Annotated in this window: 207 protein-coding genes, 1 tRNA gene and 1 pseudogene (2 of these 209 only partly in view); 126 read left to right on the top strand and 83 right to left on the bottom strand. The window is 64.7% G+C overall.

Annotation, left to right across the window (positions count from 1 at the left end):
• The 7 genes from pncB to EJ070_RS07135 form a co-directional block, all read left to right on the top strand.
• Positions 1-185, top strand: partial view of a nicotinate phosphoribosyltransferase gene (gene pncB, locus EJ070_RS07170; protein WP_126090712.1) — the 3' end only. 1120 nt of this gene lie to the left of the window's left edge; 185 of the gene's 1305 nt are visible here — the last part of the coding sequence; the start codon falls outside the window, past its left edge; the stop codon is at positions 183-185.
• A gap of 198 nt (positions 186-383) precedes the next feature.
• Positions 384-1823, top strand: a complete 1440-nt coding sequence (locus EJ070_RS07165; protein ID WP_126095666.1) for a hypothetical protein — start codon at positions 384-386, stop codon at positions 1821-1823.
• Between the two features lie 139 nt (positions 1824-1962).
• On the top strand, positions 1963-3267 hold the full coding sequence (locus EJ070_RS07160) for an ABC transporter substrate-binding protein (RefSeq protein ID WP_126090711.1): 1305 nt from the start codon (positions 1963-1965) through the stop codon (positions 3265-3267).
• A gap of 218 nt (positions 3268-3485) precedes the next feature.
• A complete protein-coding gene (locus EJ070_RS07150) occupies positions 3486-4367 on the top strand; it encodes a branched-chain amino acid ABC transporter permease (protein ID WP_126090710.1) in 882 nt (293 codons plus the stop codon).
• Positions 4364-5326, top strand: coding sequence for a branched-chain amino acid ABC transporter permease (locus tag EJ070_RS07145; protein ID WP_126090709.1), 963 nt, complete (start codon positions 4364-4366; stop codon positions 5324-5326). The genes EJ070_RS07150 and EJ070_RS07145 overlap by 4 nt, the downstream gene beginning before the upstream one ends.
• Entirely contained in the window at positions 5323-6051 is a 729-nt protein-coding gene (locus EJ070_RS07140; RefSeq protein ID WP_126090708.1) for an ABC transporter ATP-binding protein, read from the top strand. The genes EJ070_RS07145 and EJ070_RS07140 overlap by 4 nt, the downstream gene beginning before the upstream one ends.
• Positions 6044-6772 (top strand): ABC transporter ATP-binding protein, encoded by a 729-nt coding sequence (locus tag EJ070_RS07135; protein ID WP_126090707.1) that lies wholly within the window; start codon positions 6044-6046, stop codon positions 6770-6772. Before EJ070_RS07140 ends, EJ070_RS07135 begins: the two co-directional genes overlap by 8 nt.
• A 21-nt stretch (positions 6773-6793) precedes the next feature.
• On the opposite strand, the gene EJ070_RS07130 is transcribed toward EJ070_RS07135, so the two are convergent.
• The 3 genes from EJ070_RS07130 to pncA all read right to left on the bottom strand — a co-directional run bounded on the left by EJ070_RS07130 (position 6794) and on the right by pncA (position 10316).
• Positions 6794-7753, bottom strand: coding sequence for an ornithine cyclodeaminase family protein (locus tag EJ070_RS07130; protein WP_126090706.1), 960 nt, complete (start codon positions 7751-7753; stop codon positions 6794-6796).
• Positions 7754-7911: 158 nt separating this feature from the next.
• Complete coding sequence (locus EJ070_RS07125) at positions 7912-9336, bottom strand: sodium:proton antiporter (protein WP_126090705.1); 1425 nt, start codon at positions 9334-9336, stop codon at positions 7912-7914.
• A gap of 365 nt (positions 9337-9701) precedes the next feature.
• Positions 9702-10316, bottom strand: a complete 615-nt coding sequence (pncA, locus tag EJ070_RS07120; RefSeq protein WP_126090704.1) for a bifunctional nicotinamidase/pyrazinamidase — start codon at positions 10314-10316, stop codon at positions 9702-9704.
• Between the two features lie 259 nt (positions 10317-10575).
• On the opposite strand from pncA, the gene EJ070_RS07115 reads away from it, so the two are divergent.
• Genes EJ070_RS07115 through EJ070_RS07090 form a run of 6 tightly spaced genes read left to right on the top strand, consistent with a single transcriptional unit; the run spans position 10576 to position 17637 of the window.
• Complete coding sequence (locus tag EJ070_RS07115; RefSeq protein ID WP_126090703.1) at positions 10576-11433, top strand: xanthine dehydrogenase family protein subunit M; 858 nt, start codon at positions 10576-10578, stop codon at positions 11431-11433.
• Positions 11430-14183, top strand: a complete 2754-nt coding sequence (locus EJ070_RS07110) for a molybdopterin-dependent oxidoreductase (protein WP_126090702.1) — start codon at positions 11430-11432, stop codon at positions 14181-14183. Before EJ070_RS07115 ends, EJ070_RS07110 begins: the two co-directional genes overlap by 4 nt.
• Positions 14180-15721: a 6-hydroxynicotinate reductase gene (locus EJ070_RS07105; RefSeq protein ID WP_126090701.1), complete on the top strand. Its 1542-nt coding sequence runs from the start codon at positions 14180-14182 to the stop codon at positions 15719-15721. The genes EJ070_RS07110 and EJ070_RS07105 overlap by 4 nt, the downstream gene beginning before the upstream one ends.
• On the top strand, positions 15721-16602 hold the full coding sequence (locus EJ070_RS07100; protein ID WP_126090700.1) for a UPF0280 family protein: 882 nt from the start codon (positions 15721-15723) through the stop codon (positions 16600-16602). Before EJ070_RS07105 ends, EJ070_RS07100 begins: the two co-directional genes overlap by 1 nt.
• Positions 16595-17179: an amino acid synthesis family protein gene (locus EJ070_RS07095; RefSeq protein ID WP_126090699.1), complete on the top strand. Its 585-nt coding sequence runs from the start codon at positions 16595-16597 to the stop codon at positions 17177-17179. The genes EJ070_RS07100 and EJ070_RS07095 overlap by 8 nt, the downstream gene beginning before the upstream one ends.
• Positions 17176-17637 (top strand): MarR family transcriptional regulator, encoded by a 462-nt coding sequence (locus tag EJ070_RS07090; RefSeq protein ID WP_126095665.1) that lies wholly within the window; start codon positions 17176-17178, stop codon positions 17635-17637. The genes EJ070_RS07095 and EJ070_RS07090 overlap by 4 nt, the downstream gene beginning before the upstream one ends.
• On the opposite strand, the gene EJ070_RS07085 is transcribed toward EJ070_RS07090, so the two are convergent.
• Positions 17638-19347, bottom strand: a complete 1710-nt coding sequence (locus EJ070_RS07085) for a hydantoinase B/oxoprolinase family protein (RefSeq protein WP_126090698.1) — start codon at positions 19345-19347, stop codon at positions 17638-17640.
• Position 19348: 1 nt separating this feature from the next.
• Positions 19349-21421, bottom strand: a complete 2073-nt coding sequence (locus EJ070_RS07080; protein ID WP_126090697.1) for a hydantoinase/oxoprolinase family protein — start codon at positions 21419-21421, stop codon at positions 19349-19351.
• 220 nt (positions 21422-21641) lie between these two features.
• On the opposite strand from EJ070_RS07080, the gene EJ070_RS07075 reads away from it, so the two are divergent.
• From EJ070_RS07075 to EJ070_RS07025, 11 genes are all read left to right on the top strand, one after another.
• Positions 21642-22469 carry a ferredoxin--NADP reductase gene (locus EJ070_RS07075; protein ID WP_126090696.1) on the top strand — a complete coding sequence of 276 codons (828 nt, stop codon included), beginning with the start codon at positions 21642-21644 and terminating at the stop codon, positions 22467-22469.
• A gap of 151 nt (positions 22470-22620) precedes the next feature.
• Positions 22621-23670 (top strand): deoxyribose-phosphate aldolase, encoded by a 1050-nt coding sequence (gene deoC, locus EJ070_RS07070; RefSeq protein WP_126090695.1) that lies wholly within the window; start codon positions 22621-22623, stop codon positions 23668-23670.
• A gap of 165 nt (positions 23671-23835) precedes the next feature.
• Positions 23836-26211, top strand: a complete 2376-nt coding sequence (locus tag EJ070_RS07065) for an aldehyde dehydrogenase family protein (protein WP_126090694.1) — start codon at positions 23836-23838, stop codon at positions 26209-26211.
• Positions 26212-26457: 246 nt separating this feature from the next.
• Positions 26458-27189, top strand: a complete 732-nt coding sequence (locus tag EJ070_RS07060; protein WP_126090693.1) for an SDR family oxidoreductase — start codon at positions 26458-26460, stop codon at positions 27187-27189.
• A 228-nt stretch (positions 27190-27417) separates the two neighbouring features.
• Positions 27418-28263, top strand: a complete 846-nt coding sequence (locus tag EJ070_RS07055) for a fumarylacetoacetate hydrolase family protein (RefSeq protein ID WP_126090692.1) — start codon at positions 27418-27420, stop codon at positions 28261-28263.
• 165 nt (positions 28264-28428) lie between these two features.
• Entirely contained in the window at positions 28429-30411 is a 1983-nt protein-coding gene (locus EJ070_RS07050) for a CocE/NonD family hydrolase (RefSeq protein ID WP_126090691.1), read from the top strand.
• Between the two features lie 148 nt (positions 30412-30559).
• Entirely contained in the window at positions 30560-32149 is a 1590-nt protein-coding gene (locus EJ070_RS07045) for an ABC transporter substrate-binding protein (RefSeq protein ID WP_126090690.1), read from the top strand.
• Between the two features lie 96 nt (positions 32150-32245).
• Complete coding sequence (locus EJ070_RS07040; protein WP_126090689.1) at positions 32246-33205, top strand: ABC transporter permease; 960 nt, start codon at positions 32246-32248, stop codon at positions 33203-33205.
• A gap of 40 nt (positions 33206-33245) precedes the next feature.
• On the top strand, positions 33246-34067 hold the full coding sequence (locus EJ070_RS07035) for an ABC transporter permease (protein WP_126090688.1): 822 nt from the start codon (positions 33246-33248) through the stop codon (positions 34065-34067).
• Complete coding sequence (locus EJ070_RS07030) at positions 34067-35722, top strand: ABC transporter ATP-binding protein (RefSeq protein ID WP_126090687.1); 1656 nt, start codon at positions 34067-34069, stop codon at positions 35720-35722. The genes EJ070_RS07035 and EJ070_RS07030 overlap by 1 nt, the downstream gene beginning before the upstream one ends.
• A 92-nt stretch (positions 35723-35814) precedes the next feature.
• The gene (locus EJ070_RS07025) at positions 35815-36654 is read left to right on the top strand and encodes an alkaline phosphatase family protein (protein ID WP_126090686.1); all 840 of its coding nucleotides are present in this window, start codon (positions 35815-35817) and stop codon (positions 36652-36654) included.
• Positions 36655-36709: 55 nt separating this feature from the next.
• Here EJ070_RS07025 and EJ070_RS07020 read toward each other — a convergent pair whose 3' ends face one another.
• Positions 36710-37342: a transposase gene (locus EJ070_RS07020; RefSeq protein ID WP_245464932.1), complete on the bottom strand. Its 633-nt coding sequence runs from the start codon at positions 37340-37342 to the stop codon at positions 36710-36712.
• Entirely contained in the window at positions 37318-38010 is a 693-nt protein-coding gene (locus EJ070_RS36995) for a hypothetical protein (protein WP_245464830.1), read from the bottom strand. The genes EJ070_RS07020 and EJ070_RS36995 overlap by 25 nt, the downstream gene beginning before the upstream one ends.
• Positions 38011-38456: 446 nt before the next feature.
• Between EJ070_RS36995 and EJ070_RS07015 the strand changes: the two genes are divergently transcribed.
• The 3 genes from EJ070_RS07015 to EJ070_RS07005 are packed head-to-tail and all read left to right on the top strand — an operon-like array spanning position 38457 to position 41123.
• A complete protein-coding gene (locus tag EJ070_RS07015; protein ID WP_126090684.1) occupies positions 38457-39023 on the top strand; it encodes a sigma-70 family RNA polymerase sigma factor in 567 nt (188 codons plus the stop codon).
• Complete coding sequence (locus tag EJ070_RS07010; RefSeq protein WP_126090683.1) at positions 39020-39688, top strand: anti-sigma factor; 669 nt, start codon at positions 39020-39022, stop codon at positions 39686-39688. Before EJ070_RS07015 ends, EJ070_RS07010 begins: the two co-directional genes overlap by 4 nt.
• Complete coding sequence (locus EJ070_RS07005) at positions 39678-41123, top strand: S8 family serine peptidase (protein WP_126090682.1); 1446 nt, start codon at positions 39678-39680, stop codon at positions 41121-41123. The genes EJ070_RS07010 and EJ070_RS07005 overlap by 11 nt, the downstream gene beginning before the upstream one ends.
• A 313-nt stretch (positions 41124-41436) precedes the next feature.
• Here the strand turns inward: EJ070_RS07005 and EJ070_RS06995 are convergent, their stop codons facing one another.
• A complete protein-coding gene (locus EJ070_RS06995) occupies positions 41437-42459 on the bottom strand; it encodes a substrate-binding domain-containing protein (RefSeq protein WP_126090681.1) in 1023 nt (340 codons plus the stop codon).
• Between the two features lie 360 nt (positions 42460-42819).
• Between EJ070_RS06995 and EJ070_RS06990 the strand changes: the two genes are divergently transcribed.
• The 5 genes from EJ070_RS06990 (at position 42820) to ugpC (EJ070_RS06970) (ending at position 49340) form a co-directional block, all read left to right on the top strand.
• Complete coding sequence (locus EJ070_RS06990) at positions 42820-44175, top strand: ABC transporter substrate-binding protein (RefSeq protein ID WP_126090680.1); 1356 nt, start codon at positions 42820-42822, stop codon at positions 44173-44175.
• Positions 44176-44354: 179 nt separating this feature from the next.
• The gene (locus EJ070_RS06985; protein ID WP_126090679.1) at positions 44355-45368 is read left to right on the top strand and encodes a sugar ABC transporter permease; all 1014 of its coding nucleotides are present in this window, start codon (positions 44355-44357) and stop codon (positions 45366-45368) included.
• Between the two features lies 1 nt (position 45369).
• A complete protein-coding gene (locus EJ070_RS06980; RefSeq protein ID WP_126090678.1) occupies positions 45370-46524 on the top strand; it encodes a carbohydrate ABC transporter permease in 1155 nt (384 codons plus the stop codon).
• Between the two features lie 4 nt (positions 46525-46528).
• Positions 46529-48193 carry an alpha-glucosidase gene (locus EJ070_RS06975; RefSeq protein ID WP_126090677.1) on the top strand — a complete coding sequence of 555 codons (1665 nt, stop codon included), beginning with the start codon at positions 46529-46531 and terminating at the stop codon, positions 48191-48193.
• A 34-nt stretch (positions 48194-48227) separates the two neighbouring features.
• Positions 48228-49340, top strand: coding sequence for a sn-glycerol-3-phosphate ABC transporter ATP-binding protein UgpC (gene ugpC / locus EJ070_RS06970; RefSeq protein ID WP_126090676.1), 1113 nt, complete (start codon positions 48228-48230; stop codon positions 49338-49340).
• A 181-nt stretch (positions 49341-49521) separates the two neighbouring features.
• On the opposite strand, the gene EJ070_RS06965 is transcribed toward ugpC (EJ070_RS06970), so the two are convergent.
• From EJ070_RS06965 to EJ070_RS06930, 8 genes are all read right to left on the bottom strand, one after another.
• Positions 49522-49752, bottom strand: a complete 231-nt coding sequence (locus EJ070_RS06965; protein ID WP_126090675.1) for a DUF680 domain-containing protein — start codon at positions 49750-49752, stop codon at positions 49522-49524.
• A 158-nt stretch (positions 49753-49910) separates the two neighbouring features.
• A complete protein-coding gene (locus EJ070_RS06960) occupies positions 49911-50117 on the bottom strand; it encodes a DUF680 domain-containing protein (protein WP_126090674.1) in 207 nt (68 codons plus the stop codon).
• A 488-nt stretch (positions 50118-50605) separates the two neighbouring features.
• Positions 50606-51358: an FAD-binding oxidoreductase gene (locus EJ070_RS06955; protein ID WP_126090673.1), complete on the bottom strand. Its 753-nt coding sequence runs from the start codon at positions 51356-51358 to the stop codon at positions 50606-50608.
• Between the two features lie 38 nt (positions 51359-51396).
• The gene (locus tag EJ070_RS06950) at positions 51397-52008 is read right to left on the bottom strand and encodes a sulfite oxidase-like oxidoreductase (protein ID WP_126090672.1); all 612 of its coding nucleotides are present in this window, start codon (positions 52006-52008) and stop codon (positions 51397-51399) included.
• 126 nt (positions 52009-52134) lie between these two features.
• Positions 52135-53685 (bottom strand): DegQ family serine endoprotease, encoded by a 1551-nt coding sequence (locus tag EJ070_RS06945; protein ID WP_126090671.1) that lies wholly within the window; start codon positions 53683-53685, stop codon positions 52135-52137.
• Between the two features lie 188 nt (positions 53686-53873).
• A complete protein-coding gene (locus tag EJ070_RS06940) occupies positions 53874-54620 on the bottom strand; it encodes an MBL fold metallo-hydrolase (protein ID WP_189350414.1) in 747 nt (248 codons plus the stop codon).
• Positions 54620-55786: a diphosphate--fructose-6-phosphate 1-phosphotransferase gene (locus EJ070_RS06935; protein ID WP_126090670.1), complete on the bottom strand. Its 1167-nt coding sequence runs from the start codon at positions 55784-55786 to the stop codon at positions 54620-54622. Before EJ070_RS06935 ends, EJ070_RS06940 begins: the two co-directional genes overlap by 1 nt.
• Positions 55787-55938: 152 nt before the next feature.
• The gene (locus tag EJ070_RS06930; RefSeq protein WP_126090669.1) at positions 55939-56703 is read right to left on the bottom strand and encodes a L,D-transpeptidase; all 765 of its coding nucleotides are present in this window, start codon (positions 56701-56703) and stop codon (positions 55939-55941) included.
• Between the two features lie 229 nt (positions 56704-56932).
• On the opposite strand from EJ070_RS06930, the gene EJ070_RS06925 reads away from it, so the two are divergent.
• The 3 genes from EJ070_RS06925 (at position 56933) to xylB (ending at position 60535) form a co-directional block, all read left to right on the top strand.
• A complete protein-coding gene (locus EJ070_RS06925; protein ID WP_126090668.1) occupies positions 56933-57556 on the top strand; it encodes a LysE family translocator in 624 nt (207 codons plus the stop codon).
• Positions 57557-57672: 116 nt separating this feature from the next.
• Positions 57673-58998: a tetratricopeptide repeat protein gene (locus EJ070_RS06920; protein WP_126090667.1), complete on the top strand. Its 1326-nt coding sequence runs from the start codon at positions 57673-57675 to the stop codon at positions 58996-58998.
• Between the two features lie 82 nt (positions 58999-59080).
• Positions 59081-60535 (top strand): xylulokinase, encoded by a 1455-nt coding sequence (xylB, locus tag EJ070_RS06915; protein WP_126090666.1) that lies wholly within the window; start codon positions 59081-59083, stop codon positions 60533-60535.
• 197 nt (positions 60536-60732) lie between these two features.
• Here xylB and EJ070_RS06905 read toward each other — a convergent pair whose 3' ends face one another.
• On the bottom strand, positions 60733-61095 hold the full coding sequence (locus EJ070_RS06905; protein ID WP_126090665.1) for a nuclear transport factor 2 family protein: 363 nt from the start codon (positions 61093-61095) through the stop codon (positions 60733-60735).
• 111 nt (positions 61096-61206) lie between these two features.
• Here EJ070_RS06905 and xylA point away from each other — a divergent pair, with 111 nt between their 5' ends.
• From xylA to EJ070_RS06890, 3 genes are all read left to right on the top strand, one after another.
• The gene (xylA, locus tag EJ070_RS06900; protein ID WP_126090664.1) at positions 61207-62532 is read left to right on the top strand and encodes a xylose isomerase; all 1326 of its coding nucleotides are present in this window, start codon (positions 61207-61209) and stop codon (positions 62530-62532) included.
• Between the two features lie 191 nt (positions 62533-62723).
• On the top strand, positions 62724-62927 hold the full coding sequence (locus EJ070_RS06895) for a hypothetical protein (RefSeq protein WP_126090663.1): 204 nt from the start codon (positions 62724-62726) through the stop codon (positions 62925-62927).
• 89 nt (positions 62928-63016) lie between these two features.
• A complete protein-coding gene (locus tag EJ070_RS06890) occupies positions 63017-63802 on the top strand; it encodes a TIGR01458 family HAD-type hydrolase (RefSeq protein ID WP_348639593.1) in 786 nt (261 codons plus the stop codon).
• A 59-nt stretch (positions 63803-63861) separates the two neighbouring features.
• Here the strand turns inward: EJ070_RS06890 and EJ070_RS06885 are convergent, their stop codons facing one another.
• Positions 63862-64842, bottom strand: a complete 981-nt coding sequence (locus EJ070_RS06885) for a GlxA family transcriptional regulator (RefSeq protein WP_126090661.1) — start codon at positions 64840-64842, stop codon at positions 63862-63864.
• Positions 64843-64920: 78 nt separating this feature from the next.
• On the opposite strand from EJ070_RS06885, the gene EJ070_RS06880 reads away from it, so the two are divergent.
• The 12 genes from EJ070_RS06880 (at position 64921) to EJ070_RS06825 (ending at position 82439) form a co-directional block, all read left to right on the top strand.
• Positions 64921-65838: a 3-keto-5-aminohexanoate cleavage protein gene (locus EJ070_RS06880; protein ID WP_126090660.1), complete on the top strand. Its 918-nt coding sequence runs from the start codon at positions 64921-64923 to the stop codon at positions 65836-65838.
• 14 nt (positions 65839-65852) lie between these two features.
• A complete protein-coding gene (locus EJ070_RS06875) occupies positions 65853-66476 on the top strand; it encodes an HD domain-containing protein (RefSeq protein ID WP_126090659.1) in 624 nt (207 codons plus the stop codon).
• 2 nt (positions 66477-66478) lie between these two features.
• Positions 66479-67606, top strand: a complete 1128-nt coding sequence (locus EJ070_RS06870) for a carnitine 3-dehydrogenase (RefSeq protein WP_126090658.1) — start codon at positions 66479-66481, stop codon at positions 67604-67606.
• A 4-nt stretch (positions 67607-67610) separates the two neighbouring features.
• Positions 67611-68774, top strand: a complete 1164-nt coding sequence (locus tag EJ070_RS06865) for an acyl-CoA dehydrogenase (RefSeq protein ID WP_066996076.1) — start codon at positions 67611-67613, stop codon at positions 68772-68774.
• A gap of 64 nt (positions 68775-68838) precedes the next feature.
• Positions 68839-70917: an acetate--CoA ligase family protein gene (locus EJ070_RS06860; RefSeq protein WP_126090657.1), complete on the top strand. Its 2079-nt coding sequence runs from the start codon at positions 68839-68841 to the stop codon at positions 70915-70917.
• Complete coding sequence (locus EJ070_RS06855) at positions 70910-71692, top strand: carnitinyl-CoA dehydratase (RefSeq protein WP_126090656.1); 783 nt, start codon at positions 70910-70912, stop codon at positions 71690-71692. Before EJ070_RS06860 ends, EJ070_RS06855 begins: the two co-directional genes overlap by 8 nt.
• A gap of 124 nt (positions 71693-71816) precedes the next feature.
• Positions 71817-72758: an alpha/beta hydrolase gene (locus EJ070_RS06850; protein WP_126090655.1), complete on the top strand. Its 942-nt coding sequence runs from the start codon at positions 71817-71819 to the stop codon at positions 72756-72758.
• Positions 72759-73129: 371 nt separating this feature from the next.
• Entirely contained in the window at positions 73130-75115 is a 1986-nt protein-coding gene (locus tag EJ070_RS06845) for a hypothetical protein (protein ID WP_126090654.1), read from the top strand.
• On the top strand, positions 75112-78813 hold the full coding sequence (locus EJ070_RS06840) for a DUF11 domain-containing protein (RefSeq protein WP_126090653.1): 3702 nt from the start codon (positions 75112-75114) through the stop codon (positions 78811-78813). The genes EJ070_RS06845 and EJ070_RS06840 overlap by 4 nt, the downstream gene beginning before the upstream one ends.
• A gap of 196 nt (positions 78814-79009) precedes the next feature.
• Entirely contained in the window at positions 79010-79687 is a 678-nt protein-coding gene (gene rpe / locus EJ070_RS06835; RefSeq protein ID WP_126090652.1) for a ribulose-phosphate 3-epimerase, read from the top strand.
• 237 nt (positions 79688-79924) lie between these two features.
• Positions 79925-80668: a GntR family transcriptional regulator gene (locus EJ070_RS06830; protein ID WP_245464829.1), complete on the top strand. Its 744-nt coding sequence runs from the start codon at positions 79925-79927 to the stop codon at positions 80666-80668.
• Between the two features lie 244 nt (positions 80669-80912).
• Positions 80913-82439 carry a malonyl-CoA synthase gene (locus EJ070_RS06825; protein WP_126090650.1) on the top strand — a complete coding sequence of 509 codons (1527 nt, stop codon included), beginning with the start codon at positions 80913-80915 and terminating at the stop codon, positions 82437-82439.
• Between the two features lie 266 nt (positions 82440-82705).
• On the opposite strand, the gene nagA is transcribed toward EJ070_RS06825, so the two are convergent.
• From nagA to EJ070_RS06800, 4 genes are read right to left on the bottom strand one after another with little or no spacing between them, the layout of a single operon-like run.
• The gene (gene nagA / locus EJ070_RS06815) at positions 82706-83866 is read right to left on the bottom strand and encodes an N-acetylglucosamine-6-phosphate deacetylase (RefSeq protein ID WP_126090649.1); all 1161 of its coding nucleotides are present in this window, start codon (positions 83864-83866) and stop codon (positions 82706-82708) included.
• Positions 83863-84894 (bottom strand): SIS domain-containing protein, encoded by a 1032-nt coding sequence (locus EJ070_RS06810; RefSeq protein ID WP_126090648.1) that lies wholly within the window; start codon positions 84892-84894, stop codon positions 83863-83865. The genes nagA and EJ070_RS06810 overlap by 4 nt, the downstream gene beginning before the upstream one ends.
• Positions 84891-85670, bottom strand: a complete 780-nt coding sequence (locus EJ070_RS06805; protein ID WP_126090647.1) for a GntR family transcriptional regulator — start codon at positions 85668-85670, stop codon at positions 84891-84893. The genes EJ070_RS06810 and EJ070_RS06805 overlap by 4 nt, the downstream gene beginning before the upstream one ends.
• Before the next feature lie 43 nt (positions 85671-85713).
• Complete coding sequence (locus EJ070_RS06800; protein WP_126090646.1) at positions 85714-86595, bottom strand: N-acetylglucosamine kinase; 882 nt, start codon at positions 86593-86595, stop codon at positions 85714-85716.
• A 201-nt stretch (positions 86596-86796) separates the two neighbouring features.
• On the opposite strand from EJ070_RS06800, the gene EJ070_RS06795 reads away from it, so the two are divergent.
• The 6 genes from EJ070_RS06795 to EJ070_RS06765 all read left to right on the top strand — a co-directional run bounded on the left by EJ070_RS06795 (position 86797) and on the right by EJ070_RS06765 (position 93552).
• Positions 86797-87705 carry an N-acetylmuramic acid 6-phosphate etherase gene (locus EJ070_RS06795; protein ID WP_126090645.1) on the top strand — a complete coding sequence of 303 codons (909 nt, stop codon included), beginning with the start codon at positions 86797-86799 and terminating at the stop codon, positions 87703-87705.
• Between the two features lie 52 nt (positions 87706-87757).
• Positions 87758-89017, top strand: a complete 1260-nt coding sequence (locus EJ070_RS06790; RefSeq protein WP_126090644.1) for an ABC transporter substrate-binding protein — start codon at positions 87758-87760, stop codon at positions 89015-89017.
• Between the two features lie 224 nt (positions 89018-89241).
• On the top strand, positions 89242-90171 hold the full coding sequence (locus tag EJ070_RS06785; protein ID WP_126090643.1) for a sugar ABC transporter permease: 930 nt from the start codon (positions 89242-89244) through the stop codon (positions 90169-90171).
• 227 nt (positions 90172-90398) lie between these two features.
• On the top strand, positions 90399-91238 hold the full coding sequence (locus tag EJ070_RS06775) for a carbohydrate ABC transporter permease (RefSeq protein ID WP_126090642.1): 840 nt from the start codon (positions 90399-90401) through the stop codon (positions 91236-91238).
• A gap of 238 nt (positions 91239-91476) precedes the next feature.
• A complete protein-coding gene (locus EJ070_RS06770) occupies positions 91477-92538 on the top strand; it encodes a Gfo/Idh/MocA family oxidoreductase (protein ID WP_126090641.1) in 1062 nt (353 codons plus the stop codon).
• Positions 92539-92553: 15 nt separating this feature from the next.
• On the top strand, positions 92554-93552 hold the full coding sequence (locus EJ070_RS06765; RefSeq protein ID WP_126090640.1) for an ABC transporter ATP-binding protein: 999 nt from the start codon (positions 92554-92556) through the stop codon (positions 93550-93552).
• Positions 93553-93662: 110 nt separating this feature from the next.
• On the opposite strand, the gene EJ070_RS06760 is transcribed toward EJ070_RS06765, so the two are convergent.
• The 4 genes from EJ070_RS06760 to puuE are packed head-to-tail and all read right to left on the bottom strand — an operon-like array spanning position 93663 to position 97053.
• Entirely contained in the window at positions 93663-94256 is a 594-nt protein-coding gene (locus EJ070_RS06760) for a nucleoside deaminase (RefSeq protein ID WP_126090639.1), read from the bottom strand.
• Between the two features lie 10 nt (positions 94257-94266).
• Complete coding sequence (locus tag EJ070_RS06755; protein WP_126090638.1) at positions 94267-94758, bottom strand: ureidoglycolate lyase; 492 nt, start codon at positions 94756-94758, stop codon at positions 94267-94269.
• Positions 94755-95618: a bifunctional allantoicase/(S)-ureidoglycine aminohydrolase gene (locus tag EJ070_RS06750; RefSeq protein ID WP_126090637.1), complete on the bottom strand. Its 864-nt coding sequence runs from the start codon at positions 95616-95618 to the stop codon at positions 94755-94757. Before EJ070_RS06750 ends, EJ070_RS06755 begins: the two co-directional genes overlap by 4 nt.
• A gap of 10 nt (positions 95619-95628) precedes the next feature.
• Positions 95629-97053 carry an allantoinase PuuE gene (puuE, locus tag EJ070_RS06745; protein WP_126090636.1) on the bottom strand — a complete coding sequence of 475 codons (1425 nt, stop codon included), beginning with the start codon at positions 97051-97053 and terminating at the stop codon, positions 95629-95631.
• Between the two features lie 173 nt (positions 97054-97226).
• Here puuE and uraH point away from each other — a divergent pair, with 173 nt between their 5' ends.
• The 5 genes from uraH (at position 97227) to EJ070_RS06720 (ending at position 103497) form a co-directional block, all read left to right on the top strand.
• Positions 97227-97601, top strand: a complete 375-nt coding sequence (gene uraH, locus EJ070_RS06740) for a hydroxyisourate hydrolase (RefSeq protein WP_126090635.1) — start codon at positions 97227-97229, stop codon at positions 97599-97601.
• A gap of 3 nt (positions 97602-97604) precedes the next feature.
• Entirely contained in the window at positions 97605-99080 is a 1476-nt protein-coding gene (xdhA, locus tag EJ070_RS06735) for a xanthine dehydrogenase small subunit (protein ID WP_126090634.1), read from the top strand.
• Positions 99080-101431, top strand: a complete 2352-nt coding sequence (gene xdhB / locus EJ070_RS06730; protein ID WP_126090633.1) for a xanthine dehydrogenase molybdopterin binding subunit — start codon at positions 99080-99082, stop codon at positions 101429-101431. Before xdhA ends, xdhB begins: the two co-directional genes overlap by 1 nt.
• A 62-nt stretch (positions 101432-101493) precedes the next feature.
• The gene (gene xdhC / locus EJ070_RS06725) at positions 101494-102495 is read left to right on the top strand and encodes a xanthine dehydrogenase accessory protein XdhC (protein WP_126090632.1); all 1002 of its coding nucleotides are present in this window, start codon (positions 101494-101496) and stop codon (positions 102493-102495) included.
• Positions 102496-102648: 153 nt separating this feature from the next.
• Positions 102649-103497, top strand: coding sequence for a PhzF family phenazine biosynthesis protein (locus EJ070_RS06720; protein WP_126090631.1), 849 nt, complete (start codon positions 102649-102651; stop codon positions 103495-103497).
• Here EJ070_RS06720 and EJ070_RS06715 read toward each other — a convergent pair.
• From EJ070_RS06715 to EJ070_RS06705, 3 genes are all read right to left on the bottom strand, one after another.
• Positions 103494-104744: an LLM class flavin-dependent oxidoreductase gene (locus EJ070_RS06715; protein WP_126090630.1), complete on the bottom strand. Its 1251-nt coding sequence runs from the start codon at positions 104742-104744 to the stop codon at positions 103494-103496. The two genes, EJ070_RS06720 and EJ070_RS06715, sit on opposite strands and share 4 nt — an antisense overlap.
• Entirely contained in the window at positions 104741-105718 is a 978-nt protein-coding gene (locus EJ070_RS06710) for an LLM class flavin-dependent oxidoreductase (RefSeq protein WP_245464828.1), read from the bottom strand. The genes EJ070_RS06715 and EJ070_RS06710 overlap by 4 nt, the downstream gene beginning before the upstream one ends.
• Before the next feature lie 113 nt (positions 105719-105831).
• Positions 105832-106752: a LysR family transcriptional regulator gene (locus EJ070_RS06705; protein ID WP_126090629.1), complete on the bottom strand. Its 921-nt coding sequence runs from the start codon at positions 106750-106752 to the stop codon at positions 105832-105834.
• Positions 106753-106903: 151 nt separating this feature from the next.
• Here EJ070_RS06705 and EJ070_RS06700 point away from each other — a divergent pair, with 151 nt between their 5' ends.
• From EJ070_RS06700 to EJ070_RS06685, 4 genes are all read left to right on the top strand, one after another.
• Positions 106904-108130, top strand: a complete 1227-nt coding sequence (locus EJ070_RS06700; RefSeq protein ID WP_126090628.1) for a urate hydroxylase PuuD — start codon at positions 106904-106906, stop codon at positions 108128-108130.
• A gap of 2 nt (positions 108131-108132) precedes the next feature.
• Complete coding sequence (gene guaD / locus EJ070_RS06695; protein WP_126090627.1) at positions 108133-109446, top strand: guanine deaminase; 1314 nt, start codon at positions 108133-108135, stop codon at positions 109444-109446.
• A gap of 79 nt (positions 109447-109525) precedes the next feature.
• Positions 109526-110029: a heme-degrading domain-containing protein gene (locus EJ070_RS06690; protein WP_126090626.1), complete on the top strand. Its 504-nt coding sequence runs from the start codon at positions 109526-109528 to the stop codon at positions 110027-110029.
• A complete protein-coding gene (locus EJ070_RS06685) occupies positions 110026-111285 on the top strand; it encodes a glycerate kinase (protein ID WP_126090625.1) in 1260 nt (419 codons plus the stop codon). Before EJ070_RS06690 ends, EJ070_RS06685 begins: the two co-directional genes overlap by 4 nt.
• A 95-nt stretch (positions 111286-111380) precedes the next feature.
• Here EJ070_RS06685 and EJ070_RS06680 read toward each other — a convergent pair whose 3' ends face one another.
• The 5 genes from EJ070_RS06680 to EJ070_RS06660 form a co-directional block, all read right to left on the bottom strand.
• A complete protein-coding gene (locus EJ070_RS06680; protein WP_126090624.1) occupies positions 111381-112049 on the bottom strand; it encodes a UdgX family uracil-DNA binding protein in 669 nt (222 codons plus the stop codon).
• A gap of 63 nt (positions 112050-112112) precedes the next feature.
• Positions 112113-113519, bottom strand: coding sequence for a glutamine synthetase family protein (locus EJ070_RS06675; RefSeq protein ID WP_126090623.1), 1407 nt, complete (start codon positions 113517-113519; stop codon positions 112113-112115).
• 26 nt (positions 113520-113545) lie between these two features.
• Complete coding sequence (locus EJ070_RS06670) at positions 113546-114922, bottom strand: aspartate aminotransferase family protein (protein WP_126090622.1); 1377 nt, start codon at positions 114920-114922, stop codon at positions 113546-113548.
• Between the two features lie 88 nt (positions 114923-115010).
• Entirely contained in the window at positions 115011-115985 is a 975-nt protein-coding gene (locus EJ070_RS06665; protein ID WP_126090621.1) for a WD40 repeat domain-containing protein, read from the bottom strand.
• Between the two features lie 233 nt (positions 115986-116218).
• The gene (locus EJ070_RS06660; protein WP_126090620.1) at positions 116219-117253 is read right to left on the bottom strand and encodes a GTP-binding protein; all 1035 of its coding nucleotides are present in this window, start codon (positions 117251-117253) and stop codon (positions 116219-116221) included.
• Between the two features lie 381 nt (positions 117254-117634).
• Here EJ070_RS06660 and EJ070_RS06655 point away from each other — a divergent pair, with 381 nt between their 5' ends.
• On the top strand, positions 117635-118105 hold the full coding sequence (locus tag EJ070_RS06655; protein ID WP_126090619.1) for a MarR family transcriptional regulator: 471 nt from the start codon (positions 117635-117637) through the stop codon (positions 118103-118105).
• A gap of 147 nt (positions 118106-118252) precedes the next feature.
• Here EJ070_RS06655 and EJ070_RS06650 read toward each other — a convergent pair whose 3' ends face one another.
• Positions 118253-119149 carry an AraC family transcriptional regulator gene (locus tag EJ070_RS06650; RefSeq protein ID WP_126090618.1) on the bottom strand — a complete coding sequence of 299 codons (897 nt, stop codon included), beginning with the start codon at positions 119147-119149 and terminating at the stop codon, positions 118253-118255.
• 47 nt (positions 119150-119196) lie between these two features.
• Here EJ070_RS06650 and EJ070_RS06645 point away from each other — a divergent pair, with 47 nt between their 5' ends.
• From EJ070_RS06645 to EJ070_RS06625, 5 genes are all read left to right on the top strand, one after another.
• Entirely contained in the window at positions 119197-119604 is a 408-nt protein-coding gene (locus EJ070_RS06645) for a DUF2000 family protein (RefSeq protein ID WP_126090617.1), read from the top strand.
• A 295-nt stretch (positions 119605-119899) separates the two neighbouring features.
• Positions 119900-120784: a DMT family transporter gene (locus tag EJ070_RS06640; RefSeq protein WP_189350603.1), complete on the top strand. Its 885-nt coding sequence runs from the start codon at positions 119900-119902 to the stop codon at positions 120782-120784.
• A gap of 80 nt (positions 120785-120864) precedes the next feature.
• Positions 120865-121887 (top strand): LacI family DNA-binding transcriptional regulator, encoded by a 1023-nt coding sequence (locus tag EJ070_RS06635; RefSeq protein ID WP_052459475.1) that lies wholly within the window; start codon positions 120865-120867, stop codon positions 121885-121887.
• Entirely contained in the window at positions 121884-122867 is a 984-nt protein-coding gene (locus EJ070_RS06630) for a 2-hydroxyacid dehydrogenase (RefSeq protein ID WP_126090615.1), read from the top strand. The genes EJ070_RS06635 and EJ070_RS06630 overlap by 4 nt, the downstream gene beginning before the upstream one ends.
• Before the next feature lie 143 nt (positions 122868-123010).
• Complete coding sequence (locus EJ070_RS06625; protein WP_126090614.1) at positions 123011-123397, top strand: hypothetical protein; 387 nt, start codon at positions 123011-123013, stop codon at positions 123395-123397.
• Between the two features lie 24 nt (positions 123398-123421).
• On the opposite strand, the gene EJ070_RS06620 is transcribed toward EJ070_RS06625, so the two are convergent.
• A complete protein-coding gene (locus EJ070_RS06620) occupies positions 123422-124195 on the bottom strand; it encodes a gamma-glutamyl-gamma-aminobutyrate hydrolase family protein (RefSeq protein WP_126090613.1) in 774 nt (257 codons plus the stop codon).
• 244 nt (positions 124196-124439) lie between these two features.
• On the opposite strand from EJ070_RS06620, the gene EJ070_RS06615 reads away from it, so the two are divergent.
• Positions 124440-125549: a TRAP transporter substrate-binding protein gene (locus tag EJ070_RS06615; protein WP_126090612.1), complete on the top strand. Its 1110-nt coding sequence runs from the start codon at positions 124440-124442 to the stop codon at positions 125547-125549.
• A gap of 245 nt (positions 125550-125794) precedes the next feature.
• Here the strand turns inward: EJ070_RS06615 and EJ070_RS06610 are convergent, their stop codons facing one another.
• The 4 genes from EJ070_RS06610 to EJ070_RS06595 form a co-directional block, all read right to left on the bottom strand.
• Positions 125795-126823: a zinc-dependent alcohol dehydrogenase family protein gene (locus tag EJ070_RS06610; protein ID WP_126090611.1), complete on the bottom strand. Its 1029-nt coding sequence runs from the start codon at positions 126821-126823 to the stop codon at positions 125795-125797.
• Positions 126824-126835: 12 nt separating this feature from the next.
• A complete protein-coding gene (locus EJ070_RS06605; protein ID WP_189350412.1) occupies positions 126836-128635 on the bottom strand; it encodes a TRAP transporter large permease subunit in 1800 nt (599 codons plus the stop codon).
• On the bottom strand, positions 128632-129237 hold the full coding sequence (locus EJ070_RS06600; protein WP_126090610.1) for a TRAP transporter small permease subunit: 606 nt from the start codon (positions 129235-129237) through the stop codon (positions 128632-128634). Before EJ070_RS06600 ends, EJ070_RS06605 begins: the two co-directional genes overlap by 4 nt.
• Before the next feature lie 175 nt (positions 129238-129412).
• A complete protein-coding gene (locus EJ070_RS06595; RefSeq protein WP_126090609.1) occupies positions 129413-130318 on the bottom strand; it encodes a branched-chain amino acid ABC transporter permease in 906 nt (301 codons plus the stop codon).
• A 126-nt stretch (positions 130319-130444) separates the two neighbouring features.
• Here EJ070_RS06595 and EJ070_RS06590 point away from each other — a divergent pair, with 126 nt between their 5' ends.
• The 11 genes from EJ070_RS06590 (at position 130445) to EJ070_RS06545 (ending at position 142922) form a co-directional block, all read left to right on the top strand.
• Positions 130445-131053 (top strand): CGNR zinc finger domain-containing protein, encoded by a 609-nt coding sequence (locus tag EJ070_RS06590; RefSeq protein WP_126090608.1) that lies wholly within the window; start codon positions 130445-130447, stop codon positions 131051-131053.
• Complete coding sequence (locus EJ070_RS06585) at positions 131046-131573, top strand: hypothetical protein (RefSeq protein ID WP_126090607.1); 528 nt, start codon at positions 131046-131048, stop codon at positions 131571-131573. Before EJ070_RS06590 ends, EJ070_RS06585 begins: the two co-directional genes overlap by 8 nt.
• 42 nt (positions 131574-131615) lie before the next feature.
• The gene (locus EJ070_RS36190) at positions 131616-131870 is read left to right on the top strand and encodes a hypothetical protein (RefSeq protein ID WP_189350410.1); all 255 of its coding nucleotides are present in this window, start codon (positions 131616-131618) and stop codon (positions 131868-131870) included.
• A gap of 87 nt (positions 131871-131957) precedes the next feature.
• Positions 131958-135431 (top strand): indolepyruvate ferredoxin oxidoreductase family protein, encoded by a 3474-nt coding sequence (locus EJ070_RS06580; RefSeq protein WP_126090606.1) that lies wholly within the window; start codon positions 131958-131960, stop codon positions 135429-135431.
• Positions 135432-135581: 150 nt separating this feature from the next.
• Positions 135582-137897, top strand: a complete 2316-nt coding sequence (locus EJ070_RS06575) for an EAL domain-containing protein (RefSeq protein WP_126090605.1) — start codon at positions 135582-135584, stop codon at positions 137895-137897.
• A gap of 421 nt (positions 137898-138318) precedes the next feature.
• Positions 138319-139080, top strand: coding sequence for a hypothetical protein (locus tag EJ070_RS06570; protein ID WP_126090604.1), 762 nt, complete (start codon positions 138319-138321; stop codon positions 139078-139080).
• A gap of 142 nt (positions 139081-139222) precedes the next feature.
• Complete coding sequence (locus tag EJ070_RS06565) at positions 139223-139372, top strand: DUF3096 domain-containing protein (protein WP_124999626.1); 150 nt, start codon at positions 139223-139225, stop codon at positions 139370-139372.
• Positions 139373-139526: 154 nt separating this feature from the next.
• Complete coding sequence (locus EJ070_RS06560; protein WP_126090603.1) at positions 139527-139751, top strand: aa3-type cytochrome c oxidase subunit IV; 225 nt, start codon at positions 139527-139529, stop codon at positions 139749-139751.
• Between the two features lie 81 nt (positions 139752-139832).
• Complete coding sequence (locus EJ070_RS06555; protein ID WP_126090602.1) at positions 139833-141101, top strand: Re/Si-specific NAD(P)(+) transhydrogenase subunit alpha; 1269 nt, start codon at positions 139833-139835, stop codon at positions 141099-141101.
• Positions 141101-141523, top strand: coding sequence for a proton-translocating transhydrogenase family protein (locus EJ070_RS06550; protein WP_112128301.1), 423 nt, complete (start codon positions 141101-141103; stop codon positions 141521-141523). The genes EJ070_RS06555 and EJ070_RS06550 overlap by 1 nt, the downstream gene beginning before the upstream one ends.
• A 1-nt stretch (position 141524) precedes the next feature.
• Positions 141525-142922, top strand: a complete 1398-nt coding sequence (locus EJ070_RS06545; protein WP_126090601.1) for an NAD(P)(+) transhydrogenase (Re/Si-specific) subunit beta — start codon at positions 141525-141527, stop codon at positions 142920-142922.
• 72 nt (positions 142923-142994) lie between these two features.
• Here EJ070_RS06545 and gyrB read toward each other — a convergent pair whose 3' ends face one another.
• Together gyrB and EJ070_RS06535 are read right to left on the bottom strand one after the other, a co-directional pair.
• Positions 142995-145466, bottom strand: coding sequence for a DNA topoisomerase (ATP-hydrolyzing) subunit B (gene gyrB, locus EJ070_RS06540; RefSeq protein ID WP_126090600.1), 2472 nt, complete (start codon positions 145464-145466; stop codon positions 142995-142997).
• A 248-nt stretch (positions 145467-145714) separates the two neighbouring features.
• A complete protein-coding gene (locus EJ070_RS06535; protein ID WP_126090599.1) occupies positions 145715-146296 on the bottom strand; it encodes an NADPH-dependent FMN reductase in 582 nt (193 codons plus the stop codon).
• Between the two features lie 180 nt (positions 146297-146476).
• Between EJ070_RS06535 and EJ070_RS06530 the strand changes: the two genes are divergently transcribed.
• Positions 146477-147847 carry a cytochrome P450 gene (locus EJ070_RS06530; RefSeq protein ID WP_126090598.1) on the top strand — a complete coding sequence of 457 codons (1371 nt, stop codon included), beginning with the start codon at positions 146477-146479 and terminating at the stop codon, positions 147845-147847.
• Between the two features lie 12 nt (positions 147848-147859).
• Here the strand turns inward: EJ070_RS06530 and EJ070_RS06525 are convergent, their stop codons facing one another.
• The 6 genes from EJ070_RS06525 to EJ070_RS06500 all read right to left on the bottom strand — a co-directional run bounded on the left by EJ070_RS06525 (position 147860) and on the right by EJ070_RS06500 (position 153726).
• Positions 147860-148843, bottom strand: a complete 984-nt coding sequence (locus EJ070_RS06525) for a complex I NDUFA9 subunit family protein (RefSeq protein ID WP_126090597.1) — start codon at positions 148841-148843, stop codon at positions 147860-147862.
• 441 nt (positions 148844-149284) lie between these two features.
• Positions 149285-150286: an Ldh family oxidoreductase gene (locus EJ070_RS06520; RefSeq protein ID WP_126090596.1), complete on the bottom strand. Its 1002-nt coding sequence runs from the start codon at positions 150284-150286 to the stop codon at positions 149285-149287.
• 93 nt (positions 150287-150379) lie between these two features.
• Positions 150380-151189 (bottom strand): ABC transporter permease, encoded by an 810-nt coding sequence (locus EJ070_RS06515; RefSeq protein ID WP_126090595.1) that lies wholly within the window; start codon positions 151187-151189, stop codon positions 150380-150382.
• Positions 151189-151854, bottom strand: a complete 666-nt coding sequence (locus EJ070_RS06510) for an ABC transporter permease subunit (protein WP_189350600.1) — start codon at positions 151852-151854, stop codon at positions 151189-151191. Before EJ070_RS06510 ends, EJ070_RS06515 begins: the two co-directional genes overlap by 1 nt.
• A 205-nt stretch (positions 151855-152059) precedes the next feature.
• Positions 152060-152854: a transporter substrate-binding domain-containing protein gene (locus EJ070_RS06505; RefSeq protein WP_126090593.1), complete on the bottom strand. Its 795-nt coding sequence runs from the start codon at positions 152852-152854 to the stop codon at positions 152060-152062.
• A gap of 56 nt (positions 152855-152910) precedes the next feature.
• On the bottom strand, positions 152911-153726 hold the full coding sequence (locus tag EJ070_RS06500) for an ABC transporter ATP-binding protein (protein ID WP_126090592.1): 816 nt from the start codon (positions 153724-153726) through the stop codon (positions 152911-152913).
• Between the two features lie 212 nt (positions 153727-153938).
• Between EJ070_RS06500 and EJ070_RS06495 the strand changes: the two genes are divergently transcribed.
• The 4 genes from EJ070_RS06495 to EJ070_RS06480 all read left to right on the top strand — a co-directional run bounded on the left by EJ070_RS06495 (position 153939) and on the right by EJ070_RS06480 (position 158075).
• The gene (locus EJ070_RS06495) at positions 153939-154811 is read left to right on the top strand and encodes a dimethylarginine dimethylaminohydrolase family protein (RefSeq protein ID WP_126090591.1); all 873 of its coding nucleotides are present in this window, start codon (positions 153939-153941) and stop codon (positions 154809-154811) included.
• Positions 154781-155452 (top strand): TetR family transcriptional regulator C-terminal domain-containing protein, encoded by a 672-nt coding sequence (locus EJ070_RS06490; protein ID WP_126090590.1) that lies wholly within the window; start codon positions 154781-154783, stop codon positions 155450-155452. Before EJ070_RS06495 ends, EJ070_RS06490 begins: the two co-directional genes overlap by 31 nt.
• Before the next feature lie 153 nt (positions 155453-155605).
• On the top strand, positions 155606-157186 hold the full coding sequence (locus EJ070_RS06485; protein WP_126090589.1) for a 5-guanidino-2-oxopentanoate decarboxylase: 1581 nt from the start codon (positions 155606-155608) through the stop codon (positions 157184-157186).
• A gap of 181 nt (positions 157187-157367) precedes the next feature.
• Positions 157368-158075, top strand: coding sequence for an SDR family NAD(P)-dependent oxidoreductase (locus EJ070_RS06480; protein WP_126090588.1), 708 nt, complete (start codon positions 157368-157370; stop codon positions 158073-158075).
• A gap of 127 nt (positions 158076-158202) precedes the next feature.
• On the opposite strand, the gene rpsA is transcribed toward EJ070_RS06480, so the two are convergent.
• From rpsA to aroA, 3 genes are all read right to left on the bottom strand, one after another.
• Positions 158203-159900: a 30S ribosomal protein S1 gene (rpsA, locus tag EJ070_RS06475; protein WP_126090587.1), complete on the bottom strand. Its 1698-nt coding sequence runs from the start codon at positions 159898-159900 to the stop codon at positions 158203-158205.
• A gap of 204 nt (positions 159901-160104) precedes the next feature.
• Positions 160105-160755, bottom strand: a complete 651-nt coding sequence (cmk, locus tag EJ070_RS06470; protein WP_126095660.1) for a (d)CMP kinase — start codon at positions 160753-160755, stop codon at positions 160105-160107.
• 260 nt (positions 160756-161015) lie between these two features.
• Positions 161016-162374: a 3-phosphoshikimate 1-carboxyvinyltransferase gene (gene aroA / locus EJ070_RS06460; protein ID WP_126090586.1), complete on the bottom strand. Its 1359-nt coding sequence runs from the start codon at positions 162372-162374 to the stop codon at positions 161016-161018.
• 194 nt (positions 162375-162568) lie between these two features.
• On the opposite strand from aroA, the gene EJ070_RS06455 reads away from it, so the two are divergent.
• From EJ070_RS06455 to EJ070_RS06430, 7 genes are all read left to right on the top strand, one after another.
• Positions 162569-162967 carry a TIGR02300 family protein gene (locus EJ070_RS06455; protein ID WP_126090585.1) on the top strand — a complete coding sequence of 133 codons (399 nt, stop codon included), beginning with the start codon at positions 162569-162571 and terminating at the stop codon, positions 162965-162967.
• Positions 162968-163130: 163 nt separating this feature from the next.
• Positions 163131-163206: transfer RNA gene (locus EJ070_RS06450), tRNA-Ala, on the top strand.
• Positions 163207-163489: 283 nt separating this feature from the next.
• Positions 163490-164470 (top strand): hypothetical protein, encoded by a 981-nt coding sequence (locus EJ070_RS36990; RefSeq protein WP_126090584.1) that lies wholly within the window; start codon positions 163490-163492, stop codon positions 164468-164470.
• 104 nt (positions 164471-164574) lie between these two features.
• Complete coding sequence (locus tag EJ070_RS37610) at positions 164575-165999, top strand: autotransporter domain-containing protein (protein ID WP_348639597.1); 1425 nt, start codon at positions 164575-164577, stop codon at positions 165997-165999.
• Positions 165926-166495: an autotransporter domain-containing protein gene (locus EJ070_RS36670; protein WP_245464930.1), complete on the top strand. Its 570-nt coding sequence runs from the start codon at positions 165926-165928 to the stop codon at positions 166493-166495. Before EJ070_RS37610 ends, EJ070_RS36670 begins: the two co-directional genes overlap by 74 nt.
• Positions 166496-166774: 279 nt before the next feature.
• The gene (locus EJ070_RS06435) at positions 166775-167125 is read left to right on the top strand and encodes a hypothetical protein (RefSeq protein ID WP_245464827.1); all 351 of its coding nucleotides are present in this window, start codon (positions 166775-166777) and stop codon (positions 167123-167125) included.
• A 122-nt stretch (positions 167126-167247) separates the two neighbouring features.
• On the top strand, positions 167248-167982 hold the full coding sequence (locus EJ070_RS06430; protein WP_126090583.1) for a DUF2161 family putative PD-(D/E)XK-type phosphodiesterase: 735 nt from the start codon (positions 167248-167250) through the stop codon (positions 167980-167982).
• A gap of 169 nt (positions 167983-168151) precedes the next feature.
• Here EJ070_RS06430 and EJ070_RS06425 read toward each other — a convergent pair whose 3' ends face one another.
• Positions 168152-169099, bottom strand: a complete 948-nt coding sequence (locus EJ070_RS06425; RefSeq protein ID WP_126090582.1) for a GlxA family transcriptional regulator — start codon at positions 169097-169099, stop codon at positions 168152-168154.
• Positions 169100-169185: 86 nt separating this feature from the next.
• Between EJ070_RS06425 and EJ070_RS06420 the strand changes: the two genes are divergently transcribed.
• The 10 genes from EJ070_RS06420 (at position 169186) to EJ070_RS06375 (ending at position 179000) form a co-directional block, all read left to right on the top strand.
• On the top strand, positions 169186-169890 hold the full coding sequence (locus EJ070_RS06420; RefSeq protein ID WP_126090581.1) for a DJ-1/PfpI family protein: 705 nt from the start codon (positions 169186-169188) through the stop codon (positions 169888-169890).
• Between the two features lie 122 nt (positions 169891-170012).
• A complete protein-coding gene (locus EJ070_RS06415) occupies positions 170013-170744 on the top strand; it encodes a FadR/GntR family transcriptional regulator (protein WP_126090580.1) in 732 nt (243 codons plus the stop codon).
• Positions 170741-171943: a PLP-dependent transferase gene (locus EJ070_RS06410; protein WP_126090579.1), complete on the top strand. Its 1203-nt coding sequence runs from the start codon at positions 170741-170743 to the stop codon at positions 171941-171943. The genes EJ070_RS06415 and EJ070_RS06410 overlap by 4 nt, the downstream gene beginning before the upstream one ends.
• Before the next feature lie 24 nt (positions 171944-171967).
• Positions 171968-173245, top strand: a complete 1278-nt coding sequence (locus EJ070_RS06405; RefSeq protein ID WP_126090578.1) for a sugar ABC transporter substrate-binding protein — start codon at positions 171968-171970, stop codon at positions 173243-173245.
• Between the two features lie 147 nt (positions 173246-173392).
• Positions 173393-174316, top strand: a complete 924-nt coding sequence (locus EJ070_RS06400) for a sugar ABC transporter permease (protein WP_126090577.1) — start codon at positions 173393-173395, stop codon at positions 174314-174316.
• Positions 174316-175164 carry a carbohydrate ABC transporter permease gene (locus EJ070_RS06395; protein ID WP_126090576.1) on the top strand — a complete coding sequence of 283 codons (849 nt, stop codon included), beginning with the start codon at positions 174316-174318 and terminating at the stop codon, positions 175162-175164. The genes EJ070_RS06400 and EJ070_RS06395 overlap by 1 nt, the downstream gene beginning before the upstream one ends.
• 3 nt (positions 175165-175167) lie before the next feature.
• On the top strand, positions 175168-176235 hold the full coding sequence (gene ugpC / locus EJ070_RS06390) for a sn-glycerol-3-phosphate ABC transporter ATP-binding protein UgpC (RefSeq protein ID WP_126090575.1): 1068 nt from the start codon (positions 175168-175170) through the stop codon (positions 176233-176235).
• Positions 176236-176304: 69 nt separating this feature from the next.
• Complete coding sequence (locus tag EJ070_RS06385; RefSeq protein WP_126090574.1) at positions 176305-176790, top strand: hypothetical protein; 486 nt, start codon at positions 176305-176307, stop codon at positions 176788-176790.
• A 177-nt stretch (positions 176791-176967) separates the two neighbouring features.
• Positions 176968-178407: an aldehyde dehydrogenase family protein gene (locus EJ070_RS06380; protein ID WP_126090573.1), complete on the top strand. Its 1440-nt coding sequence runs from the start codon at positions 176968-176970 to the stop codon at positions 178405-178407.
• 14 nt (positions 178408-178421) lie between these two features.
• Complete coding sequence (locus EJ070_RS06375; protein ID WP_126090572.1) at positions 178422-179000, top strand: DUF1349 domain-containing protein; 579 nt, start codon at positions 178422-178424, stop codon at positions 178998-179000.
• Between the two features lie 29 nt (positions 179001-179029).
• Here EJ070_RS06375 and EJ070_RS06370 read toward each other — a convergent pair.
• A pseudogene (locus EJ070_RS06370) lies at positions 179030-179188 on the bottom strand (helix-turn-helix transcriptional regulator); the annotation flags it as partial.
• A gap of 280 nt (positions 179189-179468) precedes the next feature.
• On the opposite strand from EJ070_RS06370, the gene EJ070_RS06365 reads away from it, so the two are divergent.
• On the top strand, positions 179469-180752 hold the full coding sequence (locus EJ070_RS06365; protein WP_126090571.1) for an O-antigen ligase: 1284 nt from the start codon (positions 179469-179471) through the stop codon (positions 180750-180752).
• A 47-nt stretch (positions 180753-180799) separates the two neighbouring features.
• Here the strand turns inward: EJ070_RS06365 and EJ070_RS06360 are convergent, their stop codons facing one another.
• The 3 genes from EJ070_RS06360 to EJ070_RS06350 form a co-directional block, all read right to left on the bottom strand.
• Positions 180800-181891 carry an acyltransferase gene (locus EJ070_RS06360; protein WP_126090570.1) on the bottom strand — a complete coding sequence of 364 codons (1092 nt, stop codon included), beginning with the start codon at positions 181889-181891 and terminating at the stop codon, positions 180800-180802.
• Positions 181892-182013: 122 nt separating this feature from the next.
• Entirely contained in the window at positions 182014-183207 is a 1194-nt protein-coding gene (locus EJ070_RS06355; protein ID WP_348627513.1) for a polysaccharide biosynthesis/export family protein, read from the bottom strand.
• A gap of 173 nt (positions 183208-183380) precedes the next feature.
• On the bottom strand, positions 183381-184058 hold the full coding sequence (locus EJ070_RS06350; protein ID WP_126090568.1) for a sugar transferase: 678 nt from the start codon (positions 184056-184058) through the stop codon (positions 183381-183383).
• Between the two features lie 605 nt (positions 184059-184663).
• Between EJ070_RS06350 and EJ070_RS06345 the strand changes: the two genes are divergently transcribed.
• Entirely contained in the window at positions 184664-184930 is a 267-nt protein-coding gene (locus EJ070_RS06345) for an exopolysaccharide production repressor exox (protein WP_126090567.1), read from the top strand.
• Here EJ070_RS06345 and EJ070_RS06340 read toward each other — a convergent pair.
• From EJ070_RS06340 to EJ070_RS06310, 7 genes are all read right to left on the bottom strand, one after another.
• The gene (locus EJ070_RS06340) at positions 184901-186811 is read right to left on the bottom strand and encodes an ABC transporter ATP-binding protein (RefSeq protein ID WP_126090566.1); all 1911 of its coding nucleotides are present in this window, start codon (positions 186809-186811) and stop codon (positions 184901-184903) included. The genes EJ070_RS06345 and EJ070_RS06340 overlap by 30 nt on opposite strands.
• Positions 186812-186819: 8 nt before the next feature.
• Entirely contained in the window at positions 186820-187809 is a 990-nt protein-coding gene (locus EJ070_RS06335; protein ID WP_245464826.1) for a serine kinase, read from the bottom strand.
• Complete coding sequence (locus EJ070_RS06330; RefSeq protein ID WP_126090565.1) at positions 187806-189728, bottom strand: lasso peptide isopeptide bond-forming cyclase; 1923 nt, start codon at positions 189726-189728, stop codon at positions 187806-187808. The genes EJ070_RS06335 and EJ070_RS06330 overlap by 4 nt, the downstream gene beginning before the upstream one ends.
• A 3-nt stretch (positions 189729-189731) precedes the next feature.
• A complete protein-coding gene (locus tag EJ070_RS06325) occupies positions 189732-190106 on the bottom strand; it encodes a lasso peptide biosynthesis B2 protein (protein ID WP_245464825.1) in 375 nt (124 codons plus the stop codon).
• A gap of 25 nt (positions 190107-190131) precedes the next feature.
• Positions 190132-190431 (bottom strand): PqqD family protein, encoded by a 300-nt coding sequence (locus EJ070_RS06320; RefSeq protein WP_126090563.1) that lies wholly within the window; start codon positions 190429-190431, stop codon positions 190132-190134.
• Positions 190432-190589: 158 nt separating this feature from the next.
• Positions 190590-190742, bottom strand: coding sequence for a lasso RiPP family leader peptide-containing protein (locus EJ070_RS06315; RefSeq protein WP_126090562.1), 153 nt, complete (start codon positions 190740-190742; stop codon positions 190590-190592).
• 216 nt (positions 190743-190958) lie between these two features.
• Entirely contained in the window at positions 190959-191246 is a 288-nt protein-coding gene (locus tag EJ070_RS06310; RefSeq protein ID WP_126090561.1) for a hypothetical protein, read from the bottom strand.
• On the opposite strand from EJ070_RS06310, the gene EJ070_RS06305 reads away from it, so the two are divergent.
• The 8 genes from EJ070_RS06305 (at position 191245) to EJ070_RS06270 (ending at position 199696) form a co-directional block, all read left to right on the top strand.
• Positions 191245-192402, top strand: coding sequence for a nucleotidyltransferase family protein (locus EJ070_RS06305; RefSeq protein WP_126090560.1), 1158 nt, complete (start codon positions 191245-191247; stop codon positions 192400-192402). The genes EJ070_RS06310 and EJ070_RS06305 overlap by 2 nt on opposite strands.
• Before the next feature lie 68 nt (positions 192403-192470).
• Complete coding sequence (locus EJ070_RS06300) at positions 192471-193487, top strand: glycosyltransferase (protein ID WP_126090559.1); 1017 nt, start codon at positions 192471-192473, stop codon at positions 193485-193487.
• A 125-nt stretch (positions 193488-193612) separates the two neighbouring features.
• Positions 193613-194005 carry a hypothetical protein gene (locus tag EJ070_RS06295; protein ID WP_126095658.1) on the top strand — a complete coding sequence of 131 codons (393 nt, stop codon included), beginning with the start codon at positions 193613-193615 and terminating at the stop codon, positions 194003-194005.
• A 134-nt stretch (positions 194006-194139) separates the two neighbouring features.
• Complete coding sequence (locus EJ070_RS06290; protein ID WP_126090558.1) at positions 194140-195027, top strand: family 16 glycosylhydrolase; 888 nt, start codon at positions 194140-194142, stop codon at positions 195025-195027.
• A gap of 154 nt (positions 195028-195181) precedes the next feature.
• Entirely contained in the window at positions 195182-196513 is a 1332-nt protein-coding gene (locus EJ070_RS06285; RefSeq protein WP_126090557.1) for a UDP-glucose/GDP-mannose dehydrogenase family protein, read from the top strand.
• A gap of 128 nt (positions 196514-196641) precedes the next feature.
• Positions 196642-198087 (top strand): GMC family oxidoreductase, encoded by a 1446-nt coding sequence (locus EJ070_RS06280; protein ID WP_126090556.1) that lies wholly within the window; start codon positions 196642-196644, stop codon positions 198085-198087.
• A gap of 11 nt (positions 198088-198098) precedes the next feature.
• Positions 198099-198542, top strand: a complete 444-nt coding sequence (locus EJ070_RS06275; RefSeq protein WP_126090555.1) for a hypothetical protein — start codon at positions 198099-198101, stop codon at positions 198540-198542.
• 74 nt (positions 198543-198616) lie between these two features.
• Positions 198617-199696, top strand: a complete 1080-nt coding sequence (locus EJ070_RS06270) for a glycosyltransferase (protein WP_126090554.1) — start codon at positions 198617-198619, stop codon at positions 199694-199696.
• Between the two features lie 20 nt (positions 199697-199716).
• Here EJ070_RS06270 and EJ070_RS06265 read toward each other — a convergent pair whose 3' ends face one another.
• Both EJ070_RS06265 and EJ070_RS06260 read right to left on the bottom strand, forming a co-directional pair.
• Positions 199717-200739, bottom strand: coding sequence for a phosphoribosyltransferase (locus EJ070_RS06265; RefSeq protein ID WP_126090553.1), 1023 nt, complete (start codon positions 200737-200739; stop codon positions 199717-199719).
• Positions 200740-200822: 83 nt separating this feature from the next.
• Complete coding sequence (locus EJ070_RS06260; protein ID WP_126090552.1) at positions 200823-202319, bottom strand: lipopolysaccharide biosynthesis protein; 1497 nt, start codon at positions 202317-202319, stop codon at positions 200823-200825.
• A 198-nt stretch (positions 202320-202517) separates the two neighbouring features.
• Here EJ070_RS06260 and EJ070_RS06255 point away from each other — a divergent pair, with 198 nt between their 5' ends.
• The 6 genes from EJ070_RS06255 (at position 202518) to EJ070_RS06230 (ending at position 210103) form a co-directional block, all read left to right on the top strand.
• Complete coding sequence (locus tag EJ070_RS06255) at positions 202518-203690, top strand: glycosyl transferase family 1 (RefSeq protein WP_126090551.1); 1173 nt, start codon at positions 202518-202520, stop codon at positions 203688-203690.
• A 25-nt stretch (positions 203691-203715) separates the two neighbouring features.
• On the top strand, positions 203716-204705 hold the full coding sequence (locus EJ070_RS06250; RefSeq protein ID WP_126090550.1) for a glycosyltransferase family 2 protein: 990 nt from the start codon (positions 203716-203718) through the stop codon (positions 204703-204705).
• Entirely contained in the window at positions 204702-205640 is a 939-nt protein-coding gene (locus tag EJ070_RS06245; protein ID WP_126090549.1) for a glycosyltransferase family 2 protein, read from the top strand. The genes EJ070_RS06250 and EJ070_RS06245 overlap by 4 nt, the downstream gene beginning before the upstream one ends.
• Positions 205630-206580: a glycosyltransferase family 2 protein gene (locus tag EJ070_RS06240; RefSeq protein WP_245464824.1), complete on the top strand. Its 951-nt coding sequence runs from the start codon at positions 205630-205632 to the stop codon at positions 206578-206580. The genes EJ070_RS06245 and EJ070_RS06240 overlap by 11 nt, the downstream gene beginning before the upstream one ends.
• A 74-nt stretch (positions 206581-206654) precedes the next feature.
• The gene (gene galU, locus EJ070_RS06235) at positions 206655-207551 is read left to right on the top strand and encodes a UTP--glucose-1-phosphate uridylyltransferase GalU (protein ID WP_126090547.1); all 897 of its coding nucleotides are present in this window, start codon (positions 206655-206657) and stop codon (positions 207549-207551) included.
• Positions 207552-207718: 167 nt separating this feature from the next.
• Positions 207719-210103: a polysaccharide biosynthesis tyrosine autokinase gene (locus EJ070_RS06230; protein ID WP_126090546.1), complete on the top strand. Its 2385-nt coding sequence runs from the start codon at positions 207719-207721 to the stop codon at positions 210101-210103.
• Here EJ070_RS06230 and EJ070_RS06225 read toward each other — a convergent pair.
• A complete protein-coding gene (locus EJ070_RS06225; protein ID WP_126090545.1) occupies positions 210100-211032 on the bottom strand; it encodes a LysR family transcriptional regulator in 933 nt (310 codons plus the stop codon). The genes EJ070_RS06230 and EJ070_RS06225 overlap by 4 nt on opposite strands.
• A gap of 152 nt (positions 211033-211184) precedes the next feature.
• Between EJ070_RS06225 and EJ070_RS06220 the strand changes: the two genes are divergently transcribed.
• A complete protein-coding gene (locus EJ070_RS06220) occupies positions 211185-212174 on the top strand; it encodes an NmrA/HSCARG family protein (RefSeq protein WP_126090544.1) in 990 nt (329 codons plus the stop codon).
• Between the two features lie 100 nt (positions 212175-212274).
• On the opposite strand, the gene EJ070_RS06215 is transcribed toward EJ070_RS06220, so the two are convergent.
• Positions 212275-212982, bottom strand: coding sequence for a metallophosphoesterase family protein (locus tag EJ070_RS06215; protein ID WP_348627540.1), 708 nt, complete (start codon positions 212980-212982; stop codon positions 212275-212277).
• A 175-nt stretch (positions 212983-213157) separates the two neighbouring features.
• Positions 213158-214237 carry an acyltransferase gene (locus EJ070_RS06210; protein WP_126090542.1) on the bottom strand — a complete coding sequence of 360 codons (1080 nt, stop codon included), beginning with the start codon at positions 214235-214237 and terminating at the stop codon, positions 213158-213160.
• An 86-nt stretch (positions 214238-214323) separates the two neighbouring features.
• Between EJ070_RS06210 and EJ070_RS36185 the strand changes: the two genes are divergently transcribed.
• Positions 214324-214488: a hypothetical protein gene (locus tag EJ070_RS36185; protein ID WP_189350409.1), complete on the top strand. Its 165-nt coding sequence runs from the start codon at positions 214324-214326 to the stop codon at positions 214486-214488.
• Here EJ070_RS36185 and EJ070_RS06205 read toward each other — a convergent pair.
• Positions 214485-216392, bottom strand: a complete 1908-nt coding sequence (locus EJ070_RS06205) for a propionyl-CoA synthetase (protein ID WP_126090541.1) — start codon at positions 216390-216392, stop codon at positions 214485-214487. The two genes, EJ070_RS36185 and EJ070_RS06205, sit on opposite strands and share 4 nt — an antisense overlap.
• A 411-nt stretch (positions 216393-216803) precedes the next feature.
• Here EJ070_RS06205 and EJ070_RS06200 point away from each other — a divergent pair, with 411 nt between their 5' ends.
• The 3 genes from EJ070_RS06200 to EJ070_RS06190 are packed head-to-tail and all read left to right on the top strand — an operon-like array spanning position 216804 to position 218511.
• Positions 216804-217091: a PqqD family protein gene (locus EJ070_RS06200; RefSeq protein ID WP_189350407.1), complete on the top strand. Its 288-nt coding sequence runs from the start codon at positions 216804-216806 to the stop codon at positions 217089-217091.
• Positions 217091-217525, top strand: a complete 435-nt coding sequence (locus EJ070_RS06195; RefSeq protein ID WP_126090540.1) for a lasso peptide biosynthesis B2 protein — start codon at positions 217091-217093, stop codon at positions 217523-217525. Before EJ070_RS06200 ends, EJ070_RS06195 begins: the two co-directional genes overlap by 1 nt.
• 5 nt (positions 217526-217530) lie before the next feature.
• Positions 217531-218511, top strand: a complete 981-nt coding sequence (locus EJ070_RS06190; protein WP_126090539.1) for a serine kinase — start codon at positions 217531-217533, stop codon at positions 218509-218511.
• Positions 218512-218812: 301 nt separating this feature from the next.
• Here the strand turns inward: EJ070_RS06190 and EJ070_RS06180 are convergent, their stop codons facing one another.
• The 14 genes from EJ070_RS06180 to EJ070_RS06115 form a co-directional block, all read right to left on the bottom strand.
• Positions 218813-219838, bottom strand: a complete 1026-nt coding sequence (locus tag EJ070_RS06180; RefSeq protein ID WP_126090538.1) for a nucleotidyltransferase family protein — start codon at positions 219836-219838, stop codon at positions 218813-218815.
• Between the two features lie 67 nt (positions 219839-219905).
• Complete coding sequence (gene dhaK / locus EJ070_RS06175) at positions 219906-220892, bottom strand: dihydroxyacetone kinase subunit DhaK (RefSeq protein ID WP_126090537.1); 987 nt, start codon at positions 220890-220892, stop codon at positions 219906-219908.
• Between the two features lie 83 nt (positions 220893-220975).
• Positions 220976-221407 carry a hypothetical protein gene (locus tag EJ070_RS06170; protein ID WP_126090536.1) on the bottom strand — a complete coding sequence of 144 codons (432 nt, stop codon included), beginning with the start codon at positions 221405-221407 and terminating at the stop codon, positions 220976-220978.
• A 7-nt stretch (positions 221408-221414) separates the two neighbouring features.
• A complete protein-coding gene (ptsP, locus tag EJ070_RS06165) occupies positions 221415-222989 on the bottom strand; it encodes a phosphoenolpyruvate--protein phosphotransferase (protein WP_126090535.1) in 1575 nt (524 codons plus the stop codon).
• A gap of 41 nt (positions 222990-223030) precedes the next feature.
• Positions 223031-223333: an HPr family phosphocarrier protein gene (locus EJ070_RS06160; RefSeq protein WP_126090534.1), complete on the bottom strand. Its 303-nt coding sequence runs from the start codon at positions 223331-223333 to the stop codon at positions 223031-223033.
• A gap of 19 nt (positions 223334-223352) precedes the next feature.
• Entirely contained in the window at positions 223353-223742 is a 390-nt protein-coding gene (gene dhaM, locus EJ070_RS06155; protein WP_124999764.1) for a dihydroxyacetone kinase phosphoryl donor subunit DhaM, read from the bottom strand.
• Positions 223739-224341 carry a dihydroxyacetone kinase subunit DhaL gene (gene dhaL / locus EJ070_RS06150; RefSeq protein ID WP_126090533.1) on the bottom strand — a complete coding sequence of 201 codons (603 nt, stop codon included), beginning with the start codon at positions 224339-224341 and terminating at the stop codon, positions 223739-223741. Before dhaL ends, dhaM begins: the two co-directional genes overlap by 4 nt.
• Positions 224342-224351: 10 nt before the next feature.
• Positions 224352-225992: a dihydroxyacetone kinase subunit DhaK gene (locus EJ070_RS06145; protein WP_126090532.1), complete on the bottom strand. Its 1641-nt coding sequence runs from the start codon at positions 225990-225992 to the stop codon at positions 224352-224354.
• A 52-nt stretch (positions 225993-226044) separates the two neighbouring features.
• Positions 226045-227058, bottom strand: coding sequence for an ABC transporter ATP-binding protein (locus EJ070_RS06140; RefSeq protein WP_126090531.1), 1014 nt, complete (start codon positions 227056-227058; stop codon positions 226045-226047).
• On the bottom strand, positions 227051-228157 hold the full coding sequence (locus EJ070_RS06135) for an ABC transporter ATP-binding protein (RefSeq protein WP_126090530.1): 1107 nt from the start codon (positions 228155-228157) through the stop codon (positions 227051-227053). The genes EJ070_RS06140 and EJ070_RS06135 overlap by 8 nt, the downstream gene beginning before the upstream one ends.
• 2 nt (positions 228158-228159) lie before the next feature.
• Positions 228160-228363, bottom strand: coding sequence for a hypothetical protein (locus EJ070_RS06130; RefSeq protein ID WP_126090529.1), 204 nt, complete (start codon positions 228361-228363; stop codon positions 228160-228162).
• Between the two features lie 217 nt (positions 228364-228580).
• Positions 228581-229531, bottom strand: coding sequence for a carbohydrate ABC transporter permease (locus EJ070_RS06125; protein ID WP_126090528.1), 951 nt, complete (start codon positions 229529-229531; stop codon positions 228581-228583).
• On the bottom strand, positions 229528-230496 hold the full coding sequence (locus tag EJ070_RS06120; RefSeq protein WP_189350405.1) for a sugar ABC transporter permease: 969 nt from the start codon (positions 230494-230496) through the stop codon (positions 229528-229530). Before EJ070_RS06120 ends, EJ070_RS06125 begins: the two co-directional genes overlap by 4 nt.
• 85 nt (positions 230497-230581) lie before the next feature.
• Positions 230582-230686 carry the 3' portion of an ABC transporter substrate-binding protein gene (locus EJ070_RS06115; RefSeq protein ID WP_126090526.1) on the bottom strand. 1227 nt of this gene lie beyond the right edge of the window, so the window shows 105 of its 1332 coding nt (coding positions 1228-1332); its start codon lies off the right edge, out of view; the stop codon is at positions 230582-230584.

The raw sequence follows: 230686 nt of genomic DNA, 5'->3' as shown, positions 1-230686 counted from the left end.
CGCCGACCGAAACCAACAGCCTCGACGCCATCTCGCTGGTCTGCAAGGTCAGCGAAGCCAATGGCCGACCCGCGGTGAAGCTCTCCGACAATCCCGCCAAGGCGACGGGGGACGAGAAGGAGATCAAAAGGTATCTCAGGATTTTTGGCGAGAAGGATCGGGTGAGGCAGTTGGTCAAGGTGTGACGACGCTGCCGGTTCTTCGGCATCGCCTTGCGAGACGGCAAAGTTGGATAGGCTGAGTTCCTTCGCGCCCCCCTCTGTCCTGCCGGACATCTCCCCCTCAAGGGGGGAGATTATCCTGTCATCTCCACCTTCGCCAATCTTCAGCTTTGCAGGGGAAGCGCCGGCAGAGAAGCTGCCAATCTCCCCCTTGAGGGGGAGATGTCCGGCAGGACAGAGGGGGGCGCCATAGAGCGCCACCTTTGCAGATTGGCCCCTGTCTCCTTCGCCCTCGTTCTCCTCCCAACCCCAGCCTTCGCCCACGCCTCCGATCGCGGCCATGTCTTGCTCCTTCCAACCGGCTACTACATCGCCGGCGGTGCTTTTGCCGTGGCCGTCAGCTTCCTCGTTCTGGCGCTGCTGCCGCCGGCAGCCCTCGGCAGTTTCTGGCGACGGCGCCTCTCCCTGTTCACCTTCGGCGACGGCTCACGCACTATCATCAGCCTGCTTTCCTTTGCCGGCTTTGCGCTTCTCATCGCCGCCGGCATCTCCGGCAGCCGCGATCCCCTCTCCAATCCGCTCCCGCTGGCGATCTGGACGCTGCTGTGGGCCGGCTTCACGCTGTTGCAGGGCGTGTTCGGCGACCTCTGGTCGTGGCTCAACCCGTGGTTTGGGCCTTGGCGCATCGTGAGCCGTCTGGCAGGCAGGCGTAGTGACGAGACGCAGCGGTCGCTCCTGCCCAAATGGTTCGGCTTCTGGCCGGCCTTCGCGCTGTTCTTCGCCTTCGCCTGGTTCGAGCTTATCGACCCGGCGCCCGATGATCCGTCCCGCCTGGCTCTCGCCGCCGGCCTCTACTGGCTGGTCAGCTTTGTCGCCATGCTCGCCTTCGGCTACGAGGACTGGAGCCGGCGCGGCGAATTCCTCGGCATCTGCTTTTCCATGGTCGCCCGCTTCGCGCCCTTCCAGCGCGACGAGGGCAGGCTCAGCCTCTGCTGGCCGGGTGCCAGGCTGCTTGCCGCCGAACCGTTGCCGCCAAGCGGCACGGCATTCCTTCTGCTGGCGCTGTCTTCGGTATCCTTCGACGGCTTGTCGAAGACCTTCTTCTGGCTCGGCCTGTTCGGCGTCAATCCGCTGGAATTTCCGGGCCGCACCGCGCTGATCGGCATCGGCAGCTTCGGCCTCGTCCTCACCTTCGTCCTGCTCGCGGCGGTGTTCGCGCTCGCCGTCTTTCTCGGCCAGCGCCTTGCCGGTTACGAGCATTCGTTTGGCAAGGCCGCCGGCCTGCTCGTGTGGTCGATCGTGCCGATCGCGCTCGCCTATCATATCGCGCATTACCTGACGGTGCTGCTCGTCGACGGCCAGTACGCGCTGGTCGCCTTTTCCGATCCCTTCGGCCTTGGCTGGAACCTGTTCGGCACCGCAGACAGGTTGGTCGAGGTGGGCGTCGCGGCCGGCGCCGGGTCGGCCTGGTGGCTGTGGAATCTGCAGGCCGGCGTCATCATCGGCGGTCATGTGCTGGCCGTGCTCGTCGCGCATGGCCTCGCTGCGCGGCTGCATTCGCAAGCCTCTCGCGCGGCGCTCAGCCAGCTTCCGTTGACGCTTCTGATGATCGCCTACACGATCTTCGGCCTGTGGCTGCTTGCCACGCCGACCGCTGGGTGAGAGTGTCCCCGGGGAAGCTCGCTTGCCAGGTCACGGCTTTGGTGATTTAGTTTGTACACATGCAATTTTCGCGTCCTCCGAGCAAGGAGGAGCGAGCCGCCTTATCGCTGGTCAAGACTGAAAAAACAGGGGAACGGACATGGCTGACAAGAACGGATTTTTCGACCTCTCCAAGACCACTCTTACGCGCCGCACCGCGCTGAAGGGCATGGCCGCTGGTGCCGGCCTTGCGCTGGCCCCAGGCTTCGTTCGCTACAGCCAGGCGCAGAGCTCGGCGCCGATCAGGATCGGCTTTCAGTTGCACCGCACCGGCATCGGCGCCGCTTACGGTCGCTGGTACGACAAGACGAGCGCTGCCGCGGTCAAGGCGATCAACGGCGCCGGCGGCATCAACGGCCGCAAGGTCGAGCTGGTGATCGAGGATGACGGCACCGATCCCGCGCGCGGCGCCGAGGTTGTCGGCAAGTTTGCCAAGCAGCACAAGACCGACATCGTCTTCGGCACGCTGTTCTCGCACGTCGTGATCGGCTCGGCGCCCGCCGCCGGCGAGAACAAGATCCCCTATTTCGTGGTCAGCGAAGGCCATCATGTCGCCTCGACCAAGCTCAACCGCTACGTCTTCCAGCCCGGCATCACCGACGTGAAGAGCCAGATCAAGTCGATGGCGCCGTGGATTGCGGCGAACGCCGGCAAGAAGGTGACGCAGATCTTCCCCGACTTCGCCTTCGGCTACGACCATCGCGATTACCTGCCGCCGGCGCTGAAGGCGCAAGGGGCCGACGTCATCGCTCAGATCGCCATCCCGCCGACGGAGTCGTCCTTCACCAAGTACTTCCCCCAGATTCCGGCCGAGACCGAAGTCATCTACCACGTCATGGTCGGCCCGGCCGTGCTCACCTTCGTCAAGGAGCTCGGTGAGTTCTACGGCTCGCAAAGGCCGCAGCTCTTCGGCTTCATGGACTCGCTCGAGGCCGTCGACATCAACAGCCCCGGCCTCGAATTCCTCGACGGCAGCCATTTCTGGGAAGGCTCGCCGCGCTACGCGCAGCCTGACGATTCCGCCGCCCAGAAAGCCTATCGCGCCGCCGTCGGCATCGACGACAATGGCGCCGCCGTCGGCGACCCGAAGGACATTTCCACCGCCTCGCACATGTTCGGCTGCTGGGAAACGCTCTACGTCGTCAAGAAGGCGATGGAGGATGCCGGCTACAAGGGGCCGGAAGACCGCGCCAAGCTGGTCGAGGCCACCGAGGCGCTGAAAGAATTCGCCGAAGGGCCGGAGCATCCGCAAGGCCCCAAGACGTTCAACGGCAAGATCCACCAGTGCTTCGGCATCCAGAACATCTCCAAGGTCGAAGGCGGCAAGCTGAAGGTCGTCCACAAGACCAAGATCGAGGACGGCCTCTACGAGCCGGAAGGGGATTACACGGCGCAGGCGCTCTAGGCTTGCCCTACCAGCAAAGCGTGGGCGCCAAGCCACCCCCCTCTGTCCTGCCGGACATCTCCCCCTCAAGGGGGGAGATCGGCAGCTCGCGCGCCGGCACTCATTCTGCGACGTTCGCCATTTGCGAAGGCGGCCGTGACATCCAATCTCCCCCCTTGAGGGGGAGATGCCCGGCAGGGCAGAGGGGGGTGCACTTGGCGCCAACCTGTGTGTAATCCATGCACTTCGGACCCCACCTCCTCCTAGCCGCCCTCGAAGGCCTCGTCACGTCCGCCGTGCTGGCGCTGACGGCGCTCGGCCTGTCGCTGGTCTTCGGCGTCATGCGCATCGTCAATGTCGCCCACGGCGAGTTCTTCATGCTGGGCGCGGTGCTTGCCTGGGCGGTCTCGACGGCGATCTCGGGCCATCCGGCGGTCGGCTTCGTTGCCGCGCTGGTGATCGCGCCCTTGCTGGTCGGGCTGGTCGCGTTTCTTGCTGAATGGCTTGTGCTGCGCCGGCTGAACTACAATCCCGAAAGCACCATCGTCGCCACCATCGGCATGCTCTACATCATCCAGCAACTGGCGCTGACCTTCTACGGGCCGGAGGCGCGCCCGGTCGAGCCGCCTTTCAGCTACCGCATCCTCCTGCCATGGTTCGGCTATTCCGGCTACAAGCTGTCGGTGGTCGCGGCCTCCGCCATTCTCCTCGTGCTGACCTGGCTGGTGCTGACGCGCACCAAGATCGGCCTGATCATGCGCGCCACGCAGTACGATCGCGAGACCGCGCAGGCCTTCGGCATTCCGGTCGAGCGCGTCTATGCCGGCGTCTTCGCCATCGGCGCCATGCTGGCGGCGATCGCCGCGGTGCTGATCGTGCCGATCAGCCAGGCGCATTACCTGATGGGACAGGATCCGTTGCTCCTGTCCTTCATCGTCGTCATCATCGGTGGGCTGGGCTCGCTGCGTGGCACCGTGGTCGCCGCCATCCTGATCGGTCTTTCCGACGGCATCATCTCGATGTTCTTCTCGCCGACTTTGGCCAAGATCATCGCCACGCTGGTCGTCGCCATGGTGCTGGTGTTCCGGCCTCAAGGGTTGTTTGGGACCACTCAGCGATGAAGGATGTTTCGCTGGCAAAGACCTACGCCCCGCATATCGGGATCATCGCGCTTTTGTTCGTCCTGAACTTCGTCCTGCCTGACTACCACCAGGGGCTTTTCGCCCGCATCATGACGCTCGCCGTCTTCGCCATGGGCTACAATCTGCTCTTCGGCTATGTCGGCCTGCTCAGCCTCGGCCATGCCATGTTCTTCTCGGCCGGCCTCTACGGCGCCGGGCTGACGGTGTACCATCTGGGCTGGGGCGTGCCGGAAAGCTTCATTGCCGGTGTGGCCTGCGGCGCGCTGCTTGCCCTGGTCATCGGCCTGCTCGCGCTGCGCACCTCTGGTGTGGCGTTCATGATCGTCACCATGATGTTCGCGCAGGTCTTCTATCTGCTCATCCTCTATTTCGCCGCCTGGACCGGCGGCGACCAGGGCCTGGTCATCCAGCAAACGTCGCGCGCGTTGAATTTCGGCAGCACATCGTTCGACCTCACCAACCCGACCGTGCGCTACATGAGTGCGCTGGCGCTGTTCTCGGTCGTGCTGTTCATCACGCTTGCCGTCGTCCGCTCCCGCTTCGGCCGCGTGCTGGTCGCCATCCGCGAGAACGAGGAGCGCACCAGGATGCTGGGCTACGACACGGTCGCCAACAAGCTCGCCGCCGTGGTCCTCTCCGGCACGATCTGCGCTGCATCCGGCGCGGCCTATGCGCTGCTGTTCGGCTATATCGGCTCGAGTTTCGCTTCGGTGCAGTACTCGATCCTGCCCCTGCTGTGGGTGCTGCTCGGCGGCGCCGCGACGACGCTCGGGCCGCTGATCGGCACGCTTTTCATGTACTATGTCACCGACATCACCAGCGGCTTCACCTCGGCCTATCTGCTGATCGTCGGCGTCGCGCTCATCCTGCTGGTACTGTTTGCCCCGAAGGGCATTCTGGGCAGCATCCGCCAGCGCTGGCTGGGATGGCTGCCATGACGCCGCTGCTCACCACCAAGGGCCTGTCGCGTCATTTCGGCGGGTTGCGCGCCGTCGACGGCGTCGACTTCGCACTGATGCCGGGCGAGATCCGCGCCATCATCGGCCCCAACGGCGCCGGCAAGACCACCTTCGTCAGCCTGCTCAGCGGCCGCATCCGGCCGTCCTCCGGCACGATCGTCTTCGACGGCGCCGACATCACCGGCATGCCGGCTTACAAAAGGGTTCGCCTCGGCGTCGCCTACACGTTCCAGATCACCAGCGTCTTCGCCAATCTCACGGCTTTCGACAATGTCGCGTTGCCGGTGCAGCGCACGCTGACCGACGGCCGCTCGAAGGGGCAGGTGAGGAGCGGTGTCATGGCTGCGCTGGAGCGCATCGGCCTCGCCGACCGCGCCGGCACGCTGGCCGCGCACCTTTCCTATGGCCACCAGCGCCTGCTGGAAATCGCGATGGGGTTGGCGCTGAAGCCGCGCCTCTTGATCCTTGACGAGCCGACGCAAGGCCTGGCCGACAGCGAGATCGACAATTTTATCGTCCTCGTCCGCGAGATCGCCAAAAGCGCCACCGTGCTGCTCATCGAGCACAACATGCCGGTGGTCATGCAGCTTGCCGACCGCATCACCGTCTTCAATTCGGGAAAGATCCTCGCCGAAGGCACGCCGGAGCAGATCCGCGCCGACGTTGAAGTGCAGGATGCCTATCTCGGAGCGACCCATGGCTGATCTCCCCGGGACTGAGAGGGGGCTGCTGACCATTTCCGGCCTCGACTGTTTCTATGGCGAGGTCCAGGTGCTCTACGGCCTCGATCTCGTGCTGAACAAGGGCGAGGTGCTTTGCCTGTTCGGCCGCAACGGCGCCGGCAAGACGACGACGCTGAAAGCGATCATGGGGCTGGTGCCGGCGGCGGCCGGCTCGATCAGGCTGGACGGCAAGGAACTGACCGGGCTCGCCGCGCATGACGTGCCGAAGGCCGGCGTTGCCTATGTGCCGCAGGGCAGGCGATTGTTCGCCGATATGACGGTGGCGGAAAACATCGAGATCGGCCTGATGGCGCGAGCCAAGGGCAAGGCGACGCGTGAGAACGTCCTCGATCTCTTCCCGCTGCTCAGGGAACGCCTCAGGCAACGTTCCGGCACGCTCTCAGGCGGCGAGCAGCAGATGCTCGCCATGGCGCGCGCGCTTTGCCTGGAACCGCAGGTGCTTCTGCTCGACGAGCCGACCGAAGGGCTGATGCCGTCGATGATCGCCAAGATCCGCGAGACGGTGGCGAAGCTACGCGAGCTCGGCGTCTCGACGATCCTGGTCGAGCAGCGCGTCGATGCCGTGCTCTCGGTAGCCGACCGCGTCTCTTTCATCGAGAACGGCCGCAACCGCGAGACGGTCGATGTCGAGGAACTGCGCTCCGATCCTTCGGCGGTTCGGCGGTATGTCGGCGTAGGTTGAGCCAGGCCTTGGGCCTTCACGCTAGTCGTCCAGCGCGCCGATCGCTTTCGCGCGTACGAATGCCAGGCCGGCTATTGCAAGATCGCCGACCGCCATGCCACGGAACGTGAAAGCTGTTCGCTCACTCGCGCTTTGACGACCCGACACGTCGCCGCCGACCAAACCCGTCAAGTCGCCGGCAACGAGTTCGGGCTTGACCATCGGTCTGCTCATCGTCGCCTCCTGCACCAAGTCGTCTATCACGATGCGATCGAAGACAGCCATGGTTTCAGGCAGCCAGGGCAGGGCCAGATCGGTCATGGTCGCGAAGACTCCGGCCTTCAGCCAACGCGCATCCAGAAATGAAGCGGGCTCGGGCACCAAAGTGACCGTTGTCACCACGATATCAGCAGATTCGACCGCCTCTTTGGCGGTATCGCTCGCCACTGCGGTCAGACCACGTGTCTCAGCCATCCGACAGAGTGCGTCACGATTGCCTGTGCCCCGACCAAAGGCCCGAATCTCCTGCAGCGGAAAAAGATCGGCCAGGACCTCGAGATGAGCGCGCGCCTGAACGCCGCATCCGATGAACGCGACGCACGCTGAGTCGGCCCGAGCCAGACGCCTGGCTGCCACGGCGCTTAGACCGGCCGTACGCTTGGACGTCACCCAATTGCCGTCGACCACAGCAAGCGGCAGACCCGTCTCAGCATCGAGAAGGGTGACCAGCGAGTTCAGGGTTGCAAGTCCCCGCTCGGCGTTGCGGGGGTTGACCACCAGCGATTTGGTCGCCAGCACCCGGGGCTCGGTCGCGACGCCGAGGGTCGCCATGATGTAGCGGTCGTCGCCTGGCAGCACCACCGCCTTCGGCGCGCACCATACTTCGCCACGCCTCTGACCGATGATCTGTCGCTCGATTTCATCGACCACGTCGGACGTCGAAATCGTCAAGCCATCCAGGAATTCGGCTGACAGATAGGGCAGCTTCTCGATGGTCGTCATTGTCGCCCCAACCCAACTCCGCACCTGCTCGACAATAGCAGAAACTGCAGGCCCCGCATACGCAAGCGCCGTCGCCATCCGGCTACTCCATGCCAGCGGCTGCCGGCGGCGTCGGCTTCACCCGACAAGGGCATCGCCAACGCTGGTCGTGTCTCGGCTCAACGGAAGAACACAAACCCCGCGATCAAAAAAGTCGGGATCAGCACCAGGCCCGACCACGCCATGTAGCCGAAGAAGCCGGGCATCTTGAAGCCGCGATGCCTGGCGATGGCAAACACCATGAAGTTCGGCGCATTGCCGATATAGGTGTTGGCGCCCATGAACACCGCACCGGCCGAGACCGCGGCGAGCGTCGAGGCGGCCTCCGTCATCAGGTGCTTCGCATCGCCGCCCGCAAGCTCGAAGAACACGAGATAGGTCGGCGCATTGTCGAGGAAGGACGACAGCGCGCCGGTCAGCCAGAAATAGGCGAGGTCGTTGGGCTGGCCGTCCGCCGAGGTGACCAGCGAGACCAGCGGTGCCAGCGCGCCGTCGTGACCTGCCCTCAGGATGGCGATGACCGGCACGATGCAGATGAAGATGCCGGCAAACAATTTCGCCACTTCGGCGATGGGACCCCAGGTGAAGCCGTTCGCCTGGCGGTGGCTCTTGTACGAGACTTGAAGCGACAGAAAGGCCAGCGCAAGGATGATCGCGTCACGCACCAGGTTCTGCAGCTCCAGGCTGACGCCGAGGATGGAAAAGCTCACGCCCGGCTTCCAACTCGCCGAAAGCAGGATCGCGCCGATGACGCCGGCCAGCAGCGGCAAATTGGCCAGCCCGCGCAGGCGCACCTTCGTGTCCGGCGTCGGGTCCTTGATCTTTGGCATGCCGGCCTCGCGGCGATGCAGGACGATGTCGAGCGCGAGGAAGACGGCGAGCACCAGGCCGCCGACGAACAGCGTGTCGGGCAGGATATGCACCGTGGTCCAGAAGAAATCGACGCCGCGCAGGAAGCCGACGAACAGCGGCGGATCGCCAAGCGGCGTCAGCGAGCCGCCGATGTTGGATACCAGGAAGATGAAGAAGATCACCACATGCGCGTTGAACGGCCGGTTGTCGTTGGCGCGCAGGACCGGTCGGATCAGGATCATCGAGGCTCCCGTCGTGCCGATGACCGAGGCCAGGATCGCGCCGACAAGCAGCAGGCCGGCATTCACCAGCGGCGTGCCATGGATGTTGCCCGCAAGCAGGATGCCGCCCGAAATCGTATAGAGCGCGAACAAAAGAATGATGAAGGACATGTATTCGGTCAGCAGCGTATGCAGCACCGCCTCGCCTGCCATCGGAACGCCGAACGCGACCGCGAGGGGAACAACCACCAAAGCGGCCCAGGCGGCGGCAATCTTGCCGTAGTGATGCTCCCAGACATGATGAAAGAGCAGCGGCCCGGTCGCGATCGACAAAAGCAGTCCGGCGAAGGGCAGTGCCCACCAGAGCGACATCGCGGCGCCGGGCAGCTCATGAGCCTCGGCGGCGAGCGCCTGTGCTGGAAACAGCACCGCAACGGCGAGCGCGGTTACGTATGAGAAAAGCCCCCTCATCCGGCCGCTGCGCGCCCTCCCTTCTCCCCTTGTGGGGTCCGAAGGACGGGGCGAGACCCGTGGCTCGCCCCCGGGCGGTGGATCGGCGCGCAGCGCCGAGACGGATGAGGGGTGCTCCAGCGGAGTGAGACGCCGGCGTTCCCTGGAACACCCCTCATCCGTCGCCTTCGGCTCCCCCTTCTCCCACAAGGGGAGAAGGGGGAGCCCGCATCCCGGCGCCGCAGACTGGTGACCTCCTCTCCCCATTGGGGAGAGGTCGGATTGCCCCGGATTGCCCTTCGCAATCCGGCTGGCAAACCGGGTGAGGGGGTCCTCATCCGGAGGCGATAATCCTGTCTTGGGACACGAGACCTTTGCGTCCACAGTCAGTCCGACAAATGATCTTCGAGCGTCACGCCGGCTTCGCGCATGCGTGCAATCATCGTGTCGACCGACCCGTTGAGATCGATGCCGCGGCAGGCGTCGAGCCGCACAGTCGTCTTGAAGCCTTGCTTCACCGCATCGAGCGCCGAGAAGGCGACGCAGAAATCGGTGGCGAGCCCGACCAGGGTGACGGTCTCGATGCCGCGTTCCTTCAGATAGCCGGCAAGACCGGTGGGTGTCGTATGGTCATTCTCGAAGAAGGCCGAGTAAGAGTCGATCGCCGTGCGGAAACCCTTGCGGATCACCAGCTCCGCCTTGGTCCAGGCAAGTCCGGAATGGAAGTCCGAGCCGAGGCTGCCCTGGATGCAATGGTCCGGCCAGAGCGTCTGCGGTCCGTAAGGCATCTCGATCGTCTCGAAGGGCTGCTTGCCGGGATGGCTGGAGGCGAAGCTCGAATGGCCGGCCGGATGCCAGTCCTGCGTCAATACGACATGCTCCGTGTGGCGGATCAGATCGTTGACCAGCGGCACGATCTCGTCGCCGCCGGCCACCGCCAGCGCGCCGCCGGGGCAGAAGTCGTTCTGCAGGTCGATGACGATGAGCGCTTCTGCGGCCATGCGGCCTCCCTCTGTCTTGGCTTGGGCTCCAGTCGAAGTGCCACTGACGCGACCGGAGACGGAACCTTGACCAGATGACTGTCGGCGTCAACCTCTCAAGCCATAACAAAGCTGTGCCGAGCAGTCCGTGACGTGCCCCGGCCATCGCTCCGCTTTGACAATTGCGGCGAACTTGATATCATTTGCATACGAATGAATTTGCCCGAGCCTGATGCCCGGCAGGTTCCCTCGGAAAGGCCCCTTTCTAGGAAGGCAAGGCGTGATCCGTTACGCGAAACCCACCACGGTCGACGAGGCGCTCGCCTTGCTTGGCGAGGACCGCTGGCGCATCCTCGCCGGCGGCACGGATTTCTATCCGGCGCAGGGCGCAAAACCCTTCCGCGACAACATCCTCGACGTCAACGGGCTGGTCGAACTGCGGGGTATCGCCGAGGCGGAAGAACATTGGCGAATCGGCGCCCGCACCACCTGGACCGACATCGTCCGTCACTCGTTGCCGGCCGCGTTTGATGGGCTGAAGGCGGCCGCGCGCGAGGTCGGCTCGGTCCAGATCCAGAACGTCGCCACCGTTGCCGGCAATCTCTGCAACGCTTCGCCTGCCGCGGATGGCGTGCCGGCGCTGCTGGTGCTCGATGCCGATGTCGAGGTGCGGTCTGCCGAAGCAACCCGTCATCTGCCGCTGGGCGACTTCATCCTCGGCAATCGCCGCACGGCGTCGCGGCCGCACGAGATGGTCACCGCCATTCGTGTGCCTAAGCGTTCGGCCGTCGGCACCTCGGCCTTCGTCAAGCTCGGCGCGCGGCGCTATCTCGTCATCTCGATCGCCATGGCGGCGGCTCGCCTGGTGGTTGACGATGGTGTGGTCGCCGATGCCGCGATCGCCGTCGGTGCCTGCTCCGCCGTCGCCCGTCGTCTTGCCGGCGTCGAGGCGGCTTTGCGCGGCCAGCCGGTCACCGCCGCGCTCTCGGATGCGGTGCTGTCCGCGCCGATCGAGGAACTGTCGCCGATAGCCGATGTGCGCGGCAGCGCCGAATATCGGCAGGATGCGGCGCGTGAGATCGTCGCGCGCGCGGTGCGCGCCGCCGTCGGCCTCGGCGAAAGCAGGGTGGCGGCATGAGCATGGAGCGCGCCGATATCGCCTTCGAGGTCAATGGCGCTGTCGTCAGCGTTTCGGTGCCGCCGGTGCGGCGGCTGTCGCAGGTCTTGCGCGACGAGTTGCGGCTGACCGGCACCAAGGTCGGTTGCGATGCCGGCGACTGCGGCGCCTGCACCGTTCTGGTCGACGGCAATCCGGTCTGCGCCTGCCTCGTGCCGGCGGCCTCCGTCTCCGGCACTGCCGTGACCACGGTCGAGGGCCTCGCCAATGGCAGGCTGTCCGCCCTGCAGGCGTCCTTCCTCGAGCACGGTGCCGCGCAATGTGGCATCTGCACCCCGGGCCTGCTGGTGGCGGCCACCGCGCTGCTGGAGCGCAATCCCACCCCGAGCGAGGCCGAGACGCAGGATGCGCTGGGCGGCGTGCTCTGCCGCTGCACGGGGTATCGAAAGATCATCGCCGCAGTGATGCATGCCTCGCGCCACATGTATGGTGTCGACCATCGCCTGCCGGAGGTTGGCCGCGCCGTTGGCGCCTCGCCGATCCGCCTCGATGGCCTGCCGAAAGTTACCGGCGACGAAAAGTTCGGTGGCGACTCTTTTCCGGCCGATGCGCTGGCGGTGATCGTGGTCCGCTCGCCATATTATCATGCGAGCTTCAGCTTCGGCGATCTCAAGGTCTGGGCGGATTCCCATCAGGGCATCGCCAGCGTCTTCACCGCCGCCGACATTCCGGGCCACAATTGCTTCGGTGTCATCGGTCCCTTTGCCGACCAGCCGGCGCTCGCCGAAGGTTTCGCGCGGCTGCGCGGCGAGGCGGTGGCACTGGTGGCTGGCGAGCGCGAAGCGATCCTCGATCTCGACCTCAACGATTTTCCGATCGCCTGGACGGAACTGCCGCATGTGCTGCAGCCCTGCGAGGCAAAGGCGAACGGCGCCACGCTGATCCATCAGCACCGGCCGGCGAACGTTCTCACGTCAGGCTTTGTCGAGCGCGGCGATCCAGACGGCGCGCTTGCCGACGCGGCCGTCACCGTCTCCGGCGCCATCGACACCTCCTTCGTCGAGCACGCCTATATCGAGCCGGAAGCCGGCTATGCTTACATGGACGGCGACACGCTGGTCGTCGTCGCCTGCACCCAGGCGCCCTATATGGACCGCGACGACACGGCCAAGTTGCTTGGCCTTCCGGTCGAGAAAGTGCGCATCGTGCCGACCGCCACCGGCGGCGGCTTTGGCTCAAAACTCGATGTCTCGCTGCAGCCTCTCATCGGCCTTGTGGCGATGAAGACGGGACGGCCGGCGGCGCTTGTCTACACGCGCAATGAATCGATGATGTCGACCACCAAACGCCATCCGGCCGAGATGAGGGCGACCGTCGGCGCGGATGCCGAAGGCCGTGTCACCGGCATGGTTTTCGCCGGCGACTTCAACACCGGCGCCTATGCCAGCTGGGGGCCGACCGTCGCCAACCGCGTGCCGGTGCATGCCTCCGGCCCTTACGTCACGCCGAACTACCGCGCGACGGGCTACGCCATCCACACCAATGGCCCGGTCGCCGGCGCCTTCCGCGGCTTCGGTGTGCCGCAGGCCACCATCATGCAGGAAACGCTCTATGATGAACTCGCCGGCAAGCTCGGTCTGGACCGCCTCGATTTTCGGCTGAAGAACTGTCTTCGGAACGGCTCCGAAACGGTCACGGGACAGCGCCTGGAGTCCGGCGTCGGCATCGGCGAATGTTTGGAGCAGCTTCGCCCGCACTGGGCGCGTGCGCTCACGGAGGCGGAAGTCTTCAACGTCGCCAATCGGGCAAGCAAACGCGGCGTCGGCGTCGCGTCCTGCTGGTATGGCTGCGGCAACACCTCGCTGCCCAACCCCTCGACCATCAAGGTCGGCATCTCGGCCGCCGGCGAGGTGATCCTGCACCAGGGCGCGGTCGATATCGGCCAGGGATCGAACACGGTCATAACGCAGATCTGCGCCGACGCGCTCGGCCTGGCGTTGGAGAAGTTCCGGCTGAAGAGCGCCGACACCGCCATCACGCCCGATGCCGGCAAGACATCCGCCTCGCGCCAGACTTTTGTGACCGGCAAGGCGGCCGAGACGGCGGGTCGCGCCTTGCGCGAAAAAATCCTGCGCTTCGCCAATGTATCCGACCGGGCATCGATCGCGCTCGATGGCGCGAGCATCTCCATCCGAGAGGGCGACGCGACGCGGCGCATCGATCTCACGGCGCTGAAACCCAATGCCGACGACCTGGTGTTCGTCGCGGAAGAGACCTATGACCCGCCGACGCTGCCGCTTGACGCCAAGGGCCAGGGCAAGCCCTACGCCGTCTACGGCTACGGCGCGCAGATTGTCGAACTGGAGGTCGATCTCAAACTCGGCACGGTGAAGCTGATCAAGATCACCGCCGCGCACGATGTCGGCAAGGCGATCAACCCTGTGCTGGTCGAAGGCCAGATCGAGGGCGGCATCGCGCAAGGCATCGGCATGGCGCTGATGGAGGAATACATCCCCGGCCGCACCGAGAACTTGCATGACTATCTCATCCCGACCATCGGCGACGTGCCGCCGATCGAGCACATATTGGTCGAAGTTCCGGACCCGGAAGGACCCTTCGGCGCCAAGGGATTGGGCGAGCATGTGCTGATCCCGACGGCGCCGGCGATCCTCAACGCCATCCGCCATGCAACAGGTGTCCTGGTCACCAAGGTACCGGCGACGCCGAGCCGCATCCTGGCGGCGATCCGTGAGAAGGAGGCGCGCCGATGAGCGAGCTTGCCGAACGTTTCGAAACCCACGACCCCGGCGAGAAGCAGGTGGCGGAGAAGATCCGCTGCGATGCCTGCCCGGTGATGTGCTACATCGCCGACGGCCGCACCGGCGCCTGCGACCGCTACGGCAATGTCGGCGGCCGCATCGTGCGCATGGACCCGCTGACCATCCTCGACCATGCGGCCGAGACCGGCGGCGCGGTCGTGCCCTTTATCGCCGAGGGCGAAGCCTGGAACGGCGAGTTGGTCAACACCGGCCGCCGCTTCGTCACCGCTATCGGCGCCGGCACCACCTATCCGGACTATAAGCCGGCCCCCTTCATCGTCAGCCAGGAGGTCGAGGGCGTCGATCTCGTCACCGTCGTCACCGAAGGAATCTTCTCCTACTGCGGCGTCAAGGTGAAGATCGACACCGACCGCCATATCGGCGATGAGACGGCGACCGTGCGCTCCGAAGGCGAGGCGATCGGCCACGTCACCACTGGCGAATACGGCTCGCAGATGCTGTCGCTCGGCGGCGTCCATCACCTGACCGGCGGCTCGAAGGCCGAGGGACGCGCCACCTGCGATGCACTGCTCAACCTCTGCAACCGCAAGCCGGTGGAGCTCACCATCGATGGCGGCGCGACGGTCGTCGTCGAGGCCGGCAAACCGCCGGTCATCGACGGCAAGGTCGAGCACCGCATGCGCGTCGGATGCGGCTCGGCCACCATCGGCATGTTCGCCACGCAGTGGCGCGGCCTGGTCGACGAGGTGGTGGTGGTCGACGACCACATCACCGGCGTCGTCTCCGAGCATCAGGCCGGCAAGGTGCTGGGCTGGGAGGATACCGGCATAAAAATCATCGGCCGGCGTTCGACGCCCGGCCGTTACTTCAAGGTATCGGAGCCCGGCCTCGGCTGGGGCGGCACCACGATCTCGGATCCGCTGTCGATCCTGGGCGATTGGAACCCCAAGAAAGGTGCTCGCCCCGGGCTGTCGCTCATGATGGTTTCGACCACCGGCGAGCAGTTCGCCTATTACGAACTCGACGACCAGCTCAAGCCGGTAGAAAAGCCATTCCCGGATCGGCTGCAGAAATCCGTCGGCCTGATCGAGGACAATTGTGAGCCGGCACTGTGCACTGTTCTCTTCGTCGGCGGCGCCGGCGGCTCGCTGCGCGCCGGCGTTACCGAAAACCCGGTCAACCTCACCCGTTCGGTACAGGGCCTGAAAACCTATGTGACGGTCGGCGGCGCACCGGTCTATGTCTGGCCGGGTGGCGGTATCACGCTGATGGTCGACGTGACCCGCGTGCCGGAGGGCGCCTTCGGCTATGTGCCGACGCCGGCGCTGGTCGCCCCGATCGAATTCACCATGCGCCGCGACGACTATGTCCGGCTGGGCGGCTATGAAAGCGAGATCCGCAGCGTCGAGGATATCCTCGCCAGGGGCGGCGAGTACCTCAATCCGCGCCGCGGCACTGGCGCGCGCGCCGGCAATCCCTGGCCGCCGCTGGCGCAATTGCGTCGCACCAAAGCCAACGGGGCCGGATGATGAACGGCCCGCGGGCGCATTGGCTCGCCGACGGCAGGCGGCTTCATCTCAATCACGGGCCGATCGATCTGATCGTCGAGGCCTTTGGCGATGCAGTTGAACGCCGCGCCGCTTACGCTCAGGCCGTCGCGCGCTTCCAGACGATCCTGACCGAGCTGGTGGAAGAACTTCCCGAATTGCGCCGACCGGCCTCGTTGCGGGCGCGCGCTTTCGCCGGCCCGACGGCGCGGCGCATGGAGGCTGCGGTCACACCGCTGGCGGAAGAATTCATCACGCCGATGGCCGCCGTCGCCGGTTCGGTAGCCGACGAAATTCTGGCGGCAGTGCTTGTCGGACGAAAACTCGACCGCGCCTATGTCAACAATGGCGGCGACAGCTCTATCCATCTCGGCAAGGGCGAGACGATGACGCTGGCCATCGCCGGCACCGGGCATGGCCTCGCCGACCGCATCACCATCCGCGCCGAAGATGGCGTGCGCGGCGTTGCCACCAGCGGCTGGCGCGGCCGTTCGTTTTCGCTGGGCATAGCTGACGCGGTCACGATTCTCGCGCGGACCGGTGCCGAGGCTGACGCAGCAGCGACGCTGATCGCCAACGCCGTCGATCTGCCTGGACATCCGGCGATCCGTCGCGTGCCTGCGCGTGATCTGGCGCCCGACAGCGATCTCGGCGACCGGCTGGTGACGCAAGGCGTCGGCGCGCTTTCGCCTCGCGAAGTGGTCCGGGCGCTGGACAACGGCCTTGCGGTCGCCGAAGATTTTCGCCGGCGCGGCTTGATTGCCGCATCGGCGCTGTTTCTTGGCGGTCAGACCCGCGTCAGTGGTTCCGTGGCGCTGGCCGCGCCCAACAATCATAAGGTGAAGGAAACTGCCCATGCCTGACTTTCCGATCCGCAAGGTCGCGGTTCTGACCGAAGAGATTTTTCACGACGGCGGCCCTGTGGCGAAAGAACCACGCCTGCGTGCCGCTGCTCTTGCCGTGGTCAAGAACCCCTTCGCTGGCCGCTATGTCGAGGACCTGCAAGGCGCGATGGAAGACCTGAAGCCGCTTGGGCTCCTGCTCTCCGACAGGCTGATCGCGGCGCTCGGCGGCGATGTGAAGAAGATCGACGGCTATGGCAAGGGCGCCATTGTCGGCACGGCGGGCGAGCTGGAGCACGGCGCGCTGTGGCATGTGCCGGGCGGCTATGCCATGCGCGAACGGTTGGGCGACGCCAAGGCGATCGTCCCGTCGGCAAAGAAGGTCGGCGCCTTCGGCTCGCGGCTCGACGTGCCGCTCGGCCACATCAACGCCGCCTATGTGCGCAGCCATTTCGACGCCATGGAGGTCGGCGTCAGCGACGGGCCGCGTCCCGACGAGATCCTGTTCTGCCTCGCCATGTCGTGCGGCCCGCGTGTTCATGATCGCATGGGCGGCCTCGCAGCCGGGGACATCAAGGCATGGGACGGCTTGAGATGAGCGGCGAGGACAATCTGCTGCGGCTGGTAGAGGCCGAAGAGCCGGACGAAAACAATTACCATCTGCAGGATCAGGTCGGCTTCATCCTGCGCAAGGCGCATCAGCGCCATGTCGCGATCTTCGCCGCCCACATCGCCGATCTGACGCCGCCGCAATTCGCGGCTTTGGCCAAGCTCTACGATATCGGCGAGACCTCGCAGAACCAACTCGGCACGCTGATCGCCATGGATGCCGCTACGGTGAAAGGCGTCATCGACCGGCTGAAGGCGCGTGGTCTCGTCGAGCTTTCCAAGCACGAGGTCGACAAGCGGCGGCTGCTGGTCAATCTGACGCCGGAAGGCCGCGAGGCGATCGAGCGGCTGATCCCGCTCGCCCGCACCATCACCGAGGAAACGCTGGCGCCGCTGACGACAAAGGAAGCCGCGACCTTCCTGCGGCTGCTGGCGAAGCTGGCCTGATCATTCAGCCGGGGCGGACCCGAACATCTCCCTGGCCTGCTCCGGCGTATAATAGCCAAGCCGGACATCCTCGGCGATCAGCCTCGGGTCGCGCTCGCTGGGATCGCCATAGCCGCCGCCGCCGGGCGTGCCGACGCGCACGCGGTCGCCGGCCTTGAGCGCTATGTCCTGTTCCTTGGAAAGATGCGGTGGCACATGCGCTTCCCCGCCCCTGAACACGGTTACGCTGTTCGGCGCCCCGTCCCTGCCGCCGAGCGCGCCCTGCGGTCCGAAGCGGCCGTGATCCATGACGAAGGACGCGCGCGCCTCGCCGCGCAATATCTCCACCTCATAGGCCAGTCCGAAGCCGCCGCGATGCTTGCCGGCGCCGCCCGAGCCTTCGCGCAGCGCATAATGCCGGTAGAGCACCGGAAAGGCCTGCTCCATGATCTCGACCGGCGGCGACTTCGAAATGCCGATGGTCGAGCAACCATTGCTCAAGCCGTCATGGCCGGCATTGCCGCCATAGCCGCCGCCCGAGATCTGGTACATGACATAGTCGCGCCCACGCGCCGGATCGTTGCCGCCGAGCGCGAAATTGCCGCTGGAGCCGGCGGGTGCCGCGGTCACCTTCTCCGGCAACGCCTGTACCATCGCTGCGAACACTGCCTCGGCGATGCGCTGCGAGACCTCCGCCGCGCAGCCCGACACGGGGCGCGGATATTTGGCGTCGAGGAAGGTGCCTTCCGGGCGCTTGACGTTCAGCGGCTCGAAGGCGCCGGCGCTGATCGGCACTTCCGGGAAGATATGGCGCATGGCGAGATAGACGGACGACAAGGTCGTCGCCAGCACGCTGTTCATCGGCCCGGCGCAAGGTTTCGACGACCCGGCAAAATCGAAGGTGAGCGTGTCGCCCTTCTTCTCGACGGCCAGATTGATGGTCAGCGGCTCGTTCACCACCCCGTCGGAATCGACGAAGGCCTGCGAGCGGTAGACGCCGTCCGGTATAACGGCGATCGAGGCGCGCATCTGGTCGGCGGCGCGGCGGCGCAGCTCAGCAATAGCCTCGACGACAGTTTCGTCACCGTAACGATCGAGGATTTCGCTGAGCCTGTCCTGTCCGATCAAGAGCGCCGCCGCTTGCGCGCGGATGTCGCCGATGCGCTGGTCGGCGACGCGGATATTCGAGCAGATGATGGCGTAGATCTCCGGATCGAGCACGCCCTTCTTGAACAGTTTCACCGGCGGCAGACGCAAGCCCTCCTGCTCGACGGCGGTGGCCGAGGCCGAGAAGCCGCCCGGCACCGAGCCGCCGATATCAGGCCAATGGCCGGTGTTGGATAGCCAGCAGAAGATTTTTCCACTGCGATAGACCGGCATGACGAAACGCACATCCATCAGATGCGTGCCGCCGAGATAGGGGTCGTTGACGATGTAGATGTCGCCGGGTTCCGGTGCCAGGCAGCTTCCGTCGGCGATCATCTCGATCACCGTTTTGGTCGAATACTGCATGACGCCGACAAACACCGGCAGGCCCTGGCTGCCTTGAGCGATCAGCGAGCCGTCGACGGCCGAATAGATGCCGTCCGAGCGGTCATTGGCCTCGGCGATGACCGGCGAGAAGGCCGCGCGGGAAAACGTCAAATCCATCTCGTCGCAGACCTGTTGCAGGGCCGCCTGCAGCACCGAAAGCGTGATCGTGTCGAGCTTTGCCCCTTCGAACGCTGGCATATCAGGCCTCGCCGATGTCGATGATGATGTTGCCGTCCGCGTCCGAGCGCGCATGGTCGCCGGGTTCCAGCACTGTCGTGGCGTCCATCTGTTCCAGGATCGCCGGCCCCTCGATGACGGCATCGAGCGGCAGTTTTTCGCGACTGTAAACCGGGGTGTCGTGCCAGGTGCCGTGATACCAGACCGGCCGGATCTCGCGCCGCGCTTCGTCAAGCGTTGCCGCGCGGCCCGCCGGGTCGATCAGCCGCGACAGGTCGATTTGCGGCCGCTCGCCTGTCACCGAGGTGTTGAGGTTGACGAGGTTGGCGCGGATTTCGGGCAATTCCACCTTGAAACGGGCGAAATAGGCCTTTTCGAACAGCTGCTGCAGTGTCGCCCGCGTCACCGATGACGACGGCAGCGGCACGTTGATGATATGCGTCTGGCCGACGAACTGCATGTCGGCGGAATGGGTGACGCGGATCGCGTCGGGCTTTACGGCTTCCTTGGCGATCAGCGCCTCGCCTTCGTTACGGTGCCGTTCCAACACCTCGCGAAGCCCAGCTTCGTCGAGCCCACCGACCGGCTGGTTGATCGTGTTGACGAAGTCGTGCCGCATATCCGCGACGACGCAACCGAGCGCGTTGGTGATGCCGGGACGCGCCGGCACCAGCACACGGGGCAGGTCGAGCTCGCGGGCAAGCGCCGTCGCATGCAGAGGCCCGGCGCCGCCAAAGGCGAACAGCGCGAAATCGCGCGGGTCGTGGCCGCGCGACACCGACACCATGCGGATGGCGCCCGCCATCTTCATGTTGCCGAGCCGCAGCACGGCGCCGGCCGCCTCGACGCCGGAGAGGCCGGTGTGCTTGCCGATCCTGTCTTCGAATATGCGGGTGACGCGCTCGACCGTGACCGGATTGTCGACCGCCAGCAGCTTCTTCGGCGCCAGCCGCCCGAGCACCAGATTGGCGTCGGTGATGGTGGGTTCCGTGCCGCCGCGCCCGTAGCAGATCGGGCCGGGATTGGCGCCGGCGCTTTCGGGGCCGATCTGGATCAGTCCGGCCGCATCGACGCGCGCGATCGAGCCGCCCCCGGCGCCGACGGTGTGCACCGCCACCATCGGCACATGGATCGGCATCGCATATTCGATCTCGATCTCGTTCGACACGGCGGGCTCGGCGTTTCGGATCAGCGCTACGTCGGTCGAGGTGCCGCCCATGTCGTAGGTGACGAGGTTGCCGAAGCCGGCGCGCTTGCCGGTGTAGGCGGCGGCGATCACGCCGGACGCCGGTCCCGACATGACGGTCTTGGCCGATTCCTGCGTGACGAAGTGGGCCGAAATCATGCCGCCATTGCCGTTCATGATCAGGAAGTCGCGGGCATAACCCTGGGTAGCCAGCTCCTTGCGCAGCCGCTCGACATAGCGCTCGAGGATCGGCTGCACCGAGGCGTTGACCGCCGCCGTCACGCCGCGCTCGAACTCGCGCGCTTCCGAAAGCAGCGCATGGCCGGTGGTGATGTGGCCGTTCGGCCAGAGCCCTGCCGCGATCTCCGCCGCGCGCCGCTCATGCGAAGGGTTGGCGTAGGAATGCAGGAAATGGATGACGAGCGACTCGCAGCCGGCATCCAGCAATTGCTTGACGGCGGTACGCATTTCCGCCTCGTCGAGCGGCATGCGCACGGCGCCGGAGGCCTCGACCCGCTCCGAGACTTCGAGCCGCAGATCGCGCGGAATGACCGGCACGAAGGTGCCCGTCATGCCATAGGCTTGCGGCCTTGTGCGCCGGCCGAGCTCGATCACATCGCGAAAGCCGCGCGTGGTGATCATGCCGGTCCTTGCCAGCCGGCGCTCCAGCACGGCATTGGTGGTGGTCGTCGTGCCGTGCACGATGAGGTCGATGCCGTCGACCGGGAAGCCGGTCGCGGCAAGTGCGGCGACCACGCCGAAGGCCTGGTTTTCCACCGTGGTCGGCGTCTTGGCGATATGCACCTTGCCGCCCGCCTTGCCGTCGATCAGCAGCAGATCGGTGAAGGTTCCGCCGACATCGATGCCTGCGACAACATTTCCCGCCGACGCCGAAAATTTCTCATCCATTGCCGAAACCCGAAATGCTAAGACTACAGACATGTCCCAGTTTGGAAAGGTGTTTTACGCCCTGATCTTGACCTCAAGATCGTTTGTATACTAATAACTTTCCAACACAAGGGCCTGCTGTTGGCAGTGTGTGAGAATCGCGTTGGAACCCGACCGTTCGGACGCGAAGGGATAAAGTTTGGCGCCTGCGCCCCGCGTCCGCGCCGGAAAGTTGGGTTTGATGAACACGACATCCGCGGTCAACATCGCCGGCGTCAGGCCGCTTCAGTTCCCGATCCCGGCCAATGTTTATGCCGAGACGGTGGTTTCGGTGAAGCACTACACCGACCGCCTGTTCTCGTTCCGCATCACCCGGCCGCAATCGCTGCGCTTCCGCTCCGGCGAGTTCGTCATGATCGGCCTGCCCAACGCCGAGAAGCCGATCTTCCGCGCCTATTCCGTCGCCAGCCCCGCCTGGGACGACGAGCTCGAATTCTTCTCGATCAAGGTGCCGGACGGTCCGCTGACCTCCGAGCTGCAGAAGATTGAGGTCGGCGACACCGTCATCATGCGCCAGAAGGCGACCGGCACGCTGGTGCTCGACGCGCTGACGCCTGCAAAGCGGTTGTTCATGATCTCGACCGGAACCGGCATCGCGCCCTTCGCCAGCCTGCTGCGCGACCCCGACACCTATGAGAAGTTCGACCACGTCTTCCTCACCCACACCTGCCGCGACAAGGCCGAGCTTCTCTATGGCCAGGAACTGGTGACGGCACTTGAGACCGATCCGCTGATCGGCGAGCTGACCGGCGGCCGCGTCACGCTCTACAACTCGACGACGCGCGAGGAGTCGCCTCGCATGGGCCGCATCACCGCGCTGATCGGCTCGGGCAAATTCTATTCCGACCTCGGCATCGACAAGCTCAATCCCGAGACCGACCGCATCATGATCTGCGGCTCGATGCACATGCTGAAGGACGTCAAGGAGCTCGCCGAAAGCCTCGGCTTTCAGGAAGGTTCCTTGAGCCATCCGGCGAGCTTCGTCGTCGAGCGCGCCTTCGTCGGCTGAGGCGCGTCGCAGTCCGCCAACATGTTGTTTTGACCGTATGGTCAAAAATCTGCTGCTTCGGTGGCCTTTTTCCGTTATGACCCACTGAAGGACTCGTGAAGCATCGCTTCACGGGCTATCTTCGGCTGAGGTCGCTGAGAAAGGGCAGGAGATGAGCAGCACGATCCGCGAGGCGGGCGCAGGCGCGTCCAAGGTCATGCCGCTGCCGGCGCGCGCCGCCGCCAACACGCCGGTGCCGCTGGAGCACGGCATTGCGCGCAACCCCGGCATGAAGCTCGATCTCGGCTTTCTGGAATCGGTGCGCAGCGTCAACCGCTCGGCACTCGAGCGCCGCGTCGCCACGCTCACCAAGCGGCGTTCGATCAAGGCCGACAACCAGGCCGCCTGGCTGCTCCGCGCCATTGCCTGCATGGACCTCACCACGCTGAATTCCAACGACACCGACGAGCGCGTGCGCCGGCTCTGCGCCAAAGCGATCAACCCGCTGCGCAAGGATATCGTCGATGGCCTCGGCATCGCCGGCGAAACCATCCGCCCGGCGGCGGTCTGCGTCTATCATCCCTTCGTCGCCACCGCGGTCGAGGCGCTGCGCGGCACCGGCGTCCATGTCGCAGCCGTTTCGACCGCCTTCCCGCACGGGCTTGCGCCGCTGTCGACGCGCCTGCAGGAGATCGAGGCCTCGGTGCGCGACGGCGCCGACGAGATCGACGTCGTCATTCCGCGCGGCCTGGTCTACGGCGCCAAGTGGCGCGAGTTGTTCAACGAGATCGTCGCCATGCGCGCCGCCTGCGGCGAGGCTCATCTCAAGGTCATCCTCGGCACCGGCGACCTTTCCACGCTGCGTAATGTGATGCTGGCCTCGATGGTGGCGATGATGGCGGGCGCCGACTTCATCAAGACCTCGACCGGCAAGGAAAGCGTCAACGCCACGCTTCCCGTCGGGCTTGCCATGGTGCGCGCCATCCGCGCTTATTTCGAGGAAACAGGCTATCTCATCGGCTTCAAGCCGGCCGGCGGCATTTCGACGGCCAAGGTCTCTCTCGACTGGCTGGTGCTGATGAAGGAAGAGCTCGGCCGGCCCTGGCTCGAGCCGACCTTGTTCCGCTTCGGCGCCTCCAGCCTGCTCACCGACATCGAACGCCAGCTCGAGCATCACTTGACCGGCCACTATTCGGCCAACCATCGCCACGCAATGGCGTAACGCCCACCCTCCCCCTTGTGGGGAGGGTCGCCGCGCAGCGGCGGGGTGGGGTCGAAGAATCAGATCAGCCTGTCCAATGCACCGAACCATCAGCCATTTACCCCCACCCCGATCGGCTCTGCCGATCGACCCTCCCCACAAGGGAGAGGGCAAAGGAGGCGCCCCATGAACATCCTCGAACGCTATCACGCTATGGACTACGGCCCGGCGCCGGAAGCCCGCAATGAAGCCGATGCCTGGATAGCCTCGCGTGATTTCGCAAAAGCGCTGTTCATCGACGGCGCCTGGAAGGCGGCGGCGAGCGGCAAGACCTTCGACACCAGCGAGCCGTCCTCCGGCAAGCTGCTCGCCAAGGTCTCGGATGCGGGCGCCGCCGACATCGATGCGGCGGTCGCGGCGGCCGCGAAGGCGCTGCCGAAGTGGAGCGCCAGCTCTGGTTACGCCAGAGCCAAGGTGCTCTATGCCATCGGCCGCGCCATGCAGCGCCACCAGCGCCTGTTCGCGGTGCTGGAATCGATCGACAACGGCAAGCCGATCCGCGAGAGCCGCGACATCGACGTGCCGCTGGCGATCCGCCATTTCATCCATCATGCCGGCTGGGCGCAGACGCTCGAAAAGGATTTTTCCGACCACAATCCGGTCGGCGTCGTCGGCCAGGTCATTCCGTGGAATTTTCCGCTGCTGATGCTCGCCTGGAAGATCGCGCCGGCTTTGGCCGCCGGCTGCACCGTGGTGCTGAAGCCGGCCGAATTCACGCCGCTCACCGCTATCCTGTTTGCCGAGATCTGCGAGCGGGCAGGGGTGCCGAAGGGCGTCGTCAACATCGTCCAGGGCGGACCCGAGGCGGGTGCTGCCATCGTCAACCATCCCGGTATCCAGAAGATCGCCTTCACCGGCTCTTCGGAAGTCGGCAAGATCATCAGGAAGGCCACCGCCGGCTCGGGCAAGAAACTGTCGCTGGAGCTTGGCGGCAAGTCGGCCTTCATCGTCTTCGAGGATGCCGATCTCGACAGCGCCGTCGAAGGTCTGGTCGACGGCATCTGGTTCAACCAGGGGCAGGTCTGCTGTGCCGGCTCGCGCCTGCTGGTCCAGGAAGGCATCGCCGAGGCTTTCATCGCCAAGGTCAAGGTCAGGATGAGCCGGCTGCGGGTCGGCAGCCCGCTCGACAAGAACACCGATATCGGACCGCTCGTCGACCGCACGCAGCTCGATCGCGTCAAGGGCCTGATCGCCGAGGGCGCCAAGCAAGGCGCCGTCTGCTGGCAGCCGGACGCCGCGTTGCCATCCACAGGTCACTATCATCTGCCGACGCTCGCGACGTCTGTTTCGCCGGCTAATATTCTGGCGCAGGAAGAGGTCTTCGGGCCGGTGCTGGCGACGATGAGCTTCCGCAATACCGAGGAGGCGATCGAGCTTGCCAACAACACGCGCTACGGCCTTGCCGCCTCGGTGTGGAGCGAGAATGTCAACCTTGCCCTGCATGTCGCGCCGCAATTGAAGGCCGGCGTGGTCTGGGTCAACGGCACCAATATGTTCGACGCCGCCTGCGGCTTCGGCGGCTATCGCGAAAGCGGCTTCGGCCGCGAAGGTGGCCGCGAAGGCATGTTCGAATATCTTTCGGCAAAGCTGCCCGTGGGCCCGGCTATCAAGCCGGCTGCAGCCGGCTCGGCCCAGCCCGTCGAGCAGGCCGACGGCACGGCAATCGACCGCACGGCGAAGCTGTTCATCGGCGGCAAGCAGGTGCGGCCGGATGGGAATTATTCGCTGGCTGTCGCGACCGCCAAGGGCAAGCTTGCCGGCGAAGTCGGCCTCGGCAACCGCAAGGACATACGTGATGCGGTTTCTGCTGCCCGCGCGTGCAAGGCCTGGCCGGATGCAACGGCCTTTAACCGCAGCCAGGTGCTCTACTATTTGGCCGAGAACCTGTCCGGCCGCGCCGACGAGTTCGCTGCCCGTCTTGTCCAGCTCACCGGCGTTGCCGCCAAAGCGGCCCGTGAAGAGGTCGAGCAGTCGATCGAGCGGCTGTTCCTCTATGCCGGCCTTACCGACAAGTTCGAGGGCCGCGTCCACCAGCCGCCGGCCCGCGCGGTCACGCTGGCGCTGCATGAGCCGGTGGGTGTCGTCAGCATCGTCGCGCCGGACAACCAGCCGTTGCTCGGCCTCGTCTCGCTGGTGGCGCCGGCGCTCGCCATGGGCAACACGGTGGTGGCCGTTCCGTCCGAGCGCTACCCGCTTTTAGCCACCGATCTCTACCAGGTGATCGAATATTCCGACATCCCGGCCGGCGCCATCAACATCGTCACCGGCCGCAGCGCCGAACTTTGCGGCGTGCTGGCCAAGCATGATGACGTCGACGGGCTCTGGATATTCGCCGACGCCGACACCTGCGCCAAGGCGGAGGCCGATTCCATCGGCAACCTCAAACGCGTCTGGACCGGCAATGGCCGCACTCTCGATTGGGCGTCAAACGAAGCCGCCGGCGAGGCCTTCCTGCGCCGCGCCATCGAGGTCAAGAATGTCTGGGTGCCCTACGGCGACTGAGGCATCTCGCCTTTGCGCTCCAGCGCCGTTGCGGCGACGAGGTTCGGTGTGCGGCTCCGTTCTTGGCCGCCGCCGCGAAGCTGATTGCGTCCGGACTTGACGCTTGTGCGCGTGTTCTTTAACGAGAAAAAACATCTTTATCTGTGAAATCGCAGCGTAGGCCGCACGATGCCGGCTGTCTGGCACACGACGCCGCAGCCGGCCATCGATAAAGGCGGACGCACCAGGCAGGCGAGGAGAAAAGGCATGGCGGATCTGGCAGGCAAGGTGGCTGTGGTCACCGCGGCGGCGCAAGGCATCGGCCGGGCAAGCGCGCTGGCTTTCGCCAAGGCAGGCGCCACGGTTCACGCCACCGACATCAACGAGCCGCAGCTGGCTGAACTCGCCAAGACATCCGGCATCAAGACCCGCAAGCTCGACGTGCTGAACGACGCGGCCGTCGCTGCTGCCTTCGCCGAGATCGGCCCGGTCGACGTGCTGTTCAATTGCGCCGGCTTCGTCCATTCGGGCTCCATCCTCGAAATGAAGGATGAGGACCTCGACTTCGCCTTGAACCTCAATGTCCACTCGATGATCCGCACCATCCGCGCCGTGCTGCCCGGCATGCTGGAGCGCGGCGACGGCTCGATCATCAACATGGCGTCGCTGGCGAGCTCGCAGAAGGGCGTGCCGAACCGCTTCGTCTATGGCCTGACCAAGGCGGCGGTCGTCGGCCTCACCAAAGCGGTCGCCGCCGACTATGTCGCCAGAGGAATCCGCTGCAATGCCATCTGCCCGGGCACGGTCGAGAGCCCGTCGCTGCAGGACCGCATGCATGCGCAGGGCGACTATGAGGCGGCGCGTGCCGCCTTCATCGCCCGTCAGCCCATGGGAAGGCTGGGTACGCCCGAGGAGATCGCCGATCTCGCCGTCTATCTGGCGGGAGCGACCTACACGTCGGGTCAGGCCTATAATATCGACGGCGGCTGGTCGATCTGATCGCCGCCGGGAAAAGACCGTTGGCGGACAGAAAGATCGCGCCCAACCCCGCGTTAATTGGCAGAGGATCGGAAAGTCTGAAAATCCTGCCCGCCGGCGGCCCTGAGCGCCATGCGTGCTTGCCGGAGATCGGGCTGACGAATACGGTCCGCCGGCCTTCGCAGTGAAGCCGTCATCCGGGCGAAGAGTGTTGCAAAACGGCCTTTGGCCGCAAGGTGGAGAAGAAAGATGAAGTTGTTGCGCTATGGCGAGGCAGGCAGCGAACGGCCCGGTCTGCTCGATCAGGATGGGACAATCCGCGACCTTTCGGCCTACATCCCCGACATCGCCGGCACGGCGCTCAATCCGGCTTCGCTGGACGTGCTCTCCAAGCTCGATCCGAAATCGCTTCCGGCCGTTTCCGGCAAGCCGCGCATGGGCGCCTGCGTTGCCGGCACCGGAAAATTCATCTGCATCGGTCTCAACTATTCCGACCATGCCGCCGAGACCGGCGCCACCGTGCCGCCCGAGCCGATCATCTTCATGAAGGCAAGCTCGGCCATCGTCGGGCCGGACGACGACGTGCTGATCCCGCGCGGCTCGGTCAAGACCGATTGGGAGGTGGAGCTTGGCGTCGTCATCGGCAAGACGGCGAAGTATGTCAGCGAGGATGACGCGCTGGATTATGTTGCCGGCTATTGCGTTGCACACGATGTTTCCGAGCGCGCCTTCCAGGCCGAGCGCCAGGGCCAGTGGACCAAGGGCAAGTCCTGCGACACTTTCGGTCCTATCGGCCCCTGGCTGGTGACCAAGGACGAGATCGCCGATCCGCAGAACCTGAAGATGTGGCTGACCGTCAACGGCAAGACCATGCAGAACGGTTCGACCAGGACCATGGTCTTCGGCGTCAAATATCTGGTGTCCTATCTCAGCCAGTTCATGTCGCTGCATCCCGGCGACATCATTTCCACCGGCACGCCGCCCGGCGTCGGCCTCGGCATGAAGCCGCCGGTGTTCCTGAAAGCCGGCGACGTGGTCGAGCTCGGCATCGAAGGCATGGGCCAGCAGAAGCAGACCTTCAAGGCGGACGAGTAAGGCTCGTATCTGGTCCGGGATTGCGTGAAGACAAATAGCCGGAGCGATTCTGCCAAAACGCTGAACCGCTCCAGCCGCCCGCCTTCGTGACAGGTCGCAGATTTCGCTGCGCCAGGTCGCGAATAGCGATTGAAAGTCATCTCCGGGCAGGGCGTTATGCGGCCCATGAAAGCCGTCATTGTCCCTCGCAAGGTCGTCGAATTTCCCGACATGGCCATCGTCATGCCGGATGGCTGCCGGCTGTCGGCCCGCATATGGATGCCGGAGGATGCGGCGGAAAATCCGGTGCCGGCGATCCTCGAGCATCTGCCCTATCGCAAGCGTGACGGCACCATCTTCCGCGATCAGCTGACGCATCCCTATTTCGCCGGCCATGGCTACGCTTCGATCCGCGTCGACATGCGCGGCAATGGCGATTCCGAAGGGCTGATGGACGACGAATATTCCGAGCAGGAATTGCAGGACGCCTGTGACGTCATCGCCTGGGCGGCCGCGCAACCCTGGTGCAACGGCAGTGTCGGCATGATGGGCATCTCCTGGGGCGGCTTCAACTGCCTGCAGGTCGCGGCAAAGCAGCCGCCGGCGCTGAAGGCGGTGATCAGCCTGTGCTCGACCGTCGACCGCTATGCCGACGACATCCACTACAAGGGTGGCTGCCTGTTGCTCGAGAATTTCGGCTGGGCCTCGACGATGCTCTCCTATTCGTCGCGTCCGCCGGATCCGCTGATTGCCGGTGGCAACCGCTGGCGCGACCTGTGGCTCAGCCGGCTGGAGAACCAGCCTTTCCTTCTGCCGCTCTGGCTCAGCCACCAGCATCGCGACGCCTATTGGAAGCGCGGCTCGATCTGCGAGGATTTCTCGGCTGTTCATGCGGCCGTGCTGTCGATCGGCGGCTGGCATGACGGTTACCGCAACACGATCTCCAATCTCGTCACCAACATCGAGGCACCGGTTAAGGGCATCGTCGGGCCCTGGATCCACAAATACCCGCACTACGCCGCGCCCAGTCCGGCCATCGGCTTCCTGCAGGAGGCGCTGCGCTGGTGGGACCGCTGGCTGAAGGGCGCCGAGACAGGCGTCGAGAACGATCCGGACTACCGCGCCTATGTCATGGACAGCGTGCGGCCGGCCCGATGGCATCCGGAGCGGCCGGGCCGCTGGGTGGCGGAGCGGGAATGGCCGTCGCCCAACATCAAGGTCGAGGTGACCGAGCTCGTTCCTGGTGGCGCCAAGCCGGCGATCGTCGCCTCGCCGCAGAATTGCGGGCTCGCCGGCGGCGAGTATTTTCCATTCACCTTCGGTCCGGAATTGCCGGGCGACCAGCGTCCTGACGACGCGCTTTCGGTGTGCTTCGACCAGGCCGAGCTCGAGCAGGCGATCGACATCGTCGGCGCGCCGGAGCTCGAAGTGCGGGTTGCCTCCGATCGGCGCCAGGCCAACATCGCGGTGCGGCTCTGCGACGTGCATCCCGACGGCGCCTCGGAGCTGATCTCCTATGGCGTGCTCAATCTCACGCATCGCAACTCGCATGAGTTCCCGCAGGCGCTGACGCCGGGCGAGACCGTCTCGGCACGCGTCGTGCTCGACCAGTGCGCCTATCGCGTGCCGGTGGGCCACAAACTGCGCGTTGCCATTTCGACAGCCTACTGGCCGATGATCTGGCCTTCGCCGGAGCCGGTGACGCTCGAATTGTCGGCGGCGACGCTCAAGCTGCCGCTTCGCCCGCTGGCGAAAGGCGACGAGGTCTCGTTCGCCGAACCGGAGGGAGCCACCCCCTGGGCGACGGAGACGATCAGGCCCACCAACTCCGAACGGCACATCGACCGCAATGAAAAGACCGGGGTCGTCACACTTTCCATAACGGATGATTTCGGCGAGGTGCGCGACCTTGCGCACGGGCTCGTCAACGGCAGCATCGTCCGGGAGACATGGGCGATCCATCCCGACGATCCGCAGTCGGCGACGGGAAGCACCCATTGGACGCAGACCTTGTCGCGGAATGAATGGTCGGTGCGGACCGAGACCTTCGCCAACATGCGCTCGGACGCCCAAAACTTCATCCTCAGCGCCAGAATCGAGGCCTATGAGGACGAGAAGCTGGTTTTCGAACGCAACTTCGAGCAGGCGATTCCCCGCGCCCTCGTCTGACTGCTGAAAGATTGGTCCAATGCGACGCGCCATTTACGCCACGGCATGTCGCATTCGGTCTTGCTTACAGCTTTCCGTTGCGGTCATTATCCCTCACAAGAAAACAAGAAACGACCGCAAGGTCGAACCATCAGAGTGAGGAACCATAATGTCTAAAGAACTCGAATATCTCAGCCGCCGTGTCGCGTCCGGCAAGCTCAGCCGCCGCGATTTCCTTGGCCGTGCCGCCGCGCTCGGCGTCACCGCTACCTTTGCCAATTCGCTGCTTTCGAGCGCTGCCCGCGCCGCTGGTCCGGTCAAGGGCGGCACGCTGAAAGCAGGCATGGTTGGTGGTGCATCCACCGACAGCCTCGACCCGGCGCTGGACGCCAGCCAGGTTCCGTTTGCCTTCGGCAAAGTCTGGGGCGAGACCTTGGTCGAACTCGCGCCGGGCGGCGGTGTCGAATATCTCATCGCCGAGGAGATCGGCGCGTCGGACGACGCCAAGACCTGGACAATGAAGATCCGCAAGGGCGTCCAGTTCCACAACGGCAAGGAAGTGACGCCGGACGACGTGGTGGCGACGCTGAAGCGCCACAGCGACGAGAAGTCGAAGTCTGGCGCGCTCGGCGTGCTTAAGGGCATCGACACCATCAAGACCGATGGCGGCAATGTCGTGGTCACGCTGAAGGATCCGAACGCCGACATGCCCTATCTGATGGCCGACTACCATCTGATCATCCAGCCGAACGGCGGCATGGACAAGCCCGACGCCGGCATCGGCACCGGCCCATACAAGGTGGCCATCAACAAGCCGGGCGTGAAGTACGGCGGCGAGCGTTTCGCCAATTACTGGCAGCCCGACAAATATGGTCATGCCGACCAGGTCGAGATCATCATCATCAACGACGCAACGGCGCGGACCGCCGCGCTCCAAGGCGGCCAGGTCAACATGATCAACCGCGTCGAGCCGAAGATCGTCGATCTGGTCAAGCGGCTGCCGGGCGTCACCATTCGCGCCGCCTCGGGCCGCGGCTTCTATCCCTTCAACATGTTCTGCGACACCGCACCTTTCGACAACAATGACCTCAGGATGGCGCTGAAGCTCGCCATGGACCGCGAGGAAATGCTGCAGAAGATTCTGCGTGGCTATGGCTCGGTCGGCAACGACATGCCGGTCAACAAAGCCTATCCGCTGTTCTCCGAGGATATCGAGCAGCGCAAGTTCGATCCGGAAAAGGCGGCAGCGCTCTACAAGAAATCGGGCCACAGCGGCTCGATCCTTCTGCGCACCTCCGACGTCGCCTTCCCCGGCGCGGTGGACGCCGCCCAGCTCTATCAGCAGAGCTGCGCCAAGGCCGGCATCAAGATCGAGATCAAGCGCGAGCCCGGCGACGGTTACTGGACGGAAGTCTGGAACAAGCAGCCCTTCTCGCTCTCCTACTGGGGCGGCCGGCCGACGCAGGACCAGATGTACTCGACGGCGTATCTCTCAACCGCCGATTGGAACGACACGCGCTTCAAGCGCCCCGATTTCGACAAGATGGTGCTTGCGGCGCGCGGCGAGCTCGATGAGGCCAAACGCAAGAAGATCTACCGCGACATGGGCGAGATGATGCGCGACGAAGGCGGTCTCATCGTGCCGTTCTTCAACCAGTTCGTCGACGCGACCGGCAAGGGCGTCGAGGGCTGGGTCGACAACCCGGCGCAGGAACTGGCCAACGGCCACGCCCTGATCCAGTGCTGGCTGCAGGCGTGACGAAGGAAAAGGAAGGGCCGGTCGAAACCGGCCCTTCCTTGCTTTCACAGCTTGCCCGAAAGGCAGGCGTCCCTTCCTGAACGTTGCGGGTTGCCGATGTCGTCTCCAATCTTGAAGTTGGTCGCTCAGCGCATCTTGCTGGGCCTGGTTCTTTTGCTGGCCGTTTCGGTCCTGATCTTCGCCGGCACCCAGATTCTGCCTGGTGACGTCGCCCAGGCGATCCTAGGCCAGGCCGCGACGCCCGAGGCCCTGGCCAACCTGCGCGAACAGCTCGGCCTGAATGATCCAGCATGGCTGCGCTACCTGCATTGGCTCGGCGGGATCCTGCACGGCGATTTCGGCACGGCCCAGTCGAGCGGGCTGGACATCGCAAGTTCGATCGGGACCCGGCTGAAGAACACGCTGTTTCTTGCCGCATGCGCGGCGATCGTCGCGGTACCGCTTGCGGTCATTCTCGGACTGATCGCCGTGCGCTACCGCAACGGCTTCGTCGACAAACTGATCTCCGGCCTGGCGCTCGCCTCGACTTCATTCCCCGAATTCTTCATCGGCTATGTGCTGATCTTCGTTTTCGCCGTGCATTGGCAGATCTTCCCGAGCATCTCGACGGTGGATGAATCGACACCTTTCCTCGAGCGGCTGCAGGCCGTCGTTCTGCCGGCTACCGCGCTCACGCTTGTGGTGCTGGCGCACATGATGCGCATGACGCGCGCCGCGATCCTCAACGTCATGCAGTCGGCCTACATCGAGACCGCGGAGTTGAAGGGGCTGAAGCCCTTCGACATCATCCGCAAGCACGCCTTCCCCAACGCGATCGCGCCGATCGTCAACGTCGTCATGCTCAACCTCGCCTACCTTATCGTCGGTGTCGTGGTGGTGGAGGTGATCTTCGTCTATCCCGGCATGGGACAGTATCTGGTCGACCATGTCTCCAAGCGCGACGTGCCCGTGGTGCAGGCGGTCGGGCTGATCTTCGCCGCGGTCTACATCACGCTCAACATAGTGGCGGACATCGCCGCCATCGCGGCCAATCCGAGACTGAGGCATCCAAAGTGACTGGCCCGATACGGAACGATCAGAGGGGGAACTGAGGCGAATGGCGCTGCGACAAATCCCGTTCACCGCCTGGATCGGGCTTATCCTGACGGCCGCCTTTGCGTTTTGCGCCATATTCGCGCCGTGGATCGCACCGCACGGCAATGGCGAGATCGTCGGTGACGTCTGGGAGCCGATGTCGGCCGTGCATTGGCTGGGTACCGACAATCTCGGCCGCGACCTCATCTCGCGCATGATCTACGGCGCGCGCATCACCATTGAGATCGCGGTGGCGGCGACGGCGCTCTCCTTCTCGCTCGGCTCGATCCTCGGCTTCTCGGCAGCGGTGTTTGGCGGCTGGTTCGACACGCTGATGTCACGCTTCGTCGACCTCCTGATGTCGATCCCGACCCTGATCTTCGGCCTGGTCGTGCTCTCGGTGCTGCCGACGAACACGCTGACCTTGATCCTGGTCATGGGCATCCTCGATTCGACCCGCGTCTACCGCCTGTCGCGCGCGGTCGCCGTCGACATCAACGTCATGGACTATGTCGAGGCGGCGAAGCTGCGCGGCGAGGGCAGCGGCTGGATCATCTTCCGCGAGATCCTGCCCAACGCGCTCTCGCCGCTGGTCGCCGAACTCGGCGTGCGCTTCATCTTCGCCGTGCTTTTCCTGTCGGCGCTGTCCTTCCTCGGCCTCGGCGTGCAGCCGCCGGATTCCGACTGGGGCGGCATGGTCAAGGAAAACAAGGACGGCATCGTCTTCGGTATTCCGGCGGCGCTCATCCCGGCGGCCGCTATCGCGGTTCTGGCCATTTCGGTCAACCTCGTCGCCGACTGGGTGCTCAACCGCACGACAAGCCTCAAGGGAGGGCGCGGGTGATGGCTGACAGCAAAGCAAAATCCGGCCGGCTCCTCGACATCCGCAATCTGCGCATCGAAGCGACGGTCTATCCGCCGGGGGAAGCGCCGAAGACCATCACCCTCGTCCACGATGTCTCGTTGACCCTGGAAAAGGGCAAGGTGCTCGGCCTGATCGGCGAATCCGGCGCCGGCAAATCGACCATCGGCCTGTCGTCGATGGGTTACGGCCGCGGCGGCGTGCGCATCACCGGAGGCGAGGTGATCCTCAATGGCCGCGACATCCTCAAGGCCGGCCCGAAGGGCGTGCGGGCGCTGCGCGGGCGCGAAGTCTGCTACGTCGCGCAGTCGGCGGCGGCCGCTTTCAACCCGGCGCACAAGCTGATCGACCAGGTGGTGGAAGCCGCCCTTCTGCATGGCACCGCGACCCGGGGCGAGGCCGAGAAGCGCGCCGTGGCGCTGTTCAAGAAGCTTAGCCTGCCTAATCCGGAGACGATCGGCGAGCGCTACCCGCACCAGGTCTCCGGCGGCCAGCTGCAGCGCGTGATGACGGCGATGGCGCTGTGCTCGGAACCGGACCTGATCGTCTTCGACGAGCCGACTACGGCGCTCGACGTGACGACGCAGATCGACGTGCTGGCGGCGATCAAGGACGCCATCCGCGACACGCATGTGGCGGCTTTATACATCACCCACGACCTCGCCGTGGTGGCCCAGGTATCGGACGAGATCATGGTGCTGCGCCACGGCCGGCTGGTCGAATGGGGCGGCACGCGCCAGATCATCAAGGAGCCGCGCCAGGAATATACCAACGCGCTGGTGTCGGTGCATGAGATCGAGCACCAGGAGCAACAGCCCGGCACAGCGCCGATGCTTTCGGTGAAAAACGTGACGGCCGCCTATGGCGGCGGCCACGTCAAGGTGCTGAAGAACGTCTCGGTCGACATCTATCCGGGCCAGACGCTGGCGGTCGTCGGCGAGAGCGGCTCCGGCAAATCGACGCTGGCGCGCGCCATCACCGGCCTCTTGCCGCCAGAGCAGGGCAGCGTCGTCTTCGACGGCCGCACGCTCGGCAACAGGCTTTCGGACAGGCCGAAGGAGGACCTGCGCCAGCTTCAGATGATCTACCAGATGGCCGACGTGGCGATGAACCCGCGCCAGACGGTCGGCACCATCATCGGCAGGCCGCTGGAATTCTATTTCGGCATGAAGGGCCGCGAGCGCGACAAGCGCGTTGCCGAGCTGCTCGACGAGATCGAGATGGGTAAGGGCTTCATCGACCGCTATCCGGCCGAGCTTTCCGGCGGCCAGAAGCAGCGCGTCTGCATCGCCCGTTCGCTCGCCGCCAAGCCGAAGCTGATCATCTGCGACGAGGTGACGTCAGCGCTCGACCCGCTGGTCGCACATGGCATCCTCAAGCTGTTGCTCAACCTGCAGCAGGTCGAGAAGGTCGCCTACCTCTTCATTACCCACGACCTTGCCACGGTGAAGTCGATCGCGGATTCGATCGCCGTGATGTATCGCGGCGAGGTGGTCCGCTACGGCTCCAAGAGCAAGGTGCTGACGCCGCCCTTCGACGCCTACACCGACCTCCTACTCTCCTCCGTGCCGGAAATGGAGATCGGCTGGCTGGAGAAGGCGATCTCGGGACGGCGCATGGAAAGCGCCGGCAACTGAGCTGGCGTCCTCTTCTCTGCGTTTCTGGGGCTTGGCCGGACTGGCCAGGCCCTCGATGCTGATCTCTCCCGCAAGACCGCATGGAGCCGCCCGTGGCGCTCACATCCAAACTGTTGCTCATCATCCTCGACGGCGTGCCGTACCGGAACTGGCGACGGCTGATGGGCAATCTCGAAGGCTGGGCGCAGTCGGGCGAGGCGCAGGTGTGGAAGATGCGTTCGGTGTTGCCGTCGACCTCCGCCTGCTGCTACGCCTCGATCCACACCGGGGTCACGCCGCAGGTGCATGGCATCCTGTCGAACGAGAACCGGTTCCGGGTCGAGCAGCCGGATATCTTCTCGGAGGTCAGCAAGGCCGGCGGCAAGACCGGCGCGGTGACCCATTCCTACTGGTCGGAGTTCTTCCGCTCCCATCCGTTCGACCTCGTCGAGGACATGGAGTTCGACGAGCCCGGCGGGCCGATCACGCATGGCCGTTTCCACACCATGACCGGCTACAATCTCAGGAACCAGATGACGCCGAGCGACGTCGACCTGTTCGCGACGCTGACCATGCTCACCAGGCGCCACGGCATCGACTACGGCATCCTGCACACCTGCACGCTGGACTCCATGGGTCATCGCTTCGGCCATGACTGCCACGAGATGGACCACGCCTGCTACGCGATGGACGGCATGCTCGCCGCCTTCCTGCCCGGCTGGCGCCAGGCCGGCTACGAGGTGATCGTCACCGCCGACCACGGCCAGACGAACCGCGGCCATCACGGCGGCCACGACGACGAGATGCAGGATTTCGCGCTCTATTATTTCGGCCCGGGCAAAGGTCCCGAGGCCGATACGCTGCTCGACCAGCTGCAGCTCGCGCCGACGGTGCTGAGCCGGCTCGGTGTGGAAGTTCCGGCGACGATGAAGGCGAAGCCGTTTTTGGAGTGAATCGCCGTCCCCTTCTCCCCTTGTGGGCTAGCGTGCGCACACATTTGCTTCGGGCTCATTTTTGCGAGGCCAGAACGAAGCCGTGTGTGATGGCGTTGAAGCGTCTGAGGCCGTGGGTGAAGGTGATGGGCCCTGGCGGGCGTTCCTTTTCGTAGCCGTTCCAGCCTCCGAGCCTGGCGATACACCAGGCGGCCCAGGCGAGCGTGTGCGTGGGGTGCGGGTTCTTCTGCTTTTGGGTCTTGCCTTCGAGCTTGGCGATGAGCACTTCCAGGACGGTGATCTCGGTGGGATCGAAGAGGTGTGCGGCCTGGAAGCGCTGGCCCGGCGAACCACGCCCGTGTACGAGTTGCATGACCTTGGTGGCGACGACCAGAGCGGTGGCGGCCAGACGTTCGAGTGCATCGCCGTCGGCGATGAGACTTTCCTCCAGATCGATGGCCTGCGACTTCACGGTCCGAAACAGCTGTTCGACGCTCCAACGCGAGCGATACAGGTCGACGATGCGGCAGGCATCGGCGAGCGTTTCGACGCTGTGGGTGGTCAACAGCCGCCAGATCACCGCGTCCTTGGCCGAAGGTGGATCGATCTCACGCACTTCCACCATGTTGAGCGTGAGTTCGCGCGGATCGCGGCTGTCGGCGCCAAGGCGGGGCTGGCGCAAGCTCACCGCGGTGAAGCGAACGGCCAGTTCGACGGTGCGGGCCGGCCGGGTCGGGCCTGCAGTTCGAAGGCAATGCGGCCGGCTTCCGGCGTCTTGGCGATCGCGCCGAACAGGCGCTCGCCCCGCGTGCCCAAGGCCCGATCCCGTACAGCGCGGATGAGCACATGGGTGCGCTCGTCGGGCAGCCTTGCAAACACTTCGTAGATGTCGGCCTCGCGGTCGCCGATCACCGTCATCTGCGGCGCGTCGGTCAGCGCCTGGCATGCCGCCTTGGCGGTGCCGATCCACTTGTGGCTTTCCTTGGCTTCGATCGGCAGCGCCTGGTAGTCATCCGCCTTCTCTGCCTCGCGCCGCCAGATCGTGGCGCCTGCAAGGCCAAGGACCGAGCCGTCCACGGCATCCACGGCCAACGCCGGATGCACGAACAGCCCGATATCGGTGCCATTGCCGACACGACCGAGGCCGCGCTTGCGCGAAGCCTTGGCTTCATAGTTGATCTCGCTGCTGTCCTCGATGATCAGCACGTGGCGGCCGGCGGCCAGTTCGGCGGTTCGCGCCGCCGCCGTGCGGATGATCTCTTGCGTGCTCACGTGGCGATTGCGAAACAGGCGTGTGAACGCGACCTTCTCGGCGCGCGTGTCGGCCAGCCGGCGCATGCCCGTGCTGACACGCGCAAACATGCGCTCCAGAACCATGCTCCCCTTTTTTGCAGGCGCAGGTCGCCGAAGTAGCCAAGCAACGAAGCCATCGCCGAAACCTCCAGAATCAACAATGGCGGCTACAGAATCACATACAATTCAACCGCTTCAAGCCATTTTCCGACGGCGCCTCTTCACGCTTGACCACAGCACGAAGCAAATGTGTGCGCACGCTAGCCCCTTGTGGGAGAAGGTGGCCGAGCGAAGCTCGGCCGGATGAGGGGTGCTCCAGGGAACGCCGACGCCCCACTCCGCTGGAACACCCCTCATCCGTCTCGGCGCTGCGCGCCGATCCACCTTCCCCCACAAGGGGGGAAGGGGAAGTCTTGCCTACTGGCAACACTCCCTTTCTTCGGTTAGCCTCCAAAAATCCTTGGCGGAGGGTGAACCTTTTTGGCCCGATCAGCGACAAAGCCACGAGGAGCCAGGCGGCTCGACCGGCCATGAACGCGGCGACGGAAACCGATCGCGCGCTTGTAGACCGGGTCGCGAAGGGCGACCGGGCTGCCGTGCGGCTCCTGTTCATGCGTCACCACGCGCGGATCTACCGCTTCGTGGCGCGCCAGACGGGATCGGAAATGATGGCCGACGATATCACCAACGAGGTCTTTCTCGAGCTGTGGCGGCAGGCGCCGGGCTTCGAGGGCCGCTCTGAAGTCTCGACCTGGCTGCTCGGCATAGCCCGTTTCAAGGCGCTGTCCTCGCTGCGCAAGAAGAAGGAGGACTGGATCGACGACGACGACGCGGCGCAGATCCCCGACAGCGCCGACACGCCGGAAGTCGTCACCATGAAGGAGGACAAGGCAGCCGCTCTGCGGCGCTTCGTCGATGCCTTGCCGGAAGAACACCGCACGGTGATCGACCTTGCCTACTACCATGGCCAGTCGGTGACTGAGATCGGCGAGGTGCTCAACATCCCGGTCGCGACCGTCAAGACCAGGATGTTCTACGCCCGCAAGAAACTCGGCGAAGCGCTCAAGGCCGCCGGTTACGACAGGGGGTGGCCATGAGCGCCGCTGAAAAGATGTCGCGCCGCGACGAGATGGAGGCGCTGCTGCCCTTCTACCTGAACGGCTCGCTGGAAGGCGCTGAGCTCGAGGCCGTCGAGGAATGGCTGGCCTCCGATCCGGCGGCGATGGCAGCCCTTGGCGAGGCGGAGGCCGAGTTCTCCGGCACCGCCGCCGCCAACGAGGCGATCCGCCCGCCGGCCGATGCGCTCTCCCGCTTCGCCAGGGCGCTCGACGCCGAGGCCGGACCGGCGCGCGCGCCGGCCGGCCAATCGTGGCTCGCCAAGGCCTTCGGCCGGCTGACGGCGATGCCGGCCGGCGTCGCCTGGGCGGCGGCCGCGGCGTTGCTTGCGCTGGTCGTCGTGCAGTCCTTTGAGCGGCCCGGCGGCAAGGGCAGCGATTTCGAGATCGCCGGCGCTGAGGACGATCTCGCGAAGCTGCCTTTCGCCCTGGTCAAGTTCAAGCCGGACGCCAAGATGTCGGACATCGCCGCCTTCCTCAGCCAGAACGGGCTGAAGATCGCCGGCGGGCCGACCGCCGACGGCGTCTTCCACGTGACCATCCCGGCGGGCAATGCGGCCGACTACGGCAAGCTTATCGGCCTTATTGCCGCCCAGCCTTTCGCGGAGGCTGTGGTTCAGGGAAGGAAACCGGTCGATGGCGGCTAAGGCGGTCGTTCTTCATGCGGCACTCCTCGCGGCGGCATGTGTCGCCGCGCCTTCGTTCGCGCAGACCAACGACCCGAACCTTTCGCAGAAGCAGGTCGACTGCCTCAACCGCACGACGGCCGCGGGCGCCGGATGCGATCAGGATGGAGGCGGTGCCAAGAACGGCGGCGACAAGTCAGGCACGGGCTCCGCTGCCGTGTTCCTGCCGGCGCTGATCGTCGATCTGTTTCCGAACCCGCCGGCAAATGCGGCACCGGTAACCCCTTCGAACGGAGCGTCGCCGTCAGGCGGCCCGACAAGCACACCGCCACCCGCGCCCCCGCCGAGCGGACCAGTCACACCGCCCACGGGCCTCAATCTCGCCGCGCCGCCGCGCGCGGTCAGCGGCGAGTTCGTGCCGGACGAGGTGCTGGTGACGGTGACCGGCGATGCCGGCGCGGTGCAGCAGATCGCCACCGCCTTCGGCCTGCAGGTGCGCTCGCAGCGCCAGTCGCGGCTGCTCGGCTCGACGCTGGTGCGCTTCGGCATCCCTGATGGGCGCCCAGTCGGCGTGGTGCTGGCGCAGCTTGCCGCCGACGGCCGCACGCAGCGGCGCGAACCCAACCACATCTATTCGCTGCAGCAGGCGGCAGGTATCGTGAACTACGCCTTCGACCGCATCGCGCTCGATTCGAAACAGGCGAGCGGCGAGAATGTGCGCGTCGCCGTCATCGACACCGGCATCGACGACACCAACCCGGCGCTGAAGGGCGTTATCGCCGACCAGTATGATGCCATGCCCAACGTGCCGATCGAAAAGCGCGACCACGGCACCTCCGTCGACGGGCTTATCGCCGGCGTCGGCGCGCTGGAAGGCATGGCGCCGGGCGCCAGGATCTACCATGCGCGCGCCTTCGAAGGCGGCAAATCGACCATGGACGTCATCCTGGCGGCTCTCGACTGGGCGGCGGAACAGGACGTGCGCATCATCAATATGAGCTTCGTCGGCCCGAAGAACGACCTTCTCGGCACCGCCTGCCGCAACGCCCGCGCGCTCGGCATGGTGCTGGTGGCGGCCGCCGGCAACAATGGCCCCAAGGCGCCCTATGGCTATCCGGCCGCTTTCGACGGCGTCATCGCGGTGACCGCCACCGACGCCAAGGACGGGCTGATGCCGCAGGCCAATCGCGGTGCCTATGTCTTCATCTCGGCGCCCGGCGTCGAAATGGTGGCGCCGAGCGGCGCCGGCTCCGACGTGGTGACCGGCACCTCCTTCGCCGCCGCGATCGTCAGCGGCGCCATCGCCAACCTGATCCATGCCGCGCCCGACCGCTCAGCCGACGACATCGAGAAGGCGTTGGCGGCGACAGCCAAGGATCTTGGCCCGAAGGGGCGGGATAATGATTTCGGCTATGGGTTGCTGGATATCAAGGCGGCTGGGGCGGCGAAGGAGTAAGTTCCCAGCAGTTTTGTAACGTCGGCGGGACAGCAGCCCCTCTGTCCTGCCGGACATCTCCCCCGCAAGGGGGGAGATTGGGTGTCACCTCGATTTTCGCCAATCTCCAGCGTCGAAAATATGGCGCCAAGGCGGAACTGCCGATCTCCCCCTTGAGGGGGAGATGGCCGGCAGGCCAGAGGGGGTCGGTCGACCGGGCTCGGCCTGCTGACGCAGGTGGACGTTGGCGTTCTACGCGCAGCGACCCCCTCTGTCGCCTTCGGCGACATCTCCCCCTCGAGGGGGGAGACTAGCCGCTTCGCCGCCTTCGTTCCTATCCCGGCGCTCCAGCGACCGATCCCCTCACCACCAGATCGACAGGCCACACCTCGCCGCGCGCCCCTTCTTCCAGCCCCGATATCCGCGCCGCCAGGCGCTCGGCGACGCGTGCGCCGGCAAGGCGGATCGATGAGCGTGTCGTCGACAGCGGCACCGGAAAATTCTCCGGCCGCAGCCAGGGGAAAACGTCGTCATGGGCGACCAGCGAGAGATCCCCCGGGATGGTGAGGCCGAGATCGCGCACGGCGCGCACGACGCCGAGCGCCATGATCAGACTGGAGCAGACGATCGCGGTGGGAGCCTCGCTTTGCTCGAGCAGGCGGCGAGCGGCGCGATAGCCGTTCTCCTCGGTCATGGTCAGCGAGCAGATGTGGCGCTCGCCAAGCGTCAGGCCGCTGGCGGCAAGCGCCCGGCGAACGCCGCGCTCGCGGTGGATGGCGAAGGTCTCGCGGTCGTCGCCGTTGATCAGCGCCAGACGCCTGTGGCCGAGCTGGACAAGGATCCTGGCCGCCTCGTGGAAGGCGCCCTCATTGTCGATGTCGAGATAGGGATAGTCGAAATCAAAACCCTCGCTGCGGCCATGGACGATGAAAGGGATGCCCAGCGTGTTGACCAGCGCCAGCCGCCGGTCGGCGGGGCGCGGCGAAGAGATGTAGACCGCATCGACCTGCCGGTTGGCGACGATGCGCCGATAGGTGGTCTCCTGGTCGTCGGCATCGGCCGGCGACAGCACGAGATCGAGCTCGTGCGAGCGGGCATAGTCGCCGAGGCCGGAGAGGAACTCGACGAAATGCGGGTCGATGTCGACGGCACTGCCGGTCGGCAGCACGTAACCGATCATGCCCGACTTGCCGGTGGCCAGCCGCCGCGCGCTGGGGTTCGGCCGATAGCCATGGCGCTTGGCGGCATCCATCACGCGGCGCCGCGTCTCCTCGTTGACCTCCGGGTAGCCGTTCAGCGCCCGGCTCACCGTGGTTTGAGAGAGCGACAGCATGTGCGACAGTTGCTTGAGGTTCATCCGAGGTCTCCAGCCTCAAAGCGCTTTAAATTTAAATTGATCCGATGATTGTTGGCGATGTCGCCGCACATGACGACCTTAGTGGCGGCCCATCGCAGTTTGAAGCAAAAATTGCTGCTGCAGTGCCAAAAAAGCATGCTGCAGCGCACTTTCTGGCTGATAGAGTAGAACTTTAAATCGATTAGTACAGTAACCCTCTTGACTTCCGGTCAATTCGATGGCGAGATCAAAAAAGCCAAAGCGCTTTGGAAGACTCTCCGAAAGGTTGCGGTTGCCTTCTCGCTGAGTCACAGTTCCGCAGGCGTCGGCGGACGGGATGGAGGTTTCGTCCGAACTGTTTTCACCACTGGGAGGATTGCGATGAAGAAAATGCTTCTCTTGGGCGCCGCTTTCGCCGCGCTAGCCCTTAGCCTGCCGGCGCAAGCCGAACTGAAGTTCAAGCCGGGCGAGGACCCGCGCTTCCACTGGGCAAACTACGACGACCTCAAGAAAGTCGACCTCAAGGGCGAGACGCTGACCATCTTCGGGCCGTGGCGCGGCGAGGACGAGGGCCTGGTGCGCACCGTTCTCGAATACTTCCAGGAAGCCACCGGCGCCGAGATCAAATACTCCTCCTCGGAGAATTACGAACAGCAGATCGTCATCGACACCCAGGCCGGCAGCCCGCCCAACATCGCCGTGCTGCCGCAGCCCGGCCTGATCCAGGACCTGGCTTCCAAGGGCCTGCTCACTCCGCTCGGCGACGACACCGCCAAATGGGTGAAGGACAATTACGGCGCCGGCCAGTCATGGGTCGACCTCGGCACCTTCAAGGACAAGGACGGCAAGCCCGGCTTCTTCGCCTTCCCCTACAAGGCGGACGTGAAGTCGCTGGTCTGGTACTCGCCGGACAATTTCGAGGAAGCCGGCTACAAGGTGCCGAAGACGCAGGAAGAGCTCGCCGATCTCGAGAAGAAGATCATCGCCGACGGCGGCAAGCCCTGGTGCATCGGGCTCGGCTCCGGCGGCGCCACCGGCTGGCCGGCGACCGACTGGGTCGAGGACATCATGCTGCGCACGCAGACCCCCGCCGTCTACGACAAGTGGGTGAAGAACGAGATTCCGTTCAGCGACCCGGCGGTGGTCAACGCCATCGATATCTTCGGCAAGATCGCCACCGACGACAAGATGGTCGATGGCGGCGCCAAGGCGGTGGCCGCAACTGACTTCCGCGACAGCCCGAAGGGCCTCTTCTCGGTGCCGCCGAAATGCTACATGCACAAGCAGGCATCGTTCATCCCGACCTTCTTCCCCGAAGGCACCAAGATCGGTCAGGACGCCGATTTCTTCTACTATCCGCCCTATGCTTCCAAGCCCGATCTCGGCACGCCCGTGCTCGGCGCCGGCACGCTGGTCATGATCACCAAGGATAGCAAGGGCGCGCGTGCCTTCATCGACTTCCTCAAGATGCCGCTGGCGCATGAGATCTGGATGGCGCAGGGCGGCTTCGTGACGCCCTACAAGGCGGTCAACAAGGAAGCCTATGCCAGCGAGGCGCTGAAGAAGCAGGGCGATATCCTGGCCAACGCCTCGACCTTCCGCTTCGACGGCTCGGACCTGATGCCCGGCAAGATCGGCGCCGGTTCCTTCTGGACCGGCATGATCGACCTGGTCGGCGGCAAGTCCGCCCAGGACGTCGCAACCGACATCCAGAAGAGCTGGGATGCCATCAAGTAAGCCGCCGTTTGCGGCTCAAGTCAGACCTTCCTGATCCTCCTGCTGGATCCGGGCCACGGCCCGGATCCGACCGGCGGTAACGCCGGAAGCCTTCGCGTCTCGATTGTTCCGAAAACTCACAAGTCGGTGCATCCGATCGCCAGCACTGCCTGGCCGGTCATGCGCAGGGAGAGGGACCCATGGCGGCTCAGATTTTCTCGGCCATATTCGTCATCATCATCGGCGTCGGCGGCTGTGTCGCCTATTTCTGGGGCGCCAACAAACTGCTCGACGTCATCTTCCCCTCGCGCGGGGTTTCCGGCACAGCCGCGGTCGACAATCTGCGCCGGCAGGGGCTGGTGCGGCCGTGGCTGTTCGTCGGCCCGGCCATGATCATCCTCACCATCTATCTGATCTATCCGGTTGTCGAGACGCTCAGGCTCTCCTTCCTCGACAGGGGCGGCGCGAGCTTCGTCGGTCTTGCCAACTATGAGTGGGCGTTCGGCGACCACGATTTCCGCAATTCGATCCTCAACAATGTGCTCTGGCTGGCGGTGGTGCCCGCTGCCTGCACCTTCCTCGGGCTGATCATCGCCGTGCTCACCGACAAGATCTGGTGGGGAACGATCGCCAAGAGCCTGATCTTCCTGCCGCTGGCGATCTCCTTCGTCGGCGCCAGCGTGATCTGGAAGTTCATCTACGAGTATCGCGGCGAAGGCCAGGTCCAGATCGGCCTGCTCAACGCCATCATCCAGTTTTTCGGCGGCCAGCCGCAGGTGTGGATATCGCTGCCCTTCTGGAACAACTTCTTCCTGATGGTGATCCTGATCTGGATCCAGACCGGCTTTGCCATGGTGATCCTGTCTTCGGCGCTGCGCGGCATTCCGGAGGAAACGCTCGAAGCCGCGGTCATCGACGGCGCCAACCCGTTCCAGATCTTCTGGAAGATCATGGTGCCGCAGATCTGGGGCACGATCGCCGTGGTCTGGACCACCATCACCATCCTGGTGCTGAAGGTGTTCGACATCGTGCTGACGATGACCAACGGCCAATGGAACAGCCAGGTGCTCGCCAACCTGATGTTCGACTGGATGTTCCGCGGCGGCGGCGACTTCGGCCGCGGCGCAACCATCGCCATCATCATCATGATTGCCGTCATTCCGATCATGGTCTGGAACATCCGCCAGGCCAACAAAGAGACGGGAGGGCACTGAGATGACCGCCAAGACCGGAAAGTCCTTTGCCAGCCGCTTCGGCGTCCACATCGCCGTGTTCGTCTTCGTGGTGATCTGGACCATCCCCACGCTCGGCATTCTGGTCTCGTCGCTGCGCGACAAGGACCAGATCATTGCCTCGGGCTGGTGGAACTCCTTCGCCAGTTCCAGCCAGACCGAAGCCGGACGGTTGCCGGCGGCTTCGGCGCAGACGCAGAAGGACGGCAAATACGTCATCGAGGGCAACATCTTCGGCGACGGCGCCAAGCGCGAGATCAGCGCCTTCGGCGTCAAGTCGGCGGCGCCGACGCAATATCCGGCGGGCACCGCGGCCGATCTCGGCGACGGCGTCAGCCTGCAGGTCAATGCCGACGGCACCTTCGTCCTGTCCTCGCCGAAGGCATTCGAAGGCGAACGCGGCCAGCGCGTCTATTTCGCCTCGTCGGCGCCACCGAAGTTCACCACCGACAATTACAAGACGGTGCTGTTTTCGGAAGGCATAGGCCGCTCCTTCATGAACTCGCTGACCGTCACCATTCCCTCGACCGTCATCCCGATCCTGATTGCCGCCTTCGCGGCCTATGCGCTGGCCTGGATGCGCTTTCCCGGCCGCGCGCTCCTGATCGCCGTCATCATCGGCCTGCTGGTCGTGCCGCTGCAGATGTCGCTGATCCCGCTGTTGAAACTCTACAATGGCGTCGGCAGCTTCTTCGGCGTGCCGTCGAAGACCTATCTCGGCATCTGGCTGGCGCATACCGGCTTCGGCCTGCCCTTCGCCATCTACCTGTTGCGCAGCTATATCGCCGGCCTGCCGCGCGAGATCATGGAATCGGCGCGCATCGACGGCGCCAGCGACTTCGAGATCTTCGTCAAGATCGTGCTGCCGCTCTCCTTCCCGGTGCTTGCATCCTTCGCCATCTTCCAATTCCTGTGGGTATGGAACGATCTGCTGGTGGCGATGGTTTTCCTCGGCACAGAGGCCGATCAGATCGTGCTGACGGCCAAGCTCAATGCGCTGCTCGGCTCGCGCGGCGGTGACTGGGAGATCCTGACGACATCGGCCTTCGTGACCATCATCGTGCCGCTGATCGTGTTCTTCTCCCTGCAGCGCTATTTCGTCCGCGGGCTGCTTGCCGGCTCGGTGAAAGGAGGTTGAAACAATGCAATCGGCTTTGAAGGCGACGTCGAGACCAGACCCCGCCCTCGACCGCGACTGGTGGCGGGGCGCGGTGATCTACCAGATCTATCCGCGTTCCTACCAGGACTCGAATGGCGACGGCATCGGCGATCTGAAAGGCATCGTGCGGCGCCTGCCCTACATCGCCTCGCTGGGCGTCGACGCCATCTGGATCTCGCCCTTCTTCAAATCGCCGATGAAGGATTTCGGCTACGACGTGTCGGATTATTGCGATGTCGATCCGATGTTCGGCACGCTGGCCGATTTCGATGCGCTGGTCGCAGAAGCCCATCGCCTAGGCCTCAAGGTGATGATCGACGAGGTGCTGTCGCACACCGCCGACATCCACCCCTGGTTCAAGGAAAGCCGCTCCAGCAGGACCAATCCGAAGGCGGATTGGTATGTCTGGGCGGATGCCAGGCCAGACGGCACGCCGCCCAACAACTGGCTGTCGATCTTCGGCGGCTCGGCCTGGCAGTGGGACACCAGCCGCCAGCAATACTACATGCACAATTTCCTGGCCGAGCAGCCCGACCTCAACTTCCATAACCGGCAAGTCCAGGACGCGCTGCTCGACGTCACCCGCTTCTGGCTGGAGCGCGGCGTCGACGGCTTCCGCCTCGACACCATCAATTTCTACTTCCACAGCCAGGGGCTGGAGGACAATCCGCCGCTGCCGCCGGAAGAGCGCAACGACCAGACGGCGCCGGCGGTCAATCCCTACAACTACCAGGACCATATCTACGACAAGAGCCGTCCGGAAAATCTCGGCTTCCTCGAGCGCTTCCGCGCGCTGCTGGACGAATATCCGGCGCAGGCCGCCGTCGGCGAGGTCGGCGATTCGCAGCGCGGACTGGAAGTGGTGGCCGCCTACACCGCAGGCGCCAGACGCGTGCATATGTGCTATTCCTTCGACTTCCTGGCGCCGGAGAAAATCAGCGCCGCCAAGGTGCGCGCGGTGCTGGAAGCTTTCGGCCGGGTCGCCAGCGACGGCTGGTCCTGCTGGGCCTACTCCAACCACGACGTGATGCGCCCGGCCTCGCGCTGGGCCGCCGACGAGGCCGATCCGGTCGCCTATCTCAAGGTGATCTCGGCGCTCTTGATGTCGCTGCGCGGCTCGGTCTGCATCTACCAGGGCGAGGAGCTCGGCCTCGCCGAGGCGGAGCTCAAGTTCGAGGACCTGCAGGACCCCTATGGCATCCGTTTCTGGCCCGAATTCAAGGGCCGCGACGGCTGCCGCACGCCGATGGTGTGGGAAGCGGCGGCCAAGAATGGTGGCTTCTCGACCGCCAGGCCCTGGCTGCCGGTGCCGGGCAAGCATCTCTCGCAAGCGGTGAACGTGCAGCAGGGCGACCCGAACTCGCTGCTCGAGCACTACCGCCGCTTCCTCGCCTTCCGGCGCCAGCATCCGGCGCTGGCCAAGGGCGATATCGATTTCATCGAAAGCGATGGCGACACCGTCGCCTTCACGCGCCGCGAAGGCAATGAGCGCATCGCCTGCGTCTTCAATCTCGGCAGCAAGCCTGCCGAGGTCGATCTCGGTAAAGGCTCGCCGCTGCCCTTGCAGGGGCATGGCTTTTCGGGACAAGCTGGCACCAGGTCCATCCGCCTCGGCGGCTATGGCGCCTGGTTCGGGCGTATCGACTGAGTTTGCAACGGACAATCACTGGGAGGAGGAAACCATGGCCGATGTCACGCTGAACCAGGTGAAGAAATCATACGGTAACCTCAACATTCTCCACGGCATCGACCTCGACATCAAATCGGGCGAGTTCATCGTTTTTGTCGGGCCGTCCGGCTGCGGCAAGTCGACCTTGCTGAGGTCGATCGCCGGCCTCGAGGAGATCACGTCTGGCCTGCTCAAGATCGACGGCGAGGTGGTGAACGACGTGCCGCCGTCGAAGCGCGGCATCGCCATGGTGTTCCAGTCCTACGCGCTCTATCCGCATATGACGGTGTACGACAACATGGCCTTCTCGATGAAGATCGGCAAGGAAAGCAAGGCCGAGATCGACAAGCGCGTGCGCCAGGCCGCCGAAATCCTGCAGCTCACCAAATATCTCGACCGCCTGCCCAAGGCGATGTCGGGCGGACAGCGCCAGCGGGTCGCCATCGGCCGCGCCATCGTGCGCAACCCGAAGGTGTTCCTGTTCGACGAGCCGCTGTCGAACCTCGATGCCGCGCTTCGCGTAGCCACCCGCATCGAGATCGCCAAGCTGAAGGAGCAGATGCCGAACACGACGATGATCTATGTCACGCACGACCAGGTCGAGGCGATGACGCTGGCGGACCGCATCGTGGTGTTGAAGGAAGGCGTTGTCGAGCAGGTCGGCACGCCGATGGAACTCTACAAGCGGCCGGGCAATCTGTTCGTCGCCCAGTTCATCGGCTCGCCCGCCATGAACATATTGCCGGCGAAGATCGAGAAGGCCGGCAATCCGACCGTGGTCAGCCACGTCGGCGACCGCAAGGCGACGGTGCCGATCGCGACGCCCGCTTCGGCGAACGGCGCGGCGGTGAGCTTCGGCGTGCGGCCGGAGGATCTCGCGATCGCCACCGGCACGGACTATCTGTTCGAAGGCAAGGTGGACTATATCGAGCAGCTCGGCGAGGTACAGCTCGTCTATGTCGACATCGGCCGCGCCGACCTGCCGCTCGTGGCCAAGCTGCCGGGCAATGTCGAGGTCAAGCGCGGCGAGACCTTGCGGCTCAATGCCAGCGCCGGCGACCTGCATATCTTCGACGCGGACGGCCACTCCTTCACGCTTCATCGCGAAGAGGCGAAGGCGGCCTGAGGCCGGCATCCTTCCGCTCCGGCAAACAAAAGGACGGCGAGCCTGACTCGCCGCCCTTTTTTTCAACTGCCCGCGGCTGATAGAGCGTCTCACCGTTTCACGGAAACGATGAGACGCTCTATCTCTTTGTTTTCACGCAATTCCGGACGGAAAACCGTTACACACTTTTCCTGGAATTGCTCTAGCGGCCGAAGAGGTTGCGGTCGCTGCCCTGCGGGGCCGACTTCTGCTCGTCATTCGACGAGTTCAGCTGCTTGCGGACCGGCGAGTCGGAGCCGATCGACGAGGTGCGCGAGGTGTCGACTGCGGCCGCCGGCTGGTTTGCACCGTTGGAGCCGTAGTTGTCGCTGGCCGCGAAAGCGGCGCTGGAGAGGGCCAGAACGGCCGCGCTGGCAAGAATGATCTTCTTCATTTTCGATACTCCTGAATTCCAAATCTCATGCATGTCGTTTTCCCAAAACCGCTGTGCACTTTTGGGCGGCATGCATTGGGAGGCGGCGGGCGAAACCCGCCGCCGATCCGCTCTCGACCAGACCCCCTCAGATCCGGATCATGGCCGTGCTTCGGCTGTTAGTTGTTGCCGAAGAGGTTGCGGTCAGCGCCCTGGGTGACAGGCTGCTGAGCAGCCGGCTCCGACTTCTTGACCGAAGCCGTGTAGGACGTGTCGACCGCGGCAGCCGGCTGATTGGCGCCATTGGAACCGTAGTTGTCGCTCGCGGCGAAGGCGCTGCCGGAAATGGCCAGAACGGCGGCGGCAGTGAGAACAATCTTTTTCATTTTTGGTACTCCAGTATCTTTCTTCCGTCCGTCTAGCGGCGTGTCTTGGGAATGAAATCGCGTCGTTCGGACAGGCCCGATGTGGGAAAGCCGGCTGCCGGATTCCAATCACGAAGTTGTTCCGGCTGGACCATGAATCCGCACCTTGAAATTGCAAAAAGCGTTCCTACAATCAGATTTTTCTTAAACCAATTCAGATGCTTAAGTTATTTCTTCATTTGGCTCACCAAGTGTGTCCGACCACCAATGTTCACCCCTCTTGCACGCACCGTCAACAGAAACGAACCGTTCGGTTCGATTTTAGAATCTCCTAATAGTCACTTTTCGATACTGTTAACCACCGCGAGGCTGATCAGGACCCGCTTTGGAAGCATTGCCGACATCGGCAAGGAGAGAGAAATCGGCGTTGCAGGATGGCCGGATAAAGCAAGCGGAGTCCGATGCGACCTGGCGCGGCAAACCCGAGCGATCAGAGAGACGGCGAGCGTTCACACCCCGTAGCGCTCGGTGCGGATGATTCCTGCCGGAACGCCGGCATCGATCAGGGCCTCGGCGGCAGCCGACACGAACGCGTTCGAGCCGCAGACATAGGCGAGCCTCGGCGCCTTTGGCAGCCGCTCCATGGCTTGCGCCATCATCTTTGCGTCGACGCGCCGGGAATAGTCCGCCGGGCGGCGGGCCTGCTCGCGAGTCAGCGTCAGCACAAGATCGAAGCCGTCGCGGCGGTCGTCGAGGCGGATCAATTCGTCGCGGAAGACCACCTCGTCCCAGACCCTCGCCGAAAACACCAGCGCGATCGGCGCGGCCGATTTTTGCGAGCCGCGGTGGCGCACCATCGCCATCAGCGGCACCACGCCGGAGCCGCCGCCGACCAGGAGGACCGGCCCGCCGTCGCTCGCCTCCCAGATGAAATGGCCGCCGAGCGGTCCGCGCAATTCGATCTCGTCGCCGACCGCCGCCACATCGTGGAAGAAGGGCGAAACCTCGCCGTCGTCGAGCCGCTCGATCGCCAGCTCGATGCCGGCGCCTGCTTCCGGTGCCGAGGCGATGGAATAGGAACGGCGCGCCTGATAGCCGTCCGGCGCCGTCAGCCTGACGTCGACATGCTGCCCCGCCAGATGGGTAAACGGCCGCGACGGCTGGAACCAGAAGCTGGTGACGCGCGGCGTGCGCTTTTCGATGCGGCTGATCGTGGCCGTCTGCCACGGCGACTGCGGCTGCGGCTGCGGTTCGGCGCTCATGGATTGCCACTCATAGATCGCCACTCACGGATCGCCACTCACGAATCGCTTGAATAGCGCTGCTCACGCCACGGGTCGCCATACATGTGATAGCCGTGTAGCTCCCAGAAGCCGGGCTCGTCGCGCTCGGTGAATTGCAGGCCGTTTACCCATTTGGCCGATTTCCAGAAATAGAGATGCGGCACCAGAAGCCGCGCCGGGCCGCCATGGTCGGCGGTGATCGGCTTGCCGTCGTAAAGCAGCGCCACCATCGCCTTGCCGGTGACGAGGTCCTTGGCCGGCACATTGGTGGAATAGCCATCGAAGGAGAGCGCCAGCGTGAAGGCGGTGGGCGGCTCGATGCCGGCATCGGCGAGGATGTCGTCGATCAGCACGCCCTGCCAGGGCGTGTTGAACTTGGTCCATGCCGTCACGCAATGGATGTCGCGAGTCATCTTGCTCTGCGGCAGGGCGTTGAATTCCGCCCAGCTCCATTTCTTGATCGGCTTTGGCCCGTGCTTGAGCGTGAACGACCAGTCCTCCGTGCGCACGCGCGGCGTCGGCCCTGCAGAGAGCACCGGAAAACCTTGTTCCAGATATTGTCCCGGCGGGATGCGCGCGTCTGTGTCGGAAGGAGGACGCCGTCCGGAAAAGAAGCCGCGGGTGACCAATGAGATGCCTCCTGTGACCAGGCCGCTTGCCGGCGCATGGCAGTGTTCTCGAAGACGTCCCCGCGGGCAACCGAAATCTAGTCGCCGAAGCCTGCCGGCAATGCCGGCAGGCTCCATTGAAGTTTCTCAGCCGGCGGCGAAGGGCACGGCGACGAAGATCTGCGCGTCGCCGCGGTCGACCAGCAAAAGCACCGACTTCTTGCCCGACTTGCCGGCCTCGGCGATCGCCTGGTTTGCCTGCCTTGCGCTCTTGACCGGCGTGCGGTCGACCGCAACGATGACATCGCCCGGCTCGAGGCCGGCGGCCGAGGCCGCCTTGTCCGGATTGACACGCTCGACCACGGCGCCGCGCTGGTTGTCGGCGAGGTTGAGCTGCTCGCGAATGTCGGGCGTGAGATCGGTCAGGCCAAGGCCGAGCGACGGTACGCGCAGGCCCTGTTCGGCCGATGGCTTGCCGCCTTCTCCATTCGACGCGGTCTTCTGGTCTTCGGTGTTGCGGCCGACATCGGCCGATATCTGCATCACCTTGCCGTTGCGCCAGACGTCGAGCGTTTCCTTGGCGCCAGGCGAGACATCCGCGACCGCGCGCGAAAGATCCTTCGGATCCTTGATCTCCTGGCCGCCGAACCCGGTGATCACGTCGCCGGTCTCGATGCCGGCCTTGGCCGCGGGCGAGCCGTCGGTGACCGCGGCGACCAGCGCGCCGCCCGGATGGTCGAGGCCGATGGCGCTGGCGACATCCTGCGTCACCGGCTGGATCTGCACGCCGAGATAGCCGTATTCGATGTTGCCGCCTTTCATCAGCTTGGCGACGACCTTCTCCGCCTGGTTCGATGGGATGGCGAAGCCGACGCCGACGCTGCCGCCATTGGGCGAATAGATCGCCGTGTCGATGCCGACGACATTGCCGGCGACGTCGACCAGCGGACCGCCGGAGTTGCCGTGGTTGATCGGCGCGTCGATCTGGATGAAATCGTCGAACGGCCCGCTATGCAGGTCGCGGCCGCGCGCCGAAACGATGCCGGCGGTGACGGTGGTACCGATGCCGAACGGATTTCCGATCGCCAGCACCTGGTCGCCGGTCATCAGCCTGTCGGAATCGCCCCATTTCACGGTCGGCAGCGGCTTGCTCGCCTTGATCTTGAGCACCGCCAGATCGTTCTTGGCGTCGTGGCCGACGAGCTTGGCGGGAAGTTCGGTGCCGTCGTCGAGCGTCACCTTGATCGAGGTGGCGCCGTCGACGACGTGGTTGTTGGTGACGATGGTGCCGTCCGACCCGACGATGAAGCCGGAGCCCAAAGCCTCCTGCCGCTGTGACTGTTGTTGTTGCGGCGGGGTCTTCGGCATCGGTATGCCCTGGTCGCCGAAGAACTGCTGGAAATATTGGTCGAATGGCGAATTGCCGTCGAATGGCGAGCCGTCGCCCATCGTCCCGGGCTGTGCTTTCATCACGGTCGTCACGGTCACGACAGCCGGCTTGGCGGTGGCGACGACCGGCGCAAACGAGCCGTTCGGCGCGGTGATGCCCGCGACCGGCGTCTGCGTCGTCGCGACCACGTTGCTCAGACCGGCAGTGCCGGAGTTCTGCGCAAAGGAAACCACGACGGGAGAGATGATCAGCGCAGCGCCCAGCAGGGCCGCGACGCGATGTCTGCGAAGAATGCTTAATGGTGACATGGTCGTTCTGTCCGGGCGAGAGTTGATCCGGCGCCGCGGGTGGTTCTCGAAGCACGCGCCCGTCGGCGTGTCGACGGCCGGGACTGCCTGTCTCGCCGTGCATGGCAGCCGGCCGGATCGACAGCCACGCATCTAGGGCGTGGAATGGCCCGAATTAGGGTTTTGCCGCGACCTTACGAAGATTTAATTCAGAGAGCGCTCACGAACCGCTCTCTTCGGCGCAGATAGGCGGAGGCGATCTCACGCATCCGCGCGCCGTTGAAACTCGGGCCATGGCCGCCATGGCCGATGCGCATCGGCAGGTCGAGCAGACGCTGCATGGTGCGGCAATAGGCGGCACGGTCCGAATCCGGCAAATCGTCGATCAGCATGCCGTCATAGATGGCGTCGCCGGCGAAGAACAGGCCGTCAGCCTCGTCGAACAGCGCGATCGAATCCGGCGAATGTCCAGGCAGATGCAGCACGCGGAATTTTCGGTCGCCGAGATCGACGATATCGCCCTCGTCGAGCGCGCGGGTCAGCGGCGCCGGCGGAATCCGATAATTGGCCGCCTCCCAGCCGGGCGCCGGCAATTTGGACACCGCGCCATCGAGATTGTGGAACATGTAAGCGTAGGTGACGGCATCATCCATGCCGTCGAATCGCGCCGCGCTCACCTTCGGCCCCATCCGCAACGGAAATTCGTGCAGCGAGCCGACATGGTCGAGGTGGATGTGGGTGGCGACGACGATCAGCGGCTTGCCCGCCGGCGTGTCGATCTCGGGCGCCAGCGGGCAGATGCCCATGCCGGTATCGACCAAAAGGTCGGCGTCGCGGCCCTTGAGGTGCCAGATGTTGGCGCGCACGAAATCATGCACGAACGGCTCGGTCAGCATCGTCGTCCTGGCATCGACAATCGCCTTGCCGAACCAGTCGCCCACCACAAGGTCGCCCATCAGACGAAGGGCTTCCCGACCTTGTATTTTTCCGGCACCAGCCGCTTCAGATAGGCCATGCCAGCCTCCGAAAGCTGGTTGACGTCCGGCTTCATGAAATCGTCCGGCATGTGGCGCGTCTTGCCGGCGACGGCCTTGAGCGGCACCTTCTTCAGCACGGTCTTTGCGCCGTCATATTGCAGCGCCACCGAGCCGCCGCCTTCTTCAGCGACCGCAACCGCGAAGGCGCCGGCATCGAAGGCTTCTTGCGCGTCGACGGCGCTGATCGTGCCGACATAGCCGCGCGGCATGTAGCCCAGAGCGTCGACCCGCGCCCGCTTGCCCGGCAGGCCCTCGGCCAAGGCCCTTTCGAGCGCCGCCGGTAGATCGCTGCCCGACAATTTGACGTTGCCATGCTGGTCGCGCTCGAGCTTTTCCGGCGGCACCAGGCTTTCGACCAGCGCCTTGCCGTCGGCGGTGCTGACGCCTTCCGAGACGGCGACGATGCAGCGCTTGTGGCGGTCGAGCGTCCTGCGGACATCGTCGATGAAGCGTTCGGCCGAGAAGGCGCGCTCCGGCACGTAGACCAGATGCGGGCCGCTGTCGGGGTCGAGCTGCCAGGCGGCCGCGGCGGCGGTCAGGAAGCCGGCATGCCGGCCCATGACGATGCCGACATAGATGCCGGGCAGCGCGCGGAAATCGAGATCGACCGAGAGGAAGGCGCCGGCGACGAACTCGGCCGCCGAGATGAAGCCCGGCGTGTGGTCGTTCTCCTCGAGGTCGTTGTCGATGGTTTTCGGCGCGTGCACGAAGGCCATCGTGCCGCCCGCGGCATCGGTCAGGATCTGCTGCGTGCCCGACGTGTCGTTGCCGCCGATATAGATGAAGGCGTCGGCGCCGGCCTTCTTCAAACCGTTTAGAATAACCTCGCAATAAGCGGCGTCGGGCTTGTCGCGGGTCGAACCCAGCGCCGCGCTCGGCGTGCCGGCGATCAGCCGCAGCCGGTCCTCGGGGATGGCGGAGAGGTCGACATAGTTGCCGTCGCGGATGCCGCGCACGCCATGGATCGAGCCCAGCACCTTGGCGCCCGGATGACGCTTGCGGATCTCCAGCGTGGCGCCGACGACCGTCTGGTTGATGACGGCGGTCGGGCCGCCGCCCTGCGCGATGACGAAAGTTCCGGCCATGTTTTTTCTCTCCCGAGGCGAAGGTTTTCAGGGCACCTTCGCCTGTCTTGCGGCATCGCGCAACGGAAGAACTGATGCGTATCGCCCAAAAGTGTGCAGCCGTTTTGGGACAAAACAAGAAGATTGGCGGCCGCGTGGGCCGCCGGAAAAGATCACACGACGACGACCGGATTTTTCTTCGATACGCGGCTGTAGAGGTCGATGATGTCCTGGTTGATCAGCCGCACGCAGCCCGACGACATCGCCTGGCCGATGCTCCACCATTCCGGCGAGCCGTGGATGCGATAGCCGGTGTCCCTGCCGTTCTGGTAGATGTAGAGCGCGCGGGCGCCGAGCGGGTTGGTGAGGCCGCCGGGCTGGCCACCCTGCCACTTCACCAGTTCCGGCTTGCGCTGGATCATTTCCGGCGGCGGCGTCCAGACCGGCCATTCACGGCCATATTGGATGTTGGCGCGGCCCGACCAGCGGAAGCCGTCCTTGCCGATGCCGACACCGTAGCGGATGGCGTCGCCGCCGGGCTGGACCAGATAGAGCATGCGCTCCTGCAGATGCACGACGATGGTGCCGGGCGCCTCGCCGGTCTTGTCGACGACGATCTGGCGGCGGAACTCCGGCTTAACCTTCTGCCAGGGCACGGCCGGCACCTGGAAGCCGCCATCGGTGAGGGAAGCATACATCACGTCCGGGCCGGTGATATTCTTGTCGACGCTGATCGCCGGACGCATAGGATGCACCGAGCCGGTCGTGGTGTCGTCGATCTGCAATTGCGGCAGGTCGAGCGTGTCGGTGGTGCTGCAGCCGGCGATGCCGAGCAGCGCCAGGGCGCCTGCGCCGGAAAGCATGGCGCGGCGGGAAAGCAGAATTTCGGTTTCGTCGCCGTTCGAAGGCGGCGTCAGACTTTGCGGCAACTCGCGCATACACCAAACCCTACGCTGTCGGCGGGAAGCACGGTCCGGCCGGATGACGGGCATTTTCGTCAGTCATGGTTGAAAAAGCGTGAAGAGGCCGGAGCCAGGCTTAACCCTAACGGCCCGTTACCGGCTGCAGGAAAGACACCAGACAGGTACTGAAGATTTTTTCCACGGCCTCTTTACAATCGCGCCGACGCCAGGATTTATCCTGTTCTTTGCGCTCAAGGAGTAGGAAATGTCCTTCGAAAACTGGGCTGCCTTTGCCGCCGCCTCCACCATCCTTCTCGTCATTCCGGGCCCGACGATCCTCCTGGTCGTCTCCTATGCGCTGGGCCAGGGCTGGCGCACCGCGCTGCCGATGGCGGTCGGCGTCGCGCTCGGCGACTTCACTGCCATGACGTTGTCGATGCTGGGCATCGGCGCGCTGCTCGCGGCTTCGGCAACCGTGTTCACGGTGCTGAAGGTTATCGGCGCCGGCTATCTGATCTATCTCGGCATCAGACTGTTCCGCGCCGGCGGCGCCCTCAAGGCCGAACCGCGCACCGACGCGGTGTCGGCGGCAAGGATGATGGCGCATGCCTGGCTGGTCACCGCGCTCAACCCGAAGAGCATCACCTTCTTCGTCGCCTTCCTGCCGCAGTTCCTCGACCGGCATGCCGATTTCTGGACGCAGATGCTTATCTTCGAGACAACCTTCCTGGCGCTCGCCTTCAGCAATGCCTTCGGCTACGCGCTGGTGGCATCCAGGGCCCGCGCGATCGTGCGCAACCCGAAGGCGATCCGCATCTTCAACCGCACCGGCGGAACGTTGCTGGTCGGCGCCGGCATCGCAACCGTGGCGATGCGCTCGGGGAATTGAGGCCGTGCGCATAGCGCGGTAGCTACGAAGTCGTGTCGTCCACGGTTGGCGGGCTGGTTGGCGATGCTCTAGGATCACAGTCCGAACAGCAAAATCGCGATCAGCGAGGACATGGCATGGCGCTGAAGGACGCATTCGGCCTGACTTACTCGGGCGCCTCCGAAGCCGGGTTTTCGTCCTACGACAGAGCCGTCCATGAGCTGCAATGCTTCATCGGCGACCCGGTCGCTGCAATCGACCGCGCGATCGCCGACGACCCCGGCTTCGTCATGGCGCATGTGTTCAAAGGCTATCTGTTCGGCCTCGCCACCGAGCGGGAGGCAACGGCTGTCGCGCGAACCTGCCACGAAGCGGCGCTGCCGCTTGTCGCCACCACGCGTGAGCAGGCGCATGTCGCGGCCCTCGGCCATCTCGCCGCGGGCCGCTGGCATGAGGCCGCGCGCATCCTGGAAGACATTGCGATCGACAATCCGCTCGACGCGCTGGCGCTGCAGGTTGGGCACCAGATCGACTTCTTCACCGGCAATGCCCGCATGCTGCGCGACCGCATCGGCCGGGCACTGCCGACTTGGCAGAAGGGCATGCCGGGCCATCATGCCGTTCTCGGCATGCAGGCCTTCGGGCTGGAGGAAATGGGCGACTACGTGCGCGCCGAAAGCTTCGGCCGGCAGGCGGTCGAGATCGAACCGCGCGACGGCTGGGCGCAGCATGCGGTGGCGCATGTCATGGAGATGCAGAGCCGGCAAAAGGACGGCATCGCCTGGATGCGCGCCAATCCGGAGGCATGGACGAAGGACAGCTTTCTCAAGATCCACAACTGGTGGCATCTGGCGCTGTTTCACTACGACCTCGGCGAGATCGACGAGGTGCTGGGGCTCTATGACGGGCCGATCTATGGCGACCGCTCGACATTGGCGCTCAACATGGTCGATGCCTCGGCAATCCTGTGGCGTCTCAATCTCGGCGGCGTCGACGTCGGCGACCGCTGGGCGATACTCGCCGCCAACTGGATGCCGAAAGCCGCCGCCGGCAATTACGCCTTCAACGACGCGCATGCGATGATGGCCTTTGTCGGCGCTGGTCTCGGCGCGCCTGCTGAGACCTTGCTAGAAGCGCAGCGCGAGGCCATGCGCGGGCATGACGACAATGCCGCCTTCACCAGGGACGTCGGCCACCCGCTGACGCTCGCGGTCAAAGCGTTCGGCGAGGGCAGCTACACGGAGACGGTTCAGCTGATCCGGCCGATCCGCTCCATCGCGCACCGCTTCGGCGGCAGCCATGCCCAGCGGGACGTCATCGACCTGACGCTGATCGAGGCGGCATTGCGTTCCGGTGATGGACCACTGGCACGGGCGCTGACCGCGGAACGCGCGCTGGCACGGCCGGACAGCCCACTGTCGGCGCTGTTCTCGCGGCGAGCGGCCGATTTGTCAGAGAATTGACCCGCGGCGGATCTTGTCATAAGAACTGGCCTGGCCAGATTTTTTCGAGATCCGAAAAAAATAATGGCATTGGGAGGAAATCATGTATCTCGGCCTCGACCTGGGCACATCGGGCGTCAAGGCGCTGCTGATCGATGATCGCCAGAAGGTGATCGCCTCCGGCCATGGTTCGCTCGACGTCTCGCGGCCGCATCCCGGCTGGTCCGAGCAGGATCCTGCGCATTGGATAGAGGCCTGCGAGACGGCGATTGCCGAGCTCAAGGCTTCGCACCCGAAAGAGCTTGCGGCGGTCGAAGGCATCGGTCTTTCCGGCCAGATGCATGGCGCGACCCTGCTCGATGCCTCTGACAAGGTGCTGCGCCCCTGCATCCTGTGGAACGACACGCGCAGCCATGTCGAGGCGGCCGCGCTCGATGCCGATCCGCGCTTCCGCAGGCTCACCGGCAACATCGTGTTTCCGGGCTTCACGGCGCCGAAGCTTGTCTGGGTGAAGAACAATGAGCCGGCAATCTTCGCCAAGGTGGCCAAGGTGCTGTTGCCCAAGGACTATCTGCGCCTCTGGCTGACCGGCGAGCATATTTCGGAAATGTCGGATTCGGCCGGCACCTCCTGGCTCGACGTCGGCAGGCGCCGCTGGTCGCCCGAGCTGCTTGAAGCGACATCGCTCGACGAGAAGCATATGCCGTCGCTGGTCGAAGGCACGGCGAAAGCCGGCGCCTTGCGCGGCGAGCTCGCGTCGAAATGGGGCCTTGCGGCCGGCATTCCGGTCGCCGGCGGCGCCGGCGACAATGCGGCCTCGGCCTGCGGCATGGGCACGGTCGGCGCAGGTAACGCTTTCGTCTCGCTCGGCACCTCGGGCGTCCTGTTCGCCGCCAACGCCTCCTATTTGCCCAACCCGGAAAGCGCGGTGCACACCTTCTGCCATGCGCTACCTAGCACCTGGCACCAGATGGGCGTCATCCTGTCGGCCACCGATTCGCTCAACTGGCTGTCGGACGTCACCGGCAAAGGCGCCGGCGAATTGACCGCCGAGCTCGGCGACACACTCAAGACGCCGACGGGCGTAACCTTCCTGCCATACCTCTCCGGCGAGCGCACGCCGCACAATGATTCCGCCATCCGCGGATCGTTCACCGGCCTTGGGCATGAATCCAGCCGTGCGGTGCTGACGCAGGCCGTGCTCGAAGGCGTCGCCTTCGCCTTCCGCGACAGTCTCGAAGCGCTGAAGACGGCCGGCACGACGCTGACTCGGGTCACCGCGATCGGCGGCGGCTCGCGCTCGCGCTACTGGCTGAAGGCGATCGCCACCGCGCTTCAGCTGCCGGTCGACATCCCGGCCGACGGCGATTTCGGCGCCGCCTTCGGCGCGGCACGGCTCGGCCTGATCGCAGCGACCGGCGCCGATCCGCTTGCCGTCTGCACCGCGCCGGCGACCGATGCCACGATCGAGCCGGACGCCGGCCTTGGCGGGGCTTATGCTGATGCCTACCAGCGCTACCGCGCGCTCTATCCGGCGATCCGGGCCGTAACCGCGTGAGCACGCGCGAGGCACCCCCCTCTGCCCTGCCGGGCATCTCCCCCGCAAGGGGGGAGATTGGCAGCTCGGGCGCCTCGCTCACTATTGCAGCGTTGGAGATTGGCGAAATCCTAGATGACAGCCGATCTCCCCCCTTGCGGGGGAGATGTCCGGCAGGACAGAGGGGGGTGCCTCGCACCTTCCCTCCCCAGTTAGCCTCACTGCGCCGGCACCTTGTCGAGGAAGCCGGTGACGCTCTTAAGGCGGCCGTTCTCGATGACGCCGATGTCGGTGCCCTCAATGACGGACTCTGCGCCCTCCGGTCCCAGAATCCACGAGAAGCGGATGCGGTCGGCGAAACCGTCCGGCTGGCCTTTCAGCGAGAAACGGAAGCCGGCAAAGCGCTGCTGCACGCCGTCGATCAGCGCGGCGATGCCGTCGTGGCCGTCGCCCTGCATGACCGGGTCGCGATAGCTGACGTCCCTGGTGAAGGCAGCCTCGAGCAGGGCCTTGCGGCGCGCCGCATCGCTCTCGTTCCAGGCGGTGATGTAGTTGCGGGCGATCGAGTTGAGGTCGGTCATGGTCTTCATCCTTCGTTGGATCGTTTCGACATGACCCTTTTCGTCCCGCGAAGAAGCGAAACCAATTACGCCTGAGGTAATCGGGCGAAGCACTTGGAGAGGAAGGAAACCATGAGCAGCGGATTTTTCGGCGACATCAAGAAGATCAAATATGAGGGGCCGGATTCGACCAATCCGCTGGCCTACCGGTTCTACAATCCCGACGAGGTCGTCACCGGCAAGCGGCTGGAGGACCATCTGCGCTTTGCCGTCGCCTATTGGCATTCTTTTGCCTGGCAAGGTGGCGACCCCTTCGGCGGCCAGACTTTCGACCGGCCATGGTTCGCCAAGCCTGGCGGCATCGATACGATGGAACTGGCCAAGCTGAAGGCCGATGTCGCCTTCGAGATGTTCTCGCTGCTCGGCGCGCCCTATTTCTGCTTCCACGACGCCGACGTCCGCCCGGAGGGCAAGGATTTCTCCGAGAGCGCCGCGCGCCTCGACGAGATCGCCGACTATTTTGCCGAGAAGATGAAGCAGACGGGCGTCAAGCTGCTGTGGGGCACGGCGAACCTCTTCTCGCACCGCCGCTTCATGTCGGGTGCGGCCACCAATCCCGATCCGGACGTGTTCGCCTATGCGGCGGCGACGGTGAAAAAGTGCATCGACATCACCAAGCGGCTCAAGGGCGAGAACTACGTGCTGTGGGGCGGCCGCGAGGGCTATGAGACGCTGCTCAACACCGACCTCGCCCGCGAGCAGGAGCAGGCCGGCCGCTTCCTCAACCTTGTCGTCGACTACAAGCACAGAATAGGCTTCAAGGGCACGATCCTGATCGAGCCGAAGCCGCAGGAGCCGACCAAGCATCAGTACGACTACGATGTCGCCACCGTTTACGGCTTCCTGAAGCGCTTCGGACTGGAGAAGGAGGTCAAGCTCAACATCGAGCAGGGCCATGCGATCCTCGCCGGCCATTCCTTCGAGCACGAGCTGGCCTTGGCCAATGCGCTCGGTGTCTTCGGCTCGATCGACATGAACCGCAATGACTACCAGTCCGGCTGGGACACCGACCAGTTCCCCAACAACGTGCCGGAAATGGCCTTGGCCTATTACCAGATCCTTCAGGGCGGCGGCTTCAAGACCGGCGGCACCAATTTCGACGCCAAGCTGCGGCGCCAGTCGCTCGACCCGCAGGACCTGCTGATCGGCCATATCGGCGGCATGGATGCCTGCGCGCGCGGCCTCAAGGCGGCGGCCAAAATGATCGAGGACAAGGCTCTGTCCGCTCCTCTGGCCGAGCGCTATGCCGGCTGGAGCACGGCCGAAGGCAAGGCGATGCTTTCCGGCAAGCGCACGCTGGAAGAGATCGCCGAGCGTGTGGTCAAGAAGAAGATCGAGCCGCAGCCGCGCTCCGGCCGGCAAGAGCTGCTGGAGAACATCGTCAACCGCTACGTGTAAGGGCGCTCGCCCTCACACAGCCGGTCGTTCAAGCGGACTCTAAGATAAAACAGCTTTTCGCGGGGCTGAAACCGATGACAAGGTTTTGCCCCGCAGCGCCCTTCAATCGCCTCGCTCTTGCCTTCAAACAGCCGTCACGGATCTCCTATAGTGTGGCTATGCGGCGGGAAGGAAAGAAGGAGGCGAAACGTATGCAGCACGAACGCGAAATCGACGCCTTGCTCTCGCCTGGCGAGGCTGGATCGATCATTGATCGGCTGATGGCGCTGCCGCATTCGAAAGACGGCGGCCGCAATACAAACGAATGGGATCGCGCGGTCGCCGCGCGACTGGAAACCGCGCTGGCCAAGAGCATGCGCTCACGCATTGTCCGCGAAGGCCGCGACGCGGCCTGATTCTTAAGTGGCCCTGTTTTCCGTGGCCTGATTTTCACTGGTTTGACGAACGGAGACTGTTTCTCCATCCTGCACCGATGATACGCGCGGTGCTGCTCGATCTTGCGGGTGTCGTCTATGATGGCGACACGCCGATACCGGGCGCTGTGCCCGCGGTGGAGCGTTTGCGCAAGGCCGGTCTGCCGCTCCGTTTCGTCAGCAACACCACACGCTCGCCGCGCCGCGCAATCATTGCGCAGCTTGCCGCCATGGGCATCAAAGTCGCGGACGAAGAATTGCTGACGCCGGCGCGCACCGCGGTCGAATGGCTGCGCAGGCATGGCCGCCGGCCGCATCTGCTCGTCCATTCCAATCTCGAAGCCGAGTTTTCAGGGCTGGAAGACGGCAGCGGACGAGCTGTCGTCGTCGGGGATGCCGGCGAGGGCTTCGACTACGCGACTCTAAACCAAGCGTTCCGCGAACTGGCTGCCGGCGCCGATTTTCTGGCTTTGGCCACCAACCGCACCTTCAAGGATGCCGACGGCCAGCTCAGTCTCGACGCCGGCGCCTTCGTCGCGGCGCTCGAATTCGCCTGCGGGCGAAGCCCTGTCGTGCTCGGCAAGCCGTCGCCCGATTTCTTCCTCGCGGCGCTTGCCGGTTTGAATTGCCGCGCGGCCGATGCGGTCATGGTCGGCGACGATGCCGAGAGCGATGTCGCCGGCGCGCTCAGCGCCGGGCTCGGCGCGGCGCTGCTCGTGCGAACTGGCAAGTACCGCCCCGGCGACGAAACACGCTTCGACCCGGCGCCGACGGCGCTGGTCGACGACCTCGCCGCGGCGACGGATTGGGTACTCAAAGCGCGCCGCGCTGAGACGGATTCAGGCGACGCGCTTTGAGTCTTTGTTTGATGCATGTCGTCGTCCCAAAACCGCTGCGCACTTTTGGGCGACATGCATTAGCCGCGCCGCAGCCTGACAGGCGCCTCGCCAAAAGCCCTGGAAAACGCCCTGGAAAATGCCGCGGCCGACGAAAAGCCTGTACGCCCGGCGATGTCGGTCATGGCGATGCGCGTGTCGACCACGAGGCGGCGGGCGGCGCTGAGCCGCAGCCTGAGATAATAGGCGCCCGGCGTCTCGCCGATCGACCTGCGGAAAATGCTCTCCAGCGTCCGCGCCGTCACGCCGGCGCGCTTGGCCACCGCGTCGATGGTCAGCGGCTGGTCGACATGCGCTTCCATCAGCCGGATCGCCTGCGCCAGCCGTGGGTCGTAGCCGTCGAGCCGGCCGAGCGAGACCAGCGGTTGCGCGTCGGTCGCCGCGCGCGCCTGGTCGTAGATGAACACGCTCGCGACATCGAGCGCGGCGGCCATGCCTAGCCTGGTGCGGATCAGGTGCAGCATCAGGTCGAAGGTCGGCGAGGCGCCGCCCGAGGTGAAGACCGGTCCGTCGATGACATAGCGGTCCGGCCGCACGTCGACGCCCGGGAACGCGGCGGAGAAATCCTCCATGTCTTCCCAATGCGTGGTGGCGCTGCGGCCTTCGAGCAGGCCGGCGCGCGCCACCAGCCAGGTGCCGGCCTCGACGCCGCCGCAGGCGCGGGCCGAACGCGCTGCGCGACGCAGGCCGGCCAGCAACGCCGACGTGGTGTAATTCTGCGTGCCGAAGCCGGCGACGACGACCAGCATGTCGGTCGGCTCGTCCGCGTCGAAGCGGTCGCTGACCGCAACCGGCAGGCCGCATGTCGTGACAGGCGCCTCGCCGGTGACCGAGACCAGCTTGAAATCAAACAGCGTCTCGCCGGAAATGCGGTTGGCGGCGCGCAGCGGGTCGACCGCCGAGGCGACGCACATGATGGACGATCCGGAGAACACCAGGAACGTCACCTTGAGCGTTTCGTGCTCGGACCGAAAGATGGTCGGCTTTTCGCTTTTAATCATGAGAACTTCGTAAAACGCAAAACAGTTTCCTGCAAGTCGAGCAATGCTGTGGCCTGATCGAATTTGGGAGGAAAGACGATGCCGCTCGCGATGAACCGTGAGGTCTTCATTACCTGTGCCGTGACCGGCTCCGGCGGCACGCAGGACCGCAGCCCGAATGTGCCACGCTCGCCCAAGCAGATCGCCGATTCGGCGATCGAGGCCGCCAAGGCGGGCGCCGCGATCGTCCATTGCCATGTACGCGACCCCGAGACCGGCAAGCCCAGGCGCGACGTGCATCTCTATCGCGAGGTGACCGAGCGCATCCGCGAGGCTGATGTCGACGTGGTGCTGAACCTCACCGCCGGCATGGGCGGCGACATGGTGTTCGGCTCGCCGGAAGCGCCGTTGCCGCTCAATGAGAAGGGCACCGACATGGGCGGCGCCACCAACCGCATGGAGCATGTGCGCCAGTGCCTGCCGGAGATCTGCACGCTGGATTGCGGCACGATGAATTTCAACGAGGCCGACTATGTCATGACCAACACGCCGGGCATGCTGCGCGCCATGGGCGGCATGATGACGGCGCTGGGCGTCAAGCCCGAGATCGAGGCCTTCGACACCGGCCATCTCTGGTTCGCCAAGCAACTGGTCGAGGAAAAGGTGCTGAACCCGGACGCGCTGGTGCAGCTCTGCATGGGCGTGCCGTGGGGCGCGCCGGACGACCTCAACACCTTCATGGCGATGGTCAACAATGTGCCCTCGACCTGGAACTGGTCGGCCTTCTCGATCGGCCGCAACCAGATGGCTTATGTCGCGGCAGCCGTGCTTGCCGGCGGCAATGTCCGCGTCGGCCTGGAAGACAACCTCTGGCTGGACAAGGGCGTTTTGGCCACCAACGCGCAACTGGTCGAACGCGCCGCCAGCATCGTTACCAATCTCGGTGCGCGTGTGCTCGGGCCGGAGGAAGTGCGCAAGAAACTCAATCTCACCAAGCGGGCGCCGATAGCCGCGTGATTTGAGGTGTCGATATGGCTACCGTCAAATTCACCGCGATGAAGGACGGCGACAGGCAAGACTACGAATTCCTGACCGCCCATGAGATCGACTATGCCGCCAGGACCGGCGATCGGCTGCTAGACGCGCTGGTGCAGCTCGACCAGGGCCTCTCCGGCTACAAGATCACCCGGCTCGGCCATTCGCTGCAGGCCGCCACCCGCGCCTGGCGCGACGGCGCCGACATCGACTGGCTCGTCTCGGCGCTGCTGCACGACATCGGCGACATCTACGCGCCCTACAATCACGATGAATATGCCGCGACGATCCTGAAGCCTTTCGTGCGCGAGCAATGCACCTGGGTGGTGGAGAAGCACGGGGATTTCCAGCGCCTCTATTACGCGCATCATCTCGGCGGCGACCGGCATGCCCGCGACCGCTTCGCCGGCCACCTTTATTTCGACGACTGCGACCAGTTCTGCGAACGCTGGGACCAGTCGAGCTTCGACCCCGACTACGACACGCTGCCGATCAGTTTCTTCCGGCCCTTGGTGCTCGAAGTCTTCGCGCGCAAGGCCTACGACCCCGCGGTGATCCGCGCCGGCGACCGTGTGCCGCTTATCGATCCCGAAACAGCCAAGACAAGAACCGGAGCCTGACCATGAGCATCATCAACAAGGCGGCCGCCATCGGCGGCGGCGTCATCGGCGCCGGCTGGGTGGCGCGGCTGCTCTTGAACGGCATCGACGTATCGATCTTCGATCCGGATCCCGAAGCGTCGCGTAAAGTGGGCGAGGTGATGAAAGGCGCGCGCCGCGCCTACAAGCAGATGCTGCCCGGCGGCCTGCCCAAGGAAGGCAAGCTCACCTTTGCCAAGACCATCGCCGAAGCGGTGGCGGATGCCGACTTCATCCAGGAGAGCGTGCCGGAGCGGCTCGACCTCAAGCACAGGGTGCTGGCCGAGATCGACCTGCACGCGCCGGCCAACGCCATCGTCGGCTCGTCCACTTCCGGCATCAAGCCGACCGACATGCAGGTGGCGATGAAGAAGCATCCCGAGCGGCTGGTCGTCGGCCATCCGTTCAACCCGGTTTATCTTCTGCCGCTGGTCGAGATCGTCGGCGGCGCGCAGACTTTTCCCGAAGCGATCGAGGTCGCCAAGGAGCTCTACGCCTCGATCGGCATGAAGCCGGTGGTGGTGCGCAAGGAGATCGAAGCCTTCGTCGGCGACCGCCTGCTCGAAGCCGCCTGGCGCGAGGCGCTGTGGCTGGTCAAGGACGGCATCTGCACCGTCGAGGAACTCGACGACATCATGCGCTATTCCTTCGGCCTGCGCTGGGCGCAGATGGGCATGTTCCAGGTCTATCGCGTCGCCGGCGGCGAGGCCGGCATGCGCCATTTCATGGCGCAGTTCGGACCCTGCCTGAAATGGCCGTGGACCAAGCTGATGGACGTGCCCGAATTCAACGACGAACTGGTCGACCTGATCGCCACGCAGTCCGACGAGCAGGCGAATGGGCTGTCGATCCGCGAGCTGGAAAAGATCCGCGACGACAATCTGGTCGCGATCATGGAAGCCCTGTCGAAGCAGAACAAGGGCAAGGGCTGGGGCGCTGGCGCGTTGCACAAAGATTATACGAAACAGCTCGCCAAGCTGGCGGCGAAACCGGCCGCCAAAGCGGAGAAAGTGAAGGCCGCCAGGCCGGCGAAGAAGGCAGCCAAGCCGGCAAAAGCCGATAAGCCCGCAAAGGCCGGCAAGGCGAAGAAGAGCGGCAAAAAGAAGGGCTGAGGCGATGCATTTCGGTCTTTCGGAAGAACAAAAGCTCATCGTCGAGACGACGCGCGCCTTCGTCGAGAACGAGCTTTATCCGCATGAGCGCGAGGTGGAACGCACCGGCGAGCTGCGCCGCGAGCTGATCGACGAGCTGAAGGCCAAGGCGATCGCAGCCGGGCTTTATGCGGCCAACATGCCGGCCGATGTCGGCGGCGCCGGCCTCGATACGGTGAGCTGGCTGCTCTACGAGAAGGAGCTCGGCCGCGCCAATTACGCGCTGCACTGGACCTGTGTCGCGCGTCCGTCCAACATCCTGCTTGCCGGCACGCCGGAGCAGCGGGAAAAGTATCTCTTTCCCTGCATCCGCGGCGAGAAATGGGATTGCCTGGCGATGACCGAGCCCGGCGCCGGTTCCGATCTGCGCGGCATGAAGGCCACCGCCGTTCAGGACGGCTCGGACTGGGTGCTCAACGGCACCAAGCACTTCATCAGCCATGCCGACATCGCCGACTTTGCCATCGTCTTCATGGCTTCGGGCGAGGAGGATTCACCGCGCGGCAAGCGCAAGAAGATCACCGCCTTCTTCGTCGACAAGGGCACCAAGGGTTTTACGGTGCGCGACGGCTACCGCAATGTCTCGCACCGCGGCTACACCAACTCGATCCTCGAATTCGACGACTGCCGACTGCCGGCGAGCCAAGTGCTTGGCGAAGTGCACAAGGGCTTCGAGGTCGCCAACTCCTGGCTCGGTGCCACCCGCCTGCAGGTCGGCGCCACCTGCCTCGGCCGCGCCGAGCGCGCGCTTTCGCACGCTATCGAATATGCCGCGCAGCGCCAGCAGTTCGGCCAGCAGATCGGCAAGTTCCAGGGCGTGTCGTTCAAGCTCGCCGACATGGCGACGGAACTGAAGGCGGCCGATTTGATGGTGTTCGAAGCCGGCTGGAAGTACGATCAGGGCACCGTCACCGACCAGGACATGGCGATGGCCAAGCTGAAGGCCACCGAGATGCTGGCTTTCGTTGCCGACGAAGCCATCCAGATCCATGGCGGCATGGGGCTGATGGACGACCTGCCGCTGGAACGCATCTGGCGCGACGCGCGCGTCGAGCGCATCTGGGAAGGCACTTCGGAGATTCAGCGACATATTATTTCGCGGGCGTTGCTGCGCCCGTTCGGGGCTTAGAGCATGATCGCCCGAAACCGGGCCCCGGTTTCGGAAAAGATCGTGCTCAAACGAAAAGATGACCATGCATAAACTCGAACGCCTCCTGCGCCCGAAATCGATCGCCGTGTTCGGCGGGGCGCAGGCCGCCGCCGTCGTCGCGCAGTCGATCAAGATGGGCTTTGCCGGCAAAATCTGGCCGGTGCACCCGACGAAGGACGAGTTCGCCGGCTGCAAGGCCTACCGCTCCGTCGCCGATCTGCCCGGAGCGCCGGACGCCGCCTTCGTCGGCGTCAACCGGCATCTCACCATCGAAGTCGTCAAGGCGCTGGCCGAGCGCGGCGCCGGCGGCGCCGTCTGCTTTGCCGCCGGCTTCCTCGAGACCGAGGCCTATGACGAGGACGGCGAACGGCTGCAGGCCGAACTCGTTGGCGCCGCCGGCGAGATGCCAATCATCGGCCCGAATTGCTATGGCCTGATCAACTATGCCGACGGCGCGCTTTTGTGGCCAGACCAACATGGCGGCATCAGGCTGCCGGAAGGCGGCAAGGGTGTCGCCATCATCACCCAGTCGTCCAACATCGCCATCAACATGACGATGCAGAAACGCGGCCTGCCGATCGCCTTCCTGATGACGGCCGGCAACCAGGCGCAGACCGGCCTTTCGGAAATGGCGCTCGGCCTGATCGAGGACGAGCGCGTCACATCGCTCGGCCTGCATATCGAAGCCTTCGACTCCGTAGCCGGCTTCGAGATGCTGGCGGCGAGAGCGCGTGAGCTGAAGAAGCCGATCATCGCGATGAAGGTCGGTCGCTCGGAACAGGCACGGCAGGCGACGGTGTCGCACACGGCCTCACTCGCCGGTTCCGATGCTGCCTCCGGCGCCTTCCTGAAGCGGCTCGGCATCGCGCGCGTCGATTCCATTCCGGCCTTCATCGAGGCGCTGAAGCTCTTGCACATCACCGGGCCGTTGCCCGGCTACAAATTGTCGTCGATGAGCTGTTCGGGCGGCGAGGCTTCCGTGATGGCCGACAGCGCCGAAGGGCGCTGGGTGCATTTCCCGACACTGACCTCAGAGCACCGCGCCCATGTCAAATCGACGCTCGGGCCGCTGGTCGCGGTCGCCAATCCGCTCGACTACCACACCTTCATCTGGAACAACGAGCCGGCGATGACGGCCACCTTCACCGCCATGGTGTCGGGCGGCTTCGACCTCAACATGCTGGTGCTCGACTTCCCGCGTCCCGACCGCTGCTCGGACACCGATTGGTGGGCGACGCTGCGCGCCTTCGAGGCGGCGCTGAAGACCAACAGGGCACAGGGCGCGATCGTCTCCTCGCTGCCCGAGAACCTGCCGGAGGAATACACCGCAGGCCTGATGGCGCGCGGCATGGTGCCGCTGTTCGGCATTTCGGAAGCCATGGACGCCGCCCAGGCGGCGGCCTTCATCGGCTGGGCCTGGCGGGAGCCGCAGGCGCAGCCGGTCGACACGTCTGCCGCCGGTGCGACGGACGGAGATCATGTCACGCCCGACGAGGCCGAGGCCAAAGCGCGTCTGATCGAGGCCGGCCTGCCGGTGCCGAAGGGCGAGCGTGCCGCCAACGCGGTCGAGGCGGTGATCTCGTCGATGGCTCTCGGTTTTCCGGTGGCGCTCAAGGCGCTCGGCGTCACGCACAAGTCGGAAGTCGGCGCGGTGCGGCTGAACCTCAAGGATGCCGAATCCGTCAGCAATGCGGCGCATGACCTCCTGCCGCTCGGCACCGGGCTTTATGCCGAGCGCATGGTGCGCGACGGCGTTGCCGAGCTGATCGTCGGCTTCACCCGCGATCCGATGTTCGGTGCAGTGATGACGCTCGGCACTGGCGGCGTGCTGGTTGAGCTGCTGCGCGACAGCGTCACCCTGATGCTGCCGGCCACGCGCGACGACATCGAGGCGGCGCTGCGCGGCCTGAGGCTCTACCCTCTGCTCGAAGGCTATCGCGGCCGGCCCAAGGCCGACGTCGCGGCCGCCATCGATGCCATCGCCGGCATTGCCGACTTCGTGCAGAAGAACGAAGGCGAGATCGAAGAGCTCGACATCAACCCGCTGATCGTCTGCGCCGAAGGCAAGGGCGCCTGGATTGCGGACGCCCTGCTGGTGCTTGGAGAAAAGAAGAATGGCTGACGTCATCACCACCCGCCGCGAAGACACCATCCTGGAAGTCACGCTCGACCGGCCGAAGGCCAACGCCATCGACCTCAAGACGTCGCGGCTGATGGGCGAGACGTTCAAGGCGTTCCGCGACGATCCCGGCTTGCGCGTCGCCATCGTCAAGACGGCCGGCGACAAGTTCTTCAGCGCCGGCTGGGACCTGAAGGCGGCGGCCGCCGGCGATGCGGTCGACGGTGATTATGGCGTCGGCGGCTTCGCCGGGCTGCAGGAGTTGCGCGACTTGAACAAGCCGGTGATCGCCTGCGTCAACGGCATGGCGGTGGGCGGCGGCTTCGAGCTGGCGCTCTCCTGCGACTTGATCTACGCCTCGGACCATTCCTCCTTCGCGCTGCCCGAGATCCGCGCCGGCACGCTTGCCGACGCCGCCACCATCAAGCTGCCGAAGCGCATTCCCTACCATATCGCCATGGACCTGTTGTTCACCGGCCGCTGGATGGACGTGGCGGAAGCGCACCGCTGGGGCCTGGTCAACGAAGTGCTGCCCAAGGAGAAGCTCGAGGACCGCGTCTGGGAGATTGCACGGTTGCTTGCCAGCGGCCCGCCGCTGGTCTTCGCCGCGATCAAGGAGACGGCGCGGGTGGCCGAAGCGCTGACCTTCCAGGATGCGATGAACAAGGTGACCCGCCGGCAGCTGCCGACGGTCGATATTCTCTACGGCTCGGAGGATAATATGGAAGGGTTCCGGGCGTTTGCGGAGAAACGCAATCCGATGTGGAAGGGGAAATGACGCCGCTTACCCTCCCCTCGATGGGGGGGGTCGGACCGAAGGTCCGGGGCGGGGTGAAGCGCCGCCACCCCCACCCGCCGCTCCGCGGCGATCTCCCCCATCGAGGGGGAGGTAAGGAGTGCCGATGACCGACTACAAAACCCTGATCGACGCCGAGACCTGGGCCTTCATCGAGAAGACCAATTCCTATTACCCGCCGGACACGATCGACTACACGATGGGCGAGCAGCGCGCCATCTACGACCGGATGTGCCGCGAGTTCTTCGCCGGCTACCCGCAAGGCGTGACGGCGGAAACGACGGCAATAGCCACGCCGACCGACAGCATTCCGATCCGCATCTATAGCACTGCGGCGCCGGACAAGAGCGCCATGGTGCTCTATGTCCATGGCGGCGGCTTCATCCTCGGCGGGCTGGACAGTCATGACGATGTCTGCGCCGAGCTTTGCGCGCGCACCGGCTACGAGGTGGTGTCGGTCGACTACCGGCTGGCGCCGGAACATCTGCATCCGGCCGCCTTCGACGATGTCATGGACGCCTACGAGTGGGCGGCAGGGACTTACGATTGCCCGGTCCTGCTTTGCGGCGACAGCGCCGGCGGCAATCTCTGCGCCGCCGTCGCTCATGCCACGCGCGGCCACATCAAGAAGCCGATCGGCCAGGTGCTGATCTATCCCAGCCTCGGCGGCGACCGCTCTCGCGGCTCCTATGTGACGCATGCCGAGGCGCCGATGCTGACCGCGCGCGATACCAAGTTCTACCTGAGCATTCGCACCGGCGGCGTCGACCGCACCGGCGACATCACCCTGTATCCGCTCGCCGATGCCAATTTCGCCTACCTGCCGCCCACGGTGCTGATCACCGCCCAATGCGACCCGCTGTCCTCCGACGGCGAGGCCTATCGCGACCACGTCATCGCAGCCGGTGGGCATGCCTACTGGTTCGAGGAACCGGGGCTGGTGCACGGCTATCTGAGGGCCCGGCATACGGTCGGCCGGGCGCGAGCCAGCTTCACCCGCATCGTCGAGGCGGTGTCCACACTCGGCAAGGGCGACTGGATCTGGTGATCTTGTCGGGCTGTAAAGACAGCGCCTCCGTCCCGGCGCGCCTCTCGCATTGAACCTTTCCGCGTCAGCTCGCGACTGACGACCAGGCACCGCCATGGTGCGGGCCGGAAAGGAAAGCCCCAATGAGCAGAAACCCTGAGACTTGGTGGTCTCCGGGAGCAACAGGAGTCCAGCGCGGCCACCGTCTTCGGGACGAGGTCGATGCGCTGGGCTTTCGGCTGATTCCGTTGACCCTGCCAGGCAGCCGTCGTATCGTGACCAAGCGGAAAACAGACAATTATTTCAGGGACGAACGAGCCGGAACGCCGCGCCTTGCCCTGATATGCGCGGCGAAAACGGATGGTTCTTCCGACGACTTCGGGGGGAGTTCAATGTTTTGCGACCGCGGCTCGTTCGTGGCTTCTCGCGCCGGCGGTCTGCGCCGCGCGATAACGACAACCGGCGGAGTTCTTGCCCTGGCGCTGTCCGCCGGCCTTTGGCTCGGCGGCGCGGCAAAGGCCCAGGAAACACAAATCATCTATCCGGGCTCGATGGCGGTGACCGGCTTTCCCGGCACCGTCATTCCCGATTTCGACTCTCCCGAGGGGGGCTTGCCGCCTGGCGTCGACCCGGTCGACGAAACGTTCATCGACACATCGCAGGCCTCGTTGCGCATTTTCGACGTTTCGCGCCTCGGCGGCCCGGCCTCCGGCCAACTCGTCTACACGCCGCCGCCCTTCGAGGTGACGGCGGGTCAGATCGGCGAGGTGTTCGGCCTCACTTATGATGACGGCATGCGCGACGGCGTGCCGTCGGGCATCCCCAACCTCTATGCGGCGGCGACCTCGCTGCACGGCATCGAGATCGTCACGCCGGACGCCGACGATGACGGCCGCCCCGAGCGGCAGCGCCGCGGCACCGCGGGCGCGACCTTCATGGATGGCCAGTTCGGCACCGAAAACGGCGGCGGACCGGGCACGATCTGGAAGATCGACGGCATCACCGGAGCCGTATCGAAATTCGCCGACATCGACACCAACAGCGGGCCCGGCATCGGCAACCTCGCCTTCGATCCCACCCACCGCCAGTTCTTTGCCTCCGATCTCGATAACGGCGTGATCCACCGCATAGACCCCGACGGCAATCTGATCGACAGCTTCGATCATGGCGTTGCCGGGCGTCCGGCGCATGGGCTGGCCCCCGTCGCCGACGACGGCGCCGTGATGGACATCCAGGCCGCGGCCTTCGACAGCGAAGACCCTGGAACCTGGGGTTATACGCAGGACGAGCGCCGCGTCTGGGCGGTCGCCTATCATGGCGGCCGGCTCTACTATTCCGTCGGCGAGAAAGCCGAAATCTGGTCGGTCGGCATTGCGAGCGACGGAGGCTTCGCCGGCGATCCGCGCTGGGAGCTGACGGTCAAGGCCGACCAGGACCATGCCGTCACCGACATCGCCTTCGACAACGAGGGCTTCATGTATCTAGCCCAGCGCGGCCCGGTCGAGAACCGCTACGACTACAGCCGCTTCGCCGATTCCGGCAAAGGCGAGGTCGTCCGCTACTGGCGCGAGGATCCGGACGATCCGGCGACGGAATCGGTCTGGGTCGAGGCGCCGCAGGAATATGCGATCGGCTTCCCGCAAGACAATCGCCAGTCGGCCGGCGGCGTCGACCTGCAATACCGCTACGATGCCGAAGGCAATCTGGACACCACCGTTTGCACCGACACGGTCGTCAACACCGGCGACAAGTTGCGCGACAATCCGGAGCTTGCCGAGCGGCTTGCCGCCGGTGGGCCGCTCGCCGTGCATGGCGTGCAGCTCACTCCGAGCGCGCTGGTCAAGCCGGCTAATGTGCCGCCCTTCGGCTCATGGTTCGTCGACTTCGACGGCTATTTCGAAGACCCGGACGTCCAAGGCCATGTCGGCGACGTCAGGGTCTGGCGTCCGTGCGAAGGCCGCGCCGGCTATTATGAGGAAATCCCCGGCGGCTTCCTGCCTCCCTTCTATCCGCCGGACTTCCCACCGCCCGGCAATTTGCCTCCCTGCCTCGATGTCGAGGACGTGCAGTATTTCTGCACGCCCCGTGGCCTCCAGGCGGACCTCTATCTCCATGACCACGCCGGCTTAGGCGGCGATTCGATCAAGGCTCTGTCCAAGACGCCCGGCGTCGGGGTGACCTCACCCATGTCGCACGCGCCGGGCAAGCCTTACACGATCGACATCACCGGCCATAATCCGGGCGACACCGTCAATGTCGGTCTCTGCTTCTACCGCAAGTCCGACCGGGACAAGGGTGGCTACTACCCTTGCTGCAAGATGACGCTGCCGCTCAGGACGCCGGCCGTCGACTGCGAAGCGCCGAGGAGGGACAGATGAGCGATCTCGCCCTTTCCCGCTTCGCCTCGCGTAAAACCATCATGGAGACGATCATGAAACCCCTGTCATACGCCAGGCGCGGCGCGCGCTGGCTGATGGCGGCCGGTATCGCGGTCGCCATGATGCCGGCATCGCTGGCGCTCGCCCAGAATACCGCACCGTCCAGTCAGGCCGCCAATCAACCGCGCGGCATCAATTCCGAACTCGGCCGGATCATACCCTTCTTCACCAAGAAGGGCGGTCAGCGAAGCTGCGATACCGTCGAATATGTTCTGAGCTTTGGCATCCACGGCGACCCGCAGGACTTCGACCGGCCAAGCGTGGCGGCCCTGCTGAAAGCGACGAGGCTCGACTTCAAGGACCAGCTTCCGCACGGCTTGCAGATCGTCGGCGTGGATGTCGCCGGCGACGGCACCAGCGCCTCCGGCGGACCGCTGCCCGCTGGCGCGATCAGCTCATCGGCCGGTCCGAACGATACGGCCAGCGTTTCCAATTTCCGGATCAGCGCTGCCAACGTCGATGGCGAGGGTGCCGCGAACGAGCGCGTCATCACCTTCCGGATCACGGCCAAGATAGACCATGCGACATTTCCCGTGCCGGCGACGGTCGACAACCAGGGAGAGATCAAGGTCTCGCTGCGAGGCGGGCCGGCAACGACCATTCCCTCGCAGGATCCGGATAAACCCGAGGACGGCGATTTCCTCACCGGCGTCAAGACCTCGATCAAGATCGACCTGACCAAATGCAACCCGCCGCCTCCGCCTCCCACCAAGGAGTGCTTCAAGGTCGAACGCGGCACGGTCGACTGCGTGCCTGGCGGCGGCGCCTTCATCTACCACATGCCGGTCGGCCCGGAGATGGGCGGCAAGTGGGTGCAGGTGTCGACGACGACGCCCGGCATTACCATCGTTCCCGATATCCAGCAGGTGCCTGCCGGCGGCGGCGTGCTGGACTGGAAAATCATCGGCGCCTCGCCCGGCGAGGCCATCCATCTCGTCGTCACCGGCATCGACACCTATGCCGGGCCGAAGGAAGGCTGGGGACTTTGCTGCACGCAGACGATCGACATCGTCATTCCGCGTGACATCAGGTGCCCGCCCGAGCAGCCCGACCTCAAGGTCGAGAAGTGGGCCGAGGTGCCGCGTTGCACGATGGCAGGCGGCTGCGACTTCACCATCACCGTCACCAATGTCGGCGACGCGCCCTACAACGGCACGATCGTCCTCGATGAAGTAACGCTGCCTGCCGGCTCGGTTCTTTCCTCAGGACCGAACCCGCCCTGGATCTGCGTGCCCGGAGCGGCGCCGATGACCTGCACCCACCCGGTGACGACGCTCAACCCCGGCGCCTCCGTCAACCTCAAGCTCGGCTTCAAGCCGGCCGCAGGCTGGCAGGGCAGCGTGCTGCGCAACTGCGCCGCCTATGACTACCACGCCAGCGGCAAGCCGCTGTTCGGTAGCCAGCAGAACGACCGCGCCTGCGCCTCGATCCCGATCTGCCGCCGTGGCGATCGCGACCCGCGGTGCCAGCCTCCGGTCGAGAAGAAGGTCGACCTGATCCTGAAGAAGCGCGCCCGCATCCCGGTCTGCACGCCGGACGGCATCTGCACCTTCGTGATCGACATCATCAACAACGGCACCAGCACCTATAACGGGCCGCTGACGGTGGTCGATACCTATCCTGGCGGCGCGCCGACCTCCTCGACCTTCGGGCCGAGCCCGCCCTGGACCTGCGGCCCGAACGGCCCCGGCCAATTCCGCTGCGACAATGCCGGCATCTCGCTGCCTCCGGGCGCATCGACGCCGATCGTCGTCAAGGCTGTCATGCCGGCAAACTACCGGCCGGACAGGGTGGAGAACTGCGCCGAGGTGAAGGCCATTTCCGGCGAGGTCGAGCTTGCCAACAACAAGGCCTGCGCGACCGAACGCATCCGCCATCCGAATGGCGGCCAGCCCGGCTTGCGCATCACCAAGGTGTGCGATGGTTCGCTCGCCGGGGCCGCGGTGGTTTCCTGCCGCATCACCGTCAGCAACGCCGGCGCGGCTGCTCCCACCGGTCCGGTGCGGGTCAGCGATGCCGCCACGCTTATATCGGGCGGTGCGCCGGTTGCCATCCAGACCGTGACGCCTGACGGCGCGGATTGGAGCTGCGGGCCGGTGCCTGCCAACACGCTGTCGTGCCAGATTCCCGGCGCCGTGATGACGCCCGGAGAGAGCCGGCACTTCGACGTGACGGTGAGCGCCAATGGCGCGTTCGAGAACTGCGCGCGCGGCTCCTACGGGCCGGCGCCGGGAGACGACATCGTCTACCCGATCGGCCAGGCCTGCGCGAAAGGCGGCGGCGCCTCGACCATCCGTGTCGAGAAGACCGGCGATGCCGAGTGCCAGCCGGGCCAACCCTGCTCCTTCGACGTCAGCATCACGAACGATGGGCCGAGCGCCTTCTCCGGCCCGGTCCGCATCGGCGATGCGATTGGCATCGATGGTCTGGGCCGCCTGGAAGGCGTTCAGATCACGTCGATCGACCCGCCCTTCGGCTGTTCGCCGGAGCCGGCGACGCTGCCGGCGTCCTGCATCGCCAACCTGACTCTGGGCGCCGGCGAGAGCCACAAGCATCATGTCACGGTGATCCTCCCCGACGATAGCCGGCTCGCCAACCTGCAGGGCGTGGTCAGCGGGCAGAACTGCGTCGGCGTGCTGTCGCCGAACACGCCGGTGCAAGGCGGCGACGTGCTGTCGCGCGTCCCGGCCAATGTGCAGGGCGATCGCGGCAAGGCCTATGCCTGCCATCCCTTCACCATCAAACGTGAAGTGAAGAACCAGTGCTCGAACGGCATGGTGCTGAACGCGGCCGGCCGCTGCGCCTGCCCGGACGGCACGACCTTCCGCAATGGCCAGTGCAGTTCCGGCAGCGGCAAGCTGCAACCGCTGCCGGTGCCGCCGCGCTGCGTGCTGCTCAAGGGTCAGATCCGCACCGAGGACGGACGCTGCGTCTGCCCGCGCGGCACGGAACTGGAGAACGGCAAATGCGTGCAGGGCGAGCAGCCCGAACCGCAATGCACGTTGCGTCCCGGCCAGTACCGCGACCAGGACGGCAATTGCGTGTGCCGGCGTGGCGAGCTGGTGAACGGCGTCTGTCAGGTCATACCGCCGAAATGCACGATCCGCGGCGCGGTGCCGACAGCGAATGGCTGCGTCTGCCCTGACGGCACGCATCTCGACCGCGCCGCCAGGGCCTGCGTGCCCGACAAGCAGCCGCCCAGCCAGTGCCGCATCCGCGGCCAGGTGCGCAATGCCGACGGCGATTGCGTCTGCCCGAGGGGAACGGAGCTGAAGGGCAAGGCCTGCGCGCCGATCAAGAAGCCGCAAACCTGCTCCATCCGCGGCCAGGTCCTCAACAAGCGCGGCGCGTGCGTGTGTCCGCGCGGCACCGAGGTGATAGAAGGCAGATGCGGCACGTTCGAAGATGCCGAATGCGCCCCGGGTTCGCAGATGATCGACGGTATCTGCCAGCCGATCATAAGGCGGCGCTGCCCGGTCGGGACCACCGGACGGTATCCGGATTGCTTCCCGATCCGCAGACGGCCGGGACTGGAGATCAATCCGAACCTGCTGCTCAATCCGAACATCCTGCAGCAGCTGGTGCCAAGGAACCAACCAAGGTTGCAGCGGAACCCGGCGACCAACAACCTCCAATAATGGAGCCCGCCGCCACATCGCGAACCCGCCGGAGCAATCCGGCGGGTTCTTCCTTTCTGCTTCGGAGCCGCGTTTTGTGCGCCTGCTGGCGGTTGCGGAAAACATGCTTCCCCTAGCCTGGACGATGGTCTAGGCAGACCCGCATGAAAGGTGCGCTGCCCAGCGCGCCGATGACGATGCCGGGAGAGGCCGTATCATGAGCAAGAAGACCCTGATCGCGCCGTCGGTGCTGGCGTCGGATTTTTCGAAGCTCGGTGACGAGGTCGAGGCGGTCGCGGCCGCCGGGGCCGACTGGATCCATCTCGATGTGATGGACGGTCATTTCGTGCCCAACATCACTTTCGGCCCGCCGGTGGTTAAAGCGATCCGCAACCGCACCAAGGCCTTCTTCGACTGCCATCTGATGATCGCGCCGGCCGACCCCTATCTGGCGGCCTTCGCCGAGGCCGGCTGCGACGGCATGACCGTCCATGCCGAGGCCGGCCCGCATCTCGACCGCTCGCTGCAGACGATCAAAGGTCTCGGCAAGAAGGCCGGTGTCTCACTCAACCCGGCGACGCCGGAAACAGCGATCGAATACGTGCTCGACCGGCTGGACCTCATCCTGATCATGACCGTCAATCCGGGCTTCGGCGGCCAGGCATTCATCCCGGCAATCGTCGACAAGGTGCGAAGGGTGAAGGCGCTTATCGGCAACCGCCCGATCCGTATCGAGATTGACGGCGGCGTCTCGCCGGAAACAGCGCCGTTGGTGACGGCCGCCGGCGCCGACGTGCTGGTGGCGGGCGCGGCCATCTTCAAGGGCGGCAGCGTCGAGGCCTATCGGGCCAATATCGAGGCAATCCGCTCAGCAGCCGACAGGGCCGCCAACTAGAGACATAGACATCTCGTTTCTAACAAAAAGTCGCCGCGCGGCCGAACGGCTGTTCAATATACCAAGTTATATCAAGTCGCCCTTTAACATCAGCTTTTTCTGAGGGAATTTACTTTATTCGATCGAATATCGTCACCTTATTGCTTTTAGGCGGCAATGCCTGGCTGTATGATACGCGTACGAGATTGCTTTGCCGAGGGACCCTGGCAAAAACAGGGGCAAGCAACAGGAGTCAAATTGGCAAACGGAAACGCCGATACGGGCGAAGGCAAGGGTGCCAAGAGCACGCTTGCCAGCTCGGTCTACCATCAGCTCCGCGAAGACCTGCTGCGTGGAGCTTTGGAAACCGAGGGCAAGCTGCGCGTCGAATGGGTCGTTTCCCGCTATGGCGCCGGCGCCTCGCCCGTGCGTGAGGCGCTCAATCGCCTCGCCGCGGAGGGCCTGCTTGGCCGCCATGACCAGCGCGGCTTCTTCCTGATGCCGGTGAGTGCGGCGGAGCTCGAAGAGCTGACCCGAACGCGTTGCTGGCTGGAGGAACGCGCCTTGCGTGAATCCATTGCCCATCGCACGGCCGAGTGGGAAGAACAGCTGGTGCTCGCCCTGCACCGCTTGGCGCGCGCCGAGCGTCGCCAGTCCGACGACCCCGCGACCAACAATCCGGAATGGGAGACGCTGCACCGCGCCTTCCATCGCGCGCTGATCTCGGCGTGCCGGTCGCATTGGCTGATCGGTTTTTGCGACCAGCTTTCCGACCAGGCCTCCCGCTACCGGCTGATTTCGCAGCGCGGCCCAGGCTCCGAACGCGATGACCTCGCCGAGCACCGGACGATTGCCGAGCGAACGCTGGATGGCGATGCCGACGCCGCGGTCGAGGCCTTGCTCAGCCACTATCGGCTGACCGCCGAGATGTGCATGGCGCGCTTCAACCAGGGCTACGATCCAAGGGCCGGCTCAGGCAAGGCGCCGCGCGCCCGCAAATAGCTGCCCTAAAGCGCGTCGCGATCTTTAAGATTCGCTCCGTGCGCTTTAGGTTTTTGATTTTACGCATGCCTTTGCCCCGAAACCGGTTCCCACCTTCGGGAGACATGCTTAGCTCCTTATTTTTCGCAATTCCGGACGGAAAACCGCTGCGCACTTTCCTGGAATTGCTCTGGCAGGCAAATCTGATATCGCTCTGGCCAGGCCGATGCATTGAATGCGTCAGCCACAAGTCCAGAGGAAGACGATGACCAATCACCTGTTCGACGCCTTTCGCGCCAGCATGCCGGCGCCTGACCGTGTTTTGATGGAGACGGACGACGGGCGTTCTATCTCCTATGGCGAGATGCTGGCGCGGTCCGGGCAATATGCGCATGCGCTCGTCGAGGCGGGCGTCCAGCCCGGCGATCGCGTCGCCGTGCAGGTGGAGAAGACGCCGGAAGCTTTGCTGCTCTATCTCGCCTGTCTGCGCGCCGGCGCCGTCTTCCTGCCGCTCAACACCGCTTATACGCTGCCGGAGCTCGACTATTTCTTCCGTGACGCGGAACCGCGGCTGGTCGTCTGCGATCCGCAAAAGGCGTCCACCATCCAACCGCTTGCCGCGTCGGCGGATGCCGCGACGCTGACGCTTGGCGCCGACGGGCGGGGCACGCTTGCGGATCGCGCGGCGCTGCAGCCGGCGGATTTCGACGATGCCGCGCGCAGGCCCGACGATCTTGCCGCCATCCTCTACACCTCAGGCACGACCGGCCGCTCCAAGGGCGCCATGCTCAGCCACGAGAACCTCGCCTCCAACGCGCGCGTGCTGGTGGGGCACTGGCGCTTCGGCGCCGACGACGTGCTGATCCACGCGCTGCCGATCTTCCATACGCACGGCCTGTTCGTCGCCACCAACGTCATCCTGATAGCCGGCGCCAGGATGTTCTTTGAGCAGAAGTTCGATCCGGCCCGCATCCTGTCGCTGATGCCACGCGCCACGGCGCTGATGGGCGTGCCGACCTTCTATGTGCGATTGCTGCAGCAGGATGGGCTCACAAAAGATGCAGCCAGGCATATGCGGCTGTTCATCTCCGGCTCGGCGCCGCTGCTTGCCGAGACGCACAATGCCTGGCGCGAGCGCACCGGCCACGCCATCCTCGAACGCTACGGCATGACCGAGACCAACATGAACACGTCCAACCCTTATGACGGCGAGCGGCGCGCCGGCACGGTCGGCTTTCCGCTGCCCGGCGTGTCACTGCGCATCACCGATCCCGAGACGGCCGAACCGCTGACCCAGGGCGCGATCGGAATGATCGAGGTGAAGGGGCCGAATGTGTTTGCCGGCTATTGGCGGATGCCGGAGAAGACCAAGGCCGAGTTCCGCGATGACGGTTTCTTCGTCACCGGCGATCTCGGCCTGATCGACGCCGACGGCTATGTCCACATCGTCGGCCGCGGCAAGGACCTGATCATCTCGGGCGGCTACAACGTCTATCCGAAGGAGATCGAGAGCGAGATCGACGCGCTTGCCGGCATCAGCGAAAGCGCCGTGATCGGCGTCGCTCATCCGGATTTCGGAGAGGGCGTCACGGCGGTGGTGGTGCGCAAGCCGGGATCGGCGATCAGCGCCGCCGACATTGCCGACGCCATCGCCGGACGGCTGGCAAAGTACAAGCATCCGAAGCAGGTGATCTTCGTCGACGAACTGCCGCGCAACACGATGGGCAAGGTGCAGAAGAACGTTTTGCGCGAGGCGTACAAGGATATCTACACGGCGGGAAAAGCCAGCTGACGCTCGTCGGCATTTCGACGACGAAGGCGATGCAAGGGTGAGATCGGTCGTGATCCTTCGCACCCCCCTCTGGCCTGCCGGCCATCTCCCCCGCAAGGGGGGAGATCGGACGTCACCGCGGCTTTCGCCAATCACCAACGTTGCAGGATTGAGCGGGGCGCAGAAGCTACCAATCTCCCCCCTTGCGGGGGAGATGTCCGGCAGGACAGAGGGGGTGCTGTCACGCCAGCGTCTCAAAGCTTCTCGTCACCTTAACGCAGGAAGGCTCAGGTCCTCAAAACCTTCTTGCCCCCAATCCAGACGTTCTTGACATCCAGGCCCTCCGATAGGCCGACGATATCGGCGGCGGTGCCGTTGGCGAAGCGGCCGAGCCGGTGCGCCTGGCTGATTGCCTCGGCGGGATAGAGCGATGCCATGCGGAGCGCCTCGTCGAGATCGATCCCGACGACGCGGTGGACGAAGCGCACGGCGGAAATCATGTCGAGGTCGGCGCCGGCCAGCGTGCCGTCGGCAAGCCTCAGACTCCCGTCCTTGCGATAGATGGTGCGGCCGTTGAGCGTGAAGGAGGTCATGTCTGTGCCGATTGTCGCCATGGCGTCGGTGACCAGCAGGATCTTGCCCGGCCCCTTCTTGGCATTGAGCGCAAGCGTCATCGTGCCGGGATGGACATGGATGCCGTCGGCGATCATGCCTGCGTAGAGACCGCCGGTATCTATAGCGGCGCCGGCCAGCCCCGGCTCCCGATTGCCGATCTGGCTCATGGCGTTGAAGAGGTGGGTGACGACCGTCGCGCCGGCCTCGGCGAAGGCCGTCGCCGTGGCATAGTCGGTGTCGGAATGGCCCAGGCTGACGACAATGCCGGCCTCGGCCAGCGCCGTGACGCGGGCCGGCTCGACCGATTCCGGCGCGATCGTGGTGAGCAGCACCGGCAGGTCTCGGCGCGCGGCGATCAGTGCCGCCTGGTCGGCGTCCGTCATCGGCCGGATCAGGGCCGGATCATGCGCGCCCTTGCGCGCGATGGACAGATGCGGCCCTTCGAGATGCAGGCCAAGGAAACCCGGCACTTTTTTCCGCGCAGCCTCGGCGCCGGCGGCTGTGGCCGCGGCGGTGATCGCCGGCGTGTCGGTGATCAGCGTCGGCAGCAGCGCCGTGGTGCCGAACGGCGCGTGCGCCCGGCAGATGGTCTCGATCGAGGCGACGTCGGGATGGTCGTTGAGCATGACGCCGCCGCCGCCATTGACCTGGATGTCGACGAAGCCGGGAACCAGCAGGCCGCCGCCGGTCTCGAACAGGGAGACGCCGGACGGAATGGCACCAGTGGGCAGAATGGCCTCGACCATGCCGTCCTTGACGACGAGGGCCGCATCGTCATGCCAGTCGGCGCCATCGAAGATGCGGGCGCCAGTGAGGGCGAAACGGTCGCTCATACGGTTTCCGTTACCTTGCGCAGGTTGCGCGGCGCATCCGGGTCGAGGCCGCGATGGCGGGCGAAGGCCTCGACGAAGCCGTAGAAGGACACGATCAGCGGCAGCGGATCGGTCAGCGGATGGCCGGTCGCGACATGCGGCAGCAGCCTGGCGTTCTTTGCCTTGCCGGAGGTGACGAAAGCGGCCGCGCCCTTGGCCGCCACGCTGTCTGCTGCTTCGGCCACCGAGGGCTCGGAGGCGTCGCGGGCGGCGAGCGCCAGGACGGGGAAGCCTGGTCCCACAAGAGCCAGCGGCCCATGCATGACCTCGGCCGCGCTGTAGGCCTCGGCATGCATGGCGCAGGTCTCCTTGAACTTCAGCGCCGCCTCGCTGGCGATCGCGAAGGACGGGCCGCGTCCCAGGATGAACAGCGACTGCGGCGTCTCGAGCGCGGCGGCGAGCGCCATCCAGTCGCAGGCGATCGCCTTCTCGAAATGCTCCGGCAGGCGGGCGAGCGCTGAAAGCAGCGGCTCATCGCCTGTGCTGTGCGCCATCAGCGCCAGGGCGGCGACAGCCGAATTGACGAAGGTCTTGGTGGCCGCGACGCTGCGCTCCGGCCCGGCCAGAATGTCGATGGCATAGTCCGAGGCCCGCGCCAGCGGCGAGTCGGCGGTGTTGGTGATGGCGACGGTCAGCGCGCCCCCGGCCCTGGCCGTTTCGGCCATGGCGACGATGTCGGGGCTTTTGCCCGACTGCGAGATGGCGAGACAGGCCGAGCCGCGCAGCCTCAGCTTCGCGCCGTAGATCGAAGCGATCGACGGGCCGACCGAAGCGACGGCGAGGCCGGCGGTCAACTCCACGGCATATTTCGTGAAGGTGGCGGCGTGGTCGGACGAGCCGCGCGCCACGGTGACGACGAAGTTCGGATCGCGCTCGCGAAGGCCGCGGCCGGCCTCGGCAAGCGCCTTGGCCGAGCCATCGAGCAGGCGGGCGGTGGCCTGCGGGATTTCCTCGATCTCGCGCCGCATATGGGTGGTGGTTGCGCTCATGGCCGGCTCTCCTCTCCCGGCCCGGTCAGCCGGAGTTCCGCGACGAAGTCATAGGCGTCGCCCCTGTAGATCGAACGGGTGAATTCGATCACCTTGCCGCTCGCCAGATAGGAAATGCGTTCGATGTGCAGTCCGGCAACCCCCGGCGGCACTTCCAGCAGGCGCGCGTCATCGTCGCCGAGATTCGCGGCCGAGATGCGCTGAACCGCCCGCACCGGACGATTGCCGGTCAGTTCCAGCGTCGCGTAGAGCGAGGAGCCGATCGTCTCTGGGTCGGGAAGGACGCTGGCCGAGATTGCCGCGCGCTCGATCGCCAGCGGTGTGTCGTTGGCGATACGCAGGCGCGCCACGCGCGCCACCAGCTCGTTCGACGACAGGCCGAGAACCATCATCTCATCAGGCGAGGGCGCGTAGAGGCCACGGTCGAGCCAGGCCGAGCGCACGACCATGCCGCGGCGCGCCATGTCTTCGGTGAAGGAGGTGAGCCGGGATAGCGACTGCTCGACGCGCTCCATGCGCGGCGCGACGAAGGTGCCGGATCCGTGGCGCTGGACGAGGATGCCGCCCTTGACCAGATCCTGCACGGCCTTGCGCACGGTGACGCGCGAGATGTCGGCCTTGCTGGCGATGTCGCGCTCGGACGGCAGCGCGTCGCCCGGGCCGATCAGGCCGCGATTGACCGCTTCCTCGATGCTTTTCCTGAGCTGCAGGTAGAGCGGCGCGCCGCTCTGCGAGGATTCTTTCAGCATGGCGAAAATCTGGTCGGCGGCGCTCATCGCGGCGCCTCCGGCAGCATGGCGAAGATCTGGTTGGCGGCGCTCACAGGGCAGCCCCCGATTTGCCGGCAAAGATGCGCACCGCCATCTGCACCGCGCCGCCGAGCGCATCGTCGAGCGGGGCTTTCAGCAGCGCCTGGTAACGCGCCGACAGACGCGGCGCATAGAGCGGCGCCAGGCCGCCGAGCAGACAAAGCGGAGCATCGTCGGCGAGATCGAGCGCGCCGAGCGAAGCCTCGACGTCGGCGACCGCCTTGTCGAGGATCCAGTTGGCGACGAGGTCGCCCTTGGCGGCATGCTCGAAAACCTTGGGCGCGAAACCGCCGAAGTCGCCGGGCTTGGCGTTGGTGGTGAATTCGACAACATCCTCGGGGTTGTTGCGGAAGACCGCGAGCATCGCCTCCGTCAGCGGCGAGCCGGGCCGGATGCCGTCATAGGCGAGCAGCGTCTGCTCGAGCAGATCGCGGCCGATGCGGGCCCCGCTGCCCTGGTCGCCGACCTGAAACCCCCAGCCGCCGATGGCGCGCGACTTGCCGTTCTTGCGCGCCATATAGGCGGTGCCGGTACCGAGGATCGCCATGGCGCCGTCGCCGGAGCCGACCGCGCCTTCGAGCGCGATCTCGGCATCGGTCTCGACGCGGCTCTTGCTGAAGGGCAGGATCGCTTCCAACTGCTGCCTGTAGGTGCCGACATTGGCGCCGGCCAGACCAAGGATGGCGGGCGTCTCAGGGATCAGCTCCGGATCCTGGCCGGCGGCGAGAAAAGCCTGCCTTGCCGCGTCGACGATGTTGGCGCGGGCGCCGGTAAGATCGGTGCGGATGTTGGCCGCGCCGCTCTTGGCGCGACCGACCACAGCGCCGTCGACGGTCGCAAGGGCCGCCCTGCAGCTGGTGCCGCCGCCATCGATGCCAAGCACGAATTTCACACGATTTTCTCCTCGCCGCGGATAATACCAATAAAATACCAATAGCCAAGCGCTAATTTCGGTTCAAAAAAAGATTAAGGCGTATTTTATTGAAAAAGCGCGGAAATTTGCCGGCAAGGAGAATGCCGGGCACGAAAAACGTTAATGGATGTGGACAAGTGGTATTTTTTTGGTATGGTCCCCTTAGTTGGAGGAAAGCGGATGGCCGAGACGCGCACGGAAGCGCTTCATCAGAATGCCGAGGGGCTGGATGTCCAGACCCCGGATGCCATCCTTTCATTCCTGGCCAATGCCCAGATCGAGGCCGCCAAGGCCGTTCACGGCGCCATTCCGGCCATCGCCGAGGCCGCGGAATTGATCGCAAGGCAATTGAAGACCGGCGGCAGGCTTGCCTATGCGGCGGCCGGCAGCTCCGGCCTGATGGCGGTTGCGGATGCGCTGGAGCTTCCCGGCACTTTCGGCATCGCGCGTGACCGCATCGCCATCCTGATCGCGGGCGGCGACGAGGCGTTCCACACGCTTGCCGGCGGGCCTGAAGACGACATCGAGGAAGCCGCGGCGGCCGTGGCGAACGCCAATATCGGCAAGGGTGACTGCCTGATCGCCATCTCGGCCAGCGGCTCGACGCCTTACGCCGTGCAGGCCATCGGCGATGCGCGGCGCCGGGGCGCGGCGACGATCGCAATCGCCAACAACAAGGGCGCGCCGCTGTTCGGTGAGGCCGATGTCGCCATCCTGCTGGAAACGCCGCCGGAGTTGATCGCCGGCTCGACGCGCATGGGTGCCGGCACCGCGCAGAAGATCGCGCTCAACATGCTGTCGACGCTGACCGCCATTCATCTCGGCCATGTGCATGACGGCTACATGGTCAACCTCACCGCCGACAACATCAAGTTGCGCGACCGCGCGGTGCGCATGGTCGCCGCCATCACCGGGCGGAGCCGGGACGACGCGGCGCGCCTGCTCGAAGAGAGCGGCGGCGTCGTCAAGACTGCCATTCTGCTCGCCGCCGGCGCTGCCAACGCCGACGCGGCCGAGAAGATACTGGAAGGATCGGGCCAGAAGCTTCGGCCTGCGCTTTCCGCGATCGAGGGGAGCAAGCGGCGCTAGCCTCTGTTCTCATCAGAACCGAACCTGAAAAAGGTCAACAGGGAGACTGAAGATGACGACCAAACTACTGACGGCACTGCTGCTCGGCACGAGCATTCTCGGCACCACCGGGATCGCTCTGGCCGACGACGTAACGCTCAACATCGAGAGCTGGCGCGGCGACGACCTGACCATCTGGAAGGACAAGCTGATCCCGGCCTTCGAGGCCAAGAACCCGGGCATCAAGGTGGTGTTCGCGCCCTCGGCGCCGACCGAGTACGACGCGGCCCTCGGCGCCAAGCTCACCGCCGGCTCGGCGGGCGACCTGATCACCTGCCGCCCGTTCGACAAGTCGCTGGAGCTGTTCAAGAAGGGCAATCTCGCCGACCTGACCTCGCTGCCCGGCATGGACAACTTCTCGGCCGTCGCCAAGGCGGCCTGGCAGACCGACGACGGCAAGTCGAGCTTCTGCGTGCCGATGGCCTCGGTCATCCACGGCTTCATCTACAACAAGGACGCCTTCGACAAGCTCGGCCTCAAGGTGCCGACCACGAATGAAGAGTTCTACGCCGTGCTCGACAAGATCAAGGCCGACGGCACCTACATCCCGATGGCTATGGGCACCAAGGACCTCTGGGAAGCCGCGACCATGGGCTACCAGAACATCGGCCCGAACTACTGGAAGGGCGAGGAAGGCCGCGCGGCCCTGATCAAGGGCGAGCAGAAGCTGACCGATCCGCAGTGGGTCGAGCCTTACAAGGAACTGGCCAAGTGGAAGCCCTATCTGGGCGACGGCTTCGAGGCGCAGACCTATCCGGACAGCCAGAACCTGTTCACGCTCGGCCGCGCCGCCATCTATCCGGCCGGCTCGTGGGAGATCGGCCTGTTCAACACGCAGGCGCAGTTCAAGATGGGCGCCTTCCCGCCGCCGGTGCAGAAGGCCGGCGACACCTGCTACATCTCCGACCATACCGACATCGGCATGGGCCTGAACGCGGCATCGAAGCATCCGGAAGAAGCCAAGAAGTTCCTGTCCTGGGTCGCCTCGCCGGACTTCGCCACCATCTACGCCAACGCGCTGCCGGGCTTCTTCAGCCTGAACAGCACGCCGGTGAAGATGGAAGACCCGCTGGCGCAGGAATTCGTCTCCTGGCGCGGCAAGTGCAAGTCGACGATCCGCTCGACCTACCAGATCCTGTCGCGCGGCACGCCGAACCTCGAGAACGAGACCTGGGTTGAATCGGCCAACGTGATCAACGGCACCGACACGCCGGAAGCCGCGGCCAAGAAGCTGCAGGACGGCCTCGACAGCTGGTACAAGCCGGCGAAGTAACCTTTGCCATCGAGCCGGCCGGGCGCACGCCCGGCCGGCATTCGGACCGTTCTTAGATAGCGATTGTCGGCGCCGCCTCTCGGTCTTACCCTCACCTTGCGGGGAAGACGGAGCCGCGCAGTCGCTGGCCTTGTCCTCCCCTGATGGGGACAATCAGGCCGTGCATCGAGGCATCAGCTAGCATCATCCGACCTGGAACCGAGAGACGGCGGAGACCGAAACTCATGGCCGCACAAACACGACCGAAAAGACCGATCCGCTGGCATATCGGCGTCTTCCTGGCGCCGGCTGTGCTCGTCTACACGGCGGTCATGATCCTGCCGCTGTTCGGCACGCTGCAGCTCTCCTTGTTCCGCAACATCGAGCAGTCCCAGGTCTTCGTCGGGCTGGGCAATTTCCGCACGCTGTTCGGCGACCCCAACTGGTCGGTGAATTTCTGGAACGCGCTCAGGAACAACGTCTGGTTCTTCATCATCCACATGCTGGTGCAGAACCCGATCGGCATCCTTTTGGCGGCGCTTCTTTCCAGCCCGAGGCTCAGGTTTGCCGCCTTCTATCGCACGGCGATCTTCGTGCCGACGATCCTGTCCTTCGTCATCGTCGGCTTCGCCTGGAAGCTGATCCTGTCGCCGATCTGGGGCGTGGCGCCGCATCTGCTCGACTTCGTCTGGCTGAAGAGCCTGTTCACGCCGTGGCTCGGCAAGGAGCAATATGCGCTGACCGCGCTCAGCCTGGTCTCGGTCTGGCAGTTCGTCGGCATCCCGATGATGCTGATCTATGCAGCACTCTTGTCGATCCCCGACGAAGTGATCGAGGCGGCCGAATGCGACGGCGTCACCGGCATGGCGCAGTTCTGGAAGATCAAGCTGCCGCTGATCCTGCCATCGATCGGCATCATCTCGATCCTGACCTTCGTCGGCAATTTCAACGCCTTCGACCTGATCTACACCGCGCAAGGAGCGCTCGCCGGGCCGAACTATTCGACCGACATCCTCGGCACCTTCCTCTACCGCGCCTTCTTCGGCTTCCAGCTCCAGGTCGGCGACCCGAACATAGGCGCAGCGATCGCCACGATGATGTTCCTGATCATCCTTGCCGGCGTCTGCGTCTACCTGTTCCTCGTCCAGACGCGCCTGCGTCGGTATCAGTTCTGAGGGTCTGAGATGGTGCGCCTAGCTACCCCCCTCTGGCCTGCCGGCCATCTCCCCCTCAAGGGGGGAGATTGGACGTCATCGCCGCCTTCGCCAATTTTCGACGCAGCAGAACGGGCGGCGTCATCGACGCTGCCAATCTCGCCCCTTGAGGGGGAGATGTCCGGCAGGACAGAGGGGGGTGCCTTGGCACGATCCTCTGGACAAGCAGCTCGTCAGGAGACTTTCCAATGAGCCTAGCCACCCGTTCGCTTCCCCGCACCATCGGCGCCCATGCCGTCCTTTTGACCTACACGGTGATCGCGCTGTTCCCGGTGATCCTGGTCATCATGAATTCGTTCAAGTCGCGCGCGGGCATCTTCGGCGCGCCGCTGACGCCGCCGACGCCGAAGACCTTCGACCTGATCGGCTACACCACCGTGTTCGGCCAGGGCGACTTCTTCCACTATTTCCAGAACAGCCTCGTCGTCACCGTCGCCTCGCTGTTTTTCGTGCTGCTGTTCGGGGCGATGGCGGCGTTCGCGCTGTCGGAATACCGCTTCCGCGGCAACACCATGATGGGCCTCTATCTCGCGCTCGGCATCATGATCCCGATCCGCCTCGGCACCGTCGCCATCCTGCAGTTGATGGTGGCAAGCGGGCTGGTTAACACGCTGACGGCGCTGATCCTGGTCTACACGGCGCAAGGCCTGCCACTCGCCATCTTCATCCTGTCCGAATTCATGAAGCAGGTATCCGATGACCTGAAGAACGCCGGACGCATCGACGGGCTGTCGGAATACACGATCTTCTTCCGCCTGGTGCTGCCGCTGGTGCGCCCGTCGATGGCGACGGTCGCCGTCTTCACCATGATCCCGATCTGGAACGATCTGTGGTTCCCGTTGATCCTCGCGCCATCGGAGGAGACCAAGACGGTGACGCTCGGCGCGCAGCTCTTCCTCGGCCAGTTCGTCACCAACTGGAACGCGATCCTGGCCGCGCTGTCGCTGGCGATCCTGCCGGTGCTGATCCTCTACGTCATCTTCTCGCGGCAACTGATCCGCGGCATCACGTCGGGAGCGGTGAAGTGAGCCGTAACAGCCAATTCGCGATAGGGCTGCGCTTCACCCCACCCGGCGCTGCGCGCCGACCTCCCCATCGAGGGGAGGTAGAAGGTCGCCGCTTTATTCTCGGCCGCCTGGGTTATCAGGTCAGAACAGCCTCTTCGGCGGGGATGTTCACGCCAACGCCCTACCTCCCCTTGATGGGGAGGTCGGCGCGAAGCGCCGGGTGGGGTGACACCTTCTCAAGAGAAAGTGGAGCAGTCAGGTGAGCGATAAACCACCCCTTCGCGTCGTCGTTGCCGGCCTCGGCAATATGGGCCGCAGCCATGCGCTCGCCTATCACACCAATCCGGGCTTCGAGATCGCGGCGCTGGTCAATCGTTCCGACGTGCGTCTGCCGGACGGGCTTGCCGGTTACGGCATCAGGCGCTCCTTCGAGGACGCGCTGCGCGACGAGAAGCCGGATGTCGCCGCGATCGCCACCTATTCCGACAGCCATGCCGACTATGCGGTCAGGGCATTCGAGGCCGGCTGCCATGTCTTCGTCGAGAAGCCTTTGGCCACGACTGTGGCGGATGCACAGCGCGTCGTCGACGCCGCCAAGGCCAACGGCAAGAAGCTGGTGATCGGCTATATCCTGCGTCACCATCCGTCCTGGGTGCGGCTGATCGCCGAGGCGCGCAAGCTCGGCGGTCCCTACGTCTTCCGCATGAATCTCAATCAGCAATCCTCCGGTCACACCTGGGAGACGCATAAGCAGCTTATGCGGACGACGTCGCCGATCGTCGATTGCGGCGTTCACTATCTCGACGTGATGCTGCAGATCACCGATGCCAGGCCGGTCGAAGTGCGCGGCATGGGCGTGCGGCTCTCCGACGAGGTGGCGCCCTCGATGTATAATTACGGCCATCTCCAGGTGCTGTTCGAGGATGGCTCGGTCGGCTGGTATGAAGCCGGTTGGGGTCCGATGATTTCGGAGACCGCCTTCTTCGTGAAGGACGTGATGTCGCCCAAAGGTTGCGTGTCGATCGTGATGAAGGAGGGCGTGAAGTCCGACGACATCGACACCCACACCAAGACCTCGACCATCCGCCTGCACAGCGCCGCGACGGGACCGGACGGCAGGTTCGCCAAGGAGGATGAGCTGCTGTCGATGGAGGGCGAGCCGGGGCACCAGGAGCTTTGCGACCGCGAACAGGCTTTCCTGCTCAAGGCCATCCGCGAGGATATCGACCTGACTCGCCACATGGACGACGCGGTGAAGTCGCTCGCCGTGTGCCTGGCGGCAGATGAGAGCGTGCGCACCGGCGCGCCAATCAAACTCTAGAACAAGGACGAAGCCGTGGGCTCGCTGAACATCGAGAACGTGAAGAAGGCGTTTGGGCCGGTTGAGGTGCTGAAAGGCATCGACCTCGAGGTCAATGACGGCGAGTTCGTCGTCTTCGTCGGTCCGTCGGGCTGCGGGAAGTCGACGCTGCTGCGCGTGATCGCCGGGCTGGAGGATTCGACCTCCGGCCGGGTGCTGATCGACGGCGACGACGTCTCCGTCACGCCGCCTGCAAAACGCGGCATCGCCATGGTGTTCCAGACCTACGCGCTCTACCCGCATCTGACGGTGAAGAACAACATGGGCCTCGGCCTCAAGCAGGCCGGCACGCCGGCCGCGGAGATCGAACGCCGCATCAAGATCGCCTCCGCCATGCTGTCGCTCGAGCCCTATCTTGAGCGCCGGCCGGCGGAACTGTCGGGCGGCCAGCGCCAGCGCGTCGCCATCGGCCGCGCCGTGGTGCGCGAGCCAAAATTGTTCCTCTTCGACGAACCGCTGTCGAACCTCGACGCCGCGCTGCGTGTCAACACAAGGCTGGAGATCGCGCAACTGCATCGGCGGCTGAAGGCGACGATGATCTACGTCACCCACGACCAGGTCGAGGCTATGACGCTGGCCGACAAGATCGTCGTGCTCAACGCCGGGCGGATCGAGCAGATCGGCAGCCCGATGGAGCTCTACAATTCGCCGGCCAATGATTTCGTCGCCAGCTTCATCGGCTCGCCGAAGATGAACTTCATCGACGGCGCCAAACTGGGCGAGACGGCCAAGACCGTCGGCGTGCGGCCGGAACATCTGACCGTCGATGCCAAGTCCGGCGCCTGGAAAGGCACGGTGGTGCATGCCGAGCATCTCGGCGCCGACACCAACCTCTATCTCGACTGCGAGAAGGCGGGGCTGCTCACGGTGCGCATCTTCGGCGTCTACAATGCCGAGCCGGGCTCGACGCTCTACGCGACGCCGGATCCGGCCAAGACCTACCGGTTCGGAGCGGATGGGAAGGTCCTGAAGTAGAACCCGGTCCAGCTCCCCTTGTCCCGGGAGAGATTTCCTTGGCTACGTGTTTCTCGAGGGTTCGAGTTGCCGCCATTGTGGTGGCAACTCAAGGAGCCGTCCTGAACCACTCAGCTCAGGGGAATGTCGTTGTCGGCCTTGCTTGCCTGGTAGGCGTCTGACAGCTCGTCATAGCGCGCCGAGATATTCCCGATGCGCGCCTCAAGCCGCTTGCGCGAGGCTTCGGGCAAGGCCCGCACCAGCCGCCGGATCGAAAAGCTCTTCCAGTAGGCGTTCTCGGTGTTGTAGCCGCCGGGGTCGAGGGTGAAGACCTCCTTCAGGATCTTGAGGTCGTGCGGGATGGCAAAACTGTCGCGCGAGTCCTCGTGGCTGAAGAGGTAGTAGAAATTGTCGAAGCCGGTCCAGGTGATCGCCGACAGGCAGAGCGAGCAAGGCTCGTGCGTGGCCAGGAACAGCGCATCCTTGGTGTCGATGCGCTCGGCTTTCGGCATTTCGTAGAAGCGCTTCAGGCAATGCACCTCGCCGTGCCAGAGCGGGTTTTCGATCTCGTTGTTGGTCTCGGCGAGCACCAGCGAGCGGTCGCCTTTCCTGAGAATCGCGGCGCCGAACAGCTTGTTGCCATGGGCAACGCCTTCGGCCGTCTTCGGCACGATATCGTGCTCGATCACGTCGAGCAGGCGGTCGATCAGCGAAATGTCGGTCATGAGAAACTCTTCAGGGGAGGTGGATCTCGTAAGGGTGCGAAAAATAGCACTCCTCGAGGTTGGAGCCGTCGCCGCCGCGGTCGACGATGAGGAAATCCTGCTCCGCGCCGATCGGCGTCAGCACGCCGTGCCAGAGGTTGCGGCGGTAGTTGATGCCTTGGCCGGGCGCGGTGATGAAGGCATGCGGCTCGCCGGGGCCATCCTTGGTGTCATGGCAGACGACGACCAGGAACGGGCGCGGCGACAGCGGGATGAAAGCCTGGCTGCCGAGCGGATGGCGCTCGACCATGGTGAGCTTCAGCGGCATCTCGTAGGGCGTGCCGCGCACCATCGAGATCAGCACGCGCGCGTTCGGCCCGGTGGCCTCGGCAGTGGCGAGATCATGGTAGCGCATCGCCTTGCCGCCGTTGATCGGATAGCGGTTGTCGCCGCCCATGTCGATGACGTCGCCGAACGGCGCGAATTCTTCGCGCGTCAGCGGCCGGGCGACGATGCGGGTCACCGCGCGCGATCCCCAAGGCCGGCGCTGCCAAGCTTGGCATGCCGGTTGACGTCCTTGTAGAGCAGGTAGCGGAAGTTGCCGGGGCCGCCGGCATAGCAGGCCTGCGGGCAGAAGGCGCGCAACCACATGAAGTCGCCGGCCTCGACCTCGACCCAGTCCTGGTTGAGCCGGTAGACGGCCTTGCCTTCGAGCACATAGAGCCCGTGCTCCATGACATGCGTCTCGGCGAACGGAATGACGGCGCCGGGCTTGAGCGTGACGATGGTGACGTGCATGTCGTGGCGCATGTCGGCCGGATCGACGAAGCGCGTCGTCGCCCAGCGGCCCTCGGTGCCGGGCATCGGGCTCGGCGCGATCTGCTGCTCGTTGGTGAAGAAGGCTTCCGGCACATCGAGCCCGTCGACCGCTTCATAGGCCTTGCGGATCCAGTGAAAGCGCACCGCGTCGCCGCTCTCGTTGCGCACCGTCCAGCCGCTTGATGGCGGCAGGAAGGCGAAGCCGCCCGGGCGGAGCACATGTTTCGTGCCGGCAAGCGAGACGGCGAGCTCGCCCTCGACCAAGAACAGCACGCTCTCGGCACCGGCGTCGAGCTCAGGCCGGTCGCTGCCGCCGCCGGGCAGAACCTCGACGATGTATTGCGAAAACGTCTCGGCGAAGCCCGAGAGCGGCCTTGCGATGATCCATGCCCTCGTCTTGTCCCAGAACGGCAGCGGGCTGGTGACGATGTCCTGCATCACGCCCTTGGGAATGACCGCATAGGCTTCGGTGAAGACGGCGCGGCCGGTCAAAAGTTCGTTCTGGCCGGGATGGCCGCCATGCGGCGCGTAGTAGGTTCGCTCGGCCATTTCCATCATATCCATGTGTTGAAGCCTATTGGGGGAGCATGTCTCTCAGCCGAAGCAGCGCGATGCGCTCGACCTGTTTGCAGGCGGTTTCGAATTCGACGCCGCGGCTGTTGCCGATGCGCGCCTCGAACTCGGCCAGGATCTCGTCCTTGGTCTTGCCCTTGACCGCGATGATGAAGGGGAAGCCGAAGGTGGTGACGTAGGCGGCGTTGAGTTTCGAGAAAAGCTCGCGCTCCTTGTCGGTCAGCGCATCGAGCCCGGCGGAAGCCTGTTCCTTGGCCGATTCCGCCGTCAGGCGCTTGGCCGCCGCCAGCTTGCCGGCAAGGTCGGGATGGGCGTTGAGCACCGAAAGCCGCTCGGCCTCCGTCGCCGCGCGGAAGACGCGGCAGAGCGCGTTGTGCAGGCCGCCGGCGCTGTCATGTGCGGGCCCAAGCTCCAGCTCGTAGGCGCGCTCGGCGATCCAGGGCGAATGCTCGAACACGCCGCCGAAGGCATGCACGAAGGCCTCGAACTCCATCCGCGACGGCCGCAAAGCCGGCGCCTGGTAAGGATGCGTCTCGCGCCAGTGCTTGGCGATGTCGACGCGCCGCGTCAGCCACACCTTCTCGTGCGACTTCACATAGTCGACGAAGCGCTTTAGCGCCGCCACGCGGCCCGGACGGCCGACCAGCCGGCAATGCAGGCCGATGTTCATCATCCGAGGACGCCCCGCTTTGCCCTCGGCATAGAGCGTGTCGAAGCTGTCCTTCAGATAGGCGAAGAACTGGTCGCCCGAGTTGAACCCCTGCGGTGTGGCAAAGCGCATGTCGTTGGCGTCGAGCGTGTAAGGAATGATGAGCTGCGGCTTCTCCAACCCTTCGCGGTCGAACCAGTAGGGCAGTTCGTCGTCATAGGTGTCGGAGACGTAGTCGAAGCCGCCTTCCTCGGCGGCGAGCCGCACGGTGTTGACCGAGGTGCGGCCGGTGTACCAGCCGGTCGGCCGCGCGCCGGTCACCTCGTAATGCAGCCGGATCGTCTCTTCGAGGTCGCGGCGCTCGTCCTCCGCGCTATGGTCGCGGTAGTCGATCCATTTCAGCCCGTGCGAGGCGATCTCCCAGCCGGCCTCCTGCATTGCCACGACCTGATCGGGCGAGCGGGCCAGTGCCGTGGCGACGCCGTAGCAGGTCACCGGCACCTGGGCTTCGGTGAACAGCCGGTAGAGCCGCCAGAAGCCGGCGCGAGCGCCATATTCGTAGATCGATTCCATGTTCCAGTGGCGCTGGCCGACCCAGGGGGCGGCGCCGACGATCTCGGACAGGAAGGCTTCCGAAGCCTTGTCGCCGTGCAGCACGCAGTTTTCGCCGCCTTCCTCGTAGTTGACGACGAACTGCACCGCGACATAGGCGCCACCGGGCCATTTCGGATCCGGCGGATTGGCCCCGTAACCGCGCATGTCCCGTTCGTAACGCATGATCGCTCCTGCCCGATTGTTGGGATGAAGATATCGAAAGGAGTGCGCCAGCATTCCCCCGAAAATTTTTGAAAGTGCTTTTTGCCGCACTCCGCTCGACCGGGACTTATGCATCGCCTTTAATTGGCGCACAATTGACCTGAAAACGTTTGTACCGGGATGGGAGGCGGCCAGTGGCAGAAACGTCCAAAGCCGATGGCGGGCGTCTGACGACCCACGTTCTCGACACCGCGACCGGCAGGCCGGCAAAAGGCCTCTCGATCGAGCTCTTCCGCATCGAGCGGCAGGCCCGCACGCATCTGAAGACCGTCACCACCAACGATGACGGCCGCTGCGACGCGCCGCTGCTGGCCGGTGCCGATTTCCGCACCGGCGAATATGAGCTGGTCTTCGCCGCCGGAGACTATCTGCGCGGGCAAGGCGTCAGCCTGCCGCAGCCGGCCTTCCTCGACACCGTGCCGATCCGCTTCGGCATGGCGGAGGAACGGCACTATCATGTGCCGCTCTTGATTTCGCCCTACGGCTACTCGACCTATCGCGGGAGCTGAGACATGGTTGAGACCCGCAACGAGATACGCTTCATCCTGAACGGCACCGACATCGCGCTGACCGACGTCGCGCCCGATGCAACTCTGCTCGATTGGCTGCGGCTCGACCGTTCGCTGCGCGGCACCAAGGAAGGCTGCGCCGAGGGCGATTGCGGCGCCTGCACAGTGCTGGTCGGCAAGTTGTCCGCCGAAGGCCTGGTCTACGAAAGCGTCAATGCCTGCATCCGCTTCATGGGCTCGCTCGACGGCACCCATGTCGTCACCATCGAGCATCTGCGCGGCGACGGCGATAAGCTGCATCCGGTGCAGCAGGCGATGGTCGATTTCCACGGCTCGCAATGCGGTTTCTGCACGCCGGGATTCATCATGTCGCTCTACGCGCTCTGGATGAGGACGCCCAACCCCTCCGATGCGGCGATCGAAAAGGCGCTGCAGGGCAATCTCTGCCGCTGCACCGGCTACGAGGCGATCATGCGCGCGGCACGTGCCATTTCGAGCTACGGCAAGGCGGCGAAGGACCCGCTGGCGGTGGAACGCAAGTCGATCACCGCGCGGCTGGAAGCGCTGCGCGACGGCGCCAGGGTCGAAGTCGGCTCTGGCAAGCAGCGGCTGATCGTGCCGGCCAATGTCGACGATTTCGCCGCCGTGCTCGAAAAGGAACCGGGCGCCACCATCGTTGCCGGCTCGACCGATGTCGGCCTATGGGTCACCAAGCATATGCGCGACATCTCACCGGCGATCTTCATCGGCGATCTCGATGGCCTGCGCTCAATGTCTGAGGCTGATGGAATGATCACCATCGGCGCCGGCGTCACCTACACCGAAGCCTTCGAGATGCTGTCCAAGCGCATCCCGGCGTTGGGACCGCTGGTCGACCGCATCGGCGGCGAGCAGGTGCGCAACATGGGCACCATCGGCGGCAACATCGCTAACGGCTCGCCGATCGGCGACATGCCGCCGCCGCTGATCGCGCTTGGCGCGCAACTGACGCTGCGCAAGGGCAACGCCCGCCGCACGATCCCGCTCGAGACCTTCTTCATCGCCTACGGCAAGCAGGACCGTCAGCTTGGCGAATTCGTCGAGTCCGTGCACGTGCCTGTCCCGGCAAAGGGAACGAGATTTGCCGTGTACAAGGTCACCAAGCGCCGCGACGAGGATATCACCGCGACCCTTGGCGCCTTCTATCTGACCCTGGCCAAGGATGGCTCTGTGGCCGATATCCGCATCGCCTATGGCGGCATGGCGGCCACGCCGAAGCGTGCCACGGCGGTTGAGAAGGCGCTGATCGGCAAGACCTGGAGCGACGCGACGGTGGAAGCCGCGATGGCCGAATATGCCAGCGACTTCACGCCGCTGACCGACATGCGCGCGACCGCCGAGTATCGCGCGCTTGCGGCGAAGAACCTGTTGTTGCGCTTCTTTGTCGAGACCACCGGCACCAAGGCGCCGTTCCAGGTCTCACGCTACGAGGCTGCCTGATGACCAAGCACGTCCCCAATCTCAAGGCGCAGAAGATCTCGGGCGGTGTCGCCAGCGACCAGCGGCATGATTCCGCGCACAAGCATGTCTCCGGTACGGCGGTCTATATCGACGACATGCCGGAGCCGGCCGGCATCCTGCATGGCTGCCTGGGCCTTTCGACAGCGACGCATGCGACAATCACCAGCATGGACCTCTCGGCGGTACGCACCGCTCCCGGCGTCGTCGATGTGCTGACGGCAAAGGACATTCCCGGCGAGAACGACATTTCGCCGACCGGACGTCATGACGAGCCGGTGCTCGCCGACGGCAAGGTCGAGTTCTTCGGCCAGCCGATCTTCTGCGTCATCGCCGAGACGCGCGAAGAGGCACGGCGCGCCACCAGGCTGGCCAAGGTCGAATACAGGCAGCTGCCTTTCGTCACCGACATCGCCGAGCTCGACCCGAGGAAAGGCAAGCTCGTCACCCCGCCGCTGACGCTGAGGCGCGGCGACGCGGCCGCGGCGATCAAGGCGGCGCCCCGCCGGCTCAAGGGCAAGATGCGCCTCGGCGGCCAGGAGCATTTCTATCTCGAAGGCCATATCGCCATGGCCATCCCTGGCGAAGACCAGGACGTCACCATCTATTCCTCGACCCAGCATCCGAGCGAAGTCCAGCATATGGTAAGCCACGCGCTGGGCGTGCCAAGCAACGCCATCACGGTGGAAATCCGCCGCATGGGTGGCGGCTTCGGCGGCAAGGAAACGCAGGGCAACCAGTTCGCGGCGCTCGCAGCCATCGCCGCCAAACGCCATCATCGCGCGGTCAAGATCCGGCCCGACCGGGACGACGACATGACCGCGACCGGCAAGCGCCACGATTTCCTCATCGACTATGAAGTCGGCTTCGACGACGACGGCAACATCCTCGGCGTCGACTTCATGTTCGCGGCGCGCTGCGGCTTCTCTTCGGACCTGTCCGGCCCGGTCACCGACCGCGCGCTGTTCCACTGCGACAACACCTACTTCTGGCCGAACGTGCACGCCCAGTCGGCGCCGCTCTACACCAACACGGTCTCGAACACCGCCTTCCGCGGCTTCGGCGGCCCGCAAGGCATGGTCGGCGCCGAGCGCGTCATCGACGAGGTCGCCTTTGCCGTCGGCAAGGATCCGCTCGAGATCCGCAAGAAGAATTTCTACGGCACGAATGGCGACCGCAACATCACGCCCTACCACCAGACGGTCGAGGACAATGTCATCCAGCGCATCGTCGCCGAGCTGGAGGCAAGCTCGAACTATGCGCGGCGCCGGCGCGAGATCAGCGCATTCAACAACAACAGCCGCTTCATCAAGCGCGGGCTGGCGCTGACGCCGGTCAAGTTCGGCATCTCCTTCACCGCCACGCACTACAATCAGGCCGGCGCGCTGGTGCATGTCTATACCGACGGTTCGGTTCACCTGAACCACGGCGGCACCGAGATGGGGCAGGGTCTCTATCTCAAGGTGGCGCAGGTCGTGGCGGAGGAGTTCCAGATCGATCTCGATCAGGTGAAGATCACCGCGACCACCACCGGCAAGGTGCCGAACACTTCGGCCACCGCCGCATCCTCGGGTTCGGACCTCAACGGCATGGCGGCGCAGAACGCCGCCCGCCAGATCAAGGACCGGCTGACCAACTTCGCCTCGGAAAAGTACCAGGTGCCACGCGATCAGGTGCTGTTCCTGCCCAACCGGGTCCGCATCGGCAACCAGGAGATACCCTTCGGCGATCTGGTCAAACAGGCCTATATGGCGCGCATTCAGCTTTCGGCGGCGGGCTTCTACAAGACGCCGAAGATCCACTGGAACCGCGACAAGGGCGAGGGCCGTCCCTTCTACTACTTCGCTTACGGCGCCTCCTGCTCGGAGGTGTCGGTCGACACGCTGACCGGCGAGTACGTGGTCGAGCGCACCGACATCCTGCACGAGACCGGCCGCTCGCTGAACCGCGCCATCGACCTCGGCCAGATAGAGGGCGGCTTCATCCAGGGCATGGGCTGGCTCACCACCGAGGAACTCTGGTGGGACGACAAGGGCCGGCTGCGCACCCATGCGCCGTCGACCTACAAGATCCCGCTCGCCTCCGACCGGCCGAAGATCTTCAATATCAAGCTGGCCGACTGGTCCGAAGCGAACGAGCCGACCGTGCATCGCTCCAAGGCAGTCGGCGAGCCGCCTTTCCCACTCGGCATGTCGGTGCTGCACGCGCTTTCCGATGCCGTGGCAAGTGTCGCGGACCACAAAATCTGTCCGCGCCTCGACGCCCCGGCAACGCCGGAACGGGTGCTGATGGCGATCGAAAGGCTGAAGCAGGAAGCCGCAAAGCCGGCCTGAACGGGCCAAAACGTGCAATTCAGGCCGAAAAACTCTATATTTCGGCATTAGGAATGCAGACGATGAACTCGAAAGTTCAAAGCCTGAAGGCGTTTCTCGGCCAGGCTGGCCGGGTCGCGCTGGTCGAGGTCGCGGCGACGAAAGGTTCGACGCCGCGCGAGACCGGCGCCTTCATGCTCGTCTCGGCATCGGCGATCTTCGGCACCATCGGCGGCGGCCAGCTCGAATATATGGCAATCGACAAGGCACGGCAGCTTATCTCCCCCCTTGAGGGGGAGATGGCCGCGAAGCGGCCAGAGGGGGTCGGTAGAGGAAGCGCGCGACCCAAGAAAATGCCGAGCACTGCCGCGGCGACCCCACCCGGCGGCTTCGCCGCCACCCTCCCCTCAAGGGGGAGGGAAGCCCGCATCGAGGCCGACGAAGTCTGCACAACGCTCGACGTTCCGCTCGGGCCGGAGATCGGCCAGTGCTGCGGCGGGCGCGTCGAGGTGCTGATCCGCCCTGTCGATGCGGCGCTCGAACGGGAACTGATCGCCAAGGCAGAGGCCGAGGAGGCGCGTCTGCCGCATGTCTATGTCTTCGGCGGCGGCCATGTCGGCCAGGCGCTGGCGGCGACGCTCGCTCTTCTGCCCATCCACGCCCTCGTCGTCGAGACGCGGGCGGATGCGCTGGAAGGCATGCCGGAAACGGTCGAGACGAGATTGACGCCGATGCCTGAAAGCGCCGTTCGAGAGGCGCCGGCGGGATCGGCCTTCGTCATCCTCACCCACGACCATGCGCTCGATTTCCTGATCGTCGCCGAGGCGCTGAGGCGCGACGACGCTGCCTATGTCGGCATGATCGGATCCAAGACCAAGAAGGCGACTTTCAAGAACTGGTTCCTGAAGTCGGCCGAGGGCAGCGAGGCCGAGTTCAACCGCCTCGTGTCGCCGATCGGCGGCAACGCCGTGAAGGACAAGCGCCCACCGGTGATCGCCGCACTTGCCGCCGCCGAGATCATGACGGCGCTGGCGTCGCATTCCGCCAAAGCGTCGGCTCCGTCCCAAAAGGCGATGGCCGGCTAAGGTCAGCCGCGGTCCTCGTCGCGCCGGCGACAGGGCTGCGAAGGTATGACCACCGCTCACAGCTGCTCGTCGCTTTCTTCGTTTCCCAAACGGGTTTGAACCGTGTTTTCTGCGCGCCTGGCGAACACGAGTTGTGAACACAGGGCGAGCGACATGGACGTTTTGCGCATAGCGGCATTTTCGGACGGCAACACCGGCGGCAATCCGGCCGGCGTCGTGATTGGCGACGTCCTACCGGATGCCGCCGAAATGCAGCGCGTCGCGGCCGAGGTCGGCTTTTCGGAAACCGCCTTCGCTGCGCCCGAAGGCGAGAACTGGCGCGTCCGCTATTTTTCGCCCGAATCGGAGGTGCCGTTCTGCGGCCATGCCACGATCGCGCTCGGTGCCGGGCTGGTCCGGCGGTTCGGCGACCGGATTTTCGCGCTGGCCCTCAATCAAGCCGGGATCACCGTCGAAGGATTCCGCGACGGTTCCAACATTGTCGCCGCGCTGCAGTCTCCGCCGACGCGCAGCAAGCCGGCACCGCCGGGACTTGTCTCCGAAATGCTGGCGCTGTTCGGTTACGCGGCAAGCGATCTCGATCCAGCCATTCCTCCGGCGCTGATCCATGGCGGCTCCGACCATTTCGCGCTGGCGCTGAGGTCGCGCGAGGCGCTGGCCGCCATGACCTATGATTTCAAGCAGGGCCAGGCCCTGATGCGGCGCGAAAGGCTGATCACGATCCTGCTCGCCTTTGCCGAAACGCCGCGGCTCTTCCACACGCGCAATCCCTTCGCTTCGGGCGGAGTCTACGAGGATCCGGCGACGGGCGCCGCCACCGCGGCCTTTGCCGGCTATCTGCGCGATCTCGACTGGCCGCATGGCGGCTCGATCGACATCGTCCAGGGCGAGGACATGGGCATCCGCTCGCGCCTCCATGCCGACATTCCGCCGACACCCGGCAGCTCGATCAGGGTTTCGGGGACGGCCCGGCTGATGGACGCACAGGCTGAAGCCGCTTAGACCGGCCGCTTCAGGCCGAGATGCTCGCGCAATGTGCGGCCCTCATAGTCCTTCCGGAACAGGCCGCGGCGCTGCAGCTCGGGCACGACCATTGTCGCGAAGGCGTCCAGTTCGCCCGGGAACCAGGACGGCATGACGTTGAAGCCGTCGGCGGCGCCGCCTTCGAAACGTGCCTGCAATTCGTCGGCGATTTGATCGGCCGTGCCGACGACGCGCCAATGCCCGCGCGCGCCGGCAAAGTAGCGTGCGAGGTCCCGGATCGAGAGGCCGTCCCGCCGGGCCTGCTCGATGACCAAAGCCTGCCGGCTTTTCATGCCTTCACTCTCCGGCAGTTCGGGCAGCGGCCCGTCGATCGGGTAGCGCCAGAGGTCGGAAATGCTGAGATAGCTGGAAAGCAGCGCGACGCCGACATCGTCGGGGATCAGCTCCTGCAGCGCATCGTATTTTGCCTGGGCCTCGGCTTTTGTTGCCGCGACGGTCGGCGCCACGCCGGGCATGATCTTGACGTCGTCCGGCTGGCGGCCATAGGCGGCCAGCCGCCCCTTGAGATCGTCATAAAAGGCCTTGGCCTCCTCAAGAGTCTGCGCCGCACTGAACACGACGTCGGCGGTCCGAGCGGCGAGATCTTTGCCGTCGTCGGAGGCGCCGGCCTGAACCATTACCGGCGCGCCCTGCGGCGAGGGCGGTATGTCGAGCGGGTCGCGCACCGAAAAACTTTGGCCGTCATGGCCGGCCGCCTTGCGGTGCCACAGGCTGGTGATGACGGTGGCGAATTCGCGGGCGCGTTCGTAGCGGTCGGCATGCGGCCTCAAGCCTGTCGAACCAAAATTTGCCGCTTCGATAGGGCTGGCCGAGGTGACCAGATTCCAGCCGGCCCGGCCGCCGCTCAGATTGTCGAGCGAAGCAAAGGCCCGCGCCAGCCCGTAGGGCTCGTTGTAGCTGGTCGACGCCGTCGATACGAGGCCGATGCGCTCGGTCTGGGCTGCAAGCACCGAAAGCAGGCTGATCGGCTCGAAGCCGATCGAGCGCGAGGTCTGCCTGGCGATATTGATGTTGGCTTCACGCAGGCCGGCGGCGTCCTCGCAGAAGATCATGTCGAACTTCGCCGCTTCGGCCGTCCGCGTCAGCTTGATGTAATGCTCGATGTCGATGCCGGCCGTGACATGCGCGTCCGGATGGCGCCAGGCGGCGATATGGTGGCCGGTCGCCCACAGGAACAGGCCGAGCTTCATCTGGCGCGCGCTCATTGTCCTCCTCCCGCGCCAAGCCCGAGATGCTCGCGCAGCGTAGTGCCGTGGTGGATCGACCGAACCAGACCGCGACGTTGAAGCGCCGGCAGCAGGCGGTCGGTGAAGTCGTCGAACGCCGAAAGATCAGCAGGCAAAGCAATGTTGAGACCGTCGCAGCTTTCCGCGCTGAACCAGTCCTCCAGCCTGTTGGTCGCAAGCTCGGGTGTCGCGGCAACGGTCATAAGCACCTTGACGGCATCCGGTGTGCGTCCGGCGGGTGACACCCGGCGCTTCAGGTCGTCGCAAGCCGCCTTTGCGTCTGTCGGTGATTTGCCCTTGACCAGGATGACATCGGCGACGCGGGCGCCGAAATCGAGATCGGCCGCCGCCAGGCCGGACATGACCAGCACGGGCATATCCTGTGGCGAGCGGGCGACATTGAGCGGCCCGCGCACCGAGAAGAACTCGCCCTTGTGATCGAGGAGATGCATCTTTTCCGGATCGTGGAACCGGCCGGCGGCCTTGTCGAAAAGCAGGGCGTCCGCATCCCAGCCTCGCCACAGACCCTGCACGATGCCGATGAACTCTTCCGCGCGGCGGCGGAAATCGTCATCGGCTATGCCTTCCGGCCGGCTGAAATTGGCTGCCTCGCGCGGGTTTTGCCGCATCGTCGCATTCCAGCCGATGCGGCCATGGCTGATGATGTCGAGCGAAGCAAAACGGCGCGCCAGATTGTAGGGCTGGTGCGCCAATGTCGAGGCGCTGGCCACCAGCCCGATCCTTTCGGTCACCGTCGCCAGTGCCGCCAGAAGCGTCGTCGCCTCGAACGGGCTGCTCGATCGCTCGTCCATTGAATCGGAGATGACGACCATATCGATCCCGGCCGCCTCTACCTTCCGCACGAAGCCGGCGATCTCGGCAAATGTCAGGCCGGCCTGCCCGGCGGCGGAAGCAATGTTGAGCGAAACGGCGAGATACATTGTGCTGCCCATTCGGCTGCCAGCGACGTCGCTATCAACCTAGGCTCGCCCCCAGGCAAGGCAACCCGATCGGCTGGGCCAGCAGCCAGTCACTTGCCGACCAGTCCCTACTTGCCGGCCAGCCCTTACTTACCAGCAAGAATGTCCTTGATCAGCCGCTGGCAGCGGTCGGCCATGAAGTCGAGCAGCAGCCGCACCTTCGGGTCCTGCAGCTTCTTGTGCGGATAGACGGCGGCCAACTGCACCGGCGTCGGCGGGGTCTTGGCCAGGATCACCTTCAGCCGCTGGTCGCGGATGAACGGCTCGACCTCGAAGCGCGGCTTGTTGATGATGCCGCGCCCCGACAGCGCCCAGCCGGTCAGAACGTCGCCGTCGTCGGTGTCATATGGCCCGTGCACCTCGAATTTCTGCACGCCGTTCGGCGTCTGCAGCGTCCAGACATATTCGCGCGTGCCGGCGTAGCGCAGCATCAGGCAGTCGTGCTTCTTGCCGATCAGCTCCTGCGGCTCGACCGGCTCGCCGCGCGCTTCCAGATATTTCGGCGCCGCCACCAGCACGCGCTCGCAGTCCATGATGCCGCGCATCCTGAGACTCGAATCCTCGATGATGCCGAGCCGGAAGGCGACGTCGATGCCTTCCTTCATGATGTCGACATTGTGATCGGAGAGCCTGAGCCGCACCTCGATATCGGGATATTTGTCGTGGAAGTCCGGGATGCCGGAAGCGATCAGCCGCCGGCCGAGGCCGAGCGGCGCCGTCACCCTGATGGTGCCGCGTGGCTGGCCGGAGAGAGCGGCGACAGCGGCTTCTGCCTCGGTGATCGCCTCCAGGACCTGCTTGGCGCCGGTGTAGAACACCGTGCCATGCTCGGTCGGCATCAACTGCCTTGTCGTGCGATTGAACAGCCTGACCCCGAGATGCTTCTCCAGTTCCTTGATGCGGTTGGAGGCGACCGCCGGCGAGATGCGCATGTCGCGACCGGCCGCCGAAAGATTGCCGAGCTCGACGACGCGGACGAAGACGGCGATGTTGTCGAGATAGGCCATGCGGCTGTCGTGGCTCTCAAACGGCTCAGTGTGGTGAGCGTAGTATTTTCCATTTTTTTTTGAAAGTCATCGCGGGCCCCGCCTCTTTTCGTTTCGGCGCCAGCCCGTAAAGTCGTGCAACCGGCAGGGACGATTTCCCAGGGGCGACTCGATGATGGATTTTGCGATTTTCTGGGACTGGCTGAGCTTCGCGGTCCGCTGGCTGCATGTCATCACCGGCATCGCCTGGATCGGCTCCTCCTTCTATTTCGTCGCCCTCGATCTCGGGCTTCGCCAGCGTCCCGGCCTGCCCGCCGGCGCCTTCGGCGAGGAATGGCAGGTGCATGGCGGCGGCTTCTACCACATCCAGAAATACCTGGTGGCGCCGGCCGAGATGCCGGAGCACCTGACCTGGTTCAAATGGGAATCCTACGCCACCTGGCTGTCGGGCTTCGCCATGCTCTGCGTGGTCTATTATGCCGGGGCGGATCTCTTCCTGATCGACCCCAACGTGCTCAACGTCTCGGTGCCGGTCGGCATCCTGCTGTCGTTGGCGACAATCGGCGTCGGCTGGATCGTCTACGATCTTCTGTGCCGCTCGCCGCTCGGCAAAAGCGACACCGGGCTGATGCTGGTGCTTTACTGCGTGCTGGTTTTCATCGCCTGGGGCCTCACCCACCTCTTCACCGGCCGCGCCGCCTTCCTGCATCTCGGCGCCATCACCGCCACGATCATGTCGGCCAACGTCTTCATGGTCATCATCCCCAACCAGAAGATCGTCGTCGCCGACCTGATCGCCGACCGCAAGCCGGACCCGAAATACGGCAAGATCGCCAAGCAGCGCTCGCTGCACAACAACTACCTGACCTTGCCGGTCCTGTTCCTGATGCTGTCGAACCACTACCCGCTGGCCTTCGGCACCGAGTTCAACTGGGTCATCGCCTCGCTGGTCTTCATCATCGGCGTGCTGATCCGGCACTATTTCAACACGGTGCATGCAAGGAAGGGCAACCCGACCTGGACCTGGCTCGGCGCCGCCGTGCTGTTCATGATCATCGTCTGGCTCTCGACCGTGCCGAAGGTGCTGACCGGCGAGCCGAAGACCTCTGCCGCATCGGCTGCAGCCCAGGTCTACATGGCTTCGGCCCACTTCGCCGCCGTGCGCGACACCGTGCTCGGCCGCTGCTCGATGTGCCATACCGAGGAGCCGGTCTATGAAGGCATCTACCATGCGCCGAAGGGCGTGATGCTCGACACCGACGCGCGCATCGCCGAGCATGCCCGCGAGATCTATCTGCAGGCCGGCCGGGCGCATGCCATGCCGCCCGCCAACGTCACCCAGACAACCGACCAGGAACGGGCCCTTTTGGTCGCCTGGTTCGAAGGCGCCGGAAAGTAAGCATGACATCGAAACTCCTGCGCGGCCGCACGCTCTCTTTCCTGCGCTGGCCCGAAGCGATAGACGACCATGCCGCCTGGCGCTACGAGGAGGATGGCGCGCTGCTGCTCGACGAAGGCAAGATCGTTGCCGCCGGTCCCTATGCCGAGGTCAAGAAGCGCGCAGGCACCGGCGTCGAGACGATCGACCATCGCCCGCATCTCATCTTGCCTGGGTTCCTCGACGCCCATGTGCATTTTCCGCAGATGCAGGTCATCGCGTCCTACGGCGCCGAACTGCTCGACTGGCTGAACAAATACACTTTTCCCGAAGAGACGAAATTCCGGAACGCGCAGCATGGCCGCCGCATCGCGCGGCTGTTCCTTGATGAAATGCTGCGCCACGGCACGACGACGGTCGCCGCCTACTGCTCGGTGCACAAATCTTCCGCCGAAGCCTTCTTCGCCGAATCCCATGACCGCAACATGCTCAACATCGCCGGCAAGGTGATGATGGACCGCAACGCGCCGGACGGCGTCCTCGACACGCCGCAGACCGGCTATGACGACACCAAGGCGCTGATTGCCGAATGGCACGGCAAGGGCCGCCAGCTCTATGCCGTCACGCCGCGCTTTGCGATCACCTCCTCGCCCGAGCAGATGGAGATGGCCGGCGCGCTCTGCCGCGAGCATCCCGATCTCCACATGCAGACGCATCTGTCCGAAAACCACGCCGAGATCGCCTTCACCCAGGAGCTCTATCCCTGGTCGCGCGACTACACCGATATCTATGAGCATTACGGCCTGCTGGGCGGGAAGAGCCTGTTCGGCCACTGCATTCACCTCTCCGACCGTGAGGCGGATGCGCTTTCGCAGTCGGGTTCTGTGGCGGTGTTCTGCCCGACCTCCAATCTCTTCCTCGGTTCCGGCCTGTTCGACTACCAGCGCTACCGCCGCCGCGAAAAGCCGCTCCGGATCGCCGCGGCCACCGATGTCGGCGGCGGCACCAACTATTCGATGCTGCGCACCATGGACGAGGGCTACAAGGTGATCGCGCTGAACGGCGAGAAGCTGAACCCGTTCCAGTCCTTCTGGCAGTTGACGCGCGGCAATGCCGAGGCGCTGTCTGTCGCCGACAAAGTCGGCACGCTCGATGAAGGCACAGACGCCGACATCGTCGTGCTCGACGCCTACGCCACGCCGGCGATGCGGCTGAGGATGGAGACGGTGGAGACGCTGGCCGAGGAACTTTTCCTGCTGCAGACGCTGGGCGACGATCGCGCCGTGCGCGAGGTCTATGTGGCGGGCCGGCCGGCAAAGAGCGCCATCGCGGCATAACGCCATTCCACGCGCTCCGCGCTTGACCCGGCGTCAGCCATCGGCCAAAGCGTGCGTCGGACATTGACAGGGGAACGCCATGGCTGCCGCCGACGACATCGCTCTGATCAAGAAACAGGAAGCGGCGCTGGTCTTCCCGGCCTTCGACGAGGCCACAGCCTTCGAGATCGGCTCGGCGATACGGGAACGGGCGCTCAAGGAAAATCTGCCGATCATCGTCGACATCAGGACCTTCGACCGACCGCTCTTCTATGCCGCCATGCCGGGTTCGAATGCCTCCAATCCCGACTGGGCGCGGCGCAAGATCAATGTCGTGAAACGCTATCTGAGAAGCACCTACCGCATGGTGCTGGAGCAGCAGCGGCCCGACCGCACCTTCAAGATCGGCGAGGCGCTGGACATCGCCGACTATGTGCTCGCCGGCGGCGGCTTTCCCGTAACCGTCAAGGGCGCTGGCGTCGTCGGCGTCATTGCTGTCTCGGGTCTGCCTGAAAGGGATGACCACGGCGTCGTGGTCGATGCGCTCTGCGCCCATCTCGGCATCGACGCAAGCAAGTTCAGGTTGCCGCCGGAAGAAAAATGACCGATCCAAAGTCCTTCCTCACGTCGATCTTCAACGCCGCCGTCGCTGCCGCCGAACCGGAAAAGACGATCCGCAATCATTTGCCGGCAAGGCCGAAGGGCCGCACCATCGTCATCGGCGCGGGAAAAGGCTCGGCGCAGATGGCGGCGGCCTTCGAGAAGGTCTGGGAAGGGCCGATCGACGGGCTGGTCGTCACCCGCTACGGCTATGGCGCGAAATGCGAGCGCATCGAGATCATCGAGGCGGCGCATCCAGTGCCGGACGCCGCAGGCCTCGAAGCGTCGCGCCGGCTGCTGGAGAAGGTGCGGGGTCTGACATCGGACGATCTGGTGGTGGCGCTGATTTCCGGCGGCGGCTCGGCGCTGCTGCCGTCGCCCGCTCCCGGCCTGACTTTAGCCGACGAGATCGCCGTCAACGAAGCGCTGCTTGCCTCCGGCGCGCCGATCGCGGCCATGAATACCATCCGCAAGCATGTCTCGACCATCAAGGGCGGTCGCCTTGCCGCCGCCGCCCATCCGGCGAGGGTCGTGTCGCTGGTCGTTTCCGACATCCCCGGCGACAATCCGGCGCTGGTTGCGTCGGGACCGACCGTCCCCGACACCGGCAGCCGTGAGGATGCGCTGGCGGCGATCGCCGCCTACAACATGAAGTTTCCGGCCTCCGTCATGGCGCATATCCAATCGCCCGCCGCCGATGCGCCGCGACCCAACGACCCGCGCTTTGCCGGCAACGAGGTGCATCTCATTGCCTCGGCGGGCGTGTCGCTGGAAGCGGCGACAGCCGAAGCGAAGCGGCAAGGCATTGAGGCCGTGATCCTGTCGGATTCGATCGAAGGCGAGGCGCGCGAGGTCGGTGGTGTCCATGCCGCTATCGCGCGCGAGGTGGCGACGCGCAACCGCCCCTTCGCCAAGCCGGTGCTGATCCTCTCAGGCGGCGAGACGACGGTGACCTTGCGCGCCAAGGGCAAGGGCGGCCGCAACTCGGAATTCCTGCTCGCCTTTGCCATCGCCATCAACGGTGTGGATGGTATCCATGCTCTGGCGGCAGACACCGACGGGATCGACGGCTCGGAGAACAATGCCGGCGCCTTCGCCGACGGCTCGACCGTGTCGCGCATGCGCGGGGCGGGTGTCGACGCCAAGGCGATGCTAGCCGGCAACAATGCCTGGACGGCCTTCAATGCGGTGGGTGATCTGTTCGTGCCGGGACCTACGGGCACGAATGTGAATGATCTCAGGGCGATTCTGGTTAGGTAGCGCCGAGCCACGGACGAGCGTTTCGGCTAATCTTCAACGTCGCACTACCGTGCAGCAGCGTCGCCCCTCTGCGCGGGGTCGGGCACGCTGATCATTCAAGCAGCCATCAACTCTTTTACCTTCCGCATATCCTTCAAAAACCGCTCCCTCTCCGCCTCCTTGTCCTCCTGCTCGCGGATGCGCAGGATAAGCGAGGGGTGGATGGTGATGAAGACGCGTAAGCCGTCATCGCGCTCGATCACCTCGCCGCGCCTCTTCAACACCGGTACCGCTTTGCCAAGCAGGGACTGCGCCGCGGTCGAGCCAAGCGCCACGGCAAGACGGGGCTCGATCCGGCCGATCTCCTTGTCCAGCCACCAGCGGCAGGCCTGCACCTCGCCGACATTGGGCTTGGAGTGGATGCGCCGTTTGCCGCGCGGCTCGAATTTGAAATGCTTCACCGCGTTTGTGACATAGACCTTCCGGCGGTCGATGTCGGCATCTTCCAGCGTGGCGTCGAGCATCCGGCCCGCCGGGCCGACAAATGGTTTGCCGGCCCGATCCTCCTGGTCTCCCGGCTGTTCGCCGACGAAGATCACCTCGGCGTCTTCCGGCCCTTCGCCGAAAACCGTCTGTGTCGCGTTGCGCCACAGCGGGCAGCGGCGGCAACCCGTCGCCTCATCGCGCAACTCGGCGATCGGCGCTGCGTCGTCCGGCGGTTCGGCGTGTCCCGCTCGAGCGCGTCTGCCGGAAGTCGCCGGCTCATGTGGAGTCGTGCCTGCCATCGTCCATCCCTCGTCCGCTTCGATGTTGAATGGGCGAGATTGTCGATGGTTCCTGCCGGTGCCTCACACCTCGTGCAGATAGAGGTGGTAATCCAGCTCGCTGACGGTGCGGGCGACGCGCAGATATTCCGCCTGCTTGATCGCCACGAAGGTTCGGTGCAGGTCGGGGCCGAGCGCCGATTTCAGGAAATCGGAGCGCCTGGCCGCCTCGATCGCGGCGCGCCAGTCCACCGGCATGGTCGTGTCCGCGGGGGCGGACTCATAGCCGTTGCCGGTCGTCTCCGGTCCGGGGTCGAGCCCCTCGTCGAGGCCCTTGACGATGCCGGCCAGCACGGTCGCCGCCACCAGATAGGGATTGGCGTCGACGCCGGACGGCCTGTGCTCGATGCGGCGGTTCTTGGCGTCGCCCGCCGGCACGCGCAGCGCCACCGATCGGTTGTTGACGCCCCAGGTCGGCGCCACCGGCGCATAGGATTGCGAGACGAAGCGCCGCCATGAATTGGCATGCGGCGCGAAAACCAGCATCGATTCCGCCATGGTGTGGATCAGGCCGCCGAGCGCGTTGAGCAGGCTCGGTGACCATTTCTCGCCGACGGCTTCGGTGAAGACGTTCCGGCCCGCATCGTCCTGCAGCGAAACGTGAAAATGCATGCCCGAGCCGGCATAGGTCTCGATCGGCTTTGCCATGAAGCACGCGGTGACGCCGTGCCGGCGCGCTTGCGCCCGGACCAGCCGTTTCAGCATGACCAGGTCATCGGCCGCCCGCATCACATCCTTGCGGTAGTTGAGCGTCAGTTCGTATTGGCCGGGCGCATATTCCGAAATGACGGTCTCGGCCGGAATGCCTTGCGCCCTGGCGGCGGCGTAGATGTCGGAAAACAGCGGCTCCATGCCGTGCAGATGGTCGACCGAATAGACTTCCGTCTTGCCCGAGCGGCGGCCGTCGAGCACCGCGCGGGCGGCCTGCACCTTGCCGTCCACATCGCGTTCGTTGGCGAGGAGAAAAAATTCCAGCTCGAAGGCGCCGGCCGGATGCAGACCCTTGGCCGCCAATATGTCCACCTGCCGGGCCAGCGCCAGCCGTGGATCGGACGACATCGGCAGTCCGTCGAGATGATACATCGCCATCAGCACCTGGCCGCGCGGCGGCTGCGTGCCGTGGAGCGGCACCAGTGTGCCGGGTATCGGCCAGGCCCTGAGGTCGCCGTCGCCGCTGTCCCAGATCAGCCCGGTTTCGTGGACGTCCTCGCCGGTGATGTCTAGGCCGAGGATCGAGATCGGCATATGACGGCCATTCTCGAAAATGCCCATCAGCTCGTGGCGCCGCACGATCTTGCCGCGGCCGATGCCGTTGGCGTCGGTGAGCACGATGTCGAAGGCCTCGATGTCGGGATGGGTGTCGAGAAAAGCCTTCGCCTCGGCGGGCGTCGAGCCTGAAGGGGAGGTCGCAACTGTGCTCGGATTGTCCATGGCTGCCAATCTTCCAACTGCTTGTCTCACGCCGTAAGCCTGGCCGCAACCGCGCTGAAAGCGGTGATCAGCCGGCTCACCTGCGCCGCCGTCGTCGCCGGCGAAATCAGCATCATATTGTGGAACGGTGCGATCAGCACGCCGCGATTGACCAGCGCGACATGGATGGCTGCCTCGAGTTCCGGCGCATGCGCCTTCTCCGCCTCGCTGCCATCTTTCAGCGGACCGGGCGCGCAGATGAACTCGACCCGGGCTCCGACGCGCGCGACATGCCAGGGCAAATGATAACGGTCGATGACGGCGGTCAGCCCGGCGTCGAGGCGGCGCGCCAGCCGGTCCATATGGGCATAGGCCTCCTCCGTCATCACCTCTTCCAGCGTCGCGCGCATCGCCGCGAATTGCATCGGGTTGGCCGACAGCGTCGTACCCATGCCGGAGTAACCGGGCTCCTTCGTCCGGTTATAGGCGCCGTAGCGGGTGGCGACCTCTTCGCTCATGCCCCAGATGCTGGCCGGTACGCCGCCGGCCACCGGCTTGCCGAGCACGAACAGGTCCGGCTCCAGTCCATGTTTGCGTGTGTAACCGCCAGGGCCGGTGGAGATGGTGTGCGTCTCGTCGATCAGAAGCAGAGTGCCGGCCGCGCGGGTGAGGCGACGCAGTGCGTCGTGAAAGCCGGGTTCCGGCAGCACCATGTAGGAATTGGTCAGCACCGGCTCGGTGATGACGCAGGCGACGTCGCGCTCGTCAAGCGAGGCCTCCAGTGCGGCGATGTCGTTGAACTCGACGACCTTCGTTGCCCGTGTGAGATCGCGGAATTCGCCGGCCAGCCCGGGTCGGTTGACTGGCTTGCCGTCGATCAGCCGCACCATCGTCTCGTCGACCGAGCCGTGATAGCAGCCGTTGAAGACCAGGATTTTCTCCCGCCCCGTCACCGCGCGGGCGACACGAAGCGCGAAGCGGTTGGCGTCGGTGGCGGTGGTGGCGATCTGCCAATAGGGCAGACCGAAGCGCTGCTGCAGGAGCGGGCCGATCGCCAGCGCATCCTCGCTGGGCAGCATGTAGGTCAGGCCGCGCCCGGCCTGCCGGCGGATGGCGCGGGCGACCGCCGGCGGCGAATGCCCGAGCATCGAGCCGGTGTCGCCAAGGCAGAAATCGTCAAGCTTGTTGCCGTCGACATCGGTGATCGTGGCGCCTTTAGCGCCGTCGACCAGAATCGGGAACGGCGTCGGCCAGTCGGTCATCCAGTGCATAGGCACGCCGCCGAGGAAGCCGGCCATCCCGTTGCCAACCTTCGCCTCGGATTTCGGCCGTGCCTTGCGGAACGCGGCCGCTTCTGCCTCGCGCAGTTCAGCGATGCGGGCGGCAGCGATGCCGCCGATGGACGAATGGTCGATTGAATGCATGAAGGCCCCTCTTTCAGGCAATAGGCAGTAGGGACTAGGCAGTAGGGCGCTCTCTTTTTCCTACTGCCTATTCCCTACTGCCTATTCCCTAAGCAGTGATATCGATCACGCCGCAATCGCCGGCCGCACTTCCGAAGACGATGCGGCGCTCTTCCTTATCCCACATCATCGCGGTGATCGCGCCCTTGCCCGGGCGGCGCAGCAGCACCTCCTTGGCGTCGGCGAAGCGCGCCGCGATCACCATGCCGTCCTCATAGCCGATGGCCGTGACCTCCTGGCTGGGGTGGCAGGCGACGCAGGTCACCATCGTGTTGCCGCGCGTGCCGAGCTCCAGCGGCGCCTTGCCCATCGGCCCGTCCTTGCTGGCGAATGGCCACACGATCGCTGCCGGCGCGCCCGAACTTGCCAGCCACTTGCCCTTCACGCTCCAGGACAGGCTTTTCACCTTGCCCGGATAGCCGCTCATGCGCATGTGTTTGCCATCGGCCAGCTTCCAGCCGTGCAGCGCGTTCTCCTGCATGGTGGTGATCAGGAAGGCGCCGTCCGGCGAGAAGGTTATGCCGGTATGGGCGCCAGCCCATTCGAGTTCCACCGGCTTGCCGTCGGCGGCCGGGAAATGCAGCGTCGCGCCATTGTAGCGTGCGACGCCGAAGCGCATGCCCTTGGGCGAGAAGGCCAGGCCTTCCACCGAGCGTGGATGGGTAAACTCCTTGATCTTGCCGTCGGCAAAGCGCGCGAAGGCGATCTTGCCCGAGGCATAGGCGATCGCGCCCTGCGGGCCGGCGGCGACGCTGGTGATCCATTTTTTGCCGGCGCTGGCGAGTTCGCTCGCCTCTCCGCCGGCCTTCACTGCGAACACCTTGCCGTCCTCGCCGCCGGTGATCAGCCGGTCGTTGGCTGCGTCATGGAAGGCGGCGAGCAGCCCGTCATTGGCTTGCACGGTCTTGTGCCCATTGTCCAACCGGTGGATCGTGCCGTCGGCAAGCGCGAAATGCGGCACGTCGTTGAGGAAGACGGCGGCGACGCAATGGCCTTCGAGATCAAGCGGGGCGACTGTGGGCATGGGCACTGGTCCATTCGAGATCACGAGCCGGCGCGGCTAGGTGTGGCTCCCCCTTCTCCCCTTGTGGGAGAAGGTGGATTGGCGCGTAGCGCCAAGACGGATGAGGGGTGTTGGACGGAGCGCCGTCATCGCCAAGCTGGAACACCCCTCATCCGACCGAGCTTCGCTCGGCCACCTTCTCCCGCAAGAGGAGAAGGAGAGAAGGGCAGCGCTAGCGCCTGAAAGTCCGAAAATCAAGCCGCCTGGCAGGCTTCAAAACTCTTGCGGAGCCGCTCTTCATCGAGGTCGCGGCCGATGAACACCAGCCGGCTCTCATGCTTCTCGCCGTCCTTCCAGGCGCGCTGATGGTCGCCTTCGAGGATCATGTGCACGCCTTGCAGAACATAGCGCTCGTCGTCGCCCTTGAGCGCGATGATGCCCTTCAGCCGCAGAATGTTCGGACCTTCCATCTGGGTCACCTTCTCGATCCAGGGGAAGAACTTTTTCGGGTCCATCTCGCCGCCGCGCAGCGACACCGACTTCACCGTCACGTCGTGGATATCCGAAGCATGGTCGTGGTGATGATGGTCATGCCCGTCATGATCGTGGTGGTCGTGGTCGTGGTCATGATCATGCGCCTCGAGGAAATGTGGATCGTTCTCCAGCGCGCGGGACAGGTCGAAGGCGCCACGGTCGAGCACCTCGCGAAGCGCCACGCCGGCGCGCTCTGTGCGATGGATCCTGGCCGCCGGGTTGATGGCGCGGATCGTCGCTTCGACCTTTTCGAGCTCTTCCGGGGTGACGAGATCGGTCTTGTTCAGCACCACGACGTCGGCAAAGGCGATCTGGTCCTCGGCCTCCTTGGAATCCTTCAGCCGCAGCGGCAGGTGCTTGGCGTCGACCAGCGCCACCACCGCGTCGAGCTTGGTCTTCGAGCGCACGTCATCGTCCATGAAGAAGGTCTGTGCCACCGGCACCGGGTCGGCAAGACCGGTAGTCTCGACGACGATGGCATCGAAGCGGCCGGGCCGCCGCATCAGGCCCTCGACCACGCGGATCAGGTCGCCGCGCACCGTGCAGCACACGCAGCCATTGTTCATCTCGTAGATTTCCTCGTCGGATTCGACGATCAGGTCGTTGTCGATGCCGATCTCGCCGAACTCGTTGACGATGACGGCGTAACGCCTGCCGTGGTTCTCCGACAGGATGCGGTTGAGCAGCGTCGTCTTGCCCGCGCCGAGATAGCCGGTGAGAACGGTTACGGGGATCTGCGTCTGTGCATCGCTCATGGGTTGCCTCGAAAATCTGTGCCCTAAAGGATTTGTCGGCCTCATATAGGGTGTGGGGGCGGCTTTTGCACGCACCAAACCGGTGGGCCAGCGGATACTCCGATCGGGGCAGGCACCGTGGATGGATTCGCGGTGACCAGGACGGCCTAATGGGGCAGCCGCACGGGCGTTGCCTCACCCTTGCGGACTTTCCGCTGTGGATCTCGCCGCCTCAAAAGTCGTTTGTCATCTAACTGAAATAAACATCTGGCATCACCTGCGCGGGCACCGCAATGCTTGCCGGCAAAGCGTTCTGCAAGCCGGACTCTTTAGATCGTCATTTGCCAGCCGCCGGACAGCCTCTATGCTGTCCGCGCCGGTTCGGCCGAAGAGGGAAGGACCATGGCCAAGGCGGACAAGACAGCGACAATGAGCCGGCTGCATTCGGCGGCGCGGCTGGCGCGAACGGCGCTTGCGGCGCGGCTTCTGGCGCACGGTTTCTACGCCGGCCAGGACCAGATCATGCTGGCGCTGGATCGCGAGGACGGCCAGACCCCGGGCAATCTCGCCGGGCGGCTCGGCGTGCGCCCGCCGACGATCACCAAGACCATCAACCGCTTGCAGGCGCAGGGTTTTCTGGAAAAGCGCGCCTCCAACGCCGATGCGCGCCAGGCCCACATCTTCCTGACGGACGCCGGCCGCGAAACCATCCGCGCCATCGAGAAATCGGTCAAGAAGACCGAAAAGCAGGCGCTGAAGGGCCTCGACAAGAAGGACCAGAAGGCGCTGTTCAAGCTTCTCGCCCGTATCGAGGCCAACTTGTCGAACGAAGACCTAGTCCTCATCGACGACGACGCGGAACTGGATGATTAAAGCGCGACGCGCAGCGTCGTCGCTTAACCGCGAGGCTCCCGGTAATTAGCGCTCAGGCGGGACGCGCAGCGTCGTCGCCCTTTCCTCTAAGCCACCGATGCTTGGGTGGTGCGTGGAGCGACGACGCTGCGCGTCGTGCTTACAATGCTAAGCCGGTGCTTGGAGCGACGACGCTTTCGCGTCGCGCCCTCGCACCAGCACCGCCCAGCGTCCCGGCGTCAGCCCGAACGCCTTCTTGAAATGCCGGTTGAAATGGCTCTGGTCGCTGAAGCCGACCGCAACAGCTGTTTCGGCGAGCTGTTCTCCCATCTCGATCATGCGCCGCGCCCGCTGCAGCCGGCGCATCAGGAGGAAGCGGTGCGGGCTGGTCGAATAGGTCGCGCGGAAGTGGCGCGACAGCGCATAGCGGTCGAGGCCGGTGACAGCCTCGAGCTCATCGGAGCGAACCGGCCGCCCGGCATTCCCCTCGATATAGTCCCGCGCAAGCGCGGCGGCGCGCCATGCCGTCCTTCCCATAGGTCTTGCCGGCTCTCCGGCATGATGTTTCAGATGTTGTACCAGCTGCGCGATGAAATCGGCGACGAACAAATCGTCGAGCTCTTCATCCAGCGGCGCAAGGGCTGAAAGCAGCGTGCCCCGCAGGCCGGCGTCGCTGACCACCGCGTCCTCGACGAAAGGCAGCGCCGTGCCGGCTAAGCAGTCGAGAAGCAGCGACGGTTCCAGATAGAGGATCCGGTAGCGCAAGCCGTCCTCGGTGCCGGCGCCGCCATCGTGCAGTTCGTCGGGATGCAGCACGATCACCTGGCCGGGCAGGCTGTGCCGAAGCGCGCCGCGATAGTGGAAGCGCTGCACGCCGTCGAGCGTCACGCCGATGGCATAGGTATCGTGGCGGTGCAGATCGAAGGCGTTGCCGTGGAAGCGTGCTTCGATGCGTTCGAGCCCGATGGCGCCGGGCGCCGAAACGATCCGGTCCCCGGCGGCGATCACATCCGCGCACGAACGTTCAAGACCCTCCAGCGCCTCACCGCCTAGACCGTACGCCATCGCCTCATCCATGCCCGTCATGGGTCACCTTTTGGAGAAGCATTTTGGTGTTCGACACGAAATTTGCAATCGTGCTGAGGGAAGACCTCGCCATCTGGCAGAAGCTCAACGTCACCGCGTTCCTGACCAGCGGCATCGTCGCGCAGTTCCCTCAGATCATCGGCGAGCCCTATCGCGATCGCGCCGGCAATCTTTTCAATCCGCTGTCGATCCAGCCCGTCATCGTTCTCTCGGCGGACGGGCCGACCCTCAGCACCATCCATCGCCGGGCTTTGGAGCGCGGCGTGATCACATCGGCCTATGTCGAGGAGATGTTCTCGACCGGCCATGACGTGGCCAACCGCGCCGTCTTCGCTGAATTCGCGCCGGACGACGCCAGGATGGTCGGCATTGCGCTGCGTGCTGAAAAGAAGTTGGTCGACAAGATCACCAAGGGCGCCCGCATGCATGCTTGATTTAGGGAGTAGGGAGTAGGGAGTAGGGAGTAGGGAGTAGGGAGTAGGGAGTAGGGAGTAGGGAGTAGGGGTTGCTTTGCTCCTTGCTCCGCCTCCAGAATTGAAGGGCTCAGGTTAGTCGTCAACGGCAGTGCGCACTAAGCCTGTCCCGGGCGCTTGTTGGGCCAGTCGCTTTAGGCTTGCCGGCCGGCGGCGATTGCCGCAAAAGGGAGGCATCTACCTTTCCCCCGGCCTGACCTTGAGCGTTCCCAGAAACCCCGACGACAGCGCAACGCCGCCCGCGGCGATGCTGTTGATGCTTTGCGTCTATGTCTGCTTCACCTTTCTCGACACCTCGAGCAAATACCTGGTGCTTGCCGGCGTCTCGGCGCTGATCGTCGCCTGGACCCGCTTCACCGTCCATGTCCTGCTTGTCGGCGTCTTCCTGCGCGGTTGGCGGGAGCCGTTGCGCTTCCGCGCCAACAACCTGCCGGCGCATATCCTGCGCGGGTGCCTCCTTTTCGGCTCGACCATGTTCAACGTCCTGGCGCTGAGGACGCTGCAGCTTGCCGAAACCACCTCGATCTACTTCTTCGGCCCGATGGTGATCACCGCATTGGCCGGTCCGCTGCTCGGCGAATGGGCCGGCTGGCGGCGCTGGCTGGCGATCCTCGCCGGCTTCGTCGGCGTCCTCATCATCACCCGGCCGGGCGTCGGGGTGTTCGGCATAGGTCATCTCTTCGCGCTCGGCTCGATGCTGTCGAACTCCTTCTACGTCATCATGACGCGGCGCATGTCGGCGACGGAGACGCCCGAGAGCCTGATCCTGTTCTCGGCGCTGGCGCCGGCCGTGCTGCTCGTGCCGATGCTGCCGTTCTCGCATGCGCTGCCGCAGGACGGCTGGCCCTGGTTCATCCTGTTGATGCTGGGCGTGTTCGGCGCCGGCGGCCATTGGCTGTTGGTCCAGGCCTATCGCCTCGCGACCACCACCGCGCTTGCGCCGTACCCCTATTCACAAATGGTGTGGATGATCGTTTCCGGCTGGCTGATCTTCCACCAGCTTCCCGACCGCTGGACGCTGCTTGGTGCGGCCATCATCGTCGCCAGCGGCCTCTACATAATCCATCGCGAGCACCGGCTGCGCCTGCGCAATTCCGCCTCGCTCGACACCGAAGCCGAGACCCTGGCGAAAAAACTTTGAATTGCTCCCGATCGATGGCATAAGGCCGAATTTAAACAATTTAAAAACGTGTTTCCGAGGACCTTGGGGAGCAAAGGGCACTGGCACAGAAGATCAAGCTTTCGACGATCGCGGATGCGCTCGGCGTGTCCACGGCAACGGTATCGCTGGCGCTGCGCGACAGCCCGCTGGTCGCCGGCTCCACGCGCGAGCGCATCAAGGAGCACGCCCGCGCCATCGGCTATATCTACAACCGGCGCGCCGCCAGCCTCCGCACCTCGCGCTCCGGCATTGTCGGCGTCGTCGTGCACGACATCATGAACCCGTTCTTCGCCGAGATCCTGCGCTCGATCGAAAGCGAGCTCGACCGCAGCCGCCAGACCTTCATCCTGTCCAATCACTACGACCAGCTCGAAAAGCAGCGCACCTTCATCGACACGCTGCTGCAGCTCGGCGCTGACGGCGTCATCATGTCGCCGGCAATCGGCACGCCGGCCGAGGACATCATCATGGCCGAGGAAAACGGCCTGCCGGCGGTGCTGATCGCGCGCACCGTCGCCGGAGCCGACGTGCCGGTCTTCCGCGGGGACGATGCCTATGGCACGGCGCTCGCGACCAACCACCTGATCTCGCTCGGCCACAAGCGCATCGCCATGATCGGCGGCACCGACCAGACGTCCACCGGCCGCGACCGCTACCAGGGCTATCTCAATGCGATGGAGGCGGCCGGGCTGGAGGTGAAGCCGTCATGGCGTATTCCCGGGCCGCGCACCAAGCAGGCCGGTTTCGAGGCCGCGGGACAGTTTCTGGCGCTGAAGGACAAGCCGACAGCCGCCTGCTGCTGGAATGATCTGGTCGCCATCGGACTGATGAACGGCATTGCGCGGGCCGGCCTCGTGCCGGGCGTCGACATTTCGGTCACCGGTTATGACGATCTCGAGGAGGCCGCAATCGCAACTCCGGCATTGACGACGGTCTGGAATGGCCAGCGCGAAGTCGGCCGCCGCGCCGCCAGCGCGCTGCTCGACAAGCTGAACGGGCAGGCCGTGCGGCCCTCGCAGGAACTGATCAAGCCGGAGCTGCATGTGCGCCAGTCCACCGGCAAGCCGGTGGAGCGCCAATGACAAAAGCCGAAGCAAGGTTCCCGGTCGCCATCCTGGTGCCCGGGCATTTCAACGACCACGCGGTCGGCCGGATCGATAAGGCATTCCGGCGCGTGCGGATCGAGCGCGCCGATCCGTCGCTCGTTACCGGCGAGATGCGCGAGGTCGTGCGCGGCATCGCCTGCTTCGGCGGCATCGACGCGGCCATGATCGATGCGCTGCCCAATCTCGAAATCATCGCCAATTTTGGCGTCGGCTATGATTCGGTGGACGCCAATCACGCGGCCAAGCGCGGCGTGATGGTCACCAACACGCCGGACGTGCTGACCGAGGAGGTCGCCGACACCACGATCGGCCTGCTGATCAACACCGTGCGGGAAATGTACGCTGCCGAGAAATGGCTGCGCGACGGCGACTGGGTGAAGCAGGGCAACTATCGTCTGAGCCGGCTCACCTTGCGCGGCCGCCGCATCGGTATCTTTGGCATGGGCCGAATCGGCCTTGCCGTCGCCCGTCGCCTCGAGGCCTTCGGCCTGCCGATCGCCTATCACAACCGCCGCAAGGTCGAGGGCCTGTCCTACGAATACCATGCGACGCTGAAGGGCTTGGCCGAGGCGGTCGATACGCTGATCTGCATCGCGCCAGGCGGCGCATCGACGGAAAAGGCCATCAATGCCGAGATCCTGTCGGCGCTGGGGCCGAACGGCGTCTTCGTCAACATCGGCCGCGGCAGCACGGTGGATGAGGCGGCTCTCGCCGCGGCTCTCGATAACGGCGCCATCGCCGCTGCCGGGCTCGATGTCTTTGCCGACGAACCGAATGTGCCTCAGGCCCTGCTCGAAGCGCCCAACACCTCGCTTCTGCCGCATGTCGGCTCGGCGTCGGACCACACCCGCCGGGCCATGGCCGATCTCTGCGTCGACAATCTGATTTCCTGGTTCGGCGAGCGCCGGCCGCTGACCGCGGTACCGGAGACGATCAACATCAGGCCGCGCGCCTGATCGGCCACATTTATTAACGCCTGATTAACCCTTTGGAATCATTGTGCATACTTCGTTATGCATATCGCCGAAAGTTTGGAGACGGCGACATGCGTGGACCAGAGGCAAAAAAGCGCGACGCGCTCTTGGTGCGGAGAAGCAGAGTGAAGCTGTTGACTGGCTTGGTTGCGTCGGTTGCGTTGTTCGGGGGCGTGCAGTTCCTGCATGGCGGCGATAGCCAAAGCGCGGCCAACGAGCCCGCCGCGTCAAGCATCTACAAATTGACGGCCAATGGCGACGAAGCGGCCTGCGCCGTCCAGCGCGGCGCCGAGGTGTCGGACGGGCTGTCGCGGCTCAGCCTCGCTCCTGATTGCCGCACGCTGATGCCCGGCATCGAGCGTGTGAAATTCTGGCGCGAGCAGGCGGACGGCACGGTCGCCTTCAGCGAGAACGGCATCGATCCGATCGTCACTTTCAGCGTCGCCGATGGCGACGGTTACGAATCCTACGCGCCGGCCGCGCCGCTGCTGGCGCTCAACAGCGACGAATAGCTACCGGATTTTCCTGTAAGCAGCCTACTCTGCCGCCGCGCGCGCCCCGGCTTTCGCCGCCGCATGCAGGCGCACGGCATCGCCGAACGCGCGGAAGATCTTCGCCGAGTTGCTGTCCGACTTCACCCAATATTCGGGGTGCCACTGGACGCCGACCGCGAAGGCGCGGGCATCCTTCACCGAGACCGCCTCGACGGTGCCATCGCCGGCCACCGCCTCGACCTGCAGTTTCGATCCGAGCCGGTCCACCGCCTGGCGGTGCACGGAATTGACCATGATCTCGCCGGCGCCGAACACGCCTGCCAGGCAACTGCCGGGCTTGATCGAAATCGCCTGGCGGATGCCGAAGCGCTCATCCTGATTGTCGCTGACCGGCGCGCGGTGGTCGAGCGTGCCCTCGCGCTCGTGGATCTCGGTGCCCAGCGTGCCGCCCAGCGCCACGTTCAGTTCCTGGATGCCGCGGCAGATGGCAAGCAGCGGCACGCCGCGCTCGATCGCCTTGCGGATCAGCGGCAGCGTGGTGGCGTCACGCGCCGGATCGTAGGGTCCGTTGGCCTCGGTTGCGTCGCCGCCGTAGAGTGACGGATGCACATTGGATTTCGAACCCGTGACCATGACGCCGTCGACCGAGGACAGCAGTTCGTCGAAATCCAGCCGGTCGCCGAAAGAGGGCACCAGCAGCGGGAACACGCCGGCGCCGGCGATCGCCGCCTCGATATACTGCTGCGGGGCGGCATGCCAGGTGTAGTTGTCGAACTGGCGGACATCGGTCGAGACGGCGACGAGCGGCTGCTGCATTTGGATATCGGTTCCATTGAGGGCTAACGGATTATTCTGCCTACAAAATAGGCGATCCGAGGGCGTTTTGCCATGGCAAGTTTCATCTCCACGGATAGGCCACGAAATTTGGCGTTAGACTATAGTTGCACATAGCCCCCGATACTGGACTCGACCTCTCGCCTGTGTATGTTTCTTCCCCAACCGGTCCGGGCGGCGAGGATGCCCGAATGTCGGTCAGCTGATCCACAAGGGAGGAAACTGCATGGATCGTCGTTCATTCATCCGCAAGGCCGGTGCGTCCGGCGTCGGCGTCGCGGCAGCGGCCGCAGCGCTTGCCACGCCGGCGATAGCCCAGTCCAATCCGAAAGTGACGTGGCGGCTGGCATCGTCCTTCCCGAAATCGCTCGACACGATCTATGGCGGCGCGGAAGTCTTCTCCAAGATGCTGTCGGAAGCGACCGACGGCAATTTCCAGGTCCAGGTCTTCGCATCGGGCGAGCTGGTGCCCGGCCTGCAGGCTGCGGACGCCACCGCTGCCGGCACCGTCGAGGCTTGTCATACGGTGGCATACTACTACTGGGGCAAGGACCCGACCTGGGCGCTGGGCGCGGCGGTGCCGTTCTCGCTCAACGCGCGCGGCATCAATGCCTGGCACTACCATGGCGGCGGCATCGACCTGTTCAACGAATTCCTGGCCACGCAGGGGTTGTTCGGTCTGCCGGGCGGCAACACCGGCGTGCAGATGGGCGGCTGGTTCCGCAAGCAGATCAACACCGTGGCCGATCTCTCCGGCCTCAAGATGCGCATCGGCGGCTTCGCCGGCAAGGTGGTGCAGAAGCTCGGCGTCGTGCCGCAGCAGATCGCCGGCGGCGACATCTATCCGGCGCTGGAAAAAGGCACGATCGACGCCGCCGAATGGGTCGGCCCCTATGACGACGAGAAGCTCGGCTTCTACAAGGTCGCGCCCTACTACTACTATCCCGGCTGGTGGGAAGGCGGCCCGACCGTGCATCTGATGTTCAACAAGGCCAAGTACGAGGAGCTGTCGCCGGCCTACAAGTCGCTGGTACACACGGCCGCGCAAGCCGCCGACGCGAACATGCTGCAGAAGTACGACAATCTCAATCCGGCGGCGGTGAAGCGGCTGGTGGCCGGCGGCGCCAAACTGGCGCCTTTCAGCCAGGAAATCATGGCGGCTTGCTTCGAAAAGGCCAACGAAGTCTATGCCGAAATGGAAGCCAACAACGCGCCGTTCAAGAAGATCTGGGAGTCGATCAAGGGCTTCCGCAAGGAGCACTATCTCTGGGCCCAGGTCGCCGAATACAACTATGACACCTTCATGATGGTGCAGCAGCGCAACGGCAAGCTGTAGGCGATCCGCCTTTCCTTCTGGAAGACCTTGCAAGGCCCTCCCCTTCTCCCCTTGTGGGAGAAGGTGGATCGGCGCGCAGCGACGAGACGGATGAGGGGTGTTGGAAGGAATGAGGCGTTGGCGATTCTGTCGCGGCGTCCAACGCTGAAGGTCTGCGCCAAGCTGGAGCACCCCTCATCCGTCGCCTTCGGCGACACCTTCTCCCACAAGGGGAGAAGGGAAGAACTGAGCGCAAAACCGGTGCTTCAGCTATTGTTCGGCACCACCAGCACCTTGACCTCACCGGGGGCCGCGGGGTTCGAGATCACGCGCGGCGCCTCTTCGAGGGGCACTTGCTTCGAAATCAGCTTGTCGATCTCGATCGCGCCCGACGCGACGAGCTCCGCGGCGCGGCGATGCGTGAAGGGGTTGATGAAGGAGCCAAGGACCTTCAACTCGCGGAACAGGACATCGAAGGGCTCGAAGGCGACCTTCTGGCCCTGAGGCATCACGCCGACGATCACCACCGTGCCGCCGGCCTTCGCCAGTCGCATCGATTGTTCCACGGTGTCGGGAACGCCGGCGCATTCGAGCACGACGTCGACGCCGCCAGGCACCAGGCCAGCCGGTCCGGCGATGGCCTCGATGGGGTCGATGGCGCTTGGATCGACGGTTGCCGTCGCGCCGAGCTCCTCGGCAAGCGCCCGGCGCGAGGCCTGCCGGGTCGACAGGATGATCGTCGCGGCGCCCGCCAGCTTAGCCAATTGCACGACAAGCAGGCCGATGACGCCGCCGCCGAGCACCACAACCGAAGCGCCCGGTTTGATGCCGGCGAGGTCGACGCCGTGCAGGCAGCAGGCCAGCGGCTCGCAGAAGGCGCCATGCGTCGGCTTGAGATCGGCGGGCAAGAGGAAGGCCTGGCTTTGCGGCATCACGACATAGTCTGCAAAACCGCCGTCGCGGTGGATGCCGATCGCCCTGAGATTGCTGCACAGGTTGACCCGGCCGGCCCGGCAGTGGCTGCAGCGCCCGCAGGAAATGTTGGGGTCGCCGGTGACGCGGTCGCCGACAGAGATATCGGCAACCGCATCTCCGACAGCCTCGACGATGCCGCAGAATTCGTGGCCGAGCGTCACCGGCGGTTTTGACGGAAACTCGCCATGGAGAAGGTGCCTGTCGGTGCCGCAGACGCCGCAGGCTTCGATCCGCACCAGGACATCCTCCGGCCCTGGTGAAGGTTTGGCGACCTCGCGAAGCGCAATGCTGCCGATTGCTTCCAGCCGGACGGCTCTCATGACTTGGTCACCTCAATTGAAACTCGGCGGCTTCGAAAGGTCGGGCGCCGGCGCCGCCGGCTTGGCGGGCGGTGTATCGCCGAAATTCGGCGGCTGCGACAGATCGGGCGCGCCGGGGGCTGCCGGCGCCGTGCCGCTATTGGCGGGCGGCGCCGCGCCATTGTCGGCCGGCGGCGTGCCTAGCGGCGACAGTCCCGGCATCTCCGGCAGCTTCAAGTCTATCGTGGCGGGTTCGACAGCGGCACCCTTGTAGCGCATCACCATCTGCGGGAAGGCGATGGTGAGCCCGATCATGATCACCTGGATACAGACGAACGGCACCGCGCCCCAATAAATCTGGCCGGTGGTGACCGGCGCGATCTGCTTGCCGGTGATGCGGTCGAGATAGGGCACGCGCGCCGCGACCGAGCGCAGGTAGAACAGCGCGAAGCCGAAGGGCGGATGCATGAAGCTGGTCTGCATGTTGACGCCGAGCAGTACGCCGAACCAGATCAGGTCGATGCCGAGCTTGTCGGCGGCGGGCGCGAGCAGCGGCACGATGATGAAGGCGAGCTCGAAGAAGTCGAGGAAGAAGGCCAGCACGAAGACCAGCAGGTTGACGCCGATCAGGAAGCCGGTCTCGCCGCCGGGCAGCGAGGTGAGCAGGTGCTCGACCCAGATGTGGCCGTTGACGCCGTAGAAGGTGAGAGAAAAGACGCGCGCGCCGATCAGGATGAACAGCACGAAGGAGGACAGCCGCGTCGTCGAAGCCAGCGCCTGTTTGATGACGTCGAGCGACAGCCGCCCCTTTGCCGCAGCCATGATCAACGCGCCGACTGAACCCATCGCGCCGCCTTCGGTCGGCGTGGCGATGCCGAGGAAGATGGTGCCGAGCACCAGGAAGATCAGCGCCAGCGGTGGGATCAGCACGATCACCACCTGCTGCGCCAGCTTGGACATCATGTTGACGTGGAGGCGCTGGTCGGCGATCGCCACGGCATAGATCACGATCACGCCGACACAGGCGCCGAGAATGTCGGCGTTATCGCCATGCGCCGGCACCAGATAGCGGTAGGCCGCATAGGAGATGGCTGCGGTTACCAGCAAAGCGACGATCAGCGAGATCACGCCGCGGCCGAGCGTGCGCGCCTCGGCCGGCAGCGCCGGCATCGAGTTCGGGCGGATGATCGACATGATCAGGATGTAGAGCATGTAGATGGCGGTCAGCACGATGCCGGGAATCAGCGCGCCCGCATACATGTCGCCGACCGAGCGGCCGAGTTGGTCGGCCAGCACGATCAGCACCAGCGAGGGCGGGATGATCTGGGCCAGCGTGCCGGAGGCCGCGATCACGCCGGAGGCCAGCCGCCGGTCATAGCCGTAGCGCAGCATGATCGGCAGCGAGATGAGACCCATGGCGATGACGGAGGCCGCCACCACGCCGGTTGTGGCGGCAAGCAGCGCGCCGACGAAGATCACCGCATAGGCAAGCCCGCCGCGGATCGGGCCGAAAAGCTGCCCGATCGTGTCGAGCAGGTCCTCGGCCATGCCGGATCGTTCGAGCACGATGCCCATGAAGGTGAAGAAGGGAATGGCCAGCAGCGTGTCGTTCGACATCACCCTGGTGCCGTAGAAATTGTCCGGCAGCGCGTGCAGCAGCGGCCAGGCGAGGTTGATCGATCCGCCGGAGTAAGGCGACAACAGCACGCCGATGAAGAAGAACAGGAGACCGTTGGCGGCGAGCGAGAAGGCGACTGGGTAGCCGATCAAAAGGAAGATGACCAGCGAGGCGAACATGATCGGCGCCATGTTCTGCGCGATGAACTCGATCATGGGCGCACCTCGCCGGCCAGCGCCTTGGCTTCTTCGGCAAGCGCCTTGGCCTCGAGCTCGGCTTGCTCATGCGCCGATACGAAGGGATTGGGATCCTCCATGTCGCCGCGCATGATGGCGATCTTCTTGATGATCTCTGAAACGCCCTGCAGCGCCAGCAGGATGAAGCCGGCGAGCAGGATGGCCTTGGCCGGCCAGACGATCAGGCCGCCGGCGTTGGTCGACATCTCGCCGCTGCGGAAAGACAGCGACACGTAAGGAACGAAGTAGATCACCATCAGCACCACGAACGGCATCAGGAAGAAGAGGTGGCCGAGAAGGTCGATCCAGTGCTGCACGCGGCGCGAGAACATGCCGTAGACGATGTCGATGCGGATATGGTCGTTCTGCTTCAGCGTGTAGGCCGCCGCCAGCATGAAGGCGGCGCCGAACAGGTACCATTGCAGTTCGAGCCAGGCATTGGAGGAGATATCGAACGCCTTGCGGATGACGGCGTTGCCGGCGCTTACCAGGATCGCCAGCAGGATCAGCCACGAGATCCAGCGGCCGATGAACTCGTTGATGCGGTCGATCGTCCTGGAGAGAGCGAGTAGCCCTGCCATGCAATTCCTCCCTGATGCCGGCGCCGCGCCCGGTTCCCCCTCCGGTCTCGCGTCGCTTGGCCCAACGGTATGCAGTGCGTGGTCCGGTTGGTCAACATGACAAGGCGCGACAAACGACGGCGCCGGTGGAAAGCTGCCGGTTCACCGAACGTCATGCAACCAAAGTCTGAGGGATTCAGGCGACCTTGGCCTGGTCGCGGCTTGCGCCGATCAGCACCAGCATGGCGACGAGGAAGAGATATATCCAGCCATCGCGCCATTCGATCGGGAAGTAACCGGCCCACAGCGATTCGGCCATTCCGAAGGCCGCGGCGCCAAGCGCCGCCTTGAGCGGCGACAAATAGCCGCCGACCGCCGTGACGAACAGGATCTTGAGGCCGTAGACGAGACCGGTGCCGAAGCTGATATTGCCGTAATAGAGGCCGGCGAGCACGCCTGCAAAAGCCGCGCAGAAGCCGCCGTAGAGCACCGCGCGGCGGAACACAGCGCGCACGTCGACGCCGCACATCGCGGCCGCCTTCGGATCGTCGGAGACGGCTCGCCAGGCGCGGCCGAAGCGCGAATGCGAAAACGTCCAGGCCGCCAGGGCCACCACCGCTATCACGGCGGCGCAGTCGAGCAGCTGGATGACGGTGAGCGTGACCTTGAAGCCGGCATCCTGCGCGAAGACGACAGGATCGGCGAGCATCGGCGGCAGCCAAAGATCATGGGTGTCGGCGGCGATGCGGCTTGCTTCCGACAGGAACAGCAAGATGCCGAGCGTCGTCACCACGATGGCGTTGGGCGACCTGTCGGCCAGCCTTTCGAAGACGCTGCGCGACAGCACTTGGCTGATCAGCACGGCATAGAGCAGAGCGGCCACGATGCCGAGCGCGACCGACGCGAACAGCGTCAGCCACAGCGCCTGGTAGCCGAAGGCCGCGGTCAGGATCATCGTGTGGCCGCAAAAGGCAAACAGCGCGCCATAGGCAAGGTTGGTGCGGTGCAGGATGCCGTTCGTCAGCACATAGCCGAAGGCGAGCAGCGCATAGAGCGCGCCGGAATGCAGCCCGTTGAGCACCTGCTGGTAGAAATAGAGCATTAAGCATCCCTGCAGCGCTGCGCCCTTTGGGACGCGCAAAGGACGCTGGAGCACGTTGATTTAGCGGCGAGCCTTGCATCAGGAATCTAACTTGTCAAACACGTTTTATAGGTTAGATTTCCCGCCATGACGGTATCCTGGACCCCGCACCGCTTCACCGGCGGCATCCTCGCGCTCGACACGGCGAACACGGTCGTGCTGCGCAACGATCCGGAAAAGACTTTTGATCGTTTCGACGATCCCGCCGAGATCGCCCGCTTCGCCGAGGCGGCAAGCGGCTTTCGCGCCGCCGAGCTCGGCGGCCGGCGGCTGCAGGCGCCGGAACCGGGCGGCATCGCCCCGGTCGTGCTGTCGATCCGTGAGGCGACCGACCGGCTGTTTCGCCATGCCATAACGAAAGGTGCCATCTCCGCCGGCCATCTGCCGGATTTCCTGACGGCCTGCGCCAGTGGCCTTTCCGGTAGCAGCACCGAGATCGGGGCGCCGGGCCAGCCGTTCGGCGATCCGGCGACACCGATCGCCTTCGAGGCGGCCTTGGCCGTCTCGGCGCTTTCGCTGTTGCGCGACGAAACCGTTGCCAGGCTCAGGATTTGTCCGAACTGCAGCTGGCTCTTCGTCGACCGCAGCCGCAACGCCAGCCGCCTCTGGTGCGACATGGCCGTCTGCGGCAACCGTCAGAAAGCGAACCGCTACTATCGCCGCCGCACGGCGGCCAGGGAGGCCATCAATGCCTAGCAAGTTCCGTTCGATCGCCCTTGGCGCGGCCTTGATTGCCGCCACAGTGCTCGGCGCCTGCCGCGATACGGGCAAGGAGCAGCTCTTCGCCATTTCCGGCAAGCTGTTCGAATTCAACTACAGGCTCGGCATAGCCACCTATGTCATAACGCTGAGGCCGCTGCGGCCCATGGGCGAGGGGCAGGTCGCGGTCGTCAATTTCCAGAATCCAGCCGGCGGCGACCCGCTCATCGTCAACCAGAAGATCTGGCCCAAGCTTCCCCATATCACCCTGACCAGCCCTCCGCTCACCTGCGTCGTCAAGGACAAGCCCTATTCCGTCACGATCCGCATCGAGGATTCGAGCGGCACCCTACTGCAAAGCCTCGAGACGACGATGACCTCGACGGAGGACCAGACGATGCTGCCGGACCGGCCTCTGGTGATCGGGCCGAAATACGAGCTCAACCCGGACCTCGCCGGCCATCCCGACGGCAAGCTGCCCGATGAGCCGAAGCCGGATTGCTCGAAGGCGGTCTAATGCATGTCGCCCAAAAGTGTGTAGCGGTTTTGGGAAAACGACATGCATAAAAACAAAGATTTAAAGCGCGTCGCTCGAATCCGTTTCGACGCGACGCGCTTTAGGGCACGATCTCGAACCGGTGGTCAGCGTCAGCAAAAACTGCGCAGCGGTTTCGGAAAGATCGTGCCCAGGCAGGAGACGCCGGCTGCTGAAATTTTCGTGCTTCGTGAAGCGTTTAGCTTCGTCTTAAATGCGCTGGGCGACTTCACTCGGACCGTTTGTTGCGTCCGCTCTGGCCCCTGCTTTTTCGTTTGACCTCTCCCGCAAGGGAAGAAAGACTGCGGCGTCCCACTCCGACGTTGGCCGCCCGTCTGAGGCGTGCCTCCGCAGAGGAAATGCCTGATGACGCTGCATGACGTCGCGCTCGACGACAAGTTCGACCTTGGCAAGGAGCGCGTTTTCCTGTCCGGGGCGCAGGCCGTCGTGCGCATGCTTCTTATGCAGCGCGAGCGCGACCGCCGCGCCGGGCTCAACACCGCGGGCTTCGTCTCCGGCTATCGCGGCTCGCCGCTCGGCGGCCTCGACATGCAGCTCTGGAAGGCGAAGCGGCAGCTTGCGCAATCCGACATCGTCTTCCAGCCTGGCCTCAACGAGGAACTCGCCGCCACCGCCTGCTGGGGCTCGCAGCAGACCGAGCTGCTCGGCGAAGGCACGCATGACGGCGTCTTCGCGGTCTGGTACGGCAAGGGGCCGGGCGTCGATCGCTCCGGCGACGTGTTCCGCCACGCCAACCTCGCCGGCTCGTCCAAGCATGGCGGCGTTCTCGCCCTGATGGGCGACGACCACATGGCCGAATCCTCGACCAACGCGCATGCCACCGAATTCCTGTTCGTCGACACCATGGTGCCGATCCTCAATCCGGCCGGCGTCCAGGAGATCATCGACTACGGCCTTTACGGCTTTGCCATGTCGCGCTTCGCCGGCACCTGGGCGGCGATCAAATGCGTCAAGGACAACATCGAATCGACGGCCTCAGTCGACGCCTCGCTCGAGCGGCTGAACATCGTCACTCCTGACTTCGACATGCCGCCCGGCGGCCTCAACATCCGCCACGAGATCGACATGCTCGGCCAGGAAGAGCGGCTGCATGAGCATAAGCGCGCCGCCGCTTCCGCCTTCATCCAGGCCAATGGGCTGAACCGGATCGTCTATTCGGGCGGTCGCAACCCGAAGCTCGGCGTCATCACCATCGGCAAGAGCTATCTCGACGTCCGCCAGGCGCTGGAAGATATCGGCATCGATGAGAAGGCCGCAAACCGCATCGGCATCCGCCTGTTCAAGGTCGGCTGCCCCTGGCCGCTCGATTTCCAGCACATCGCCGACTTCGCGCGCGGCCTCGACACCATCGTCGTCGTCGAGGAAAAGCGCTCGCTGATCGAGGTGCAGCTGCGTGAAAATCTCTACGGCACCGCCGCCCAGCCGGCCATCGTCGGCAAGAAGGACGAGCGCGGCGACTGGCTGTTTCCGGCCAAGGGTGCGCTCGATCCCAACGAGATCGCGATCGCGCTCGGCGAGCGGATCCTGCGCACCATCGGCCCGTCGGAGGAGATCGCCGCGCGGGTGGCGAAGCTGCGCCAGTTCCAGGCGATGCTCGCCGACACCGTCGACATCGGCTCGCGCACGCCTTTCTTCTGCTCGGGCTGTCCGCACAATTCCTCGACCAAGGTGCCGGAGGGCTCGCTGGCCGCCGCCGGCATCGGCTGCCACTTCATGGCGCTGTGGATGGACAGGAACACCGTCGGCTTCACCGCCATGGGCGGCGAGGGCGCGCAATGGGTCGGCCAGGCGCCGTTCTCGAAGCGCGACCATATCTTCCAGAATCTCGGCGACGGCACCTACAACCATTCCGGCCTGCTGGCGATCCGCTTCGCGCTGTCCTCCGGCGCCAACATCACCTACAAGATCCTCTACAACGACGCGGTCGCCATGACCGGCGGCCAGCCGCATGAAGGCGGCCTCACCGTGGATATGATCGCCAGACAGGTGCGCGCCGAAGGCGTCAACCGCATCGCCATCGTCACCGACGAACCGGACAAATATGCCGGCAAGGCCGATTTCCCGGCTGGCGCCACGATCCATCACCGCGACGACCTCGACCTGGTCCAGCGCGAATTGCGCGGTGTGAAAGGCGTCTCGGTGCTTCTCTACGATCAGACCTGCGCCGCCGAGAAGCGCCGCCGCCGCAAGCGCGGCACCTTTCCCGACCCCGACAGGCGCGTCTTCATCAACGAGTTGGTCTGCGAGGGTTGCGGCGATTGCGGCGTGCAATCCAACTGCGTCTCGATCCAGCCGGTCGAAACCGAATTCGGCCGCAAGCGCCGGATCGACCAGTCGAGCTGCAACAAGGATTTTTCATGCCTTGGCGGTTTCTGCCCCTCCTTCGTCACCGTTCATGGCGGCAAGATCAGGAAGGCCGAAGGCATCGCCGGCAAGACCGATCCGCTCGACGGCGTGCCGTCGCCCGCCGAATTCCCGCTTGGCGGAGAGGGCTGGGCGGCGATCATCGACGGCGTCGGCGGCACCGGCGTGGTCACCATCGGCGCGGTGCTCGGCATGGCCGCCCACCTCGAGGGTAAAGGCTGCGGCATGATCGACATGGCGGGCCTTGCCCAGAAGGGCGGCTCGGTCTTCACCCATGTCCGCATTGCTTCGACGCCCGAGGACATCCACGCCATCCGCGTTTCGGCCGGCAAGGCGGATCTCGTGCTCGGCTGCGACCTCGTGGTCTCCGGCGCCAAGAAGGTGCTCGCCGCGGTGCGCGAGGGTCACACGATGTTCCTCGCCAACACCGCCGAAATCATGCCTGGCGAATTCACGCGCTCCGCCGATTTTTCCCTGCCGGTCGAACGGCTGAAGAAAGCGATCCGCGCCGCCGCTGGCGACGACAACGCCCACTTCTTCGACGCCACCCGCACCGCCACCGCTTTGTTTGGCAATTCGCTCGGCGCCAACATGTTCATGCTCGGCTTCGCTTTCCAGCATGGCGGGCTGCCGCTGTCGGCCGAAGCCGTTGAAAAGGCTATCGAATTGAACGGTGAAGCCGTGGCGATGAACATCGCCGCCTTCCGTTGGGGCCGTCGCGCCGCGCACCAGCCGGACTTCGTGCGCAACCTGGTCGGCAAGACCGGCAAGCCGGTGTCCGCGCCCGCCGAAACGCTGGACGACATCATCGCCCGGCGCGTTGCATTCCTCACCGCCTACCAGAACGCCGCCTATGGCAAGCGCTATGCCGATAGGGTCGCCGCGCTGCGTGCCGCCGAGGCGCGGGCGGTTCCCGGCTCGACCGCTGTGACCGGGGCCGCCGCCAAAAACCTGTTCAAGCTGATGGCGATCAAGGACGAGTATGAGGTGGCGCGGCTCTATACCGACGGCAGCTTCGCCTCCGATCTCGCAAGGCAGTTCCAGAGCTACGAAAGGCTCGAATTCCATCTCGCGCCGCCGATCCTCGGGCGGCGCGGCAATGACGGCAAGCCGAGGAAATCGAGTTTCGGTCCCTGGATGATGAAGGCTTTTCGCCTGCTGTCGGCCATGAAAGGCCTGCGCGGCACGGCATTCGACCTCTTCGGCCACACCGCCGAACGGCGCGCCGAGCGGCAACTGCTTGCGCAATACGAGGCTGATCTCGATCTGATCGCCGCAGCGCTTGCGCCGGGCAGGGTCGAAGCCGCTGCCGCTCTCGCCTCCGTGCCCGCGCTCATCCGCGGCTATGGCCATGTCCGGCAGGCCAGCGCAGCAAAGGCGGCCGAGGAGCGCTCCAGACTGCTCCAGCGGCTGAGCCAAACCGTGCCGGTGCCGGTTCTCAACGCCGCCGAGTGATTTGCGCCGACTCTTTGCCCAAGGCCTTTCCGGCCCGCCCAGGTGTTCGCGCCTTGGCGGGCAGGCGGAAGCTGCTGCTCAAGCCATCGCTGTTCTAAGCCTTTCTTAAGGCGGTTGTGGCATGACAAGGCTTAGCGTTGGGCCGACCATATGGGCAGAACAAAGACCGAAAGCATCCCCGCGGATGTTTATATCCAATTTGTGCGCTCGTTGTTCGACAACGCGCATATGTTGCTGATCGGTGGCGCGTGCTATTGGATCCTCGGATTCATGATCTATCTGCGCACGCACAACCCCTTGTTCCTGACGTTTTCTTTTGCTCTGCTTTCCGTCAGCCTTATCCGTTACTTCGGCATTCGCAGCTTCCTGCGAACAGGCGGCGTGATTGCCGATGTCGAACACGCGCAGCGGTTGGAGCGCAGCTACATCCTGAAGGGCTGCCTGCAGGGCCTCGGCCTGGGCGCGCTGTGCTTCGTGTCGATCTATGTGTATCCCGATCCCTTTGCCGAGCTGGCGGCGATGTCGCTGACCTTGGCCACCCTGGTCACGGTTGTCGCCCGCAACTACGGCTCGCCGCGCATGGTGCGGATCTTTTCGGTGACCTTCATCGGTCCGGCGGCGCTTGCGCTCCTGCTGCGCATGGACGCGCCTTCCGTCGTCCTCGGCCTGATGATCATCCCGATGACGTTCATCACCATCACCGGCGCCGACCATGTGCGCAACGTGCTCTTCTCGGCCGTCATCGGCCACAAGCAGGCGAGAAACCTGACGCGCAGGTTCGACCGCGCGCTCAACACCATGTCGCATGGCCTGGTCATGCTCGGCCCGGACGGACGCGTCGCGGTCGCCAATGCCGAGGCCGCCCACCTGATGTCGCTGAAGTCGGCCGACGCGCTGCTCGGGCGTTCGATCCACGGTCTTCTGATGCGCGGTGTCGCCGGCGGCATGCTGGCACCGAAGGACTGCCGCTACATCGAGGCGCAGCTGACGCGCGCCCTGCGCGAGGGCCGCGACCGCAAGGTGCTGGTTTCGCTCGCCAACGGCCAGCACTACGAATTCTCCGCGCGCGAAGGCAGCCAGGAACTCGGCGTCGTCACCTTCGAGGATGTGACGGCCCGCGTCGAGGCGGAGGAGAAGATCCGTTTCATGGCGCGCTACGACAACCTCACCGGCCTGCCGAACCGCGCCTACTTCCACGAGCTGGCCGGCGAGGCCATGGCGTCCGGCGACCGCGACCGGCTCTGCGGCCTGGCGGTGCTCGATCTTGACGATTTCAAGAGCGTCAATGACACGCTCGGCCATCCGGTCGGCGACGGGCTGATCTATGCCGTGGCCGAGCGGCTGGCGGCGGTTGCCGGGCCTGGCATCAATGTCAGCCGCTTCGGCGGCGACGAGTTCATGATCTATTTCGACCGCATCGAGGATGAGAGCCATCTCGGCAGCCTGCTCGACGAGATCTTCGCCGACTTGCAGGGCGAAGTCGACGTTGCCGGGCATGGCCTGCGTATCCAGGCCAGCGGCGGCGCGGTGTTGTCCATCGTCAAGGACACCGACGTCGATGCCATGATCGTCAAGGCGGACCTTGCGCTCTACAAGGCCAAGGAGCTCGGCAAGAACAGCTGGCGGCTGTTCGAGGCTTCGATGGATGCCGCCTTCCGCAACCGCCAGCTGATGAAGGCCGATCTGCGCAGCGCCGTGCAAGCCAAGGAACTGCGCGTCGTCTACCAGCCGATCGTATCGATGAGCACCATGCGCATCGCCAGTTGCGAGGCGCTTTGCCGCTGGGATCATCCCGATCTCGGGCCGATTTCGCCGGGCGTCTTCATTCCGCTGGCCGAGGAGATGGGCATCATCTCCGAGATCAGCACCTTCGTGCTGCAGGCAGCCTGCGCCGAATGCGCCAAATGGCCGGCGCAGACCAGCGTTTCGATCAACCTGTCGGCCAAGGATTTCCGCAACCGCGACGTCGTGCAGAAGGTGCGCGACGCCTTGGCGGCGTCGGGCCTTGCGCCGCACCGGCTCGAGATCGAGGTCACCGAGACTGCCCTGCTCGACGACAAATCGCTGACGCGCGAACTGATCGAGGAGTTGAAGACCCTTGGCGTTCGCATCGCGCTCGACGACTTCGGCACCGGCTATTCGAGCCTCAGCTATCTGCACAAGCTGCCGCTCGACAAGATCAAGATCGACCGCTCCTTCCTGATCGACGTGACCCAGAGCGCCCAGTCGCTCGATCTTTTGAAGGGGATCGTCGGCTTGACCCGGACCTTGGGCCTGGTCGTCACCATCGAAGGGGTCGAGACCTTCGAGCAACTGAAGATACTTGTGCGCTCGGTCAAACCGGACCTCGTGCAGGGTTTCCTCTTCGGTGCCGCGCTCAGTGCATCGGGCATCGAGACGATGTCGAACGTCACCTGGCCGTTCGCCGCGGACCTGCGTCTCGCCGCCAAGCGGACGGCCAGGTAGCGCAGTTGCGGAATTCGCTCGATTGAGATCGGCAATGCACGTTGATCAAACGTGCGCAGCATTTTCTACGAAAACAGAAGTTTTGAAACTTATTTTGCAACGTTTTCCAGAATAACTTCAGAAAAACCTGTCGAATCTTTTCCATCCGTAACTGCATAAAGGTGAATATTTGTAGAAGGTCGACGCTTCTGCCGGATTCTGACACGGATTAGTGCTTTCTGCTTGCAGATTTGCGGCGTCCTTTCATGTTGAAAGTGAGCTTAGTGCAAGGCGCCAGATTTGCTTTTTCAGCGCAACGCTGCCGCCTGCAATTGCGCCGATTATTAAGGTTAACGAAGGGTAAATCAGCAGGGTTGAATTTTCGGCTTGTGTCTCATTTCAACTCGAATAGCCTAATCATAGGCGGATACGAGGACTTGAGATGGATGCTGCGAGAAACGATGCGCAGGCTGGCGCCGGCGCAAACACTGGGTCGGCGCTGAACCGTTCGATCATGCAATTGCTGGAGCATGTCGACTATCGCCTCATCACAGGGGGCGAGGATCTGGAGGCGATCTACCGCCTTCGCTATCACTCCTATTTGCGGTCAGGCATGTGCGGCCCGATCGCCAGCGGGATGTTCGAGGATCGCTGGGACAATCTGCCGAATTCCTACCGGTTCGGTGTCTATTTCGATGGTGAATTGGTCAGCACGCTGCGCCTCCACTATATTTCCCGCGAGCACCCCTATTCGCCTTCCGTCGACGCCTATCCCGAAATATTGGCCGAGCGGCTTGCCCGCGGAGAGACCTTCATCGACGGAACGCGGTTCGCGACCGATCCTGACAGCGCGCCCGCGCCTGGAGTCCTGCCTTTCCTGACGCTCAGGCTCGGCATGGTGGCCTCCAGCTACTTCGGCCAGACCGCGGTGCTCACGCCGGTCAAGGTCGAGCATTCCGCTTACTATGCCCGTATCTTCCATGCCGTGCAGCGGACCGAGGGCAAGGTGTTCCCGGGCGTTCTTGCGCCGATCGCTTTGTTCGAAATCCCCTGTGGCGAAAATTTGCGCCTGACCCTCGAACGGTTCCCATTCTTCAAGTCGACGCCGATGGAACAGCGGCTGATGTTTGCCAACCCGGCGATCAACCGGCTGACGCCGCTGTCCATCATTCCGACGGCGAAATACTATCGCGACGCTGCCTGAACCCTCCGAGCATCGTGGACCTTTCCTTCGGTTTCGCCGTTATGAAATAGCGGCGTCGCCGTCGAGCGGCGCCGCGGTCCTGCGCAACAGGCGTTCGCCCCGGGCCCATGTCGGGTTGTTTGTTCATGGGAAGGATACGATCATGACCATCCATTCACTCGCGCTCGCGCCCCTGATCTCGCTGATCGCCGGCATATTGATCCTGGTGATGCCGCGCCTGCTCAACTACATCGTCGCGCTCTATCTGATCGTCGTCGGCCTGCTCGGCCTGTTTCCGCAGCTCGCCGGCTGAGGTTCAGCACCCACGCTGCGTCGCGGTGGCGGCGTCCCGTCCCATTTCAACTTTCATTTGAGGCTGTTGTCGCCGGTCGTGCGGCAATAGCGCCATTGCTCTTGGTCCGGCTTTTCGCTATGTGCCTCGAAGATGTCTTCGAAGGGGTATTCCTATGGCTGATCATGCGCCGACCGGTCCTGTCGAACTGGGTGCGAAGATGGACTATGCCGAGCATGACCGCACCTATGCGGCCTTCCTGAGGCTGGCCAAATATGGATCGCTTATTTGTCTGGCAATACTCGTGGCGATGGCTTTCGGTTTCTTCGCGGGCGGCTTCTTCTCGGCGCTGATCCTCTTCGCGGCTATCATGGCCGCCGGCGCATTCATTCTCCGGTAGTTTTCTCAAACCCTTTGCCGGTGACGCCGCCGGAGATCGGTCGGCGCCTTGCGGACAGGTTCCAGCCGAAAGGATCAAGCGGTGGGGCAGTCGGTATTCATCCCTCGTGAGCTTGACGCGAACGAGCCGCGTGTGGCGGCTTCGCCTGAGACGGTGAAACGGCTGGCGGGCCTGGGCTTCGAGGTGATCGTCGAGAAAGGCGCGGGCCTCGGCTCACGCATCACCGATCAGGATTTTGCCGCTGCCGGCGGCACGATCGGCACGGCCGGCGATGCCAAAAAGGCCGATGTGGTGCTGAAGGTGCGTCGGCCGACCGATGCCGAGCTGAAGGGCTACAAGTCCGGCGCGGCGGTCATCGCCATCATGGATCCCTACGGCAACGATGCGGCACTTGCCGCGATGGCCAAGGCCGGCATCACCGCCTTTTCGATGGAATTCATGCCGCGCATCACCCGCGCGCAGGTGATGGACGTGCTTTCCTCGCAGGCCAATCTCGCCGGCTATCAGGCGGTGATCGACGCCGCGTGCGAATATGACCGGGCGCTGCCGATGATGATGACGGCAGCCGGCACCGTGCCGGCGGCCAAGACCTTCATCATGGGCGTCGGCGTCGCCGGCCTGCAGGCCATCGCCACCGCGCGTCGCCTCGGCGCCGTCGTCACCGCCACCGACGTGCGGCCGGCGGTGAAGGAGCAGGTGCAGTCGCTCGGCGCGAAATTCCTGGCGGTCGAGGACGACGAGTTCAAGGCGGCCGAGACCGCCGGCGGCTATGCCAAGGAAATGTCGAAGGAATACCAGGCCAAGCAGGCGGCGCTGACCGCCGAGCACATCGCCAAGCAGGACATCGTCATCACCACGGCGCTGATCCCCGGTCGCCCGGCGCCGAAGCTGGTCTCGGCCGCCATGGTCGCCTCGATGAAGCCGGGCTCGGTGATCGTCGATCTTGCCGTCGAGCGCGGCGGCAATGTCGAAGGCGCGGTGCCAGGCAAGGTCGTGACGACGGAAAACGGCGTCAAGATCGTCGGCCATCTCAACGTGCCCGGCCGCGTCGCGGCATCGGCCTCGTTGCTCTATGCCAAGAACCTTTACGCCTTCCTCGAGACGATGGTCGACAAGGCGACGAAGACGCTTGCCATCAAGCGCGACGACGAACTGGTCAAGGCGACGATGCTGACCGACGCTGGGCAGGTCGTTCATCCCAACTTCGCCAAGGCGGCCGGCGAGCCGCGCACCGAACCCGCTGCGATACCGGCCAAGACCATGGTCGCCGATGCCGCGCCGAAGAAGGTAGCGGCGAAGAAACCTGCCGCAGCCAAGTCGGCCTCGTCCAAGTCGAAAGGGACCGCGTGATGGACGCACTGCAGAAAGCCCTCGATCAGCTCGATCAGGCGACCGCCGCCGTTCGCCTTGCCGTACAGGACCTGGCCAACGCGCCCGCCGGTGCCGAGGCTGCCGGCAACGCGGCGCATGCGCTCTCGGGCGGCGCCATCGATCCCTTCGTCTTCCGCTTCGCCATCTTCGTGCTGGCGATCTTCGTCGGCTATTATGTCGTGTGGTCGGTGACGCCGGCGCTGCACACGCCGCTGATGGCCGTCACCAACGCCATCTCCTCGGTCATCGTCGTCGGCGCGCTGCTCGCCGTCGGCATCGCGGCGTCCGGCCTAGCCGCGGGCTTCGGCTTCGTCGCGCTGGTGCTGGTCTCGGTCAACATCTTCGGCGGCTTCCTCGTCACCCAGCGCATGCTCGCCATGTACAAGAAGAAGGAAAAGTGACGTGACCGTCAATCTCGCTTCCTTCCTCTATCTGGTCTCCGGCATCCTGTTCATCCTGGCGCTGCGCGGCCTGTCGCATCCGACCACCAGCCGCCGAGGCAATCTCTACGGCATGATCGGCATGGGCATCGCTCTTTGCACCACGCTGGCGCTGGCGCTGCCTTCGGCCGGCCGCTTCGGCCTGATCGTGCTGGGTCTCGCCATCGGCGGCAGCATCGGCGCGGTGACTGCGCGCCGCATCGCAATGACCTCGATGCCGCAGCTGGTCGCCGCCTTCCACTCGCTCGTCGGCTTCGCCGCCGTCATGGTGGCGGCCGCCGCCATCTATGCGCCGGAAAGCTTCGGCATCGGCACGGCGGGCGACATCCATGCCCAGGCGCTGGTCGAAATGAGCCTCGGTGTCGCCATCGGTGCCATCACCTTCACCGGCTCGGTCATCGCCTTCCTGAAGCTCGACGGCCGCATGTCCGGCAAACCGATCATGATCGGCGGCCGCCACCTCATCAACATCGCGCTCGGCATCGCGCTGTTCGTGCTGATCGTGCTTCTGGTCAACACCGAATCCAAGCTGGTCTTCTGGCTGATCGTGGCCGCCTCGCTGGTGCTCGGCGTGCTGCTCATCATCCCGATCGGCGGCGCCGACATGCCGGTCGTGGTGTCGATGCTGAATTCTTACTCGGGCTGGGCCGCTGCCGCGCTCGGCTTCACGCTTGGCAACCTGGCGCTGATCATCACCGGCGCGCTGGTCGGCTCCAGCGGTGCGATCCTGTCCTACATCATGTGCAAGGGCATGAACCGCTCCTTCATCTCGGTTATCCTCGGCGGCTTCGGCGGCGAGACAGCTGCCGCTGCCGACGACGGCATCGAGCGCACCGTCAAGCAGGGTTCGGCCGACGACGCCGCCTATCTGATGATGAACGCGCAGAAGGTCATCATCGTGCCCGGTTACGGCATGGCGGTCGCCCAGGCCCAGCACGCGCTGCGCGAGATGGCCGACAAGCTCAAGGCCAACGGCGTCGAGGTGAAGTACGCCATCCACCCGGTCGCCGGCCGCATGCCCGGCCACATGAACGTGCTGTTGGCCGAGGCCAACGTGCCTTATGACGAGGTGTTCGAGCTGGAGGACATCAACTCCGAGTTCGCGCAGGCCGACGTCGCCTATGTCATCGGCGCCAACGACGTCACCAACCCGTCCGCGCGCGACGACAAGTCCTCGCCGATCTTCGGCATGCCGATCCTCGACGTCGACAAGGCCCGCACCTGCCTGTTCGTCAAGCGCTCGCTCGGCTCCGGCTATGCCGGCATCGACAACACGCTGTTCTACAAGGACGGCACCATGATGCTGCTCGGCGACGCCAAGAAGATGACCGAGGAAATCGTCAAGGCCATGGATCACTGATCAACTGCGGCTTCTGCAAAAAAGCCCGGCGTCGCCGGGCTTTTTTGCAGGAGACTGTCGGCCAGATCCCGATCAAATATCCAGATTGGCGACCGACAGCGCATTGTCCTGGATGAACTCGCGGCGCGGCTCCACCTCGTCGCCCATCAGCCGCGAGAACAGGCTGTCTGCGTCCGTCGCATCCGCCACCTTGACCTGCAGCAGCGAGCGCACGTTCGGATCGAGCGTGGTTTCCCAGAGCTGCTCGGCGTTCATCTCGCCGAGGCCCTTGTAGCGCTGCATGGTCAGGCCCTTGCGGCCCGTGGCGAACACCGCGTTGAGCAGCGCCAGCGGTCCCGAAATGGTCTCAGAGACGTCCTTGCGGCGCAGCACCGGCGGCTCGCTGTAGATCTCGGAAAGGCGCGAGGCATAGCGGTCTAGCTGGCGCGCATCGGCCGAATTGATCAGCCCGGCGTCGAGCTGCACGAATTCCTTGACGCCGCGCACCGTGCGCTCGAACACATAGCCGCCGGTGCCGTCATTCGAAGCCGACAGGCGTCCGGTCCAGCCGCGCTCGGTCTCCTCGGCGATTATGTCGAGCCGCCCGGCGACGCGTTCGGCCATGGCGTTGGCGCGGCCGAGATCGGCAAGCACGTCGGCATTGAGCGCGCCGGCGATCGCCGCCTGCTCGACGACATCGCGGTTGTAGCGCGTGTGCAGCCCGTTGATCAGGTGCCGCACCGCCAGCGCGTCGTCGATGGCGCCGCGCAGGTCCTGTCCGGTGCGCACTTCGCCGGACGCCAGCGTCAGAGAAGCCTCCTCCAGCCCGGAGTCGATCAGATATTCCTCATAGGCGCCTTCGTCCTTGAGGTACTGCGAGCTTTTTCCCCGCGTCACTTTGTAGAGCGGCGGCTGGGCGATGTAGAGATGGCCGCGCTCGATCAGCTCCGGCATCTGCCGGAAGAAGAAGGTGAGCAGCAGCGTGCGGATGTGGGCGCCGTCGACGTCGGCGTCGGTCATCAGGATGATCTTGTGGTAGCGCAGCTTGTCGGCGTTGAACTCGTCCTTGCCGATCGAGGTGCCGAGCGCGGTGATCAGCGTGCCGATCATGTCGGAACTCAGCATGCGGTCGAAGCGCGCGCGCTCGACGTTCAGGATCTTGCCGCGCAGCGGCAGGATGGCCTGGTTCTGGCGCGAGCGCCCGCCCTTGGCCGAGCCGCCGGCCGAGTCACCCTCGACGATGAAGATTTCCGATTTCGCCGGGTCGCGTTCCTGGCAGTCGGCAAGCTTGCCTGGCAGCGAGGTGACGCCGAGCGTGCTCTTGCGGGTGATGTCGCGCGCCTTGCGCGCGGCCTCGCGCGCCGCGGCTGCCTGGATCACCTTTTCGACCACCACCCTGCCTTCGGTCGGATGCTCCTCCAGCCAGGTGCCCAATGCCTCGTTCACCAGCCCTTCCACCACCGGGCGGACTTCCGAAGAGACCAGCTTGTCCTTGGTCTGCGAAGAGAATTTCGGATCCGGCACCTTGACCGAGAGAACGGCGGTCAGGCCTTCGCGGCAGTCGTCGCCGGTAAGAGACACCTTTTCCTTCTTGGTCTGGCCGGAAGATTCGCCGTATCCAGTGATCTGCCGCGTCAGCGCGCCGCGGAAGCCGGCCAGATGCGTGCCGCCATCGCGCTGCGGGATGTTGTTGGTGAAGGCCAGCACATTCTCGTGATAGCTGTCGTTCCACCACATCGCCACCTCGACGGTGATGCCGTCGCGCTCGGCGCGGATCGCGATCGGCTTTTCGATCAGCGGCTTCTTGACCCGGTCGAGATATTTCACGAACTCCTCGAGGCCGCCGTCATAGTGCAGCTCATGGCGCACGAGGTCGGCGTGGCGGGCGTCGGTCAGCACGATGCGCACGCCTGAATTGAGGAAGGCGAGCTCGCGCAGCCGGTGCTCCAGCGTGTTGTAGTCGAACTCGACCATGGTGAAGGTCTCGGCCGACGGGAAGAAGGTGATCTCGCTGCCGCTGCGGCCCTCATAGGTTCCCAGGCGCCTGTCCTGCTCGTAGCTGCCGGTGACCTTCAGCGGCGCGTCGGCGTTGCCATGGGTGAAGCTCATCTCGAAGATCTCGCCGTTGCGGCGGATCTTGAGCTTCAGCCATGCCGAGAGTGCGTTGACAACCGATACGCCGACGCCGTGCAGGCCGCCCGAGACCTTGTAGGAATTCTGGTCGAATTTGCCGCCGGCATGGAGCTGCGTCATGATGACTTCGGCGGCCGAAACGCCCTCGCTGGGGTGGATATCGGTCGGAATCCCGCGGCCGTTGTCGATGACGGTCACCGAACCGTCGGGGTTGAGCGTCACCGAGACGAGGTCGGCGTGTCCGGCCAAAGCCTCGTCGATGGCGTTGTCCACCACCTCATAGACCATGTGATGCAGGCCCGAGCCGTCATCGGTGTCGCCGATATACATGCCCGGCCGCTTGCGGACGGCGTCCAACCCCTTCAAAACCTTGATGGAATCGGCGCCGTACTCGGCTTCCGCGCCATTGGCGCTTTCGGTCTGGTCGCTCATGAAAACCTGTCTGATTGATGTCGCTGGTCCGGCGCGGAAAAATGGCCCCGAATCGCGCCGTTTTGATGTCCTAGATATAGGCGCAAATGACTGGTTTTCCAAGGTTTGCGGGCATTTTGCCGGCTTGGCGAGAAGGCCCTTGTGCTGCCGCGGCGCGTCGGCTCCGCGATCGGGCCAGATGGTAGGGCCAGGCGGCTGCGAAAGCCGCGTCCGGGCACGGCGCGCAGCCGGTCGTGCCGGATCGGCCTTTACTCCAAAGGCAAGCTGGCGCGCAGTGCCTTCAGCGCCTCGCTCCAGCGGAGCAGTTCGTCGAGCATCATCTTGGCACCCTGCAGCACGTAGTCGCTCGCCTGGTACGCGCCATCCTTGTCAAGCAGCGTCCTGTAGGTGGGCAGCGCCACGCCTTCCGGGATCGGCATGACGCCGACCGAGGTCAGCAGCGGCTTCAGCGCCTGCGCAGCACGTAGGCCGCCGGACACCCCGCCATAGCTGAAGATGGCGGCGGGCTTGTAGCGCCACTCCTTGAGCAGATAGTCGACCGCGTTCACGATCGCCGGGGCCACGAAGTAATTGTATTCCGGCGCCACGAAGACGAATGCGTCGGCGGCGTCGATCGCCTTCGACCAGGCCTTGGTGTGGTCGTTCTCATATTTGCCCAAGCGCGGATGATGCGGCTCGTCGAGCATCGGCAGCTTGAAGGCGGCAATGTCGGTCAGCACCGGCTCGAACTTGCCGTGCTCGCGCGCGAAGCCCTCGAGCCACTCGGCGAAGATCGGCCCGGCGCGGCCCGGCCGCGTGCTGCCGATGATGATGCTCAACTGGTTCTTCACGGGTGGCTCCTTCATTGACAGTATACATTGGTGACTAAAGCAAGCAGTCACCGTCAACAAGCGGCCATTGGTCGCGCCGTTCACATTCAGGCGAGGCGGTCCGTCCGCGGACTTGCCACTCGGCCACATGGACGCCCGCCTTGCCGGGCACTACATTTAGCCTGCCAGCGGAGCATGCCCATGGACACCAAGCCCGCCCCCTTCGTGCCGCCCGCGCCGAAGCCGCGCACCCAGCCGCCCTCGACGCTGGAGATGATGCGCATCGTCTACCGCAACCCGCTCGAGCTGTGGGGCGAGCATACCTACAACGAGCCCTGGATCTCGGTGACCGGCATCGGCGGGCCGCTGGTCATCGCCAACGATCCCGGCCTCATACGCCATGTGCTGATCGACAACGCCAGGAACTACAAGATGGCGACCGTGCGCCAGCTGATCCTGCGCCCGATCCTGCGCGACGGCCTGCTCACGGCCGAGGGCGAGGTGTGGAAACGCTCGCGCAAGGCCATGGCGCCGATGTTCACGCCACGCCACATCTTCGGTTTCGCCGAGCCGATGCTGAAGCGCGCGCTGGAATTCGTCACCCGCTACGAGGCCGGCGGCGCGACCGACGTCGCTCGTGACATGACGATGCTCACCTACGACATCCTGGCCGAGACGCTGTTTTCCGGCGAGGTCGCCGGGGAGCAGGGCAGCTTCGCCAAGGAAGTCGACCGCCTGTTCGAGACCATGGGCCGCGTCGATCCGCTCGACCTTTTGCGCGCGCCGGAATGGCTGCCGCGCTTCACCCGCATCCGCGGCCGCAAGACCATGGCCTATTTCCGCAACATCGTCGCCGGCACGGTGAAGATGCGCGAGGAGCGGCTGAGGCGCGACCCCGATGGCGTCCCACAGGATTTTCTGACGCTGCTGTTGAGAGCCGAGGGGCCGGACGGCCTCACGCGCGCGGAAGTCGAGGACAACATCATCACCTTCATCGGCGCCGGCCACGAGACGACGGCGCGCGCGCTGGGCTGGACGATCTATTGCCTCTCCGAGGCCCCGTGGGAGCGCGATAGGGTCGAAAAAGAGATCGATGCGGTGTTGGCGCGGGAGCCCGATCCGACGAAATGGCTGGACGCCATGCCGCTCACCCGCGCCGCCTTCGAAGAGGCGCTGAGGCTCTATCCGCCGGCGCCCTCGATCAACCGCGAACCGATCGAGCCGGAGACCTGGAATGGCCTCTACATCCCGAAATATGCCGCCGTGCTGGTGATGCCCTGGGTCGTGCATCGGCACCGCAAGCTGTGGGACCGGCCGGACGCCTTCATGCCGGAGCGTTTCCATCCCGAAAACCGCGACCGGATCGACCGCTTCCAGTATCTGCCTTTCGGCGCCGGGCCGCGCGTCTGCATCGGCGCCAGCTTCGCCATGCAGGAGGCGATCATCGCTTTAGCCATCTTGTTGTCGCGCTTCCGCTTCGACGTGACATCCGAAACGCGGCCATGGCCGGTGCAGAAGCTGACGACGCAGCCGCAGGGCGGCCTGCCGATGCAGGTTTCGCGGCGCGCTTAGTTGGGAAATTGTCTACCGGTCGGCGATCGGTCGGCGCTGCTGGAACTGGCCGGCGGCGCGGAAGCGCCAGAGGTAGCTCGGCAGGATCGTCGCGATCGCCTGCGGCTGGATGCCGAGGCCGCCGAGCGTCCTGTCCGCCTTGGCGGCGGCTTCGGAGACGACATTGTGCGCGCGCAACTGCAGCACCTGGTCCTTGGTCAGCAGCGGATTGGGCAGCAGCTGAAGGATCGAGGCCTGGATGTTCGCCACCCACCACGGCACCGGCACCAGGAGCCGCCGGCGATCGATGACCGCGAGCATCTCTTCCATGCATTCCTTGAAGGTCAGCACCTGCGGACCGCCGAGCTCATAGATCTGGCCGCCCTTGACCTTGCCGTCTACCGAGCGCGCAATCGCCTCGGCGACGTCGCCGACATAGACCGGCTGGAATTTCGTCTGCCCGCCGCCGATCAGCGGCAGGACGGGCGAGAGGCGTGCCATGCCCGCGAAGCGGTTGAAGAAGCTGTCTTCCGGTCCGAAATTGATCGACGGCCGGAAGATGACGGCATCCGGGATCGTCTCGAACACCGCCTTCTCGCCGAGCGCCTTGGTGCGCGCGTAGTCGGAAGCCGAGTTCAAGTCGGCGCCGAGCGCCGAGATGTGGGTGAGGCCGGCGCCGACCGACCGCGCGGCCTCGGCGATGGCGCGCGCGCCGAAGTCGTGCACGGAGCCGAATTTCTGCCGGCCGGTCTCGTGCAGGATGGCGACCAGGTTGACGACGTGGTCGGCGCCCTGCACGGCGCGGTCGACCGACCAGCGCACGCGCACATTGGCCTGCACCGGCTGGATCTGACCGACATTGCCGAGCGGCTGCACATGGCCGGCAAGGTCCGGCCGCCGGCAGGCGACCCGGATGCGGTAGCCGCGCTTGGCGAGCGCGCGCACGACATGGCGGCCGACAAAGCCTGAGCCGCCGAAGACGACGACGAGCTTGGGGGTCTGCAGGATTTCGGTCATGGCTGGCTCCGGCGCGCTTTCCCGATAGACTTGGTTACAGCGCCGTGCGGCCAATCGGACGCGCAAAGGACGCTGTAAGACTTTGATCTGGCCGTCTCATAGTCGGTTTCGCGCCAAAGGCAAAGGGCAGGCGAAGCCAATCTCGAGCTTGTTTCGGCCCAAACAGAAAACCCCGCCGAAGCGGGGCTTTCCGGGCAGTGCTCGCACCGAAACAGGGACCAACGAGGCGGCCTGACCTGAGACGGTATCAAGGCGGCGTGAAGCATTCACGCCCGCCCCGGCCCTGGACGCCCGGCGCGGCGCCGCCAACCGCAAGCCGCGACCCCAGCCACCCTCTGCGGCTTGCGATGCGGGGTGCCGATGATGGGTCGTCGCAGGGCGATAAAGGGTTCAACGGGCACGTGAAGAAATGCGCGCGCTATGTCGCCGAGTGTGCCTTGGTCAGGCCGAGTAGCGTTCGGCGAATTCGGAAATGCGCTGCACGACCGCTTTCGGAACGTCGAAGCCGCGCGCCGTCGCCTTTTCCGCGGCCTCGGCGCGGGCGCGGCCGGGGATGTGCACGCCGTAGCGCCGCCGCAGCCGGTCGAGTTGCCCCTTCATGCGCTGTTCGAAGTCCGGGTCGAGCAGCTTGGGCTCGATGGCTAAAACGAAAAGCCCGGTTCCGGGACTGTCCGGCCCGCCGGAGAACCATGGCGCGTCGAGCGACCAATTGGCGCCGGAAATGCCTGCCGCCAGCACCTCGACCATCAAGGCGATGTTGGCGCCGCGCTGGCCGCCGAAGGCGAGCATCGCGCCCTTCATCGCCGCCGCCGGATCGGTGGTCGGGTTGCCGCTTGCGTCCAGTGCCCAGCCCTCGGGGATCTTCTTGCCGTCTTCCGCGGCCTTGCGGATGTTGACGAAGGCGGTAGCGCTCGACGACTGGTCGATGACCAGAGGCGGTCCGTCGGCGGCCGGTGCTGCAAAGGACATCGGGTTGGTACAGTAGACCGGCTTGACCGAGCCTGAGCCTGCGAGCACCGCCGGCCCGTTGGTGGCGGCGAAGGAGACCAGCCCCTGTCCGGCCAGCCGCCCGGTGAAATAGCCGAGCGCGCCGCAGGTATAGGCGTTCTTCTGCGAGAAGATGGCAACGCCGAACAGCCTTGCCGCCTTGGCGAGATCCTCGATCGTGCGGTCGAAGCCGGTATGGGCCAGCCCGCCCCGAGCATCGGAGAGGTAGACGGCCAGCGCCGGCCGGGTGACGACAGGATCGGCATTGCCGTCGATGCGGCCGGCCTCGATCGCTTCCAGATAGTCGATGAAATGCGACAGGCCGACCGACGACAGCCCCTCTGCCTCCGCCGCTATGATCGAGGCGACCAGCGACTGCGTCGCCTCCTCATTGGCCCCGGCGCCGAGCGCCGCCATCCGGCACAGTCCTTTTGCCTGGTCGAGGGTGAGTTGCATCGTGGCCGTCCCGAGTGAGTAGGAAGTGGTCAGTAGTCAGTAGGACAAAACCAGCGAGCAGCCCACCACTCGCTATTCGCTACTCTCTATTCGCTAGCCTATCTTGACCGGAATCCGCGCCTCGATCCTGCTGAAGATCAGGACGAGGATGCCGGTGATGGTCATGTAGATCAGCGCCAGCAGCAGCAGCGGTTCGTAGGTCAGGTAGGTGTCCTGCCGCACCTTGGACGAGACGGCGAAGATATCGATGACGCTGATTGTCGCCACCAGCGGCGTCGACTTCAGCTGCAGCACGGTTTCGCCGGTCAGCGTCGGCAGCGCGCGGTAGAAGGCCTGCGGCAACCAGATGCGGCGGAAGATCTTGAAGCGGCTCATGCCGAAGGCGCGGGCCGCTTCCAACTGGCCTTTCGGCACGCCGGCGAAGGCGCCGCGCATCACCTCGCCCTCATAGCCGGCGAAGGACATGGTCAGCGCCACCACGCCATAGGGCCAGGCTTGCCTGAGATATGGCCACATCCAGGACCCGCGGATCCACGGATATTGCGGGAACAGCGAGCCCAGCCCGTAATAGAGCAGCCAGAGCTGCAGGAGCAGCGGCGTGCCGCGGATGATGGTGCAGAAAACCTTGGCCGGCACGGCGAACCAGAACGGCCCGCCGGCCTGCGCCAGCCCGAGCGGCACCGCGAGCAGGAAGCCCAGCGCGCAGGTGACGACGAGGATCCAAAGCGACCGCCAGATGCCGAGCAGCCCCATTTGCCAATATTGCGGCAGCCAGTCCCAGCGCATGAAGAAGGCCGCGCAGAAGACCAGCGCCAGGGCGATCAGGATCAGCACGATGCGGTGCGGCTGAAGCCACAGCGAGGCACGGGCCGCGACGTTGATGACGGCGGTCTCTCCAGTCATCAGCGTGCCTCCTTGACGGAAGGCATGCCGCGCCGCGACCGCATCTCGATGCGGCCGATGATCAGGTTGGAGAACAGCGTCAGCGCCAGGTAGAGCACGCCAGCCGCGACAAAGAACAACAGATAGGCCTTGGTGACGCCGGCCGCCTGCCGCGTCGCAAGCGTCAGTTCGAAGAAGCCGACGACGGCAAGCAGCGCTGTGTCCTTGGTGGCGATCAGCCAGAGATTGGCGAGGCCCGGGATGGCGAAGGGCAGCATTGCCGGCAGCGTTATGCGCCTCAGCATCAGGCCGGGCGGCATGCCGTAGGCGCGGGCCGCCTCGATCTGGCCCTGCGGGATGGACAGGATGGCGCCGCGGATGACTTCTGTCGAATAGGCGCCCTGAACGACACCGAGGACGAAGATGCCGGCCGCCAGGCCGCTGATGTCGATGCGCTGATAGCCCATTGCCGCCAGCACCTGGTTGATCAGGTCGGTGCCGGCATAATAGAGCAGCAGGATCAGCACCAGTTCCGGCACGGCACGCACCACGGTCGTATAGATGGCCAGCAGGTCGCGTGCCACCGGCCCGCCATAGAGCTTGCCCCAGGCGCCGCCGGTGCCGATCAGCAGGCCGAGGCAGGTGGCGCCGATGGCGATCTCGATCGAATGCAGGAATCCGACCAGCAAGGTGCCGCCCCAGCCGGGCGCCACGGGCGACAGGAGTTCGAAAATACCGGCCGCCGAGGCCGGAAGAAAGGCGTCGATCAGCTTCGCCCCCGAATTGCTGGCTTCGTCGCTGGCCGTAGCGGCCAGCGGCAAGCGCGCGTGGAAGATTGGGCTTAGGGGCACGGCAGTGACGCCATGCCCCTAACTCATGGGCGAGAAGTCGTCAGTTCGACTGCGTGGCGCCGCCGTAGATGTCGAAGTCGAAGTATTTCTTCGAGATCTCGTCATACTTGCCGTTGGCGCGGATCGCCTTGATGCCGGCGTTGACCTTTTCCTTCAGATCGGTGTCTTCCTTGCGCACGCCGGCGCCGACGCCCGGCCCGAGCACTTCGTCGTCCGGAGCGACCATGCCCTTGAGATCGCAGCAGGCCTTGCCCTGATCGGTCTTGAGGAATTCGCCAAGCGCGATGGAGTCGGCCTGCACCGCATCGAGACGGCCGGCGGCAAGATCATTGTTGGCTTCGTCCTGGGTCTGGTATTCCTTGATCTCCTGCGCGCCGGTGAAGTGCTTCTTGGCGTAGACGGCATGCACCGTCGACACCTGGACGCCGATCACCTTGCCCTTGAGGTCATCCGGCGTGGCGCCGAACTTCTGGTCCTTCGGCCCGATGATCGCCGTCGGCGTGTTGTAATACTTGTCCGAGAAGTCGATCGTCTTCTTGCGTTCGTCGGTGATCGACATCGAGGAGACGATGAGGTCGATCTTCTTGGTGGTCAGCGCCGGAATGATGCCGTCCCAGGCAACGGGCGTGATGACGCAGTCGAGCTTCTCCTCGGCGCAGACGGCGTCGATGAATTCGATCTCCCAGCCGACCCACTTGCCCGTCGCATCCGGCGAGGTGAAGGGCGGATAAGGCTCGGCGGCGACGCCGATCTTGACCTGATCGGCCTTGGCCGCGCCCATCGCAGCGACGCCGAAGAGCAGCGCCGCGGCGAAGGTCTTGAGAACAGTCTTCATTTCAGGACTCCCAGTTTGTTGTTGTTCCCGGTTTTTCGCCCCGCTTGACGCCGGCCCTAGCCGACGTTGCGGAGGAATTGCTTGAGCCTTTCGGATTTGGGCGCGCCGAACAATTGTTCCGGCGGGCCTTCCTCCTCGACCAGCCCGTTGTAGAGGTAGACGACATGCGTCGCGACCTCGCGGGCGAACTTCATTTCATGCGTCACCAGCACCATGGTGCGCCCCTCGCGCGCCAGGTCGCCGATCACCTTCAGCACCTCGCCGACCAGCTCCGGATCGAGCGCCGAGGTCGGTTCGTCGAACAGCATGACGCGCGGATTGATCGCCAGCGCGCGCGCGATCGCGGCGCGCTGCTGCTGGCCGCCCGAGAGGAACGCTGGATACACGTCGCGCTTCTCCGCCAGCCCGACGCGGGCAAGCAGCTTCTCGGCCTGGGCGATCGCCTCGTCGCGCTTGACGCCGAGCACATGCACCGGAACCTCGATGACGTTCTCGATCAGCGTCATGTGGCTCCACAGGTTGAAATTCTGGAACACCATGCCGAGCCGGGAGCGGATGCGCTCGATCTGCTTGCGGTCGGCCGGAACCGTGTGGCCGTGGCTGTCGGCCTTGAGCTTGATCTCCTCGCCGTTGACGCGAATGATGCCGCTGGTCGGGTTTTCCAGGCAGTTGATGCAGCGCAGCAGTGTCGACTTGCCCGAACCCGAGCCGCCGATGATGGCGATCACCTCGCCGTCGCGCGCCGACAGCGAAACGCCCTTCAGGACGTGCAGCTGGCCGAATTTCTTGTGCAGGTTCTCGACATGGATGGCTTCGGCGGCGCCGGTTTGCGCCTCGCCGGATGGGACTGCGGCAGCCTCCACCGCGCTCAACGGGTGACCTCTAATTGGTCGAAGGCAGTTCGTCGAACGTCCATCCGGCTAATCAACATACCGCTGTTACTGCCCGCTCAAGACTTCAGCATGGACCCGACAGCGCGAGCCCGTCAATCCCGCTCATTACGGCACTTGCGGCCTTGTTATGCAAGTGTATAAATAGCCTTTCATGAAATTTTCTCGGTTTTTTTCAGCATAAAAGGGCATCGATGAGCGCTTTCGGATCACAGTCCATGGCGGCGCCGCTGCGGCGCGTGCTGATGCGGTCGGCGGCCAACGCCATGCGCGACGCCGATAGAGCTCAATGGCACTATGGCCCGGGGTTCAACCCGGCGAGAGCTGCCTCGCAGCACGCGGTTCTTGCTGAGCTGGTGGCGGCTTCCGGCGCCGAAATCGAATGGATCGAGGACAGGGCCGACGGCCTTTCGGATTCGGTGTTCACGCACGATCCATCGCTGATGACCGACCGCGGCGCGCTGATCCTGTCCATGGGCAAGCCATTGCGCGCCGGGGAGCCGTCGCTGCATGAGGAAACCTACAGAAGACTGGGCATTCCGATCCTCGGCCGCGTCGAGGCTCCTGGCCAGGTCGAAGGCGGTGATTGTGTATGGGTGGATGCCCGCACGCTGGCGATTGGGCGCGGTGTCCGCTCCAACCAGCAAGGCATCCAGCAGGTTTCCAACCTGCTGACGCCGCTGGGCATTTCCGTCTACGGCTTCGATCTGCCGCTGTGGCAGGGCGAAGAGGCGTGCCTGCATCTGATGTCGGTGATCAGCCCGCTGGCCGACGATCTCGCGCTGGTCCATTCACCGCTTCTGCCGGCCCCCTTCTATCAGATGCTGAAGGCGCGGGGCGTCCGGCTGGTCGAAGGCGACGCCGGAGAGTTCGCCGCTTCCAACGGGCTCAGCCTGAACGTGCTGCCGACCAGCCCGCTCAAGGTCATTGCCGTCGCAGGCTTTCCCAGGACCAAAGCCGCGATGGAAGCTGCCGGCTGCGCGGTTGAGATATTCGAGGCGGATGCGCTCTGCATCGCCTGCGAAGGCGGGCCGACATGCCTGACGCGGCCGATCCTGCGCCAATGAATGCGCGCCGTAAGTTCCGTCGCGAGGGCGAGGAGCGGCGCCGGCAGGATTTGATCGAAGCGACTCTGAACAGCGTGGCCGAATATGGCCTGCAGGGCGCCACCTTGCGCACCATCGCATTGCGTGCCGGGGTCACCGCCGGGCTGATCCGGCACTATTTTCCCGGCAAGGAGGAATTGCTGCAGGAAGCCTATACGGCGCTGGTCGGCCGCATGACCGAGCAGGCGAAAGCAGCATTGGTCATGGAAGATGCCTCGCCGCGCCAACGCCTTGCGGCTTTCGTCACCGCCAACCTCAACGCGCCGATCATCGACGCGCGGGTGTTTTCGCTCTGGGCAACCTTCATCGGCCGGGCAGGTTCGGATCCGACGCTCGCCCGTGCCCACCGCGAAGGCTACCTTGGCTTTCGCAACGAGGTGGAAGCGGTTGTGGCCGAAGTGCTCGCCGCCGAACGGCGCAAGCCGGACGCAAATGAGCTACGCCACCACGCCATCGCGATCAATGCAATCATCGACGGGCTCTGGATCGAAGGCTGCCTGGCCGGCGAGATGTTCTCGCCCGGCGAATTGGCGGCGATCGGCATCAAGGCCGTCGAGGCCGAACTCGGCCTCGCGCCACTGAAGCATGATCCCGAAAAGTAGGAACCGGTTTTCGGAGAAAGATCATGCTCCAACAAAGAATTAGATCGGGATGGCGGTTTCAACGAAACGCCATCACGGTCTAGAGCAATTCCAGGAAAAGTGAGAAGCGGTTTTCCGTCCGGAATTGCGTAAGAAACAAAGGGAAGAAGACCAATGACAACCGTCGGCGAAGCGCTCATCACCTTGCTCGAGGCGCATGGCGTCGACACCGTCTTCGGCATTCCGGGCGTGCACACCGTCGAGCTTTATCGCGGCCTGGCGCGCTCGAAGATCCGTCATGTCACGCCGCGCCACGAGCAGGGCGCCGGCTTCATGGCCGACGGCTATGCGCGCGCCAGCGGCCGGCCGGGCGTCGCCTTCGTCATCACCGGGCCGGGTCTCACCAACACCATCACCGCCATGGGCCAGGCGCGCGCCGATTCGGTGCCGATGCTGGTGATCTCCGGCGTCAACGCCACCGATACGCTTGGCAAGGGCCTCGGCTTCCTGCACGAACTGCCCGACCAGCGCGGCATGATGGAGAAGGTGGCGCTGTTCTCTGAGCGCGTCACCGAGGCCAAGGAGCTGCCCGGCGCGCTCGCCCGCGCCTTCGCCGTTTTCTCCTCGTCGCGTCCGGGTCCGGTCCATATCGAGATCCCGACCGATGTCATGGTCAAGCCCGCCGGGGGGCTCGCGCCGGTGCTGAGCAACACCGCGCCGCCCGCCCCGGCGGCTTCGGTGGTGGCCGAGGCAGCGAGGTTGATCAGGGCGGCTCGCCGGCCGCTGATCCTCGCCGGTGGCGGCGCGAAGCAGGCCGATGCCGCGCTGACGCGCTTCGCCGAAGTGCTGGGCGCGCCGGTCGTCGAGACCGCCAATGCGCGCGGCCTGCTGCATGGCCATCCGCTCTGCGTGCCGGCAAGCCCGAGCCTGAAGGCGGTGCGCGCGCTGATGGCGGACGCCGATCTGGTGATAGCCGCCGGCACCGAATTCGGCCCGACCGACTATGACGGCTATGCCGACGGCGGCTTCGTGCTGCCGCCGAACCTCATCCGCATCGACATCGGCGCCGACCAGATCGCGCGCCGCCCGGTCACCGTCGCGATCCAGGCCGATTGCGCCGAAGCGCTCAATGCGCTGCTGGCTGAGCTGGGCCCCACCCATGTCGCCGCGCAAGACGGCGCTGCCCGCGCGGCCGCGGCGAGAGAGGCGGCGCTGGCCGAGCTGAGGCCTGAATATGTGGCGCAGATGCGCGCCGTGGAGGTTATCCGCGACGCGCTGCCGGGCGCGATCATCGTCGGCGACTCGACCCAGCCGATCTATGCCGCCAACCTCTATTACGACCACGACCGTCCGGCCGGCTGGTTCAACGCCGCGACCGGCTTCGGCGCGTTGGGTTACGGCCCGCCGGCGGCGATCGGCGCCGCCCTTGCCGTGCCCGAGGCGCCCGTCATTTGCCTCACCGGCGACGGCGGCTTCCAGTTCACCTTGCCGGAGCTGGGCGCCGCGCTCGACGCCGCCGCCCCGGTGATCTTCGTCGTCTGGAACAATCGCGGCTATCGCGAGATCGAGACCTCCATGCTCGATGTCGGCGTCGAGCCGGTCGGCGTGTCGCCGGCGCCGCCGGATTTCTGCAAGCTCGCCGAGGCCTATGGCATGGAGGCCGAGCGGCTGGCCGGGGTCGGCGGCCTCGCCGAGGCGCTGAAGCGCGCGCGCGCGGTGGGCAAGCCGCGCGTCATCGAAATCACGATCGATTGAAAGCTTGGCGCTTGCGCGTGAAGGCTTTGGCGTCTGCGGACATTTGCCGGCCGCGGCGGCCCGACGCATGCAAAGAAGGGACGCAGCCATGTCGATATTTCAATTGAGTGACAGTGCGAAAGGCGCAACGTTCGACGCTGGGGCGGCATAACCATAAGAATACGACAGGAGCAGTCGAAATATGACGGAAACGCTTAACGGCAGGCATGTCGTGGTGACGGGCGGCACTGGGGCGCTCGGCGGCGCGGTTGTCGGCAGATTGCTGGAGCAGGGCGCGATCTGCCATGTGCCCAATGCCCATGCCGCGGCTCCGCCGCACTTTCCTTATGCGGCCCACGCCAGTGTCCACCTGGCGCACAATGTCGACCTCTCGGACTCCGCCAAGGTCGAGGCCTTCTACCATCAGGTTCCGGAGCTTTGGGCTTCGATCCACCTCGCCGGCGGTTTCACCATGGCGCCGGTGGAGAAGATCGAATCGGCGTCCTTCGCCGAGATGATGGATACCAACGTCCGCACGACCTTCCTGTGCAGCCGCGCCGCGGTGCGCACTATGCTGACGTCGGGCACCGTCGGCCGTATCGTCAACGTCACCGCGCGCGCCGGGATCGATCCCAGGCGCGGATCCGGCATGGTCGCCTATGCGGCGAGCAAGGCGGCGGTTGCCGCGATGACGCAGGCGATGGCCGAAGAGCTGAAGCACAAGGGCATCCTCGTCAACGCCGTGGCGCCCTCGACGCTCGACACGCCGGCCAACCGCGCCGACATGCCGGACGCCGATTTCACCAAATGGGTCAGCCTGGAGGCAGCCGCCGAAGCGATCGCCTATCTCGCCTCGCCCGCCAACCAGGCGATGAGCGGCACGCTGGTGCCGCTTTACGGCCGGGCCTGACACAAGGATCATCGGACAACGAAAAAACCCCGCCGGAGCGATCCGGCGGGGTTTTGGCATTTCCGTAAGGCGAAGGGGCTTACGCAATTCCGGACGGAAAACCGCTACGCAGTTTTCCTGGAATGCTCTAGTTGCCCTGCTTCTTCAGCGCCGCGCCCAGGATGTCGCCCAGCGAAGCGCCGGAGTCGGTCGAGCCGTACTGGGCGACCGCTTCCTTCTCCTCGGCGATTTCCAGCGCCTTGATCGAGACCTGCAGCTTGCGGGTCTTCTTGTCGAAGGCGATGACGCGGGCATCGACCTTCTGGCCGACGGTGAAGCGCTCGGGGCGCTGCTCGTCGCGGTCGCGCGAAAGGTCCGAACGCTTGATGAAGGTCTCGAGGCCGCTGTCGACCAGCCGCACTTCCAGACCGCCATCCTTCACCGCGATGACCTCGCAGGTGACGACGGCGTTCTTGCGCAGCTCGCCGCTGCTCGCCGCCTCGCCGACCGTGTCGCGGGCCAGCTGCTTGATGCCGAGCGAGATGCGCTCCTTCTCGATGTCGACGTCGAGCACCTGCGCCTTGACCATGTCGCCGCGATTGTACTCTTCGATGACCTGCTCGCCCGGACGGGTCCAGTCGAGGTCGGAGAGGTGGACCATGCCGTCCACGTCGCCTTCCAGGCCGATGAACAGGCCGAACTCGGTCTTGTTCTTGACCTCGCCCTCGACCTGGCTGCCGACCGGATGGCTACGCGCGAAGGCTTCCCACGGGTTCTCCAGCGTCTGCTTGAGACCGAGCGAGATGCGGCGCTTGGCCGGATCGACCTCGAGCACCACCACGTCGACTTCCTGCGTCGTCGACAGGATCTTGCCGGGGTGCACGTTCTTCTTCGTCCACGACATTTCCGAAACGTGGATGAGGCCCTCGATGCCCGGCTCCAGCTCGACGAACGCGCCGTAGTCGGTGATGTTGGTGACAGTGCCCTTGATCTTCTTGCCGATCGGGAACTTGGTGCCGATATCCGACCACGGATCGCTCTCGAGCTGCTTCATGCCGAGCGAGATGCGGTGGGTTTCCTGGTTGATGCGGATGATCTGCACCTTGACCGTCTGGCCGATGTTGAGGATCTCGGTCGGATGGTTGACGCGGCGCCATGCCATGTCGGTGACATGCAGCAGGCCGTCGATGCCGCCGAGGTCGACGAACGCACCGTAGTCGGTGATGTTCTTGACCACGCCTTCGACCACCTGGCCTTCCTCGAGGTTCTGCACGATCTCCGAACGCTGTTCGGCGCGGCTCTCCTCGAGCACGGTGCGGCGCGACACCACGATGTTGCCGCGGCGGCGATCCATCTTGAGGATCTCGAAGGGCTGCGGGTTGTGCATCAGCGGCGAGACGTCGCGGATCGGACGGATGTCGACCTGGCTGCGCGGCAGGAACGCCACGGCGCCGTCGAGATCGACGGTGAAGCCGCCCTTGACCTGGTTGAAGATGACGCCTTCGACGCGCTCACCCTTGGTGAACTTCTCCTCGAGGCGCACCCAGCTCTCTTCGCGGCGAGCCTTCTCGCGCGACAGCATGGCTTCGCCAAGCGCGTTCTCGATGCGCTCGACATAGACTTCGACGGTGTCGCCGACCTTGAGGGAGGAGTCCTTGCCCTTGGCGCCGAATTCCTTCAGCGGCACGCGGCCTTCGACCTTGAGGCCGACATCGATGATGGCCATGTCCTTTTCGATCGCGGTGATCGTGCCCCGGACAACCTGGCCCTCGCCGGAATGGCCGGCGGTGAATGATTCTTCGAGCATGCTCGCGAAATCGTCGCGAGTGGGATTAGCAGCTGACATTGTTTCTCCTGGAATGCTCCGCAGCTTCAGCGAAGCGGGCGCCGTGGGTTAGCGTTGCGTGAGCCTGCCGGCGTTCCGGGCTGAAGAGCCCTTGGCCGCTTTGAGCGGCAAGTCCGGCGCATGAAGAATGCTGGCAGGCTGGTTCGTGCCCGATATGGGTATTTTCATCGCCTCCGGCAACGGAAGCACGAGGGAAAACCCGGATCAGGCCTTGTTTCTCTTGGCCAGGACGTCGTCAACGATCGCCATCGCCGCCAGAAACGCGGCTTCTATAGCCATTTCGCTGGTATCAAGCAAGTGCGCGTCTCCCGCCGGCTTGAGCGGCGAGTCGGCTCTGCCCATGTCGCGCTCGTCGCGGCGCTCGATGTCGGCGAGGATGGTGGCGAAATCGGCGCTGCCGCCCATGCTCTCGATTTCGGCCAGCCGGCGCTTAGCCCGCACCGCAGCACTTGCCGTCACATAGAGCTTGATGTCGGCGTCCGGGCACACGACGGTGCCGATGTCGCGGCCGTCGAGCACCGCGCCCGGCGGCGCCTTGGCGAACGCGCGCTGCTTCTCGACCAGGATGCGCCGGACGGTTGGAATGACCGCGACCTTGGAGGCTGCTTCGCCCACCGCATGCGCGGAAAGCACTGTGCGGTCGAGGTTCGACAGGTTCACCTGGCGCGCCGCGGTTTCGGCCGCCGAGACATTGTCGAGCGGCAGGCCGAGCTCAAGCAGCTTGTGCGCGACCGCGCGATAGGTGAGGCCGGTATCGAGCAGGTTCAACCGGTAATGGTCGGAGAGTCGGCGGGCGAGGGTGCCCTTGCCGGCGCCTGCGGGGCCGTCGATGGCGATGGTAAAGGTGTGGGTCATGGGCGGGGCGACGCAACCGAAGGGCGCGATGAGCAAGACAAGCGCCGAGTTCCTTCACACCCCCCTCTGTCCTGCCGGACATCTCCCCCGCAAGGGGGGAGATTGGCAGTTCCGATGCCGGCGCCTTCCGTCCAGCGCCGGAGATTGGCGAAAGCCTGCGCGACATCTGATCTCCCCCCTTGCGGGGGAGATGTCCGGTAGGACAGAGGGGGGTGCTGTCCCGCCAACATCTCAGTTCGGCTCCAATCCATCCATCGCCCCTACTCGATCTCCGCGCCCAGTCCCTTCATCAGCCCCATGAACTCCGGGAAGCTCGTCGCGATCATGTTGGCGTCGTCGATGGTCACCGGCTTTTCCGTCGCCAGCCCCATGATCAGGAAGCTCATGGCGATGCGGTGGTCGAGATGCGTCTTCACCGCCGTGTCCTGGCCGTTGGGGTGAGCGCCAAGTCCCTTGCCGCCGGGCTTGCCGCGCACCGCGAGCGAGGCTTCGCCCTCGGTGCAGTCGACGCCGTTGAGCTTGAGGCCATTGGCCACCGCCGCCAGCCGGTCGGATTCCTTGACCCGAAGTTCCTCCAGCCCCTGCATCAGCGTCTCGCCTTCGGCGAAGCTCGCGGCGACGGCCAGCACGGGATATTCGTCGATCATCGACGGCGCCCGCTCCGGCGGCACCACGACGCCTTTCAACTCCGACGAGCGCACGCGCAGGTCCGCGACGTCCTCGCCGCCGGCATTGCGCGGGTTGAGGATGTCGATGCGGCCGCCCATCTCCTGCAGCGTCAGAAGCAGGCCGGTGCGGGTCGGATTCATCAGCACGTTCTCGATTATAATGTCCGAGCCCGGCACGATGAGCGCGGCCACCAGCGGGAAGCCGGCCGAGGACGGGTCGCCGGGCACGGCGATGGTCTGCCCGGTGAGCTTGCCCTGGCCCTCGATGAAGATGTGGCGCACGCCGCGCTCGTCGGTCTCGACGGTGAGGTTCGCGCCGAAGCCTTTCAGCATCTTTTCGGTGTGGTCACGCGTCATCACCGGCTCGATCACGGTGGTGATGCCCGGCGTGTTGAGGCCGGCAAGCAGCACCGCCGACTTCACCTGGGCCGAGGCCATCGGCACGCGATAGGTGATGGGCGCGGCGTGTTTCGGGCCGTGCAGCGTGATCGGCATGCGGTCGCCGGGCGCTGCTTTCAGCACCTGCACGCCCATCTGGCGCAGCGGCTCCAGCACCCGGCCCATCGGCCGGCCGGAGAGCGATGCGTCGCCGATGAAGGTCGTCTCCATGTCGTAGGTGCCGACCAGGCCCATGGTCAGCCGCGAGCCGGTGCCGGCATTGCCGAAATCGAGCGGACCTTCGGGCTCGAGCAGCGCGCCGTTGCCGGTGCCGCGGATCACCCATTCGGCGCCCTTCCTTTCGATATGCGCGCCCATTGCCTTCATGGCGGCGCCCGTGCGCATCACGTCCTCGCCTTCGAGCAGGCCGGTGATGCGCGTCTCGCCGGAGGCAAGGCCGCCGAACATGAAGGAGCGGTGCGAGATCGACTTGTCGCCCGGCACCCGCGCCACGCCGGTTAGCGCTGGGGATTTGCGGGCCGTGGCCGGCTTCGGGGCGGCGGAATGAGACATCTTGTCGTCCAAATGAAATGCCGGCCGGGCCGGCTCGGTTCGTCACGTTGCGGCGGTCTCGTATCACGGCGCGCGGCAATGGTCATCCCCTCGCGCAGGCCTTTGAAAAGCACGTTCTCAGGACATGTCTTTTGGCTTTGACAGCGCTGAAAACTGCGGTTATGGGGACCCTTCTTTTTTTGACGAGGCTTGCCGTGGCAAAACCTGAACTTGGCACAAAGCGTGTCGACCCGGAAACGGGCCGGAAATTCTACGACCTGAACAAGGATCCGATCGTCTCGCCCTATACCGGCAAGAGCTATCCGCGCTCCTATTTCGATGAAGGCAAGATTTCCGCCATCGAGGAGGACGAGGAGGTCGCCGACAAGGAAACTGAGGCCGACGAGGAAGAAGGCGCCGAAGTCGTCTCGCTGGAAGATGCGGACGAAGAGACCAAGGGCGGCGGCGGCGATCTGCCCGATCTCGGCGACGACGAGGATGATGATGTCGATCTCGGCGACGATGACGACGACACCTTCCTTGCCGACGAAGAGGAAGAGGACGACGACGTCTCCGATATGATCGGCGTTGGCGACGACGAGGACGAGGTCTGATTTGATCGTTTGCCGGCCATTTTGGCCTGTGACGAAAAAGCGGCTTTTCAAGGCTTGATCTTGACCGAAGGCGGCGCTAGAAGCCGCCAGCACTAAACGACGGCGCGGTTCCCAGCCGCGCCGGATCTCTTCGCCGGAAACGGCGCCGGCTGACTGCCGGAGTGGGGCCATAGCTCAGTTGGGAGAGCGCTTGAATGGCATTCAAGAGGTCGTCGGTTCGATTCCGATTGGCTCCACCAAACAGTCCTTTCTAACAATGCACGAAAATAGTTGCGCCCTTTCCAAGGTTTAGCTGCGCATTCCGCAACGCCTGGACGAGAGACTTAAAGCGCGTCGCCTGATCTGTTTCGTCGCGACGCGCTTTTAGTGCCGCTGCGTACTCGGCATTTTCCCTGACACGTCGAAGATCGCGGGTCGAAGCTAGTCTCACATGAAGTTTCTTCAAGTGTAAGGTGAAAAGCTCCGGCTTGACGCCTCCTGAGACTCGATGCGATATCTCATTGAAGCTCCGGGGGGACTTACATGAATCTATTCGGAAATTCTAAAATAAGATTGGAGAAGAGTTCGGTTATTGCAAGTAACTTGCTCCGCTCTTCTACATCCTTGATTGCAGTCGCTGCGGGCATATGGGTCAGCCAGGCCCGGGCCGAGACAATCACCATTTCGACCGCAAGTACCGTCCCGGTGTCGTCCGTCGTAGGCCCGACGGGAACCATCAACGTGACGCAGACAGGTTCCGTCACAACGCAGTCGGGAGGCAATCACGCCATTCAACCCTACATGTCTCCCGGGCTGGGCGCGTGGACGGTCAATGTCGATGGTTCCGTCAAGGTCCTTGACGCGGACAATGAGGTTTACGGCATCTGGCTGCGCGCGGGCGGAACCGTCAATGTGAGTTCGACCGGCAAGGTCGAAGGCTCACGCAAGGGCGTCGTGATCGAAGGCGGCGCTGCAAACGTCCAGAACGACGGGCTGATCGCGGGCAGTCGGATTGCCGTGCACGTTCTTGCCGGGGGCACAGTCGAAAACCGGAACTCCATGCTGGGGGGCGTCGTCTTTGCGACCTCGGCCACGCCCGGAAGCTTCATCAACAAAGCCAATGTTTCAAGCAACGGCGGCGGCTATGGCGTCATCATGAACGCTGGCGGATCGCTCGACAATTCCGGAACCGTCGCGTTTACGAACATCGGCCAGGGATTCTGGAGCCACGGGAACATCACCTTCACCAACAGCGGCACCTACACCGCCAAGGGTGACAATTCGTTCTCCACCCCCATCTATGCGGTGCTGCTGCAAAACGGCAACCCGTGGCAGACAATTCGGGGACCATCGAGGGACGCGATGTCGGCCTGTTCGTTTCGCAGGGAACCGCCGACGTCACCAATTCAGGCACGATCACGGCAACGAACGTGCATGCCGTCGCGCTGCAGACCACCGGTGCGGCATCCTTCAAGCAGACGGCAGGCGCGCTCAATGGCGGCACGCACGGCCTGTCCGTCGTGACATCGGGAGACACGACCGTTTCCATCAGCGGCGGCTCCGTCACCGGCGGACTTTCGAGCGCGAACGGTATCGGCGTCCGCTTCGGCGGCAGCGGCAAGACGCAGATGAGCGTGGCGAATGCGTCCATCACCGGAGCGGCGGCGGCGATCCAGGGCGGGACGGGATCGTTCGACCTGTCCCTCCTTCAGGGAAGCATCATCAGCGGCGATGTGAAGCTCGGTTCGGGGAACTCGAGCCTCAAGCTGGAAACCGGCGCGTCCGTCGAAGGCAATATCGATGCCGAGGCCGGAACCAATACGCTGCTGCTGACAGGTTCGGGCAGCGGCAGCTTCCAGGGAAACTTCCTGAATTTTGCGTCAGCGCAGGTTGATGCCGCCGGCGGAAAGTGGGTCCTCGGCGGTGACGCCACCTTTGTCGACGGAATGGAAGTGGTCGGTGGGTCGCTTGCCGTCAACGGCAACCTGACCGGCAATGTGACTGTGAGGACGGGCGCCAGGCTGGGCGGCACGGGGACAGTCGGGGCGACGACGATCGATACCGGCGGCGTGCATGCGCCCGGAAATTCGATCGGCACGCAGACCGTTGCCGGAAACTACGCCAACCATGGTGCTCTGCAGATCGAGGCGACACCCGAGGCGGCCGACCAGGTCAAGGTCTCCGGCACAGTCGACATCGCCGGCGCCACCCTCGACCTGCTTATGTCGCCAAATGCGGCGTCCAGCTGGAATATCTCCAACGGACCCTTCGTCATCATCGACAACGACAATACGGATGCGGTGGCCGGCGTGTTCGGCGCCGTCAACAGGAACCTCCTGTTCCTGGACGAGAAGCTCGACTATGCGGGAGGCGATGGGAACGACGTGACGCTGGAACTCGTGCGCAACGACATCGGCTTCGCTGAGGTCGGCATCACGCCCAACCAGCGGGCGGTCGCGGGCGCCATCGACGGCGCCGGGCCTGGCAATCCGCTCTGGAGCGCCATTGCCCTGCAAGGTGATGCCGAGGCGACCCGCGCCGCCTTCGACCAGTTGAGCGGCGAGATACATGCTTCGGCGAAAACAGCGCTGGTCGACGACACGCGCCTCGTTCTCGACGTGATCAACGAGCGGCTGCGCGCGGCCTTCTCCGGAACAGGCGCCACCGCTTCGTTGCCCGTGATGGCCTTCGCCGAGGACGGACCGGAACTTGCTCCCGCCACGACCGATCGCTTTGCCGCCTGGAGCACCGCCATCGGGTCATGGGGCCGCGGGGAGGCAGACGGCATTGCGACGCTCAAGCGCTCCGCCGGCGGGGTCGTGGTCGGCGTCGACGGTTCTGCCTTCGAAGCATGGCGCGTCGGTGCGATAGCCGGATACAGCCACACCAATTTCGACGTGAAGGACCGTGCCTCATCCGGCGACAGCGAGAACTACACGCTCGGGTTTCTATGGCGGCACGCAATGGAACCAGTTCAGCCTGCGCGCCGGCGCGACTTACGCATGGCACAATATCGAGACGGACCGCACGGTGGCTTTTCCCGGCTTCGCTGACAGCCTTCAGGCAAAATACGACGCGGGAACCTTCCACGTCTTCGGCGAAGCCAGCTACCGTGTCGATACCGTCCCGGCTGCCTTCGAGCCCTTCGCCAACCTGTCCCATGTGAGCCTTCACACCGATGCCTATTCGGAAAGCGGCGGCGCCGGCGCGCTTCATGCCGACGGTGAGACCACGGACGCAACCTTCACAACGCTCGGGCTGCGAGCCTCGACCGGTTTCGACCTTTCCGGCATGCGGGCCACAGCACGCGGAACGATCGGCTGGCGCCATGCCTATGGCGATACGATCCCGCTTTCCACATTCGTCTTCAGCGGCTCCGACGCGTTTGCCATAGAAGGCGTGCCGATCGCCAGGGATGCCGCTGTCGTCGAGGCTGCCATTGACCTGAATCTCACCGACGATGCCCTTTTCGGTGTGACCTACAGCGGACAATTGGCTTCAGGCGGCCAGGATCATGCTTTCGGCGCGAGAGTAGGCGTAAAATTCTAATACACCGGCCAAAATGAGCAGCGGTTCGTGCTAGGATTTCACGCAAAGGAAGTGGGGCTGATCGCTGAAATGCCGAAAATTCGTCGCTCTTCGACCCCCGTCAGGGAATTTCGGCAGGGACCTGTTCTGTCTCGGCTGCCACCAGGCAGTCTTTCTCCGATCCTTGGCTTCGCGGCGTTCGCACTCGTCGCCTGCCAATCGGCATCCGAGGCACCACCCGCTCCTCCACCCCAACCTGCCCCGGCTGCCGTTGCGGCTCCGGCTTCTCCGGATTTGGCGGTGTTGGACCAAACCGTGGCGATCACGCCTCCCGGCAAGGGCGTTCCGGCTAGGTATGCCGCGTTTTCAGGCATATGGGCCGGACGGCTGGATGGCATGTATGAAGGCAAGCTGGCCGTGCTGACGGTTTCTTCGGGCGGTCAGGTGACGGTCAGCTATGCGTGGGGCGATGTGGCCGACTACAAGCCGGGGGTCGCCGACGGCGCCGGCAGGATTGTCGGAAACACATTGAAGCTCGGGCGCCTGCCGAATGGCGCGGACGCCACCTTTACGATGCAGCCGGACGGAACGTTGGCCGTCACCTATGCGCTTGCCGGCCAGACCTACAGGGGCCAGTTCGCCAGGCAATAGTCCACGGAACGGCAGTCGACGAGATTGTCAACGGACCGCACCTCGATCGCGGGGATTACCCTGGCAGTCCGCATGTCACCCTGCGACGTGCTGGCAAGGCCCGAATCGGCTATTCCTCTGCCATGCAGGAAACGTCCCTCTACGCCCCGGTGAAGCGGTTTCTCGAGAGCCTGGATTTCACCGTCAAGGGCGAGGTCGGCGGCTGCGACATCGTCGGGCTGCGCGATGGCGAGCCGCCGGTGGTCGTCATCTGCGAGCTGAAGCTGCAGTTCAATCTCGAACTCGTCCTGCAGGGCGTCGATCGCGCCGCGGCCTGCGACGAGGTCTGGCTCGCGGCGAGGCAGTCGGCGCGCGGCAAGGGCCGCGAGCATGACCGCCGGTTTCGCGCACTCTGCCGGCGGCTCGGCTTCGGTTTGCTGGCGGTCGACGGAAAAGGCAAGGTCGAGCTGCTGCTCAGCCCGGCCGCCGTGCCGCCCCGGCGCGACCCGAGGCGCCGCTCGCGTCTGGTCGAGGAACATCATCGCCGTAAGGGCGATCCGTCCATCGGCGGCAGCACGCGACGAAAGCCCATCATGACCGCCTACCGGCAGGAGGCGATCGCCTGCGCCGCCGCCATGGCCGATGGCCCGAAGCGGCCGCGCGACCTCAAGGAACTCTCGCCGCGCGCGGCCAGCATCCTTCTGCACAATTACTACGGCTGGTTCGCCAGGGCCGAGCGCGGCATCTACGCGCTGACCGAAGCCGGCGTCGCCGCTGTCCAGTCACAGGGCCGGGCAATCGCATATAGCAGCGCCAGCCCCCTCTCCGTCCGCTGCGCGGACACCTCTCCCCCATTTCATGGGAGCGAGGAACGCTAACTTCTGACGTCGCAGCCTTGAAAAGCTTGGGTTGCTCGCCCCCACAAAGTGGGGGAGAGGTGGCTCGGCGAAGCCGAGACGGAGAGGGGGAGCGCCATATGCGATTACCCTGAGTCACAAGGGGGTAGGCGAGAGTTCGCTTTAGGGACCTTCGCGCAAGGACGGCGTTTCAGAAACGCTCGCGATAGTCGCGCGGGTTGGTGCCGAGGGCGCGTAGAAAGCCGCGGCGCATGGTTTCTTCCGAGCCGAAGCCGCAGCGCCGGGCCGCCTGGTTGACGGCCAGTCCCTGTTCCAGCATCCGTCGTGCGGCCTCGATGCGGATTTCTTCGACCGCGCGGGCGGGTGTGCGGCCGGTTGCCTCGCGATAGTGCCGCGAAAAGCTGCGTGGGCTCATATTGGCGCGCTCGGCCAATGTCGCCAGCGAAAGGTCGCTGCCCAGATTGTCGAGGATCCAGCCATGCAGCCTGTCGAAGCGCCCGTCGCCATCCTGCAGCTTGAGGGTCTGGCTGAACTGCGCCTGGCCACCCGGGCGTTTCAGGAAGACCACCAACTCGCGCGCCACCGCAAGCGCCATGCGTCGGCCAAGGTCTGCCTCGACGAAGGAAAGGGCGAGATCGATGCCCGCCGTCACGCCGGCGGACGTCCACACATTGCCGTCGCGAATGAAGATCGGGTCGGGTTCCAGGCGGACCGCCGGAAAGCGTTGGGCAAACTCGGCGCAGCGTCCCCAATGGGTGACCGCGCGGCGGCCGTCGAGCAGACCTGCCGTCGCCAGCAGCATGGCGCCGCTGCAGACGGAAGCTGTGCGCCTGGCGTCGCGCGAGCAGCCGATGACCCACTGGACAAGCTGGGGATCCTCGCAGGCGGCATTGATGCCCCATCCTCCGGGCACGATCAGCGTGTCGAGTCCAGAGCCATTCGTCGGCAGCGCCGTGGTCTCCAGCACGAGACCGGCCGACGTCCTGATCCGCGGCGAAGCGGCGACGACCACGACCTCATAGGCCGCCGGCTCGCCGGCCTGCATCCTGAAGTCGTTGGCGCTGGCGAAAACCTGGAGCGGCCCGCTGACATCGAGCAGTTGGATGTCGGGATAGGCAAGGATTTCGATGCGGCGCATTGGTTTGGCCTGAAACGAGGGATGATTGGCGATCGCGCCAAAGCATGATGCCTTAGAGTGTCGGGAGTCAATCTGCGGAGATTTCCATGACCCTTCGTTTCGGCATCCTCGTGTTTCCCAATGTCCAACAGCTCGACCTCACCGGTCCTTACGAAGTCCTGGCTTCGGCAAAGGGCGCCGAGGTGGAATTGATCTGGAAGGATCGCAATCCCGTGACGTCGTCGACGCGTCTTTCCCTCACCCCGACCGCAACCTTCGACGATTGCCCGCCGCTCGACGTGCTGTGCATTCCAGGCGGAGGCGGCGTCAATGCGCTGCTCGAGGATCGGGCGGTCCTCGATTTCGTGCGGCAGCGCGCGGCGCAGGCGCGCTACGTCACCTCGGTGTGCAGCGGCGCCCTCGTGCTCGGCGCCGCCGGGCTGCTCGCCGGCAAGCGGGCGACCACACATTGGTATGCCCATGATTTCCTTGAAGAGTTCGGCGCGCTGCCTGTCGATGCGCGGATCGTGGAGGACGGCAATCTGATCACCGCCGGCGGCGTCACCTCGGGGATCGATTTCGGTCTGGCGCTGGTCGCAAGGCTTCTCGGCCAGGCCGAAGCCGAAACGGTGCAGCTCTCGCTCGAATATGCCCCGGCCCCTCCCTTCCGGTCGGGCACGCCCGCCGAGGCTTCGCCGGCCGTGCTGGCGCAGGCAAAAGAGCGGCTTGCGGGTTCGAGACGGGCACGCGAGGAAATGTTTGCCCGTTGGCGCGAAGCTCGCGCGGCCACGCCGGCGCGCGTCCACGGCTGAACCAACCGGGCCGAACGGTGCCGTAGCCGCGCCGTTCGGCTTGCCTTGTTTAGACTGTTGACACGCCTCTTCGTTCGTGCAGAAATTGGTTGGACCATTGAACCACTTGAGTTCCCGCCGGCGTGACAGACAGCCTCCCGCCCATTCAGACGACGGCCCGCGATGACGCGGTGCTGAAGGCGTTGGCCGGCTTTGTCAGGCAGGAGGCGTTGGGGCCAGGTGAAAAACTGCCGACCGAGCGCATCCTGGCCGAGCGCCTCAAGGTCAGCCGCAACACGGTGCGTGAGGCGCTGACGCGCTGGGAGGGGCTGGGCCTCGTCGAGAGGCGCCAGGGCAGCGGCACCTATCTCAAGGCCGCCGTTTCGCCCGACATGCTGCATATGCCCCTGACATTGGCCGGCGGCAACGACTTCGCCGGTCTGATGCGCACGCTGGAAATCCGCCGCGCGCTGGAGGCCGAGGCGGCCGCCCTTTGCGCCGTCCGCGCCGGCAAAGCCGAGATCGCAGAGATCGAGCGCAAGCTGAACATCATGGAAGAGGCCTTCCACACCCGCGCTGGCATGTCGTCGGAGGAGGACTGGGAGTTCCACCAATCGGTCTACCGCGCCTCGGGCAATCCGCTGTTCGAGCAGATCATCAGCGCCATGCACGAGCTGTTCCATCGCTTCTGGGAGCATCCGCTCGGCGTGCGCGACTTCGGCCACGCCAGTTTTCCCTACCATCGCACCATTTTCGACTGCATCGCCGCGCATGATCCGGAGGGGGCAAGGCGCGAAGCGCTGAAGCTCATCGCCACGGTCGAAGACGACCTCAAGCGCGGCGCCGCCAACCTCAAGCTTTCGGACCGCAGATGAACGAGCACCCGACCGCCTTCGACCCAGTCATTTCCGCCAGCGACTATCTGGGCGAAGCGGCCACGCTTCTGGCGCATGACGATCCGTTCCCCGGCGGCGCGGTGGTGCCGCCGATCTACCAAACCTCGCTGTTCACCTTCGACAGTTATGCCGACATGGCCGACACTTTCGCCGGCCGTCGTAGGCAGCCGATCTATTCGCGCGGAGACAATCCGACGGTGATGGAGTTCGAGGCGCGCGTCGCCGCTTTGGAAGGTGCCGAGGCTGCCCGGGGCTTCTCCAGCGGCATGGCGGCGATCAGCGCCACGGTGCTCGCCTTCGTCGGCGCCGGCGAGCGCATCGTCGCCGTGCGCAATTGCTATGGCGACGCCTACCGGCTGTTCGAGCGCCTGTTCCCGCGCTTGCATATCAAGGTCGACTATGTCGACGGCTCCGATCCAGACGCTGTCGCGGCGGCGCTTCCCGGCGCCAAGCTGCTCTATCTCGAAAGCCCGACCTCCATGATGTTCGAGCTGCAGGACATCGCGCACCTGACCCGGCTGGCGAAGGAACAGGGCATTGTCACCTCCATCGACAATTCCTGGGCCACGCCGGTATTCCAGAAGCCGATTGCGCATGGCGTCGATCTGGTGCTGCATTCGGCCTCGAAATATCTCGGCGGTCACAGCGACACCGTCGCCGGCGTGGTGGCTGGGTCCGCCGCGCACATCAAACACATCAACGAGCAGACCTATTCCTCGCTCGGCGGCAAGCTCTCGCCGTTCGAGGGCTGGCTGCTCTTGCGCGGCCTGCGCACCCTGCCGTTGCGCTTGCCGCATCACATGAAGAGCGGGCTGACGCTTGCCGAGCGGCTCAAGGCGTATGGCAAGGTCGAGCGGGTCAACCATCCCGCCTACTCCAATCACCCCGGCAAGAAGACGCTTGCCGGCTATGCCGGACTGTTCTCCTTCGAGGTCACGGAGGATGTTGACATTCCTGCTTTCGTCGATGCGCTGAAGCTTTTCCGCATCGGCGTCAGCTGGGGCGGCCATGAAAGCCTGGTCGTGCCGGCAAAGGCCTCGCTCGAGCAGACGCCGGGTCTGAATTCGATGGCGCGCTTCGGCGTCAGCCCCCGAACCATCCGCTTCAATGTCGGATTGGAAAATGTCGAGGATCTCTGGGCGGACGTCGTCCAGGCCTTCGACAAGTCAAAAAAATAACTGTTCAAAATGGGAGTCCTGAACATGAAAAGACTGACGCTGATGCTTGCCGCCGTTGCCGGCCTGGCGATCTCCGCCAGCGGTGCGCTGGCCGACACCACGATCAAGATGGTCGAGGTCATCACCAGCCCGCCGCGCACCGAATTCCTGAAGAAGCAGATCGCCGAATTCGAAGCCGCCAACAAGGGCATCAAGGTCGAGCTCGTCTCGCTGCCCTGGGGCCAGGCCTTCGAAAAATTCCTGACCATGGTCCAGGCTGGCGATACGCCTGACGTCGTCGAGATGCCGGAACGCTGGATGGGCCTCTATGCCAACAACGGCCAGCTCGAGGATCTCGGCCCATATATGGCCAAGTGGGACGACGCCAAGACGCTCGGCGACCGCGCCAAGCAGTTCGGCTCGACCGTCAACAACACCCAGTTCATGATCCCCTACGGCTACTATGTGAACGCGTTGTTCTGGAACAAGAAGCTGTTCAAGGAGGCTGGCCTCGACCGTCCGCCGGCAACCCTCGACGAGTTCGTCGAGTTCTCCAAGAAGATCTCGGCCATCCCCGGCAAATACGGCTACTGCCTTCGCGGCGGCCCCGGCGCCTTCAATGGCATGCACATGTTCATGAACATCGCCGACGGCAAGGGCGGCTATTTCACCGACGACGGCACCTCGACCATCAACGACGAGGGCTCGGTCAAGGGCCTGCAGATGCTGGCCGACATGTACAAGAATGGGCTGGCGCCGAAGGATGCGGTGAGCTGGGGCTTCAATGAGACGGTGACCGGTTTCTATTCCGGCACCTGCGCCATGCTCAACCAGGATCCCGACGCGCTGCTCGGTATCGCCGACAAGATGAGCGCTGACGACTTCGCCGTGGCTCCGCTTCCCGTGGGACCGAGCGGCAAATCCTATCCGACGCTGGGCTATGCCGGCTGGGCGATGTTCGCCAATTCCCAGCACAAGGACGAGGCCTGGAAGCTGATGGCGACGCTCTTGTCGCCCAAGGACAATCTGGAATGGGCCAAGGAAGTCGGCGTCGTCCCGATCCACAACGGCGCCGACCAGGACGCTCACTTCAAGACGGAGCAGTTCAAGGGCTGGTTCACCGAGCTCAGCGACAGCTCCAAATATGAAATGGTGACCCCGCCGACCCATCTCGAGAACCTCGGCAACTTCGTCGACCAGGTGGCGATCAAGAACTTCCAGGAAGTGCTGCTCGGCCAGAAGCCGGCCAAGCAGGTGGCTGACGAATGGGCTGCGTTCCTGACTAAGGAACAACAGGCCTGGCTGGCCAAGAATAAGAAGTGACGCCCTCTCTGCCTTCTCCCCGTTAACGGGGAGAAGGTGGTCCGAAGGACCGGATGAGGGGCGGCGCCAGCATTTCATAAGTTCGCGCTGCCCCTCATTTGCCTGCCTGTTGGCACGCCGGCCCCCACCTTTCACCGCGAGCCCCGTATGACCTACGCAGTGTCCGAAATCCGATCCGCCGGCCGGCCGCGGAAGAAGCGGCTGAGCAAGGCCGCGATCGAGCCATGGCTCTATCTTTCGCCGGCTATCGTCCTGCTGGTCGTGGTGCTCCTGGTGCCGCTGATCATCGGCATCAGCTATTCCTTCCGCAAATTCTCGGCCTTCAAGTCGGAATATGTCGGCCTTGGCCAATACGAGGCGATGTTGTCCGACCAGGTGCTCGGCCAGGCTCTCGTCAACACGCTATGGTGGACCGTCGCCAGCCTGTTCTTCCAGTTCTTCCTCGGGCTAGGTCTGGCGCTGCTGCTCGACAAGCCGTTTTACGGCCGCAGGATCGTGCAGGCGGTGGTGTTCCTGCCCTGGGCGGTGCCGTCCTTTCTGTCGGGTCTCACCTGGGCCTGGCTGTTCAACCCGATCATCGGGCCGCTGCCGCACTGGCTCTTCGCGCTTGGGCTGAAGGCCGAGCCGACCAATGTGCTCTCCGATCCGGCCACCGCCATGTGGGGGCCGATCGTCGCCAACATCTGGTTCGGCATCCCCTTCTTCGCCATCACGCTGCTCGCCGCGCTGAAGTCGATCCCGTCCGAGCTGCATGAGGCGGCGGCCATCGACGGCGCCTCGCCCTGGCAGCGCTTCACCAAGGTGACGCTGCCGTTCCTGGCGCCGACCATCGTCATCACCGTCATGCTGCGCACGATCTGGATCGCCACCTTCGCCGATCTGATCTTCGTCATGACCGAAGGCGGGCCGGCGGGTTCGACCAGCACGGTGCCGGTCTATATCTATGTCAGCGCCTTCAAGTCGCTGGACAAGGGCTATGCCTCGGCTGTCGCCGTGCTGCTGCTGGTGCTGCTGATTGCCTATGCGATCGGCCTGATCGCCATCCGCCGTACGTTTGTGAGGCATGTCTGATGATCGCCGGTCGCTCCACCTCCTCGCGCATTGCCGGCGGCATCGGCCTTTACGCAGCGATTGCCGCCTATGTGATCTTCGCGCTGTTCCCGATCTTCTGGACGCTGAAGATATCGGTGACGCCCGAGCGCCTGCTCTATTCGGAAGGCATCACCTTCTGGCCGTCTGAGATGACTTTTCAGAACTTCGCTACCGTGCTCGAAGCCTCCGACTTCCCGCGCTATTTCCTGAACAGCGTCATCGTCTCGGTGTCGACGGCGGCGCTCGTGACGGTGATCGCCACGCTCGCCGGCTACGCCATGTCGCGCTTCGCTTTTCGCGGCAAGGCGACTTTAGCCATCCTGCTGCTGCTCACCCAGACCTTCCCGCTGGTCATGGTCATCCCGCCGATCTACCGCATCATGGGCGATCTCGGCCTGACCAACAGCCTGACCGGGCTGATCATCATCTACACCGCCTTTAACACCGCCTTCGCCACCTTCCTCATGCAGTCCTTCTTCGACGGCATCCCGAAAGACCTGGAGGAGGCGGCGATGATCGACGGCTGCACGCGCGCTCAGGCGATGCGCAGGGTCATCGTGCCGCTGACCTTGCCCGGCATGGGCGCCACGCTCGGCTTCGTCTTCACCGCCGCCTGGAGCGAGCTGCTCTTCGCGCTGATGCTGATTTCCAGCGACGAGCAGAAGACCTTTGCCGTCGGCCTGCTCACCTTCATCGGCAAGTTCGCGGTCGACTGGGGGCAGATGATGGCGGCGTCCATCCTGGCGCTGATCCCAGTCTGCGTCTTCTTCGCCTTCCTGCAACGCTATCTCGTCACCGGCCTCACCGCCGGCGCGGTCAAAGGATAATCGATGGCTTCCGTCACGCTGCAACATGTCGAGAAGGATTATGGCGCGCTGCGCATCCTGCACGGCGTCAATCTCGAGATCGCTGACGGCGAATTCGTCGTCCTGGTCGGGCCGTCCGGCTGCGGCAAGTCCACGCTGCTGCGCATGATCGCCGGCCTGGAGGAGGTTACCGGCGGCGAGATCCGCATCGGCGAGCGCCTCGTCAACGACGTCGCGCCCAAGGACCGCGACATCGCCATGGTGTTCCAGTCCTACGCGCTCTACCCGCATATGGACGTCTCCTCCAACATGGGCTTCAGCCTGATGTTGAAGAAGGCCGAGAAGACGGCGATCGACGGCAGGGTCGGTGCCGCCGCCAAGCGCCTCGGCCTTGAAAGCTTTCTCGGCCGCCTGCCGCGCCAGCTTTCCGGCGGCCAGCGCCAGCGCGTCGCCATGGGCCGCGCCATCGTGCGCGACCCGAAAGTGTTCCTGTTCGATGAGCCGCTGTCGAACCTCGACGCCAAGCTGCGCGTCCATATGCGCGCCGAGATCAAGGCGCTGCACCAGCAGCTCAAGACCACTTCGGTCTATGTCACGCATGACCAGGTCGAGGCCATGACCATGGCCGACCGCATCGTCGTCATGCATGACGGCTATGTGCAGCAGGTCGGCCACCCGCTGGAGCTTTACGACCGGCCGACCAACACATTCGTCGCCGGTTTCATCGGTTCGCCCGGCATGAATTTTTTGCCGGCGAAGGTTGCCAAGGGCGGCAAGGTGGATGCCGTGCTGGCCGACGGCCAGAAGCTCCGGCTGCCCGACGGGCTGCCGCTGAAGGACGGCGATGCGCTCACCGTCGGGCTGCGACCGGAACACATCCGGCTGGTGGACGATGGCGCGCTGAAGGCCGAGGTCGAGGTGGTCGAGCCGCTTGGCCTGTCGACGCAGTTCTATGTCAGGCTGGCCAACCAGCAGGTTTGCGTCTTCGTCATGGGCCGCAGCAATGTCAGGCCGGGCGACACGGTGCGGCTGTCAGCCGATCCGGCGTCGCTGCATCTGTTCGATCCTGCAAGCGGCAATCGGATCGGCTAGCCCATCGGTGCAGGGTCAGAAGCCCTGGGCTAAAATCGTTCCCGTTGATTCGTCTCGGCAGGGAACGGCATGAGCAAGGCTCTCAGCACATTCGCATTGGTCACGGTTCTGAGCGCCTTGCTGATGGCGCTTTCACTGGCGGTGGCGAGGCACGGCTACCCCTATGGCGCCTTCGGCGTGAAGCGCCTCGACGGCATTGCCGATGCCGGCTCCTTCCTTGCGATTGCCGCCATCTATTTCTTCAGCGCGCTGTTGATGATGATCCTGCCCATCCGCGCCGCCGGCATCGTGCTCACTCATGCCGCCGACGCGATCTTCTGGGCGACGATCGTGCTGTTCGCGACCATCGTTGGCTCGCTGCTCGCCAGATGGGCCTTCGGCCAGCATGAAGTGCTCTGGGCGCTTTTCAACTGGCGCTTTCTGTTTGTGGCCGCGATCGTGGGCGCGCATCTCACCATGAACGAGCTTCGCCGCAACATCCTGCTCAGAAGCCTGTTCTTCGTCGTCTTTGCCGCGGTAACGCTCGCCTGCCTTTTCTGGTCGTTCGCGGTCTGAGGCCGTCAAGCTTCAAATCGTGACAGGTCGTCGCGGGCAAGCTCGATGGACTTCCCCAGCCGCGCGCCTACCTTTATCGAAAGCTCTCGGCTAGACCTTTCGGCGGGCATTGCGTATAGCATTTGTCTGACAAATGATCGGCGCGTTGCCGCTTCAGCCAATCTCGAAGGAAACAAGATGACCGTGCTCCGCAAGAACCTTATCGACGGCGAGTGGCTGGGCGAGGCCGGCTCGCGCAACATCAACCCGTCGAACACCAACGATGTCGTCGGCGAATACGCCTCGGCCGGGCCGGAGGAAGCAAAACAGGCCATCGCGGCAGCCAAGGCGGCCTTCCCGGCTTGGTCGCGCTCAGGACCGCTGGCCCGTCATGCCGTGCTGAAAAAAACCGCCGACGAAATCATGGCCCGCAAGGACGAGATCGGCCGCTCGCTGGCGCGCGAGGAAGGCAAGACGCTGGTCGAGGGTGTCGGCGAGACCATCCGGGCGGCGCAGATCTTCGACTTCTTCGCCGGCGAGACGCTGCGCCTGTCGGGCGAGATGGTCCCGAGCGTTCGGCCGGGCGTCGGTGTCGAGATGACCCGCGAGGGCGTTGGCGTCGTCGGCATCATCACGCCATGGAATTTCCCGATCGCCATTCCCGCCTGGAAGATCGCTCCGGCGCTCGCCTACGGCAACACAATCGTCTTCAAGCCGGCGGAGCTGGTCCCCGAAAGCGCCTGGACCATCGTCGACATCCTGCACCGCGCCGGCCTGCCCAAGGGCGTGCTCAACCTCGTCATGGGCAAGGGGTCGATCGTCGGCCAGGCCATGCTCGACAGCCCCGACGTCAACGCCATCTCCTTCACCGGCTCGGTCGGCACGGGCAAGCGCGTCGCCGCGGCAAGTGTGGAACATATGCGCAAGTTCCAGCTCGAGATGGGCGGCAAGAACCCGCTCGTCGTGCTCGACGATGCCGACCTTGCGGTTGCTGTCGATTGCGCGATCAACGGCGCTTATTTCTCGACCGGCCAGCGCTGCACGGCATCCTCGCGTCTTATCGTCACCGACGGCATCCACGACCGCTTCGTCGACGCGGTGAAGGAGCGTCTGAACAAGCTCGTCATCGGCGATGCGCTGGATGCCAAGACGCAGATCGGGCCGGTGGTCGACCAAACCCAGCTCAAGCAGGACGAGGACTATATCGCCATCGGCCGCCAGGAGGGCGCCGAGCTTGCCTTCGGCGGCGAGCGGCTGGAGCGCGGAACGCCCGGCTTCTATCTGAGGCCGGCGCTGTTTACCGGCGCCACCAATGCCATGCGCATTTCGCGCGAGGAGATCTTCGGGCCCGTCGCCAACGTCATCCGCGTCAAGGACTATGACGAGGCGCTCGCCGTGGCCAACGACACGCCCTTCGGCCTGACCTCCGGCATCTGCACGACGAGCCTGAAGCACGCGACGCATTTCAAGCGCAATTCCGAGGCCGGCATGGTCATGGTCAACCTGCCGACGGCGGGCGTCGACTTCCATGTGCCGTTCGGCGGCCGCAAGAGCTCGAGCTATGGCCCACGCGAGCAGGGCCGTTATGCGATGGAGTTCTACACCACCGTGAAGACGGCCTATACATTCGCCGGCTAACTGGAAGACTCAAAATGTCGGGCTTTGCCGGAATGACCTGGCTCAACCCGCCGCCGCACCATACGTTCGGCGACGGGACGCTCCAGGTCGGCACCGGCATGGAGACCGATTTCTGGCGTGAGACCTTCTATGGCTTCCGGCGTGACAATGGCCATTTCTTCTACCGGCCGATAGCCGGCGATTTCAGCGCCGAAGTCACCGTCAAGGGCGACTATAAAGCGCTCTACGACCAGGCCGGGCTGATGGTGCGCTTGAGCGAAACGCACTGGATCAAGGCGGGCATCGAATACACCGACGGCCTCGCCTATTTCTCGGTCGTCGTCACCAACGATCGGTCGGACTGGTCACTGGTCGGCATCAACGCGGACCCGAATGGCGTCCGCATTCGCCTGACCCGTCATGCGGAGGCGATCCGCGTTCAATATTTGGACGCCGCGGATGGTCACTGGAAGCCGGTGCGGTTGGCCTATTTCCCGACCTCGCGGAGCGTCGATGTCGGGTTGATGTGCTGCTCGCCGCAGCGCGAAGGCTTCGAAGTGACCTTCACCGACTTTGTCGTCGGTCCGCCGATTTCCAGGGAACTGCACGGCTGACAGGGGCGCGGCCGGAAACTGCGTCGGCTTCAGGCCTCCATCCGGTGCTGGAAGAATTGCAGGAACAATTCGCGCTCGGTGGTGATGTCGAGTTTTTCGTAGATGCGGCGGCGGTGGTTCTTTACCGTGCCGACGGTGATGCCGAGCCGCTCGGCGATGTTGGCGGTCGGATGCCCGGCCAGGATGAGCTTTCTGGCTATCCTTGCCGATCGGCTCATCCAGGCCGCCGTCGCCCGGTCGACGATGGCTTGAGGCCGGCTGCGCCGCCGCCCCATTCCGGCCTTTTCGCTATGCGACAGGCCTCGGATGGCCGCCTCTTTTTGCCCGTGACAACATTTCCGGTTGAGCCATCGGCGCTGGGGCGATAGGTTATGCTGCAGTGCACAATGATCTGGCCAGGCCGAACATTGGCGTGCCCGGCTACCAGAGGCTGAACCGGTCCAAGGCTGAACGGACAAGAAATCCGGCATGAAGATTCCGAAATCCATTCTGCTCGATCCCGAGGCGAACAAGGCCTATGGCGCCTTTGCCGTGGCGGTTTCCGTCCTTGCCTTTGCCTATTCCAGCAATTTCGGCCAGATCCTGATCCTTGCCTATTACGCGGTCTGGCTGCCGCTGCTCTTTGTCGACTACCGACGCTTCACCTGGAAACTCTCGAGCGCCTGGCTGCCGATACTCTTTGCGGCCTATGTCTGCCTGTCGGTCTTCTGGTCGCAGGCGGCCGGCACCAGCGCGCGGGCGGCGGTGCAATATTCCTCGCACATCGTCTGTGCCTATATCGCGGCTCGCACCATCAGCGTTCGTACGCTGGTGCTGGGCTCGCTGATCGGCATCTTCTTCGTCCTGCTCTACTCATTGAAAGTCAACGCTTACGCGTTGGACATAATCGACGGCACCTTCAATTTCGTCGGCGCTTTCGCCTCCAAGAACCAGGTCGGCTTCTTCTCGTCGCTCGGCATCTTTTTGTCCCTCGTCTTCCTGATGTTTTATCGGCGCAACTGGCTGAGCTTCGTCTGGACAGCGCCGATCATCCTGATGTCGGCATATATGCTGGCGATCTGCCACTCGGCGACATCTGTCGCCTCTCTGCCGGCGGTGCTCGGCGTCGTCATCCTGCTCACCATGAGCAGGGTGCTGTCGCGGCGCTACCGCCGCGTGCTGTTCGTGGTCGGCGGCGGCGCGCTGGTGGCCGGCGTGGTGGCCGCGCTGAACCTTGGCCTGCTGGACGTCGTGCTCGGCATTTTCGGCAAGGATTCGACGCTGACCGGCCGCACCTATCTCTGGCAACAGGGTTGGGAGGCGGCGCAACTGCATCCGCTGCTCGGTTACGGCTATGCCGCCTATTGGGTGCAAGGCTTCGCCGATCCGGAACGGTTGTGGGCGGAATTCTACATCACGACCCGCACCGGCTTCCACTTCCACAACACCTATATCGAAACCCTGGTCGAGATCGGCTTCGTCGGCGTCACCATGCTGGCGCTGATCATCCTGCGCGCCTTCTACGGCCATGTATCGAAGGTGGTGTTCGGCGACTGGAGCGCCGATTCGGTGGTGCTGGCCGGCGCCGTCGGGCTGATGCTGATCCGCTCCTTCTTCGAGGTCGAGATCCTCGGCCCCTACTTCATGGCCTCCTTCATCGTCTATTACGGCCTGTTCAAGCTGAGCCCGCTGCCGGTTGCCCGGCGACGGCGGGTTGCCATTCCCGTCCAGGATGAAAAGCCGGCCGCCGGCCACATGCCGGCCCCGGTCTGATCGACATCTGAACCGCTCTAAGGTCTGTCGAGATTAAGGTCAGACCCTTAGGCCACGGCCCGCGAGCGCTGCATCTGCCGCTGCAGGAAGCGGCGCAGCGGCTCGTCGTAGATGCGGGTGGCGATGTCGGCGATGACGATGACCGCGACCGCCATCAGGATGCCGAACCACGGATGATGCGCGAACGGGTCGACCGACACCGCCTTGCCGGCACCGGCGATGATCATCAGCATCGGCGTGTGGATGATGTAGATCGGGTAGGAGATCCGCCCCAGCCAGCCATAGAAGCCTGCCAGACGCGGCGCGGTCGGCGCCACGGCGCCGGTCACGACCATGAGCGGGAAGACGATGACGATAGAGGCGAGGTCGTAGGCGACGCGCGCGCCGCCCGCCGGCGCGACGGCGAACACGGCCAACGTGAGCAGGATCGCTGCCTCGACCCACCAGCCGCGCCGCATGAAGCCGAGATTGCCCTGGTAGCCCGCCATCGACCGGCACAGAAGCACGCCCAGGAAGAAGGAGAACGACACGCGCGGCAGCCCGCTGACGATGGTCTTGCCGGTCATGCCGAAATCGAGCGTGCCGGCGTACACCGAGGCGACGATCAGCAGAACGAGGCTGACGCCGATCAGCGCCGTCAGCACGCGTCTCGACAGTACGAAGAAGACGGCGACATAGGCGATGTTGACGATCAGTTCGAAGAACAGCGACCACGACGCAGGATTGAGCGGAAAGATCGTGTGATAGGCCTCGCCGACCAGCGGGATGAAGAACATTCCTGTCGTCAGCTGCATGCCGATCTCTGACAATGGCATGTATTCCGTCGGGATCAGCCTGTTCTTGACCAGCAGGTAGAAGAAACCGAGCAGCGTGCCGGCGAGGTACAGCGGATAGAGGCGTATCAGGCGGATCGCCAGGAACGTGCCGAAGCCCATGCCGTTCTCGATCTTGCGGTCATAGGCATGCGCGATGACGAAGCCGCTGAGCAGGAAGAAGAGGTCGACCGCGAGATAGCTCGACGGCAGCACCTTGCCGTCGGCAAGGAATGGCGAGAAGTGGTAGAGCATCACGCTGATCGCCGCCACGCCGCGGATGGCGTCGAGGTTGAGGTAGACGTGACGCGGAGCGGCGGGCTGCATTTTATGCCTTCAAGCGCGGTACAGACAGTTCGCTCGCCCGCACCTAGGCGCGAACGAGCCTGACGTGTTCCTCCCGCCTCCGTCGCCATGGCCACGCTGAAGCGGGGCCCTGGCGGGTGGCGTTACTGGCTGGCCGTCGGCGCCAGCTTGACCTTGATCACGTCGCCCGGCAGCACCGGCGTGTCTTCCTTGGCGTCGACCTCGCTGGTTTTGCCGTCGGCGACGCGCACCAGCGAGTAGAGCAAAGTCGGTTCTCCGCTGCTGCTGGTCATGGCGGCCGCCGTCGCTGGATCCGTCGCCTGGGCGATCAGGCCCTTCTGCATTGCAGTCCTCAGCGTCGCTTCGTTGAGGTCCGCTTCGGCCTGCTGCCGGCTGGCAGCCAGGTTGGAGTTGAGCGTATTGCGGGCATCGATGGCGTCCTGCTCGGCCTTGCTGATCGACTGCTTGGCGGTGAGGATGGCCGTTTCATAGTCCAGGATCTTACCCTGCAGGTCGGCCACCGATTGTTTCGAATCGAGCAGCCGCGCATTGGCGACCAGGCCCTTCTGCGCCAACGGGCCGATGCTGGTGAGCTGCTGCTGCGCGAGATCCACCTGCTGCTGCTGGTTGGCGATCTTCTTCTGCAGCGATTCGACTTCACCCTGCAGAACGCCTTTCAGGTCGTCGAGTGCGTCCAGCTTCAGCTTCAGCGCCTTCTGGTCGGCAGTGAGGATCTGCATTTCATCAGAGGCTATCGCCTGCACGCGCGGGTCGCCCTCCACCTCTTTCGGCACGTCGAAGCTCTCCTTGCCGGCGAGCTCGGCATCGATGCGGGCACGCTTGATGAGCAGCCGCAGCCGCTGGTCGTCATAGATGTCGAAACTACCCTTGGCCGTGACCAGGTCCTTGCCGAGCTGAGGGCCGTAGTCGGCACTGTGCCGGATGCCGCCGGCGATGCTGAGCGCCTTCAGCACCGTCAGGTCGGGCACATAGGGGAACTGGCCGGGGTTCTGCACCTCGCCTGAGATGTAGAACGGCCGGAACTGCGCCATTTCCACCGAGGCTTCGGGCTTGTCGGGCAGCGCCAGCTTGCGCTGCAGGGCAACCCCGATCGCCGCCGCGATTTCCGACGTCGTCTTGCCGGCCGCTTGCATCTCGCCGACGAAGGGCACCGAAAGCATTCCGGCAGGGCCGACCGTATAGTCGCCGTTGAGCGCCGACCAGTCACGGAACGTGCCGTCGACCGTCTGCCATTCGGCGACGCGGATGTTGAGCTTGTCCTGCGGGCCGAGACGATAGTCTTCGGCCGCTGCCATCTGCGGCGTCAGGAGAGACATCATAAGCGCCACAGCCGCGAATCGGCTGGGCGCCCTGGAAAGAAGACTGCAGGCGAAAGGCAGTCCGAAGGTGTGTTTTTTCAAATGAACGTTTCCGATCCGCTTTGGCCCCATCCGCCCGATGAGATCACTGCCGGATGCCTGCCCCGAGTTCGGCGGGGCAGGCCCGTCGGTCAATAGCTGCCGCGCGACATCCACACGGCAGGCACGGTCTTGACGATGATGCGAATGTCCTCGACCATCGACCAGTTCTCGACATAGTGGCGGTCGAAGGCGACGCGCGTGTCGTAGGACACATCGTTGCGTCCGCTGACCTGCCACAGCCCGGTGAGACCGGGGCGCGACTTCAGATAGTAGACGGCTGCGCTGCCATAGATCTCGAGCTCGTCACGAACCACAGGGCGCGGGCCGACGAGGCTCATATCGCCCTGCAGGATATTGATGATCTGCGGCAGCTCGTCGAGGCTGAGCTTCCTCAGCACCTGGCCGACTCGCGTCACGCGCGGATCGTTCTTCAGCTTGCGCGTCGCGAGCCATTCGGCATTGGCGTCCGGATTGGCGGCCAGATGCGCGGCGAGCACCCGCTCGCCGTCCTGGACCATGGTGCGGAACTTGAGACAGGCGAAGATCCTGCCGCCGCGACCGATTCGCTTGTGGCCATAGAAGATCGGGCCGCGGTCGGAAAGCTTGACCAGCAGCGCGACCATCAGGAAGAGCGGGCTGAGCAGAACCAGACCGGCCAGGGAACCGACGATATCGAAACTGCGTTTGAGCAGACCGCCGATGGGGGGTGGAAAATCAATGCCAGCCTGCGCAAAACCCGCATTGGCCGACTTGGCGACGTCCCTCATGCAAAAGCTCCATACGTTGAACGAATGGTTTATGGCACGATATCAAAAAAATGCTGCAGCGCAACACACAATTTCTCATCTGCGTGAAATGTTCGCGTCATGAATTGACTAAATAATAAACGTACCATGCCCAAATTTTCGCCTTTGTGGCGTGTTTATGACAAGATCAGAGAAATTTCAGGAAATGTAGTGCCGTTTTTAGGCCATTTTTGGACAGCGCGTTCTTTGCTGCAGGAGAGCGGTGGTTGCATGACGCGAGAATCACTCGCTCAGGTAAGTTATTCGCATTAAATACTAATTAATATTTTAGGTTCTACTGGCGCCCGATTCGGTCATTTGCGTAGGTGTCGGCGCAGCCGTGTGCGTCGCAGCATGGCAGAGTCGATCCTGCGAAATCATTGGATATTATTTGTGGTTGGCCTTGTCGCGGGACCCCCGCCTTAATAGAGTCGCAAATTGTTTCTGTCATAGTCTACGCGGGTTAGGAAGGCCGGAAGCAACCGGTCGAATTGGGCAGCCAGAAATAGCTTTTTGGCGGAACGGGGAGTTACGCGGGTGGGTAAGTCGCAGCTTTTGCATGCTCGTATCGGTTGAGGCCGACGATCATGTCTTTGCCAAAATTCATCGTCGGCATGATGTTCGCACTCGCGATCGTGATCGGCTGGTCCTATTTCGATGGAGCCTCGCTCGGCACCATCATCATGCGTGCCGTCATATGCGCGGTGATCATTCAGGCGGGCTATTTCCTTCTGGTCTATGCCATGATCGTCAGAAGCACCCCGACGACCGCTGACAAGCCGCGTGAAGCCGAGCGGGGCGTCAAGGTGGCCGAGGGCGAAAATCTAACCGCCAGGCGCGGCAGCCTCCGCTGATCTTTCGGCCTGCGCCGGGACCGGCGCATCGTCCGCCGGTGTTGCGGTTTCCGGCTCGGCTCGCTCGCCGGAGAGCATTCTGGCCAGCCGGCTGCCGGACTTTGCTTTCAGCCGCTGATATTGCCCGACTTCGACGATATGCCCGTTCTCGATGGCCACGACCCAGTCGGCGAAGGCGATCATCGACGGTCGGTGCGCGATGGTGAGGATCGTCATCTGGCCGCGCAACCCGTCGATGGATTGGGCGATCAGCGATTGGTTCTGCCAGTCCAGCGCGCTCGTCGCCTCGTCGAGGATGAGCAGCGAAGGCCTGCGCAGCAGCGCCCGCGCCAGCGCGATGCGCTGGCGTTCCCCGCCCGAGAGCCGGACGCCGCGGTCGCCCACCACGGTTTCAAGCCGCAGGTCGAGCCGCTCGACGAAGTCGGCCGCATGCGCCTTGCGCAGCGCCGCCCAAAGCTCCGCTTCGCCGGCCCGCGGCGCCGCAAGGCGCAAATTGGCGGCGATCGTGCCGTGCAGCAGGAACACGTCCTGCGGCACGTAGGCCACCTGATCGCGCCAGGTCCGTCGGTTCTTGGCGGTGATCTCGACGCCGTCCGCCAGGATCATGCCGGAGGTCGGCTCGAGCAGCCCAAGCAGCATGTCGGCGATCGTGCTTTTGCCCGAGCCGGACGGCCCGATCAGGGCCGTCACCTTGCCGGCGGGAAGGCCGAAGGTGATACCGCTCACCACCGGCCTTCCGTCGCCCCCTCCATCGCGGTCGCCATAAACGAACGAGACGTCGCGAATGTCGAGGCCGGTATCGAGCGAAAGCCTGGCGCCCTGTGCGGTATCGCCCGGCTCCGTCTCGCGCTCCGCATCGAAGCGCGCCTGCAGGGCCTGCATGGCGGTGTATGCCGGCAGATTGATCAGCACCTGCTGCGCCTGCGTCTGCATATCCATGAAGCGCGGCGCGACCCGCATGAAGACCAAGAGCAGCACGACGATTTCGGCAAGCGACAGGTGGAAGCGCACCAGCGCGATGTAGATGAACAGGCTGAGGCCGATCACGCTCGCAACCTGGAACAGCGCGGTGCCGATGGTGCTGTTGCGGACATAGGCGATGTTGTCCGCCTTCATCTTCTCCAGCGTCGCGCGGAGCTGCGCGAAATAGCTGGCCTCGACGTTCAGGCTCTTGGCCACCTTGATGCCGCCAAGGAACTCCGAGACCGTGCGGTACTGATCCTGGCGGCTGCCGGTCAGCACGCGGCCGTATGCGGTGGCGCGGGCACGGAAGGGCTGCAGGGCAACGAACAACAGCACGCCGACGAGGATGGCGAAGGACGTCATCACCGGCGAGATGAACAGCGACACCACGAGATAGCCCGCGAGCAGCAGCGTCGTCTGGGCAAGCATCAGCAGCGAGAAGGCGGCCGCCTGCACCCTGTCGATGTCGCCGGTCAGCGCGTGGTCGAGATCGGAGCCGCGCATGCGGGTGAAGACCCCCCAGCGCGCCTTGCCGATGCTCTCGAACAGGTTCATGCGCACGCGGTTGACGAAGTCGTAGAGCAGCCGCGCCATATAGAGCGACTTGAAGCGGGTGAACATCGCCTGCAGCGCCACCAGTCCGACGAGCAGGCAGAGCACCGTCGCCAGCGACAGCGCTCCGGCGGGCACAAGCCATTGCAGGGCGCCCGGCACCCGCACGGCGAAATCCTCGTCGGCATTGCCGATCAGATGCAGGAGCGGGATGAGCAGCAGGATCGAAAGGCCCTCGGTCAGGCTTCCCAGGATGAGGAAGGCCAGTGCCGTCAGCGTGCGTCGGCCGCCGAGATGCGCCATCACGGCGCCGAAGCCGGCGACGTCCCGGAAAACGGAGAGGCGACATTTCGAGGACCAGGCCATGCCTCTGCTCACCTTGCCTGCGTGTCGGCCGTCACGTCGTTCTCGATCAAGGCGACAGCCTCGCCGATCCGTTCCAGGCCTGCCGGCACATCGAGCCGGCGGACGCCTGTTTTGGCGGCAAGCTGCGCGCATTGGCTGAGATGCATGGATGCGAAATCGGCAACCAGCGCCTGCCGGCCGAACCGGGTGACGTAGGAGAACTTGATGATCGCCGGCAGGGCGCCGGCGCCCGGCAGCGGAGTGATCGCCGCCCGCTCGCCGCGCTCCAGCACATAGATCCGGGCCGCCGGCACGGCTTCGCGGGCAAATCCGTCATGCAAACGATGCTGCGCCTTGTCGATCTGCGGATGCACCTGCGGCCGCACCTCCGCTTGTCCGATCCTGATGGCGTCGGCGGCATCCGTTGCAAGCTTGAGCTGCGGGAAACCGGGCAGGATCATCGGTTGGCTTGGATCGGACAGGTCAAGCGCCACGACATCGTCGGTAAGCAGAAGGTGACCGGCGCGGATCATCGCGCCCGCCGTGGTCGACTTGCCGGCGCCCTTGTCGCCCATGAAGATCACGCTTTGGCAACCCACGGCGATCGCGCTGGCATGCAGGACCAGCAAGCCGCGCTGATGTAGGGCGAGCGCCAGCACCGGACCCAGGAGCGGGAAGGCCAGCAGCGGATCGTCGACGCCCGGCGCCGGATCGACATCGATCCTGGAAGCATCGCTGATCAGGAAGGTGCCGACGGCTTGCCAGGACAGATATTGGCGCGTCGGCTCGAAGCGGAAGGCGGTTCCGCCTTCCGTGGCGGGCCTGGCAAAGTCGACCGGCCCGACGGCGATCACGATATCGGGTGCCGTGGGCGCGGCTGGCTGCAGTTCCGGCAACGCCACATCCGAGCCGATCGTCAGGCCATAGGCCTTGTAGAATCGGCGGATGCGCCCGCGCCGGGCTTCGGGTCCAGCATCGGTTTCTGGCCCGGTGGCCGGCGCGGCGGCTGAAACATTCATGCCGGGTTCCTCGCCGGCTGGATCTGCCGCAGCCAGAGCGACAGCGAGATCGAGCGCCAGACATATTGCACATCGAGCGGCGCGGCCTCGTCCGGCTTATCGAGCAGCCGCGCATAGGCGGCGTTGACCTCGCCCAGGTTGACGTAGGGCGCGATGCGATCGCCATCCGACACCAGCATCGCGTCCATCAGGTCGCGATGGTGGCCAAGCATGCCCTTGACCAGGTTGGCGGTGAAATCGATCTTGTCCCGCCGCCACTGCACCGCCGGCGGCAGCACGCCCTCCATCGCCCGGCGCAGCACGTAGCGGCCGAAGCCGTTATGCAGCTTTTCCGCGCCGGGCAGCGCCAGGCAGAATTCGACCAGCGGCTTGTCCCAGAACGGATAGCGCGGTTCGACGCCGAAATTGGCTGCCGCCTTGTCCAGCACCTCGAAAGCGTGCGGCACCAGACCGGTCGAGAGCACCCAGCGATGGGTGAGCGCCTCGCTGGCGCTGACGCTCGACGGCATGTAGCCGGAACGGTGGAAGCGCTCGACGAGGTCGGTGCGCCGGGCGAGCTCGGCGTTGACCAGGCCGCCCCAGGCGGGGACGCGTGCCTGCGCGGCGGGCCCCGGCCGCAGCCTGGACAGAAGCCGGTTCATCCGGCTTCTCCACCTGGCGATCCGCCATGCCGGCCCGTAGATGGTCAGGAATCTGAAATACATGGCGAGCATGCCTTCGCCGTAGATGCCGGAGCCGCCGTGAAGCTCGCGCCACAGTGCCAGCCATCGGCCCGCGTTGGCGAGCTCATGCAGCAGTCCATACCCATGCGAAACGACCTCGTCGCCGCCATGGCCGTCGAGCAGCACCTTCACCCCCTTGGCGCCCGCTGTCCGGTAGATGCTGCGGGTCAACGACAGGCCAGGCGCCAGGAACGTCCCTTCCTGTTCCTCCAGGATGCGCTCGAACTCGGCGAAAGGCGCGTAGTTGCCGACGGAAATCATCGTGCCGTCGAGCCGGTGCCGGTCGAGCACCGCGTCGATGAATGGCTTCTCATCCATCGGCGAGCCCTTCTCGAAGACCAGCGAGAAGGTCTTGAGTCTCGGTCTGCGCTCCGCAGCCGCCCGCAGGCCGGCGACGCCGGCGATCGAAGACGAATCGAGGCCGCCGCTCAGCATCGCGCCGATGGCAGTGGTGCCGCGCATCCGGTTTCGCACCGACTGTGAGAAGAGATGCCTGAATTCCTCAGCCGCATCCGAGCGAAGCGGCCTTGGCGAAGGCTCGATCTGCCAGTAGCGGCGAAGCGTCACCCGGCTGTCCGTCACCGTCAGGATGTGGCGGGCCGGCAGGCGGAAGATTTCGGCATAGTGGGTCGACTGCGGATCGTCGGGCAGTCCGGCAAGGAAGCCGGAAATCTGATGCTCGCTGATGCGCGTGCCGACACCGTCCAGAGCCAGCAGAGGGCCGATCTCCGAGGCGAACGCGAAGCGCCTGGCGCTCGCGTGATAATAGAATGGTTTGATGCCGAAATGGTCGCGGGCGCAAAACAGCGCTCGGCGCTCGGCATCCCAGATCGCGAAGGCGAAATCGCCTTGCAGATAGGTCGGACAGGCATCGCCCCATTTCAGGTAAGCGCGCACAAGAAGCATCGCGTCGGCCGCCGCGTGGTCACGTATGCCGAGACGCGCCAAAAGCTCCTCCCGATTGTCCAGCCGGCAATCCGCCGTGATGGCGAGCTTGCCGTTGGCCATCGTCAGCGGGCCGGGGCCGTCTTCGCCCGTCGTGTCGAGCCAGGCATGGCCGAGCGCCGCGCTTCCATCCGCCCACCACGAGCTGCCGTCGCGCGCCCGGTGGCGCATGCGCGCGAGCATCTGTTGGATGTCGGCGGCTGCGGCAGGCCTGCCGTCCTCCCTCGACAGAATTCCGGCGACGCCGCTCATCGTCTACGGTCCGTGATCGACAAGATGGTTGAACCCGCTGATCGAGCCGCCGAGCACGATGTGGTTGCCGCTGACCAGCCAGGCATGTGCCTTGAGCTCGGCTCCGGTGTCGCGCTCGATGCCGATGCGGATCTTGGAGGCATTGCCCTTGCGGGCAAGCAGATAGTGTCCGGCGAGAGCCTGGGTGAGGCAGCTGGCGCCAGGCACAAACCGTGCGGCAGCGGCGACGCCCCAGGCGATGCGCCTGAGTTCGCCCGTGCTCGCCGCGCCTTTGGCATCAAGCCGCGTCACCAGGCCACGCACATGGTTGTAGGAGAAAACGGCCAGTCCTAGCCGCACGGCGCCGATCACCGCCAGGCAGCGCATCAAGAACAGCATTTCCGCGCCGCTCAGTGAGAGGACCCTAGACCAGTTCCTCATGGTGGAGCCTCGCAAGCCCAGCTTCGATCAGCCCCTTGAGCAGGCCCTCGGCATCGGCCTTGCAGCGCCCGGCATCGACATCGTAGCGCGCAAGCATGGCGTTCTTTATGTCGAGGATCGACCGCGGCTCCTGGATAAGTTCCCAGATATAGGCGCCGACGCCGTTCAGGCTGTAGTAGATGTTGGACTTGAGATGGAGCAGCGCCAGTCCGTTGCCGAATTCGCAGGCCACCGCATCGCTGGTCGCGACCACGCGGTCGTGGTCAGATGGGTTCCAGTGCATCCTAAAACCTCATTGTTGAACGCCACGCGTCTTCAAGCCTGACCGGATCGGTTGCCTGCGATCGCCGGACAGGAAGCCGGGGGAACAGGGTCCCCCGGCCCATCTGTTCAAAGGGGCGCCCGGAGTCCCAACTCCGACATGCCCGGACGCCCTCAGCCTCAAGAGAAGGTAAGCTGGTCGAAAGGCGTGTGTGCGGGAAATGCTGCGTCCAGCGCCGTCGTACCAGCGCCGCCCTGCGTGATCGTTTCGATCGAGCCGTGAACCGTCAGGCTGGGGGCCTCGTACTCCTGCTTCTCAACATTCTGTTCCATTCTACTCTCCAATTAAGACTGGAAGCGGCTTCAGAATGCCGCCAGCATATTGCTATGCCGCGTTGCAATTGCTGCATGGCAGCATTTATGAGTCAAGCCTGATTTACCAGGCCTTAATCAATTCTTGGTTGCGCCCGCCTTCATCGGTGATGAAGTCGCGGACGGTTCCATTTTGGGCAGATGTGGTCCGGCGGTGTAGCGTCGGGTTTTTGCCGTTTAGGTAAGTATATGAAACAATTGTGATAATTTGAGGGGCTCAAATACCTGGCTTACGACCGTGAGGAAAAATGCTGCAGAAAATAGCGCTTGCCGGGCTGCGCCGCCGCAGTCCGCTCCGTCTTCAAAAGTGATCGGAAAGCCGGCGAACTGAACGCGCAGGTTGCAGAGGCGAGGCTGCCTCGGAACGCGCTGGATGGCCGTCCAGATTTTTGGCGATGCTTTTCTTCGCAGTTGCGGTATAACCACCGCCGCGGGCGGTTTTTGCGGAGAAACGACATCGGGCATGGCCGTGCAGGATGCTTCTTACGACAGGCTGCGTGCGGCCGGCTGCGCCGACGAAGTCGCCTATATGCAGGCCTGTCTGCGGCTGTTCTTCAATCCGGCTGCGAGTGCCGCCGGTCATGGCGACATGCCGGCTCCGGCAATCTCGGCATCCAACGTCGCCGACATTGCGAGGCTGAACAAGGTCGCGGTCTTTTTGCTCAAGGCTCTCTCACGCGGGGCGGCTGGCGCCACGCCTCCAGAGTTGCTGGCATGGCTCGACGGCTATCGCCGGCGCACCATGTCGATGAACGCCGCCTGCATCGGCGATTCGATCGCCATCCATCAGGTGCTGCGGGGCAGGCAGATCGATTTCGTCTTCCTGAAAGGGCCGCTCCAGCAGCAATTGCTCTATGGCGATCATTTCATGAAGCCGTCCGGCGACGTCGACATCCTGGTTTCGCCGTCCGGTTTCACCGCCGCCCGCGAGGCCTTGCGCTCGGTCGGCTACGAGGTCGCCGGCAAGTCGCGCTCGGTCTGGTGGGTGCGCTTCCTCGGCGAGCAGCATATGGTCCGCGACGACGGCGTGCGGGTTGCCACGGTCGACCTCCACTACCGGCTGCAGCAGCCGGGCTCGCCGAGCCCGCGCGATATCGACGGCTTCCTGCGCCGCAAGCGTCAGGTCGAGATTGCCGGAACCGGTATGCCTTTGATTTCGGCGTCCGACATGTTGCTCTTGTCCTGCATCAGCGTGGCCAAGGCCTTCTTCAACCGCGAGCCTTGCGCCGGCTATGTCTGCGACGTCAGAGCCGCGGCCAGCCGGCTGAGCGAAACCGAACAGCAGAATGTGCTTGACCACGCCGCCGGGCAGGGTCTGGCCGATACGCTGCTGCTTGGCCTGCGCGCGGCCGATGTTCTGCTTGGCGGCACTGTCACACTGCTCTCGGACCGCGCCACCCGGATCCTGGCGCGCATCGCCAATGCCGACCTCTTCCACATGGTGATCGCGCCCTGGCTGTCGTCGCTGCGCTGGCCGCAGCGGCGGACGGTGCTGTGGGAGCTCTGCGGCCGCGAGCCGGTGCGCTATCTGACCGAGGCCGGATGGGCGGCCTCCGCCGATCTCAGCCGGCGCATCTTCGAGCGGCCGGACGCCGTCACGCCGGTGCGGGGCAACGGATGAGGACAGGTTTCGCATTCAACATCTCGGGCAGGGGATTGGCTGGGACTCATGCAATCGAAAGGTGAATCATGCCCGTGACGACCCCAAGGGTCTGCGTCATAATCGCCGCCCGCAATGCGGCGCGGACCATTCCCGTCGCCATCGCCTCGGCTTTGCGCGAGGCGGAGGTGGCGGAAGTCGTCGTGGTCGACGACGCCTCCACCGACGATACGCAGCATGTGGCGCGCGCCGCCGACGACGGCCGTGGCAGGCTTTCGGTGATGCGTCTCGACGTCAACCGAGGTCCGTCCTTCGCCCGCAACGCCGCGATCAAGGCCTCCGTTTCGCCTTTCCTCAGTATCCTCGACGCTGACGATTTCTTCCTCGAGGGCCGCTTCCGCCGGCTGTTCGCCAGCGCCGACTGGGATTTCGCCGCCGACAACATCATGCTGATCAGGGACGATGCGGCGAGCGACCTTACCAAGGTCGCGGCTCCGTCCTTCGCGCCCGAGCCGCAATTCCTCGATTTCGAGGGTTTCATCGAAGGCAACATCTCTCGCCGCCGCGTCCTGCGCGGCGAACTGGGCTTCCTCAAGCCTGTGATCAGCCGGGCATTCCTTGAGCGCCACGGGCTGAGCTATGACGAAAACCTGCGGCTCGGCGAGGATTACGAGCTCTATGCGCGCGCGGTCGCCTGCGGAGCGCGTTTCAAAATCATCAAGTCCTGCGGCTACGGCGCAATCGTGCGCGCCGATTCGCTGAGCGGCCGCCATAGGACGCAGGATCTGAAGCGCCTTGCCGACGCCGACCTGGCGCTGCTGGCGCTGGGCAACCTGCCGGAAGGCTCGAAGGCCGCGCTGCGGCGCCACGAACGCCATGTGCGCGACAAATACCGGCTGCGCAATTTCCTCGATGTGAAGGCGGAGCGCGGCCTGGCGTCGGCCGCCGCCTATGCCCTCGCCAGCCAGTCCAATCTGATCCCGATCGTTCGCGGCGTGGCCGCCGACAAGCTGGACGCGCTGTTCCGCCGCACCGGCATTGCTGCAAAGCAGCAAGTGCCTGCGATGCGCTTCCTGATGGCTGCGACAAGTGCTGCGGAAGAGTGATCCCGCGCAGCTCCGGCGGCCAGCTATTTTCTAAAAAAGTCCGCATTCCGAAACTACGCGGTTGCCTACTTGCCTCGAGAATGGCAGTCTATGTTGCGGTGCAGCAATTGCGAAAGGCCGATCGAATGGCTTCGATTTTTGGCTTCAGATCCAGGGACCCGGCCCGCGACCGGCAGACCGATCTCCAGCGACTGGATCGTCTGGCGAAGCTGTTCGACCAGATCGGCGCCGAGATCGAGGCGGAGAAGACCGGGCTGGAGAATCGCTACCGGTCGACGGCAGCCAACGCGGCCTTCCTGGTCGAGGCCATGGAGAATGGCTCCGCGTCGACAGATAAGTCGTCGGACGTCAGCGCGATGACCGGCGCGATCCTGAATTACGAGCGGCGCATCGCCGAACTCGCCCGACAGAAAGGCCTGATGAAGGAACTGCGCCATTCGCTTGACGCGATCGTCGATGAAGGTGCTGAGCAGGCCAGCGCGGCCGTAGGATTGGCGAGGTCGGCGGGACGAGCCTGAAAAGGCACGTCAACGCACGCGTCGTCGGTACCAGACAACAGAGGAGTTCAAAGGGCAAAGGATCAGAAGCGGCTCGCCTGAGGCGGGCCAGGAATGACTTTGGGTTGGGGCGGACAACACAAGGTGAGTTTGTTATGAACGCAGATCCCAACAACACCACGACCGCGGCGGCTTGCGGCATGTCGCGCGCGCACCCGAATGGGCCGCGTAGCTTTTGGCCAAGCCTCGCAAGCGCGCTGCTCGCAGTTACAGCAGCCGTTTTGGCGGTCCCGCATTCGGCGCATGCCGAGGATGCGCATGCGCAGGACATGCAAAGCGCGCCGTCCTTCGTCGACAATTTCTCGAATTTCGACCGTTCGCGCTGGTACGTCTCCGACGGCTGGAGCAACGGCAATCACCAGAACTGCATCTGGTCGAAGGATCTGGTCCGGCTTTCCGACGGCGTGCTTTCGCTCGGCTTCGAAAAACGCAAGCTCAAGGATCGCGAGTTCGCCTGCGCCGAGCTGCAGACCAAGCAGCGCTATGGCTACGGCGTCTATGAGGCGCGCATGAAGACGGACACCGGATCCGGCCTCAACGCCGCGTTCTTCACCTATATCGGGCCGCAGGACAAAAAGCCCTGGGACGAGATCGACTTCGAGGTTCTGACCAAGGATCCGTCGAAGGTCCAGGTCAACAGCTACATCCAGGGCAAGCCGAAGAACGGCAAGCTCGTCGATGTCGAAGGCGGCGCCGACAAGGGCTTCAATGATTATGGTTTCGTCTGGGAGAAGGACCGGCTGCGCTGGTATGTCAACGGCAAGCTGGTCAACGAGGTGACCAATCCGGACGAATTGCCGACCAATCCGCAGAAGATCTTCTTCAGCCTGTGGGGCAGCGACAAGCTGACCAACTGGATGGGCGCCTTCGCCGATCCCGGCCGCAAGGTGACCATGCAGGTCAAGCGCGTCGCCTTCACCGCTTTGGGCCAGCCATGCCAATTCCCGGAATCGCTGGCTTGCACCATAACTAACAGCAACTAGGCATGATCCCGAACCGAAGGTCATCCGATTTTTGCTTCGCTGACCCACGGTTCGGATATGATCATGCTCTAACGAATTAACCCGGGCCGGCCCCGGGGATATCTGAACTGGCCGGGTCGTTTTGCGGCCCGGCCTTAAACAGGAATAGAACCAAATGAATTTGACGGTGTTTGGAATTGGCTATGTCGGTCTCGTCCAGGCCGCGGTGCTTGCCGAGGTCGGGCATGAGGTGGTGTGCGTCGACATCGACGAGGCGAAGGTGGAGCGGCTCAACCAGGGCTTCATCCCGATTTTCGAACCCGGGCTCGAAACCCTCGTCAAGGAGAACCACGCCGCCGGCCGCATCCGCTTCACCACCGATGCGACCGCGGCCATCAAGCATGGCCAGATCCAGATGATCGCGGTCGGCACGCCGCCCGGCGAGGACGGCTCGGCCGACCTGAAATACGTGCTTGCCGTCGCCGAGGCCATCGGCCGCGAGATGGACGCACCCAAGATCGTCGTCGGCAAATCGACCGTGCCGGTCGGCACCTGCGAGAAGATCAAGGCGAAGATCGCCGAGACGCTGAAGAAGCGCGGCCGCGAGGATCTGAGCTTCGACGTCGCCTCGAATCCGGAATTCCTCAAGGAAGGCTCGGCGGTGGCCGACTGCATGAAGCCGGACCGCATCATCGTCGGCACGTCGAGCGAGGACACCGAGGCGATGATGCGCGAGCTCTACGCGCCGTTCAACCGCAACCACGAGAAGATGATCGTGATGGACGTGCGCAGCGCCGAATTCACCAAATATGCGGCCAACTGCATGCTGGCGACCAAGATCAGCTTCATGAACGAGATGGCCAATCTCGCCGAACAGTTGGGCGCCGACATCGAGGAGGTGCGCAAGGGCATCGGCAGCGATCCGCGCATCGGCTACCACTTCATCTATCCCGGCCTCGGCTATGGCGGCTCCTGCTTTCCCAAGGATGTGCGCGCGCTGATCAAGACCGCCGAGGGCGTCAAGTTCGACGCCAAGCTGCTGCGCGCCGTCGAGGAGCGCAACAACGCGCAGAAATCGGTGTTGTTCGACAAGGTCGACCGCTACTTCCAGGGCAGTCTCAAGGGCAAGACCTTCGCCGTCTGGGGACTTGCCTTCAAGCCGAATACCGACGACATGCGCGAGGCCCCGTCGCGCACGCTGATGGAGGCGTTGTGGGCGGCCGGCGCCAAGGTGCAGGCCTATGATCCGGAGGCCATGCAGGAATGCCAGGCCATTTACGGCCTGCGCGAGGACCTTCTGCTCTGCGGCACCAAGGAAGCGGCCCTGCGCGGCGCCGACGCGCTGCTGATCTGCACCGAATGGAAGAGCTTCAGGGCTCCTTCCTTCGACGCGCTCAAGGACGCGCTTACGACACCGGTCATCTTCGACGGCCGCAACCTCTACGACCCGAAGGTCATTGCCCGCTACGGCATCGAATACCACTCGATCGGCAGGATGGCGGCATGACGATGTCCGCGGCCAGCTTCCCGCCAGACGGTTCCGGCGAACGACAATGGGACCGGCAATGATGGGGCCCCGACAATGATTTGGGGGCCGACAATGATCGCGCGCGTTTCGGGAAAGGGTTCGATCCGATGGTGATGGACGTTCAGCCCGAAAAAATCGCCAACGAGCATTTCGATCTCGTCGTCATCGGTTCCGGTTTCGGTTCAGCCTTTTTCCTGCATGAGTTCCTGAAGCGGCGCAAAGCCCGCGCCCTGGTGCTGGAATGGGGCCGCCACAACACGCATGAATGGCAGCTCAACCAGAACGCCAACACCGACATAGACGACGAGAGCACCTACAAGACCGACAATGCCGACAAGCCGTGGAACTATACGATCGGCCTCGGCGGCGGCACCAACTGCTGGTTCGCGCAGACGCCGCGCTTCCACCCCAACGACTTCAAGCTGAAGAGCACCTACGGCGTCGGCAACGACTGGCCGATCAGCTATGACGATCTCGAGCCGTTCTATTGTGATGCCGAGGAGGTCATGTCGATTTCCGGCGATCCCGACATGGCCCGGATGCTGCCGCGCTCGCGGCCGTTCCCGCAGCCGCCGCATCGCATGTCGGCGCCTGATCGGATGATGAAGGCGGCGCAGCCGGAGCAGCATTTCGTCATGCCGACCGCCCGTGCGCGAGTGGCAACGGCGCAGCGCACCTCTTGCTGCGCCAACCTCAGGTGCTGGCTGTGCCCGGTCGACGCCAAGTTCACCGTCAATAATGGCCTGATGCACGTCTTCGAGCACGCGGACGTGTCGGTGTGCCTGGGCGCCGAAGTGCGCCGGCTCGACCATGCCGGCGGTTCGGTGCGATCGGTCAGCTTCGTGCGCAACGGCAAGGAATATTCGGTCAGCGGCGACCTCGTCGTCCTCGGCGCCAATGCCATCCAGAGCCCGGCGATCATGCTGCGCTCCGGGCTCGGCGGCGAGTTCGTCGGACTCGGCCTGCATGAATCCTATGGCTGGAACTACGAGGTCTATCTCGACGGCGTCGACAATTTCGACGGCAGCACCATCACCACCGGGCTGAATTTCGGTCTCTATGACGGCCCGCATCGCGCTGAGCACGCGGCGGCGCTGGTCTATTTCGAGAACCGCTGGCAGCATGGCATGCGGGCCGAGAAGGGGCGGCTCAGGCAAGTGCTGCCGCTGGTCATCGTCACCGAAAACCTGCTCGACCCGGAAAACCGGGTGATCCTCGACAAGAACGAGAACGCCTTCGTCAGCTTCAAGGGCGCGTCCGACTACGCAACCAAAGGCATGGCCAAGGCGCTCGAGAGGCTGCCGTCGCTGCTCAAGCCGCTGCCGGTCGAGCAGATCTTCGATCGCGGGATCCGGCCAACCGAATCGCATGTGCAGGGCACCTTGCGGATGGGCACCGGTCCGGCCGACTCGGTGGTCGACCGCGACATGATCCACCACCGGCTCCGCAACCTCGTCGTTGTCGGCACCAGCACCTATCCGAGCTGTTCCTGCGCCAACCCGAGCCTGACCGCCGCCGCCCTTTCGCTTCGGGCGGCGAGCCGGCTGGCATGAAGGAGGAACCGATGAAGATCACGCGACGCACCGCGCTGGCCGTTGTCGCCGGCGGCATTGCTTCGACCGGCATCGCCGCTGCCGCCGTATCGTCCTTCTCGGATGAGGATCTGGTCCGCGTCACGCTGGAAAAATACTTCGGTCCGCTCAATATGCGGATCGAGCATCTGCAGCAATTCGTGCTCGAGTTCCGCAACCGCAGTCCGTGGGTATTCCCGAGCGACAAGCTGGCGGATGCGGTGACGCTTTTGGAGACCGTGAAGCTCGACAAGGCGCGCGAATTCCTGCCCAGGCAGAAGCAGCAGGATGTCGGGAATTTCGAGCGCTGGGTCATCGCCGAGTTCCACATGCTGACCGACTATGCCTGGCGCGGCTCGCCCAGTGATCCGATCCGCTTCACCGGCTGGCACCCATGCACCAATCCGTTCGCCAATCTCGAGGAGCAGAGTGCCTGAAACCGTCCGGCGGGCACGCTCGCCGGCAAGCCAGGAACAACTGGCCAAGAAAAACGTGACAAGGAGCCGAGCCCATGAAAGTTCTTTTCGCAGGCGGTACTGGCTACACGCCGCAGTTCAGCGGCGGTGTCCAATCGAGCACGCATCACCTTGTCGAGCAGTTGATCGAGCACGGCCATGAGGCTTCGGTGCTCGCCGCTTTGTTCGGCCAGGGCTTGTTCGGCTACAAGGCGCGCGCCAAGATGAAGCTGCTGGGCCAGCCCGCCGTGATCGACAGCTTTCCGGGCTATCCGGTGGTGCGTGCCTGGTTTCCCTGGGAGGCCGCCGCTTTCGCCGTCAAGAAGATGCAGCCCGACGTCGCCGTCGTGCAATGCCACAACTCCGTTCCGCTCGGCAAGGCGCTCCAGGCCGAGGGCGTGCCGCTGGTCGTCTATCTGAGGAATGTCGAATTCCACGAACTGGGCGGCGACCTGCGCGAGCTCGATGCGGCGCGCTATATCGCCAATTCCGAATTCACGGCCCGCACCTACAGCCGGGAGTTCGGCATCGAGTCCACCGTCATCCCGCCGACCATCAATCCGGCCACCTACAGCACGCCGACGACCGGTGAGTTCGTCACCTTCATCAACCCCTATGAGGAAAAGGGCTTTGACCTGGCTGTGCGCGTTGCCGCCGCTTGCCCGGAAATACCGTTCCTGTTCGTCGAGAGCTGGAAGCTCGAGGACGACCATCGGGCCCAGATCGAGCGGACCATCGCGCCATTTTCCAACATCAGGCTGGAAAACCGCACCAGCGACATGAAAACCATCTATGGCCGCACGAAGATCCTGCTTGCGCCAAGCAAATGGGAAGAAGCCTGGGGCCGCGTCGCGTCTGAAGCCCATTGCAGCGGCATTCCGGTTGTCGGTTCGCGGCGCGGCGGCCTGCCCGAGGCGATCGGCTCAGGTGGCGTGGTGCTGGATTATGACGCGCCGCTGGAGGACTGGGTCGGAGCGGTCAGGCGGCTGTGGAACGATCGCCAGGAGTACGGGCGGCTCTCGGAGGCGGCGCTCGCCTTCTCGCAGCGCCCGGAACTCGATCCCGACCGCCAATTCGCCACCTTCTTCGGCCTGCTCGAGAGGGCGGCGCAGCAGCGCTCCCGGCGAGCCGCGTAGAGCATCGCGTAAGTTATTACTTACGCAGGCCTTTTGACGCGGCTTTTCAGCATTTCATAGCCACGCGAGCCCAATAGCGCCCGCACTGCCGCTTTCGCGACCTTCTTGCGTCCGTCGGGCGAATTGACCTGCCTGAGCCGCGCCGGCAGGTTGCGCGCCGCCTGCTGCAGCGCCGGCAGCGACAGCGCATCGGGAAAGCTCACAATATTGGTCTCGACGCACAGCACCGGCTTGCCCGACAGCTTGGCGATCTTGAGCGCCTGCTCATGCTCGCTCTCGATGAACAGGATGGCGTCCGACTTGCGGTAGAAATCGGCTTTGAAGCTGCCATGCGCGCCGAGCCGCTGTCGCTCGGCCTTGCTCGGCAGGTCGAGCATGATGAGGTGGTCGTATTTGATCTCGTGACTGGCGAGCCACGCCTCGGTCAGCTTGCGGTACTTTTCCAGCCGGCTCGTCACCAGCCAGCCGATCTTGCGGGTCGGCCCGAGCAGCGGCCGCGCCTCGGCGAGGAATTTCTCGTAGGCCGGGCCGTCGTCGTTTTCTTCCTCGGTCGGGTCGAGGCAGAGCACGCCGTCGATGTCGACGCAGCATTGCTCGAGGAAGATGTGGTGCATGAAGTTCCACTGGAACATCCTGGGATGCGGCACGACCTCGAAGACGATGTCGGTTTCCTTGTGTTCCGACAGGAGGCCGAACACGGCGGCGAAGACGAAATCGCCCTTGATGCCGGCAGCTTCGATCTTGTTGCGCGCATCGCGCATGGCGTTGCCGCCGCTGACGCTGTCGTCGATCACCAGGATCTTGCGCATTTCGGAATGCTGCCGGTCAAGCGCGGCGCGGCGCTTGGTGATTCCCGACGTGTAGATTCTGCCGGCGAGGAAGCTGTCGAGATCGGTCATCGGGATGTTCGCCGTCAGGCTGACCAGCGTTGCGGCGAGCACGCCGCTTCTCGGCACGCCGACCACCAGGTCGATGTCGCGCGGCAGCCGGTGCAGGTTCCGCACGATCGCGTCGTTCATGTCTGAAATCGATCGGTAGTTCATGCTGTTGCCTTACCCTCAAATCAGCGGCTTTTTGCCGGTTGTCCGGCCACGGCCGGGACGCAATTGCATTGCACCGAGCAAGCTCATTTTGCTTCGCTGGGTGCTGCGGAAAACCCGCGCGCCGGGATCAGCCGCAAGGCCTCCCGAAGCGCCTCGCGGCCGGCGCCGAAGGCGAGCGCGACGATGATGGTGACGACATAGGACAGCACCGCGCCGCCTGCCAGGGCGATGACGGGCTGCGCCGGCAGCATTGGCTTGGCGAGCCAGACCAGCGCCAGCGCCAGATGCGCGCCGAGCACGAACGGGGTCGCCGCGTAGAGCACATGGCTCGCGCGCAGCGGTCCGGCCTTGCCGACATAGAGCCAGAGGAAAGGCGTCCGCAGATATTCGCTGACCGCGTAGACGACCGCGACGCCGAGCGCGCCATAGGGCAGGCCGATGGCAAAGGCCAGCACCGAGGTCACGGCGGTGATGATGCCCCAGCGCATGAAATCGCCCGAACGGCCCTGGCTGACGAACAGCCAGCCGGCCGGGTTGTTGAGCGGCTGCAAAAGGCCGGCGAAACCCAGCGCCAGGAAGATATCGGCGCTCTCCCGCCACTGCTGGCCGAGCACGAAGGGAATGAGCGTGTCGGACATGGCGGTGGCGAAGGCCACACCTGGCAGCGCCACCAGAAGGATCAGCGGCATGACGCGCAGGTAGGCGCTGCGGTAGCGGTCGGGCTCGTCCTTCAGCCGCGAAAGCGCGGGAACCATCACCTTCGACAGCGGATTGGTGATCTGGCTGAGCGGGAAGAGCAGCAGCTTGTAGGCGCGGTCGTAGAGGCCGAGCTGCGCCTCGCCCCAATATTTGCCGATGAGCACGTTGTCGAGGTTGCGGGCGAAGAAATTGGCGAAGTTGAAGCCGGTGATGCCGGCGCCGAAATGGATCAGCTGGCCGATGCCCTCGACCTTGCGCGGCAGCCCGGGACGCCAGCGCGAGGACACCCAATAGCAGATCGTCGGCAGCACGGCGCCGGTCAGCGTGCCGGCGAAAAGCGCCCAGTAGGAGCGGTCGATGAAGGTCCAGGCGATCGAAACGACAAGTCCGGAAACGGCGCTGGCGACATCGATGATGGCAAGCCTGGTGAACTCCATGCGCCGCGTCATCAGCGCCAGATGCTGGGCGCCAAGGCCGTAGGCCATGATCTGCAGACCGAACGCGGCGACCAGCCCCGTAACGCGCGGCTCGCCGTAGAAGGCGGCAACCAAGGGGGCCGCCCCGGCCAGCACGCAGGCCAGCACCGCGCTCACTGCCGTGTTGATCCAGAAGAGGTAGTTGACCTCCTCGTGCCGGATGCCGGTTTTCTGGATCGTCGCCTGGGTCAGGCCGAAATCCTGGAACAGCGCGATGAAGGCGAGCACCGGCGCGCACATCGCCACCACGCCGAAATCCTGCGGCGACAACAACCGCGACAGCACGATGACGGAGACGATCTGGGTGGCGACCCGCACGCCCTGCGCCATCGCGGTAACGACGGCGCCGCGTCCGACCGATCTGCGCAGTGAGCCCTCGGGCGGATCGAATGCACTGGTTTCCAAATTCAGGATTCCTGATTCTGCTCCGGTCCGACATCGTCGTGACCGGCGCCCGCCGCCGGGTACAAACTACCGCAAGACGTTTTTGCAGTGCAACAAAAAATGTGCGCTGTTTACCAACGCCGCACCAAAAATGTTGCGATGCAGCAAAAGCTGTACTACCTTTCCCGTGGGTGGCGGGCCCAACAGCGGTCGAGTTTCATGCTGCATGTCTTGTACCTTGTGCATGACGTATCCGATCCGGCCGTGCGCCGAAGGGTCAAAATGCTCAGGGCAGGCGGCGCCGGGATTACCCTGGCGGGCTTCCGTCGCACCAACAGTCCGATCGCCGAGATCGAAGGCATCGAGCCGGTCGACCTCGGTCCGACGCGCGATGGCCGATTCGCGCAGCGCATCGGCGCGGTGGCCAGGGCCGCTGTAACGATCGGCGCCAAGCTCAGCGCCGTGGCGCGACCCGATCTGATCATCGCGCGCAACCTCGAAATGCTGGCGCTTGCCCGCCGCGCGAACCAGGCCTTCGGCGCCGGCGTGCCGATCGTCTACGAATGCCTGGACATCCATCGGCTGGTGTTGCGCAACGACCTGATCGGCAAGACGCTGCGTGGAGTCGAACGCCATCTCGCCCGCGACGTGAAGCTGCTGGTGACCAGTTCTCCCGCCTTCATCGCCAACTATTTCAAACCATTCGGGCAAATCGCCGCACCGGTCGAGCTGATCGAGAACAAGTATTTCGACACCATGCCGGTGCCGGCGGACAATCTGCCTGAGAGCGACCCCCCGATGGCGCCGCCCTGGCGCATCGGCTGGTTCGGCGCGCTCAGATGCCGGCGCTCGCTGGAGCTGCTGGCCGAATTCACCCGCCGGCAAAACGGACGCTTCGAGGTGGTGCTCAGGGGCCGTCCGGCGCTGTCCGAATTCCCGGATTTTCATGCCTTCGTCGAAGCCGAGCCTTGGCTTTCCTTTCGAGGTCCCTACCGCAATCCGGAGGACATGGCGGCGATCTACCGGGAGGCGCATTTCTCGTGGGCGATCGATTTCTTCGAGCAAGGCCAGAATTCCGAATGGCTGCTTCCCAACCGCCTTTACGAAGGCTGCCGCTTCGGCGCCGTGCCGATTTCGATGGCGAGCACCGAAACAGGCCGCTTCCTCAAGCAGCAGGACATCGGCGTGCTTTTGTCGGAAGCCACGCCCGAGGGACTCGAGACCGCGCTCGGCCGGATGAGCCAGGAGCGTTACGGCAAGCTGAAGTCGCAGGTGATGACCCGCAATCCGAGGACCTGGAGCTACGACCGCAGCGATTGCCTGGCCTTTGTCGACAAGCTGCGCGGCCTGGCCGCCATCGACGGAACCTTCGCGGCCGAGGCGCTGGCATAGGATGGCCGAGAATGGACAAACGCCGATGACGCAGACCACGGCATCGAGCCTGATCGTCGTTCCGTGCCTCAACGAGGCCGCCCATATCGGTGCGCTGCTCGGGCACTTGCGGCCGGCTGCCGCAAGGCTGGGCGCGCGCATTGTCGTCGCCGACGGCGGCAGCACCGACGGCACGCAAGGCATTGTCGAAAAGGTCGCCGCCGAGGACCCTCGGGTCGTTCTGCTCGCCAATCCGAAGCGGATCCAGAGTGCCGCCATCAACCTGGCGGTGGCGACGTTCGGCGACACTGCCGACTATCTCATCCGCATCGACGCGCATGGCGGCTATCCCGTCGATTATTGCGACAGGCTGATCGAGGAAGCGCTTGCCACCGGCGCAGATTCGGTCGTCGTCTCGATGCTGACCAGCGGCACCGGCGCGATGCAGAAGGCTGCGGCCGCGGCGCAGAATTCCAAGCTCGGCACTGGCGGCTCGAAGCATCGCCACATGTCGGCCGGCGAGTGGGTCGACCACGGTCACCACGCGCTCATACGCATCGCCGCCTTCAGGGCGGTCGGCGGCTATGACGAGAGCTTCAGTCACAACGAGGACGCCGAGCTCGACTATCGGCTGCGCCAGGCCGGCTACCGCATCTGGATGAGCGGCAGCACCCACATGGTCTATTATCCGCGTTCCACGTTGAAGAGCCTCTATTTCCAGTACCTGGGCTATGGCCGCGGCCGCGCCAAGAACGTGTTGAAGCACCGCATGGTGCCGAAGGTGCGGCAGATGATCCCGCTGCTGGTCGCGCCCGTCGTCCTCCTGGCGCTCTTTTCCTTCGTCTCCTGGCTGGCGGCCGTGCCTTTCCTGCTTTGGGCGGCCGTGTGCCTCGGCTACGGCCTGGTCACCGCCATCCGCCAGCGCAATCCGGGCATAGCGCTGGCCGGCGTTTCGGCGATGGTCATGCATTTCGGCTGGTCCGTGGGCTTTTGGCAGCAGCTCCTGACGCCTCGATCGCAGCGGAAGGTGGCATGATGGCCGGCCGTTCCATCGACATCTGCATCTGCACCTTCCGCCGGCCGGAGCTTGCCGACACGCTGCGCTCCATTGCCGCGCTGGAGAAGCCGATCGGCTTCGAGATCGGCATCGTCGTTGCCGATAATGACGATGAGCCGAGCGCGCAGTCGCTGGTGAAGGCCTTGGCGCAGGAGCTGAAGCTGCCGATCCGCTATCGCCACGCGCCGGCGCGCAACATCTCGATCGCCCGCAACGCCTGCCTCGATGCCAGCGTGTCGGACTTCGTGGCCTTCATCGACGACGACGAGACGGCTTCGCCGGATTGGCTCGTCGAACTTGTCGCAACCGCGGAGGCGACCGGCGCGACGGCCGTGCTCGGACCGGTTCGCGCAAGCTATCGTCCGGATGCGCCGGACTGGATGCGCAAGGGCGATTTCCATTCGACACTTCCCGTCTGGGTGCGCGGCGAGATCCGCACCGGCTACACCTGCAACGTCCTGCTCAGCATGGCCGAGGAGAGCCTGCGCAGTCGGCGCTTCAGCCTGGCGCGCGGCCAGACCGGCGGCGAGGACACCGAGTTCTTCGATCATATGGCCAAGGCTGGCGGGCGCATCGCCTTTGCCCCGAAGGCCTTTGTCGACGAGGTGGTGCCGCGTTCCAGGGCGGCCTTCGACTGGCTGCGCCGCCGCCGCTTCCGCTTCGGACAGACGCATGGCCACCTCATCGGACGCAACGCCGGCGGCGTGCGCCGCATCGGTCAGGTCGGCCTCGCTTCCACCAAGGCGGCCTATTGCTTCGGCATGGCGCTGTTGACGGCGGTGAGCCCTGTGCGACGGAACCGCAGCGTGCTGCGCGGCATTATGCATGTCGGCGTCGTCAGCGGTTTGGTCGGCGTTCGCGAAATCCGCCAATACGGCCTCACACCGCAGGAAGGGGACAAGCGTGCAGCCTGACGTCAGCTTCGTCATCGCCGCTTACAACGCCGAGGCGACCCTGGACCGTGCGATCGCCGGCGCGATGGCGCAGCGCGATGTCTCCGTCGAGATCATCGTCGTCGACGACCGCTCGAGCGACCGCACGCTCGATGTCGCGCGCGCCTATCCCGAAGACGTCGTGAAGGTTGTCGCGCTGCCGGCCAACCGGGGCCCTGGCGGCGCCAGGAATGCCGGGCTCGATCGGGCCATCGGCCGCTGGGTGGCGGTGCTCGATTCCGACGACGCCGTCCTTCCCGGCAGGCTGGCGGCAATGATCGCGCGGGCGGAAAAGGCGGGAGCCGAGATCGCGGTCGACAACGTCCAGGTCGTGCGCGAGGACGGCACGCCCGACGACATCATGTTCCCGACCGCCTATCTCGAGGCGCTCCGCGAGATATCGCTTGCCGACTACATCGCCGGCAACGTGGTCTTCGAGTCGCGCTTCAACCTCGGCTATCTGAAGCCGATCTTCCAGCGCCGTTTCCTGGACGAAAACCAGCTTCGCTACGACGAGAAGCTGCGCATCGGCGAGGACTACATTCTTTTGGCGAGCGCCCTGGCCAGCGGCGGCCGCTGCGTGGTCGAGCCGACCACCGGTTATGTCTACCACATCCGCACCGGCTCGATCTCACGCGTGCTCGAACTGCATCATGTCGAGGCGATGGCCGAAGCCGATGCCGCCTTCGCCGCGGCGCACTTCATGGATGACAGCGCAAGAATGGCCTTCGCAAGGCGCGGCCGCAGCCTGCGCAAGGCGTCGTCGTTCCTGTCATTGGTCCAGCACATCAAGGCGCGTGCGCCGCTCAAGGCGATACGCACTGCGCTCAGCGATCCGGCCGCGGTCAGGCATATGTCGATGCCGATCGCGGTTCGGCTGAGAAGGGTTGCGGCACAGTTTGCCGTGGGGACGGGGAGGTAAGCATGCGGGCGGATGGAATAAGTTTTCATAGCCGGCGATAGGTTTGAAATCGATCTCCTCAGAAGGAATAAGCGATGCAGAAAGTCAGGAAGGCAGTCATACCGGTGGCGGGGCTCGGAACGCGGTTCCTGCCGGCGACCAAGTCAATGCCGAAGGAAATGCTGCCCGTCGTCGACAAGCCTGTCGTGCAATATGCCGTGGACGAGGCGTTCGAGGCCGGCATCGAGCACATCGTCTTCGTCACCGGCCGCAACAAGGCGGTCATCGAGGATTATTTCGACCTCCATCCTGAACTGATCGGAACGCTCGAGCAGACCGGCAAGAAGGCGCAGCTCCAGTCGCTGGAAAGCCTGCTTCCGGTGGCCGGCGCCACCAGCTTCATCCGCCAGCAGTCGCCGCATGGCCTCGGCCATGCCGTATGGTGCGCGCGCGATGTGATCGGCAACGAGCCCTTCGCCCTGCTGCTCCCCGACATGGTGTCCTTCGGGACGCCGGGCTGCCTCGCCGAAACCGTCGACCTCTATCAGCGGACCGGCGGCAACGTCATCGCCGTCGAGCGTTGCGATCCTTCGGAAACCGGCAAATACGGCATCGTCGGCCGCGGCGCCGAGGTGGCCTCAGGCTTCGAAGTGACCGCCATGGTCGAGAAGCCGGCCCCCGCCAAAGCGCCGTCGAACTTCTACATCAACGGCCGCTACATCCTGCAGCCTGAGATATTCGCCCTGCTCGGCACCCAGCAGCGCGGCGCCGGCAACGAAATCCAGCTCACCGACGCCATGGTTCGCCTGGCCGAGAGCCAGCCGTTCTACGCCCAGCCCTTCAACGGCCGCATGTTCGACTGCGGCTCAAAGGAAGGCTTCATCGAGGCCACCATCGCCTTTGCTCTGGCGCGCGACGACATGAAAGGACCAGTCTTCGAAATGCTGCAGCAATTCGTCCGGTCGCACGAGCGCCGGGAAGTAGCCGCATAATGCCCAAATTTTGGGTGCATATGCGAAATCGCGATGGCGCGACATCGCCGCAAGCGCTTGGCCTTCTTGGCCAGGCGCCCCGTGGCACGAATGTTGCGTGGTCTTTTCTGGTAACGACGCCACTCTTCGAAGGCCGGTAGCGCCTGCAACCTGGAATTGGACCGAAGATGAATTATGCCAACTTTCCTCTCGACAAGAGGATGCCATTGCCCAACGCCGAAGCGGAAAAGGGTGAAGACTTCATCGACGTCGAGCGTCTGCTTGGCATGGCGGCCCGGCAGGCCAAGGTGGTGGCGGTCTGCGCCATCATCGGCCTGTTCCTGGGCGTCATCTACCTGCAGACCACGCCCAAGCAATTCACGTCCGTCTCGAGCGTGCTGATCGACGAGGGCCTGAACAAGGTCGTGGACGACATTTCGGCGGCCAACGCCACGCAGCAGACGGACGCGACCATCCTCAGCCAGATAGAAATTCTCAACTCGGCGCGGCTGGCGTCGGTGGTCGTCGACAAGCTGAAGCTCGACCAGAACGACGAGTTCATGTATCCGCCGCAATCGGCCCTTGCCAAGGGCATCGGTTTCCTGCGCGGCGTGGTTTCCTATTTTCGCGGCGGCTCGAGCACGGATGACATCCCCGGGATCCAGAATGTCGACGCCGCGACGCGCCAGGCGATGATTACCGCCGCCCGTCACGACTATGCGGTTCTCAAGCTGCAGACCGACTTGATGGCGGATCGCGTCGGCCGCAGCAACGTCATCACCTTGGGCTATCAGTCGACGGATCCGGCCCTCGCGACGGCCATCACCAAGGCCTATGCCGAGGCCTATCTCGCCGATCAGCTCAATGCCAGCTTCGACGCCACCGAGCGCGCGGCTGTCTGGCTGCAGGGCAGGCTGACCGAGCTTCGTCAAAGCTCGCAGCAGGCCGCCATGGAGGTCGAGAGATTCAGGGCCGAGCACGGTCTGTCCGCAAACAGCGACGGCCAGTTGATCAGCGGCAAGCAGCTTTCCGATCTCAACGCCCAGCTCATCATCGCGCAGGCCGATACCGCGCGCGCCAGCGCCCGCTACCAGCAGTACAAGGCGATCGTCGACAGCGGCTCCGAGAATGCCTTCAACGATTCGGCGATCGCATCCGATCAGCCGAGCAGCTCGGTCATCATCGGACTCAAGACCCGTTATCTCGCCGTCTCCAAGCGGCTGCAGGATGTCGAGGCGAATTTCGGCAAGGACCACCCCCAGGCGGTGGCGCTCACCAAGGAAAAGGCCGATGTGTCGGCGCAGATCTTCGGGCAGTTGAAGCAGATCACCGAAAGCTATCGCAACGACTTTCAGGTGGCGCAGGCGCGCGAGGCCGAGCTCAGGCAAAAGATCACGACCGCTGCCGGCCAGAGCTCGGCCGACAACGAATCGCAGGTGAGGCTGAGGGAGCTCGACCAGCAGGCGCAGGCGCTCTCCACGCTCTACCAGACCTTCCTCGGCCGTTATCAGGAAGCCTCGCAGCAGCAGTCCTTCCCGGTCGGCAAGGTGCGCATCATCTCGGACGCGAACATGCCGCTTGCCGCGTCGAGCCCGCGCACCATCAGGGTGCTGGCGCTGTCATTGGTGCTTGGCCTCATGCTCGGCGCCGGCTTCGGCGGCCTCAATGAATTCAACGAGCGCTTCTTCCGCACCGGCGAGGACATTCGCGACCGCGTCGGCCTGAAGTTCCTCGGCTACCTGCCGACGATCGGCGGCGGCAAGGCCAAGGAGTCGAAACCGGACGACCTGCCCACCGACGGCAAGGTCACCAGCCTGTCCGCCGCCGAGAAACGGGCGCGCATGCGGGTGAGTCTCGATGCGCCGGCCTCGATGTTTGCCGAGACGCTTCGCAACGCCAAGATCGCCTTCGATGTGGTGATGGAAGACAAGGGCAGCCGCGTGATCGGCGTTGTCTCGGTCCTGCCCGGCGAAGGCAAGTCGACGGTTGCGGCAAACCTTGCCGGACTGCTCGCCGCCAACGGCGCCAGGACATTGCTGATCGATGGAGACCTGCGCAATCCCGGCCTCAGCCGCAGCCTTGGCATGGAAGCCGAGCACGGGCTGATGGAGGCGGTGGTCAACGGGCAGACCTGGCAGTCGGTCGGCAAGGTCGACCGCCAGACCAAGCTGGCGATCATCCCCGCCGTGCTGCGCGGCCAGTTTTCGCACACCAGCGAGCTTCTGGGCTCGGCCGGCATGCGCCGCTTCATCGAGAACGCCAGGGAGACCTTCGAATACGTCATCGTCGACCTGCCGCCGCTCGGGCCCGTGGTCGACGCCAAGGCCTTCGCGCCGCTGGTCGACGGTTTCGTGCTCGTCACCGAATGGGGCCGCACGCCACGCGCCATGGTGCGCTCGATGCTGGAGCAGGAGCCCTATATCGCCGACAAGATCGTCGGCGCGGTGCTCAACAAGGTCGAGCTGAAGAAGCTGGCGAAATACGGCTCGCTCGGCGGCTCTGAAAGGTTCTTCGACCGCTATTCGAGTTATTACCTGGAGAAGTCGGACGCGCGCGCCAAGCAGGCCGCCTAGTCGTGACTATCGCGCGCCTGGGGCGAGGATTGACGCGCGACAAGTGAGACAACAGCTTCACGGATCCAGCGTTGGCCGCTGTGTCCGTGATTGCGCTCATGCCAAACCATTCCCACAGCAAAGCCTTCAACGGGGAGTGGACAGTCCATCACTTCAAGCTGGTCCGCCGAGTTGCGGACCAGCCGTTCCGGGACCAGCGCCACGAAGTCCGAGTGAGACACGATCTCGGGGACAAACAGGAACGAAGCCGCAGAGAGCACCACGTTGCGCTTGTGTCCGAGAGCAGCCAAAGCGCTGTCCAACGGCGTCACGAAGCTGCCTCCGTCCAAAGATACGATCACTTGCTCTAGCTCAGCAAATTCAGCGACCGTGATTCCGTCCCGCAGCCATGGATGCTTCCGGCGGCCGATGAGCACATAGCGCTCATCGAACAGATGGCGAGTGCGAAGACTTGGCGAGGCCGCCTGCGGCGTCATGAGCGCCAAATCCACGTCGCCGCGCGCCATCTGCGCTTCCAACTGCGCCACGTCCAGATTGCGGATCGCGACGCGAACACCGGGCGCTCGCGTCCTGAGTTCCACAACGAGCGGCTTGACCACGGCCGCTTGTAGATAGTCCGTGCAAGCGATTGCGAAGGTCAGGTTGGCCTTCGCCGGATCGAAGTTCCTATGCGAAGCGACCGTGGCGCGAACTTGATCAAGGGCTTGGCGCAACGGATCGAGCAACTCCATTGCTTTGACCGTCGGCGTCATACCTCGCTGGGCAGGAATTAGCAGCGGGTCATCGAACTCGCGCCTGAGACGGTTCAGCTGGGCGCTTACCGCGGGTTGGCTCAGGTGCAGTCGGGCAGCCGCCTTCGTGACGTTCCGCTCGACCAGCAGCGTCTCCAGGGTAACCAACAGATTGAGGTCCAGGCGCTTGGTATTCACAGGACGGATAGTAGCCGAACATTTTTATAATTTCCAATATAGCTCGCGCCGGCCGAGACTCCGTGGTCAAGGCCGACACGCGGCGCGCCTGAGGCCGTGGTGGAGGTCGATCGCGGGCGGAAGCGGTTCCGCCCACAACCAGGATAACCAGCATGAGCCAAGCCGATACAAAACCTCTGATTACCGTTGTTGGTGCCTCGAGCAAGCAAGGCCGTAGCGTCGCCAATTCCTTGCTCGACGGTGGGCGCTACCGGGTACGCGCCCTGACGCGGCGCCTCGACAGCCAACCTGCGCAGGCCCTGGCGAAGAAGGGTGCCGAAGTCGTGGTGGCGCCTCTTGAGCTCGGCAGGCAGGCTGATCTGACCGAAGCAATGAAAGGCTCGGCTGGGGCGTTCTTGATGACACCGCCCATCGTCAAGGTGCCGCCGGCGGAACCCGAACTTAGCCTGGGCAAGGAGTTGGCCGATGCGGCAGTGGCCGCTGGCGTTGAGCACGTGGTGTTCAGCGGACTCGAAAATGTCGAAGCCATCACCAGCGGCACCAAGTGGGCGCCGCATTTCACGGACAAGGCAAGGGTAGAGGACTATATTCGCGGCTTGCCCGTCCGTAGTTCGTTTGTCTATCTGGCGTTTTACTACACAAACTTCCTGGAATACTACGTGCCGCGGGGCGGGGAGGACGGCATAACGTTTGCCATATACTTGCCGCCGGATATCCCCATGCCGTTCTGTGATCCGCTGACCGCGGCCGGCCCGCCGGTGCGCGAGATCTTCGACCACCCGGCGCGATACGCTGGCGAGGTTCTGCCTGTGATCGGCGAGTTTATCTCGGCGCAACAAATGGTGGACACGTTTGTGCGGGTCGCCGGAAAGCGCGCGCATTATGCGTCTGCCTATTCGCGTGAAGACCTGTTACGCCATTTTCCGGGTTTCGCCGACAATGAGCATCTCGTACGCGAGTTGGTGGGTATGGTCGAATACGCCGTCGAATATGGCTACTACGCCCCTGAGCGCGATCTGACCTGGAGTCGGAAAATCGATCCGGATGCCGTGACTTGGGAACAGTTCCTCAAGCGCAGCAAATGGCAGGGCGACTTGCTGTCCTTTGGCGCCGCTCCAGATGCCGAGCTTGCGCCGACCTGAGAGCGGTGAAACTGTGCTTGCGCCATGACGGCGTTGCCGAGCGTTTCGTCTTCCGGAGTGAATACTCGGATCGGTCCGAACTACTCTAAGGGACTCTCCCTCAGTCCTTGCTCGACAGCATCCGGCCATATTTGCCGACGATCCTGACCGCCGTGAGCCGTCCGGTCTGGAAGGCGCCGGTGTCGATGTCGAGCCGGCGGCCGTCGAGTTTCGGAACGTCCACGATGGTATGTCCATGCACCACCCACCGGTCGAGGCGATGCACGGCGCGGAAGAACTCCTCGCGGATATTGAGCAGGTCGGCCTCGTCCTGCGCTTCGAGCGCGATGCCGGGCCGGATACCGGCATGGACGAAGACGAAGTTGTCCGAACAGATCATCACCGGCAGCGTGCGCATGAAAGCGACGTGGGCGGCCGGAATGGCCGATCGGATGCGGGCGTCCACCTCATCGCTTGAACCGTAGAGGGCTGCCAGCCGCTCCGGGTCGACGCCGTAGGAGAACAGCGTCTCCCGTCCGCCGACGCGGAGCCACGGCTCCCGCGACAGATAGCCGTCGAGATAGGCGAGCATCGCCACCTCGTGGTTCCCGGCCAGTGAGACGCGCAGGAAGCCTTTCGGCGGCGGCGCCATGAGATGTTCGATCACGCGGCGCGACTGCGGCCCGCGGTCGACATAGTCGCCGAGCATGATGATGATCTTGCGGCCGCGGAACTGCTGCGCGTCGAGCTGGATCTTCTGCTCCAGCGCGCGCAGCTCGTCGTGGCAGCCATGCACATCGCCAATCGCGTAGACGACGGTATCCCGCATATCCATCACCAGCCGTTCGCGCGGCAAGGGTCGGGGTCGTCTCGATCGCTGGAACAGGCTCACGGGTTGAGGCTCGGGTACTCGCACTGGAATGCGCCTCGATATCACGCCGAATGCAAACAATTCCACACCGACGGCAACGCACCGCCGCTGCGGGAGCTGGCGATGTTTTGTCTCAGGCGGCCCTGAGCCGGTAGCGGAAAAGCGTGTGGTCGAGCAGAAGCCGGACGCGGGGCTCGGCCTCGGCCGCCACCAGCCAGCTTGCGGCGATCATGACTGCTCCGACGACCGGGATCGAGACGAGGTAGGGCACGCCTGCCCGGATCAGGGCGCCGAGCATCGCCGCGCCGACCACATCGTGGAGGAGGTAAAGTGGATAGGTCATCAGCCCGATCCGGCGCCAGCCGCGCCAGGAAAGATCGAGCCTGAGCGACCATGCCATCAGCGCAATCGCCGCGAGGAAAACGATGATCGGCGGCGCGTAAGGCATCGCGGCTTCCACCTTGACGCTGTGCACGTCGACGGAGCTGACGATCTGCAGCACGCCACCGACGAGGAACAGGGCAGTGAAGCCGAGGCGCGGGGCGGTCACCGCCTTGAAGCGCATCAGCCAGAGCAGCACGCCGACGGCGAAGAAAGCGCCGTGGTGCACCAGGGTAAGCTGCAGCCAGCGCGTCTCCGCGAGATCGGTCCAGCCGAAGGCGAAATAGAGGCACCAGAACAGCGTGCTGGCCAGCCCGATGATGATGGCGGCCGCTTCCATCAGGTCGAAGCGGCCGAGCCGCAGCAGGATCCAGACGATGGCATAGAAGGCGATCTCGATGCCGAGCGTCCAGTAGACGCTGTCCACCCATGGCTCGAAGGGCACGAACAGGGCGGTGCGGGCAAGCCGCACCACCGCGTCCGTCGGCCAGGAAAGGCCGACCATGAGCAGCACCGCGGTCGAGATCGGCGCGCAGACCCAGACCGCCGGCGCCAGCCGCCTGACGCGTGCCTCGAAGAACTTGAGTGGCGTCGAATTCTCCGCGCTGAAGGCGATGACGAAGCCGCTGATGACGAAGAACACCTGCACGCCGACCCAGCCGGAGCCGACGAAGGCCATCTCGGGGTGGGCCGGGATGCCGCCGGTGGCGCGTGCCGAGACACCGCCCGGAAACGCCCATACCCAGAAGCCATAGTGATAGAACATCACCATGACGGCGGCCAGGAAACGCAATATGTCGACGCCGCCGAATGTTGTCTTGTGCTGAGCCATGCCGTGCCTTCGGAATGGCCCCCCAGACGAACTTTAGGGGCTGTTGCTGCATTGCACAACAGGCGATTGCGCTGCGGGACGAATTCGTGACAGCGCTGCTCGCGGGCGCCGGCGAACCGGCCTGGATCGGTTCACCGTTTCGCCGAAACGGCAAACCGCTCAACCTCTTTGTTTTGACGCAATTCCGGACGGAAGGCTACGGCGAAGTCGCCGAGCCCAACCGTTTCACACTTTTCCTGGAATTGCTCTAGATCCCGATGCCGCGTCCGTTGAGCGCCGCCGTGATCTCATCGAGGATTGCAGGATCGTCGATGGTCGCCGGCATGGCCCATTCCTCCTTGTCGGCGATCTTCTGCATCGTGCCGCGCAAGATCTTGCCGGAGCGCGTCTTCGGCAGCCGTTTGATCGTCACGACGGTCTTCAAGGCGGCGACCGGACCGATCCGGTCACGCACCAGGCCTACCACCTCGCTTTCGATGGCGCCGGTGTCGCGCGACACCCCGGCATTGAGCACGACGAAGCCGAGCGGCACCTGACCTTTCATCGCATCGGCGATGCCGATGACGGCGCATTCTGCGACATCCGGATGCGCGGCCAGCACCTCCTCCATCGCGCCGGTCGAAAGCCGGTGGCCGGCGACGTTGATGATGTCGTCGGTGCGGGCCATGACATAGAGATAACCGTCTTCGTCCACCATGCCGGCGTCGGCAGTCTTGTAGAAACCGGGGAACTCCTCGAGATAGGCCTGACGGAAGCGGGCGTCGGCATTCCAGAGCGTCGGCAGGCAGCCTGCCGGCAGCGGCAGCTTGACCACGACGTTGCCGAGCGTGCCGCGCGCCACCTCATGGCCGGCGTCGTCGAGGATGCGGACGTCGTAGCCGGGCATCGGCACGCCGGGCGAGCCGTACTTCACCGGCAGAAGCCCGAGCCCGGCCGGGTTGATCGTCATCGGCGAGCCGGTCTCGGTCTGCCACCAATGGTCGACGACCGGACGGTCGAGCTTCTGCTCCGCCCATTTGATGGTTTCCGGATCGGCGCGTTCGCCGGCGAGGAACAGGGTGCGGAATTTCGACAGGTCGTATTTCGACACGAACTCGCCCCTGGGATCCTGTCCCTTGATGGCGCGAAAAGCTGTCGGCGCCGTGAACAGCGCCACCACGCCATGCTCCGAGATCACCCGCCAGTAGGTGCCGGCGTCCGGCGTGCCGATCGGCTTGCCTTCGAACAGCACGCTGGTGCAGCCATGCAGCAGCGGTCCGTAGACGATGTAGGAATGGCCGACCACCCAGCCGACGTCGGAAGCGGCCCAGAACACTTCGCCGGGCTTGACGCCGAACTCGGCGTCCATCGTCCATTTCAGCGCGACCATGTGGCCGCCATTGTCGCGCACGATGCCCTTCGGCTGTCCGGTCGTGCCGGAGGTGTAGATGATGTAGAGCGGGTCGGTGGCTAAAACCGGCACGCAGTCGACATTGGCGCCGGCCGCGCGCTCGCGGGCGACCGCATCGGCATAGTCGATGTCGTAATTGTCCTTCATCTCGCAGCGCAACTGCTCGCGCTGCAGGATCAGGCAGGCGTCGGGCTTGTGCTTAGACATCTCGATCGCCTTGTCGAGCAGGGGCTTGTAGGCGACCACGCGTCCAGGCTCTAGGCCGCAGGATGCCGAGATGATCAGCTTCGGCTTGGCGTCGTCGATGCGGGTGGCGAGCTCGTGTGAGGCGAAGCCGCCGAAGACCACCGAATGCACGGCGCCGATGCGGGAACAGGCGAGCATGGCGAAGGCGGCCTCCGCCACCATCGGCATGTAGATGATGACGCGGTCGCCTTTGCCGACGCCGCGGTTCTTGAGCACGGAGGCCAGCGCAACCACTTCGCGCTTCAATTCGGCATAGGTGAATTTCCGCACCGTGCCGGTGATCGGGCTGTCATGGATCAGCGCCAACTGGTCGGCGCGCCCGCCCGCCACGTGGCGGTCGATGGCGTTGAAGCAGGTGTTGCAGGTGGCGCCGACGAACCAGCGGCCATAGACGCCTGATGCGGGATCGAAGACGTTTTCGGCCGGTGAATACCAGTCGATCGCCTTGGCCGCCTCGGCCCAGAACCCTACGGGGTCGCGTTTCCAGCCCGCATAGACTTCGTGGTAGCGTGAGGCCATCGACTTTTCCTCCCCAGGAAACATTGCGTCGTCTGGCAATAGCCTAATCGGCTTTTGCCGGCCATGTCTTCTTGCATTTTCGTCGATTGTCGCCGGCAAATTTCTGCGGACGGCGCTTCCGGTTGAGCGCCGTTCCGGCGTCCCGACTTGAAGTCGGCTTACAGCGGCAGTGTCGCGAGCATCAGCCCCACGCCGCCGGCGATCAAAATAGCGGCCGCCAACGCTTTCCGATGGCGCTCGAAAGCCGTCGGAGCCCGATCCCAATTGTAACGCATACTGTTCACTCCCCGAAAACCCCGGGCGGTTTCTAGCTTACCTTGGGGCAAGAAGGCAACACCGGGCCTGACATCAGGCAATGGACAGCGCCACGGTGCCGCGCTAATTGCTCTCGGGGCAAAAGGGAGCGGGCGCATGATTGAAATCGCCTCTGAAACAGTTCTGCGGATGGCGGAGGACGCCTCCGTGCAGCATGTCGGCGACGGCGCCGTCGTGCTTCTGGCGCGCAGCGGCCAGCTCTACACCTGCAACGGCACGACCGAGGCCTTCCTCGACAAGGTCGACGGCGCCCGCAACCTCGATCAGATCGTCGACCTCTTGTCGGACGAATTCGAGATCGACAAGGCGACGCTCGACGAGGACATGGCGGCGCTCGCCGCCGAACTGGTGGCGGAAGGCATCCTCGCCGACCCGGGCGCGTGATGGCCGACGGACCGTTCCTGCGCGCGCTGTTCCGCACCCATTTGTGGCTCAGCGCCCGGCTGATGCCGGTGCTGATTGGCCAGCGCGACTTCGAGAGCGTGCTGAAATGGGCGCCGCTCGACGCGCCCGCGCCCTACCGGGGCTTGCCTTCGGCCTACATCGTCACCCGCGTCAATCGCACGGTCAGGCACCCCTGGCTGATGCGCGACCGCAGGTGCCTGCGGGAAGGGTTGCTCGGTTTCCGCTTCCTGCGCATGGCCGGTTTCGATCCTGAGCTGCGCTTCGGCGTCGATTCGAAATCGATGCATGCGCCGCGCCTGTCGGCGCATTGCTGGGTGTGCCTCGACGGTAAGCCGGTGGTCAGCGACAGCCTGCCCGGCATGGTTGAGATCTATCGTCACCATGCCGACGCTGCCGGGGCGCGCGCTGCTTGAGTAGCATGGCAACCACCTTCTGCTATGACCTCAACGGCCAGATCATCAGCATATCCGCGTCGCGCGCCGAGCTCTGGCCAAGCTTCGACCTGATGCTCGGCACCTTGCGCGTCAGCGACCCCGTCGAACCCGGCTTTCGCATCAATATCGTCGAAACGTCGGCACTGCCGGAAAACCCTCAAGGGAAGCTCGCTTTCGAAGGCGAGGTGCCGCTGGACGGCCATTGCCGGCTGATCGACGGTGGCGACATCGTTCACCTGATCTTCCCTGCTCTTCAGATGGCCTCGGTCCATGCCGACGAAGGCTGGGCTGAAATCCGTGTGCATCCCGACAGCAAGGTCAAATGGACATTGCTGATGATGGTGCTGGATGCCGCGCTCGATGCGGGCGGACAGCACATGCTCCACACCGCCGGCCTCACCCTGCCGGACCGCGACGGCCTGGTTCTCATCCATGCCCCGAGCGGCACCGGCAAGTCGACGACATCGCTGGCGCTGGCATCGCAAGGCTTCGGCCTTTGCTCGGACGATGTCATGATATTGCGGGCGGCATCGGATGGCATCACGGCCTGGGGCATGCCGCGCAAAGTGAAGGTCCATCGCAACACCGCGGCTATGCTGCCGTTCGTTGCTCCCTGTCTAGGCGACAGATGGGACGCCGAAGGCGAGCAGGCGGTCCCGCTGGAGCGTCTTGCCGAAATCATCCGCATCGAGGACACGACCGCGAGACCGGTCTCGGCGCTCCTTCATCTTGCGCGTTCGGCCAATGCCGAAACCCGGCTCATGCCCATGGCCAGGACCGATGCGATGGTGGCTTTGGCCACCGACAATGTCAGGACCGGCATGACCGGTCTGTTGGCGATGCAGAAACGGCGCATGGCGATGATCGCGGCGCTGGTCAAGGCGGTCCCGACCTTTACCTTGGAGGTCGGCGCGAGCCCGGCGGATGCAGCGGCGCTGATCCGCGCCGCGTTGGGCCGGGCTTAGTTCCGCATGCTTGGCGATTAGCGGAAACGCCCGTCATTGCGGTGACTTCAGAGCGCTGTGCAGAAAATCCGAAACGCTGGCGGGACAGTACCCCCTCTGTCCTACCGGACATCTCCCCCGCAAGGGGGGAGATCGGACGTCACTGCCGCTTTCGTCAATCTCCTACGTTGGAGGAAGAGCGTCGCCGACGAAGCTGCCAATCTCCCCCCTTGCGGGGGAGATGTCCGGCAGGACAGAGGGGGGTGTGAAGGAACGCGGCGCGACAGTACCTTTCTTGATCACCGAAAATCATAGCAGCCGCTCAGGCCGGATAGGGCCTCGGCCGGGCCAACCTTTGGATCCAGCGGAAGGCGTCGCGGCTGAGGCGCGAGCGCATCTTTTCCCGTGAATTCACGCGAAGAAGCATGTTTCCGGTGATGAGCCATTTGGCGAGCCGTATCGAAAGATCGGGCTTGATGCGATTGGCGAGCGCGATGGCGCGTGGCTCGTCGAACAAGCGCCCGGTCACGTTGAGCACCGTCGCCAGCTCGAGCTCGATGCCTGTCATGCGCGCGGCCTCGAGCAGCCGCGCTTCCGCCTCCGGCGACTGCAGCGCGCGCACGCCCTGCAGCACATCTACGCAAAGCTGCAGCCGGTGGAATTTGTGGCCGCCGGCCGCGTGAACGATGGCAATGGCGAGCAGTGACGCCGGCGTGTCGGCCTCGCCGCCATCGATCGCCTGCAACTCGCGGAAGCCGAGCGACAGCCGCCGGCGCATGCCGGTGTCGTGCACCAGGTTGCCGTGCAGCTCGATCAGCAGACTGGAGTTTTCCTTCTCCAGCCATTTGAACTCCTGCAGCTCATGCGATTGCGCCTCGCCGCTGGCAAGCTCGAAACCGCATTCGGCGATCGTCGTGTTGGCCGCGTCGATACCGGCGGGATCGACCAGGATGTCGATGTCGGTGTACGGCCGGTCGGCGGCGTGGCGGTAGAGTTTTCGCGCGAAGACCGGTCCCTTGACGATGCGGGCCGCAACGCCTTTCGCCGCCAGCGCCTTCATGATGCGATCGCCGTGATATTGCAGCAGCATCGACTGTCCGGTCGCGATCGTCGCCTGGTCGCGCAACTCGGCGAGCTTCTGCTGCAAGGCGGCATCGTCCGGCAGGTCGGCGTCGCCGCGTTCCCTGAGCTTGCGCAGCATGATCGGCAGCACGCCGTGGAATTCCGCGTTGGCAAGCAACGCCTTCAAGCTGCTTGCCGCAAGATTGCGTCCGCGGTCAGCCGGCGCTTCGGGGTCGGCGAACTCGAGCAGCAGTTTTTCTTCGGCAGGCGAGAGCGGAGGCAGCATCAACCGGGCAACGTCGCGAATGGCATGCAAATTCGGCCAGTATGGTCGCAGAAAAGCCCGCGCGAAGCTACATCCCCCAGCGCAGCGCGGCCGTATGCACCGGCGCGTCCCACAGCGCCGCCATCTCGTCGTCGAGCATGGCCAGCGTGATCGAGCAGCCGGCCATGTCGAGCGAGGTGACATAGGAGCCGACCAGCGAGCGGGCCACCGTCACGCCGCTCTTCTCGAAGATTTTGCGGGCGCTGTTGTACATCAGGTAAAGCTCCATCGACGGCGTGGCGCCGAAACCGTTGATGAAAAGCAGCGCCGGCCCTCCGGCGCGTTCGCCGAGGTCGCCGGTGATTGCCGTGCAGATCTCCTCGGCGATGGCGTCGGCGCTCTTCAGCGCATCGCGTCGCCGGCCGGGCTCGCCATGGATGCCGACGCCGAACTCCATCTCGCTGTCGCCGATCTCTAATGTCGGCTTGCCCGCCGCCGGCACGGTGCAACTGGTCAGCGCCACGCCCATCGAGCGTATCGCGCCGTTGACGCGGTCGCCCAGTGCCTTGAGCTCGGGCAGCGCCATGCCTTGTTCGGCCGCGGCGCCGACGATCTTCTCCACCACCAGCGTGCCGGCAACGCCGCGCCGGCCGGTCGTGTAGGACGAGTTCTCGACCGCGACGTCGTCATTGGTCACCACCTGCAGCACGCCGTCCGACATCTCGGCGGCCATGTCGAAATTCATCACGTCGCCTTCGTAGTTCTTGACGATGAACAGGCAGCCGGCGCCGGTGTCGACCGCCTGCATCGCTGCCAGGATCTGGTCCGGCGTCGGCGAGGTGAACACCTGGCCGGGGCAGGCGGCGTCCAGCATGCCGTGGCCGACCAACCCGCCATGCAGCGGCTCGTGGCCGGAGCCGCCGCCCGAGATCAGCGCCACCTTGCCCGGCTTGAGCTCTCTGCGGCGGACGAATTTATGTTCGTCGCCGAGCGCGAGGATGTCCGAATGGGCGGCGACGAAACCGTCGAGGCTTTCGGTGAGGATCGTATCCACCGTGTTGATGAACTTCTTCATGGCCGTCCTCCCGAACAGTCCTGGATTTGATATATGCAATTCCGAACGGAAAACCGCTGCATATTTTTCCCGGAATTGCTTCGTCAGCCGCTGCCCTTGCCGGCGATGCTGGTGATCTTCTGGATGAATTCGTTGATCGCCCGGTCGAGCGCGGCGTTCTGCCTGTCGTCGCCGAAATCCGGCACGATCAGCGAGACGTGGCGCGTCTTGCGCGGACCCGAAGTCGCCGACATCTTGCCCGGATGCGCCTGGTGATAGGCGGCCAAGAACTGGTCGCGCTCGGCCGGACTGAAATGGCAGACGGAAAAGATAGAAGGCAGATGCTTTGACGGGATCGGTATCGAATAGGCCGGACTGGAGATCTGCGTGACGAAGCTGCGATGCTTGCCGAGCGCGTCGGCAAGGCGCTGGCGCATGCCCGATGGCCGCTGGTCGATAACCTGCGACAGGATCGTCTTGTAGGCGCGGATAGCGTCTTCCGAGCCGGCTTCCTGTATCTTGGCTGCCTTGGCCATGCCGCGCTTATACCGAAACGTCCGCGATGGCCGCCTTGGCCATGGCAAGTTGGGCAGGCGCGACCGAAAGGTCGCGCAGGCCGGCCTCGAGCAACAGCGGGATGGCGGCGGGGTCGCCGCCGGCGTCGCCGCAAAGGCTGACCGGAATCCCTTTCTCCCGCCCGAAGGCCGCGACCGAAGCGATCAGCCGCAGCACTGCCGGGTGGCGGACCGAATTGAGATGCGCGACCGATGCATTGTCGCGTGCCGCCGCCATCACATATTGCGTCAGGTCGTTGGAGCCGATCGAGAAGAAGGCGACGTTGGCGAATGCCTCCGGCGCGATGGCGACAGACGGCACCTCGACCATGATGCCGAGCGGCGGCATTTCGTGCGCAATGCCGCGCGCGGCGAGCGCCGCCTGCTCCTCGGCAAACAGCGCTGCGGCTTGGGCATACTCCTCGGCGGTGGCGACCATCGGAAACATGACCTTCAGATTGCCGTGTACGGCGGCGCGCAGCAATGCCCGGATTTGCATCCGGAAAATGTCGAGCCTGGCCAGTGACAACCTGATGCCGCGCAGGCCGAGGAACGGGTTGGTCTCCGCGATGGTGAAGCCGGGAACCGGCTTGTCGCCGCCGGCATCGACGGTGCGGATGGTCACCGGTTTTTCTCCGGCCCATTCCAGCACCTTGCGATAGGCATGGTACTGCGTCTCCTCGTCCGGCAGCGCCCCGCCGAACAGGAACTCCGTCCGCATCAGCCCGACGCCGTCACAGGTCTCGATATCGATGCCGTCGACATCGGAAGGATAGGCGATGTTGACCTGAACGCGCACGGCCGTGCCGGCTTCCGTCATGGCCGGCTGGGAGAGAAAAGCCTGCGCCTTGCCCTGGCGCGCCGCGAAGGAGGACGACGACCGCCTAAAGGCTTCGAATTCCGCCGGCGACGGCGCGAACACAAGGCCGCCATGCTCGGCGTCGAGAAGCGCGACTCCCGTGGGCTCATCCGCGAAAGCGCCAAGCCCCACCACCATCGGCACGCCGCGCGAGCGCGCCAGCATGGCGACATGGCTGGCCGTGCTGCCGGCCTTGAGCGCGATGCCGCCGCCTCTGCTCCAGTCTGTTTCGAGGAAGCGCGTCGGCGCGATGTCCGTGCCGTAGAGGATGGCGCCGGCAGGTGCTGCGGCCTCACCGTCCTCGCTCAAGGCGTGCAGCACCTGGTCGCGGATGTCGCGAAGGTCGGCGGCCCGCGCCCGGAAATAGTCCTGGTCGGAAGCCTCGTAGCCTGCGATTTCGGCATCCAGCGCCTGCCGCCAGGCAACGTCGGCCGGTTCGCCTGAACCGATCGATGCTAAGGCCGGAACGCTCAGCGCATCGTCCTGGAGCATGGCGATGTGGAATTCGAGGATGCCGGCGGCGTCGCCATCGGCGGTTTCGATCAGCGCGGTCAACCGGCTCACCGCCTTTTCGATCGCAGCCTGCAGCGCTGCTTTCTCCTCCGCCGCGTTTGCCTTGCCTCTGTAGGCAACCGGCGGCCGGTCGAGATCGAACAGCGGCCCTTCGGCATAGCCGGCTGAGGCGGGAACGCCTTCAATCCGCATGGTCCGCAGTCCTTGCGGATGTCGGACACGTTTTGCCCGTCTCAAGCGGACCGGGCATGGTCCCTGTCCTCGTCGAAGTCGCGCTGCACCAGGTCGACCAGTGCGCCGACCACTTGCTCGGCGCCGTCACCTCGCGCCCTTATGTGCAGCAGGGTTCCCTTGGGCGCCTTGGCCGCCATTACCTTGACGATGCTCTTGGCGTCGAACCAGGGGCCGTTGGCGGCCACCGCCACTTCCACCTCGGCCGCGAACGACTTGGCGAGCTTGGTGAACTTCACCGAAGGGCGCGCGTGCAGGCCCACCTCGTGGGTGATCAGGACAGTGGCTTCGGCGGATGCGGACATTCAGTCGGTTCCCGTTCCTTCATGACGGCGACAATTCATGCGCCGTCGCCACCACTTCCTTGAGCGAGGCGCCGCCGGAAGCTTCCGTCGCGGCCATCACGGCGCCCTCGACGATCGGCGCGTTGCAGACGACGATCTTGTGGGAGCGCGGCTCGCCGATCATCTCGACCGCCATCTCTGAGTTGGTCTCGGCGCCGCCGAGATCGACCAGGATGGCGACGCCCGCTTCCGACCAGGCCTTGTCGATCGCGCCCATGATCGCCTCGACGCTTGTGCCGAGCCCGCCATGGCCGTTTCCGCCGCACCATGCAAGCGGCACTTCGTCGCCCACCATCTGGCGCACCATGTCGGCCGTGCCTTCGGCGACCAGCGGCGAATGCGATACGATGACGATACCGACATTGCTCATCGGCGATCCTCGACGGTTTCAGCGACTGCGCGCACCAGAAGCGCGGTCGAGCGCGCCCCGGCATCCATATGCCCTATCGAGCGCTCTCCCAGGAAGGAGGCGCGTCCGCGCAGGGCCTTCATCGGCACGGTGGCGTCAGCCGCCCGATCGGCGGTATCGGCGATTTCCGTGGCAGTTTTGCCTTGCGCCAGCGCCTCATACACCGGCTGCAGCACGTCGAGCATGGTTTTTTGTCCGGGCTGCGATTTGCCGCGCGCGGCAACCGCTTCGACCGCCTTGCCGAATGCCGCCGTCAGCGCGGCGCGGTCGGGTACCGCGGGCAGTTCCTTGCCGAGCGCCATGAACAGCGTGCCGAACAGCGGGCCCGAGGCGCCGCCGACGGTCATCACCAGCTTGGTGCCGACCGCCTTCAGCGCATCCGGCAGCGGTTTCGCAGCGATTGCCTCCGCCTCGGCGCGCACGGCCTCGAAGCCGCGCCTCATATTGAGCCCATGGTCACCGTCGCCGATCGCCTGATCGAGCGCTGTCAACTCGTCGGCATGCGCCGCAACCGTATCCGTCGCCGCCGCGATCAGTCTGGAGAAATCGGAAGCGGCCATTCTCTGTCCTTCATGCCGGGGCGAACATGGCCGCCACGGCCGCGAACACTTCGGCGACTGCAAAGGCGCCCGGGTCCGCGATGTCAAGCTGCCGGCCGATATAGGCGGAGCGGCCGGCCTTCGCCCTCCGCATCGCGGCGGTCGCCTCCGCGCCGTGCCGCGCGGCCGACGCGGCCGCTTCCAACCCGCTTGCGTCGAGCGCTTTCAGCGCCGGCTCCAGCGCATCGACCATGGTGCGGTCGCCGACCTTCGCGCCGCCGTAGAAAGTCATCCGGTCGAGGCCTGCGAGCAACGCCTTGCCGAGCGGTGCTCCGCCCTTGAGCGACTGCGCCGCCGCGGTGAAGAAGATCGACAAGAGCACGCCGCTCGAACCGCCCATCGAGGTGCCCAATATATCGCCGATTGTGGCGAGAGTTGCGCCCCGGTCGGCGAGCGGAAGCGTGTCGGCGCGGTCGAGCACGCTGCGCGCGCCGGTTGCTACCGTCGACCCTGTGTCGCCGTCGCCCGCCTTGGCGTCGAGGCTGTTCAGGGGTTCTTCGAGCGAGATCAGCTTCTCGCAGATCGCGGTGATCAGCCGCTCGACGCCGGGATCGCGGCTGGCCGTCATGGCGGCATCGCGGCCGGCAGACTTGGCGACCGCCAAGACGACCGGTTGGCGAACCGGCTTTGCCGGCAACCAGGCATGCGGGCCGACGGGCGCCAGCAGCGCCGCCTCGCGGTCCGCGTCCAGCCTGATCAGTGACAGCGAAAAGCCGTTCATGTTGAGCGCGGTCATCAGGTGCCCAGGCCCGATCGTCAGCGCCACCGCCTTTGCCAGCGACGAAGACAGCACGGCATTCGCGATCAGCGACATTTCGAGCGGCGGCACCGATCCGAGATTGTTGATCAGCAGGGCGTAACGGCTGTGCGGATCGAGCCGCGCCGCGAGGCGTTCCGCCATGATGGCGACCAGCTTGCTGGCAGCCTCCAGGGCGATGCGCTCGACGCCAGGCTCGCCGTGGATGCCGAGGCCGAGCTCGCCGTCGTCGTCGCCGAAGCGGTCTTCATGCGCCTGTCCGGGGATCGAGCAGGAGGAGAGCGAGATGCCCAGCGAAACAATGTCTTTCGCCGCCGCGCGCGCCGCGGCAGCAACCGACGCCAGGTCATGACCGGTTTCGGCGAGATGCCCGGCGATCTTATGCACGAACAGCGTGCCGGCGACGCCGCGCGGCTGCGCGATATCGGGCAGCGCGATGTCGTCGGCGACGATCACCATCTCGACCGCAAAACCTTCGGCGCGCGCCTTCTCGGCGGCGAGGCCGAAATTGAGGCGGTCGCCGGTGTAGTTCTTGACGATCAGCAGGCAACCGGCCGGTCCGGTCGTGGCGCGGATCGCCGCCAGCACGGCCTCGACGCTGGGCGAAGCGAAGATCTCGCCCGAGACGGCGGCCGTCAGCATGCCGGCGCCGACGAAGCCCGCATGCGAGGGCTCGTGCCCTGCGCCGCCGCCGGAAACGACGGCGACCTTCGTCTTGTCCCAGTCGGCGCGCAGCACGACCTTGATCTCCGGGTAGCCGTCGAGGCGCGCCAGCGTGCCGGAGCCGGCGGTGGCGAGAAACCCGTCCAGCGCTTCGGTGACGATCGAGTCCTTGCGGTTGAAAAAGTGCTTCATGGATTCAGTCCAGTCCGTATCTGCGGGTCGTCAAAAGATGTGTGTTCGCCGGCTACATCAGCCTTTGCCCGTCCGAGCCGAAATAAAGCGGCGAGCGATAGCGGATCGTCACTCTGTCCCCCTTTTCGAGTGGCGTGTCGGGATCGGTCAGCGTCACCAGCTTCCTCGGCCCGACCGTCACATGCAGATGGTTCTGGTCGCCGAGATGCTCGACCCAGTCGACGACGCCATCGGCATGTCCATTCGCCGCCTTCTCGATCGACAGATGCTCGGTGCGTGCGCCGATGGTCGTCGTGCCGGTCGGCGCGCCGCCTTCCGGCAGCAGCCCGGCCGGCAACAGGTTGATCGCCGGCTGGCCGAGACGGGCCGCGACATGAAGGTTTGCCGGCTCCGAATAGATCGCGCGCGGCGTGCCGATCTGCACCAGCACGCCATCGGCCAGGATGCCGATACGGTCGGCCATGGTCATCGCCTCGATCTGGTCGTGCGTGACATAGAGCATGGTGGCGCCGAGCTCGGATTGGATGCGCTTCAGCTCGAGCCTGAGATCGGCGCGCAGCTTGGCATCGAGCGAGGACAGCGGCTCGTCCATCAGGTAGATCGCGGGCTTGCGCACCAGGGCGCGACCGATGGCGACGCGCTGCATCTCGCCGCCCGACAGTCTGGTCGAGCGATTCTGGAGCTTGTGGTCGATGCGCACCATTCGCGCTACTTCCTCGACGCGGCGGCGGATCGCCTCTTCGGGAAAGCGCCGCGCCGGCGAGCGCAGCGGGAAGGCGAGATTGTCGAAGACCGAAAGATGCGGGTAGAGCGAATATTGCTGGAAGACGAACGCGGTGTCGCGCTCGGCCGGCGACAGCGTCGTCGCGTCGTGCCCGCCAATGCGGATCGTGCCGCTGTCAGGCCGTTCCAGCCCTGCGATCAGCCTGAGCGTCGTCGTCTTGCCGGCGCCGGTCGGGCCGAGCAGCACGACGAATTCGCCGTCCTTGATCTGAAGGTCGAGATCGCTGACGGCGACTGTCTCGCCGAAGCTCTTGGTCGCCCGATGGACGTGGACGTCAGCCATGACGCGCCTCCGCTGCCTGATCATGCATGGCGGTCCTGACCGCGCGTCCAGTGCCTTTCTCGAACAGCGACAGCCGCGCGCTGCTCAACGCCAGCCCGACCTGCTCGCCGGGGGTGAGATGGATGCCGGCCGGCACCCGGGCCTTGATGACGCCGTCGGCCGTCTCCACCGCGACGATCTGCGTGGTGCCGAGATATTCGGTGCCATAGATCGCGCCGCGCAGCTTGGAGGAATCGTCGAAGCGTATGTGCTCGGGCCGGATGCCGAGCGCCATGTCGGCGGGCGCCACGTCCTCGCGCACCTCCGGCACCGCCACCTTGGCGCCCTGCACGACGATCTCCTTCGCGCCCCTGGCGAGCCCGCCGCCGAAGCGCAAGAAATTCATCGGCGGCGAGCCGATGAAGTCGGCGACGAACATCGTCGCGGGCCGGTCGTAGATTTCGCGTGGGCTTCCGAACTGTTCGATCACGCCGTGGTTCATCACCGCGATTTTGTCGGCCATCGACATCGCTTCCATCTGGTCGTGCGTGACATAGACCGTGGTCGCGTGAATGCGGTTGTGCAGCTCGCGCAGCTCATGGACCATCAAATCGCGGAATTCGGTATCGAGCGTGCCGAGCGGCTCGTCCATGAGAAAACATTTCGGACGCCGCACGATGGCGCGGCCAAGCGCGACGCGCTGGCGGTCGCCGCCGGCGAGGCCGGAGACGGACTTGTCGAGCAAGTGGTCGATGCGCAGGAGCTTCGCCGTTTCCTCGACGCGGGCGCGGATCTCGGCCGACGCCATGCCTTGCGCCAAGAGCGGAAAGCCGATGTTCTTGCGCACATTCATATGTGGATAAAGCGCGAAGAGTTGGAAGACGAAGGCGATGTCGCGCTCGCGGGCGCGGCGCATGGTGACATCCTCGCCGCCGAGCAGGATCTTGCCGCCGGTCGGCAGCTCGAGGCCGGCGATCATCCTCAGCGTCGTCGTCTTGCCGCAGCCCGACGGCCCGAGCATGACGAAGAATTCGCCGTCCTCGACGACGAAGTTGGAATCCTGCACGGCGACGAACTCGCCGAAGGCTTTTCTCAGGTTCTGAACGCGGATCTCGGCCATGGTTATTCCGGGAACTTCGAGACGATGATGAACATGGCCGTGCCGGCGAGCATGGTGACGAAGGAGTAGCTGTAGAGCGACAGCGCGAAGGACTGGAACAGCATCAGGAAGCCGATGGCGATGATCGCGGTGGCGATGTTTTCCATCAGGCCGCGCCTTGCCCAGCGGGGCCAAGATGAGCGCTTGGAGACGACAGTGCGGCTCATGCGTTCCTCCCGTCCTTCTCCCCGTTTAGGGGGAGAGATGGTTGCCAGGTGGTTCCCCCACTCCGTCGCTGCTTCGCAGCGCCACCTCTCCCCCCTCCGGAGGGAGAGGAAGGGAGCCAGGCTGAATGAAGTTCGCGCCCTTCCTCTCCCCCGTCGATCGGGGGAGAGGTGTCGAGCGAAGCTCGACGGAGTGGGGGTCGACTTTGTCCCACATCTATCATTTGCGCACCGCGCCGAAGGTGATGCCGCGCAAGAGTTGCTTGCGGAGCAGGATGGTGAAGACCAGGATCGGCACCAGGAAGATCGTCGTGCCGGCGGCCACCGCCGGCCAGTCCTGGCCGCCTTCGCCTATGATGGTCGGGATGAAGGGCGGCGCGGTCTGCGCTGTGCCGGAGGTCAGAAGCGCGGCGAACGCATATTCGTTCCAGGCAAAGATCAGGCAGAAGATGGCGGTCGCGGCAATGCCGGTGGTCGCCTGCGGCAGCACGGTGCGCCAGAAGGCCTGCAGCCTTGTGTAGCCGTCGATCATCGCCGCTTCCTCGTATTCGCGCGGGATCTCGTCGATGAAGCCCTTGAGCAGCCAGACGGCTAAAGAGACGTTGACCGCGGTGTAGAGCAGGATCATGCCGAGCGCGGTGTCGGAAAGGCCGATCTCGCGGTACATCAGGTAGATCGGGATCGCCACCGCGATCGGCGGCATGAAGCGCGTCGACAGGATGAAGAACAAAAGGTCGTCGGCTAAAGGCACCTTGAAGCGCGAGAAGCCATAGGCCGACAGCGTGCCGAGGAACACCGCGCAGAAGGTCGAGCCGAAGGCGATGATCAGCGAGTTGACGAAGCGCGGCAGGAAGTTCGACGGCCCGGCGATGACCATGTTGCGCTTGCGCACCGTCTCGTCGCAGAAGCCGGTCGCCGGTCCGAGCGCGTTGATATATTCCGGCGTTTGTCTGGTGCGGGTGGTGAACAGGTTGCAATAGCCCTCGATGCTGGGCTGGAACACGATCTTCGGCGGGTAGGCGATCGAATCCGGCGGCGTCTTGAAGCTGGTGGCGAAGATCCACAACAGCGGCACGATCGAGATCAGCGCATAGCCGACGACGAGCGCGCCGGCGATCCGCTTCGCGTTAGACGACGGCGCTACGACGGAATGGGCGGTGGTCAGGCTCATCTCTGCTTCACCTTGTTGAGCGCCTTGACGTAGATGTTGGCGAGGCCAAACACGGCGACGAAGAGGATGATGGCGAAGGCCGAGGAATAGCCGGTGCGCCAGCTCTCGAAAGCCTGCCGCTTCAGCGTGATCGAGGCGACCTCGGTGGTCGAGCCCGGACCGCCGCCGGTCAGGAGGTTCACCATGTCGAACATCTTGAAGTTCTCGATGCCGCGGAACAGCACCGCAAGCATGATGAAGGGCAGCGCCATCGGCAGCGTGATCGACCAGAACTGCCGCCAGTTGGACGCGCGGTCGACCTCGGCCGCCTCATAGATATATTCGGGGATCGAGCGCAGGCCCGCGAGGCAGATCAGCATCACGTAGGGCGTCCACATCCAGGTATCGACGATGATGATCGCCCACGGCGCCAACTCGACATTGGACAGCATCTGCACATTCGTCGGCGGGATGCCTGTTAGGAACGAAACCGCATAGGCGAACAGCCCGATCTGCGGCTCGTAGAGGAAGCGCCAGAAATTTCCGACCACCGCCGGCGACAGCATCATCGGCACCAGGATGATCGTCGTCCAGAAGGCGTGGCCGCGGAATTTTCTGTCGATCAGCCAGGCCAGCGTAAAGCCGATCACCGTCTGCAGAAGGATGGTCCAGAACACGAAATGCGCCGTCGTCTGCATGGCGATCCAGATGTCCTGGTCGCCGAGGATGCGCCGGTAGTTGGCGAGCCCGAGATTCTTCACCGCCTCGTTGGGACGGTTGGCGCGGTAGTTGGTGAAGGAGAGATAGATCGCCCAGAACAGCGGGAAGATGTTGATGGCGAGCAACAAAAGGATCGTCGGCGAGATGAACAGCCAGGCGAGGCCCTTGTCGCTGATGCCCCGGATCCTCTTGGCCAACGGCTCGGGCGTGGCCCGGGCAACATTGTCCGCAGTCCGATTGAGCATGGTTAGTCCTGCTTCGGTCACGTCAAGTCTCGACAATGGAATTTATCTGAACTGCGTCCCGTGCCAAGGGCGGCACGGGACGCCTCGATCAAGCTCGGGAGGAGCCTTACATCTTGCCGTCGTCCTGGAAGACCTGCGTCCAGTCCTTGACGAGACCGTCCAGCGCGTCCTTGGCCGAGCCCTGGCCGGCGACGACATAGTCGTGGAAGCG

This window comes from Mesorhizobium sp. M1E.F.Ca.ET.045.02.1.1 (genome assembly GCF_003952485.1).
GTDB lineage: Bacteria > Pseudomonadota > Alphaproteobacteria > Rhizobiales > Rhizobiaceae > Mesorhizobium.
The sequence above is the reverse complement of the archived record's forward strand: the minus strand, read 5'-3'. Positions and strand labels throughout refer to the sequence as shown.

Bases quoted from the DNA above. Each gene is read 5' to 3' on its own strand.
- EJ070_RS06395 (WP_126090576.1), top strand. From the start codon at position 174,316: ATGATCGCCGGTCGCTCCACCTCCTCGCGCATTGCCGGCGGCATCGGC.
- EJ070_RS06350 (WP_126090568.1), bottom strand. From the start codon at position 184,058: ATGAGGGACGTCGCCAAGTCGGCCAATGCGGGTTTTGCGCAGGCTGGC.
- EJ070_RS06215 (WP_348627540.1), bottom strand. From the start codon at position 212,982: ATGCGGGATACCGTCGTCTACGCGATTGGCGATGTGCATGGCTGCCAC.
- EJ070_RS06720 (WP_126090631.1), top strand. From the start codon at position 102,649: ATGGACGTTTTGCGCATAGCGGCATTTTCGGACGGCAACACCGGCGGC.
- puuE (WP_126090636.1), bottom strand. From the start codon at position 97,053: ATGCGTTACGAACGGGACATGCGCGGTTACGGGGCCAATCCGCCGGAT.
- EJ070_RS06850 (WP_126090655.1), top strand. From the start codon at position 71,817: ATGACCGACTACAAAACCCTGATCGACGCCGAGACCTGGGCCTTCATC.
- EJ070_RS06920 (WP_126090667.1), top strand. From the start codon at position 57,673: ATGGCGCTGAAGGACGCATTCGGCCTGACTTACTCGGGCGCCTCCGAA.
- EJ070_RS06160 (WP_126090534.1), bottom strand. From the start codon at position 223,333: ATGTCCGCATCCGCCGAAGCCACTGTCCTGATCACCCACGAGGTGGGC.
- EJ070_RS06480 (WP_126090588.1), top strand. From the start codon at position 157,368: ATGACGGAAACGCTTAACGGCAGGCATGTCGTGGTGACGGGCGGCACT.
- EJ070_RS06515 (WP_126090595.1), bottom strand. From the start codon at position 151,189: ATGACTGGAGAGACCGCCGTCATCAACGTCGCGGCCCGTGCCTCGCTG.
- EJ070_RS06840 (WP_126090653.1), top strand. From the start codon at position 75,112: ATGAGCGATCTCGCCCTTTCCCGCTTCGCCTCGCGTAAAACCATCATG.
- EJ070_RS06385 (WP_126090574.1), top strand. From the start codon at position 176,305: ATGAGCAAGGCTCTCAGCACATTCGCATTGGTCACGGTTCTGAGCGCC.
- xylA (WP_126090664.1), top strand. From the start codon at position 61,207: ATGAGCAGCGGATTTTTCGGCGACATCAAGAAGATCAAATATGAGGGG.
- EJ070_RS06700 (WP_126090628.1), top strand. From the start codon at position 106,904: ATGATGGATTTTGCGATTTTCTGGGACTGGCTGAGCTTCGCGGTCCGC.
- EJ070_RS07135 (WP_126090707.1), top strand. From the start codon at position 6,044: ATGGCTGATCTCCCCGGGACTGAGAGGGGGCTGCTGACCATTTCCGGC.
- EJ070_RS06325 (WP_245464825.1), bottom strand. From the start codon at position 190,106: ATGCTGTTCTTGATGCGCTGCCTGGCGGTGATCGGCGCCGTGCGGCTA.
- EJ070_RS06490 (WP_126090590.1), top strand. From the start codon at position 154,781: ATGCCTGACGCGGCCGATCCTGCGCCAATGAATGCGCGCCGTAAGTTC.
- EJ070_RS07110 (WP_126090702.1), top strand. From the start codon at position 11,430: ATGAGCATGGAGCGCGCCGATATCGCCTTCGAGGTCAATGGCGCTGTC.
- ugpC (WP_126090676.1), top strand. From the start codon at position 48,228: ATGGCCGATGTCACGCTGAACCAGGTGAAGAAATCATACGGTAACCTC.
- dhaM (WP_124999764.1), bottom strand. From the start codon at position 223,742: ATGAGCAATGTCGGTATCGTCATCGTATCGCATTCGCCGCTGGTCGCC.
- EJ070_RS06210 (WP_126090542.1), bottom strand. From the start codon at position 214,237: ATGGCTCAGCACAAGACAACATTCGGCGGCGTCGACATATTGCGTTTC.
- EJ070_RS07045 (WP_126090690.1), top strand. From the start codon at position 30,560: ATGTCTAAAGAACTCGAATATCTCAGCCGCCGTGTCGCGTCCGGCAAG.
- EJ070_RS06230 (WP_126090546.1), top strand. From the start codon at position 207,719: ATGAATTATGCCAACTTTCCTCTCGACAAGAGGATGCCATTGCCCAAC.
- EJ070_RS36990 (WP_126090584.1), top strand. From the start codon at position 163,490: ATGAATCTATTCGGAAATTCTAAAATAAGATTGGAGAAGAGTTCGGTT.
- EJ070_RS07040 (WP_126090689.1), top strand. From the start codon at position 32,246: ATGTCGTCTCCAATCTTGAAGTTGGTCGCTCAGCGCATCTTGCTGGGC.
- EJ070_RS06380 (WP_126090573.1), top strand. From the start codon at position 176,968: ATGACCGTGCTCCGCAAGAACCTTATCGACGGCGAGTGGCTGGGCGAG.
- EJ070_RS06340 (WP_126090566.1), bottom strand. From the start codon at position 186,811: ATGGCCTGGTCCTCGAAATGTCGCCTCTCCGTTTTCCGGGACGTCGCC.
- EJ070_RS06570 (WP_126090604.1), top strand. From the start codon at position 138,319: ATGGATGCTGCGAGAAACGATGCGCAGGCTGGCGCCGGCGCAAACACT.
- EJ070_RS07060 (WP_126090693.1), top strand. From the start codon at position 26,458: ATGGCGGATCTGGCAGGCAAGGTGGCTGTGGTCACCGCGGCGGCGCAA.
- EJ070_RS06605 (WP_189350412.1), bottom strand. From the start codon at position 128,635: ATGATCGAGTTCATCGCGCAGAACATGGCGCCGATCATGTTCGCCTCG.
- EJ070_RS06600 (WP_126090610.1), bottom strand. From the start codon at position 129,237: ATGGCAGGGCTACTCGCTCTCTCCAGGACGATCGACCGCATCAACGAG.
- EJ070_RS06305 (WP_126090560.1), top strand. From the start codon at position 191,245: ATGGCCGTGCAGGATGCTTCTTACGACAGGCTGCGTGCGGCCGGCTGC.
- EJ070_RS06705 (WP_126090629.1), bottom strand. From the start codon at position 106,752: ATGGCCTATCTCGACAACATCGCCGTCTTCGTCCGCGTCGTCGAGCTC.
- EJ070_RS06935 (WP_126090670.1), bottom strand. From the start codon at position 55,786: ATGGCCGGAACTTTCGTCATCGCGCAGGGCGGCGGCCCGACCGCCGTC.
- EJ070_RS07100 (WP_126090700.1), top strand. From the start codon at position 15,721: ATGAACGGCCCGCGGGCGCATTGGCTCGCCGACGGCAGGCGGCTTCAT.
- EJ070_RS06875 (WP_126090659.1), top strand. From the start codon at position 65,853: ATGGCTACCGTCAAATTCACCGCGATGAAGGACGGCGACAGGCAAGAC.
- EJ070_RS06955 (WP_126090673.1), bottom strand. From the start codon at position 51,358: ATGAGCGCCGAACCGCAGCCGCAGCCGCAGTCGCCGTGGCAGACGGCC.
- EJ070_RS06525 (WP_126090597.1), bottom strand. From the start codon at position 148,843: ATGACCGAAATCCTGCAGACCCCCAAGCTCGTCGTCGTCTTCGGCGGC.
- EJ070_RS06680 (WP_126090624.1), bottom strand. From the start codon at position 112,049: ATGGCAGGCACGACTCCACATGAGCCGGCGACTTCCGGCAGACGCGCT.
- EJ070_RS06595 (WP_126090609.1), bottom strand. From the start codon at position 130,318: ATGCTCTATTTCTACCAGCAGGTGCTCAACGGGCTGCATTCCGGCGCG.
- EJ070_RS06985 (WP_126090679.1), top strand. From the start codon at position 44,355: ATGGCGGCTCAGATTTTCTCGGCCATATTCGTCATCATCATCGGCGTC.
- dhaK (WP_126090537.1), bottom strand. From the start codon at position 220,892: ATGAAGAAGTTCATCAACACGGTGGATACGATCCTCACCGAAAGCCTC.
- EJ070_RS06125 (WP_126090528.1), bottom strand. From the start codon at position 229,531: ATGAGCCTGACCACCGCCCATTCCGTCGTAGCGCCGTCGTCTAACGCG.
- EJ070_RS06560 (WP_126090603.1), top strand. From the start codon at position 139,527: ATGGCTGATCATGCGCCGACCGGTCCTGTCGAACTGGGTGCGAAGATG.
- EJ070_RS06845 (WP_126090654.1), top strand. From the start codon at position 73,130: ATGTTTTGCGACCGCGGCTCGTTCGTGGCTTCTCGCGCCGGCGGTCTG.
- EJ070_RS06895 (WP_126090663.1), top strand. From the start codon at position 62,724: ATGCAGCACGAACGCGAAATCGACGCCTTGCTCTCGCCTGGCGAGGCT.
- xdhC (WP_126090632.1), top strand. From the start codon at position 101,494: ATGAACTCGAAAGTTCAAAGCCTGAAGGCGTTTCTCGGCCAGGCTGGC.
- EJ070_RS06715 (WP_126090630.1), bottom strand. From the start codon at position 104,744: ATGAGCGCGCGCCAGATGAAGCTCGGCCTGTTCCTGTGGGCGACCGGC.
- EJ070_RS07015 (WP_126090684.1), top strand. From the start codon at position 38,457: ATGAACGCGGCGACGGAAACCGATCGCGCGCTTGTAGACCGGGTCGCG.
- EJ070_RS06195 (WP_126090540.1), top strand. From the start codon at position 217,091: ATGGCCGACGGACCGTTCCTGCGCGCGCTGTTCCGCACCCATTTGTGG.
- ptsP (WP_126090535.1), bottom strand. From the start codon at position 222,989: ATGCGGATTGAAGGCGTTCCCGCCTCAGCCGGCTATGCCGAAGGGCCG.
- EJ070_RS06410 (WP_126090579.1), top strand. From the start codon at position 170,741: ATGAACGAGCACCCGACCGCCTTCGACCCAGTCATTTCCGCCAGCGAC.
- EJ070_RS06565 (WP_124999626.1), top strand. From the start codon at position 139,223: ATGACCATCCATTCACTCGCGCTCGCGCCCCTGATCTCGCTGATCGCC.
- EJ070_RS06135 (WP_126090530.1), bottom strand. From the start codon at position 228,157: ATGGCCGAGATCCGCGTTCAGAACCTGAGAAAAGCCTTCGGCGAGTTC.
- EJ070_RS06400 (WP_126090577.1), top strand. From the start codon at position 173,393: ATGACCTACGCAGTGTCCGAAATCCGATCCGCCGGCCGGCCGCGGAAG.
- EJ070_RS06650 (WP_126090618.1), bottom strand. From the start codon at position 119,149: ATGGCGTACGGTCTAGGCGGTGAGGCGCTGGAGGGTCTTGAACGTTCG.
- EJ070_RS06865 (WP_066996076.1), top strand. From the start codon at position 67,611: ATGCATTTCGGTCTTTCGGAAGAACAAAAGCTCATCGTCGAGACGACG.
- rpsA (WP_126090587.1), bottom strand. From the start codon at position 159,900: ATGTCAGCTGCTAATCCCACTCGCGACGATTTCGCGAGCATGCTCGAA.
- galU (WP_126090547.1), top strand. From the start codon at position 206,655: ATGCAGAAAGTCAGGAAGGCAGTCATACCGGTGGCGGGGCTCGGAACG.
- EJ070_RS06975 (WP_126090677.1), top strand. From the start codon at position 46,529: ATGCAATCGGCTTTGAAGGCGACGTCGAGACCAGACCCCGCCCTCGAC.
- EJ070_RS06495 (WP_126090591.1), top strand. From the start codon at position 153,939: ATGAGCGCTTTCGGATCACAGTCCATGGCGGCGCCGCTGCGGCGCGTG.
- EJ070_RS36190 (WP_189350410.1), top strand. From the start codon at position 131,616: ATGCATAAAAACAAAGATTTAAAGCGCGTCGCTCGAATCCGTTTCGAC.
- EJ070_RS06280 (WP_126090556.1), top strand. From the start codon at position 196,642: ATGGTGATGGACGTTCAGCCCGAAAAAATCGCCAACGAGCATTTCGAT.
- EJ070_RS06940 (WP_189350414.1), bottom strand. From the start codon at position 54,620: ATGGGCGACCTTGTGGTGGGCGACTGGTTCGGCAAGGCGATTGTCGAT.
- EJ070_RS06520 (WP_126090596.1), bottom strand. From the start codon at position 150,286: ATGCAACTCACCCTCGACCAGGCAAAAGGACTGTGCCGGATGGCGGCG.
- EJ070_RS06630 (WP_126090615.1), top strand. From the start codon at position 121,884: ATGACAAAAGCCGAAGCAAGGTTCCCGGTCGCCATCCTGGTGCCCGGG.
- EJ070_RS06345 (WP_126090567.1), top strand. From the start codon at position 184,664: ATGTCTTTGCCAAAATTCATCGTCGGCATGATGTTCGCACTCGCGATC.
- EJ070_RS06255 (WP_126090551.1), top strand. From the start codon at position 202,518: ATGCTGCATGTCTTGTACCTTGTGCATGACGTATCCGATCCGGCCGTG.
- EJ070_RS07125 (WP_126090705.1), bottom strand. From the start codon at position 9,336: ATGAGGGGGCTTTTCTCATACGTAACCGCGCTCGCCGTTGCGGTGCTG.
- EJ070_RS07105 (WP_126090701.1), top strand. From the start codon at position 14,180: ATGAGCGAGCTTGCCGAACGTTTCGAAACCCACGACCCCGGCGAGAAG.
- EJ070_RS06615 (WP_126090612.1), top strand. From the start codon at position 124,440: ATGGATCGTCGTTCATTCATCCGCAAGGCCGGTGCGTCCGGCGTCGGC.
- rpe (WP_126090652.1), top strand. From the start codon at position 79,010: ATGAGCAAGAAGACCCTGATCGCGCCGTCGGTGCTGGCGTCGGATTTT.
- EJ070_RS07165 (WP_126095666.1), top strand. From the start codon at position 384: ATGTCCGGCAGGACAGAGGGGGGCGCCATAGAGCGCCACCTTTGCAGA.
- EJ070_RS06610 (WP_126090611.1), bottom strand. From the start codon at position 126,823: ATGAGAGCCGTCCGGCTGGAAGCAATCGGCAGCATTGCGCTTCGCGAG.
- EJ070_RS06885 (WP_126090661.1), bottom strand. From the start codon at position 64,842: ATGATTAAAAGCGAAAAGCCGACCATCTTTCGGTCCGAGCACGAAACG.
- EJ070_RS06145 (WP_126090532.1), bottom strand. From the start codon at position 225,992: ATGAAGCACTTTTTCAACCGCAAGGACTCGATCGTCACCGAAGCGCTG.
- EJ070_RS06330 (WP_126090565.1), bottom strand. From the start codon at position 189,728: ATGAGCGGCGTCGCCGGAATTCTGTCGAGGGAGGACGGCAGGCCTGCC.
- EJ070_RS06245 (WP_126090549.1), top strand. From the start codon at position 204,702: ATGATGGCCGGCCGTTCCATCGACATCTGCATCTGCACCTTCCGCCGG.
- EJ070_RS06775 (WP_126090642.1), top strand. From the start codon at position 90,399: ATGAGCCTAGCCACCCGTTCGCTTCCCCGCACCATCGGCGCCCATGCC.
- EJ070_RS07140 (WP_126090708.1), top strand. From the start codon at position 5,323: ATGACGCCGCTGCTCACCACCAAGGGCCTGTCGCGTCATTTCGGCGGG.
- EJ070_RS06320 (WP_126090563.1), bottom strand. From the start codon at position 190,431: ATGCACTGGAACCCATCTGACCACGACCGCGTGGTCGCGACCAGCGAT.
- aroA (WP_126090586.1), bottom strand. From the start codon at position 162,374: ATGTCTCATTCCGCCGCCCCGAAGCCGGCCACGGCCCGCAAATCCCCA.
- EJ070_RS06200 (WP_189350407.1), top strand. From the start codon at position 216,804: ATGATTGAAATCGCCTCTGAAACAGTTCTGCGGATGGCGGAGGACGCC.
- EJ070_RS07050 (WP_126090691.1), top strand. From the start codon at position 28,429: ATGAAAGCCGTCATTGTCCCTCGCAAGGTCGTCGAATTTCCCGACATG.
- EJ070_RS06860 (WP_126090657.1), top strand. From the start codon at position 68,839: ATGCATAAACTCGAACGCCTCCTGCGCCCGAAATCGATCGCCGTGTTC.
- EJ070_RS07055 (WP_126090692.1), top strand. From the start codon at position 27,418: ATGAAGTTGTTGCGCTATGGCGAGGCAGGCAGCGAACGGCCCGGTCTG.
- EJ070_RS06265 (WP_126090553.1), bottom strand. From the start codon at position 200,739: ATGAACTACCGATCGATTTCAGACATGAACGACGCGATCGTGCGGAAC.
- EJ070_RS06130 (WP_126090529.1), bottom strand. From the start codon at position 228,363: ATGAGCCGCACTGTCGTCTCCAAGCGCTCATCTTGGCCCCGCTGGGCA.
- EJ070_RS06760 (WP_126090639.1), bottom strand. From the start codon at position 94,256: ATGACCGACATTTCGCTGATCGACCGCCTGCTCGACGTGATCGAGCAC.
- dhaL (WP_126090533.1), bottom strand. From the start codon at position 224,341: ATGGCCGCTTCCGATTTCTCCAGACTGATCGCGGCGGCGACGGATACG.
- EJ070_RS06335 (WP_245464826.1), bottom strand. From the start codon at position 187,809: ATGAATGTTTCAGCCGCCGCGCCGGCCACCGGGCCAGAAACCGATGCT.
- EJ070_RS06315 (WP_126090562.1), bottom strand. From the start codon at position 190,742: ATGGAACAGAATGTTGAGAAGCAGGAGTACGAGGCCCCCAGCCTGACG.
- EJ070_RS06880 (WP_126090660.1), top strand. From the start codon at position 64,921: ATGCCGCTCGCGATGAACCGTGAGGTCTTCATTACCTGTGCCGTGACC.
- EJ070_RS06995 (WP_126090681.1), bottom strand. From the start codon at position 42,459: ATGAACCTCAAGCAACTGTCGCACATGCTGTCGCTCTCTCAAACCACG.
- EJ070_RS06980 (WP_126090678.1), top strand. From the start codon at position 45,370: ATGACCGCCAAGACCGGAAAGTCCTTTGCCAGCCGCTTCGGCGTCCAC.
- EJ070_RS07095 (WP_126090699.1), top strand. From the start codon at position 16,595: ATGCCTGACTTTCCGATCCGCAAGGTCGCGGTTCTGACCGAAGAGATT.
- xdhB (WP_126090633.1), top strand. From the start codon at position 99,080: ATGACCAAGCACGTCCCCAATCTCAAGGCGCAGAAGATCTCGGGCGGT.
- EJ070_RS06640 (WP_189350603.1), top strand. From the start codon at position 119,900: ATGCTTTGCGTCTATGTCTGCTTCACCTTTCTCGACACCTCGAGCAAA.
- EJ070_RS07085 (WP_126090698.1), bottom strand. From the start codon at position 19,347: ATGCCAGCGTTCGAAGGGGCAAAGCTCGACACGATCACGCTTTCGGTG.
- EJ070_RS06205 (WP_126090541.1), bottom strand. From the start codon at position 216,392: ATGGCCTCACGCTACCACGAAGTCTATGCGGGCTGGAAACGCGACCCC.
- EJ070_RS37610 (WP_348639597.1), top strand. From the start codon at position 164,575: ATGAGCGTGGCGAATGCGTCCATCACCGGAGCGGCGGCGGCGATCCAG.
- deoC (WP_126090695.1), top strand. From the start codon at position 22,621: ATGAGCAGCACGATCCGCGAGGCGGGCGCAGGCGCGTCCAAGGTCATG.
- EJ070_RS06420 (WP_126090581.1), top strand. From the start codon at position 169,186: ATGACCCTTCGTTTCGGCATCCTCGTGTTTCCCAATGTCCAACAGCTC.
- EJ070_RS06365 (WP_126090571.1), top strand. From the start codon at position 179,469: ATGAAGATTCCGAAATCCATTCTGCTCGATCCCGAGGCGAACAAGGCC.
- EJ070_RS06685 (WP_126090625.1), top strand. From the start codon at position 110,026: ATGACCGATCCAAAGTCCTTCCTCACGTCGATCTTCAACGCCGCCGTC.
- EJ070_RS06575 (WP_126090605.1), top strand. From the start codon at position 135,582: ATGGGCAGAACAAAGACCGAAAGCATCCCCGCGGATGTTTATATCCAA.
- EJ070_RS06270 (WP_126090554.1), top strand. From the start codon at position 198,617: ATGAAAGTTCTTTTCGCAGGCGGTACTGGCTACACGCCGCAGTTCAGC.
- EJ070_RS06960 (WP_126090674.1), bottom strand. From the start codon at position 50,117: ATGAAAAAGATTGTTCTCACTGCCGCCGCCGTTCTGGCCATTTCCGGC.
- EJ070_RS06930 (WP_126090669.1), bottom strand. From the start codon at position 56,703: ATGCGCGAGTTGCCGCAAAGTCTGACGCCGCCTTCGAACGGCGACGAA.
- EJ070_RS06430 (WP_126090583.1), top strand. From the start codon at position 167,248: ATGCAGGAAACGTCCCTCTACGCCCCGGTGAAGCGGTTTCTCGAGAGC.
- EJ070_RS06855 (WP_126090656.1), top strand. From the start codon at position 70,910: ATGGCTGACGTCATCACCACCCGCCGCGAAGACACCATCCTGGAAGTC.
- EJ070_RS07130 (WP_126090706.1), bottom strand. From the start codon at position 7,753: ATGACGACCATCGAGAAGCTGCCCTATCTGTCAGCCGAATTCCTGGAT.
- EJ070_RS06825 (WP_126090650.1), top strand. From the start codon at position 80,913: ATGACCAATCACCTGTTCGACGCCTTTCGCGCCAGCATGCCGGCGCCT.
- EJ070_RS06945 (WP_126090671.1), bottom strand. From the start codon at position 53,685: ATGTCACCATTAAGCATTCTTCGCAGACATCGCGTCGCGGCCCTGCTG.
- EJ070_RS06750 (WP_126090637.1), bottom strand. From the start codon at position 95,618: ATGGATATGATGGAAATGGCCGAGCGAACCTACTACGCGCCGCATGGC.
- EJ070_RS06550 (WP_112128301.1), top strand. From the start codon at position 141,101: ATGGACGCACTGCAGAAAGCCCTCGATCAGCTCGATCAGGCGACCGCC.
- EJ070_RS06905 (WP_126090665.1), bottom strand. From the start codon at position 61,095: ATGACCGACCTCAACTCGATCGCCCGCAACTACATCACCGCCTGGAAC.
- EJ070_RS06870 (WP_126090658.1), top strand. From the start codon at position 66,479: ATGAGCATCATCAACAAGGCGGCCGCCATCGGCGGCGGCGTCATCGGC.
- xylB (WP_126090666.1), top strand. From the start codon at position 59,081: ATGTATCTCGGCCTCGACCTGGGCACATCGGGCGTCAAGGCGCTGCTG.
- EJ070_RS06180 (WP_126090538.1), bottom strand. From the start codon at position 219,838: ATGCTGCCTCCGCTCTCGCCTGCCGAAGAAAAACTGCTGCTCGAGTTC.
- pncA (WP_126090704.1), bottom strand. From the start codon at position 10,316: ATGGCCGCAGAAGCGCTCATCGTCATCGACCTGCAGAACGACTTCTGC.
- EJ070_RS07075 (WP_126090696.1), top strand. From the start codon at position 21,642: ATGAACACGACATCCGCGGTCAACATCGCCGGCGTCAGGCCGCTTCAG.
- EJ070_RS06620 (WP_126090613.1), bottom strand. From the start codon at position 124,195: ATGCAGCAGCCGCTCGTCGCCGTCTCGACCGATGTCCGCCAGTTCGAC.
- EJ070_RS06660 (WP_126090620.1), bottom strand. From the start codon at position 117,253: ATGAGCGATGCACAGACGCAGATCCCCGTAACCGTTCTCACCGGCTAT.
- EJ070_RS06790 (WP_126090644.1), top strand. From the start codon at position 87,758: ATGACGACCAAACTACTGACGGCACTGCTGCTCGGCACGAGCATTCTC.
- EJ070_RS07065 (WP_126090694.1), top strand. From the start codon at position 23,836: ATGAACATCCTCGAACGCTATCACGCTATGGACTACGGCCCGGCGCCG.
- EJ070_RS06425 (WP_126090582.1), bottom strand. From the start codon at position 169,099: ATGCGCCGCATCGAAATCCTTGCCTATCCCGACATCCAACTGCTCGAT.
- EJ070_RS06170 (WP_126090536.1), bottom strand. From the start codon at position 221,407: ATGGCCAAGGCAGCCAAGATACAGGAAGCCGGCTCGGAAGACGCTATC.
- EJ070_RS06665 (WP_126090621.1), bottom strand. From the start codon at position 115,985: ATGCCCACAGTCGCCCCGCTTGATCTCGAAGGCCATTGCGTCGCCGCC.
- ugpC (WP_126090575.1), top strand. From the start codon at position 175,168: ATGGCTTCCGTCACGCTGCAACATGTCGAGAAGGATTATGGCGCGCTG.
- EJ070_RS06295 (WP_126095658.1), top strand. From the start codon at position 193,613: ATGGCTTCGATTTTTGGCTTCAGATCCAGGGACCCGGCCCGCGACCGG.
- EJ070_RS06355 (WP_348627513.1), bottom strand. From the start codon at position 183,207: ATGTCTCTCCTGACGCCGCAGATGGCAGCGGCCGAAGACTATCGTCTC.
- EJ070_RS06310 (WP_126090561.1), bottom strand. From the start codon at position 191,246: ATGCCCGATGTCGTTTCTCCGCAAAAACCGCCCGCGGCGGTGGTTATA.
- EJ070_RS06360 (WP_126090570.1), bottom strand. From the start codon at position 181,891: ATGCAGCCCGCCGCTCCGCGTCACGTCTACCTCAACCTCGACGCCATC.
- EJ070_RS06710 (WP_245464828.1), bottom strand. From the start codon at position 105,718: ATGGGCAGCACAATGTATCTCGCCGTTTCGCTCAACATTGCTTCCGCC.
- EJ070_RS06925 (WP_126090668.1), top strand. From the start codon at position 56,933: ATGTCCTTCGAAAACTGGGCTGCCTTTGCCGCCGCCTCCACCATCCTT.
- EJ070_RS06590 (WP_126090608.1), top strand. From the start codon at position 130,445: ATGACGGTATCCTGGACCCCGCACCGCTTCACCGGCGGCATCCTCGCG.
- EJ070_RS07145 (WP_126090709.1), top strand. From the start codon at position 4,364: ATGAAGGATGTTTCGCTGGCAAAGACCTACGCCCCGCATATCGGGATC.
- EJ070_RS06485 (WP_126090589.1), top strand. From the start codon at position 155,606: ATGACAACCGTCGGCGAAGCGCTCATCACCTTGCTCGAGGCGCATGGC.
- EJ070_RS07150 (WP_126090710.1), top strand. From the start codon at position 3,486: ATGCACTTCGGACCCCACCTCCTCCTAGCCGCCCTCGAAGGCCTCGTC.
- EJ070_RS06140 (WP_126090531.1), bottom strand. From the start codon at position 227,058: ATGGCTGACGTCCACGTCCATCGGGCGACCAAGAGCTTCGGCGAGACA.
- EJ070_RS06585 (WP_126090607.1), top strand. From the start codon at position 131,046: ATGCCTAGCAAGTTCCGTTCGATCGCCCTTGGCGCGGCCTTGATTGCC.
- cmk (WP_126095660.1), bottom strand. From the start codon at position 160,755: ATGACCCACACCTTTACCATCGCCATCGACGGCCCCGCAGGCGCCGGC.
- EJ070_RS06785 (WP_126090643.1), top strand. From the start codon at position 89,242: ATGGCCGCACAAACACGACCGAAAAGACCGATCCGCTGGCATATCGGC.
- EJ070_RS07080 (WP_126090697.1), bottom strand. From the start codon at position 21,421: ATGGATGAGAAATTTTCGGCGTCGGCGGGAAATGTTGTCGCAGGCATC.
- EJ070_RS07090 (WP_126095665.1), top strand. From the start codon at position 17,176: ATGAGCGGCGAGGACAATCTGCTGCGGCTGGTAGAGGCCGAAGAGCCG.
- EJ070_RS07035 (WP_126090688.1), top strand. From the start codon at position 33,246: ATGGCGCTGCGACAAATCCCGTTCACCGCCTGGATCGGGCTTATCCTG.
- EJ070_RS06580 (WP_126090606.1), top strand. From the start codon at position 131,958: ATGACGCTGCATGACGTCGCGCTCGACGACAAGTTCGACCTTGGCAAG.
- EJ070_RS06375 (WP_126090572.1), top strand. From the start codon at position 178,422: ATGTCGGGCTTTGCCGGAATGACCTGGCTCAACCCGCCGCCGCACCAT.
- EJ070_RS06300 (WP_126090559.1), top strand. From the start codon at position 192,471: ATGCCCGTGACGACCCCAAGGGTCTGCGTCATAATCGCCGCCCGCAAT.
- guaD (WP_126090627.1), top strand. From the start codon at position 108,133: ATGACATCGAAACTCCTGCGCGGCCGCACGCTCTCTTTCCTGCGCTGG.
- EJ070_RS06405 (WP_126090578.1), top strand. From the start codon at position 171,968: ATGAAAAGACTGACGCTGATGCTTGCCGCCGTTGCCGGCCTGGCGATC.
- EJ070_RS06990 (WP_126090680.1), top strand. From the start codon at position 42,820: ATGAAGAAAATGCTTCTCTTGGGCGCCGCTTTCGCCGCGCTAGCCCTT.
- EJ070_RS06655 (WP_126090619.1), top strand. From the start codon at position 117,635: ATGGCCAAGGCGGACAAGACAGCGACAATGAGCCGGCTGCATTCGGCG.
- EJ070_RS06275 (WP_126090555.1), top strand. From the start codon at position 198,099: ATGAAGATCACGCGACGCACCGCGCTGGCCGTTGTCGCCGGCGGCATT.
- EJ070_RS06670 (WP_126090622.1), bottom strand. From the start codon at position 114,922: ATGCATTCAATCGACCATTCGTCCATCGGCGGCATCGCTGCCGCCCGC.
- EJ070_RS06810 (WP_126090648.1), bottom strand. From the start codon at position 84,894: ATGAGCGCAACCACCACCCATATGCGGCGCGAGATCGAGGAAATCCCG.
- EJ070_RS06965 (WP_126090675.1), bottom strand. From the start codon at position 49,752: ATGAAGAAGATCATTCTTGCCAGCGCGGCCGTTCTGGCCCTCTCCAGC.
- EJ070_RS06190 (WP_126090539.1), top strand. From the start codon at position 217,531: ATGGCAACCACCTTCTGCTATGACCTCAACGGCCAGATCATCAGCATA.
- EJ070_RS07005 (WP_126090682.1), top strand. From the start codon at position 39,678: ATGGCGGCTAAGGCGGTCGTTCTTCATGCGGCACTCCTCGCGGCGGCA.
- EJ070_RS06220 (WP_126090544.1), top strand. From the start codon at position 211,185: ATGAGCCAAGCCGATACAAAACCTCTGATTACCGTTGTTGGTGCCTCG.
- EJ070_RS07160 (WP_126090711.1), top strand. From the start codon at position 1,963: ATGGCTGACAAGAACGGATTTTTCGACCTCTCCAAGACCACTCTTACG.
- EJ070_RS06250 (WP_126090550.1), top strand. From the start codon at position 203,716: ATGACGCAGACCACGGCATCGAGCCTGATCGTCGTTCCGTGCCTCAAC.
- EJ070_RS07030 (WP_126090687.1), top strand. From the start codon at position 34,067: ATGGCTGACAGCAAAGCAAAATCCGGCCGGCTCCTCGACATCCGCAAT.
- EJ070_RS06675 (WP_126090623.1), bottom strand. From the start codon at position 113,519: ATGGACAATCCGAGCACAGTTGCGACCTCCCCTTCAGGCTCGACGCCC.
- EJ070_RS07010 (WP_126090683.1), top strand. From the start codon at position 39,020: ATGAGCGCCGCTGAAAAGATGTCGCGCCGCGACGAGATGGAGGCGCTG.
- nagA (WP_126090649.1), bottom strand. From the start codon at position 83,866: ATGAGCGACCGTTTCGCCCTCACTGGCGCCCGCATCTTCGATGGCGCC.
- EJ070_RS06530 (WP_126090598.1), top strand. From the start codon at position 146,477: ATGGACACCAAGCCCGCCCCCTTCGTGCCGCCCGCGCCGAAGCCGCGC.
- EJ070_RS36995 (WP_245464830.1), bottom strand. From the start codon at position 38,010: ATGGTTCTGGAGCGCATGTTTGCGCGTGTCAGCACGGGCATGCGCCGG.
- EJ070_RS06290 (WP_126090558.1), top strand. From the start codon at position 194,140: ATGAACGCAGATCCCAACAACACCACGACCGCGGCGGCTTGCGGCATG.
- EJ070_RS06795 (WP_126090645.1), top strand. From the start codon at position 86,797: ATGGCCGAGACGCGCACGGAAGCGCTTCATCAGAATGCCGAGGGGCTG.
- EJ070_RS06805 (WP_126090647.1), bottom strand. From the start codon at position 85,670: ATGAGCGCCGCCGACCAGATTTTCGCCATGCTGAAAGAATCCTCGCAG.
- EJ070_RS06505 (WP_126090593.1), bottom strand. From the start codon at position 152,854: ATGAAGACTGTTCTCAAGACCTTCGCCGCGGCGCTGCTCTTCGGCGTC.
- xdhA (WP_126090634.1), top strand. From the start codon at position 97,605: ATGGTTGAGACCCGCAACGAGATACGCTTCATCCTGAACGGCACCGAC.
- EJ070_RS06690 (WP_126090626.1), top strand. From the start codon at position 109,526: ATGGCTGCCGCCGACGACATCGCTCTGATCAAGAAACAGGAAGCGGCG.
- EJ070_RS06285 (WP_126090557.1), top strand. From the start codon at position 195,182: ATGAATTTGACGGTGTTTGGAATTGGCTATGTCGGTCTCGTCCAGGCC.
- gyrB (WP_126090600.1), bottom strand. From the start codon at position 145,466: ATGAGCGACCAGACCGAAAGCGCCAATGGCGCGGAAGCCGAGTACGGC.